Origin of the sequence: Roseicyclus marinus, from assembly GCF_036322625.1 — a bacterium.
Taxonomy (GTDB): Bacteria; Pseudomonadota; Alphaproteobacteria; order Rhodobacterales; family Rhodobacteraceae; genus Roseicyclus; species Roseicyclus marinus_A.
Genome location: NZ_AP027266.1, coordinates 912,745 through 1,140,600, shown reverse-complemented (window position 1 = coordinate 1,140,600; position 227,856 = coordinate 912,745). Strand labels below are relative to the sequence as shown.

The 227,856-nt window shown below is 66.4% G+C and carries 207 protein-coding genes, 5 tRNA genes, 1 pseudogene and 2 riboswitches (2 of these 215 cut by a window edge); of the genes and pseudogenes, 102 read left to right on the top strand and 111 right to left on the bottom strand.

The window, feature by feature from the left end:
- A protein-coding gene (locus AABA51_RS05445; protein ID WP_338276446.1) for a hypothetical protein crosses the window boundary here: on the bottom strand, nt 1–1,675 show its 5' portion. It extends 50 nt beyond the left edge of the window; the window shows 1,675 of its 1,725 coding nt (coding positions 1–1,675); the start codon lies at nt 1,673–1,675; its stop codon lies off the left edge, out of view.
- A gap of 316 nt (nt 1,676–1,991) precedes the next feature.
- Between AABA51_RS05445 and AABA51_RS05440 the strand changes: the two genes are divergently transcribed.
- The 3 genes from AABA51_RS05440 (at nt 1,992) to AABA51_RS05430 (ending at nt 4,893) form a co-directional block, all read left to right on the top strand.
- Entirely contained in the window at nt 1,992–2,531 is a 540-nt protein-coding gene (locus AABA51_RS05440) for a tetratricopeptide repeat protein (RefSeq protein WP_338275183.1), read from the top strand.
- Between the two features lie 269 nt (nt 2,532–2,800).
- Nucleotides 2,801–4,294: a hypothetical protein gene (locus tag AABA51_RS05435; RefSeq protein WP_338275180.1), complete on the top strand. Its 1,494-nt coding sequence runs from the start codon at nt 2,801–2,803 to the stop codon at nt 4,292–4,294.
- The gene (locus AABA51_RS05430; protein WP_338275178.1) at nt 4,291–4,893 is read left to right on the top strand and encodes a DUF3726 domain-containing protein; all 603 of its coding nucleotides are present in this window, start codon (nt 4,291–4,293) and stop codon (nt 4,891–4,893) included. The genes AABA51_RS05435 and AABA51_RS05430 overlap by 4 nt, the downstream gene beginning before the upstream one ends.
- 166 nt (nt 4,894–5,059) lie before the next feature.
- Here the strand turns inward: AABA51_RS05430 and AABA51_RS05425 are convergent, their stop codons facing one another.
- From AABA51_RS05425 to phnD (AABA51_RS05400), 6 genes are all read right to left on the bottom strand, one after another.
- Nucleotides 5,060–5,677, bottom strand: a complete 618-nt coding sequence (locus AABA51_RS05425) for a DapH/DapD/GlmU-related protein (protein WP_338275175.1) — start codon at nt 5,675–5,677, stop codon at nt 5,060–5,062.
- The gene (gene phnE, locus AABA51_RS05420) at nt 5,674–6,534 is read right to left on the bottom strand and encodes a phosphonate ABC transporter, permease protein PhnE (RefSeq protein ID WP_338275173.1); all 861 of its coding nucleotides are present in this window, start codon (nt 6,532–6,534) and stop codon (nt 5,674–5,676) included. The genes AABA51_RS05425 and phnE (AABA51_RS05420) overlap by 4 nt, the downstream gene beginning before the upstream one ends.
- Nucleotides 6,531–7,466, bottom strand: coding sequence for a phosphonate ABC transporter, permease protein PhnE (phnE, locus tag AABA51_RS05415; RefSeq protein ID WP_338275171.1), 936 nt, complete (start codon nt 7,464–7,466; stop codon nt 6,531–6,533). The genes phnE (AABA51_RS05420) and phnE (AABA51_RS05415) overlap by 4 nt, the downstream gene beginning before the upstream one ends.
- A 14-nt stretch (nt 7,467–7,480) precedes the next feature.
- On the bottom strand, nt 7,481–8,290 hold the full coding sequence (phnC, locus tag AABA51_RS05410) for a phosphonate ABC transporter ATP-binding protein (RefSeq protein WP_338275169.1): 810 nt from the start codon (nt 8,288–8,290) through the stop codon (nt 7,481–7,483).
- A gap of 96 nt (nt 8,291–8,386) precedes the next feature.
- Entirely contained in the window at nt 8,387–9,304 is a 918-nt protein-coding gene (phnD, locus tag AABA51_RS05405; RefSeq protein ID WP_338275168.1) for a phosphonate ABC transporter substrate-binding protein, read from the bottom strand.
- Nucleotides 9,305–9,473: 169 nt separating this feature from the next.
- A complete protein-coding gene (gene phnD / locus AABA51_RS05400) occupies nt 9,474–10,394 on the bottom strand; it encodes a phosphonate ABC transporter substrate-binding protein (protein WP_338275166.1) in 921 nt (306 codons plus the stop codon).
- A gap of 431 nt (nt 10,395–10,825) precedes the next feature.
- Between phnD (AABA51_RS05400) and AABA51_RS05395 the strand changes: the two genes are divergently transcribed.
- Both AABA51_RS05395 and AABA51_RS05390 read left to right on the top strand, forming a co-directional pair.
- A complete protein-coding gene (locus AABA51_RS05395) occupies nt 10,826–11,980 on the top strand; it encodes an alpha-D-ribose 1-methylphosphonate 5-triphosphate diphosphatase (protein ID WP_338275163.1) in 1,155 nt (384 codons plus the stop codon).
- Complete coding sequence (locus AABA51_RS05390; RefSeq protein WP_338275161.1) at nt 11,980–12,813, top strand: sugar phosphate isomerase/epimerase family protein; 834 nt, start codon at nt 11,980–11,982, stop codon at nt 12,811–12,813. Before AABA51_RS05395 ends, AABA51_RS05390 begins: the two co-directional genes overlap by 1 nt.
- A gap of 146 nt (nt 12,814–12,959) precedes the next feature.
- Here AABA51_RS05390 and AABA51_RS05385 read toward each other — a convergent pair whose 3' ends face one another.
- Nucleotides 12,960–14,105 (bottom strand): alpha-D-ribose 1-methylphosphonate 5-triphosphate diphosphatase, encoded by a 1,146-nt coding sequence (locus AABA51_RS05385; RefSeq protein WP_338275159.1) that lies wholly within the window; start codon nt 14,103–14,105, stop codon nt 12,960–12,962.
- 46 nt (nt 14,106–14,151) lie between these two features.
- Between AABA51_RS05385 and AABA51_RS05380 the strand changes: the two genes are divergently transcribed.
- Nucleotides 14,152–14,838: a DUF1045 domain-containing protein gene (locus AABA51_RS05380; protein ID WP_338275156.1), complete on the top strand. Its 687-nt coding sequence runs from the start codon at nt 14,152–14,154 to the stop codon at nt 14,836–14,838.
- Here the strand turns inward: AABA51_RS05380 and phnN are convergent.
- Genes phnN through phnG form a run of 8 tightly spaced genes read right to left on the bottom strand, consistent with a single transcriptional unit; the run spans nt 14,820 to nt 19,961 of the window.
- Nucleotides 14,820–15,380, bottom strand: a complete 561-nt coding sequence (phnN, locus tag AABA51_RS05375) for a phosphonate metabolism protein/1,5-bisphosphokinase (PRPP-forming) PhnN (protein WP_338275154.1) — start codon at nt 15,378–15,380, stop codon at nt 14,820–14,822. The genes AABA51_RS05380 and phnN overlap by 19 nt on opposite strands.
- Nucleotides 15,377–16,057 carry a phosphonate C-P lyase system protein PhnL gene (gene phnL, locus AABA51_RS05370; protein ID WP_338276445.1) on the bottom strand — a complete coding sequence of 227 codons (681 nt, stop codon included), beginning with the start codon at nt 16,055–16,057 and terminating at the stop codon, nt 15,377–15,379. The genes phnN and phnL overlap by 4 nt, the downstream gene beginning before the upstream one ends.
- A 13-nt stretch (nt 16,058–16,070) precedes the next feature.
- Complete coding sequence (gene phnK, locus AABA51_RS05365; RefSeq protein ID WP_338275152.1) at nt 16,071–16,841, bottom strand: phosphonate C-P lyase system protein PhnK; 771 nt, start codon at nt 16,839–16,841, stop codon at nt 16,071–16,073.
- A complete protein-coding gene (locus AABA51_RS05360; RefSeq protein WP_338275150.1) occupies nt 16,838–17,017 on the bottom strand; it encodes a hypothetical protein in 180 nt (59 codons plus the stop codon). The genes phnK and AABA51_RS05360 overlap by 4 nt, the downstream gene beginning before the upstream one ends.
- Nucleotides 17,014–17,844 carry an alpha-D-ribose 1-methylphosphonate 5-phosphate C-P-lyase PhnJ gene (locus tag AABA51_RS05355; RefSeq protein ID WP_338275148.1) on the bottom strand — a complete coding sequence of 277 codons (831 nt, stop codon included), beginning with the start codon at nt 17,842–17,844 and terminating at the stop codon, nt 17,014–17,016. The genes AABA51_RS05360 and AABA51_RS05355 overlap by 4 nt, the downstream gene beginning before the upstream one ends.
- On the bottom strand, nt 17,841–18,932 hold the full coding sequence (locus tag AABA51_RS05350; RefSeq protein ID WP_338275145.1) for a carbon-phosphorus lyase complex subunit PhnI: 1,092 nt from the start codon (nt 18,930–18,932) through the stop codon (nt 17,841–17,843). The genes AABA51_RS05355 and AABA51_RS05350 overlap by 4 nt, the downstream gene beginning before the upstream one ends.
- Before the next feature lie 3 nt (nt 18,933–18,935).
- A complete protein-coding gene (gene phnH / locus AABA51_RS05345) occupies nt 18,936–19,502 on the bottom strand; it encodes a phosphonate C-P lyase system protein PhnH (protein WP_338275143.1) in 567 nt (188 codons plus the stop codon).
- Nucleotides 19,503–19,505: 3 nt separating this feature from the next.
- Complete coding sequence (gene phnG / locus AABA51_RS05340) at nt 19,506–19,961, bottom strand: phosphonate C-P lyase system protein PhnG (RefSeq protein WP_338275141.1); 456 nt, start codon at nt 19,959–19,961, stop codon at nt 19,506–19,508.
- 99 nt (nt 19,962–20,060) lie between these two features.
- On the opposite strand from phnG, the gene phnF reads away from it, so the two are divergent.
- The 3 genes from phnF to AABA51_RS05325 all read left to right on the top strand — a co-directional run bounded on the left by phnF (nt 20,061) and on the right by AABA51_RS05325 (nt 22,724).
- Nucleotides 20,061–20,777: a phosphonate metabolism transcriptional regulator PhnF gene (phnF, locus tag AABA51_RS05335; RefSeq protein ID WP_338275138.1), complete on the top strand. Its 717-nt coding sequence runs from the start codon at nt 20,061–20,063 to the stop codon at nt 20,775–20,777.
- Between the two features lie 82 nt (nt 20,778–20,859).
- Nucleotides 20,860–22,047 carry a PLP-dependent aminotransferase family protein gene (locus AABA51_RS05330; RefSeq protein ID WP_338275136.1) on the top strand — a complete coding sequence of 396 codons (1,188 nt, stop codon included), beginning with the start codon at nt 20,860–20,862 and terminating at the stop codon, nt 22,045–22,047.
- A gap of 8 nt (nt 22,048–22,055) precedes the next feature.
- Nucleotides 22,056–22,724 carry an RraA family protein gene (locus AABA51_RS05325; protein ID WP_338275133.1) on the top strand — a complete coding sequence of 223 codons (669 nt, stop codon included), beginning with the start codon at nt 22,056–22,058 and terminating at the stop codon, nt 22,722–22,724.
- A 20-nt stretch (nt 22,725–22,744) separates the two neighbouring features.
- Here AABA51_RS05325 and AABA51_RS05320 read toward each other — a convergent pair whose 3' ends face one another.
- From AABA51_RS05320 to AABA51_RS05305, 4 genes are all read right to left on the bottom strand, one after another.
- A complete protein-coding gene (locus AABA51_RS05320; RefSeq protein WP_338275131.1) occupies nt 22,745–23,359 on the bottom strand; it encodes a response regulator in 615 nt (204 codons plus the stop codon).
- Nucleotides 23,360–23,361: 2 nt separating this feature from the next.
- The gene (locus AABA51_RS05315; protein WP_338275130.1) at nt 23,362–27,330 is read right to left on the bottom strand and encodes a PAS domain S-box protein; all 3,969 of its coding nucleotides are present in this window, start codon (nt 27,328–27,330) and stop codon (nt 23,362–23,364) included.
- A 138-nt stretch (nt 27,331–27,468) separates the two neighbouring features.
- Complete coding sequence (locus tag AABA51_RS05310) at nt 27,469–28,659, bottom strand: FIST signal transduction protein (protein WP_338275127.1); 1,191 nt, start codon at nt 28,657–28,659, stop codon at nt 27,469–27,471.
- Nucleotides 28,660–28,984: 325 nt separating this feature from the next.
- Entirely contained in the window at nt 28,985–29,512 is a 528-nt protein-coding gene (locus AABA51_RS05305; RefSeq protein WP_338275125.1) for a hypothetical protein, read from the bottom strand.
- 278 nt (nt 29,513–29,790) lie between these two features.
- Here AABA51_RS05305 and AABA51_RS05300 point away from each other — a divergent pair, with 278 nt between their 5' ends.
- Nucleotides 29,791–30,816 (top strand): hypothetical protein, encoded by a 1,026-nt coding sequence (locus AABA51_RS05300; RefSeq protein WP_338275123.1) that lies wholly within the window; start codon nt 29,791–29,793, stop codon nt 30,814–30,816.
- Between the two features lie 75 nt (nt 30,817–30,891).
- Here the strand turns inward: AABA51_RS05300 and AABA51_RS05295 are convergent, their stop codons facing one another.
- The 4 genes from AABA51_RS05295 to AABA51_RS05280 form a co-directional block, all read right to left on the bottom strand.
- Nucleotides 30,892–32,820: a TRAP transporter large permease subunit gene (locus tag AABA51_RS05295; protein WP_338275121.1), complete on the bottom strand. Its 1,929-nt coding sequence runs from the start codon at nt 32,818–32,820 to the stop codon at nt 30,892–30,894.
- Nucleotides 32,821–32,867: 47 nt separating this feature from the next.
- Nucleotides 32,868–33,641: a cyclase family protein gene (locus AABA51_RS05290; RefSeq protein WP_338275118.1), complete on the bottom strand. Its 774-nt coding sequence runs from the start codon at nt 33,639–33,641 to the stop codon at nt 32,868–32,870.
- 1 nt (nt 33,642) lies between these two features.
- Entirely contained in the window at nt 33,643–34,752 is a 1,110-nt protein-coding gene (locus tag AABA51_RS05285; RefSeq protein WP_338275116.1) for an FAD-dependent monooxygenase, read from the bottom strand.
- A 101-nt stretch (nt 34,753–34,853) separates the two neighbouring features.
- Complete coding sequence (locus tag AABA51_RS05280) at nt 34,854–35,774, bottom strand: LysR family transcriptional regulator (protein ID WP_338275114.1); 921 nt, start codon at nt 35,772–35,774, stop codon at nt 34,854–34,856.
- Nucleotides 35,775–35,879: 105 nt separating this feature from the next.
- Between AABA51_RS05280 and AABA51_RS05275 the strand changes: the two genes are divergently transcribed.
- The gene (locus AABA51_RS05275; protein ID WP_338275112.1) at nt 35,880–36,809 is read left to right on the top strand and encodes a VOC family protein; all 930 of its coding nucleotides are present in this window, start codon (nt 35,880–35,882) and stop codon (nt 36,807–36,809) included.
- Entirely contained in the window at nt 36,806–37,141 is a 336-nt protein-coding gene (locus tag AABA51_RS05270) for a Rieske (2Fe-2S) protein (protein ID WP_338275109.1), read from the top strand. The genes AABA51_RS05275 and AABA51_RS05270 overlap by 4 nt, the downstream gene beginning before the upstream one ends.
- Before the next feature lie 6 nt (nt 37,142–37,147).
- Here the strand turns inward: AABA51_RS05270 and AABA51_RS05265 are convergent, their stop codons facing one another.
- Genes AABA51_RS05265 through AABA51_RS05250 form a run of 4 tightly spaced genes read right to left on the bottom strand, consistent with a single transcriptional unit; the run spans nt 37,148 to nt 41,177 of the window.
- Complete coding sequence (locus tag AABA51_RS05265) at nt 37,148–38,110, bottom strand: fumarylacetoacetate hydrolase family protein (protein ID WP_338275107.1); 963 nt, start codon at nt 38,108–38,110, stop codon at nt 37,148–37,150.
- A 9-nt stretch (nt 38,111–38,119) separates the two neighbouring features.
- On the bottom strand, nt 38,120–39,019 hold the full coding sequence (locus AABA51_RS05260) for an NAD-dependent epimerase/dehydratase family protein (protein ID WP_338275105.1): 900 nt from the start codon (nt 39,017–39,019) through the stop codon (nt 38,120–38,122).
- A 2-nt stretch (nt 39,020–39,021) separates the two neighbouring features.
- Nucleotides 39,022–40,023 (bottom strand): SMP-30/gluconolactonase/LRE family protein, encoded by a 1,002-nt coding sequence (locus AABA51_RS05255; protein WP_338275103.1) that lies wholly within the window; start codon nt 40,021–40,023, stop codon nt 39,022–39,024.
- Nucleotides 40,020–41,177 (bottom strand): alpha/beta hydrolase family protein, encoded by a 1,158-nt coding sequence (locus AABA51_RS05250; protein WP_338275100.1) that lies wholly within the window; start codon nt 41,175–41,177, stop codon nt 40,020–40,022. The genes AABA51_RS05255 and AABA51_RS05250 overlap by 4 nt, the downstream gene beginning before the upstream one ends.
- A gap of 505 nt (nt 41,178–41,682) precedes the next feature.
- Between AABA51_RS05250 and AABA51_RS05245 the strand changes: the two genes are divergently transcribed.
- Nucleotides 41,683–42,543, top strand: a complete 861-nt coding sequence (locus tag AABA51_RS05245) for a hypothetical protein (protein ID WP_338275098.1) — start codon at nt 41,683–41,685, stop codon at nt 42,541–42,543.
- A 275-nt stretch (nt 42,544–42,818) separates the two neighbouring features.
- Entirely contained in the window at nt 42,819–43,394 is a 576-nt protein-coding gene (locus tag AABA51_RS05240; RefSeq protein ID WP_338275095.1) for a helix-turn-helix domain-containing protein, read from the top strand.
- Here AABA51_RS05240 and AABA51_RS05235 read toward each other — a convergent pair.
- Nucleotides 43,391–44,716, bottom strand: a complete 1,326-nt coding sequence (locus AABA51_RS05235; protein ID WP_338275093.1) for a type II toxin-antitoxin system HipA family toxin — start codon at nt 44,714–44,716, stop codon at nt 43,391–43,393. The genes AABA51_RS05240 and AABA51_RS05235 overlap by 4 nt on opposite strands.
- Before the next feature lies 1 nt (nt 44,717).
- Nucleotides 44,718–44,966 (bottom strand): helix-turn-helix domain-containing protein, encoded by a 249-nt coding sequence (locus AABA51_RS05230; RefSeq protein ID WP_338275090.1) that lies wholly within the window; start codon nt 44,964–44,966, stop codon nt 44,718–44,720.
- Nucleotides 44,967–45,259: 293 nt separating this feature from the next.
- Here AABA51_RS05230 and AABA51_RS05225 point away from each other — a divergent pair, with 293 nt between their 5' ends.
- Both AABA51_RS05225 and AABA51_RS05220 read left to right on the top strand, forming a co-directional pair.
- Complete coding sequence (locus AABA51_RS05225) at nt 45,260–45,511, top strand: helix-turn-helix domain-containing protein (protein ID WP_338275088.1); 252 nt, start codon at nt 45,260–45,262, stop codon at nt 45,509–45,511.
- On the top strand, nt 45,511–46,827 hold the full coding sequence (locus AABA51_RS05220; RefSeq protein ID WP_338275086.1) for a type II toxin-antitoxin system HipA family toxin: 1,317 nt from the start codon (nt 45,511–45,513) through the stop codon (nt 46,825–46,827). Before AABA51_RS05225 ends, AABA51_RS05220 begins: the two co-directional genes overlap by 1 nt.
- Before the next feature lie 149 nt (nt 46,828–46,976).
- Here AABA51_RS05220 and AABA51_RS05215 read toward each other — a convergent pair whose 3' ends face one another.
- The 3 genes from AABA51_RS05215 to AABA51_RS05205 all read right to left on the bottom strand — a co-directional run bounded on the left by AABA51_RS05215 (nt 46,977) and on the right by AABA51_RS05205 (nt 56,566).
- Nucleotides 46,977–49,340 (bottom strand): hypothetical protein, encoded by a 2,364-nt coding sequence (locus AABA51_RS05215; protein ID WP_338275083.1) that lies wholly within the window; start codon nt 49,338–49,340, stop codon nt 46,977–46,979.
- Nucleotides 49,337–50,881, bottom strand: a complete 1,545-nt coding sequence (locus AABA51_RS05210) for a hypothetical protein (RefSeq protein ID WP_338275080.1) — start codon at nt 50,879–50,881, stop codon at nt 49,337–49,339. The genes AABA51_RS05215 and AABA51_RS05210 overlap by 4 nt, the downstream gene beginning before the upstream one ends.
- A 354-nt stretch (nt 50,882–51,235) precedes the next feature.
- Nucleotides 51,236–56,566: a RecQ family ATP-dependent DNA helicase gene (locus tag AABA51_RS05205; protein WP_338275078.1), complete on the bottom strand. Its 5,331-nt coding sequence runs from the start codon at nt 56,564–56,566 to the stop codon at nt 51,236–51,238.
- Nucleotides 56,567–56,608: 42 nt separating this feature from the next.
- Here AABA51_RS05205 and AABA51_RS05200 point away from each other — a divergent pair, with 42 nt between their 5' ends.
- The 5 genes from AABA51_RS05200 (at nt 56,609) to AABA51_RS05180 (ending at nt 64,654) form a co-directional block, all read left to right on the top strand.
- Nucleotides 56,609–56,875: a hypothetical protein gene (locus AABA51_RS05200; protein ID WP_338275075.1), complete on the top strand. Its 267-nt coding sequence runs from the start codon at nt 56,609–56,611 to the stop codon at nt 56,873–56,875.
- A 202-nt stretch (nt 56,876–57,077) separates the two neighbouring features.
- Nucleotides 57,078–57,671 carry a class I SAM-dependent methyltransferase gene (locus tag AABA51_RS05195; protein WP_338275073.1) on the top strand — a complete coding sequence of 198 codons (594 nt, stop codon included), beginning with the start codon at nt 57,078–57,080 and terminating at the stop codon, nt 57,669–57,671.
- Nucleotides 57,668–60,820: a DUF3427 domain-containing protein gene (locus tag AABA51_RS05190; protein ID WP_338275070.1), complete on the top strand. Its 3,153-nt coding sequence runs from the start codon at nt 57,668–57,670 to the stop codon at nt 60,818–60,820. Before AABA51_RS05195 ends, AABA51_RS05190 begins: the two co-directional genes overlap by 4 nt.
- A gap of 245 nt (nt 60,821–61,065) precedes the next feature.
- Nucleotides 61,066–62,850 carry an ATP-dependent nuclease gene (locus AABA51_RS05185; RefSeq protein ID WP_338275068.1) on the top strand — a complete coding sequence of 595 codons (1,785 nt, stop codon included), beginning with the start codon at nt 61,066–61,068 and terminating at the stop codon, nt 62,848–62,850.
- Nucleotides 62,837–64,654, top strand: a complete 1,818-nt coding sequence (locus AABA51_RS05180; RefSeq protein WP_338275066.1) for an ATP-dependent helicase — start codon at nt 62,837–62,839, stop codon at nt 64,652–64,654. Before AABA51_RS05185 ends, AABA51_RS05180 begins: the two co-directional genes overlap by 14 nt.
- 144 nt (nt 64,655–64,798) lie before the next feature.
- Here AABA51_RS05180 and AABA51_RS05175 read toward each other — a convergent pair whose 3' ends face one another.
- Nucleotides 64,799–65,089: a hypothetical protein gene (locus tag AABA51_RS05175; RefSeq protein WP_338275064.1), complete on the bottom strand. Its 291-nt coding sequence runs from the start codon at nt 65,087–65,089 to the stop codon at nt 64,799–64,801.
- The gene (locus AABA51_RS05170; RefSeq protein WP_338275061.1) at nt 65,086–65,505 is read right to left on the bottom strand and encodes a helix-turn-helix transcriptional regulator; all 420 of its coding nucleotides are present in this window, start codon (nt 65,503–65,505) and stop codon (nt 65,086–65,088) included. The genes AABA51_RS05175 and AABA51_RS05170 overlap by 4 nt, the downstream gene beginning before the upstream one ends.
- Before the next feature lie 144 nt (nt 65,506–65,649).
- Here AABA51_RS05170 and AABA51_RS05165 point away from each other — a divergent pair, with 144 nt between their 5' ends.
- Genes AABA51_RS05165 through AABA51_RS05155 form a run of 3 tightly spaced genes read left to right on the top strand, consistent with a single transcriptional unit; the run spans nt 65,650 to nt 67,226 of the window.
- On the top strand, nt 65,650–65,874 hold the full coding sequence (locus tag AABA51_RS05165) for a hypothetical protein (RefSeq protein ID WP_024811261.1): 225 nt from the start codon (nt 65,650–65,652) through the stop codon (nt 65,872–65,874).
- A 15-nt stretch (nt 65,875–65,889) separates the two neighbouring features.
- A complete protein-coding gene (locus AABA51_RS05160) occupies nt 65,890–66,126 on the top strand; it encodes a hypothetical protein (protein WP_297539213.1) in 237 nt (78 codons plus the stop codon).
- Nucleotides 66,126–67,226: a tyrosine-type recombinase/integrase gene (locus tag AABA51_RS05155; RefSeq protein WP_338275056.1), complete on the top strand. Its 1,101-nt coding sequence runs from the start codon at nt 66,126–66,128 to the stop codon at nt 67,224–67,226. Before AABA51_RS05160 ends, AABA51_RS05155 begins: the two co-directional genes overlap by 1 nt.
- A 44-nt stretch (nt 67,227–67,270) precedes the next feature.
- Here the strand turns inward: AABA51_RS05155 and AABA51_RS05150 are convergent.
- Both AABA51_RS05150 and AABA51_RS05145 read right to left on the bottom strand, forming a co-directional pair.
- Nucleotides 67,271–67,345, bottom strand: a tRNA-Phe gene (locus AABA51_RS05150).
- Between the two features lie 108 nt (nt 67,346–67,453).
- Nucleotides 67,454–67,636 (bottom strand): DNA gyrase inhibitor YacG, encoded by a 183-nt coding sequence (locus AABA51_RS05145; protein ID WP_338275054.1) that lies wholly within the window; start codon nt 67,634–67,636, stop codon nt 67,454–67,456.
- A 118-nt stretch (nt 67,637–67,754) separates the two neighbouring features.
- On the opposite strand from AABA51_RS05145, the gene AABA51_RS05140 reads away from it, so the two are divergent.
- The gene (locus AABA51_RS05140) at nt 67,755–69,014 is read left to right on the top strand and encodes a lytic murein transglycosylase (RefSeq protein WP_338275052.1); all 1,260 of its coding nucleotides are present in this window, start codon (nt 67,755–67,757) and stop codon (nt 69,012–69,014) included.
- 469 nt (nt 69,015–69,483) lie between these two features.
- Here the strand turns inward: AABA51_RS05140 and AABA51_RS05135 are convergent, their stop codons facing one another.
- The 14 genes from AABA51_RS05135 to AABA51_RS05070 all read right to left on the bottom strand — a co-directional run bounded on the left by AABA51_RS05135 (nt 69,484) and on the right by AABA51_RS05070 (nt 78,729).
- Nucleotides 69,484–70,536 carry a ribonuclease E/G gene (locus AABA51_RS05135; RefSeq protein WP_338275049.1) on the bottom strand — a complete coding sequence of 351 codons (1,053 nt, stop codon included), beginning with the start codon at nt 70,534–70,536 and terminating at the stop codon, nt 69,484–69,486.
- Nucleotides 70,533–71,132 (bottom strand): Maf family protein, encoded by a 600-nt coding sequence (locus AABA51_RS05130; protein WP_338275046.1) that lies wholly within the window; start codon nt 71,130–71,132, stop codon nt 70,533–70,535. Before AABA51_RS05130 ends, AABA51_RS05135 begins: the two co-directional genes overlap by 4 nt.
- Nucleotides 71,133–71,216: 84 nt before the next feature.
- On the bottom strand, nt 71,217–71,435 hold the full coding sequence (infA, locus tag AABA51_RS05125; RefSeq protein WP_037209844.1) for a translation initiation factor IF-1: 219 nt from the start codon (nt 71,433–71,435) through the stop codon (nt 71,217–71,219).
- A gap of 73 nt (nt 71,436–71,508) precedes the next feature.
- Entirely contained in the window at nt 71,509–72,402 is an 894-nt protein-coding gene (locus AABA51_RS05120) for a carbon-nitrogen hydrolase family protein (protein WP_338275039.1), read from the bottom strand.
- On the bottom strand, nt 72,399–72,983 hold the full coding sequence (locus AABA51_RS05115) for a GNAT family N-acetyltransferase (RefSeq protein ID WP_338275036.1): 585 nt from the start codon (nt 72,981–72,983) through the stop codon (nt 72,399–72,401). Before AABA51_RS05115 ends, AABA51_RS05120 begins: the two co-directional genes overlap by 4 nt.
- The gene (locus tag AABA51_RS05110; protein ID WP_338275034.1) at nt 72,980–73,384 is read right to left on the bottom strand and encodes a ketosteroid isomerase-related protein; all 405 of its coding nucleotides are present in this window, start codon (nt 73,382–73,384) and stop codon (nt 72,980–72,982) included. Before AABA51_RS05110 ends, AABA51_RS05115 begins: the two co-directional genes overlap by 4 nt.
- 54 nt (nt 73,385–73,438) lie before the next feature.
- Nucleotides 73,439–73,723 carry a hypothetical protein gene (locus tag AABA51_RS05105; RefSeq protein WP_338275032.1) on the bottom strand — a complete coding sequence of 95 codons (285 nt, stop codon included), beginning with the start codon at nt 73,721–73,723 and terminating at the stop codon, nt 73,439–73,441.
- A gap of 183 nt (nt 73,724–73,906) precedes the next feature.
- Nucleotides 73,907–74,365, bottom strand: coding sequence for a low molecular weight phosphatase family protein (locus AABA51_RS05100; protein ID WP_338275030.1), 459 nt, complete (start codon nt 74,363–74,365; stop codon nt 73,907–73,909).
- Between the two features lie 14 nt (nt 74,366–74,379).
- Nucleotides 74,380–74,862, bottom strand: a complete 483-nt coding sequence (locus tag AABA51_RS05095; RefSeq protein WP_338275028.1) for a UPF0262 family protein — start codon at nt 74,860–74,862, stop codon at nt 74,380–74,382.
- On the bottom strand, nt 74,859–76,184 hold the full coding sequence (gene hisD / locus AABA51_RS05090; protein WP_338275026.1) for a histidinol dehydrogenase: 1,326 nt from the start codon (nt 76,182–76,184) through the stop codon (nt 74,859–74,861). The genes AABA51_RS05095 and hisD overlap by 4 nt, the downstream gene beginning before the upstream one ends.
- Before the next feature lie 109 nt (nt 76,185–76,293).
- Nucleotides 76,294–76,791 carry a GNAT family N-acetyltransferase gene (locus AABA51_RS05085; RefSeq protein WP_338275024.1) on the bottom strand — a complete coding sequence of 166 codons (498 nt, stop codon included), beginning with the start codon at nt 76,789–76,791 and terminating at the stop codon, nt 76,294–76,296.
- A 16-nt stretch (nt 76,792–76,807) separates the two neighbouring features.
- Nucleotides 76,808–77,272: a DUF2948 family protein gene (locus tag AABA51_RS05080; RefSeq protein WP_338275022.1), complete on the bottom strand. Its 465-nt coding sequence runs from the start codon at nt 77,270–77,272 to the stop codon at nt 76,808–76,810.
- Nucleotides 77,265–78,536, bottom strand: coding sequence for a UDP-N-acetylglucosamine 1-carboxyvinyltransferase (gene murA, locus AABA51_RS05075; protein WP_338275020.1), 1,272 nt, complete (start codon nt 78,534–78,536; stop codon nt 77,265–77,267). Before murA ends, AABA51_RS05080 begins: the two co-directional genes overlap by 8 nt.
- Before the next feature lie 13 nt (nt 78,537–78,549).
- Nucleotides 78,550–78,729, bottom strand: a complete 180-nt coding sequence (locus AABA51_RS05070; RefSeq protein ID WP_338275018.1) for a hypothetical protein — start codon at nt 78,727–78,729, stop codon at nt 78,550–78,552.
- A gap of 85 nt (nt 78,730–78,814) precedes the next feature.
- On the opposite strand from AABA51_RS05070, the gene AABA51_RS05065 reads away from it, so the two are divergent.
- Nucleotides 78,815–78,889: transfer RNA gene (locus AABA51_RS05065), tRNA-Thr, on the top strand.
- A 378-nt stretch (nt 78,890–79,267) separates the two neighbouring features.
- Here the strand turns inward: AABA51_RS05065 and AABA51_RS05060 are convergent.
- The 9 genes from AABA51_RS05060 to AABA51_RS05020 all read right to left on the bottom strand — a co-directional run bounded on the left by AABA51_RS05060 (nt 79,268) and on the right by AABA51_RS05020 (nt 89,708).
- On the bottom strand, nt 79,268–80,350 hold the full coding sequence (locus AABA51_RS05060; protein ID WP_338275017.1) for a hypothetical protein: 1,083 nt from the start codon (nt 80,348–80,350) through the stop codon (nt 79,268–79,270).
- A 1-nt stretch (nt 80,351) separates the two neighbouring features.
- Nucleotides 80,352–81,899, bottom strand: coding sequence for a ShlB/FhaC/HecB family hemolysin secretion/activation protein (locus AABA51_RS05055; RefSeq protein WP_338275015.1), 1,548 nt, complete (start codon nt 81,897–81,899; stop codon nt 80,352–80,354).
- Nucleotides 81,900–82,093: 194 nt separating this feature from the next.
- Entirely contained in the window at nt 82,094–83,572 is a 1,479-nt protein-coding gene (locus tag AABA51_RS05050; protein ID WP_338276443.1) for a mannitol dehydrogenase family protein, read from the bottom strand.
- Between the two features lie 5 nt (nt 83,573–83,577).
- Entirely contained in the window at nt 83,578–84,351 is a 774-nt protein-coding gene (locus AABA51_RS05045) for an L-iditol 2-dehydrogenase (protein ID WP_338275012.1), read from the bottom strand.
- Nucleotides 84,348–85,352, bottom strand: a complete 1,005-nt coding sequence (locus tag AABA51_RS05040; protein WP_338275010.1) for an ABC transporter ATP-binding protein — start codon at nt 85,350–85,352, stop codon at nt 84,348–84,350. Before AABA51_RS05040 ends, AABA51_RS05045 begins: the two co-directional genes overlap by 4 nt.
- A 48-nt stretch (nt 85,353–85,400) precedes the next feature.
- Entirely contained in the window at nt 85,401–86,231 is an 831-nt protein-coding gene (locus AABA51_RS05035; RefSeq protein ID WP_338275007.1) for a carbohydrate ABC transporter permease, read from the bottom strand.
- Between the two features lie 9 nt (nt 86,232–86,240).
- Entirely contained in the window at nt 86,241–87,119 is an 879-nt protein-coding gene (locus AABA51_RS05030) for a carbohydrate ABC transporter permease (RefSeq protein WP_338275005.1), read from the bottom strand.
- 130 nt (nt 87,120–87,249) lie between these two features.
- The gene (locus AABA51_RS05025; RefSeq protein ID WP_338275003.1) at nt 87,250–88,563 is read right to left on the bottom strand and encodes an ABC transporter substrate-binding protein; all 1,314 of its coding nucleotides are present in this window, start codon (nt 88,561–88,563) and stop codon (nt 87,250–87,252) included.
- Between the two features lie 113 nt (nt 88,564–88,676).
- Nucleotides 88,677–89,708, bottom strand: coding sequence for a LacI family DNA-binding transcriptional regulator (locus AABA51_RS05020; RefSeq protein WP_338275000.1), 1,032 nt, complete (start codon nt 89,706–89,708; stop codon nt 88,677–88,679).
- Between the two features lie 208 nt (nt 89,709–89,916).
- Between AABA51_RS05020 and xylB the strand changes: the two genes are divergently transcribed.
- On the top strand, nt 89,917–91,380 hold the full coding sequence (gene xylB / locus AABA51_RS05015) for a xylulokinase (protein WP_338274998.1): 1,464 nt from the start codon (nt 89,917–89,919) through the stop codon (nt 91,378–91,380).
- Here the strand turns inward: xylB and AABA51_RS05010 are convergent.
- Nucleotides 91,370–92,128: a DeoR/GlpR family DNA-binding transcription regulator gene (locus tag AABA51_RS05010; RefSeq protein ID WP_338274996.1), complete on the bottom strand. Its 759-nt coding sequence runs from the start codon at nt 92,126–92,128 to the stop codon at nt 91,370–91,372. The genes xylB and AABA51_RS05010 overlap by 11 nt on opposite strands.
- Nucleotides 92,129–92,374: 246 nt before the next feature.
- On the opposite strand from AABA51_RS05010, the gene glpD reads away from it, so the two are divergent.
- From glpD to AABA51_RS04995, 3 genes are all read left to right on the top strand, one after another.
- Complete coding sequence (gene glpD, locus AABA51_RS05005; protein ID WP_338274995.1) at nt 92,375–93,988, top strand: glycerol-3-phosphate dehydrogenase; 1,614 nt, start codon at nt 92,375–92,377, stop codon at nt 93,986–93,988.
- A gap of 84 nt (nt 93,989–94,072) precedes the next feature.
- The gene (gene glpK / locus AABA51_RS05000) at nt 94,073–95,560 is read left to right on the top strand and encodes a glycerol kinase GlpK (RefSeq protein ID WP_338274993.1); all 1,488 of its coding nucleotides are present in this window, start codon (nt 94,073–94,075) and stop codon (nt 95,558–95,560) included.
- Nucleotides 95,557–96,681: an iron-containing alcohol dehydrogenase gene (locus tag AABA51_RS04995; RefSeq protein ID WP_338274990.1), complete on the top strand. Its 1,125-nt coding sequence runs from the start codon at nt 95,557–95,559 to the stop codon at nt 96,679–96,681. The genes glpK and AABA51_RS04995 overlap by 4 nt, the downstream gene beginning before the upstream one ends.
- Here AABA51_RS04995 and AABA51_RS04990 read toward each other — a convergent pair.
- From AABA51_RS04990 to AABA51_RS04980, 3 genes are all read right to left on the bottom strand, one after another.
- Nucleotides 96,678–97,889 (bottom strand): winged helix-turn-helix domain-containing protein, encoded by a 1,212-nt coding sequence (locus AABA51_RS04990; RefSeq protein WP_338274987.1) that lies wholly within the window; start codon nt 97,887–97,889, stop codon nt 96,678–96,680. The two genes, AABA51_RS04995 and AABA51_RS04990, sit on opposite strands and share 4 nt — an antisense overlap.
- A gap of 27 nt (nt 97,890–97,916) precedes the next feature.
- A complete protein-coding gene (locus AABA51_RS04985; protein ID WP_338274985.1) occupies nt 97,917–99,737 on the bottom strand; it encodes an ABC transporter transmembrane domain-containing protein in 1,821 nt (606 codons plus the stop codon).
- A 73-nt stretch (nt 99,738–99,810) separates the two neighbouring features.
- Nucleotides 99,811–100,131: a hypothetical protein gene (locus AABA51_RS04980; protein ID WP_338274983.1), complete on the bottom strand. Its 321-nt coding sequence runs from the start codon at nt 100,129–100,131 to the stop codon at nt 99,811–99,813.
- 158 nt (nt 100,132–100,289) lie between these two features.
- Between AABA51_RS04980 and AABA51_RS04975 the strand changes: the two genes are divergently transcribed.
- The 4 genes from AABA51_RS04975 to AABA51_RS04960 all read left to right on the top strand — a co-directional run bounded on the left by AABA51_RS04975 (nt 100,290) and on the right by AABA51_RS04960 (nt 104,873).
- Nucleotides 100,290–102,758, top strand: coding sequence for a M10 family metallopeptidase C-terminal domain-containing protein (locus AABA51_RS04975; protein WP_338274981.1), 2,469 nt, complete (start codon nt 100,290–100,292; stop codon nt 102,756–102,758).
- A 52-nt stretch (nt 102,759–102,810) separates the two neighbouring features.
- Nucleotides 102,811–102,884 (top strand) — tRNA-Gly (locus AABA51_RS04970).
- A gap of 208 nt (nt 102,885–103,092) precedes the next feature.
- Entirely contained in the window at nt 103,093–103,623 is a 531-nt protein-coding gene (locus tag AABA51_RS04965) for a molybdopterin-dependent oxidoreductase (RefSeq protein ID WP_338274979.1), read from the top strand.
- A 173-nt stretch (nt 103,624–103,796) separates the two neighbouring features.
- Complete coding sequence (locus AABA51_RS04960) at nt 103,797–104,873, top strand: GGDEF domain-containing protein (RefSeq protein WP_338274977.1); 1,077 nt, start codon at nt 103,797–103,799, stop codon at nt 104,871–104,873.
- 42 nt (nt 104,874–104,915) lie between these two features.
- On the opposite strand, the gene AABA51_RS04955 is transcribed toward AABA51_RS04960, so the two are convergent.
- The 4 genes from AABA51_RS04955 to AABA51_RS04940 form a co-directional block, all read right to left on the bottom strand.
- A complete protein-coding gene (locus tag AABA51_RS04955) occupies nt 104,916–106,703 on the bottom strand; it encodes a bifunctional diguanylate cyclase/phosphodiesterase (protein ID WP_338274974.1) in 1,788 nt (595 codons plus the stop codon).
- Between the two features lie 184 nt (nt 106,704–106,887).
- A complete protein-coding gene (locus AABA51_RS04950) occupies nt 106,888–107,553 on the bottom strand; it encodes an SOS response-associated peptidase (protein ID WP_338274973.1) in 666 nt (221 codons plus the stop codon).
- 23 nt (nt 107,554–107,576) lie between these two features.
- Complete coding sequence (locus AABA51_RS04945; RefSeq protein ID WP_338274969.1) at nt 107,577–107,741, bottom strand: hypothetical protein; 165 nt, start codon at nt 107,739–107,741, stop codon at nt 107,577–107,579.
- A gap of 168 nt (nt 107,742–107,909) precedes the next feature.
- Complete coding sequence (locus AABA51_RS04940; RefSeq protein WP_338274967.1) at nt 107,910–109,520, bottom strand: bifunctional metallophosphatase/5'-nucleotidase; 1,611 nt, start codon at nt 109,518–109,520, stop codon at nt 107,910–107,912.
- Between the two features lie 122 nt (nt 109,521–109,642).
- On the opposite strand from AABA51_RS04940, the gene AABA51_RS04935 reads away from it, so the two are divergent.
- Together AABA51_RS04935 and AABA51_RS04930 are read left to right on the top strand one after the other, a co-directional pair.
- Nucleotides 109,643–109,978: a DUF952 domain-containing protein gene (locus AABA51_RS04935; RefSeq protein ID WP_338274965.1), complete on the top strand. Its 336-nt coding sequence runs from the start codon at nt 109,643–109,645 to the stop codon at nt 109,976–109,978.
- Entirely contained in the window at nt 109,956–111,035 is a 1,080-nt protein-coding gene (locus AABA51_RS04930; protein WP_338274962.1) for a quinone-dependent dihydroorotate dehydrogenase, read from the top strand. Before AABA51_RS04935 ends, AABA51_RS04930 begins: the two co-directional genes overlap by 23 nt.
- A gap of 72 nt (nt 111,036–111,107) precedes the next feature.
- Here the strand turns inward: AABA51_RS04930 and AABA51_RS04925 are convergent.
- From AABA51_RS04925 to AABA51_RS04915, 3 genes and pseudogenes are all read right to left on the bottom strand, one after another.
- Nucleotides 111,108–112,420 (bottom strand): annotated as a pseudogene (locus AABA51_RS04925) (MATE family efflux transporter).
- Entirely contained in the window at nt 112,413–112,922 is a 510-nt protein-coding gene (locus tag AABA51_RS04920; RefSeq protein ID WP_338274959.1) for a PaaI family thioesterase, read from the bottom strand. Before AABA51_RS04920 ends, AABA51_RS04925 begins: the two are co-directional and overlap by 8 nt.
- On the bottom strand, nt 112,919–113,410 hold the full coding sequence (locus AABA51_RS04915; RefSeq protein WP_338274957.1) for a PaaI family thioesterase: 492 nt from the start codon (nt 113,408–113,410) through the stop codon (nt 112,919–112,921). Before AABA51_RS04915 ends, AABA51_RS04920 begins: the two co-directional genes overlap by 4 nt.
- Before the next feature lie 149 nt (nt 113,411–113,559).
- On the opposite strand from AABA51_RS04915, the gene AABA51_RS04910 reads away from it, so the two are divergent.
- The 10 genes from AABA51_RS04910 to AABA51_RS04865 all read left to right on the top strand — a co-directional run bounded on the left by AABA51_RS04910 (nt 113,560) and on the right by AABA51_RS04865 (nt 122,665).
- On the top strand, nt 113,560–113,934 hold the full coding sequence (locus AABA51_RS04910) for a MerR family transcriptional regulator (protein ID WP_338274954.1): 375 nt from the start codon (nt 113,560–113,562) through the stop codon (nt 113,932–113,934).
- A gap of 198 nt (nt 113,935–114,132) precedes the next feature.
- Complete coding sequence (locus tag AABA51_RS04905; protein ID WP_338274952.1) at nt 114,133–114,660, top strand: hypothetical protein; 528 nt, start codon at nt 114,133–114,135, stop codon at nt 114,658–114,660.
- A gap of 15 nt (nt 114,661–114,675) precedes the next feature.
- Entirely contained in the window at nt 114,676–114,996 is a 321-nt protein-coding gene (locus AABA51_RS04900) for a hypothetical protein (RefSeq protein ID WP_338274950.1), read from the top strand.
- A gap of 185 nt (nt 114,997–115,181) precedes the next feature.
- The gene (locus tag AABA51_RS04895) at nt 115,182–115,583 is read left to right on the top strand and encodes a MerR family transcriptional regulator (protein ID WP_338276441.1); all 402 of its coding nucleotides are present in this window, start codon (nt 115,182–115,184) and stop codon (nt 115,581–115,583) included.
- 30 nt (nt 115,584–115,613) lie between these two features.
- A complete protein-coding gene (locus AABA51_RS04890) occupies nt 115,614–117,389 on the top strand; it encodes an acyl-CoA dehydrogenase C-terminal domain-containing protein (protein ID WP_338274948.1) in 1,776 nt (591 codons plus the stop codon).
- Between the two features lie 61 nt (nt 117,390–117,450).
- Nucleotides 117,451–117,663, top strand: coding sequence for a hypothetical protein (locus AABA51_RS04885; protein ID WP_338274946.1), 213 nt, complete (start codon nt 117,451–117,453; stop codon nt 117,661–117,663).
- A gap of 301 nt (nt 117,664–117,964) precedes the next feature.
- On the top strand, nt 117,965–118,597 hold the full coding sequence (locus AABA51_RS04880; protein WP_338274944.1) for a glutathione S-transferase family protein: 633 nt from the start codon (nt 117,965–117,967) through the stop codon (nt 118,595–118,597).
- Nucleotides 118,598–118,610: 13 nt separating this feature from the next.
- Complete coding sequence (locus AABA51_RS04875; RefSeq protein WP_338274942.1) at nt 118,611–119,822, top strand: acetyl-CoA C-acetyltransferase; 1,212 nt, start codon at nt 118,611–118,613, stop codon at nt 119,820–119,822.
- A gap of 134 nt (nt 119,823–119,956) precedes the next feature.
- Nucleotides 119,957–120,439 (top strand): hypothetical protein, encoded by a 483-nt coding sequence (locus tag AABA51_RS04870; protein ID WP_338274939.1) that lies wholly within the window; start codon nt 119,957–119,959, stop codon nt 120,437–120,439.
- A gap of 21 nt (nt 120,440–120,460) precedes the next feature.
- Nucleotides 120,461–122,665, top strand: coding sequence for a 3-hydroxyacyl-CoA dehydrogenase NAD-binding domain-containing protein (locus AABA51_RS04865; protein WP_338274936.1), 2,205 nt, complete (start codon nt 120,461–120,463; stop codon nt 122,663–122,665).
- Nucleotides 122,666–122,743: 78 nt separating this feature from the next.
- Here the strand turns inward: AABA51_RS04865 and AABA51_RS04860 are convergent, their stop codons facing one another.
- Nucleotides 122,744–123,835, bottom strand: a complete 1,092-nt coding sequence (locus AABA51_RS04860) for a mandelate racemase/muconate lactonizing enzyme family protein (RefSeq protein WP_338274934.1) — start codon at nt 123,833–123,835, stop codon at nt 122,744–122,746.
- 135 nt (nt 123,836–123,970) lie between these two features.
- On the opposite strand from AABA51_RS04860, the gene AABA51_RS04855 reads away from it, so the two are divergent.
- Both AABA51_RS04855 and AABA51_RS04850 read left to right on the top strand, forming a co-directional pair.
- Nucleotides 123,971–125,605 (top strand): AMP-binding protein, encoded by a 1,635-nt coding sequence (locus AABA51_RS04855; protein WP_338274932.1) that lies wholly within the window; start codon nt 123,971–123,973, stop codon nt 125,603–125,605.
- Between the two features lie 82 nt (nt 125,606–125,687).
- Nucleotides 125,688–126,704, top strand: a complete 1,017-nt coding sequence (locus AABA51_RS04850; protein ID WP_338274930.1) for a hypothetical protein — start codon at nt 125,688–125,690, stop codon at nt 126,702–126,704.
- 11 nt (nt 126,705–126,715) lie between these two features.
- Here AABA51_RS04850 and AABA51_RS04845 read toward each other — a convergent pair whose 3' ends face one another.
- The 10 genes from AABA51_RS04845 to prpE all read right to left on the bottom strand — a co-directional run bounded on the left by AABA51_RS04845 (nt 126,716) and on the right by prpE (nt 135,912).
- Nucleotides 126,716–127,516, bottom strand: a complete 801-nt coding sequence (locus AABA51_RS04845; protein ID WP_338274927.1) for a hypothetical protein — start codon at nt 127,514–127,516, stop codon at nt 126,716–126,718.
- Between the two features lie 69 nt (nt 127,517–127,585).
- On the bottom strand, nt 127,586–128,218 hold the full coding sequence (gene upp / locus AABA51_RS04840; RefSeq protein WP_338274924.1) for a uracil phosphoribosyltransferase: 633 nt from the start codon (nt 128,216–128,218) through the stop codon (nt 127,586–127,588).
- A complete protein-coding gene (locus AABA51_RS04835) occupies nt 128,215–129,201 on the bottom strand; it encodes an adenosine deaminase (protein ID WP_338274922.1) in 987 nt (328 codons plus the stop codon). The genes upp and AABA51_RS04835 overlap by 4 nt, the downstream gene beginning before the upstream one ends.
- A 1-nt stretch (nt 129,202) precedes the next feature.
- Nucleotides 129,203–129,367 (bottom strand): hypothetical protein, encoded by a 165-nt coding sequence (locus tag AABA51_RS04830; RefSeq protein ID WP_338274921.1) that lies wholly within the window; start codon nt 129,365–129,367, stop codon nt 129,203–129,205.
- Nucleotides 129,351–130,580 carry a phosphopentomutase gene (locus AABA51_RS04825; RefSeq protein ID WP_338274919.1) on the bottom strand — a complete coding sequence of 410 codons (1,230 nt, stop codon included), beginning with the start codon at nt 130,578–130,580 and terminating at the stop codon, nt 129,351–129,353. Before AABA51_RS04825 ends, AABA51_RS04830 begins: the two co-directional genes overlap by 17 nt.
- A 1-nt stretch (nt 130,581) precedes the next feature.
- Nucleotides 130,582–131,892, bottom strand: a complete 1,311-nt coding sequence (locus AABA51_RS04820; protein ID WP_338274917.1) for a thymidine phosphorylase — start codon at nt 131,890–131,892, stop codon at nt 130,582–130,584.
- Entirely contained in the window at nt 131,889–132,308 is a 420-nt protein-coding gene (locus tag AABA51_RS04815) for a cytidine deaminase (RefSeq protein WP_338274915.1), read from the bottom strand. Before AABA51_RS04815 ends, AABA51_RS04820 begins: the two co-directional genes overlap by 4 nt.
- 71 nt (nt 132,309–132,379) lie before the next feature.
- A complete protein-coding gene (locus AABA51_RS04810) occupies nt 132,380–132,772 on the bottom strand; it encodes a hypothetical protein (RefSeq protein ID WP_338274914.1) in 393 nt (130 codons plus the stop codon).
- A gap of 18 nt (nt 132,773–132,790) precedes the next feature.
- Complete coding sequence (locus AABA51_RS04805) at nt 132,791–133,933, bottom strand: response regulator (RefSeq protein ID WP_338274913.1); 1,143 nt, start codon at nt 133,931–133,933, stop codon at nt 132,791–132,793.
- 89 nt (nt 133,934–134,022) lie between these two features.
- On the bottom strand, nt 134,023–135,912 hold the full coding sequence (prpE, locus tag AABA51_RS04800; protein WP_338274911.1) for a propionate-CoA ligase PrpE: 1,890 nt from the start codon (nt 135,910–135,912) through the stop codon (nt 134,023–134,025).
- Between the two features lie 268 nt (nt 135,913–136,180).
- Here prpE and AABA51_RS04795 point away from each other — a divergent pair, with 268 nt between their 5' ends.
- Nucleotides 136,181–136,432: a hypothetical protein gene (locus AABA51_RS04795; protein WP_338274909.1), complete on the top strand. Its 252-nt coding sequence runs from the start codon at nt 136,181–136,183 to the stop codon at nt 136,430–136,432.
- 124 nt (nt 136,433–136,556) lie between these two features.
- On the opposite strand, the gene AABA51_RS04790 is transcribed toward AABA51_RS04795, so the two are convergent.
- Nucleotides 136,557–138,836, bottom strand: coding sequence for an NADP-dependent malic enzyme (locus tag AABA51_RS04790; protein WP_338274908.1), 2,280 nt, complete (start codon nt 138,834–138,836; stop codon nt 136,557–136,559).
- Nucleotides 138,837–138,927: 91 nt separating this feature from the next.
- Nucleotides 138,928–139,695: an NAD kinase gene (locus AABA51_RS04785; protein ID WP_338274905.1), complete on the bottom strand. Its 768-nt coding sequence runs from the start codon at nt 139,693–139,695 to the stop codon at nt 138,928–138,930.
- A gap of 194 nt (nt 139,696–139,889) precedes the next feature.
- Here AABA51_RS04785 and glyA point away from each other — a divergent pair, with 194 nt between their 5' ends.
- Together glyA and AABA51_RS04775 are read left to right on the top strand one after the other, a co-directional pair.
- A complete protein-coding gene (glyA, locus tag AABA51_RS04780) occupies nt 139,890–141,185 on the top strand; it encodes a serine hydroxymethyltransferase (protein ID WP_338274904.1) in 1,296 nt (431 codons plus the stop codon).
- A gap of 149 nt (nt 141,186–141,334) precedes the next feature.
- On the top strand, nt 141,335–142,381 hold the full coding sequence (locus tag AABA51_RS04775) for a fatty acid desaturase (protein ID WP_338274902.1): 1,047 nt from the start codon (nt 141,335–141,337) through the stop codon (nt 142,379–142,381).
- 203 nt (nt 142,382–142,584) lie between these two features.
- On the opposite strand, the gene AABA51_RS04770 is transcribed toward AABA51_RS04775, so the two are convergent.
- The gene (locus AABA51_RS04770) at nt 142,585–143,193 is read right to left on the bottom strand and encodes a TetR/AcrR family transcriptional regulator (protein ID WP_338274900.1); all 609 of its coding nucleotides are present in this window, start codon (nt 143,191–143,193) and stop codon (nt 142,585–142,587) included.
- Nucleotides 143,194–143,282: 89 nt separating this feature from the next.
- Between AABA51_RS04770 and AABA51_RS04765 the strand changes: the two genes are divergently transcribed.
- From AABA51_RS04765 to AABA51_RS04740, 6 genes are all read left to right on the top strand, one after another.
- Nucleotides 143,283–143,549: a hypothetical protein gene (locus AABA51_RS04765; RefSeq protein WP_338274898.1), complete on the top strand. Its 267-nt coding sequence runs from the start codon at nt 143,283–143,285 to the stop codon at nt 143,547–143,549.
- Between the two features lie 78 nt (nt 143,550–143,627).
- Nucleotides 143,628–144,914, top strand: coding sequence for a homoserine dehydrogenase (locus AABA51_RS04760; RefSeq protein WP_338274896.1), 1,287 nt, complete (start codon nt 143,628–143,630; stop codon nt 144,912–144,914).
- Between the two features lie 102 nt (nt 144,915–145,016).
- Nucleotides 145,017–145,988 (top strand): class II fructose-bisphosphatase, encoded by a 972-nt coding sequence (gene glpX / locus AABA51_RS04755; protein ID WP_338274895.1) that lies wholly within the window; start codon nt 145,017–145,019, stop codon nt 145,986–145,988.
- On the top strand, nt 145,985–146,542 hold the full coding sequence (locus tag AABA51_RS04750) for a cysteine hydrolase family protein (protein WP_338274894.1): 558 nt from the start codon (nt 145,985–145,987) through the stop codon (nt 146,540–146,542). The genes glpX and AABA51_RS04750 overlap by 4 nt, the downstream gene beginning before the upstream one ends.
- Nucleotides 146,539–148,281, top strand: a complete 1,743-nt coding sequence (gene recJ / locus AABA51_RS04745) for a single-stranded-DNA-specific exonuclease RecJ (RefSeq protein ID WP_338274893.1) — start codon at nt 146,539–146,541, stop codon at nt 148,279–148,281. Before AABA51_RS04750 ends, recJ begins: the two co-directional genes overlap by 4 nt.
- Before the next feature lie 103 nt (nt 148,282–148,384).
- Nucleotides 148,385–148,459, top strand: a tRNA-Glu gene (locus AABA51_RS04740).
- A 120-nt stretch (nt 148,460–148,579) separates the two neighbouring features.
- Here AABA51_RS04740 and AABA51_RS04735 read toward each other — a convergent pair.
- From AABA51_RS04735 to AABA51_RS04725, 3 genes are read right to left on the bottom strand one after another with little or no spacing between them, the layout of a single operon-like run.
- A complete protein-coding gene (locus tag AABA51_RS04735; protein ID WP_338274891.1) occupies nt 148,580–149,764 on the bottom strand; it encodes an HlyD family efflux transporter periplasmic adaptor subunit in 1,185 nt (394 codons plus the stop codon).
- Nucleotides 149,761–151,935 carry an ATP-binding cassette domain-containing protein gene (locus AABA51_RS04730; protein ID WP_338274889.1) on the bottom strand — a complete coding sequence of 725 codons (2,175 nt, stop codon included), beginning with the start codon at nt 151,933–151,935 and terminating at the stop codon, nt 149,761–149,763. The genes AABA51_RS04735 and AABA51_RS04730 overlap by 4 nt, the downstream gene beginning before the upstream one ends.
- A gap of 2 nt (nt 151,936–151,937) precedes the next feature.
- Nucleotides 151,938–152,096, bottom strand: a complete 159-nt coding sequence (locus AABA51_RS04725) for a hypothetical protein (protein ID WP_338274888.1) — start codon at nt 152,094–152,096, stop codon at nt 151,938–151,940.
- A gap of 42 nt (nt 152,097–152,138) precedes the next feature.
- Between AABA51_RS04725 and AABA51_RS04720 the strand changes: the two genes are divergently transcribed.
- Nucleotides 152,139–153,265 (top strand): IS3 family transposase gene (locus AABA51_RS04720; protein WP_338273376.1). Its coding sequence is split into 2 segments (ribosomal slippage): nt 152,139–152,403 and nt 152,403–153,265, totalling 1,128 coding nucleotides; the frame shifts between segments, so codons are not numbered across the junction.
- A 309-nt stretch (nt 153,266–153,574) separates the two neighbouring features.
- Nucleotides 153,575–154,489: a helix-turn-helix domain-containing protein gene (locus tag AABA51_RS04715; RefSeq protein ID WP_338274887.1), complete on the top strand. Its 915-nt coding sequence runs from the start codon at nt 153,575–153,577 to the stop codon at nt 154,487–154,489.
- A gap of 158 nt (nt 154,490–154,647) precedes the next feature.
- Here AABA51_RS04715 and gcvP read toward each other — a convergent pair whose 3' ends face one another.
- The 3 genes from gcvP to gcvT form a co-directional block, all read right to left on the bottom strand.
- The gene (gcvP, locus tag AABA51_RS04710; protein WP_338274886.1) at nt 154,648–157,485 is read right to left on the bottom strand and encodes an aminomethyl-transferring glycine dehydrogenase; all 2,838 of its coding nucleotides are present in this window, start codon (nt 157,483–157,485) and stop codon (nt 154,648–154,650) included.
- A gap of 122 nt (nt 157,486–157,607) precedes the next feature.
- On the bottom strand, nt 157,608–157,970 hold the full coding sequence (gene gcvH / locus AABA51_RS04705) for a glycine cleavage system protein GcvH (RefSeq protein ID WP_338274885.1): 363 nt from the start codon (nt 157,968–157,970) through the stop codon (nt 157,608–157,610).
- A 14-nt stretch (nt 157,971–157,984) separates the two neighbouring features.
- The gene (gene gcvT / locus AABA51_RS04700) at nt 157,985–159,100 is read right to left on the bottom strand and encodes a glycine cleavage system aminomethyltransferase GcvT (RefSeq protein ID WP_338274883.1); all 1,116 of its coding nucleotides are present in this window, start codon (nt 159,098–159,100) and stop codon (nt 157,985–157,987) included.
- A gap of 147 nt (nt 159,101–159,247) precedes the next feature.
- A riboswitch (glycine riboswitch) is annotated at nt 159,248–159,340 on the bottom strand.
- A 56-nt stretch (nt 159,341–159,396) separates the two neighbouring features.
- On the opposite strand from gcvT, the gene AABA51_RS04695 reads away from it, so the two are divergent.
- Nucleotides 159,397–159,978: a gamma-glutamylcyclotransferase family protein gene (locus tag AABA51_RS04695; protein ID WP_338274881.1), complete on the top strand. Its 582-nt coding sequence runs from the start codon at nt 159,397–159,399 to the stop codon at nt 159,976–159,978.
- A gap of 119 nt (nt 159,979–160,097) precedes the next feature.
- Here AABA51_RS04695 and gltX read toward each other — a convergent pair whose 3' ends face one another.
- Nucleotides 160,098–161,423 carry a glutamate--tRNA ligase gene (gene gltX / locus AABA51_RS04690; protein WP_338274879.1) on the bottom strand — a complete coding sequence of 442 codons (1,326 nt, stop codon included), beginning with the start codon at nt 161,421–161,423 and terminating at the stop codon, nt 160,098–160,100.
- Between the two features lie 66 nt (nt 161,424–161,489).
- On the opposite strand from gltX, the gene AABA51_RS04685 reads away from it, so the two are divergent.
- Both AABA51_RS04685 and AABA51_RS04680 read left to right on the top strand, forming a co-directional pair.
- Nucleotides 161,490–161,906 carry a metallopeptidase family protein gene (locus tag AABA51_RS04685; protein WP_338274877.1) on the top strand — a complete coding sequence of 139 codons (417 nt, stop codon included), beginning with the start codon at nt 161,490–161,492 and terminating at the stop codon, nt 161,904–161,906.
- Between the two features lie 126 nt (nt 161,907–162,032).
- Complete coding sequence (locus AABA51_RS04680) at nt 162,033–162,959, top strand: MBL fold metallo-hydrolase (protein ID WP_338274874.1); 927 nt, start codon at nt 162,033–162,035, stop codon at nt 162,957–162,959.
- 68 nt (nt 162,960–163,027) lie between these two features.
- Here AABA51_RS04680 and wrbA read toward each other — a convergent pair whose 3' ends face one another.
- The 5 genes from wrbA to AABA51_RS04655 form a co-directional block, all read right to left on the bottom strand.
- Nucleotides 163,028–163,618 (bottom strand): NAD(P)H:quinone oxidoreductase, encoded by a 591-nt coding sequence (wrbA, locus tag AABA51_RS04675; protein WP_338274873.1) that lies wholly within the window; start codon nt 163,616–163,618, stop codon nt 163,028–163,030.
- A gap of 114 nt (nt 163,619–163,732) precedes the next feature.
- On the bottom strand, nt 163,733–164,557 hold the full coding sequence (locus AABA51_RS04670; protein ID WP_338274871.1) for an FkbM family methyltransferase: 825 nt from the start codon (nt 164,555–164,557) through the stop codon (nt 163,733–163,735).
- Between the two features lie 91 nt (nt 164,558–164,648).
- The gene (locus tag AABA51_RS04665; protein WP_338274869.1) at nt 164,649–165,200 is read right to left on the bottom strand and encodes a 2OG-Fe(II) oxygenase; all 552 of its coding nucleotides are present in this window, start codon (nt 165,198–165,200) and stop codon (nt 164,649–164,651) included.
- 101 nt (nt 165,201–165,301) lie between these two features.
- A complete protein-coding gene (locus AABA51_RS04660; protein ID WP_338274866.1) occupies nt 165,302–166,831 on the bottom strand; it encodes a cryptochrome/photolyase family protein in 1,530 nt (509 codons plus the stop codon).
- Nucleotides 166,825–167,490 (bottom strand): SDR family NAD(P)-dependent oxidoreductase, encoded by a 666-nt coding sequence (locus AABA51_RS04655; RefSeq protein ID WP_338274865.1) that lies wholly within the window; start codon nt 167,488–167,490, stop codon nt 166,825–166,827. Before AABA51_RS04655 ends, AABA51_RS04660 begins: the two co-directional genes overlap by 7 nt.
- A 280-nt stretch (nt 167,491–167,770) precedes the next feature.
- On the opposite strand from AABA51_RS04655, the gene AABA51_RS04650 reads away from it, so the two are divergent.
- The 7 genes from AABA51_RS04650 (at nt 167,771) to AABA51_RS04620 (ending at nt 176,181) form a co-directional block, all read left to right on the top strand.
- Complete coding sequence (locus tag AABA51_RS04650) at nt 167,771–169,336, top strand: 2-isopropylmalate synthase (protein ID WP_338274863.1); 1,566 nt, start codon at nt 167,771–167,773, stop codon at nt 169,334–169,336.
- A gap of 234 nt (nt 169,337–169,570) precedes the next feature.
- Entirely contained in the window at nt 169,571–170,608 is a 1,038-nt protein-coding gene (locus tag AABA51_RS04645) for a rod shape-determining protein (RefSeq protein ID WP_277829014.1), read from the top strand.
- 44 nt (nt 170,609–170,652) lie between these two features.
- Entirely contained in the window at nt 170,653–171,606 is a 954-nt protein-coding gene (mreC, locus tag AABA51_RS04640) for a rod shape-determining protein MreC (protein ID WP_338274859.1), read from the top strand.
- A complete protein-coding gene (locus AABA51_RS04635; RefSeq protein ID WP_338274857.1) occupies nt 171,603–172,133 on the top strand; it encodes a rod shape-determining protein MreD in 531 nt (176 codons plus the stop codon). Before mreC ends, AABA51_RS04635 begins: the two co-directional genes overlap by 4 nt.
- A 4-nt stretch (nt 172,134–172,137) precedes the next feature.
- Nucleotides 172,138–174,090: a penicillin-binding protein 2 gene (gene mrdA / locus AABA51_RS04630; RefSeq protein WP_338274855.1), complete on the top strand. Its 1,953-nt coding sequence runs from the start codon at nt 172,138–172,140 to the stop codon at nt 174,088–174,090.
- The gene (rodA, locus tag AABA51_RS04625) at nt 174,087–175,226 is read left to right on the top strand and encodes a rod shape-determining protein RodA (RefSeq protein ID WP_338274854.1); all 1,140 of its coding nucleotides are present in this window, start codon (nt 174,087–174,089) and stop codon (nt 175,224–175,226) included. Before mrdA ends, rodA begins: the two co-directional genes overlap by 4 nt.
- 19 nt (nt 175,227–175,245) lie before the next feature.
- Nucleotides 175,246–176,181 carry a 2-hydroxyacid dehydrogenase gene (locus tag AABA51_RS04620; protein ID WP_338274853.1) on the top strand — a complete coding sequence of 312 codons (936 nt, stop codon included), beginning with the start codon at nt 175,246–175,248 and terminating at the stop codon, nt 176,179–176,181.
- Between the two features lie 84 nt (nt 176,182–176,265).
- On the opposite strand, the gene AABA51_RS04615 is transcribed toward AABA51_RS04620, so the two are convergent.
- Nucleotides 176,266–177,054, bottom strand: a complete 789-nt coding sequence (locus AABA51_RS04615; RefSeq protein ID WP_338274851.1) for an SseB family protein — start codon at nt 177,052–177,054, stop codon at nt 176,266–176,268.
- A complete protein-coding gene (locus AABA51_RS04610) occupies nt 177,051–177,650 on the bottom strand; it encodes a uracil-DNA glycosylase family protein (protein WP_338276439.1) in 600 nt (199 codons plus the stop codon). Before AABA51_RS04610 ends, AABA51_RS04615 begins: the two co-directional genes overlap by 4 nt.
- 237 nt (nt 177,651–177,887) lie before the next feature.
- Between AABA51_RS04610 and AABA51_RS04605 the strand changes: the two genes are divergently transcribed.
- The 4 genes from AABA51_RS04605 (at nt 177,888) to AABA51_RS04590 (ending at nt 181,304) form a co-directional block, all read left to right on the top strand.
- Nucleotides 177,888–178,550, top strand: coding sequence for an ABC transporter ATP-binding protein (locus AABA51_RS04605; RefSeq protein WP_338274849.1), 663 nt, complete (start codon nt 177,888–177,890; stop codon nt 178,548–178,550).
- Nucleotides 178,525–180,252, top strand: a complete 1,728-nt coding sequence (locus tag AABA51_RS04600; RefSeq protein ID WP_338274846.1) for a capsule biosynthesis protein — start codon at nt 178,525–178,527, stop codon at nt 180,250–180,252. Before AABA51_RS04605 ends, AABA51_RS04600 begins: the two co-directional genes overlap by 26 nt.
- 26 nt (nt 180,253–180,278) lie before the next feature.
- Nucleotides 180,279–181,112 (top strand): 3-deoxy-8-phosphooctulonate synthase, encoded by an 834-nt coding sequence (kdsA, locus tag AABA51_RS04595; protein WP_338274844.1) that lies wholly within the window; start codon nt 180,279–180,281, stop codon nt 181,110–181,112.
- Between the two features lie 117 nt (nt 181,113–181,229).
- Nucleotides 181,230–181,304: transfer RNA gene (locus AABA51_RS04590), tRNA-Gln, on the top strand.
- 213 nt (nt 181,305–181,517) lie between these two features.
- On the opposite strand, the gene AABA51_RS04585 is transcribed toward AABA51_RS04590, so the two are convergent.
- The gene (locus AABA51_RS04585; RefSeq protein WP_338274841.1) at nt 181,518–182,375 is read right to left on the bottom strand and encodes a LysR family transcriptional regulator; all 858 of its coding nucleotides are present in this window, start codon (nt 182,373–182,375) and stop codon (nt 181,518–181,520) included.
- Between the two features lie 105 nt (nt 182,376–182,480).
- Between AABA51_RS04585 and AABA51_RS04580 the strand changes: the two genes are divergently transcribed.
- The 10 genes from AABA51_RS04580 (at nt 182,481) to AABA51_RS04535 (ending at nt 197,967) form a co-directional block, all read left to right on the top strand.
- Nucleotides 182,481–184,928, top strand: coding sequence for a GcvT family protein (locus AABA51_RS04580; protein WP_338274840.1), 2,448 nt, complete (start codon nt 182,481–182,483; stop codon nt 184,926–184,928).
- Between the two features lie 4 nt (nt 184,929–184,932).
- Nucleotides 184,933–187,377 (top strand): GcvT family protein, encoded by a 2,445-nt coding sequence (locus AABA51_RS04575; RefSeq protein ID WP_338274838.1) that lies wholly within the window; start codon nt 184,933–184,935, stop codon nt 187,375–187,377.
- 2 nt (nt 187,378–187,379) lie between these two features.
- Nucleotides 187,380–188,966 (top strand): trimethylamine methyltransferase family protein, encoded by a 1,587-nt coding sequence (locus AABA51_RS04570; RefSeq protein WP_338274836.1) that lies wholly within the window; start codon nt 187,380–187,382, stop codon nt 188,964–188,966.
- Between the two features lie 4 nt (nt 188,967–188,970).
- Entirely contained in the window at nt 188,971–190,398 is a 1,428-nt protein-coding gene (locus tag AABA51_RS04565) for an aldehyde dehydrogenase family protein (protein ID WP_338274834.1), read from the top strand.
- Entirely contained in the window at nt 190,395–191,294 is a 900-nt protein-coding gene (locus AABA51_RS04560) for an NAD(P)-dependent oxidoreductase (protein ID WP_338274832.1), read from the top strand. The genes AABA51_RS04565 and AABA51_RS04560 overlap by 4 nt, the downstream gene beginning before the upstream one ends.
- Nucleotides 191,295–191,575: 281 nt before the next feature.
- Nucleotides 191,576–192,757 (top strand): ectoine hydrolase DoeA, encoded by a 1,182-nt coding sequence (gene doeA, locus AABA51_RS04555; protein ID WP_338274831.1) that lies wholly within the window; start codon nt 191,576–191,578, stop codon nt 192,755–192,757.
- A gap of 283 nt (nt 192,758–193,040) precedes the next feature.
- The gene (locus tag AABA51_RS04550) at nt 193,041–194,126 is read left to right on the top strand and encodes an ABC transporter ATP-binding protein (protein WP_338274828.1); all 1,086 of its coding nucleotides are present in this window, start codon (nt 193,041–193,043) and stop codon (nt 194,124–194,126) included.
- Between the two features lie 77 nt (nt 194,127–194,203).
- A complete protein-coding gene (locus AABA51_RS04545) occupies nt 194,204–195,316 on the top strand; it encodes an extracellular solute-binding protein (protein ID WP_338274827.1) in 1,113 nt (370 codons plus the stop codon).
- Between the two features lie 83 nt (nt 195,317–195,399).
- Nucleotides 195,400–197,103 (top strand): ABC transporter permease, encoded by a 1,704-nt coding sequence (locus AABA51_RS04540; protein WP_425328832.1) that lies wholly within the window; start codon nt 195,400–195,402, stop codon nt 197,101–197,103.
- A 6-nt stretch (nt 197,104–197,109) separates the two neighbouring features.
- Nucleotides 197,110–197,967 (top strand): ABC transporter permease, encoded by an 858-nt coding sequence (locus AABA51_RS04535; protein WP_338274825.1) that lies wholly within the window; start codon nt 197,110–197,112, stop codon nt 197,965–197,967.
- 26 nt (nt 197,968–197,993) lie between these two features.
- On the opposite strand, the gene AABA51_RS04530 is transcribed toward AABA51_RS04535, so the two are convergent.
- From AABA51_RS04530 to AABA51_RS04505, 6 genes are all read right to left on the bottom strand, one after another.
- Entirely contained in the window at nt 197,994–198,821 is an 828-nt protein-coding gene (locus tag AABA51_RS04530; RefSeq protein ID WP_338274823.1) for a RibD family protein, read from the bottom strand.
- The gene (locus AABA51_RS04525; protein ID WP_338274821.1) at nt 198,808–199,596 is read right to left on the bottom strand and encodes a class I SAM-dependent methyltransferase; all 789 of its coding nucleotides are present in this window, start codon (nt 199,594–199,596) and stop codon (nt 198,808–198,810) included. Before AABA51_RS04525 ends, AABA51_RS04530 begins: the two co-directional genes overlap by 14 nt.
- Nucleotides 199,597–199,599: 3 nt before the next feature.
- Nucleotides 199,600–199,995, bottom strand: coding sequence for a 6-pyruvoyl trahydropterin synthase family protein (locus AABA51_RS04520; RefSeq protein ID WP_338274819.1), 396 nt, complete (start codon nt 199,993–199,995; stop codon nt 199,600–199,602).
- Nucleotides 199,996–200,004: 9 nt separating this feature from the next.
- Complete coding sequence (locus tag AABA51_RS04515) at nt 200,005–200,973, bottom strand: zinc-dependent alcohol dehydrogenase (protein WP_338274818.1); 969 nt, start codon at nt 200,971–200,973, stop codon at nt 200,005–200,007.
- On the bottom strand, nt 200,970–202,031 hold the full coding sequence (gene ribA / locus AABA51_RS04510) for a GTP cyclohydrolase II (RefSeq protein ID WP_338274816.1): 1,062 nt from the start codon (nt 202,029–202,031) through the stop codon (nt 200,970–200,972). The genes AABA51_RS04515 and ribA overlap by 4 nt, the downstream gene beginning before the upstream one ends.
- A 318-nt stretch (nt 202,032–202,349) precedes the next feature.
- Nucleotides 202,350–203,429: a glycosyltransferase family 4 protein gene (locus AABA51_RS04505; protein ID WP_338274814.1), complete on the bottom strand. Its 1,080-nt coding sequence runs from the start codon at nt 203,427–203,429 to the stop codon at nt 202,350–202,352.
- Between the two features lie 296 nt (nt 203,430–203,725).
- On the opposite strand from AABA51_RS04505, the gene AABA51_RS04500 reads away from it, so the two are divergent.
- The 3 genes from AABA51_RS04500 to AABA51_RS04490 all read left to right on the top strand — a co-directional run bounded on the left by AABA51_RS04500 (nt 203,726) and on the right by AABA51_RS04490 (nt 207,853).
- Nucleotides 203,726–205,687, top strand: a complete 1,962-nt coding sequence (locus tag AABA51_RS04500; RefSeq protein WP_338274813.1) for a nucleoside-diphosphate sugar epimerase/dehydratase — start codon at nt 203,726–203,728, stop codon at nt 205,685–205,687.
- Complete coding sequence (locus AABA51_RS04495; protein ID WP_338274811.1) at nt 205,684–206,901, top strand: hybrid nucleoside-diphosphate sugar epimerase/sugar transferase; 1,218 nt, start codon at nt 205,684–205,686, stop codon at nt 206,899–206,901. The genes AABA51_RS04500 and AABA51_RS04495 overlap by 4 nt, the downstream gene beginning before the upstream one ends.
- A gap of 103 nt (nt 206,902–207,004) precedes the next feature.
- Nucleotides 207,005–207,853, top strand: a complete 849-nt coding sequence (locus AABA51_RS04490; protein ID WP_338274809.1) for a methyltransferase domain-containing protein — start codon at nt 207,005–207,007, stop codon at nt 207,851–207,853.
- 2 nt (nt 207,854–207,855) lie between these two features.
- Here the strand turns inward: AABA51_RS04490 and cobT are convergent, their stop codons facing one another.
- The gene (cobT, locus tag AABA51_RS04485) at nt 207,856–208,860 is read right to left on the bottom strand and encodes a nicotinate-nucleotide--dimethylbenzimidazole phosphoribosyltransferase (protein ID WP_338274808.1); all 1,005 of its coding nucleotides are present in this window, start codon (nt 208,858–208,860) and stop codon (nt 207,856–207,858) included.
- Nucleotides 208,857–209,372, bottom strand: coding sequence for a bifunctional adenosylcobinamide kinase/adenosylcobinamide-phosphate guanylyltransferase (cobU, locus tag AABA51_RS04480; protein ID WP_338274806.1), 516 nt, complete (start codon nt 209,370–209,372; stop codon nt 208,857–208,859). Before cobU ends, cobT begins: the two co-directional genes overlap by 4 nt.
- Nucleotides 209,373–209,552: 180 nt before the next feature.
- On the opposite strand from cobU, the gene AABA51_RS04475 reads away from it, so the two are divergent.
- Genes AABA51_RS04475 through cobD form a run of 3 tightly spaced genes read left to right on the top strand, consistent with a single transcriptional unit; the run spans nt 209,553 to nt 212,265 of the window.
- Nucleotides 209,553–210,338 carry a propanediol utilization protein gene (locus tag AABA51_RS04475; RefSeq protein WP_338274804.1) on the top strand — a complete coding sequence of 262 codons (786 nt, stop codon included), beginning with the start codon at nt 209,553–209,555 and terminating at the stop codon, nt 210,336–210,338.
- Complete coding sequence (gene cbiB, locus AABA51_RS04470) at nt 210,335–211,282, top strand: adenosylcobinamide-phosphate synthase CbiB (protein WP_338274801.1); 948 nt, start codon at nt 210,335–210,337, stop codon at nt 211,280–211,282. Before AABA51_RS04475 ends, cbiB begins: the two co-directional genes overlap by 4 nt.
- The gene (gene cobD / locus AABA51_RS04465) at nt 211,279–212,265 is read left to right on the top strand and encodes a threonine-phosphate decarboxylase CobD (protein WP_338274799.1); all 987 of its coding nucleotides are present in this window, start codon (nt 211,279–211,281) and stop codon (nt 212,263–212,265) included. The genes cbiB and cobD overlap by 4 nt, the downstream gene beginning before the upstream one ends.
- Here the strand turns inward: cobD and AABA51_RS04460 are convergent.
- On the bottom strand, nt 212,245–213,693 hold the full coding sequence (locus AABA51_RS04460) for a cobyric acid synthase (protein ID WP_338274798.1): 1,449 nt from the start codon (nt 213,691–213,693) through the stop codon (nt 212,245–212,247). The genes cobD and AABA51_RS04460 overlap by 21 nt on opposite strands.
- A 29-nt stretch (nt 213,694–213,722) precedes the next feature.
- Nucleotides 213,723–214,331, bottom strand: a complete 609-nt coding sequence (cobO, locus tag AABA51_RS04455; RefSeq protein WP_338274796.1) for a cob(I)yrinic acid a,c-diamide adenosyltransferase — start codon at nt 214,329–214,331, stop codon at nt 213,723–213,725.
- A 39-nt stretch (nt 214,332–214,370) separates the two neighbouring features.
- A riboswitch (cobalamin riboswitch) is annotated at nt 214,371–214,602 on the top strand.
- A 90-nt stretch (nt 214,603–214,692) separates the two neighbouring features.
- On the opposite strand from cobO, the gene AABA51_RS04450 reads away from it, so the two are divergent.
- Genes AABA51_RS04450 through cobJ form a run of 7 tightly spaced genes read left to right on the top strand, consistent with a single transcriptional unit; the run spans nt 214,693 to nt 222,733 of the window.
- Nucleotides 214,693–215,088, top strand: coding sequence for a DUF1636 domain-containing protein (locus AABA51_RS04450; protein WP_338274794.1), 396 nt, complete (start codon nt 214,693–214,695; stop codon nt 215,086–215,088).
- Between the two features lies 1 nt (nt 215,089).
- Nucleotides 215,090–216,145: a cobalamin biosynthesis protein CobW gene (gene cobW / locus AABA51_RS04445; RefSeq protein WP_338274792.1), complete on the top strand. Its 1,056-nt coding sequence runs from the start codon at nt 215,090–215,092 to the stop codon at nt 216,143–216,145.
- A gap of 27 nt (nt 216,146–216,172) precedes the next feature.
- Nucleotides 216,173–219,460: a cobaltochelatase subunit CobN gene (cobN, locus tag AABA51_RS04440; protein ID WP_338274790.1), complete on the top strand. Its 3,288-nt coding sequence runs from the start codon at nt 216,173–216,175 to the stop codon at nt 219,458–219,460.
- Nucleotides 219,457–220,626: a precorrin-3B synthase gene (gene cobG, locus AABA51_RS04435; RefSeq protein WP_338274788.1), complete on the top strand. Its 1,170-nt coding sequence runs from the start codon at nt 219,457–219,459 to the stop codon at nt 220,624–220,626. The genes cobN and cobG overlap by 4 nt, the downstream gene beginning before the upstream one ends.
- Nucleotides 220,627–220,629: 3 nt before the next feature.
- Complete coding sequence (locus tag AABA51_RS04430; protein WP_338274785.1) at nt 220,630–221,259, top strand: precorrin-8X methylmutase; 630 nt, start codon at nt 220,630–220,632, stop codon at nt 221,257–221,259.
- Complete coding sequence (locus AABA51_RS04425; RefSeq protein ID WP_338274783.1) at nt 221,256–221,984, top strand: precorrin-2 C(20)-methyltransferase; 729 nt, start codon at nt 221,256–221,258, stop codon at nt 221,982–221,984. The genes AABA51_RS04430 and AABA51_RS04425 overlap by 4 nt, the downstream gene beginning before the upstream one ends.
- The gene (gene cobJ, locus AABA51_RS04420) at nt 221,981–222,733 is read left to right on the top strand and encodes a precorrin-3B C(17)-methyltransferase (RefSeq protein ID WP_338274781.1); all 753 of its coding nucleotides are present in this window, start codon (nt 221,981–221,983) and stop codon (nt 222,731–222,733) included. The genes AABA51_RS04425 and cobJ overlap by 4 nt, the downstream gene beginning before the upstream one ends.
- On the opposite strand, the gene AABA51_RS04415 is transcribed toward cobJ, so the two are convergent.
- Nucleotides 222,706–223,461 (bottom strand): cobalt-precorrin-6A reductase, encoded by a 756-nt coding sequence (locus AABA51_RS04415; RefSeq protein ID WP_338274779.1) that lies wholly within the window; start codon nt 223,459–223,461, stop codon nt 222,706–222,708. The two genes, cobJ and AABA51_RS04415, sit on opposite strands and share 28 nt — an antisense overlap.
- Between AABA51_RS04415 and cbiE the strand changes: the two genes are divergently transcribed.
- The 6 genes in view from cbiE to cobF are tightly spaced (each overlapping or abutting the next) and all read left to right on the top strand, a layout consistent with a single transcriptional unit that may run on beyond the window.
- Entirely contained in the window at nt 223,460–224,656 is a 1,197-nt protein-coding gene (gene cbiE, locus AABA51_RS04410; RefSeq protein ID WP_338274777.1) for a precorrin-6y C5,15-methyltransferase (decarboxylating) subunit CbiE, read from the top strand. The genes AABA51_RS04415 and cbiE overlap by 2 nt on opposite strands.
- Entirely contained in the window at nt 224,653–225,021 is a 369-nt protein-coding gene (locus AABA51_RS04405; protein ID WP_338276436.1) for a cobalamin biosynthesis protein, read from the top strand. The genes cbiE and AABA51_RS04405 overlap by 4 nt, the downstream gene beginning before the upstream one ends.
- Nucleotides 225,018–225,812 (top strand): precorrin-4 C(11)-methyltransferase, encoded by a 795-nt coding sequence (gene cobM / locus AABA51_RS04400; RefSeq protein ID WP_338274776.1) that lies wholly within the window; start codon nt 225,018–225,020, stop codon nt 225,810–225,812. The genes AABA51_RS04405 and cobM overlap by 4 nt, the downstream gene beginning before the upstream one ends.
- Entirely contained in the window at nt 225,805–227,127 is a 1,323-nt protein-coding gene (locus AABA51_RS04395; RefSeq protein ID WP_338274774.1) for a cobyrinate a,c-diamide synthase, read from the top strand. The genes cobM and AABA51_RS04395 overlap by 8 nt, the downstream gene beginning before the upstream one ends.
- Nucleotides 227,124–227,855: a uroporphyrinogen-III C-methyltransferase gene (gene cobA, locus AABA51_RS04390; protein ID WP_338274772.1), complete on the top strand. Its 732-nt coding sequence runs from the start codon at nt 227,124–227,126 to the stop codon at nt 227,853–227,855. Before AABA51_RS04395 ends, cobA begins: the two co-directional genes overlap by 4 nt.
- Nucleotides 227,852–227,856: the start of a precorrin-6A synthase (deacetylating) gene (cobF, locus tag AABA51_RS04385; protein ID WP_338274770.1), read on the top strand. Its footprint extends 733 nt past the window's final position; only the first 5 of its 738 coding nucleotides appear in the window; its start codon is at nt 227,852–227,854; its stop codon lies beyond the right edge, outside the window. The genes cobA and cobF overlap by 4 nt, the downstream gene beginning before the upstream one ends.

Genomic DNA, 227,856 nt, shown 5'->3' with positions numbered 1-227,856 from the left:
TGAAGCGGGGCACGCCGCCCGGATCGGCTTCGGCCATGCCGCGCACGAGATGGCGGGTTTCCAGATCGCCGCTTTCGCGGGTGTAGAGCGCCATGTAGGTCAGCTCCTGGCTGTTCATGTCCAGAAGCATCGCATAGTCGCAGTGATAGGCCTGGAAGGTGCGCGCCATGCCCGAGGGGGTGGCGGCGGAGAAATAGGCGTAGATCAGGAATTGCCGCCCATCGACGGTGCGCAGGCAGGCACCCCCGCGGAGCGTGCGCAAATTCGCCTCGGCCGAGCCCGACCAATTGCCGCCGCCCCAGGAGGTCACGCGGTCGCCGGGCACGCCGTTCTCGATCAGGGGCACGCCGTTCTGGCGGGCGAAGACGAGGCGGTCGCCAAGGGTGGCCGCGTCGGCCTCGGTCCAGCTGCGCATGTCGATCGTGCCGTCATCGCGCACGTAGAGCGTGGCAAGCGTCGGCCAGAGGCGGGAAAAGGTCACGCCATGGCTGAGAAAGCCGTAGTGATTGCCCCAGTTGAAGGTGGCGTAATCGCCAAAGCGCCAGGCCCCGTGTTCCCGCTTGAACCCGCCGGTGAAGGTGGCCGCGACGGTTTCGTAGAGCGCGGGGGAGAGCATGCCGTTGAAGACCAGCGGATCGGGGCGGTCGAAGCCGTCGGGACCCGGGCCCTGGTAGTGGCGGCCCGCCCCCGAGGGGCGCGGCGACCAGCCAAGCGCGGGATGGTCGGTGCCAAGCTCGTAGCCGAGGTCGAAGCGCGACATGTCGAAGGCCACGAGATAGACATCGGCGCGGTTTTCGACCCCGTCGAGCCCGTTTGCGCCCGGAACCTCGAAAACCGAGCGCTCGATCATGCCGGGCTGCATCACCGAGGCATAGATGCCGGGCGCGTCCGACACCTCGTACCAGCTGCCCGCGATCATCGCGCCGCCATCGGTCCCGTCGAGGTCGAAGCCCATGGCGGGGCGCATCGCGGGGGTTTGCGACAGGCGGGCGGTTCCCAGCAGGTCGACGCCGCTGATCTCGGCCTCGGTCTCGATCCCTTCGGAGGAGACCATGAAGGCGTCTTCGAAAAAGGCCCCCTTGATCAGGTTCACGATCTGGTCGCCGAAGACCACGTTGTCGCGCAGGAACTGGGAGACGGCTTCGCGCGTGGTGCGGTTGCCGCGCACGGGGTTGCGCAGGAAAAGCGCCCAGTCACACAGCGGCGCGAAGGGCAGATCGGTTTCGGCAGCCGCCGCGAGCGCGCCGTTTTCCCAAGGCGCGCAGGGGATGGAGAAGCCATCCTGATCCAGAAGGAGCGCGGGTGCGTCGCCGTCCAGCCCAAGCGAGATCTGCATGGTTTCGGGATCGGCATTTTCGAGATGGTAACTGCGCGGGCGGGCGTCGGGGGACGTGATCTCGACCACGAACCACGAATTGACGTTCGGATTGACCGAGGTCAGGCGATAGGTGGTGCCATCCGGTCCGGTCGCCTCCTGATGGTTGCGCAAGGGGTTGAGCGCAAAGACGGAGCCCGGAATGTCGCGCCCGCTTTCAGCCCGCTGGGCGGCGAGGGTGGCGGCATCGGGAAGGCCGATCCCCTGTGCTGCAACGCCCCCCGGCCCGAGCGCCGCAAGCCCCGCAAGGAGGCACAGGCTGACGAGAGGGCGGCGGGAACAGCGGGTCGGCAATGGCACGGGCAAGGCAATCTTCCTTTGGTCAAAGCGGCGGCGGGCGGCGGGGCCGAAATGGGCCCGGGTCAAGTGTTGCAACAACTTGCCCCGAGGCGCAACGCGGCTGCGCGGCAAAGGGATGGAAATACTGCGCAAGACGGCGGTGCCAAAAGCGGAGGCGCGGCTTTGGCGAGGCCCGCGTTAACCCTGTGTTAACCCATCGTCGCAAGGGTGGCGAAAGGGGGATGTCGATGCGCGGACGAGGCGCGGCCAGCGATGGGCGGGCCGGAACCATGCTGCGCGCCGTATCCCGTGATCGACACGCAACAAGGGGTTGGGCATGGCGCGTCATTCAGCATTCGGTGAGCCCGAGGGGCTTGCAGCAGGCACGGGCGGGGATGGCGTGCCTATCCCCGGCACGGGCGAGCATCTGTTGATCCGGGCCCTGTTGGGGCGCGGCGATATCGAGGCGGCGCTGGAACGGGCGCGCCGCGCGCAGCCCATGGCCAGCCGGTCCGATGCGGTCGATCTGGTCGTCGACCTGGCGCTTGAGGCGGAACGCCTCCAGCTGGCGCGCGGGATACTGGCGCATGTGGGGGCCGAGATTTCGCCCCTGCAGGACGCGCATGTCCGGGCGCGGATCGCGCTGTGCGAGGGCGATCTTGCGGCGGCGACCGCGATCCTTGTGACCGCGATCGAGGCGCAGCCGGGCGCCATGCCGCTGCGCGCGCTGCTTGCGGAGGTGATGGTGGCCGCGGGCAATGCCGCCGATGTCCGGGCCGTGCTGTCGATGCTGGGCATGGCCCCGGTCAATCCCCTGCCCCGGGACGGATCGGAAGCGGCGGAGGATCTGGGCGGGGTGGACCAGCGGCTGGGCTGAGCGGGCGCGGTTTGGTTTGACCTCTGCCGCCGCACGGCCCATGCTGGGCCAAGCGGGACATGGGAAGGCGGGCGCGCGATGGACGGCGGCGGCACGGCTGAGGAAAGCGGCCCGCACAGGCCTGCACGCGGGCTTTCGCGCCTGCGCGCAACGGACGGCAAGCCGATGGCGCGGGGCGTGGCGTCGCGCACGGCATCGTCCGGGACCGTCGGAACATGACCGGTGCGAGCCCGAGCCCGGCCCGGGCCCTGCGCCCTCCGGCGCACGTCATGCAATTGGCCCGATTGGGCGAAATGCGGCCAAGCCGGCTGAGTTTCGTGCCACAACTGCTGCGCCGCCTGTCGCTGTCCGGCCGGGCCCTCGAGCGGCGGGTTTTCACCTGTGATGCGGCGGGGCATGGGCGGGCGGTCTACGGGATCGGGATCGGGGGCCGGTCCTATGCCCTGGTGGCGGTCAGCGGCGGGGACGGGATCGGCGTGGCGCTCCATGACGGGGTGCCAGACAGCCTGGCGCTTGCGCGGCTGTTCGATGAGCTTGGCGGGGATGGGCCGTTCCGGGCCAGCGAGCGGGAATTGTGCGTGGCGCGGTTGCAGCGCGACGAAGGATCATGGACCCGGGTCGTCGCGGCGCTGTCGCAAGGCGCGCAGCCTGCGCCGATCCCGGAGGGGGGGGCGCTGGTCTGGACCGGGGCGGTCCTGGCCTCGGGCAAGGCGGGGACGACCGACCGGGACCTGATCGAGGATCGGCCCGAGCTGCATGCGCCCTACCAGGCCGAATTGCTGATGCTGTGGCTGGCGCGGATCCTGGCGCGCGACCTGTGCGAGGCGATGGCGCGGGACCGCGGCGGCGCGGGGGCCGTCGCGCTGGAGGAGGCGGGGGCGCGCGCGCTGGGTGTCGGGCTTTGGGCCGGGTTGGGCATGGCCGCTTTCGCGGTGAACCATCCCTGCCTGTTCAACACCTGGATGATGGCGCGCGAGGAGGCGCTGGGACGTGTGCGCGCCCTCGAGACGGCGGGAGAGGCGGAATGGCGGCAGGTGGCCGCGCGGATCGCCGCCCCCGATTTCGAGGGGCGCGCGGCGCTGATCGGGCGGATGGCGGCAGGCCCTGCGGCGCGCGCGCCCTGGGCGGATCTGGCGCGCTGGGCCGACGGGGCGCTGCCGATCGCGGCGCAGGAGGTTCTGGCCTCGGCCATGCTGGAGCCGCATGGGGTGCTGGTGGACGGGTTGGGCCATTGCATGTCGGACCGGCTGGACCGGGATTACCGGATCGACGGGGCCATGGCGGTGGGACGCGTGCGCGGGCTGATCGCGGGGGTGCATGGCTGGGCGCTGGAGCGCGACTGGTCGCAGGTGTCGATGACGGCGCTGGCCTGGTCGATGACGGGCGAGGAACAGGACCCGAGGCTGGGCGCGCGAGACGGCGGGCCGGGCGCACCGTTCGAGCTGCCGCTGGCGGTGGTGCATGACGCGGTGCGGGCGTGGCGGGACCTGGGGCTTTATCCCGACGAGACGCCGGTGGCGCAGGTGTTGCTCGATCATCCCGACCATCGCGCAGCGATAAGGCGGGCGCAGATCGCGGCTTTTGCGCCCTATGCCGAGATCCGCGAGAACCTGATCGATGCCGATATGCGGCCCGCTCTGCTGATCCGGGCGATGCTGGCCTTTCTGGGGGCGGAGGTCCGGCAGGGGCATGAGGCCGACCGGGTCGCGGCACGGGTCTTTGGCGGGGCGCCCTGCCCTGTCGCGCGGCTGGCCGCGCCATGACCGACAGCCTGTCCTTTGGCGAGATCGAGGCGTTGGGGCGGCGGGCGGCGCGGGGCGCGGGCCTGCCCTGGGGGCTGGCGGAGGAGGCCGGGCGCGCGGTGCGCATCCTGTGCGCGGCGGGGCTTGACGGGGCGGCGGCGCTGGCGGGGCTTTTGGCCGAGATCAGGGCGCGGCGCGATCCGAGGCTGGCACCGGTCCGGGCGCTCGACCGGGTCTGGCGGGCCGAGGGCGGCGCGCTGTGCCCGATCCGGGCGGGGGCGAGCCTGAGCGACATGGCGCGGCTGATGCCGCCCGATGGCGTAGGGATGGAGGGGGTGCTGGTGCCGGTGCTGATCCTGCCCTTTGCCGCTGATGTGGCGCGGATGCTGGAGGGGCCGGTGACGCTGTCGTGGCGGGGCGGCATCCTGAGCCTGGGCCCCGAGGGGCTGCCGCGCGCCGAAGGCGTGGACAAGCTGATGCGGGTCCAGCAGGCAGGGTTGCACCTGCATCCGGGCGGACCGGGCCTGCCTGCGGCATCGGCGCAGACGCGGGCGCGGCCCGATCCGCGCGCGCTGGCCGCGCTGGAGGCGCTGGCGCGCCGGACCCGCGCGCCGGGTTAGGGGGTTAGAGCGCGTCGCGTTCATTCGCAGTCACGCGCCGCACTCCAACCTTTTGGTGTCGCATGTCCGGGGAGCGCAAAACCGGTTCCCACTTTTGCGCGACATGCTGTCTGATTTCGCATGTCCGGGGAGCGCAAAACCGGTTCCCACTTTTGCGCGACATGCTTCAGGGGCGGTATTTCTCGATGAAGGCGTCGATGGACAGGGCGCGGAAATCGGGGATGGCCGCGCCGAAGCGGGCGTGGTCCCAATCCCACCAGGCGATGTCCATCAGCGCCTGTTCCTGGCCTTCGGTGAAGCGGCGGCGGATGGGCCGCGCCGGGCTGCCCGCGACAATGGTGTAGGGCGGCACGTCGCGGGTGACGACGGCCCCTGCCCCCACCACGGCACCTGTGCCCACGGTCACGCCTGCAAGCACCGTCGCGCCATGGCCGATCCAGACATCATGGCCGATGGTGACCCAGTGTTCCTTGCGCCATTCGAAGAATTCCGCCTCGTCCGCGCCGAACCCGTATTGGGCGGCGCGGTAGATCGCGTGGTGCTGGCTGGCGCGCCAGGTGGGATGGTTGCCGGGGTTGAGGCGCACCATGTTGGCGATGTTGGTCCATTTGCCCACGGTCGACCAGATCACGTGGCCGAAATCGCAGATGTAGGAATAATCGCCCAATTCGCACTGGGCGAGCTTGGTCAGGCGGCCCACCTCGGTCCAGCGGCCGAGGGTCACATCGGCCCCGATCTCGGCTTCCGGGTGGATGGTCGGGGCCTCGGTCAGCTGTTTGGTCATGGATCGTGCTTTTCTCCGATGGCCCAGAGGCGCACGCGCTTGGACAGCCAGTCAATGGCGAAGATGAGGATCAGCACGTTCAGCACCACGAAAGCCACCTGGTCGTAGAGCTGCGCGCGGAAGCGTTCGATGATGATCATCCCGATGCCGCCTGCGCCCACGATGCCGAGGATGGTGGCCGAGCGCGTGTTGCTTTCGAGGAAATAGAGCGATTGCGAGATGAAGACCGGCAGGACCTGCGGGATATAGCCGTAGCGGATCACGCCGAGCTGGCTGGCACCGGTGGCCTTGACGCCTTCGACCTGCTTGCGGTCGATGTTCTCGATCGCCTCGGAATAGAGTTTCGACAGCGTGCCGAGATCGGAAACGAAGATGGCGAGAACGCCCGCCAGCGGCCCGAGCCCCACGGCGCGCACGAAGACGAGGCCCCAGACCAGGCTGTCGATGCCGCGCAGGATGTCGAGGATGCGGCGCACGATCTGGCGCACGATCCCGAAGGGCATGACGTTGCGCGCGGCCAGGAAGCCCGCGCCCAGCGCCCCGATCGTGCCCAGAAGCGTGCCGAGAAAGGCCATGGCGAGGGTCTGGGCGATGCCCACGTAGATCTGGCGATAGGACCAGGTTTCCATGTCCTGCCAGACCACGAAATTGCGCAAGAGGCGCAGGACGCGGTCGGAGGCATCGAGAAGCCGACCGAATTCGAAATACCACATCGAGCCGATGACATAGATCACCGCAAGGATCAGGGGCGCCCAGCGGCGCAGCCTCCGCAGCGGCGTGTCGAAGGCACCGGGATGGGCCTGGCGCAGGCCCGCGACCTGAGCCTCGGTGACGGCGGAAAGGGAGGCGATGCTCATGCGAAATTCTCCCGCCCGATATAGCCGAGGCGGATCCGCTCGGAGATCAGGTCGATGATGGTCACGGTCAGCACGACGAGGATGAGGACGGCCATCACCCGGTCATCGGAATAGAAGGAGATGACGCGGTTGAGTTCCTGCCCGATCCCGCCCGCACCGACGAAGCCGATGATGGAGGAGGCGCGCACGTTGATCTCGAAGCGCAGCATGGCGTAGCTGAAGAAATTCGGCGCGACCTGCGGAACGACACCGTAAGCCATCTTTTCGGCCCATGTGCCGCCGACGGCGGTGATGCCCTCGACGGGTCGGGAGGAGGCGTTCTCATTCACCTCGGCAAAGAGCTTGCCCAGGGCACCGGCGGTGTGGATCGCGATGGCCAAGACGCCCGCAAGCGGGCCGATCCCGATCATGAAGACGAAGACGAGCGCCAGAAGGATCTCGGGGATGCCGCGACAGATTTCGAGGAACCGGCGCGAGACCCAGTAGACCCAGCTGTTGGGCGCAAGGTTCACGGCCGCCGGGAAGGACAGGACGAAGGCCACGGCCGCGCCAAGCAGCGTCGCCGTGATCGCCATCAGGATGGTTTCCCAGATCAGCGCCAGATAGGTCCAGAAATCGGTATACCAGAAGGTGAGCGAGCCGGGCACGGCGCGGCCATCGGGCGTGCGCCCCTCGAAGAGCAGGTTCCATTGCAGGTCGGGCAGGATCGTGCCGAAATATTCGAAGATGCGCGGCAGGCCATTGGCCAGCCGTTCGGGGTAGAACTGGCTGATCCAGACCGAGAGGCCGAGACAGACGAGAAAGGCCAGAAGCGCCACGATGTTCCAGAGCCGCTTGGAGGCGCGCAGCTCGGCCCGGTGGCGTTCATAGGTGGAGACGGCGTCGCGCGGGGCATCGCCCGGCACGCCGTCCGCGGGATTGGCATAGGTCATGCGTGCTGTCCCCCTCAGGCCGGAACGCGGACAGGCGCGGGCGCGGTCGGGATGGCGGTCGAGGTCGCGGCCTCGTTGAAGGCTTCATCCGCCTCGGCGCCGTAGATCTCGCGCGCCATCTGGGTGGTCAGAAGATCGGGCGTGCCGTCGAATACGATGCGGCCATCCTGCATGCCGATGATCCGGTCGCAGTAATTGCGCGCGGTGTCGAGCGTGTGGAGGTTACAGATCACGGTGATCCCGTCCTGCCGGTTGATGTCGCGCAGAGCGTCCATCACGATCTTGGCGTTCATCGGATCGAGCGAGGCGATGGGTTCGTCGGCCAGAAGGATCTTGGGTTCCTGTGCCAGCGCGCGGGCGATGGCGACGCGCTGCTGCTGGCCACCCGACAGCGTTTCGGCGCGCTGAAGCGCGGTATGGGCCATGCCCAGACGGTCGAGCGCCTGGATCGCGAAGGCGCGTTCGCGCGGCGTGAAGACCTGCGCCATCGAACGCCAGGCGGGCACATCGTAGAGCCGCCCGGTCAGGACATTGGTCACCACGTCAAGACGGCCGACAAGGTTGAATTGCTGGAAGATCATCGCGCAATCGGACCGCCAGGCGCGCAGCTCGCGCCCCTTGAGGGCGGCGATATCGGTGTCGCCGAACAGGATCTGCCCCTCGGAGGGGTCGATCAGGCGGTTCAGAAGCCGCAGGAGCGTGGATTTGCCCGCCCCGGAACGCCCGATGATGCCCACCATCTGGCCATCGGGGATTTCCAGGTTGGCGTTGTTGACGGCAAGGTTCTGGCCGAACCGGCGGGTCAGTTTCTCGATCTTCAGCATGGGGTCAACCTTTTGGTCATGGCCGAAAGGATGCGGCCGGGCGGACAGGACGAAACGGGGCCGGCCCAAGGCCAGCCCCGTTCCTGTTTGTTTGGTTCAGCGCGTGCCGGTGGCCTGGCGGCGCATGTTGATGATCGGCTCGTAGAATTCGGAGGTGATCGGCCAATAGCCCATCGCCTCGCCATCGTTGATCGCGTCAAAGCAGGCGCGGTCGATGGTCTGGAGCTGCATCATCGCGCCCATCACCAGATCCTGCAGTTCCTGCGGCAGGTCGGCGCGGATCACGCGGGGGCCGTTGGTGATCAGGTTCGACTGCCAGATGATGTTGATCTCGGACATGTCGAGCAGGTCACGGTCGACCATGGAGCGCAGGTTGCCGCGGCTGTAGCCCTGGTTGATGTCGCCCACACCCGAGGTCCAGGTGACGCCACCATCGTACTGGCCGTTCAGAACCGCGATGACCGCCTGTTCATGACCGCCGCCAAAGCCGGTTTCGGAGAAATAGGCTTCCGGCTCGATCCCCATTGCGCGCAATTCGGCGTTCGGCACGAGATAGCCGGAGGTGGAATTCGGGTCGGCCCAGGCGAGGCTGCGGCCTTCCATCTGTTCCAGCGTCTCGATCCCGCTGTCGGCGCGGGTATACATGACCGAGTAATAGCCGAGCGAGCCGTCCACCTGCATGGTGGTGTAGAGCGGGCGCACCGCCTCGGGGTCCTGCAGGTAGATGCCGGCGTAACCCGCCGAGCCGAGCCCCGCGAATTCCAGCTGACCGGCCAAGAGACCCTGCATCACGCCGGCATAGTCGGAGGCGGGGTAGAGCTCGACATCGACGCCCAGACGCTCTTCCAGATAGGCTTCCTGGCAGGCGTGGTCGCGCAGGCGGTCGGCCTCGTTCTCGCCGCCCAGAAGGCCGATGCGGAAGACGGGAACCTCGTCGCGCCAATCCTGCGCGAGGGCTGCGGTGGAGGTGAGCGCGGTGGCGCCGGTCAGGAGTGCAAGGACGGTGAATTTCATCTTGTGACCCTTTCTGGACGGAAATCGTCGGTCGGTTGGTTGGTTTGGTGGTGTTCGGATTGCCCGGCACGGTGCCGGACGCTCGTGAAGCCGGACCAAGCCGCGACGGGCGCGACCAACCCCGGACACGACGCGGCGGGGACTGCCGCGCCGTGAGGCCCCGTGCAGATCAGCGGCTGCTGGTCTGCATGCGGCGCATTTCGACGACCGGCTCGAAGAAGCTGTGGTCGACGGCGACATAGCCCATGCCGTCCCCACCCGAGGTGGAGTAGTAGCATTCGGGCTCGTTCTGGAGCTGGTTGGCGAGGTAGTCGGTGATCAGCGCGCGCGGCTCTGCGGGCATGTCGGTGCGCACGACGATCGGGCCGTTGGGGATCTGGCTCGACTGCCAGATGATGCGCAGATCGGCCATGTTCAGAAGGCCATTGTCGATCATGGAGCGCAGGTTGCCACGGGTATAGCCCTCGGCAGGATCGCCCACGCCGGACACCCAGGTGACGCCCGCGTCATACTGGCCGTTGAGCACGGCCACGACCGCCTGCTCGTGTCCGCCGCCAAAGCCGGTTTCCGAGAAATAGCTCTCGATATCGATGCCGCCGCGCGTCAGTTCGGCCAGCGGCACGAGATAGCCGGAGGTGGAATTGGGATCGGCAAAGGCGAGGCTACGGCCCTGCATCTCCTCGAGCGAGGTGATGCCGCTGTCGGCGCGGGCATACATCACGGCGAAATAGCCGGTCGATCCATCGGCCTCGGCGGCGACGAAGATCGGCTCGACCGCTTCGGGGTCCTGCAGGTAGATGCCCGCATAGGACGACGCGCCAAGCTGGGCGTAATCGAGCTGGTCGGCCAGAAGGCCCTGCATCACGCCCGCGTAATCGGGGGCCGGGAAGAGGTCGACCTGCACGCCGAGCAGCTCTTCGAGGTCTTCTTTCAGGCAGGCATTGTCGCGCAGGCGATCGGCGTCATTCTCGCCGCCCAGCAGCCCGATCCGCAGGACGGGCATTTCGGTGCGCCAATCCTGCGCCAGCGCGGCGGTGGAAAGAACGGCGGTCGCGGCAAGGGCTGCGGCCGATACGGTGAGCTTGAACATGAATGTGCATCCCGGTGTTGAAACATGGGCCACCACGGGGAGCAGCAGCGCCCGGCGGTGACGCGCCGAGGCCTAGGGGCGTTGCATGATCGTTGTGTAATGGTTCCACGAATGATTTGTGACGATCCGCGAAACGCCTGATCCCATGGGGGAATCATCGAGCGACACCCCACGCGCCCTGGTCCCGCCCCAGGGGGCGCGCCTCGACAAATCGGCCAAATGTCGAAGTAAACCGGCGCTTTGGCAGGCGAATCCCCCCAAGGCACCTACCCGGATCACGATTCGCCCTGGCGGGTCGGGAAAGCATCCACCGCGACGGGGCAGGCGCGTCACGAAAGCTTCACCCGACCGCGACATGGGCGTTACATGGCGGCGATTCATACGGTGCGTTCAACGGCCCGGTCAGCGGTCGTTCAAAAGGAGCCTTTCCGATGTTCGACGCCCAGCCCCCCAGCCTGCCCCTCACGCTGCGCAATGCGCGCATCGTCATGCCGCGCGGCATCGTCGAGGGCGGGCTTGCGATCGAGGACGGGCGCATCGCGGGCATGACGCGGGCGGGCGATGGGGTCGATCTGGGCGGGGCCTTCCTGATCCCCGGGATCGTCGATCTGCATACCGACCACGTGGAGCGTCACACCCATCCCCGGCAGGGCGTGCTCTGGCCCTTCCTGCCCGCACTGATGGCGCATGATGCGGTGGTGATCTCGGGCGGGACCACGACGGTCTTCGACAGCCTGTCGGTGGGCGCCTCGATGAAACGGCCCGAGCGGCGCGAGATCCTCGAGCCGCTTGTGGCCGCACTGGCCGAGGGGCAGGCGTCGGGCGCGTTCCGCGCCGAGCATCTCTTGCACCTGCGCTGCGAGATTTCGGATCCCGACACGATGGCGCTGATCGATGCCACGGCGGATCATCCGCTGACGCGGCTCGTGTCGGTGATGGACCATACACCGGGCGACCGGCAAAGCCCGGATATAGGGCGCTGGTTTTCCCACATGATCCACGAGATGGAGGTGGACGAGGAGACGGGTCGGGGCATGCTGGACGAGCTGCTCGACCGCTCGCGTCGGCGCGGGGCCGAGGTGCGCGCCCATGTCGTGGCCGCCGCCCGCGCCCGCGCCCTGCCCGCGATGAGCCATGACGACCGCAGTGTGGAACAGGCAGACCAGGCCGCGCGGGAAGGGCTTGCGATCTCGGAATTCCCGACCACGGTCGCGGCGGCAGCCCGCGCCCGCGAGCTGGGGATGGCGATCGTGGCGGGCGCGCCGAACTACCTGCGCGGCGGGTCGCAATCGGGCAATGTCTCGGTGGCGGAACTGTTGTCGCTGGGCCTCGTCGATGCGCTGGCCTCAGACTACATCCCGCGCTCGCCACTCGACGCGGCCTTCCGGCTGGCGGCGGACCCGGCCTTTTCCCATGATCTGCCGGGTGCGATCGCCCTTGTCACCGATGCGCCTGCGCGCATGACCGGGCTGCCCGACCGGGGGCGGATCGAGGCGGGCTTGCGCGCCGATCTGGTCGCGGTACGAAGTGTCGGCGATCAACCCGTGGTCCAGGCCGTCTGGCGCTGTGGAAGGCAGGTGTTCTGATGCTCCCCCTCAAGATCGGTGCGGCCCTGATGGTCGCGGATCTCCCCCGCTATCGCGACTGGCTGATCGACGGGCAGCGCGACCTGGAGGTGCAGGATTTCCTGCGCCCGGGCGTTCTGACCGGGGATTGGCAGGGCGTGGTGGCCGAGGCCAGGCGCCATCTGGACGGGTTCGAGGGACGGCTCGGCATCCACGGACCCTTCTACGACATGGCGCTCGACATGGCGGATGTGGACATCGCCCCCATCGTCGCGCGCCGCTTCGTGACAGGGGTCGAGGCGGCCGCCGCCCTTGGCGCGTCGCAGATGGTGATCCATTCCCCCTTCACCACCTGGGATTGGTTCAATTTCGGCGACAATCCCCAAAGCGGCAACCGCCCCTCCGCCTTCGAGGCCAAGATGGAGCGCGCCGTGGCCCTCCTTGCCCCCGCCCTCGCCCGCGCCGAGGCCGAGGGCGTGACGCTCGTGATCGAGAATATCGAGGATATCGCCCCGGGCTTTCGTCGCGAACTGGCCCTGCGCTTTGCCAGCGATGCCGTCAGGCTCTCGATCGACACGGGCCATGCCCATTACGCCCATTGCGCCACCGGCGCGCCGCCCGTCGATTATTTCGTCACCGATGCGGGCGCGATGCTCGCCCATGTCCATCTGCAAGATGCCGATGGGTTCGCCGACCGGCATTGGCCGCCCGGGCGCGGCACGGTGAATTGGCACGCCGTCTTTCGCGCCATCGCAGCCCTGCCCCAGCGCCCGCACCTGGTGCTGGAGCTGCGCGATGCGGGCGACATCCCCGCCGCCATGAGCTGGCTGGAGCGCGAAGGGCTGGGGCACTGAGCACGGTGCGCCCCCTTCATCTTTCCACAAATATGCAGACCGGACCGCACCCGCGCGCGCGACGCTCAGGCTACGCGCCCTTGGCGCGATCCTCAGGCGACGCGCCTTTGGCGCGATTATCACGCAACGCGCCTTTGGCGCGATTATCAGGCAACGCGCGCCCCCGCCGACCAGACCCCGCGCAGGACCGGCACGCCCTCGACCAGCCGGAACCGGATCACATCGGCCCGCATCCCTTCGGCGAGGCTTCCCCGGTCCATAAGCCCCGCCGCATGGGCGGGCGCGCGCGTCACGGTCGCCAGCGCCCGGGGCAGATCGCCCCAGATCTCGCCCAGAAGCACGGCCGCATAAAGGAGCGCCGCAGGCACGTAATCCGACGAGACGATGTCGAGGAGGTCCTCGCGCGCCAGGTCCATGGCCGAGACATTGCCCGAATGCGATCCGCCCCGCACAAGGTTCGGGGCCCCCATCATCACCGCGATGCCATGGTCACGGCAGGCGCGCGCGGCCTCGCGCGTCGTGGGAAATTCCGCCAGCGCGATGCCATGGCCGGCGGAGCGGATCACATGGTCCACCTCGGTGTCGTCATGGCTGGCCAGGACCGCGCCCAGCCGTTGCGCGGCCTCGACGGCGGCGGCCTCATGGGGCGCGCGCACCACCTCGCCCAGCGCCTTGCGCGTGCGGACATGCTCCTGGAACACCTCCTCGGACAGCCCGTGCTTGCCCTTCATGTAGGTGGCGTATTGCCCCAGATCCGCGAATTGGCGCTGGCCCGGCGTATGGTCCATCAGGCTCAGGATGCCGATCCGGTCCTCGGGCCCGAACTGGGCCAGTTCCTCGATCAGCGAATGGGAACAGATCTCGGCGCGCAGGTGGATGTGATGGCTGATCTTGAGCGCCCCCGAGGCCCGCATCGCCAAGAGTTCATCGGCCAGGTCGCGGGCATAGCGCGACCAGCCGATGCCGCCCTTGCCCTCGATCGAGCCCACCCGGATCGCGTCGAAGACCGTGGTGATCCCGCAGCCCGCAAGCTCGGCATCATGGGCGACAATGGCGGGTTTGTGCGGCCAATGCGCCGAGGGTCGGGGGCGGATGTGACGCTCGAGGTTGTCGGTATGCAATTCCACCAGGCCCGGCGCGACGATATCGCCCTCGCAATCCACGGCCCCTGCCGGCACAGCGCTGCCATGGGCCAGTTCGACGATCTCGCCCCCGCGAAAGCTGATCCGCCCCGTGATGTCGCCCTCGGGCAAGATCAGCCGTGCATTGGCCAGCGTCAGGATTTCTGTCATCGGGGCATGGTCCTTGGGCATGTCAGTCTCGAAAGGTCTCTGTGATATGGACGGATTTCGCCGCTATGGTCTTTACGTGGTGCCCGAGGGCGGGCTTTACCGCGCGGGCGCGGATTGGCTGGGTTGGGACAGCGTGGCGGGGGCCCGCACCGTGCCGCCCGATCTGCCGGGCCTGCCCGACAGCGCCGAGGCCTTGACCGCGACACCCCGCAAATACGGGTTTCACGGCACGGTCAAGCCGCCCTTTCACCTCGCCCATGGCACGAGTGCTGCAGCGCTCGACGCCGCCGCGCGGGGGTTTTGCGCGAGCCGCGCGCCCGTGACGATCCCGGCAATGACGCTCAGGCGGCTGGGCCGTTTCATCGCCATCGTGCCTGCGGCCCCTTCGGCGGCGCTGGCCGATCTGGCAGGGGCCACCGTCGCAGCCCTCGACCCGTTCCGCGCGCCACCCTCCGAGGCCGAATTGGCACGGCGGCGCAAATCCTCCCTGACCGAGCGGCAAGAGGCGCTTCTGGCGCTCTGGGGCTATCCTTACGTGATGGAGGAATTCCGCTTTCACCTGACGCTCACCGGCGCGCTGTCGCCAGAGGCGGCCGAGGTGACGGAACGCGTGCTCGCCACCCATTTCGCGCCCCATCTGGCGGCCCCCGTCGTGATCGACAGCCTGTGCCTGATGGGCGAGGATGACGACGGTCTGTTCCACCTCGTCCACCGCTACACCCTTTCGGGGTAGAGCGCCGAAAGCGCCGCGTCGACGGCGCGCTCGAGCGGTCCGGAATTGTCGATCTCGGTCACGGTCAGGCCTGCGGGGAAGGCGGGCGCGGGCCGCGCAAGGCGGCGGGCGATCTCGGCCCGCCCCTCGCGCCCCCGGCCAGCCAGCCGTGCGGCCAGAACCTCGGGGCGCGCGGTGACATGCAGGACATGGAGGCCCGGAAAGACCCGCGCGGCCTGTCCCAACATGGCCCGCGACAGGTTCGCCAGCGCATCCTGCCCGCGCGCCAGGGTCTGATGCACCTCGCGCGGGATGCCGTAGCTCAGCCCATGGGCCTGCCAATGCAGCGCGAAATCCCCCCCCGCCGCGCGGGCCGCGAAAAGCGCGGGCGATATGGCCTCGAAATCCTCGCCCCCTGCCTCAGGGGCGCGGGTGACCACGCGGCGCACACGGACAAGATCGGGGCGTTTGGCGCAAAGCGCCTCCATCAAGCTGTCCTTGCCGACGCCCGAGGGGCCGACGACCGCGATCAGGCGGCCCGGTACCGTGCCGCCCTCGCTCACGCGAGCCTCGGGGTGAAGACCGAGACGTCGATCTCGCGGTCGGCGACACGGGCGCGGGCCTCGAGATCATGGAAGATGCCGACGATGGCCGCGCCGCCTGCCTTGGCCTCCTCGATCAGGGTCAGGACGGTTTCGCGGTTCGTGGCGTCAAGGCTCGCAGTCGGCTCATCGAGCAGGAGCGCCGGATAGGCATGGGCAAAGCCGCGCGCGATGTTCACGCGCTGCTGTTCGCCGCCCGAGAATGTGGTGGGCGAGAGCGACCAGAGCCGTTCGGGAATGCGCAGCCGCGTGAGCAGATCGCGGGCGCGGTCGAGCGCTGCGGCCTCCGGACGGCCAAGGGCCAGAAGCGGTTCGGCCACCACCTCCAGCGTGGGCACGCGCGGCACGACGCGCAGGAACTGGGAGACATAGCCCAAGGTCTCGCGCCGGAGCGCGAGGATCTCGCGCGGCTCTGCCCGGGTGATGTCGAGGCTGCCGATCCGGACGCTGCCGCCCTGGGCCAGGTAATTGCCATAGAGGATGCGCATGATCGTGGATTTGCCCGCCCCGCTTTCACCCGTCAGCGCCACGCATTCGCCGGGTGCGACGGCAAAGCCCGCCCCCGCGATCACCGGAATGGTCGCGCCGCCCTGGTTGTGGAGCGTGAAATTCTTGGCCAGATTTTCGACATGGATCATGGGGGTCATCGGGTCACACCTGCAGGACGGAGCTGACGAGCAGCTGGGTATAGGGGGCTTGCGGATCGTCGAGCACCTGGTCGGTCAGGCCGGTTTCGATCACGCGTCCATCCTTCATCACCATGAGCCGGTCGGCCAGAAGCCGCACGACGGCAAGATCATGGGTGACGACGATGGCCGACAGCCCCATCCGCCGCACCAACCCCCGGATCAGGTCCAGAAGCCTTGCCTGCACGCTCACGTCGAGCCCGCCCGTAGGTTCGTCCATGAAGACGAGCCGCGGACCGGTCACGAGATTGCGCGCGATCTGCAGGCGCTGCTGCATCCCCCCCGAAAAGGCGCTGGGGCGATCGTCGATGCGGGCCTCGGCGATCTCGACCCGGCCCAGCCAATCGGTCGCCTGCGCCCGGATCTCGCCGTAATGGCGCGCGCCCACGGCCATCAGCCGCTCGCCCACATTGCCGCCCGCCGAGATGCGCATCCGCAACCCGTCGCGCGGGTTCTGGTGGACAAAGGCCCAATCGGTGCGCCCCAGCATCCGGCGCTCGGGCTCGGACATGGTCAGCACATCGCGCGGCCCCTCGGCCCGGGTGTCGAAGATGACGCGGCCCGTGTCGGGGGGCAGATGACCGGCCAGGCAATTCAACAGCGTCGACTTGCCCGAGCCGCTTTCGCCCACGATGCCCAGCACCTCGCCGGGCCACAGGCGGAAGGACACATCGGCACAGCCGATCCGCCCGCCATAGCTTTTTCCCAAGGATTGCACGTCGAGAAGCGGTGTCATGCGCCCTTCCCCTTCATCTTTCCAAAAATATGCATGCCAGCATCGGCCGCCCCGCGCAGGTTTCGGGGCAGATGCGCGGTTTGCTGCCGCAAACCGTGCCGGAAAACTGCAGTTTTCCGCGCCGGAAAACCCGGGTTTTCCGACGCGAAAAACGCGCGTTTTTCGCCGCCCGTCATGCCGCCTCCCCGCGCCGTCCGGCGCAATAATCGGTGTCGGAACAGACGAACATGCGGCTGCCCCGGTCATCGGTGATCACCTCGTCGAGATAGCTCTCCTCGGCCCCGCACAGCGCGCAGGGGTGGGGCGCTTTGGACGGGTCGAAGGGATGGTCCTCGAAATCGAGGCTCACCACGCGGGTGAAGGGCGGCACGGCATAGATGCGCTGCTCGCGCCCCGCACCGAAGAGTTGCAGCGCGGCGGACACCAGCCGCGGGTTGTCGAATTTCGGGATCGGCGAGGGCGACATGACATAGCGGTCCTCGACCATCACCGGGTAGGAATAGGCGGTCGCGATTTCGCCGTGGCGGGCGATATCCTCGTAGAGCTTCACATGCATGAGCCCGTAATCCTGCAGCGCATGCATCTTGCGCGTCTCGACCTCGGAGGGTTCTAGAAAGCGCAAGGGTTCGGGCATCGGCACCTGGTAGACGAGGATCTGCGCCTCGGTCAGGGGCGTTTCGGGGATGCGGTGGCGGGTCTGGATGATCGTTGCCTCGGTCGTGCGTTCGGTCACGGCGATCTGTGCCGTCTTTTCAAAGAACTTGCGGATCGAGACGGCATTGGTCGTGTCATCCGCGCCCTGGTCGATCACCTTCAACGTATCCTCGGGCGTCAGGCAGGCGGCCGTCACCTGCACGCCGCCCGTGCCCCAGCCATAGGGCATCGGCATCTCGCGGGAGGCGAAAGGGACCTGGTAGCCCGGCACGGCGACCCCTTTGAGGATCGCGCGGCGGATCATGCGCTTGGTCTGTTCGTCGAGATAGGCGAAATTGTAGTCGCTCATTCCGCGGCCTCCTGCCGTGTGGTCGCCATCGCCTCGGCCCGCAGACGCCGGATCAGTTCCAGTTCCGACTGGAAATCGACGTAATGGGGCAGCTTGATATGTTCGAGGAACCCCGTCGCCTGCACGTTGTCGGCATGGTAAAGGACGAATTCCACGTCCTGCGCGGGCGCGCCGGAATTGTCCTCGCCCAGTTCCTCCCACCTGAGCGCGCGGTCGACGAGCGCCATGGAAATCGCCTTGCGCTCGGTCTGGCCGAACACCAGGCCATAGCCGCGGGTGAATTGCGGCGGCTCGGTTTTCGAGCCGGTGAACTGGTTCACGGTTTCGCATTCGGTCAGAACGACCTCGCCCAGTTCGATGGAAAAGCCGAGTTCGGGGATCTCCATCTCGACGGGCACGGTGCCGATGCGCAATTCGCCCACGAACGGGTGGTTCTTGCCGTAGCCGCGCTGGGTGGAATAGGCGAGCGACAGGACGAACCCCTCGTCGCCGCGCGTCAGCGCCTGCAGGCGCAGGGGACGGTCGGCGGGGAAATCGAGCGGTTCGCGCGTCAGGTCGCGGGGGGTTGCGGGGCCATCGGGTTCCGGCTGGATCAGGTCCTCGCGCGCCAGAAACCCCGTGACATGGGGCACGGGGGTGCCATCGGCCTCGGCCTCAGGGGCGGCATCGGGGGCAAGCCCTTCGGCGGCCAGCGCGAAATCGAGCAGCCGGTGGGTATAGTCGAAGGTGGGGCCTAGGATCTGGCCGCCCGGCAGGTCCTTGAAGGTCGCCGAAATGCGCCGGTCGCAGGCCATGGCGGCGGTGTCGACCGGGTGGGAGGCACCAAAGCGGGGCAGCGTCGTGCGATAGGCGCGGATGAGGAAGACCGCCTCGATCAGGTCGCCGCGCGCCTGCTTGATCGCAAGCGCCGCAAGGTCGGGATCGTAGAGCGAGCCCTCGGCCATCACACGGTTCACGGCAAGCGTCAGCTGTTCGCGGATCTGCGCGATGGAAAGCTCGGCGACGGACGGGTCGCCGCGCCGTTCCTCGGCAAGCCAGGCATGGGCATTGTCGATGGCGCGCTCGCCGCCCTTGACTGCGACATACATGGCTCAGCCCTCCACTGTCGTGCTGCGCGGCAGGCCGGCCAGCCGGTCGCCGCAGGTGAGATAGGTGTCGAAGCCCAGGGGGAAGCGGCGGCGATTGGCCTGGAAAGCCGCGATCTCGGGCAGGGACAAGGACGATGTCGTCTCGATCCCCGGACCGGTGAGGGTCGCGCCCACCTCGCTGAGCGTCTCCATCTCGACGATCAGGGTGGCGGCGCGGTCGGGATATTCGGGCGTGCCGGGGGCAAAGCGCGTGACGGGCTGCAAGGCCGCCCATGTGCCCAAGCCGAACATGGCCTGTTCCGGCCCGGTGAAGGGCGCGCCGGTGTGAAAGGTGATCCAGCCGCGCAAACCGTCGGTGTCATGCGAGGGCGCGAGGTAAAGCGGCGTTGTCGTGTCACACAGCGTCAGGATCAGGGATGCAGCGGCCACCGAACAGGGCGCGGGCGGGGCTGTTCCGGTGATCGTTTCGATCCGGCCGGGCCGCGCCATCGCCTGAAGGGCCGCCCGAAAGGCATGGGCCGCGTCGCGGGCGGGATCGGCGAAACCGCCGTCGAGATACTGGATCGTCATGGCTCAATCCCCCCGGACCATGGTGAAGAATTCGACCTTTGTCGCGGCGGCGCGGGTGGCGCGCGCGGTCTTGCGGGCCTGCGCCTCGCTCCGAAGGGGGGCGAGGATCGCGAGATCAAGCCGCTCTGCCTGCCCATCCTCGGACAGGGCGTCGATGAGGGCGGCGATGCGCGCCGCCTCCCGGTCGCGGCCCTGCACATGGCCGTGGCCCACCGCGCCCGAGGCCAGCCGGACCGAGCAGCGCGTGACCGTCATCTCGCCAAGGTTGAAGGGCGCGCCCGTGGCCCCTGCCCTGCCGCGCAGCATGATCGTGCCGATCTCGGGCGGGCGGATCAGGTCGTGGTCTGGGCTTTCGGCCATGTGGTCGGTCCAGAGCGCCCGCAGCCGTTCGGCGGGGGCCCCGGCCAGAACCGACAGGCGGTCGCGGCGGGCGGCGGTTTTGGGGTCGGTGGCAGACATCTTGGCAAGTTGTCCATTTATTTATACAACTATACAAATCTGATCTCACAGGCCCCGAGTCGACACAAGGGGCCGCCGCATGAAGTTTTGGTGACACCGATGGGACGATCCCCCCTCTGGACCGCGATCCGCGACCACATCACCGAGGATATCGCGCGCGGCCAATATGCGCCGGGCGACCGGCTGCCGACCGAGGCGCAGTTGGCCGACCGCTTTGGCGTGAACCGGCACACCGTGCGCCGGGCTTTGGCGGATCTGGCGGAGGCGGGCATGGTCCATGCGCGGCGCGGCGCGGGCGTTTTCGTGCGCCACAGGCCCACCGCCTATCCCCTGGGGCGAAGGGTGCGGTTCCACCAGAACCTGACGGCGGCGGGCCGGGTGCCGGAACGGCGCATCCTGTTGCTGGAAACCCGGATCGCCAATGCCGAGGAGGCGGAGGCGCTGCAACTGGAGACGGGCGCACAGGTCCATGTCTACGAGGGTCTGAGCCTTGCCGATGGCGCGCCCATCGCGCTGTTTCGGTCGGTGTTCCCGGCGGCGCGGTTTCCGAACATGCTCGCGGCGCTACGGAGCAGCCAATCGGTCACGGCGGCTTTCGCGGCGCATGGCCTGGGCGATTACACCCGCGCAAGGACCGAGATCACGGCGAAACCCGCGACGCCCACGCTGGCCGCGCAATTGCAGCTGCCTGCGGGGGCCGCGATCCTGCGCACGGTCGCGGTCAACGTGGATGGCGCGGGTTTGCCCGTGGAACTTGGCCGGACATGGTTCGCGGGCGACCGCGTGGCGCTGACGCTCGGGGCCGAGGGGCTTTAGCCTGCCGGACACGAAAGGGGGGTTGCGGCGGCGGGTCCGGCCCTGTTCATCTGGGGGCAAGGACAGCGCGGGAGGCAGGACGATGGCGATACATCTGGCCCGGAGGATGGCGCGGGTCGAGCCCAATGCCATCGGCGAATTGCTGGCGCTGGGGGCCGATCCCTCGATCATCTCCTTTGGCGGCGGCTACCCGGACCCGACGCTGTTTCCGGCCGAGGCGCTGGGGCAGGTGATGGCCGAAGTGATCGCGGCACCGGGCGGGCAGTCGATGCAATATGCCCCCTCGGACGGTTTGCCGGAGCTGCGCGAACAGGTGGCGGCCCTGATGCGGGCGGATGGCACGCCCTGCAACGCGGCGGATGTGCTGATCTTGCAAGGCAGCCAGCAGGGGCTGGATTTCGCGGCGCGGATGCTGGTCGATCCGGGCGATGTCATCGTGACCGAGGACCCGACGTTCCTGGGCGGGCGGATCGCCTTTGACCCCTGCGAACCGGTTTATGCGCCGGTTCCCATGGATGACGACGGCATGCGCATGGACGTGCTGGAACATGTGCTCAAGACCCGGCCAAAGGTCCGGATGATCTACACGATCCCCGAATTCCAGAACCCCACGGGCGTCACCCTGTCGCTGGAGCGGCGTCACCGGCTGCTCGAGCTGGCCAATGCCCATGACGTGGTCGTGCTGGAGGATACGCCCTATCGCCAGATCCGGTTCACGGGCGAGACGCTGCCGACGCTGAAATCGCTCGATACCGAGGGGCGGGTGATCCATCTGGGATCGTTTTCCAAGGTGCTGGTGCCGGGGCTGCGGGTGGGCTGGGCCGTGGCGGCCCCTGCGCTGCGGGCCAAGATGGCGCTCTTGAAGCTCGCCAATGACACCCAGACCTCGACGCTGAACATGGCCGCGACGAGCCTGTTTCTCAAAAAGCATGATCTCGATGCGCATGTCGCAACGCTGCGGGCGGCCTATGCGCGGAAAAAGGCGGTGATGCTCGATGCGATGCGCCGTCATTTCCCGCAAGATGTCGCGGTCACCGACCCCGAAGGCGGGCTTTTCACCTGGGCGACGTTTCGCGACGGGTTCGATGCCACGGCCTTCATGCGCGACGTGGCCTTGCCCGAGGCGCGGGTCGCCTATGTGCCGGGGGGCAGTTTTCACCCCGTGACCGAACGCGCCAATACCGCGCGGTTCAACTATTCCGCCCAGTCCGAAGCCCGCATCGAAGAGGGGATCGCGGCGCTTGGGGCGGCCCTGAAACGCCATGCCTGAGGTCTGCCATGCCCGTGACGATCCATCCCGCGCCCGCGCCCCTGCCCGAAACCGCCATCGCGCCCTGGCGCGCGGTGCCCGTGGCGCTGGCCGTCGATTGCGCGCCGGGCGCGCGCCAGATCGACCCGAGCCTGCGCCCGCTGCGCCCGGCAGGCGAACAGCCGCGCCTGTTCGGGCGGGCGGTGACGGTGCAGGTCACCCCGCCCGATTTCGGCGCGATGCTGCATGTGCTGGACCTTGTCGGACCGGGTGATGTGCTGTGCGTGGCGGCGGGCGGCAACGCGCACTGGGCGATGATCGGGGATATCCTGTCGGGTCAGCTGCGGCGCAGGGGTGTCGCGGGGCTGGTGGTCGACGGGGCGGTGCGCGATGTGGCGACGCTGGCGGGCTGGCCGGATTTCGCGGTCTTTGCCCGCCACATCACCCCGCGCGGCCCCACGGGCGCCGAAGGGGGCGTGATCAATGCGCCCGTGGATCTGGGGGGCGCAAGGATCGATCCGGGCGACCTGATCCTTGGGGATGATGACGGTCTTGTCTGCCTGCCGCCCGAAACCGTCACGGGCGGGCTGGACCCGGTGCGGGCCAAGGCCGCGCGCGAAAGGGAGTGGGAGGCGGGGCTTGCCGCAGGGGCAAGTGCCGCCGTGGTCTTTGGCCTGGGGCCCGCCGACCCCGGTTGAGCGCGAGGCGCCGTGCGCGCTCAGACCATGCCCGCGATCCGGGCAAGATCTGCGGCCGCCGCGCGATCGGGTGTGCCGAGCTTGCGGCACAAGGTCTTGAGATGGAGGCGCACCGTGGGTTCGCCCAAGCCCAGGTCGCGGGCGATATCGGCGTCGGATTTGCCCTCGCACAGCTTTTCGAGCACATCGCGTTCCCGCCGCGTCAAGGCGCCGGGGGGCGTTGCATCGATCGATGCCGCACGGGGCGCGGAGGGGTCATCTTGCAGCGTGATCCTGTCCCCCTTGGCCATCGCGCGAACGGCGGCCACGAATTCGTTCGGCGGCATCACCTTGGACAGGAAACCCGCCGCCCCCATGCGCAACGCATCCTCGACCACGTCACGCGCGGCATTGCCCGACATCAGCGCGACAGCCGCCCCCTTGCCCTCGGCCAGGAACCGCGCGAGGCCATCGAGCCGGTCCATGCCCGGCATGCGGAAATCGAGCAGGACCAGATCGAAAGGCTCGGCCTTTCGCGCAATCTCGAGCGCAGCAGGCAGATCGCAGGCCGCCGTCACCTCGATGCCTTCCTTTCGGAGCCAGGCATCGAAGAAATCGCGCAAAAGTTCATGGTCATCGGCAATCAACACACGCATGGCTACTCGTCTCGGTTCACTGAAGAAAGAATGACGCGCTCGGCCGTGGACAACAGCGCCTCGCGGTCGAGCGGTTTGGGCAAGACGGCGGAGAAATCATCGCTGTTGCGCCCGGTTTCCCCGACCAGCGCCGTCACGAGGACCACCGGCAGGCCGGGTGCATGCAGCCGCGCCGCCCGTGCCAGTTCGGCCCCGTTGATCTGGGGCATGTCGTAATCGGTGACCAGAAGATCCCAGGCCCCGGGATCATCTTGCAGCGCATCGACAATGTCGCGCGGATCGGTCGAGGGGGCGACCTCGGCCCCGGCCGCCTCGAGATAGGCGGTGAGCACGTCCAGCACCTCTTGCTGGTCGTCGAGAACAAGGATCGTGCGCCCATCCAGCCGCCCGGTCAGCGGCGCGCCCGGCAGCGTGTCGGGCCTTTGGCTGTTGGACAGCGGCTCGGTCGGCCAGAAGACATCGAAGCGCGTCCCCTGCCCCGGCGCGGTTTCCAGACGCATCGCGCCCCCGTTGTCCGCGATCACCGAGGACACGACCGCAAGCCCGAGCCCCGTGCCCTTTTCCCCCTTGGTGCTGAAATAGGGATCGAAGATGCGCGCGGCGACATTGGGCGGCATGCCCGGCCCCGTATCGACCACCGACAGGCAGGCGTAGCGCCGCTGGGGGTCGAGCCTGCCGACGGTCACGCCGCCCATCACGGCAGGAAGTTCGGGCGGGGTCAGGTTGATGGCGATCGACCCCGGCCCATCGGCCAGCGCGTCCCGCGCATTGATGGCAAGGTTCAGGATGACCTGAAGAATGTCGGTCGGATCGGCCAGCGCCTCGACCGCCTGATCGGGCAGGGACAGGAAAAGCCGCATCGGCGCGCGCAGGCTGGAGCGGACAAGCTCGGCCGCTTCGCGCACGGGTTGGCGCAGGTCGAGCGTGACCCGCGCAGGCTGACGCGCGCCAAGCGCCAAGAGACGCCGCACGAGGCCCGCGGCCTGGTCGGAGGCCGCCAGGATGCGCGCCGCGCCGATGGCGGCGCTGTCGTCCTGCGAGGCCGTTTCGCGGATCAGGGAGGCCCCCCCCGCGATCACGGCCAGCAGGTTGTTGAAATCATGGGCAAGCCCCGCGGCCATCTGGCCGATCATCTCGCGGCGCTGCGCCAGTTGCAGCTCGTGCTCCAGACGCTCGCGCTCGGCGCGCTCCTGCCTGCGCTGGGTGATGTCGCGGCTGATGATCAGGAAACCGCCATCATCCTTGCGGGTCATCGACACGTCCTGATCCACCGGCCTGCCGTCGCGGGCAAGGCCCATGATCTCGCCCGACCAGCCGCCGTCGCGCATCAGGACCGGCATCGCATGGGCCGTGAGCCAGGCGGTTTCCTCGGGACCGTAGAGGATGGACCAGTGCCGCCCCAGGACCTGGGCTTCGGAGCTGAAGCCGAACATCTCCAGATGGGCGCGGTTCATGTAGGTGTAGCAGCCCTCGCCATCGGTAATGGCGATGCCGTCAAGGCTTGCCTCCATCGCGGTGGCGCGGTCGGCGATGGCGCGCTGTTCGGCCAGTTTGAGTTCGGTGATATCGACCCGTAGACCGACGCGACCGCCATCGGGCGTGGCCTTTTCGTAGATCCTGAGCCAGGTGCCGTCCGCCAGCCGCTGTTCCACTTCGCTTTCATCCGCGCCATGCAGGCCGAGCCGTTGGGCCAGCCATGCCTCTTCGCGGCCATGCGCATCGGGATACTGGCCTTGCGCCAGCCCGTAGCGCAGGATGCTTTCGAAACTGGCCCCCGGCACGATGGCGGGCGCGGACAGGGCGTAGATTTCGCGGTAGCGGGTGTTGCAGATCACGAGCCGGTCGTCGCTGTCGTAGAGGACGAAACCGTCTCGAAGCGCCTCGACCGCCGTTTCGAGCGTCGCGCGCGCAGACGCCGCTTCGCGGGCGGCTTGGCGCAGCGCATCGGCCTGTCGCTTTTGCTCGGTGATGTCGACCTGCACGGCCATGAACCCGTCGAGATTGCCATCCTCGTCCTGCACGGGCTGGATGTCGATCGACAGCCAGTACCGTTCGCCGGTCCGCGACTGGTTCAGGATCTCGCCCTGCACGGCCATGCCCGCATCCAGCGCCGCGCGGAACCGGGCAACGGTTTCGGGGTCGGTATCCGCGCAATGCAGGAACTGGCCCGGATTGCGCCCGCGCACTTCCTCGAGGGTCCAGCCGGTGGTCTTTTCGAAGGCGGCATTCACCCATTCGATCCGGCGCTTTGCATCGGTGACCACCACGAGGTTCGTGGTGCGCCGCGCGATCTTGGACAGGCGTTCGATCTCGGCGCTTTGGGCGCGCAGGTCGGTGATGTCGCGCAAGGCGAAGATATAGCCGCTGTCGCCCTGCGCGGTGCCGATCACCTGCCACCAGCGTTCATCCGGCCCGAGCAGCGCGAGCTTGAAATCATGGCTGATGCTGCGCGCGCCCGCGTCCAGTTCGCGCAACTTGGCGCGCGCGATCGCAGCCAGCTCGGGCGGCAGGGTTTCCTCGGGGGTGCGATGGAGGAAATACTGGTAGACCGGATCGGGCACGGCGATTGCCCCGGAATGCCACGAGGTGAACCGCCCCTCGCCGTCAAGCTCGACGATCAGATCGGGCATGGCGGCCAGCACGGCCTCGAGCCTGCGGCGCTGGACGACGGTTTCGGCATGGGCCTGGGCCAGACGCTCGACCGCATCGCGGCGCGCCAGAACGGATACGACCACCTTGGCCACGGAGCGGATCAGGTAGACCTCGCCGGGCAGGAAGCTGCGCGTCGCGCGCACGGCGTCAAAGCCCACGAAACCATGGAACCGCCCGTCGCTGACCATGGGTGCGGCCAGGAGCGAGCGGATGCCCTGCAGGCGCAGCGTCTCTTTCTCGGGGGCGCTGTCGGGCATCGTTTCGACATCGGGGATCACGACAGGCTCGCCGGCATCGAAGACCGCCCGCCAATGGTCGATCATCCCCGACGGGATGTCTTGCAGCGTTTCGCGCATGGGCGCGATGCCGGGCGCGCACCATTCATGGGTATTGTCGATGAAATCGCCCTCGGGCCGAAGCCGGAAGACATAGACACGGTCCGTCGCGGTCAACCGGCCCATCCGGGCAAGGGCATCGTCGATGGCGATGTCCGTGTCATGGAGCGGCGCCCCCAGAAGCGCATCGAGAATGCCAACCGCCTCGCCCTGCATTTCGGTCAGGCGGGAAAAGGCACCGTGGATCGCCTCGAGCGGCGTATCGAGAATGCTGTCGGCCCGTTCCGGCGGCTTGCCCTCGACCAGGGCGACAAGGAGCGCGTTGCGCCGCGCCTCGCGCAGGGCACGCAGCGCCTGTACCGCGAAGCCCGCCACCTGTTCGAGCGTCCTGAGCCTGTCCGATGTCAGATCGGTGGGCGCATCAAAGACGAGCAAAAGGGCCGCCGCCGTTTCATCGCCGAGCTTCATGGGAACGATCAGCGCGGGGGTGGCGCCCGGCAAGCTGTCGGGCCAGGGCGCCCCATCGGCGGCCAGCGACCTCAGGTCGGGTATGCGGCGCGATCGCGCCAGGATGCCGGGCGGGATGGGCAGGTCCTGTCCCGCGAACCCATCGCAGGCGGAGGCCGCAATGCGCGTCTGCCCGCCTTCGTCGGTCAGGAAGAAACACTGGCGCGCCGGGACGCTCAGCCTGAGCACATCAAGCAGGGACTGGAGCGCCGCATCGGCGCTGTTGCGGCCGGTCAGCGCCTTCAATGCCTCCGACAGGATGGACCGATCCCTGAGCGCCGATGCCTCGCTCTGGCGCAGGGCGTCGGTGACCGAGAGGGCGTCGCGCAGCGCCTCTGTTTCGGCCAGCAGGCGTTGACCGAGATCGTCCAGTTCGCGGCTGCGCTCTGCCAGTTGCCGTTCGGCGGCGCGCCGGGCCTCCTGTTCCTCCGCGAGGCGGGCGGCCAGCCAGTCTGGATCGGTCTTGGCGTCTTTCATGCAACCGCACCTTGCCGCGCAGCCATGCGGGCCGCGGTCACTCGATACCGTGGGACACAGGATCGCGCATCGCGTATCGGACCGCAAGCCTTGCGGCAGCGATGCGCCTGCCGGTCCGGATGCGGGAAACCGGGATGCTCACGCATCAGGCGCGGCCAGCACACTGCACGAAATCATCAGGTTGCCGTGCCGGACCTCGTCGCCCGCAGGCACGCCCTGTTCGCCGAAGGTGAACACGCCCAGCCAGGGCGCATCCCCCAAGGCTGCGGTGACGCCTTGGGCCACCTCGCCAAGGCGGTCGCGCATCGACAACATGCATCCCCCGCAATAGACGACAAGGGCACCCGCCGCCGCCCCGCCGACATTTGCCCGCGCGGCGGCCGCCACCGCGCCGGCACGGCCAAGAATGCTGTCGGTCGTGCCACGCATCTGCCAGAGCCGATCCCCGACCGAGACATCGGCGAAGAGATCGACCGATCCGTCCGGGCAGACCGTCGCGGGATGGACGATCAGGTGGAAGGGCACATTAGCCACATGGCGCACCACGCGACCGAGCGGCCAAAGGGCCGTGGGCGCAAGGATGGACTGCGGCTCCGGGCCAACGGGGGGAACGACGCCGCCCGACCAGTGATGCAGAACCTCGGCCGCGCTCTGCCCGTCGATCTCGATCAGCTTGCGCCCTTCGGCGCGGGTGACCACGCCGCTGGGACCGATCGGGGCATAGCCGCTTTGATAGACCGATGCGATGGGCTGCGTGGGAAAGAGGACCGACACCACGATCCCGTCGCGGTGCAGCCCGTCGGGGCCGAAGAGCGCCCATTGGCCGCTCACGTCGTTGTCGGCCGCCGAACCGCCGACGATCAGGGTTTCGGACCCGAGCACGGAGCGCAGGCCCGCGAGAACCGCTTCCTCCCGCCCGGGAGAGGCCGTGACCCAGACCATGTCGGGCAATTCGCCCGGACGACCGGCCCGCACGAGCGCGGCAAGAACCACGGCGCGCGCCGCCGCTTGCGGATCTTCGCCCAGCGGGGCCGATGCCGTCCCGTAGCTGCCGTCCGGGTCCCAGATGGCAAAGGCGCCGCTTCCCGATCCGTCGATGGAGATGCCGTCCGAACCCATGACCCCCAGACAGGAGGACCCGCCGTGCAGGGGCACATCCCCAAAGGCCACGCGGCCCGCAAGAGCCAGTTCCTCCCGATCCAGACCGACCGCGAAATGGAGCGCCACGAAATCGGGCCGGGGTCGATCGGCAAGACCCAGGCCGGCGCAAAGCTCCGCGATCGCTGTCCGCGCCGCGCCCGCTTGTGATTGCGCTGTCCTGATGTCCATGCCGGTCTCCTTTACGGCAGGACAGTATCGAAAGTTTAGGGCGCCCGCTTTTGTCTTTGGGTTAAGTTCGCGCTCTTAAAGTATGCATGTTTGTATCGATAGATAGCAGGGACGGCGGGGCCGGACCCGATGCGCGCCACGCGACGGAGGCAAGCGGCATGGCATCCCTTGGCAGCTTTCAGCCAAGGGGGAATGCTGGCCCCTGACCTTCATGGCAGGGGAAAAAAACTTTGAAAAACAGATGGTTCAGGAGAGATCAGGGGGCGCACCGACCCAAGATCTGCGGCGGCCTGCGGGGCCGACCGCCGCAAATCGGATGACCTGATCAGTTCGGCGTGATGACGAGGCGCACAACGCCTTCCTGGACCATGACAAGTTCGCGACGCCCCTCGTCATGGCCGATATCGTAAAGATCGAGCAGGATCTCGCCGCCCTCGGGCGTCACGTCCCAGGTGCCCGTGATCACCGTATCCTCGCCCTCGGAATAGCCGCCCTTGGCGTAGAAACGCAGGCGTTCGGAGGTGATGAAGTAATCGGCCGCCGCCGTTTCACCGGCCGAGATATGCGGGCCCGTGCCGTTGCGATTGCCCAGAACGGGACCGGCATAACCCGCCCCGATCTGGGCGTTGAGCGGGCGCGGATCGCCATTGAGGACCGCGTCGATGAAGCCTTCGGTCAGGTAGCCATCGGCAAAGAGAAAGGGTTCGGCCATCGCGTCATCGACGATGACGATGGGGGCCATGTAATGGTCGGCTTCCGCGCGCAGGTTGGTGACGGAAAAGTTGAAGTCCTGGGCCGAGGCTGCGCCAGCCGCAAGGAGAAGGGCGCCGATCGCAAGAATTCCGTGTTTCATTTCGCTGTTCCTCCCGATTGGAAACGGTCGCATCGGGACGGGTTCGCGGCAGACATCCACCCCCCGTTCCCTGCTGCCTCGGGCAAGGTATGGGTTAATGCATCATTACCAAAACGGATAATAAATATACAAATCATTGACGAAACCGATACCACCGAACGGTGGTCAAATTCATGAAATCAATGCCAGTGATTTAGCAAATCTGCTTTGTGAAGGCATGCTCTCGCCCTACGCTTGCGCGACGTCGACGGTAAACGGACAGTAAACGGGAGGAGAACGTGAGACAGCTTTCGCTGGGCCTGCTTTTGGCCGCAACTACGGCCCTTGCGCCGATTTCGGCAGCCGCCGAACCGGAGCGCCTGATGGTGGGAACAGGCAATATCCCCATCCACCCGATGAACCTGCGCGTCATCATCCCCTGGGCAGAACGGGTTGCCGAACAGGGTGAAGGCGTGATCGAGCTGGTGGTCCGGCATGGTCCGATGCTCGTCAACAACGACAATTACGTCGACCGCGTGACCGATGACGTGGTCCAGATCGCCTTTGGCATGCTTGTCTTCCAGCCCGGCCGTTTCCCGCGCTCGCTGGTCACGTCAGTGCCCTTCGTCGAAGGTTCGGCGGAGGCTGCGGCCATCGCGATGTGCAGGCTCTACGAAGAGGGCGCATTCGGAGAGGACTTCGCCGATGTGGTGCCGCTGTTCTTCGTCCCGTTCCCGCAATCCTCGCTGCATGTGAACGGGGGCGAGTTGTCGTCGGTAACCGATATCGCGGGGCGCAAGATCATCGTCGGAAGCCCGACGGCGGCGGCCGTGGTGACCGGGCTTGGCGGCACGCCGCTGTCGATCCCGGTCTATGACAATTACCAGGCGCTGCAACTGGGAACGGCGGATGGCAATATCCTGCCCTTCACGGCTTTCCCGGCGTTCAACCTCCACGAGGTGACGACGGCGCATATGGCGGCACCACTGGGAGGGGCGACCGGCATGGTCTTCATGTCGCGGGCCCGCTGGGAGGCGCTGACGCCGGAGGCCCGCGCGGTGCTGGAGGCCAATTCCGGCTGCGATGTCACGCGCGAGGTGGGCGCGATCATGGATGCCTGGGATGCCGAGGGGCGCGCGATGGTCGCAGCCCAGCCCGGTCATACGGTCATCGACATCCCGCCCGAGGATCTGGCCCTGCTGCAGGGCGAGATCGCGCAGGCCGTGTTCGACGGCTTTGCCCAGCGCATCGAGGGCGGAGCGGAGCTGCTGGCGCAATGGCAAGAGGCCATGGCGGCGGCGCGCGCGGAACTGGGCGAGAACTGAGGCCCTATTCGGGCCAGATGAAAGGGCCGGCGGGACAGATCCCGGCGGCCCTTTTGCTTGCGCGCCAGCCCGTCGCTACATCGTCGAGGGCAGCCAGAGCGCCAGCGCGGGAAAGGCCACGAGCAAGACGACCTTGACCAGATCGACGGTGACGAAGGGCAGAACCCCGCGCATCACGGTTCCCAGCCGGACATCGCGGTCGATGCTCTTGAGGATGAAGAGGTTCATTCCGAAGGGGGGCGAGATCATGCCGATCTCGACCACCATGAGCATCAAGATGCCCCAGAAGAGGATGTCGTATCCCATCGCCAGCACGATGGGCGTGATGACCGGAACCGTGATGATCATCACCGCGAAACTGTCCATGACCGACCCCAGCAGCAGGTAGACGAGGATCAGCACCGCCAGCACGACGATGGGGCGCGCATCGATGGCCGCGACCCAGGCGCTCATCATGTCGGGGATGCCGCCCAGGTTGATGAAAAAGGCGAACATCAGCCCGCCGAAGATCAGCGCGTAGATCATCGCGGTGGTGGCCGTCGTCTCGGCAAAGACGGCGAGCATGCTTTGCCGGGTGAGCTTGCCGCGCAGAATGGCGAGCAGAACCGCGCTGACCGCGCCCACCGCCGCGCTTTCGGTCGCGGTGAAGATGCCGCCGTAAAGCCCGCCGATGACGACGCCGAACATCGCGATGACCGGGAAGGACCCGCGCAGGGCCGCGCGGGTCGCGCCGGGGGCGGCGGGTTCGGCGGCGGGCACTGTCGCAGGGTTCATGCGGATCGTGACGAAGATCGCCCCGAAATAGAGCACGACCGCCAGAAGCGCGGGGATCATCGCCGCCACGAAGAGCGCGCCGATGGAGCTTTCGGTCAGAAGCGCAAACAGCACCAGCACCCCCGAGGGCGGCACGAGCGCGCCCAGCGTTCCGCCCGCCGCGACACTGCCCGTGGCCAGACCCGGCGCATAGCCCGAGCGCGCCATCGCGGGCAGCGCCATGCGCCCGAAGGTGGCCGATGTGGCGATGGAATTGCCCGAAACCGCGCCAAAGCCCGCGCAGCCCAGGACGGTGGCATAGGCCAGCCCGCCCCGGAACCGGCCCAAAAGCGCCTGCCCGAGGCGGAAGAGGTCATCGGACACGCCCGCGACCACCGCGAAAGCGCCCATGATCAGGAACATGGGCAGGGTCGCCACCTGAGGGTTGCGCAAGAAATCGGCCGTATCGCCCGCGAAGGTGTTGAGCGAGGCCATCGGCCCCAGCATCCCCATCGCGCCCACCACCCCCACAAGGGCGGTCGCGGCGGCCAGAGGGATCTGCAACAGGACGGCGACCCACATCATCGCAAAGGCCACGCCTGCGGCGAGACCCGGCCGGAGCAGCGAAAATTCGGCAAAGCCGTCGAAATCGAGGATGATCCAGAGCCCGATGGACAAAAGGCCCCCCACGAAGACCGCCAACAACACGAGCACCACGGGGTGCGAGCGCCCCTGCCCCGGCGGCGCGCGAAGGGCCAGGGCATCCTCGGCGATCATGAAGACCTGCACGAGCGCGGCGGCGGCAAGCCCTGCGCTGATCGCGAAATAGGCGGGCGCAAGCGGGACCTGCAACAGGGGCGTCGCGCGCCCGCTGTCGCCAAAGCGCAGCGCCAGACCGAAAAGCCGCCAGGCAAGGATGGCGAAAAAGACGAAGAGCGCCACCGAGCCCGCCAGCCGCAGCCATGCCGTCAGGCGCGGGCCCGTCAGATGGGCCAGAAGATCGATCCTGAGATTGACCCGAAGGGAAGCCCCCGCAGGCAGGGTAAAGGCAACGGCGATGGCAAAGACGAGCGAAATGATCTCGTTCAAGGCAAAGACGGCGGTGGAAAAGAGCCACCGCGCCAGGACATCGCCCACGATCACCAGTGCGCCCAGAAGGGCCGCCGCGATGGCCCCGACGGCGATCAGGCCGGTCCCCTTTCGGAGCTGCGCCATGATCGGCGATGACGCGGTATCGACAGCAAGTTGCATCGCTTCCCTACCCTTTTGGTGATCGGTCCTGGTGCGGTTTGCGCCTGTCAGGCGTCGATGAGCGCCACCGGGCGGCACCAGCCCGCCGAGCCGCCCGCGACCTTGACCGGAAAGGCCATGACCTCGAAGCCCGTGGCGGGCAGGAGATCGAGATTGGCGAGCTTTTCCATGTGGCAATAGACGCAATCGGCCCCGGCCTTGTGCCCTTCCCAGAACAGGCTGTCATCGCCGGTTTCGCGCACGCGTTCCATCTGGCGGGCAAGGGGGGCGTCCCAGCTCCAGGCGTCGGTGCCGCACAGCCGCATGCCTTGCGCGGCGAGCCAGAGCGTCGCCTCGCGCCCCATGCCGCAGCCGGAGGCGACGTAATCGGGCTGGCCGTAGCGCGCCCCGGCTGCGGTGTTCACGAGCACGATGTCGCCCGGGCGCAGGTCATGGCCAATGCGGGACAGTTCCGCCCGAACCTCGGCCGCGGTGACGACATGGCCATGGGCCAGATGCCGGAAATCGAGCCGCACGCCGCGCCCCATGCACCAGTCGAGCGGGATCTCGTCGATGGTCAGCGCCCGTTCGCCCCCGTTCATCGTGGGATGGTAGTGCCAGGGCGCATCCATATGGGTGCCATTATGGGTGGTCATCTCGACCCGTTCGACGGCGGCCCCCTTGCCGCCCAGCTGGCGGGACACGGGCATGCCGAAGATGCGTTCGAAATCCCGCGCGCCCGCGTCGTGGTCGCTGTAGTGGATGGTGGGGCCAAGACCCGGCGGATCGGCGGCGATCCGGTCATCGAGCGTGACGGAGAGATCGATCAGGCGGCGGGCCATGTCAGATCGGCCCGCACATCATGCGGATGGTCTGCCCGGTGAGCGCGCCCACGTCGAAGGGCGGGATCAGGCCCATCTGCATCTCGCCGATCTTGAGCGAGTTGAGCGCGACATGGGACACGCGGTCGAAGCGGCGCGCGCGATAGGCGTCAAAGGCGGCCTCGGGCCTGTCGTGGCGTGCCAGTTCCTCGGCCAGGACCAGCGCATCCTCGATCGCCATGCCCGCCCCTTGGGCGAGATGCGGGGAGGAGGCATGGACCGCATCCCCGATCAGCACGACGCGGCCCACATGCCAGGGCTGATGCTCGAGGAACACCGCCTCGATGGGGCGGGCGACGACGCCCGCATCCTCGGTGATGGCGTCGAGATGGGGGACAAGCTGGGGGGCGGGCATCCTGGCGCGCGACCGCATGGCGGCGGCGGCCCCTTCGACGGGTTGGAAATGCCCCTCGGGTTCCTGGCTGACGAGGAAGAGATACATCAGGTCATCGGTCATCGGCACCAGCCCCGCATTGCAGGGACCGGCGAAGATATGGATCCCGTCGAGATCGGCGGGGATGGGCAGGTTGTAGCGCCAGACCCATTGCCCGGTGTAGCGGGGCTTGGGCGCATCGGGCAGGATGGCGGCACGCGTGCGCGAATAGATGCCATCGGCCCCCACCACGATGTCAAAGCGCGCGGTGGCGCCATCGGAGAAGGTCACATCCACGCCCGCGCCGTCATCTGCCATCGCGGCGACGGTGACGCCCAGCCGGATGCTTGCCCCCGCAGCCTTGGCCGCATCGCCCAGAACCTCTTGCAGGTCCTTGCGCCTGATGCCCGCGTTCGAGGGGTATTCGGGGCCTGCAAGGCGCGGCGTCTCGAAGGAGGCTTCCTGCACGCCGCCGGGGCCCACGAAGATGGTGGAGCGGTCAAAGCCGCGCGCCTTGGACAGGTAGCTGTCCAGCACGCCGATCTCCTTCATCGCGCGCACGACATTCATCTGCTGGATGATGCCCACGCCATAGACCGACCACGACGGGTCGCGTTCCACGATCTGGACCGAGAACCCCTTGCGGCAAAGCGCGATGGCCGCCGTCAGCCCGCCGATTCCCCCGCCGACAACAAGCACGTTTCCTGGCAACTTGTGACCTCCCTCACTCGTCTTGGGGAGGCTAGGCGAAAAAGATACATCACGGAAATGGAAAGAACCGATTTTCGTGATCGATCCTGTCAATACTTGGTCAGCTGCGCCCCGGCCCTGGCAAAGAGGTTCCGGATCCAGCCGATGCCGGGGTCCTGATCGCGGTAGCTGTGCCACTGCATCATCTGCCGGAAGGGCGGCATGTCGAAGGGCAAGGGGAAGTGCACGATCCCGGCGTCGGCCATCGTGTGATCGGCCAGATAGCTGTGAACCGTCGCGATGCGGCTGGTTCCGGCCACGAGATAGGGCAAGGAGAGGAAGGAAAAGGTCGTCATGTCCACCTGCCGCGTGACGCCCAGTTGCTTGAGGTAGCGGTCTTCGACGGGGGCGGACATGCCGCTGGTGTTGGGGGGCAGCATGACGGCGTGCCGGGCCGTGCTGTAGCGCGCGAGATCCATCCGGGCGCCCGCATGGGGACCATGGGCGCAGGCGATGACGACATAGCGATCCTCGAACAGAAGCTGCGAGGGATGTTCGGGCGAGATGAACAGGTCGGGGCTGATCAACAGATCGGCATCGCCGCGTTCGAGCATCATGTGCGGCGTGCTGCTTTGCGTCAGAAGGTTCAGCCGCACCCGCGCGTCCTGGCGTTCCATCTCGGCCAGAACGAGCGGGATCAGCACCCGCAGCGAATAGTCGGAGACCAGAACGTTGAAGGTGCGGCTGGATTGGGTGGGGTCGAATTCGGGATGGGTGTCGATCGTCGCCTCGATCCGCACGAGGATCTCGCGGATGGCGGGATGCATCGCCTCGGCGCGCGGTGTCACCTCCATCCGTTTGCCGACCTGCACCAGAAGCGGATCGTCGAAATACTGCCGCAGGCGGTTGAGCGCATTGGACATGGCCGATTGGCTCATGAACATCTTTTCGGCGGCAAGGCTGACCGATTTCAGCGTCACCAGATGATCGAGCGCCACCAGAAGGTTCAGATCGAGTTTCTTGAATCGCATGGTGATCTATCCACCAATCAGATGCATCGCATCCATGTTTCCAATTTCATGAATGCTACGGCATCCGCTAGCAACAGGTCAACAAACTGCGAAAGGACCTGCACGATGCGGATCATAGGGCCGGACGAACTGATCTTTGGCGTGGACAATATCGAGGCCTGCCGTGCCTTTCTGAGCGATTACGGGCTGAGCGAAAGCGCGCCGGATTGTTTCGAGGCGCTGGATCGCACCGCCGTCATCCTGCGCGACAGGAATGACCCCGCGCTGCCCCCGCCCTTGCCCACGGCCACGCGGCTGCGCGAAACGATCTGGGGGGTGGAGGATCAGGCCACGCTTGATGCCATCGCCGCCGAATTGTCGAAGGACCGCGAGGTGACGGTGGATGCCGACGGGCGGCTGCATACCGTGGATGACGGCGGGTTTCGCATCGGCTTTCAGGTGACGCGGCGCATCGTGCTGGACCTGCCGCCCGAGCGGATCAATTCGCCCGGTGCCGCACCGGGGCGCGCCCCCAACGAGATCGGCGCGAACGAGGATGCCCCCGCCCGTCCCCGCACGCTGAGCCATATCGTGTTTTTCGTGCCCGACATGGACAGGATGGCCAATTTCTACATCGACCGGCTGGGCTTCGTCGTCACCGACAAGTTCACCAATACCGGCCCCTTCCTGCGTCCGCAGGCCAATGACGACCACCACGTCCTGTTCATGATCCAGACGCCCGAATACATGCAGGGGCTGGAGCATCTGGCCTTTCACATGCAAGGACCGACCGAGCTGATGCTGGCGGGCAGCCGCATGGTGAAGAAGGGATACGAAAGCTTCTGGGGGCCGGGGCGGCACAAGTTCGGGTCGAACTGGTTTTGGTATTTCAACTCTCCGCTCGGGACCCATGTCGAATACGACGCCGACATGGACAAGCATGACGGCGACTGGACCCTGCGCGAAGTACCGATGTCCAAGGAGGCCGCCCAGATGTTCCTGTTCGAGAATGTCGCCAAATGGGCACCCGGCGGCCCGCCCCCCGGCAAGGGATGACGCTGCTCTGCCGGCTCGAGGATATCCCCGAGGGCGGCGCGCGCGGCGTGCTGCCCAATGCACGCGGGCGCGATGGCGTGGTGCTGTTGCGCCGGGGCGGGCGGGTCTATGCCTATGTCAACAACTGCCCCCATTATGACCGTGCGCCGCTTGGCTGGCGCAAGGATGCGTTTCTGAACGGGGATGGCACGCGCATCCTGTGCGCGGCGCATGGGGCGTTGTTCCGGATCGAGGATGGGGTGTGCGAGATCGGCCCCTGCCTTGGGCAGGCGTTGACGCCGGTGCCCGTGCGGATCGAGGGCGGCGCGGTCTGGCTGGATGCGCCGCCCTGAACGGGGTCAGGCGGGGATCACCCTTTGGTCGATGGCCCCGAAGAGCGGGCCACCATCGGCGGCGCGGCATTCCATCCGCACCCGGTCACCGAAGGACAGGAAGGGGGTCTGCGCATCGCCATGATCGAGCATCTCGATCGCGCGGCGTTCGGCGATGCAGGCCGACCCGACGCTGCGATAGGCGGCATTCGACACCGTGCCGGAGCCGATCACCGTGCCGGCGGGCAGGTGGCGGGAATAGGCGGCATGGGCCACAAGCGCGTCAAAGCCCACCGACATCTCGCCCCCGTGAGGGTTGCCAAAGGTCGCACCGTTCCAAGCGACCTGCAGGGGCAGGTGGATGCGCCCCCCGGCCCAGGCGGGGCCAAGCTCATCGGGGGTCAGGGCCACGGGGGCCATGGCGCAGGCGGGCTTGGCCTGTATCCAGCCAAAGCGCGTCTTCATCTCGGCCGCACCCAGCTTGCGCAGCGACCAGTCGTTGATCTGCACCAGAAGCGCGATTTTCGGCAGGGTGTCGGTCGTGCCCATCGGGACGGCGCTGGTCAGCACGCCGAATTCCCCTTCGAAATCGATCCCGTCCCCCTCGGACGGCAGGGGGACATCGGCGGCGGGCGCAAGGAAGCGGTCGGAAATCCCTTGATACATCAGGGGCTTGCCCGGGATCTTCTCGGCCTTGACGCCGAAGGCCTCGTCCATCAGGAGGCCGTGATTGTCGAAGGCCGAGCCGTCGAGCCAGGCCCAGGCGCGGGGCAGCGGGGCCATGGCCGTGGCGGGATCGAAAGGCGCACCGCCGCCCTGGTTGAGGGTATCGTATTCCGCCGCGAGCAGGGGGCGCAGGCTGTCCCAGCCTTCGAGCGCGGCTTGCAGGGTGTGGGCGGCCTCAGCGGGGGCGCAGCGGGCATTGTCGCGGCTGACGATATGGAGGCGTCCATCGGGCGTTCCATCGGGCAGGGTCGCAAGGCGCATCATCTCTCTCCTTCAGAAGGCGGCGCGCACCAGCGCGCGGGCGTCGGCATCGCGGGCAAAGCCCAGCGCCTCGGCGGCTGGGGTCAGAAGCGGGGGCTGGCGGCCGAAGGCTGCCATGATCGCGGGATCGGGCGCATGGGTGACGCGCGCGGCGCTGTCCGGGAATTCGGCCTGAAGGGCTGCGACCAGCGCATCGAAGCGCAAGGTGAGCGCGGGCAGGGTCAACACCCGGCGCGGCCCGAGGTCGGCCACGAAGGCGGCATGAACGAAGTTCCGCGCCACGTTCTCGACCGAGGCGAGCCATGTCGTGCCATCGGGGGACACGGGCAAAGTGATATCCTCCCCCCGCCGGAGGGCGTGAAAGACGCGGCTGAGGAAGGCGGTCTTGAGCCCCGCATCCGTCCCGTCGCGCGCCACGATCCCCGCCGGGCGCAGCGCCACGCCGTCAAGATCGCCGCGCCGCGCGAGCGTCGAAAGCCAGGTCTCGATCATCGCCTTTTGCGCGCCATAGATCAGGCGGGGGGCGGGGGGCGTATCATCATCGACCACGGGCGGCAGGGCGTCACCCAGCACCGCAACGGTGGAGGCGAAGACAAAGCGCACCCCCCTGCCCCGGAGCGCGCCCATCAGCGCCATCGTGGCGTCGATGTTCACGCGATGGGCAAGGGACGGGTCGGCTTCGGCCGCGCCGCCGGGAATGGCGGCCAGGTGGATCACGGCATCGGCGCCCATGATGGCCCGGGCGGTGAGATCGGGATGGGCCAGATCGCCGGTCAGACACTCGGCCCCCGGCAGGTCGGGCAGGTCCGCGTGATCGACAAGGCGGAGCGCCGTGACACGCGGATCGGCAGCCAGCAGATGCGCGATCCGCCTGCCCAGAAAGCCGCCCGCCCCGGTGATGACGACCCGCATTCCTACCATCCCGGAAGGGCAAGCCCGGCCACGGGCGACCGGAAAAACGGGATGCTTTTGCCCTGAAGCGAGCCGAGATAGACGGTTTTCAGATCCGGGCCCCCGAAGGTGAGCGAGGCCATCCAGCGGCAGAGCGTGCCGCCTGTGGCCTGCATGATCTCGGGCGTCAGCCGCGCCTCGGCCCATGCGGCGTCAAGTGCGGCCAAGGCTGCGGGATCGCCCCCCAGATCAAGGATCGTGTGGAGATCGCCCTTGGGCGTGATCGCCACCAGCCGGTCGGCCATCACGAGCGTCGTCCAGAGATTGCCATGGGCGTCAAAGGCGATCCCGTCGCAGAACCCGCCGACATTCGAGGGGCCATAGACCTCGCGCCCCGACAACCGGTCGCCATCGACGCGGAAGCGGGTGATGTGGCGGGCGGTGGTTTCGGCGACATAGAGCCACTCCCCCGTGGGATCGAAGCGCAGCTCGTTCGTGCCGCAGAGCCCGTCGGCGACGATCCGCGCGCCGCGCCCGTCGATCACCGCGATATAGCCGTCGCGCGACAGGCTGCGCACATGGTCGGTCCAGGGCTGCATGCGGGTGGTGACGGTCAGCCACAGCCGCCCTGCCGCGTCGCGGGCGACGAAATTGGCCTTGCCGATGCGCTGCCCGTCGATCTGGTCGAGCAACACCTCGGTCCGGCCATCGCGGGTCATCCGCTCCAGCCGCTCGGTGCCCCAATTGGCGATGAGGATCGTGCCGTCCTGGTCGAAGCAGAGGCCGTTGGGCAGGCTGCCCTCGGCCGCGACCAGGCGGTCATGGAAGCCCGTGGCCGTGTTGGCCTCGCCCTGCAGGATCAGCGCCTGCGCCCCGTCGGGGTCGATGCGCGTGACCCCGCCCCGCCCATCGGCGACCCAAAGCGTGCCGTCCCGCTCGGCCAGGATGCATTCGGGCCGCTCGAGCCCCTCGCCCAGGAAGCCGAGCGTGGCGGGGTCGACCCGGAATCCATCGAGCGGATTCATGCGGTGCGCCCGCCCAGCACCTCGGCCACCCAATCGGCGATATAGGCCCCGGCATTGGCGGAATTGTCGAAGCTCGAATGCTGCACGCCGCCCGTGCGTTCATCGAAGATCTTGAGTTCGCGCCTGGGGCTGTTGACCAGCTCGGCATAGGTTTTTTCCGCCCATTTCAACGGGATCTGGCTGTCATGCTTGCCATGGGTCACAAGGAAGGGCACCCGGATGCGGTCGAGGATGCCGTCGAGATGCACATCCTCGGCGATGCGCATGAAATCCTCGGTATCCCTGGCGCCCCAGACCCAGCAGACATGGGCCCAGTAATGGGGAACGGGGAAATTCCCCTCCTTTTCCAGCCGCCGTTTCTGCACGTCGCGCCAATCATGGTTCGCGCCCCAGACGACGCCCATGGCAAAGCGCGGCTCGAAGGCCACGGCGCGGGGGCAGTAATAGCCGCCAAGGCTGACCCCCTCCATCCCGATGCGGGCGGGGTCGATATCGGCCCGCGTCTCGAGCCAATCGACGATGCGGGAGGCCCAGTGTTCGCTGTCGAAGCGCGCAGTCAGGCCCCGCAGGCGCAGCGCATCGCCCGTGCCGGGTTGATCGACGATGAGCGAGGCGACGCCGCGTTCGGCCAGCCATTTGGGCAGGCCCACGAAATATTTCATCTCCTTCGTGCTATCGAGGCCGTTGACCTGCACCAGCACGGGTTGCGGCCCGGTCACGCCGCGCGCGGGCACGAAGAGGGCCGACAGGAAGCTGTCGCCATAGGGGATGCGCACCCGTTCGACGGCGGCATGGGTCAGGTCGAGCCCCAGGGCGAAGGTGTCGAGGAAACGCTCGTAGAGCGCCACCCGCCCCGGCGCGCCATGCGGTTGCAGGCGTTCGGCCGTCAGCAGGTAATTGGCCGCGCGCAGGTATTTGTCGCCCGCAGAGATCGCGCGCCCGGCGGCCCTGTCCTCATCGGCCAGGGCGCAGAGCCGGTCGGCCATGTCGGCCCATGTTGTGCGGAAGGCTGCGGTGCCTTCGGCATCGGGGGCTTGGGAGGCCGCGATCAGGGGGCCGCACATCTCGGCGATCTCGCCCATGCGCGCGCCCATCTCGATCGAGAGCATGACCGAAAGGTTCCACGGATAATTGGTCGGAAAATACTTGAACATCTGTCCCCACCCCAGCTTGCCCTTTGTCTTAGGTCACGGAGCGGGATCACGAAAATCACTAAGTCACATGGCGTTTATCGATTTGGTGAATTCACTATCCGATGGGGCGCGGCTGTTGGGAGGGCGGACGCCGGCAAACGGGGTGTCAGCGCCGCGAGGATTTGGCCGATGGGCGGCAGGCTCGAGGGGGCGAGAAAAGCCCAAGCGCGCAGGTGATACGCGGCGTGACGTTGCGGGGGCTGGGAAGTGGTGCCCGGGGGCGGAATCGAACCACCGACACGAGGATTTTCAATCCCAGATTGTGGATGGAAGATCAGGCGGTTACGGGCGAAATTTTTGTCAAACCCACTACGGAAAATCAGGCACTTACGGGCCGATTGTCAAACCATTTGCGGGCCCGGAAAGGGGCTTTGGGCGGATGGTGCGGCGGCGTTTTCCATTCTGTCAAGCGGAATGATCCGCCGCCCTTGACGCTTCGCCGTGCCTCCTTCCCGGAGGCCTGCGCATGAGCTGGAAGATCGCCAATCGCTGCGCCGACCGGATCTTCGGCAGCGCCGCCCGCAAGCAGATCATCATGTTCCTGGCCGACAAGGCGAGCGATGACGGCTCGGGCATCTGGTGCTCCAAGGGCACGATCCAGCGCCACACCGAACTGGGTGAAAGCACCGTCAAGCGCACCATCACCGACTTCCTGCGCGAAGGCATCCTGATCGAGACCGGGCGGCGTCCCTGCAAGAACGGTTTCACCGTCATCTACCGGATCGTTCTCGACCGCGTGATGGCCTTGGAAAGCTCCGCCGAACCTGACGAAGGAACGGGGTCCATGGTGGACCCCGTCCAGCGTGACCCCGGTAGGGGGTCCATGGTGGACGGGGTACGGGGTCCACGGTGGACCCCAAACCACCCTGAAACCATCCATAAACCACCTACGCGCAAGCGCGCGGAGGCGGCGGCGGTGGATGAAAGGGTTGAAAGGATCTGGGCCGCCTACCCCAAGGACCGGCAGCGCGGGAAGGCGGCGAGCGTGAGCGCGATTGCCGAGGCGCTGGCCGAAGGCATCGACCCCGACGACCTGCTGCGCGCCGTTCAGGCCTATGCGACCGAAAGCGCGGGCTTCACCCGCTCCAAGGTCTGTTTCTCGGACAACTGGTTCGCTGCCCGCCGGTGGCAACGGTTCCTTGAGGCGATGGCCGAGGAACGGCAGGCGCACAAGGCGCTGACCGCAGATCACCACGCCCGACTGGCCGCTTGGGTCCGCGACCGCAGCCCGATGTGCAAGCACATCACCGCCCCGCAGGTGACGGCGCTGGTGGCTGCGGGGCTGGTGACCGATGGCCAGCTGCGCGCGGCGGGGTTGACGGGATGAGGGGCGCGTTTTGCGCAGGTTGCGCCGCCCATCGCGTCCCGTGCATCGCGTCCCGTGCATCGCGCTTTCCGGAGCGTGCGCCCTGTCTCGCGTCCTTTGCGCCGCGCTCCCCGCACCCTGCAGTGCGCATCGCGTTTCCCGCATCGCGTCCCCTGCGCCCCGTCCAACCAAGCAAACCCATCGAAACGGACTCCAAGCCCCTGACCCGCCTCCGCTGACGCTGGGAGGCGGGGGGCCTGGAGGAAGTTGGCAAGAAATAGGAACGTAAACTTCACATGCGCCACCATCGCAAACTGACCGAGGAAGAACGCCGCCAGATCATCGAGGCCCGCGCTGAGGGCACATCAGCCGCCGTTCTGGCCCACCGCTTCGGCGTCTCGCCCCGAACGATCTACAACACGCTGAGCCGGGCCAAAGGCACGCGCCCTCGCCCCACCAAGACGATCAGCATGCGCCTGAGCGCGCGCCAACTTGCGGGGTTTCAGGCCGCATTGGTGCGTCGCGGCATCACCGACCAACCCGCCGCCCTGCGACGTCTGATGGAAGCGGCCGACATCCTGCTGCGCCCAGTGGATCAGGTTGTGCTCGACCACCTGCAAGCCTGGGGCGCGCAAGTCGCCACCGAAGGCGCTGCCGTCAACCACATTGCCCGCAAGCTGAACGAGGCAAAACTGCGCGGCCGCCCGCTGCCCTTCACCGAAGACGACATGACCATGATCCGCACCTTCGCCGGGGGTCTGGTCGAATTCGCCGAGGCGTTTCGCAGTCTGTGGGAGGCACAGCTGGCCGCGAAAACGCGCGAGGTCGACAAGGCGTTGGAGGGGTTGGCCGCAGATGCTCCGGAGCCCTAAAGCAGCTCCCGCATCTGCGCCGCCCGCTGCGTCGCATCGCTTGCGATCGGCTCGCTGACCGCCGCCGGGACCTGATCGCCTACCGCCAGAAGCGCCCGCTCCAGCGCGGGGCCCAGCCGATCGGTCATCTCCTGCAACAACTCGAGGGCGCGGCCCTTGGGCAGACCTGCCGCGCGGCCCTCGGCCTCGAAGTGGCGCGGCACGATCTCGTCGATGCCGTAATGGCCGTCGATCGACATTGCGAGGCGGTAGCGCTTGCGCTGCAAGCGTCCGGCGCGGACGACCGCGGCGACGCTCAGGATGTCATAGAGGGGCGCGAGGGTGAATCGCGCCCGACGCCCCAGACGCAGGCTGAAGTTCTTGGCGTGCCCGTCCGAGGCCCCGATCAGGAAGAAGAAGATCTGCGCCCGGAAGAAAGTCTCCCGGTCCTCGATGGGCGTATCGGATTCCCGCAAAAGCTCCATGATCTGCGCGACGCCGGGGCCGCCGAGCCTCTGGTATTTCATGGCAGAAGGGTAACCCAACGACTGACAGATATCCTCTTGCGGCAGGCGTTTCAGGGTGTCGCCGTGCCAGACGCGGTCGAACCGCTCGACCGACAGCACGACCTGCCCGGGCAATGTGAGCTTTTCGACCTGCGCGACGGGCAGGCCGATTTCGCCCGCCAGGGTCATGCAGAAGAGTTCATTCTCGACGCTGTCGCTCAGGTCGATCTGCTCGGGGCCGGGAATGAGGCCCATGGGCGTCTTGAAGATATGGCTGGTCGGCGTGATGCCGCGCGGCTTGGCCCATTGGCCATTGATCCGCAGATAGGCCGTCTTCTCCTGCGCACCGGCGATGGAGATCCGGAAATCCTCGTCTTCGCTCAGGGCGAGCGGCGCGGCGGCAAGGTTCTTCAGGTCGGCGACCATCTCCTCTTCGGAAATGATGCGATACTGCATGTCCTGTTCGGATGGGGCCTCGTCCACCGGCAGGAATTGCAGCGCGCCGACACAGTCGCGCCCCAGCACGGACAGCAGAGAGAACACATCCTTGCCCTGCGCCCCGACACGCGCGGCAATCTTCTCGCGCAGCTCGCCTTCGGCATCGGGCAGGAGGTTGTCGAAGGCGGCGATAGCGGGATCGCCCTGCCATTTGAGCCTGGTCAGCGGCAGGGCGCTGGCGACCGGAAAAGCGGCCTCGGACGCGAGCCAGTCGGGATCGTAGGAGAAGGCGATGGCCCCATCCGTCGCGCGGGTCAGCGTGCCCACCCGCGCCCTTTCGTACCAGACGGCGGTCTTGCTTTGGCGTGTGCGGCGGCCCGCGCGGGCGATGCGTGCCATTTTATGGCCGCCCAGGGTCGGCTATACGATCCGTCGCGGACAGTTCCGCGCCGAGGGCCTCGAGAAGACGCAGATAGACATCGAGGCTGACGGAAACGACTCCGTTCTCGATGTCGGAAATGGTGGATTGCGCTGTGCCCGTCATCTCGCCAAGCTGCTTCTGGCTGATCTTCCGCGCCGCGCGCCGCGCCTTCAGCACGGCCCCGGCTTGGCGGAGGCTTCGGATGGGGTATGCGGGCAAGGTGTCCATGGCTCCCTGATAGCTCAAGGACGATATTTTGTCAATATAGCGCAAGAGCTATAAGCGTCGCATATAGCCCATGGGCTAATTCTCAATCTCTGTGCGTAGAGGAAATACATGCCGACCGGCATCAAGTAGCCATCCCGTACATGGTCGACGATCCACCACCACTCGCCCGGCAGAAGGCAAAGACGAACGAAGATGGAAAATGTCTGGGGGGTCATAAATCGCAATTATCACCCACAGAACATATTGACTCCATATGATCTCCCGATCATCTTCGTCGGGAAAGGATTACCCGGATGGATCAGATCGCCCGCACCACCAAGGACCTCGGCCAGACCCTGCGCGCCGCCCGCAAGGCCAAAGGCCTGACGCAGGCCGAGCTTGCCGCCCGCGCGGGCGTCTGGCAGCGCACAGTGTCCAACATCGAGACCGGCGCCAGCGGCGCCAAGGCGGAGACGATCTTCGACCTGCTGGCAGCGCTCGACCTCGAACTGCGGATCGTGCCGCGCAGCAAGATGACCCCGCGTGATCTCGAGGACATCTTCTGATGGGGCGCAAGCGCGCCTATGCGCCGCTCGACGTCTACATGAACGGCCGCCGCGTGGGACAATATTTCCGCGCGCCGGACGGGGCCTTCGCCTTCACCTATGCGGCGGAATGGCTGGCCTGGGAGAACACGCTGCCCATCTCGCGCGCCCTGCCCCTGCGGCCCGAGCGCTACACCGGCCCGCCCGTGATCGCGGTTTTCGAGAACCTGCTGCCCGACAGCGACCTGATCCGCCGCCGTGTGGCGGAACGCGTGGGCGCGGATGGTGTGGACGCCTACAGCCTGCTCGCGCGGATCGGGCGCGATTGCGTGGGCGCGCTGCAATTCCTGCCCGAGGGCGAGGAGCCCGGCGATGCCCGCGCGCTGACCGGTGAGCCGTTGAGCGACGCTCGGATTGGCGCCATGCTGAGCGATCTGGCGCAGACCCCGCTTGGCATCCGGGCCGAGCAGGATTTCCGCATCTCCGTCGCCGGCGCACAGGAAAAGACCGCGCTCCTGTTCCACGATGGGCAATGGGTTCTGCCGACCGGCACAACGCCCACGACCCATATCCTTAAGCCCGCCATCGGCCGCCTGCCCAATGGCATGGACCTGACCGACAGCATCGAGAACGAACACTTCTGCCTGCGCCTGCTGGCGGGCTTCGGACTGCCCGTGGCACGGACCGAGATCGCGGATTTCGAAAGGACGCGCGCGCTGGTCGTTGAGCGCTTCGACCGGCTGCGCGCCCGGGACGGTCGCCTGATCCGCCTGCCGCAGGAGGATTGCTGCCAGGCCCTGTCTGTGCCCCCGACCCGCAAGTACCAGAACGAGGGCGGTCCGGGGATCGTGGAAATCTGCGATCTGCTGACCGGCAGCGACGAGCCGCAGCGCGACCGGGCGGATTTCCTGAAGGCCGTGATCCTGTTCTGGCTGATCGGGGCGACGGACGGGCACGCCAAGAACTTCAGCATCGCCCTGATGCCCGGCGGGCGTTTCCGCATGACGCCGATCTACGACGTGCTGACGGTGCAACCCTCGCTCGATGCGGGGACGTTGCAGATCAAGGACATGAAGCTCGCCATGCGCGCCGGCCAAGGGCGGCACTACCGGGTCGTGGACATCCACGGTCGGCACTTCGTGGAGACGGCGCTGGCGGCGGGGTTCTCTCGTGAACAGGTGACGGGGGTGTTCGAGGACATTCGTGGGCGGGCGGAGCGGGCATTTGAAGGGGCATTGGCGGAGATGCCGCCGGGGTTTCCCGAGGGGCTGGTGGCCTCAGTCAGGCTGGGGTTCGAGCAGAGGGTGGCGCGATTGGTCGCGGGAAATGACGGATGAAGTGCAGGGCAGGAAGTGGTCATTCGCTGTCTGAACTGCGCAGGTCTGGTTTTCGAACTTTTCCTAAATCCAACAGCGTCAACTGAAACGCTGGCAACAACTTGCATCACACGGCGATCGGCGCATCTTGCGTATACGGGACAATAGCCTCACGAACATGACAAGCGCGTACCGGGAATTAGCGCCAGGCGATCAGCAAACCTTTCGTCCAGCCGCGCTGTAAATTCATCGAAATATCTCCTGTCCTCGTCGACAGTCCCGATGATCGAAGCGACCTGCGCCGCTAGGGCTTTCGCCAGACCTTCCAGTGGTCCACGCAGGTCAGCAGTCTTGGAATGTGAAGCTGCGGCAGTCGCTGCCGCCTTTGCCGCCCAGTCTGCCATGGCGAGGTATTCAAGTACGCGCTTCTGCTCGCCCTCATCTTGCGCCACCTGCAGCTTCTGCAGCGCCCGCGCGGTGCCAAAATGCTGCTTGAGCAACCGTCCGACCAGCCGCGGCCAGTCGTAGCTGTCCTTGGTATGGATTGGCAGGATCTGAGTTGGTAGCGCAGCCCCTCGGATCGGTTGAGCATGGGAAAGCAGGATTTGGAGGAGAGCACGAAGACGCACAAGTTCCGCGGTACTGATCGGCTTGCCTCTCAGCAATCGGCATCTTGCCTCGAATGCGTCGACTGCCTCTTTCATCTTTTTCGCAGTGGCCACGGCCTGCTTCGTGGCTTTTGCTGGTTTCGTCGGTTCTGCTTGCGGTGTGGATGGTACGGCATCACTCGGTGCCGCAGGTTCGGTCATGCGGAAATCCATGGCCGCAATCGCCTTCAATTCTCGATCTTCATCAGCGTCAAGATCCAGCCCGACGAGGCCGATGATCCGGTTGAGCGCCGCGCTCAGGGTGTTGGCCGGGCTGTCGTGTCGACCGAAAAAACCGTCCGAAATCTGGCTTCCCTGCGCCATTGCACTGCTGCGTACCCGCACGAATTCGTCATAGGAGAGGATCGCATGGACCTGCTCGGTTGATGCAGCCGAGGGAGGGGAAAAGGCCCTCGGTGCAGGATCTTCAGTCGCACCGGTTTCTTCAAGCTCCAGTGCTTCCAGTTGGTTCAGGGTCTCGATCAGGATCAGGTCTTCGTTCATCGCCTCGGCAAGGATATCCGTCAGCGACTTCTTGCGACCTTGCGCGGGTGGTAGCGTGCGGACGGCGAGGACATCGAGATCAATGACCTGGACCGGCGCGGATACGGAGCCATCGGCAAAGTGGACGATTCCGGACTTAGGACGTCCTGCTTCGAGGTCCAAGCGCCAAGCCGTGTCGCCTCCTTGCGCGAGGTCAATCCGATTGCCGAACTGGACCTCTTCACGGTCCTGCAAGGTGATGGCAGTGGCCGATCCAGGCACAAAACTGGCTGGCGGCTTCCAGACCAACCTTCCCAACTGCAAGATCATCGTCCCGCCATCGGTGTACGCCTCGCACGAAGGACTTTTCACCGTGGCGGAGGTCAGTTCGTGGAGATCATTCGGCTGCAACGGCGCATCGCGGTAGCTCTCCAGGCCAAGCGCTGCGAGGGCCGTTCCCGGCGGAACGCGTTTGTAGATCCCGGCTTCGGCATTGCCGCGCACAATCGTTGGGCCGAGCAAGGCAGGCAAGGTGCAGTTCATGCTGCCCGAAATCACGTGATCCCATGCCTGGCCTCGTGCAATCACCAGCTTGGCGTGGACAAACCTCTTGCTGTCGGACGTGTCGACCTTGAAAATCCCGATGTCCGAGAACCGCGGCAGTTCGGATTTCGGGAAGTAGGTCGAAGCGGCGTCGATCAGCAAATCCGTCGGCGGGTCGCCCATAATGGCCCTCAATCTTGCCAGCCCTTCGAGTTTCACGTCCCAATAGGGCGACACGACAATCAAGCGCTCTATCCGATCATCGCCCACGCTTGCAGCGATCTGGTCCAGCATGGTCGCGTCCGGGCGATCATGCAGCAGGGAGACTTCAAGCTCAGCCTCTTTCTCTGGGAAAGGGGTTTCCATCACCTCGCGCAGCCATGGCGATGAACGAAGCGCCCGCTGCATCGCCGTTGCAAACCAAAGGTCGTCCGAGGGGACCTTGCTGCGAATGTAGTTCAGTGCCGCAGCAAAATGGTGGGCATTGCCCGTCGCGTCTTCGCCGTAAGAGAGGCTGGCGACCAGTTCCCTGTTTCCACCGAGGCCGAGCGCGGTGAGATTGGCAGAGCCGATCAGCAATCGGCCCTTCTTCGCCCCGACGAGCAACGTGATCTTCGGGTGGAAGGCACCCGGCGCATCTGCCTTGATAAGGTGATAGCTGCTTCCCGCGAATTTCGGCGGGCCCAGTTCTGCAAAGCTCTGGTTGACCATCTGCCGATCGGCAAGGATCACGATGTTCCGGCAGCCCGCCCCCCGCAGCCGCGAGAATGGCACGTCCTCGAAGGCCTGCGCCCCGAAGGCGTAAGTTGTCAGAAATGCCGAATGAAATCCCCTTTCGGCGAATACATCAAAGTACTTCATGCGGCATCAAGCTCCGCGCGGCCGATCTCGGTCAGCCCTTCATCGTCAATCAGCTTGACGTCCCGAAGGAACCGCATGGCTTGATCCAGGCGCGGGCTGCTTGGCGACACCCGGAAGCGATCTCTGTACCGCAGCAAACCCTCCTCGGGCTCGATCAGGAAGGTATAGGCTTTTTGGTTGCGGAACTTACGCGACGCCACCCAGAGATGGCGTTTCAGGACACGTTCACGAACCAAGGCGACAAGGACAGTCCGCGCATTCTCCTGCTCTCGCACCTGCAGGTATTTGACTTCTGTTCGCAGCGACTGGAAGTGGTCCGGCGCATTCAGCGCGCTGTCCAGCAACTCGCCGAAGGCTACCGCCCGTTCGACTATCGCCGCGACAAGCGCCACGACAGATTGCATTCGCGTTGCCCGATCCCCCGAAGCCCGGGCCTCGATCATGCGCTCGTCAGCCAACCGCGCGGCCTTGGCCGGATCCAAGCCTTCGAGCAGGCTCGCGGAGTAGTCCCGCCAAGTCATGCCACCGGGCACGTCGACAAGGCCGACCAATTCCGTCACCACATCACCGAGCGGCATACGCCCCAGTTCAGCTTCTTGCAGAATGTCCAAGGCAAGATCGAGGATGTTCTCATAGGCAAGCCGCATGAGATCACATGCCTGATAAAGCGCCCACATGACGCGAACGTTCTCGATGGCTGGAGCGGGTTCGGGTTCCGGATGGCCAGCACTGAACCATTCCCATTTCACGGCCTCGGCGCGCGGCACCTCCTTCGTCGCACCAATGAGCTGCAGAAGCATAATTGCGGTGGATCTTCGCAGCTTGTCGGGCGCGATTGCTGGCGATAACTGGCCAAGCAGCACTTGGACGAGCTGCCGATGTTCGGCGCTGCCCGCCACGATCTCTGAGGGTTGCATCGGCGCCATCCGGTCGAGATCAGCTAGCGTCACTGTTCCGGCTTTCACACAGCGCAGGAATGCAGTGCCGAGCTCGCCAATCTCCGCGGCGAAAGCCTCTGCCAGTGGAAGTGCGCGGTTCGTGCAGACTGCAATCGGGTTCCGATCATCGCCAAGTGTGATCAGGCCCATCTCGAACATCTGGGTGGCATAGATGCCGCCGAAAGCACCGCCCTTATTGCGCAAGTAGCGCTGGCCGACGTCCGTGTCCGGATCGGCCCCGACGGAGAAGTCGATGATGGTTTCCGGATCGTTCGGAACGTCGCCTAGTTGCTTTTGCGCCCAGTCTATCCCGGCAACGCCCAATTCAGTCGCGCCCCGTGCAGCAATAAGGGCAAAGAGGGTCTCACAGCGTCGCTGGAACGCCCGGAATGCAATGGGATCGGTGTTTCCTTGCTCTCTTGCGTAGACTTCGAGCATCCAGACGAAAAACGAATAGTACCTGAAGCGAAGCGTGATGGTGCTGATGCCGGGCAGCAGGGATTGATAGATCGCTTCGATGGGGCGTTGCATTCCAAGGGGATCGAGGCCGCCATCCTGGCCGAGTTCAGTCCATTCAGGGAAGCCCGGCCCAAAATCCTTCATCGTCAATCCACCGTCTAGAGAGCCGCAGGGTGATGATGGCGGGAACTAGAATCGGGCGCAACAGCGAGTTGCCCGCCGTTGCATGCGATTACCGGATTCTGCGCTCTGCTGCGGGTTTGCCGATGTGGCGTTGATGTAAACCGCAACGCCGAAAACTGGACGGTCTTGGTAGTCGGGAAGCAGCACTAAGGGCGTGTTTCGAAGATGCAAGGGCGCGTATCAGCGGCCTGAGCGGTCAGCACGGATCGGCGATCGACAAATGCACCTTGATGGTCGCACACCAACGGTCACGGCACGGAAGTAGCCGTACCCACAGTGGTCGCCGCCCTGACTACGATCCGCATGAAACGAAGTTCAGTCTTCAACGAGAGTGATGTCATCGCCCCCCCGCCCGGTTCTACGATTTCTTCGGCCCTTTCTGGGTTTGGATTGTGCCTTGGCGGTGTAGCCATCTGACAGCGCACGCTCCACCAACCAAGTCGCGGGATGGCCCGGAAACCCCTCGCCGAACCTCTTGATCAGATCGAGATATCGAAAGCCGATCGCGGAAAGCTTGCAGATATCCGCCCCGCTTTTCGCGTCTACAACGACCAGCCCACCGCTCTTAGGGATAAGCGTGATGTCCTTGCACTCTAGATTTGCGACAAGCGCTTCCCAGCTATTTGCAGCGGAGAGAGCATCCTGGATGATCGTTGCGACAAGGGCGAGGTCGTCCTGGAGCGCGTCGGACACCGCATCTTCTGTGCTTTTCGCCACTGCAGCGTTATTGACGAAAGGTTGGGTCTTGGGTTCCCGCGCTTTAGGCTCACCGACAGGTAGCCGATTGCGAGTTTCTTCGCGCAGCGGCCTAAAGATCAACTCGGGCAGAACGGTTTCCCAGCTATCGCGGCTCAGAGTACCGTGAAACTCTTCCTTGTTGTCGACCTTACGCCAATTGACGATAGCACCCACTTGGCCCTTGTCGAAGGCATGTCCCGGTGGAAGTTGCCATGCATTGACCATCCGACCAAGCAATCGTCCGCCGGCATCGATCAGCACCCATTTCCCGTCCCGCTGCTCAAGCGTCAGCGGATCACCCACCTTTGCATCGCGGATAGCTGCTAAACTATGTTGGCTGACGTGTTTGCGCCCGGCAAATGAGAGATCGACCAATCTCAGGCTTGGCAACACATAGATGTCGGCAGCGGGAAGCTCATGCGTCGCCTCGACGGCAACCTTGCGGCGCAGAACCGAAGGTGCGTCAGAGTCCAGCAGATGATGCGGCCCTTGGGTTAGCACCGTCAGACTTTGACGGGCGCGGGTCATGGCCACATAGAACAGGCGCCGCGGCGCATCCGGGTCTTCGTTTCGCGACGGATTGCGCCAATCGCCGTTCAAGATCACCACGTGGTCGAATTCGAGGCCCTTGGCGCGGTGCGCCGTCAACAAGAGCAGACCCCTTTGCTGGCCCCTCGTATCGCGCGCCCACTCGGCGATCCACTCGATGATGTCTGGAACGGGCATGGTGCCGGTGTTCAATTCCCGCGCCAGATCGGCGATCCCTTCCGCCAGAAGGCTGATCCATCGGTTCAGAGGCTGTTCGTTGAGGATGTCGAGAATATCCTGGATGCACAGCAACGCCGCCTTGCGTTGACGCAGCCCCGCCACCAGACGCTGCGTTTCGCGCAGGCGCCATATGTTGGGCATGTCCTCGTTCGCCATCTCGACTTTGATCCCCTGCGCCTCGGCATAGGCGCGCACGGCGTTGAGGGCATGCCATGTCCGCGAAATCACCGCGGCGCGGTTCCAGCTCCAGTCCGGATCGAGGCGCGACAGCCGGATGAGTTCGTCAACCGCGGCAGCGGCCTGCGCCATGTCGCCCGGCGGCACGTCAAGTAGCTGAACCCGCCCCTTGGCGACTGTATCGGCCTGTTCCAGAGCCCCCCCTACGGGGCGCTTCAGCCGCGCCGCATCGATCCGGATCGGGTGATCACGCTTCATCCGGGCCGAGGCTTTCGAAATCACGTGGTTGGAGGCATCGATGATGTGGGCTGTCGATCGGTAGTTTTCCACGAGGAACGCCGGCCTTGCCTTATAGTCCTCCTCGAACCTGCGGATGTACTCGACCGATGCACCGCTGAAGGCGTAGATGTTCTGATCGTCGTCCCCGACCGCGAAGAGACTGAGCTTGAGGTCGGCGTCTTCCAGCGTGCGCCCGGCCACGGCGGCGATGAGCGCATATTCCTGCGGGCCGATGTCCTGGTATTCATCGACCAGGATCCAGCGATAGCCCTGGATCAGGGCTTCCCTCTGGGCCTCCGCCTCGGATTTCGTGAGGCCTTCGGGGTTGAGCTGGCGCACCGCTTCCATCACGACCGTATCGAAATCTTCGGACGCGGCCTGCACCCCGGCGAAACTCGCACCGACCAGTTTCATGGCCAGCGCGTGACAGGTCGAAATGGTCACGCCCACGGCATCATCGCCCACCAGCGCGCGCAGCCGGGCGCGGATTTCGGCGGCGGCATGGCGGTTGTAGGCCAGCACGAGAATGCCGCGCGGATCCTCGCGCTTGATCCGCAAGAGGTATGCGATCCGGTGGACCAGAACCCGTGTCTTGCCCGACCCCGGACCGGCCAGGATCAGGACATTGGTGCGGTCCCGATCATCGGTTACGATCTCCTGTTGCGTCTTGTTACCCAGATCCTCGACGATGGATTTCCAGGATTTGCCGGTGGTCTGGCGGCGGATCTGGCTTGCCTTGCCGGGCATCCACCGCTTGAGGAACTGGTCCTTGTTGAGCAGGAAGTAATCCTCGGACAGGCGGATCGCGTCGGGCATGGAGGACAGGCCCGTTTCGGCATAGGTCGCCATCACATGGGTCTGTAGCGTCTGTTCGGCGTAATGATCTTCGAGGGGCGAGAAATCGGCCTGTGTGAAAGTCCCGCCTTTCGGGTTCAGGCAGATGGTCATCGCCGGACGGAACACGGTCAGGCCCTTGCCCAACGTCACCACGTCTTGCTCGTGCAGCCACAGGAGCGACCGCTCCAGCAGCTTAGTCATGTCGCGGATGCCGCTGCTCTGCAAAAGAGCATCCTGCTGAATCTGCGCGAGCAGATCGCCCACGGTAGTGTCGACCTGCAGATCCTTGCCGCGCGCGCCCTTGTCGAGGCGACCAATCAGGTGTTCGAGCAACAGACCGGCGGCCGCGCGGCGCAGTTCCGCAGTCTGCGCAACCGTTTTCCAGGGGCGCTCAAGAGTGACCAGCAGAGTGTTGCGGCTGGCAGTCCTGAGGCTGATGTTGCCCTTACCGCCATCCTGCCCCCGTCCATCCCGCGCGATGCCCCGCAGGAGCTTGTCCACGATGTCGGGCCGTGCAGTCGCATGACCCCGGTCGCGCAGGCGTTGACATGTCTCGGCCAGATGCAGGGGGTTGGGCACCCTGTCGTCGGCATCCGGCGCCAGTTCCTGCATGAGCTGGATCAGATCGACCTCAAGTCTAGCCGCATCGGCAAGACGGGCCGCCGAGGCCTGGGCCACGCCGACATGGACGAAGACCGTCATTGCCACGTCGTTTCGCGCAAGGCCGAGGCTCTCGAGGTCAGCCATCGCTTTGGAAAGGGCACCGGGGGCCAGACCGCAGGCTGAGGACAGATCGTCGGTCGACACGCCTTCGTCAGCGGGCGTCGACATCAGATGCGCGATGATGTCGAGCAGTTGCTTGCGATAGGTCTCGGTGATCTCGGCGGTGGCCAGACGCGCGCGCGCCTCGTCCAGCGTTCGGGTGCGGAGCGAGGACGGGAAAACCTGCACCCGGTTTTCCTCGCGCGAGACGAGCGTCGCTTCTTCCAGCCAGGAGACCGCCGTCTTGACGCGCGTGTCGTCGGTCGCGCTGTCCCGGTCGAATTCACGGTCTTTTTCGGAGCGGATGATTTCGCCCGAGGTGGCGACTATCGTGCCTGTCTTCTTGGTTCGCTCGTCGATCCGTCGCAGCGCCTTGAGGATTGCGCCGATCTCGTGGCGTTGCAGGCGGGAACTGGCGGACAGGCGGAACTGGTTCTCGATGTCATCGGCGGCAAAAAGCAGGACACAATGGGCATCCTTCCGGTCCCGCCCGGCCCGCCCGGCTTCCTGCAGGTAATTTTCCAACGAACCGGGAATGTCGGCATGAACGACAAGGCGGATGTCGGGCTTGTCTATCCCCATGCCGAACGCATTGGTCGCCGCGATCACACGCAGATCGCCCACCCGGAACTTTTCCTGCACCTCTTTCTTCTCGTCCGCCCCAAGCCCGGCATGAAAGGCGGCGGCATCCATGCCCTGGGCCTCGAGGAACTCGGCCACGCGGTGCGTTTCTTTGCGCGAGGCACAATAGACGACGGCCCCGGAGCGCCCGTCGGAGGGCAGGAATTCCTCGATTGTGGACAGGACATGCGCCAGCTTCTCTGGCTTGGTCGTGGGCCGGACCGCAAAGGTCAGGTTCGGGCGCGATGCCCCGCCATCCAGCGTCAGCAGATCGACGCCAAGGCGCGTTCGGAAATGTTCGACAATGTCGGCCACCACCTCGGGCTTGGCGGTCGCGGTCAGGCATGTGATCGGCGCGGGCGTCTGATCACCGGAGAACTCGCGAATGAAGCGCCCGAGATAGCGGTAATCGGGTCGGAAATCATGGCCCCATTTCGAGACGCAATGCGCCTCGTCAACAACCCAGAACCCGACCTCCCGCTGGGCCAGAACCGAACGGATCGAAGTGCTGCGTAGCTGCTCGGGCGAGATGATGAGAATGCCTGCATCGCCCATGCGCACCTTGTCGAGCGCATCCTGCCGTTCCGGCATCGACATCATGCCGTTGATCGTCACGGCGCAGGAAATCCCCGCCCGCTCCATCCCCTGCACCTGGTCGGCCATGAGCGCGACAAGGGGCGAGATCACAACCGTCAGGGCACCCGTCTTGTCGTAGCGCGACAGGGCAGGCACCTGATAGCACAGTGATTTTCCTGTGCCGGTCGGCAAGATGCCCAGAAGACTTTTGCCGGACATGCCTTCGTCGACGATACGCTCCTGCAACGGGCGGCCTTCGGGGTCCACGGGTTCCGGGCGGAAGGCATCAAAGCCGAACCATCGCTGCAGCGCGCGCACAGGATCATTCTGTTCTGCACACCAGCTGCAGCCGGGATCGCGGCACGAGGTGTCGCGCAGATGGCGCACGATCAGGGAAGCCTCCCGGAACTGTGCACGAACCCAGGGCGGCATGACCGAGTCCCCGCCCGCCACCGTGATCCAGGACAGCGCATAGGCCATCGCCCAGCCATTGCGCGGGTTGGACATGCGGCCCAGCGTCTGGTCGATCCGCTTTTGGCAAGCTTTGCCGGACAGCATTCGATGCAGGGCCGCATGTACCTCGTTTTCGTTTGGACAAGGCGCTGCGCGAACATAGGCAAAGACAGCATCAAAGCCCGCTGCCCGCTCCATCCGCGTCGTGAGATAGTGATAGGCGGCCAAGGCATCGGGCTGGGTTTTCTTCAGGGTGGCAAAGGCATCGAGCTGGTTAGCCAAGACCTCGAACACCAGCCTTGCGTCCAGTTCGGGGTCGTTGACATGCCCCTTGGCGAGGCGACCATCCTGATAATGCTTGACCAGATGGTGATACGGGTTGCGCGGAAAGGCGAGCGGGTTGAGCCAGAGCGTGTCGATCGGCGCGTCCATCATCCGCGAAAGGCGTGGCCTCGCAGCGATCAGGTGCTGCATGTCATGGCTGAGAAAGTTGTGGCCAATCGGGTGGTCCACGTCGCTTATGGCGGCTTCGAGATCGTCAAGCTGGCGGACGCTCGGTTCGCCGTGCGTGATCAGGACACGGCAGTCATCGTGACGAACCGCGGCCATGGCAAAGACGCGGGCAGTGCTTGGGTCGACCTCGAGATCGACAGCCAAGCATCGCGACAACAACGCGCCATGCCTTTCTTCCATGGTTTAACCAAGCTCCGGAACCGATTGGAAACAAAGGATACGTTTCCATGACCAAACACAAGCAAGTCAGCAAAAATGATCGTTAAACGGGACATTTGTGTCAAACCTAGTCCTCCAAGCGCATTGCGGACGAGAGCTGGGTGTTGGTCAGGCCGCCATCCCGAAGAAATTGGTGCTCACGACCCCTTTTCATCACCTGGTCAAACCCATGATTTATTGAGAAGATACGGCTGAAAGAGCCAGATCGGAGCCCATGTTGACCAATTACTACGACAGCAACGCGAATGGCTTCATCGCCACCACGCGCGACGTCGATATGTCGGATGCGCGGGAACGGTTTCTGGCGGCTGTGCCTGCGCGGGCGGATGGTCCAGCACGTATTCTCGATGCCGGATCAGGGTCGGGGCGCGATGCGCTGGCTTTCCGCGTCTCAGGCTACGATGTGAAGGCCTTCGATGCCGCGCCTGCCATGGTGGCTGCCACGCAAGCGCATTCGGCAGTCGAGACCCGACTGATGCGTTTCGAGGATTTCGCCTGGGAGCATTCGCTCGAAGGCATCTGGGCCTGCGCCTCGCTGCTGCATGTGGCCGATGCGGAACTGCCCGGAGTCGTCGACCGCCTTGCCGACCATCTGGTTCCTGACGGCGCGCTCTACCTGTCATTCAAGCGCGGCACCGGCGAGCGGGTGAAGGACGGACGCCGATTTACCGACATGACGGCGGAAACTCTGGCGGCGCTCCTCGACCGATCCGGCGTGTTCGGCGAACCTGATATCTGGGAAAGCCGCGATTGCCGCCCGGATCGCGCGTCGGAACTGTGGGTGAATGCTGTGGTGGTCAAGCGATGAGGGGCGAGGAAGATGACCTGCCTTGTCCTCTCTGCGATGCCGCCGCCAGCGCCATCGTGGAATGCGACGCCCAGGTCATCCTGATCCGCCACGGCGCGGGTCTTGCCCTTGCGCCCCGTCGTCATGTCGCTCGCTGGCGGGAGCTTTTCACCGCAGATCAAGCGGCCCTTGCTGCCAGGATCGGGGCGGCGCAAACCCTGCTCGAGACCGAGGGCACCACCGCGCGGGTGACGCTGGTCGAGACTGGCGGACATGTCCACCTGCGCCTTGATCCGCCATTGGCGGCACCCGGCCCCTTGCAGGGCATGCCCCATGATCGCCCGCTGATCTCGGGCGGTGAAGATGCGCTGCACGCCCATCTGCGCCCCCTCATTGATCGGGCGCGCGCCGTCGATCTGTCGGTCTCCTTCCTGATGACCTCCGGCGTCAGGCTGGTGCTGCCGCATCTGCGCGATCTGCTGGACCGTGGCGGCGAGCTGCGGCTCTTGACCGGCGATTATCTGGGCGTGACGGAACCGGCGGCGCTACGACTGATTGCCGACCTTGAGGGCGCACGCAGGCTGCATGTGTTTCGGGCTGCGCAGATCCCGTTTCACCCCAAGGCCTGGATGTTCACATTTGCGGGCGACGGCGGGGCGCTGATCGTCGGGTCGTCGAACCTGTCCCGGTCGGCGCTGACAGACGGCATCGAATGGAACCTGCGTCATGTCGATCCGGTCGATCATGCCTCGCTTCTGGCCGCCCGTGAGGCCTTCGAGGCGCTGCTCGCTCGGCCCGAGGTCACAGAGCTGACGCCCGCCTGGATCGACGCTTACGAGGCGCGTCGCATCGCACCCCTGCCCACGGCCAGCGGCGCACCACTGGAGGCCCCGGAAATCGCCCCCACCCCGCACGAAGTTCAGGATGAGGCGCTGGCGGCCCTGCGCGCGACCCGAGCGAAGGGTTATGGTGCCGGGCTGTTGGTTTTGGCCACGGGCCTTGGCAAGACATTCCTCGCGGCTTTCGACAGCGCGGATGCGGCCCGCGTCCTGTTCGTCGCGCATCGCGAGGAAATCCTGACCCAAGCCATGGCCGCCTTCCGCGCTGTCCGGCCTCGCGCCCGGCTTGGGCGCTACTCAGGTGAGGAAAAGGACGCCGAGGCTGACATCATCTTCGCCTCTGTCCAGACTCTCGCGCGAAATGCGCATCTTACCCGGTTCGATCCGCAGGCGTTTGATTACATCGTCGTCGACGAATTCCACCACGCGGCAGCCGCCACCTACCGGCGGATCATCGATCATTTCCAGCCTGGCTTTCTGCTGGGCCTGACCGCCACACCCGACCGCAGCGATGGTGGCGACTTGTTGGGGCTGTGCGAAGAAAACCTCGTCTATGAATGCGATCTCTGGTCGGGCATCGACCGGGGGCTTCTGGCACCTTTCCACTATTTCGGCGTGCCCGATCCGGTCGAGTATTCCCAGATCCCCTGGCGCAGCGGGCGGTTCGATGAGGCTGCGCTGACCGAAGCGGTCGCAACCCAGGCCCGCGCCGAAAACGCGCTCGAACAGCTCGCGAAACGCGGTGGCAAGAAGACGATCGGCTTCTGCGTCTCCCGCCGCCACGCCGATTTCATGGCCGATTTCGCGCAAGCGCGCGGTCTGCGCGCCGTGGCGGTCCATTCGGGCGACACCTCCGCCCCCCGCGCCAGCGCGCTGAAGGCGCTGGAGGACGGCGGTCTCGACATCGTCTTTGCTGTCGACATGTTCAACGAAGGTGTCGATGTGCCCTCGATCGACACGGTGCTGATGCTGCGCCCGACCGAAAGCCCGGTGATCTGGCTGCAGCAACTGGGCCGTGGATTGCGCCGCTCGGCAGAAAAAACGCATCTGGCCGTCATCGACTATATCGGCAACCACCGGATTTTCCTGACCAAGTTCCGCACGCTTCTCAAGCTGGGCGCTGGCGACGGCGCGCTGCGGCTGGCGCTGGAGCGGCTGACCGACAAGCTGATCCAGTTCCCGGTAGGCTGCGAGGTGACCTATGACCTGCAGGCGCTCGACATACTGCGGTCCCTGATCCGCCAGCCGCGCGACGGCGAGGAACTGGCCGCCTTCTACCGCGATTTCCGCGAGCGCCACGGCACACGGCCCACAGCCTCCGAGGTGCAGCACGCCCTCTTCAACCCCGGTCGCACAGGGCATGCGGGCTGGCTGGGGTTCGTGGCCGACATGGGCGACCTGTCGGAGGCGCAGCGCAGCGCCTGGACTGCGCATCGCGCGCTTCTGGACGAGATCGAGACGACGCGCATGACCCGCAGCTACAAGATGCTGGTATTGCGCGCGATGATCGAAGCTGGAGCCTTCCCAGGCCGGATCGCGCTGACCGATCTGGTGGAGCGCGTTGCCCGTCTCGCCCGGCGCAACCCGCAGATAAAGACGGACCTGAGCGTCGACCCTGACGATGCGCCCCGTCTGCGCACGCTTCTGATGCAGCAACCGCTCAAGATCCTGGGCGAGACGGACTGGTTCCAGTTGGGGCCGGGCACGTTCGAGACCACGTTTGCCGAGGGCGAGACCACGGCCCTCACCGCGCTCGCCTCGGAACTCGTGGACTGGCGGCTCCTGCGATATCTCCAGGCGCGGGATGTGACCTATGACATTCCCGAGGCTACCGGCCTGGTGGAAGCCGCCGAAGAGGCCGCCCCCTCACCGGTCGCCCCGACCAGAGGTCTGAGCCTCTGGCAGGAATACCAGCGCGACCAGATCGCGCCGCATTTCGGGGCGGTGTTCAACACCGGATCATGGAACGCTGGTATCGTGGTCCTGAAGGGCGTGCGGGCGATGATCCTTCTGGTAACGATGGACAAGGGCAGCATGTCCGTTGGCAGCCATTACGCCGACCAATTCGCGAGCCCCACGCGCTTTGTCTGGCAAACCCAGACCAGCACACGCCGCGACGACATGCGCGGTCGCATCATCTCGGGCGTAGAACCTGGCTGGACGGTTCACCTGTTCCTTCGAAAATCGAAACTGCGCGATGGGCGCGCAGCCCCGTTCCGCTACGCTGGACCGGTGCAATTCGCGGGCTGGGAGGGAGATGCGCCGATCACGGTGCAGTGGGATATTGCCGAGCCGGTGCCGCAGCAGCTGCGGGAGTTGTATGGTGTCTAGGGTTGATGGTCGGAGATCGAAATGGGCGGAAAGCTGTCCGATGCAGGTGTGGCATTCCAGTTGCGTCATGTCGGAAAGGCGGACGCTCAAAAGACCGCAGCTAGTTTCCTTGATAAATGACGAGCACATGCTCTGAGGTGAATAGTGCAAAAGAAAGCGCCTTGAAGTTGTTTGCGCAAATCAAGAAACTTAAGCGTAAGCGGTGAGCATTTGCTCGGCGACCATATCTTGGGGAATTTGTACAAATGCGGATTTCGCGAGTAAGGATAACCAACTTTGCAAATTTCTCCGACCTCGACGTCGAGACGGGCGAGAGTATCGTCATCGTCGGTGAGAACAAGGTCGGCAAGAGCAACTTCATCCGCGCCCTGCAACTGATCCTCGATCCCGGGCTGTCGGAGCGTGACCGGCATCTCGGGCTCGAACACTTCTGGGACGGCCTGGACGAGGACAAGCTCGGCGAGACAATCGAAATCTCTGTCGAACTGACGGATTTCACCGGCGACCCGCGCCTGATGGCGCACCTCAACGACTGCGTGGTGGAGCCAGGCCCGCCCATGGTCGCGCGCCTCACGTACCGCTTCCAGCCAAAGGCAAATCTCGGCCGTGATCCCGAGAGTCTGGCCGACTACGAGTACGTCATTTTCGGCGGCGACGATCCCGATATGGCGATCGGGTCATCATTGCGCCGGATGCTCCCGCTCGACGTTCAGGTGGCGCTGCGTGACGCAGAGAAAGACCTGTCAAGCTGGCGAAATTCGCCGCTAAGGCCGTTGATCGAACAGTTGGCAACTTCGCTGGACGAAGACGCTCGCGACGAAATCCAGGAACAAGTAAACGAGGCTCAAGCCGAGCTTGCCGGTCATGCCGAGGTTGTTGCTACCGCCCAGCGGATCAGCGATCGCTTGATCGCTATTGCGGGTGAGCAGCACGCCGTTCCGCTCACGCTCGGCCTAGCTCCGACGCGGGTCGATGCGCTGCTGCGCAGCCTTCGCCTGCTGATCGACAATGGTGCGCGCGGCATTGGCGATGCCAGCCTCGGCACCGCCAACTTGATCTTCCTGGCGTTGAAGAGCCTAGAGTTGGATCGTTTGGTGACTGACGGCGAGCGTGACCACACCTTCTTCGTGGTCGAAGAGCCTGAGGCGCATCTTCATCCACATGTCCAGCGGCTGGTCTATCGGTATTTCCTCGGCGGCGCTGCAGATGACCAAGAAGATGCTCCGCCCCTTACGACCATCCTCACGACGCACTCGCCGCATATCGCCAGCGTGACACCGATCCGCTCGATCGTCCTGCTTCGCCACGACGCCGGCGAGGATGCGACGACCGCCGTCTCAACAGCGAAGGCTCCATTGACGGAGCGCGATGAGGCCGACCTCCAGCGTTACGTCGATGTCAGCCGCGGCGAGATCTTCTTTGCGCGAGGCGTCATCCTCGTCGAAGGCGATGCCGAGCGGTTTCTCATCCCCGCATTCGCTGAGGCACTGGACATCCCGCTCGACATGCTGGGCATTACGGTCTGCTCGGTGAGTGGCACCAATTTCACGCCCTATATCAAGTTACTGGGTCCGCAGGGCCTGAACATTCCGCACGTCATCCTGACAGATCGCGATCCGAACGGCTCGAAGCCGCCGCTGGTACGCCGTCGCCTCATCAAGGTGCTGAGCCTCGTGGAGAACGGGGTGGACTACACGCCGCTCGACGTCGATGCCGTGATCGCCCGCGCGGAGCCGCTCGGCTATTTCGTGAATGGCAACACGCTAGAGCCGGAGCTATTCTGTGGCGGCCTCGCGGACGCAATGCGCGAGGTCATCGAGGAGGAACTGCCAATCAAACAGGCGACCCGCGACCTCCTTCAGGGCTGGGTCGACGACACCAACACGCTCGATGAGGAGAGGCTGATCAAGCTCATCGAACGGATCGGCAAGGGACGCTTCGCGCAGGCGCTGGCGCCGTACGTCGAGGAGGATACCTGCCCGGACTATATCAGGAAGGCGCTGGAGCACATTCGCGATGCCCTTGCGTAGTGTTAGAGCCGCCTATCTCGCGCAAGCAGCAGACTTGGTCAGTAACCCGGGCCAGCAAGCCGCCTATGACTCAACCGGCCATTGTGTTGTGCTTGCCGGCCCCGGCAGCGGCAAGACCAAGACGCTGGTGCTCAAGCTTGCCCGGATCATGGCTGAAGACGTACGCGCGCCACGCGGCGCGGCATGCATCACCTACAGCCAGGAGTGCGCGCGCGAGCTGACGCGCCGGCTGGAGCGGCTGGGCCTCCGAGAGGCGCCAAACCTCTTCATCGGTACGGTCCATGGTTTTTGTCTGAGGCATCTGTTGATGCCCTATGGCCGTCTTGCCAATCTGCCGGTGCCTTTCCCGCTTGCAGTCGCCACGCAACGGCAGAGCGACCAGTTGATGAAGCGGGTCGGGGACAGGCTCTTCGGCATAGGTCATCCGAACAAGCCGATGGACCTGGGGCGTCATAGGCGATCGATATTGGACAGGACATCGGAAGCCTGGTCAAATGAGGAGGAGCTTGCGGCCTGGGCAGAGGGCTATGAAGCCGAGCTGCGGCGAACAGGTCTCGTCGATTTCGACGACCTGGTAATTTTCGGCCAACGCCTGGTGTCGGAACACGACTGGGTGCTCCCGCTGCTCCAAGCGAAATTCCCGATCTTAGCGGTTGATGAATATCAGGACCTCGGCGTTGCGCTGCACCGCATAGTCAAGCGCGTTGCCTTCGACGGAGGTGTCCGCCTCTTTGCGGTCGGAGATCCGGATCAGTCGATCTACGGCTTCACGGGCGCGGACGGGGCTTTGCTGCAGGAGTTGGCGGAGCACGAGGATGTCGAGCGCATTCAGCTTCAACTCAATTATCGATCCGCCTCGCGTATTATCAGTACCGCCGAAATGGCGCTCGGCGAAGATCGCGGCTACCGATCGAACGACCCAGATCGCCAGGCGGTCATCGCCTTCGTCGAATGCGACGATGGTCTAGAAGGCCAGGCCGCGCACGCGGTTGCCGAGATCATCCCAGTGGCGCTTGCCGCAAAACCGGGACGTACGCTCGGCGACATCGCCATCCTCTATAGGGACTATCGTGCCGGCGACGTGGTGGCGGCTGCGGTCGCGGCCGAGGGTCTCGACTTTGTGCGGGTCGACACGGCCGCGCCTTATCGCAAGGTCGCGCTCACGAGCTGGATCGAGGACTGCGCCGCCTGGTGCTCGGGGGGCTGGCGTAAAGCACAGCCGCAACTGCGTGGCTTGTTGGACCGCTGGATCGGTTTCCATCGCGCACGGATTTCGGACGCGCAGGCCAGCGCGGAATTGCAAAGCCTCACCCGGCTTCTCTGGTCGCTCCGGGTTGAAGAGGGGCTGGCCCGAGACTTCGTAGCGGAGCTGCGAGCAGGAATGCTCGACGCGCTGATGGTAGACGAGCCGAGCCTTGCCGATCAGCAAGAACAGGTCGAGCGGATGTCAGCGGCAGTCGCCTTGGGTGGGCCGCTTGAGGACCTTGACCTCGCAAGTCTTGGTGGACGTGATGGTTCACCGCTTCACCTCAATTTGTTGACACTACACTCTGCAAAGGGGTGCGAGTACGATGTGGTTATCATGGTGGGGCTCGATCTTGGTAGCCTTCCATGGCGCAACGAAGCACCTGCGACCCAGCGAGAAAGTCGACGTCTGTTCTATGTGGGGCTAACGCGGGCACGCGATGAAATCCACATGCTATATTCTGGTTTCGTCGATACCCGCTTTGGCAGGCAGTATTGGGGACGCTCTCCGTTCCTAAACGAGCTTGAGGCGCGAATGCAGGAAGCCGAAGGCGACTAGATGAAAAGCGGCGCGATTTGCAAAAATGGCACCTAGTTGGCCGCAAGAAAGCCACGAGCGACTGCTTCGGGAAAGCCGCGCTGCGGCGTGGGCACGCTTTCAAACGTCAGCTCAGGGCCGATCGCGAAGCGCTTGCACTTAATTCTAGTGGTCTTCCAACCGCCCCCGAACATACCGCTCAACCGCCACCGCCAACGCAAAGGCTGGAGCGACCAGCACCAGCGCACCCGCAAACACCGCCGCCACTATCACCATCGCCTCGGCAGCAGCTCCAAGCACCATCACCACCGCCCAGCTCGCCAGATAGGCCACCCCGCACAGCCCGACCGCCCGGATCACCGGATGCGTCAAGCGCGCGAGGTCGCGCTGCATCCGTTCCACCGTCGCCAGCTGGTGCCGTTGCCAAGCAACGCTCTTCTCGATTTCCATCATCATTCTCTCAACAATTCGATCCAGGTGTGGACGTCGTCCATCGGGATTTCCTTCCCCTCCAGGAACGATCGGTACCAGCGCGCCACGATCGCCCCGCGTTTCTCGCTTTTCAGGCGGATACCCGTCGCGCTGAGGTGGCGGTCCAGCGCCGTCTCGAACCCCTCTAGCGCCGCCAGGTCATGGCCCGGGCGCACCGCTTCGACTCCCATCAGGATCCAGTTCAGGTCCACGCCGAACTGGCGGTGCATGTCGACCAGCGCCTCGACCGGCATCGAGCGTTTGCCGGTCTCGTAGCTCTGATAAGCCCGCTGCGACATGCCGAGTGCCTCGGCCATCCGGGCCTGCGACAGGCCAAGCTCGTTGCGCGCGATCGCCATGCGCGCGCCGAGGCCGCCGAGGTAGGTATCCGGACGATTCACTATTCTTGACATCAATCAGCTTGCTATGACGCATGAACGCATATAAGCGCACGTTTGTGCGTTAACGCCTGCGTTTCACCATCGAACCACGGCCAAGCACCGCATTCAATGCGTTTTCGTCCATTTGCAGGAAAGGAGAGGGGTTTGTCACAGGAAAAGCTGCTGTCGCCCAAGGAACTTGGCGCTCTTGTGGGGCTCAGCACGGCGCAGATTCGTGCCTTGATGAACGACGGGCGGCTCGAATTCGTCGAGATCACGCCCAAGACCCGCCTGCTGACCATGACGGGCTGGGAGCGGTTCCAGAAGCGCGCCACGAAGCTGCGCGGGGACGAGAGGGAGAGGGATGGTTCGGTGTCGAGTGTGAATTGATCAGGGGGAGAGCCGATGGGCACGACCAATCTCAACATCAGCGTGATCGACAAGCGCATGCTGAAACAATCCGAGGCCGCCAGTTACACCGGCCTCGCCGTCAAGCATTTCAAGGCGAGCTGCCCGGTGCGGCCCGTAGAACTGGCGCGCGGCACCCTGCTGTGGGACCGGCGCGACATCGACCGCTGGATCGACACGATGAAGGCCGACCATGTCGAGATGACGCGCGACGACATTCTGGACCGGCTCTGATGACCCATGTGCGCGTCAAGGGGTTCAAGATATTCAAGGATCGCCACGGCCGGATGCGCTGCTACCACCGCGCGACGGGCCACAAGATCGACCTGACAGAGGCACCGCTGGGATCGGCCGAGTTTCTGGCACAATGCGAGACGATCCGCGCCATCGCCGTGGCGCAGAAGGAGAAAGGCCCGCGCGCGGGCACTTTGGGCGGGCTGATCAAGGGGTATTTCGAGACCGGGCATTTCGCCAATCTGGCCGAAGCCACGCGCCGCGATTACCGCAAATGCGCGGATTTCCTCGCCCCCATCCGCGACACGCCGGTCCACGTGATCGATACGCCGCTGATCGCGGGCATCCACGACAAGGCCGCGAAAAAGATCGGCTGGCGGCGGGCGAACATGGTCCGCACCCTGCTGAGCGAGGTGTTCCGCCATGCCATCCCGCAGGGCCTGATCGCCGCAAACTACGCCAAGGACGTGATCCCCAAGCGCCGGCCCCGCGACCGCGCCTATGCCAACCGGCCATGGAGTATCGAGGAACGCGACATCGTCCTGTCCCGCGCCAAGCCGCATGTGCGGGTGGCGCTGGCGCTGATGATGAATACCGGGCTTGATCCTTCGGACGCGCTGAAGCTGCGCAAGGATCAGATCGACGGTGACACGATCTGGGGCGTGCGCGGCAAGACGGGGGAGGAGGTTGCGATTCCCGTCAGCCCGACCTTGCAGGCCGCCCTCGACAGCATACCCGTGCATGAGGCCGCCACGGTGCTGGCCAGCTCGCAGGGCGGGCCTTGGACCTACAACGGCTTTTCCACCGTCTGGCACCGTTTCAAGACCGGGCTGGAGGAGGAAGGGCTGATCGCTCCGGGCCTCACGCTCAAGGGCCTGCGACACACCGTGGCGACGACGCTGCGCGAGGCGGGACTCGATGAGCGGCGCATCGCGGACCTCTTGGGGCAGAAAACGCCGTCAATGGCGCGGCATTATTCGCGGTCCGCGAACCTCGCCGACAAGAACCGCGAGACGATGGCGACGCTGGAAAAAGAGAACGCGAGACGCGCGAAGATTGTCAAACCTTCCGCCGAAAAGCGTCAAACCCGATCCGAGTAAGGACCAGACATGACCAAAAAACCCAAACAGTTCAGCTTGTTAAGTGGTGCCCGGGGGCGGAATCGAACCACCGACACGAGGATTTTCAATCCACTGCTCTACCCCTGAGCTACCCGGGCACGGGTTCGAGGGGCGCGATGCCCTTCTGGGTGAGCGGCGTTCTAGGGCCATCGCGCGGGGCTGTCCATAGGGGAAAGCGCGATTTTTTCCTGCGACGCGCGCGGGGCTCAATGCGGCTTTGGCGGCGCCTGGGTAACGGCTTCGGCGGCGGCTTGCAGGTCTTCGGGATCATCGGAGGGGATCGCGTAGGATCCGGTCAGCCAGCGCGCCAGATCGACATCGGCGCAGCGGCGCGAGCAGAAGGGGCGGTAGGCGGGGACCGTGTCGCGATTGCAGATCGGGCAACTCATGTCGAACTCTCGGCTTTCGGCGCGTCTTCTGGCACTATGGGCTCTGGCTGGCCCCCGTGCAAGGCGGGGGCGGCAGGACATCCCGGTCGTCGGGACAAGAGCAGATATGGTGGGCAGGATGGCTTGGACACGCAGGATGATGTTGGCGGGAGGGGCGGCGGCGGGGCTTGCGGGCTGCGTGCCGACGCTGGGCGGGACAGGCGGCGTGGGGGCAAACGGGCCGAGCCGCGATCCGGCATTCAGGCCGCAACCCAATGCCGATTACGACGCCTGGGTCGCGGCCTTCCGCACCCGGGCGCGGGCGCAGGGGATCAGCGAGACGACGCTGGAGCGGGGGTTTCGCGGGCAGGGATTCCTGCCCGGAGTGGTCGAAAGGGACCGGAACCAGACGGAATTCCGGCGCACGACGGAGGATTACCTGGCGCTTGTCGCCTCGGAGGAGGATGTGGCGACGGGGCGGGCAAGGGTGGCCCCGCAGAGGCGCGTTCTGTCACAAATCGAACAATCAAGCGGCGTCGATGCCGATGTTCTGGGCGCGATCTGGGGGCTCGAGACCCGGTTCGGCACGCGGCTGGGGGATATCCCGGTGATCTCGGCCACCTCGACGCTGGCATGGGAGGGGCGGCGCGGCCGCTTTTTCGAGGCGCAGCTGATCGCGGCGCTGCGCATCTTGCAGGCAGGCGACACGACGACGGACCGAATGCTCGGGTCCTGGGCAGGCGCGATGGGGCATACGCAATTGATGCCGACTGTTTTCGAGGATTATGCCGTTGATTTCACGGGAGATGGGCGGCGCGACATCTGGGGGACGGACCCTGCGGATGCGCTGGCCTCGACCGCCGAATACCTGCGCCGGGCAGGGTGGCGGCGGGACCAACCCTGGGGGATGGAAGTGCATCTGCCGCAGGGGTTCGACACGGCGCGCACGGGGCGGGAGACGCGGCGCGCGGTCGCCGAATGGGCGGCGGCCGGTGTCCGGCCCGCGCGCGGCGGCCCCCTGCCCGATGCCGGTCCGGCGGCGATCATCGCACCCGGGGGCGCCGAGGCGCCGGCCTGGATCGTCTATCACAATTTCAACATGATCCTGCGCTACAACCCGTCCACGAATTACGGGCTGGGCGTGGGTTACATGGCGGACAGGCTGGCGGGCGGAGGGAGGCTTTCGCGCAGCTTCGGGCCGGATGAAACCGGGTTGACGCAGGCCGAACGCATTGAATTGCAAGGGCTTTTGAACCGGGCCGGGTACGATGTGGGAACGCCGGACGGGGTTGTCGGGCGCAGGACGGAGGCCGCGATCCGCGCCTATCAGGCAGAGCGCGGTTTGCCGGTGGACGGGCGGCCGTCACCCGTTTTGCTGGAAAGGTTGCGGCAGGGGTGACGGGGTGGATTTGGGCCTGTCGGGGGGCATTGCCGCCGTCGTGATGGCGTCGTGATGGCGTAGGGAACCCGTCGTGCATCGGGTGTTACCGATTTGCGCAGGTTGGCGGGGTGCGGCGTGGTTAATGGTGCGCGGGTGTGAGGGCAGCGGAGTGCCGAGGGCGGGGTGCGGGTTCGGGGTTGGGCGCGTCCGAGGGTGTGCGCCACGGCCGGGCGGAGAGGATGGAAGGGGTGATGTGCCGTGACGCGCACCGCACCCACGTTGGGTGAGGGGGGCAGTTGGTGCGCCGTGACGCGCGCACCCTACCCAAGGTGGATGAGGGGGGGCAGTTGGTGCGCCGCGACGTGCGCGCGCCACCAAAGGTGGATGAGGCTGGCAGTTGGTGCGCCGTGACGCGCGCACCCTACCCAAGGTGGGAGAGGGGGGAAGTTGGTGCGCCGTGACGCGCGCGCCCCAGCCGAAGGGGGGATCAGCCGAGGTCGGGCCAGAGGGTGGCGAGCGGGGGGCGGTCGCGTTTCTTTTGCAATTCGAAACAGCCCAGCGGCGTCCAGCCGGCGAGCACCACCTCGGCCCCGTCCTCGCGGAAGGCGCGGCGCAAGGCATCCTCGATCACGCGGCGGTCTTTCTTGGGCATGGGCGCGAGGTCGAGCGTCACCTGCCCGCCCAGACCCTTGATGCGCAGAATGCGCGGCAGGATACGGGCCAGCGCCAGATTGGCCTTGAGCCCCGCGGCAAGCGAGGTGTCGGCCCCGGTGTTCACATCGACCGCGACGAGCGCGCGGGTGGGTTCGACATAGGCCGTGCCCCCGCCCGGCAGATCGACACGGGGCGACAGCGCCGCCTCCACCGCGTCGATCACGCCATGGGTCTCGAAACAGCCGGGCCTGTCGACGACCTCGTCCGGGTCGGGATCGGCCCAGTCGCGCCATGCGAGAAGATGCGCATCGGGCGCATCGACGAGGCATTCGGGCGGGCCGTCGGTATCGGCCACCACGGCGGCGGCCAGATCGCGCATGGCGGTGATGTCATCCTCGAGCGCCTCGGGATCGACCGCCTCGGCCGCGCTGCGCAGGATCAGGCCGTGGCCCTCGGGCGCGCCCTCCATCGCGGCATGGGCGATTTCGAGGAGCCGGTCGCGTTCGGCCTCGTCCCGGATGCGGCGGGAGATGTTGAGCCCCGGCGCGTCGGGGGTGACGATGGCATAGCGGCTTTTGAACAGGAGGCGCGTCGTCACCGGCGCGGCCTTGCCCGGCTCGGCGGGGCCTGTCACCTGCACCAGGAGCCTGTCGCCGGGGGACATGCCGCCCGCCTGTTTCAGGAAGCCCTTGGCCGCGCCCATGCTGACGGTGACGCCGCCCTGCCCTTTCATCGGGCGATCGGCGACAGCGCGGAAGATCGCGCCGGGCATCGGGCCCGCATCCTCGGGCGGATCGACGAAGATATCGGCCAGATGGCCATCGACCATGAGCGCGGCGGCGGCCCGGCCCTGCAGCTGGTCGAGGAGAATGACGCGGCCCTTCATCCCTGCCCCCAGATCTCGAGGCCCATGGCCTGCAGAAGTTGCGCGGTTTCCGATAGCGGCAGGCCCACGATGGCACTGTGGCTGCCGGAAATCCACGGGATGAAGGCCCCGGCAGGCCCCTGGATCGAATAGCCGCCCGCCTTGCCGCGCCAATCGCCGGTGGCGATGTAGCCGTCGCGTTCGGCAGGGGAGAGCTGTTTCATCTTGACCCGCGATTCGACGAGGCGTTCGCGGACAAGGGGGCCGCGCCGGACCGCGAGCGCGGTGAAGACGCGGTGACGGCGGCCTGACAGCAGGTCCAGAAAGGCGCGCGCCTCGCCCTCGTCGGCGGGTTTGCCCAGGATCCGGCGACCGAGCGCCACGGTCGTATCGGCCGAGAGCACGACATCATCGGGACCGGCGGGGATGGCGGCCAGTTTCTCGCGCGCGATGCGGGCGCAATAGGGGCCGGGCAATTCGCCGCGCGCAGGCGTTTCGTCGATGTCGGGGGGCAGGATGGCATCAGGCACGACGCCAAGCACCGCCAGCAATTCCTTGCGGCGGGGGCTGCCCGATCCGAGGATCAGGCGGGGCCTTGAGGGCAGCGGATGTGTCATGTCAGCGCCCTGTCGGATCTTGGGTGGGGCGCGCGTCGCCTGCGGCGCCACGCTCACCCGCACTGCACGACCGCAAGGGTCGCGTTATTTGAAACGGTAGTTGATGCGGCCCTTTGTCAGATCATAGGGCGTCATTTCGACCTGAACCCGGTCGCCGGCCAGAACGCGGATGCGGTTCTTGCGCATCTTTCCTGCCGTATGCGCGATGATCTCATGGCCGTTTTCAAGCTCGACCCGGAATGTCGCATTGGGCAGGAGTTCCTTAACGACACCAGGAAATTCGAGCATTTCTTCCTTGGCCATGGTCACTCCTTGATTGGCGCGCCACCGTGGGGCGGCGCAGGTGGCGGGTAAATGCGCCCCTTGCGGCAGATTTTCAAGGCAAATCTGCCTCGTCCCCGGCAAGGGCCGCGCGGGTGGCGCTCTCAGGCCAATGGGCGTGGTTGAAAACGGCCCCCTCGGCGCGGACGCGGGCGATGGCGGCAGGGTCGATATCGGCCATGACCCAGCCCGGTTCGTTCAGCGCGCCCTGGGCGAGGATCCCGTCGGCGGGAAAGCCCAGATCGGGGGGGCCGAAGATGCCCGCAGCCCCCACGTTCTCATCCACGGCGGGCGACCAGGGCGCATCGCCCACGGTGGGGGATTGCACGACAACGCATTGATTTTCCAAGGCGCGGGCCATGGACCCGATGCGGACGCGGTTGTAGCCATGTTCGGTGTCGGTGCAGGAGGGGACGAGCAGGATCTCGGCCCCCTGGTCGACCAGCGCGCGGGCCAGAAGGGGGAATTCGGCGTCGTAGCAGATCAGGATGCCGATCCGGCCAAGGGGCGTGTCGATGACGCCCGGCGGATCGCCGGGGACGACATTCCAGGTTTCGCGCTCGAAGCGTGTCATGACCTGTTTGTCCTGGTGGCCGAGGAAGGGCGCGGCGGGATCGGGGCCGAGCAGCCAGGCGCGGTTGACGGGGCGGTCGTGGTCTTCGTCGAAGACGGGGCCCGAGGGGCAGAGGATGTGGACGCCATAGCCCTGCGCCAGATCGGCCATGAGGTGATCGGCCTTTTCGGCCAGCGCGGCGGCGGCATGAAGCGAGGCTTCGAGGTCATGGGCGACGCCCTGGAGGGCGGCCAGTTCCATGCGGGCATATTCGGGGAACACCAGCAGGTCGGCCCCGGCGTGGGCCGCCTCGCGGACCCAGGCGATCTGTTTCTCGGCATAGGCGGCCCATGTGGCGGGCGCGTCGAGCGGATAGGCGGCGGTGGCGATCCTCATAAGGGTTTGATCCAGACCTGAAGGGGTTTGGGCGTCTCGACCGCGTCACCGATGTCGCGCCAGGAAATCGTGGTCGTGACCCCCGGCAGGGGCGCGTAGCCGTAGTGCCGCCAGACGGGATCTAGGGTTTGGGCGCCTGCGGGGCGGAGGGGGTGGTCAGCGGGACGGATCACGGCGGCGAAGATCGCATAAGTGCAATTCAGGCTGCGGGCGTGATCCTCGCGCAGGGTGAAGAAACGGCGGTAGGCCCCCTGCCCCCTGTGGGTCGAAAGCAGAACGGATTCAGCGCAGTAATAGACGTTCTTCGCGTCGCATGGCAGGGCATGGGCGAGATCGGCGGCAACCTCGGAATGATCGGATAAGGGCAATCCGGTGGAGCCGCCCACGAGCGTGTCACCGTCGAAAGCGGCGACCAGAATGCTGTCGGATCGGGTGTAATCGGCCAGGTAGCGGCGTTCGTAATCGAGATCGCCGTCATAGAGATAGGGCCAGTCGCGGAAGACCGATATGCGCAGATGGGCGAAATCCTCGACCATGGGCGCGATGGCAGCGCCGCGATAGCTGCGGATGGCAAGGCTCATGCCGAGACCTGCGCCATCCAGTCGGCGAGGTTGTAATAGGTGACGATGCGCGAAATCTGCCCGTCGCGGATGGTGAAGAAGCCACCCGCCGGCAGGGTATAGGTCTGGCCATGGGCGGGCGGCAGGCCTTTGTCGGTCGCCAGATACGTGCCGTGGACGGTGAATTCGGCGGCGGCGCGGGTGCCATCGGGCGTGGTCATGATGACCATGTCGTCGAGCCGTTCGGCATAGCAGCGCGCCATGTGATCGCAAAAGGCGCGGAAAGCGATGGTGCCGCGCCGCACCTGCCCCTCGTTCACGTGATGGGCCACGTCGGGCGACAGGCAGGCGATCATGGCGTCGATGTCGCCTGCGTTGAAGGCGGCGTAATAGCGGGTGATGAGGGCGTGGGTGTCAGACATGCCCTGACGATAGAACGCGAGGGCACCGACGGGAAGGGCCAAGGCGGCCCGAGGTCACGAGAGGGGCAGGATCGTCACCTCGCATGTGTCATGGGTGTCGAGACCGGCCTTTTGGCATTGCGGCGTGGTCAGGTTGAAGAAGAACACATCCGACCCCTTGCCCCATGGGCGGATGTTGCGCCGAAAAGGGCCGGCCTGGTTCAACATCACATCGGCGGCGAAGGCGGCAGTGCGGCCCGCGACAAGGTCGGGGTGCACCACGATGTAGCGCGGCAGATCGTCCTGCTTGCGCAGGATGCGGGCGGTGAAGCGGATGCCATGGCTGTTCAGGGCGATCACCTCCGATCCGTATGGGCCTGGTGCGCGTCGCGTTCATTCGCAGTCACGCGCCGCTCTCCAACATTCTGATGTCACATGCCCGGGTAGCGCAAACCGGTTTCCACTTTTGCGCGACATTCCTCAGGGAAGGATAACACGACCCGTCCGGCTGAGGCAGGTGAGACTTTGGCGCGGGTGGGGCGATCACGCTTCGGTCGGGGGCCCGAAGCGGGCGATCATGCGGTCGACGATCTGGTCGCGGGCCTGCCGGTAGCTGGCAAGTTTCGCCTCGCGCGTTTCGCCAAGGCCGGTGGGATCGAGGATCGGCCAGTATTCCACGTCGAGATGGAATGTGCCGGTCAGTTCGAGCGCGCGGCGCTGGCTGGCGGGCGAGAGCGCCACGATCAGGTCGAAGCCCGAGATGTCGTCGCCCCATTGGTGCATGTCGTCGAAGCTGCGCACGCGGTGGCGTTGCAATTCGACGCCCATTTCGGCGCAGACGGCGACGGCAAAGCCGTCGATTTCCAGATCGTTGCGCACCCCCGCCGATTGCACATAGGCGCGGTGGCCGTAGAATTTCTTCATCAGCCCTTCGGCCATGGGCGAGCGCGTCGCGTTGTGATCGCAACAAAAGAGCACCGAGGAGGGGAAATCGCCGCTCACGCCAGCCCTACCCCTCAGGCCCCGAAATGCAGGACGCAGATCAGCGTGAAGAGGCGGCGCGCGGTGTCGGTATCGACGCTCGCCTTGCCCTCGAGCCGTTCTTGCAAGATGCGCGCGCCCTCGTTGTGGATGCCGCGCCGGGCCATGTCGATCGCCTCGATCTGGCTGGGGGGCAGGTTTTTCACCGCCTTGTAGTAGCTTTCGCAGATCTGCCAGTAATCCTTGACCACCTGCCGGAAGGGCGAGAGGGAGAGGTGAAACTCGGCCGCATCCTGCGCATCTTCGGTGTTCACGTCGAAGACGAGGCGCTTTTCGCGGATCGAGAGGGTGACGTGATAGGGACCGGGCGGCACCACGCGGTCGTCGCGGGCGGGCAGCGCGAAGGAATTTTCCTCGAGCAGGTCGAAGATGGCGACGCGGCGTTCCTGTTCGATTTCCGGCGTGGGGGCGGGCATGCCGTCCATGTCGATCTCGATATGGCTGATATGCATGGTCATGCCCCCGTATCCTCGCCGCCCTTGCGGTTGAGCCGCGCGAGCCGCGCGCCGACCGAGAGGCCATGGGCCTCGAGGCTTTCGGAGGCCGCGAGCGTTTCGGCGGCGGGACCGATGGATTTCAGCGCCTCGGGCGTCATGCGGGCAAGGGTCGTGCGTTTCATGAAATCGAGCACCGAGAGCCCACTGGAAAACCGGGCCGAGCGCGCCGTGGGCAGGACGTGGTTCGGCCCCCCGATGTAATCGCCGATCGCCTCGGGCGTCCACTGTCCAAGAAAGATCGCGCCGGCATGGGTGATGGTCTGCGACAGCGCGACGGGGTCGGCCACGCACAATTCCAGATGCTCGGGGGCGATGCGGTCGGTCAGCGCCGCCGCCTCGGACAGGTCGCGGACGGTGACGATGGCCCCGTAATCGCGCCAGCTGGCCCCGGCGATGGCGCGGCGGTCGAGCGTTTCGAGGCGTTTGTCGACGGCGGCGGCCACGGCCTGCCCGAAGGCGGCATCGGTGGTGATCAGGATCGATTGCGCGCTTTCGTCATGTTCGGCCTGGGACAGGAGGTCGAGCGCGATCCAGTCGGGGTCATTGTCGGCATCGGCCACGACGAGAATCTCGGAGGGGCCCGCGATCATGTCGATGCCGACCTTGCCGAAGACGCGGCGCTTGGCGGCGGCGACGAAAGCGTTGCCGGGGCCGGTGATCTTGTCGACGGGAGTGATGGTGGCCGTGCCATAGGCCATGGCGGCCACGGCCTGCGCGCCGCCGATGCGGTAGATCGTGTCGATGCCCGAGAGATGGGCTGCAAGGAGGACGAGCGGATTGACCACGCCACCCGGGGTGGGCGCGCACATGACAAGGCGTTTGACGCCCGCCACCTGCGCGGGGATCGCGTTCATCAGCACGCTGGAGGGATAGGAGGCGAGCCCGCCCGGCACGTAGAGGCCCGCCGCCTCGACCGCCGTCCAGCGCCAGCCGAGCGTGGCGCCCGAGGGATCGGTCCATTCGGCATCAGCGGGGCGTTGGCGTTCGTGATAGGTGCGGATGCGGGCGGCGGCCAGTTCCAGCGCGGCGCGTTCGGGGCCGGGCACCTTGTCGATCGCCGCGGCGATCTCCGCGGGGCTGAAGGCCAGCGTCTCGGGGGTGAGCGACAGGCGGTCGAAGCGTTCGGTCAGCTCGATCACGGCGGCATCGCCGCGCGCGCGCACATCGGCGATGATGCGGGCGACGATGTCGTCCACTTCGGGCGCGTCTTCGCGCTTCATCTCCAGAAGGGCGGCGAAGCGGGGGGCGAAATCGGCGTCGGTGGTGGAGAGGAACTGGGGCATTCTTCTGTCGCCTTTGTCGGAACGGGGCGCGGGTGCGGTCGGGGGCAGATAGCGCGGGGGCGGCGCGGTCTCAAGCGCGCAAGGTGCCTCAGGTCGGATCGGGGGGGGATCAGGGCGTGTCGAGGGCACGGACCATGATGAGCGTGTCGCTGAAGCGGCCGCCATGGCGCATGGCGCGCGGCATCCGGCCGGTGGTGGCAAAGCCCGCACGCTCGTAGAGCGCAATGGCGGGCGCGTTCCAATCGGCGACATGGAGGTCGAGTTGCACGATGCCTTGGGTTTTGGCGGCATCGGCGAGGGCGGCGAGAAGGGTCAGGGCATGGCCCTGCCCGCGCGCCGCGGGGCGGAGGTAGACGGCGATGACCTCGGCGCGGTGGGTGGCGCGGGGGGAGGTCTGGCGGTGAAAGGCTGCGGTACCGACAAGGCGGGGGCCGTCGAAAAGGCCCAGCGTATGGATTTTCGCCAGCCAGTCGCGGATGTCGCGTTCGGGTTTGGCGGCCCATTCTTCTTGCGTGGAGCCGAAAGCGGTGGGGGCGGTGCGCAGCATGTCGAGGCGGATCTCGCGGAACCGTGCCCAGTCGGACGGGTCGAGCCGCCGGATCGTCATGGAAGCGCCGCAGCTGTCATTCGGGGTGGCGCGGGGTCTGGCCCGAGGGGGCGACATAGGGGCGGGTCACGTCCTTGAGCGTCACCTCGATGGTTTCGACATCGAGCGCGATGGCCCCGTCGCCCGCAAGGACCAGCGTGATGCGGCCCGTGCCATCCTCGCCCGGGGTCCAGTCGAGCGCGAGGAGCGACAGGACCAGATCGGGATCGGCGCGGTCGATGCCCTGGCTGGCCACGGCCCGCACATCCTCGATGGCGAGCACGGCCTGCACCCGTTCGGGGGGGCGGGCGGCGGCATCTTCCCAGCGGAAGCGGTTGAGAAGAAGCGCGAAGCGGCGGCGGCGGCGGTCGAAGGTCATTTCGGCGGCGGGCAGGATCGCGTCCTGCACAAGCGCCGAGATCACGCGCAGGTCATCGGCATCGAGCGCGCGGAGCGCGACGGGGCCTTCGGCTGCATCCTCGAACCGGGCGTCGTCAACCATCGCCTTGCACCCGCTGGATTTTCGCGCCGACATTGCCGAGTTTCTCCTCGACCCGTTCATAACCGCGGTCGAGGTGGTAGACGCGGCTGACCACGGTTTCGCCCTGGGCGGCAAGGCCCGCGAGAATCAGGCTGACCGAGGCGCGCAGATCGGTCGCCATGACCGGCGCGCCCTTGAGTTTCTCGACGCCCGTGACGGTGGCGGTGCCGCCATGCACCTCGATCCGGGCGCCCATGCGCATCAGTTCGGGGGCATGCATGAAGCGGTTCTCGAAAATGCGTTCCTCGAGCACCGATGTGCCGTGGGCAAAGCACAGAAGCGCCATCATCTGCGCCTGAAGATCGGTGGGAAAGCCCGGGAAGGGTTCGGTGACCACATCGACGGCGCGGACGCGGTCGGTTGTGCGCGCGACCGTGAGGCCCCGTTCGGTTTCGGTGACGGAGACGCCCGTCGCCTCGAGCTTGTCGGCGAAGGCCGCGACGAGATCGCGGCGGCCGCCGAGCAATTCGACCTCGCCGCCCGCGATGGCGGGGGCGAGCATGTAGGTGCCCAGTTCGATCCGGTCGGTGACGACGGGATGGGTCGCGCCATGGAGCCGGTCGACGCCCTGGATGGTGATGGTCGATGTCCCCTCGCCCTCGATCTGGGCGCCCATCTTGCGCAGGCAGCGGGCGAGATCGACGATTTCGGGTTCGCGGGCGGCGTTTTTCAGAACGGTGGTGCCCTTGGCCAAGGTGGCGGCCATCAGCGCGTTTTCCGTGGCACCGACGGAGACCATGGGAAAGTCGATCACGGCCCCCTTGAGCCCGCCCTTCGCCTCGGCATGGACATAGCCGTCGCGCAGGTCGAGATCGGCACCCATCGCCTCGAAGGCCTTGAGATGCAGGTCGACGGGGCGCGCGCCGATGGCGCAGCCGCCGGGCAGCGACACGATGGCCCGCCCTTCGCGCGCGAGCATGGGGCCCAGAACGAGGATCGAGGCGCGCATCTTGCGCACGATGTCGTAATCGGCGGTGTGGTTGTTCAGCCCATGCGAGGACATGGCCAGAACCTGCCCGCCGTTGAGGGCCGAAACCTCGGCCCCCAGCGATTGCAGGAGCGTGGTCATGGTGCGGATGTCGGAGAGACGCGGCGCATTGGTGAGCGTGAGCGGCTCGTCGCTGAGCAATGTCGCGGGCATGAGGGTGAGGCAGGCGTTTTTCGCGCCTGCGATGGGGATCTGCCCCGAAAGCGGGCCATTGCCCGTCACCACGATCCGATCCATCGCCCCTGCCCTTTCACTGCCCGTGTTGGTCGTCGCCGGTGTCGTCCGGCTGTTCTGTGTCGTCTGTCGCCGAGCGCGCGCGGGCCTGAGCCTTGCGGCGGGCCAGATTGGCCTTGAGCGTCGCCTTGAGCCGCGCCGTACGGTCGCCCGCCCCGCCCCCTGCCCTGCCGGTATCGCCATCCTTGCGTGCCATGTGCCAGCCTTTACCCTTGATGCGCCCGAGCGTCCAGATTGCGCTTGCGGAGGGGGAAAGATGCTTTTATTGGAGCGCCCACATCGCCGCAGTAGCTCAGTGGTAGAGCGTACCCTTGGTAAGGGTAAGGTCGGGAGTTCAATCCTCCCCTGCGGCACCATTCCCCCCGATTTATCCTCGAACCGTGCAACGGCTGGCCCTGTCGGTCCCGACCAACGCGCGCCTGCGGCGCTGCTTGGTCGAGAGATCAATCCTCCCCTGCGGCACCATCCCCCCGATTTATCCTCAAACCGTGCAACGGCTGGCCCTGTCGGTCCCGACCAACGCGCGCCTGCGGCGCTGCTTGGTCGAGAGATCAATCCTCCCCTGCGGCACCATCCCCCCGATTTATCCTCAAACCGTGCAACGGCTGGCCCTGTCGGTCCCGACCAACGCGCGTCTGCGGCGCGGAGAGGTCGGGATGGCATGGCGGGAAGGCCCGCCTGCGGCAGGCGCGCAGGAACGCTCTCGCGGTTGGGCCGCTGTCCCGAGGCTGCGGTCAGTCGCGCCTTATGGCGACGATGCAATGGGGTTGGGTGGGATGGCGTGCCGGCACGTCGCGCGCCAGCGCATCGACCTGACCGATATGGGAATAGGTGCCGATGACGCGCGGGCCCGATCCGGTTTCGACCAGACGCGGGCCATGGCCGCCCGTCAGGCAGGTCCATGACGTGCCTTGCGACACGGCACCGCCCCCCTCCTGTCGGCCCGTGGCATGGGGCACGATGGCCTGTGCCGCGGAAGCGCCGCCGCCGGTGCGGTCGTGGGTGGCGGCACCGCCTGTCGTGGCCTGTGCGCCGGGGGCTGTCGGTTGGCCCAAGGGGCGCGGGCGGGGAATGAGCGTCGGCTGGGCCGCGCCCCCCGGATTGCCGGCCAAGGGCGGCACCTGCCCGGTTCCGGTCACACCCGGCGATGCCACCGGATGGACAAGGATCGTCGGGGGGACGGGGCCGTAGCCTTCGATCACGCGGGGGGGCAGCGGGGTGACGGCGATTCCCATGGACGGTGTGCCGGTCCCCGTGGCACCGGGCGCAACAGGCACCGGCCCGTAGCCCACGAAGGAGGGTCCGGTCGTGCCCGTGACGTTCTGCACGGGACCATAGCCGACGATGGGGGGCGCGACGGTGCCGGTCACGGTCTGCACGGGTGCATAACCGACGATGGGCGGCGCGACGGTGCCTGTGACCGTCTGGACAGGCGCGTAGCCGACGACGGGCGGCGCAAAGGTGCCGGTCACCACCTGCACGGGCGCATAGCCGACGATGGGGGCCCCCACCGTCCCGGTGACGGTCTGGACCGGGCCGTAGCCGGTGAAGGTCAGCGGGGCGATCGGCGTGACGAGCACCGGGTGGGCTGTCAGGGATGCGGGCGCGGTGGTGGCGCCGGTCAGGCCGCCGGGCTGGGTCGTTGCGCCCGGGATCACGCCGCCCCCCGTCTGGGGCAGGCTTGTCGAGCCGGCACAGGCAACGCTTTGATGCGGGTTTCCGACACCCTGACACCAGCCGCGCGGCACGGCCTGTGCGGGTTGCACGGACAGAAGGGTCAAGGGCAGGATCGCCGCGAACAGGGAACGCGTGGTCATGTCACCAGCTCCTCGTCAGGCCAAGATAGATCGCGGGGTTGCTCGTGCGTTGCGTCACCCCGTCGGTGAGCGGAAAGCCCATATGCCCGCGAAGGTAGAGATTGCCGTCCATCTGCATCTCGACCCCGGCCCCGGCAGAAGCGAGAGAGATCGCGGTGGTCTCGGAGGCGGAGGGCTGGTTGTTCCAGATCCGACCTGCATCGACGAAGACGAAGGGACGGATGCGCTGGATCGCGCCGGTCGCGGGGCGGAAATCGCGCCCTGCCGACAACGCGAAGGACAGGCCGCTGTCGCCCTGCGCCTCGGCGAAGGGGAAGCCGCGCAGGTCCTCTTGCCCGCCAAGGACATATTCCTCGGCCGCGGGCAGGCGTGCGGTGGTGAATTGGGCGGTGGCGTCAAAGCGCAGGCTGGCATCGGGCATGAAGCCCAACGGGATTTCGAAATCGAGGCCCGCGCGCAGATACCAGAAGGTCAGATCGCCCGCATCCAGACCGGCGGGAACCGAAACCTGCTGCCCGTAGGTCAGATCGAGCGCATATTCGAGCGCCCCGCCATCGGCCAGGGCCTGACCGTCGATCCAGGAGGCCGAGAGCGCGTAAAGCTCGGAATTGAAGCGCCGCGCGCCGACATCGACCTCGGTCCGGGCACCGCGCAGTTCCACGAGCCCATAGACGTAGCGGTCGATGCTGCGCAGGACGGGATAGCCAAAGGCGATGATCCCGGTCAGGCCGGCGCGGTCAGTCTGTTGCAGCGTGCCGAAGGCGTCATGCTGGGCGGCGATATTGGCGAGATAGGTTTCGACATAGCCGCCGCCGCTGCCGACCGGCGCGCGGTAGGTCACGGAGCCCATGGTTTCGCGGTCTTCCGGATCGAAACCTTCGGTATGGCTGAGCGACAGGCGCAGGAGATCGCCGGGTTGGAGGGCCGCGTAATATTCCTGATTGAAGGAGAGGGTCAGCGCATCGCCGAAGGCGCGCGCCGGGTTGTCGAGGGTGATGGCCCCGGCAGAGCTGGCCTCGGGGATGGCGACGAGGCGCACATGCGCCCCGGCGGGGTCGCTGGCGTCGATCTCGGCGGTCACCGCGATGGTTTCGAGATCGTCGGCCAGAAGAACGGCGCGTTCGAAACGGTGGATATCGGGTGCAGGCTGGCCGATCAGGGGATCGAAATAGCCCCGCAGCCTGTCGAAGGTGCGGGGGTCGGTGCCCTCGACACTGACGGAGGCGATGACGCCTTCGGTCACCACGATGGCGCGGCCATCGGGCGTGGCGCGCACATCGGCGAGGAAATAGCCATCTTCGGCATAGATGCTTTGCACGATGGCCGCGATCTGATCGGCGGTCACCGTCCCGTGACGTTCGGCGGCGACGCGGGCGGCAAAGAGCAACAGGGCCGTGCCGTCATAGACGGTGACGCCGTTCAGCGTGATGGCAGCGGTATCCTGTTCCTGAGCCTGGGCTTGCGCCATGGGCAGTGCGGCAAGCTGGAGGGCGAGCGCGGCGGCGAGGACAGTGCCCGCCTTGAGACCCGTGATCCCGGTTTTCGACATCTGTTTTCCGTCTTTCGTGGCACGCAAGGGGGCGGCTCATGGCCGCCGGACGGCGGAAGAAGGCCCCCACTTCGGGTCGATTATGGACAAAGTTGGGGCGTTACGCGCCACATGGGTGCCGTCGCGAGCAAAAAGGCGCAAAAGCGCTGCGCGCAGGCAACACCCATGAACGGGGGGGGCGTTGCGCGCGGCGCTCAGTCGGCCTGGGTGTAGGCGGCCAGTGTCGCCGCCGTACCCGCGCGCCAAAGCATGCCAAGCCAGTGGTCGAAAGCATCGGCAAAGCGCGGAACAGCCGCCAGATCGCCGTAGATCGCCCCCTGTTCCAGCCATGCCATGGGCCGCGCGCGGGCGGCGGAGGCAATCTCGGCCAGGCGGGACCAGTCGGGATCATTGGCCTCGATCAGGCTGCCATCCTCCCGCGTGCCCGCGCACATGCGCGCCCAGAGCGCCTCGACCAGCGCGAGGCCGTCGACCGGGGTTCCTGCCGCCAGCCCGTCGCGCAGGATCGGCAGGACGAAGCCCGGATGCCGCGACGAGCCGTCGAAGGCCACGCGCCGCGTCGTGTCGCGGATCGCGGGATTGGCGAAGCGCGTCTCGATCAGGTCGAGATAGGCGGTGGGCGTCATCCCCGGCACGGCATGGACATGGGGCAGGATTTCGCGGCTCTGCACCTTACGGAACAGGGCGGCGATGGCGGGATGGGCCATGCAATCGGCGATGGTGGGCACGGAGAGCAGCTCACCTGCATTGGCCAGAACCTGATGGCCCGCATTCAGGATGCGGATCTTCATCATCTCGTAATCATGGACATCGGGGGTGAAGGTCGCGCCGACACGGTCCCAGTCGGGGCGGCCTGCGCAAAACGCATCCTCGATCACCCATTGGCGGAAATTCTCGTGCGTCACGGGGGCGGCATCGGCGATGCCGATCTCGCGGGCCAGCGCAAGTTCGGCGGGGCCGGTGGCGGGCACGATGCAATCGACCATGGAATTGGGAAAGGCGCCGTTGGCGTCGATCCAATCAGCGAGGTCGGGGTCGGTGAGCCGCGCAAGCCCCGTCACCACCTGCCGCAAGATCGCGCCATTGCCCCGCAGGTTGTCGCACGAAAGGCCCGTGAAAGGCCCCTGCCCCGCCGCCCGCCGGAGCCGCAGCGCCGCGACCATCGCGCCAAAGGCGGTGCGGGGGCTGCCCGGATGGGCCACGTCATGGGCGATGTCGGGATGGGTTGCATCGAACCCCCCGGAGGCATCGATGAAATAGCCGCCCTCGGTCACGGTCAGGGCCACGATGCGGATCGCGGGATCGGCCATGGCGGCGATGAGGGGGGCATTACCCTCTGCGATGGGCAGATAGTCGATCATCGCGCCGGTCACTTCGGCGCTGCGGCCCTTGGGCGACAAATCGATCAGCGTGGTCAGGCAATCCTGCGCCAGAAGCCTGTCGCGCATGCCCGCGTCATAGGGGCGGACGCCTGCGCCCAGGATGGCCCAATCCTGCGCCAGGCCCTGTTGCATCAGGCGGTGGGTATACCAGGCCTGATGGGCGCGGTGAAAATTGCCAAGCCCGATATGGACGATGCCGGGCGTGAGCCGCGCGCGGTCATAGCCGGGGCGCAGGATGTCTTGCGGCAGATCGGCCAGCGTGGCGGTGGAGAGCGGAACGGGGCGGTTCATGGTCATCAGCTCATCCATTGGCCACCGTCGACGTTGTAGCATTGGGCCACGATGTATTCGGCCTCGTCCGAGGCGAGGAAGACGGCCATTCCGGTCAGATCCTCGGCCCGGCCCATGCGGCCATAGGGGACGCCTGCGCCCACCTCGGCCTTTTTCTGGCCGGGCGCCTTGCCTTCGTATTTCGCGAAGAAGGCATCGACCCCGTCCCAATGTTCGCCGTCGACGACGCCGGGCGCGATGGCGTTCACGTTGATGCCGTGCGCGATGAGGTTGAGGGCTGCGGATTGGGTCAGGCTGATGACGGCGGCCTTGGTCGCGCAATAGACGGCGACGAGCGGCTCGCCCCGGCGACCGGCCTGGGAGGCCATGTTGATGATCCGGCCCTTGATGCCGCGTTCGATCATGTGGCGGGCGACGGCCTGCATCATGAAGAGCGTGCCCGCGACATTGATGTCGAAGGTGCGGGCGTAATCGGCGCGGTCGATCTCGACCAAGGGGGCGGCGGTGAAGATGGCGGCGTTGTTGATCAGGATGTCGATCTGTCCGAGCGCGGCGACGGTTTCGGCGACGGCGGCGTTGATGCTGTCTTGCCGGGTCACGTCCAGTTCGACGGCGATGGCGGCGGGGCCGATCTGGCCTGCCGTTTCGCGGGCGCGGGCGATGTCGATATCGGCGATGGCCACGCGCGCGCCTTCGCGCACATAGGCTTGGGCGAAGGCGCGGCCGATGCCACGGGCCGCCCCGGTGATGAGCGCGGTCTTTCCGGTAAGGCGTGTCATGCGATGCGCAACCCGTTCTGGTCGAAGCGGTGGATCTGTGCCGGGTCGGGCGACAGCCAGATCGTCTGGCCGTAATCGAGCGCGACCTCCCCCCCGACGCGGACGGTCAGGGGGCTGGGGATGCCGTCGCAGGTGACGTGAAAGAAGGTGTCGGAGCCCAGATGTTCCGACAGGCCCACGGTTCCTTTCCACGCGCCCGCCTCGGTCGAGACGGAGATGTGTTCGGGGCGGATGCCGATGGTGGTGGCCCCATGGTCTGCGGCGATGGGGCCGTCGATGAGGTTCATTTTCGGGCTGCCGATAAAGCCCGCCACAAAGAGATTGCGGGGCGCGCGGTAGAGTTCCAGCGGGCTGCCCACCTGTTCGATATGGCCCGCGCGCAGGACCACGATCTTGTCGGCCATGGTCATCGCCTCGACCTGGTCGTGGGTGACGTAGATCATCGTGGTCTTGAGCCGCTTGTGCAGTTCGGAGATTTCAAGCCGCATCCCCACGCGCAGGGCGGCATCGAGGTTGGAGAGCGGTTCGTCGAACAGAAAAGCGGAGGGTTCGCGCACGATGGCCCGCCCGATGGCCACGCGCTGGCGCTGGCCGCCCGAAAGCTGACCGGGGCGACGGTCGAGATAATCGGTGAGGTTCAGCACCTCGGCGGCGGCGGCGACGCGGCGATCCTGTTCCGCGCGGTCCAGCCCCGCCATGCGCAGGGGAAAGGCGATGTTCTTGCGCACCGACATGTGGGGGTAGAGCGCGTAGGATTGGAACACCATGGCAAGGCCGCGCTTGGCGGGCGGCACGGCGGTCTCATCCTTGCCGTCGATGCGGATCTGGCCGCCCGTCACATCCTCGAGCCCCGCGATGAGCCGCAGGAGGGTGGATTTCCCGCAGCCCGAGGGGCCGACGAAGACCACGAATTCCCCGTCCTCGATGGTCAGGTCCAGAGGGGGAATGACCTCCACGTCGCCGAATGCCTTGCGGACCTTGTCCAGCGTGATGCGTCCCATTTCGGATTTCCTTTCGCGCTATCGCTTCGCTGCTTGAGCGCTTTTTCCTTACTTCACGGCGCCGAAGGTGAGCCCCCGGACCAATTGCTTCTGGCTGAACCAGCCAAGGATCAGGATCGGCGCGATGGCCATGGTCGAGGCCGCGCTGAGTTTGGCGAAGAACAGGCCCTCGGGGCTGGAATAGCTGGCGATGAAGGCGGTGAGAGGTGCCGCGCTGGCCGCCGTCAGGTTCAGGGTCCAGAAGGCTTCGTTCCAGGCGAGGATGAAATTCAACAGCACCGTGGAGGCGATGCCGGGGATCGCCATGGGCGTCAGGACATAGAGGATTTCGGCCTTGAGGGTCGCCCCGTCCATCCGCGCGGCCTCGAGGATTTCGGCTGGGATTTCGCGGAAATAGGTGTAGAGCATCCAGACGATGATCGGCAGGTTGATCAGCATCAGGACCACGATCAAACCGCCGCGCGTGTCGAGCAGGCCCAGCTCCACGAAGATCAGCGAGATCGGGTAGAGCACGCCCACGGCGGGCAGCATCTTGGTCGAGAGCATCCACAGCAAGATGTCCTTGGTCCGGCGCGAAGGCACGAAGGCCATGGACCATGCAGCCGGCACGGCGACCAGGATACCAAGCAAGGTGGAGCCGCCAGCGATGATGACGGAATTCCACAAGAACCGCATGTAATCGGAGCGTTCCTGCACCACGGCGTAATTTTCGAGCGTGAAGTCGAAGCCCCAGAAGAGCGGCGGATTGTTGATCGCCTGCGCCTCGGTCTTGAAGCTCGTCAGGATGGTCCAGAAGATCGGGAAGAAGATCAGCAGGCCGATGGCCCAAGCCAGCGCCGTGGTGGCGATCTTGCGGCGGGTGGTGACTGCGCGTGCCATGATGCCCCCTCAGCGGTCCAGGTTCTTGCCGACGATGCGCATCAGGAAGATGGCGACGATATTGGCAAGGATGATGGCATAGACGCCGCCCGCCGACCCCAGCCCGATGTTCTGGCTGTCCACGACGCGCTGGAAGATCAGGTAGGTCAGCGTCCGGGTGCCGAAGGAGCCGCCGGTGGTGACGAAGATCTCGGCGAAGATCGACAGAAGAAAGATCGTTTGGATCAGCACGACGATGGTGATGGCGCGGCCCAGATGCGGCAAGACGATGTGCCAGAACCGGGCCATGACGGGCGCGCCGTCCATCTCGGCGGCCTCGAGCTGTTCGCGGTCGAGCGACTGGATCGCGGTCAGAAGGATGAGGGTGGCAAAGGGGAGCCATTGCCACGAGACGATCAGGATGATGGATTGCACAGAGGCATCCGAAAGCCAGGAAACAGGCGTCAGCCCGAACAGGCGCCACAGATGCGCGAGCATCCCGTTCACCGGGTCCATCATCATGTTCTTCCACACCAGCGCGGAGACGGTCGGCATGACGAAGAAGGGTGCGATGACGAGGATGCGGACGATCCCCTGCCCCCAGAAGGGTTGATCGAGCAAGATCGCCAGAAGCACGCCGAGGATGACGGTGATGACCAGAACGCCCCCCACGATCAGGAGCGTCGCCTGAACGCTGGGCCAGAAGGAGCTGGAGCCCAAGAAACGCACGTAATTCTCGAACCCCACCCAGGGCAGGCCGTTCTCGATGCTGTCGCCGCGCATGGGCAGGTAGCGCGTGAACGAGAACCACAGCGTCATGGTCAGCGGCACGAGCATCCAGCCCAGAAGCAGGATGACGGCCGGGGCCATCATCAGGCGGGCGGCGGAACGGGCATGCTGGGTCGCCATGATCGCACCTTTGGAACAGGGGTTGCGGGGTCGCTGCTATACCGCACGGCGCGGTGGCAGGGACAGGACGTAGAGACAGACGGGGGGCGATCTGGATGACCGCCCCCCGACCGGGGAGAGGAAGCGCGCCTTAGCGGTAGCCGGCTGCTTCCATCGCGTCGTTGGTCAGAGCCTGCGCATTGGCGAGCGCCTCCTGCACGGTCTGCTGACCGGCATAGACCTCGGCGAATTCCTGGCTGACCTCGGTCGCGATGCCCGCGAATTCGGGGATGGCCACGAACTGGATGCCGACATAGGGCACCGGATCGACCGTCGGATTGGTCGGATCAGCTGCGAGGATCGAGTCGAGCGTCATCTGCGCGAAGGGCACGGCCTGGTATTCCGGCGTCTCGTAGAGCGAGGTGCGCGCACCCGGGGGCACGTTTGCCCAGCCTTCGTTCTCGGCCACCAGCTCGATATATTCGCGCGAGGTCGCCCATTCGATGAACTGCAGCGCGGCATCGGCCTGCTGGGTGCCGGCGGGGATCGCAAGCGCCCATGCCCAGAGCCAGTTGGACCGCTTGCCCAGGCCATTGTCGGGCGCAAGCGCAAAGCCCACGCTGTCGGCGACGGTCGAGTCGTTGGGGTTGGTCACGAAGGATGCGGCGACGGTCGCGTCGATCCACATGCCGCAACGGCCCTGCTGGAACAGCGACAGGTTTTCGTTGAAGCCGTTGGTGGCATAGCCGGGCGGGCCGTAGTTGTTCATCAGATCGACGAAGAAGGTCAGCGCCTCTTCCCACTCGGGCTGATCGAACTGGGCGTTCCATTCCTCGTCGAACCAGCGTGCGCCGAAGGAATTGGCGGTGACGGTGATGAAGGCCCCGCCCTCGCCCCAGCCCGGCTTGCCGCGCAGGCAGACGCCGTAGACTTCGTTGGCGGGATCGTTCATCGCCGCAGCGGCGGCGCGGATATCGTCCCAGGTGGGGGCTGTGGGCATTTCGAGGCCAGCGGCTTCCATCAGGTCGGTGCGATACATGACCATGGAGCTTTCGCCGTAGAAGGGCGCGGCATAGAGCGTGCCGTCATGGCTGAGACCGCCGCGCATCGCGGGCAGGATGTCGTCGACGTCATAGGCCTCCGACAGGCCGTCGAGCGGCACGAGCCAGCCGTTCGCACCCCAGATCGGCGTTTCATACATGCCGATGGTCATGATGTCGAACTGGCCGCCATTGGTGGTGATGTCGGTGGTCACGCGCTGACGCAGCACGTTTTCCTCGAGCGTCACCCATTCGACATTGATGCCGGTCTGTTCGGTGAAGAGGTCGGTATACCCCTGCATCCGGATCATGTCGCCGTTGTTCACGGTCGCGATGGTGATGGTGGTGTCCTGTGCCATGGCGGCACCTGCGGAAACGCAGAGCGCAAGGGCAGCGGACGCGCGAAGCGCGGTCATGCAAGACATCCGTATCCTCCCTGGTTTGGATGTGTCGTGGGCAAAGGCTATGCGCCGTATCTGCCCCGCGTCAAGATTTTTCTTTACGCGCGTAAATTACTATTTGCCAGAATGGCTTGGATTCAGGCCGAGGCCCGCAGAATCAGCCGCGCAGGGATCAGCGTTTCCTCACGCGTGGCAAATCGGCCCCCCGCCTCGATCAGCGAAAACAGGGTCTGCATGCACTTGTCGGCCACGAGTTCATATTCATGGGCCGCCGTCGTCAGCGCCGGACAGGTGAAGCGCGAGAAGGGATGATCATCGTGGGAGGCAACGCGCAGCGCGCAACCCTCGCCCCGCCCGACGCGCAGGCCGCGTTCGTAGCAACCGGCCAGGAACCCGATCGCGAGACGGTCGTTGCTGCACAGGATCGTGTCGGTCGGCAGGGCGCGTTTCTCGATCAGCTCATGTGCGCCACGGCGGCCGATTTCCTCGAACCCCCAGCCTTCGCCTTCGATCTGGATCACCTGCGGCTCGAGGCCCGCGTCGTTCATCACCTTGAGATAGGCGTTGCGGCGCTTGTTGGCATTGGGGTTGGCGGGTGTCTTCATCTCGAAGAAACACGGCGGCGCGCCGGTGCGGCAAAGGTAATCGACCGTCTGCTGGACGAAGCTGAAATTGTCGGAACCCACGAAGGCTTCGCCCATCCCCTCGATATTGCTGTCAAAAAGCACGGTGGGAACGTCGCGGCAAAAGCGTTCGATCGCGCCGCGATCCGACAGCCGCCCCAGCGGCGCGAGAAACACCCCCGCAGGTTTCAGCGCGGCAAGGCCCGACAGGATGTCGGTTTCCAGCTGTTGCTGGCCATGAGCGCTGTAGAGGATCGGGGAAAAGCCCGCATCGATGCAGCGCCGTTCGAGCGTGCGCGCAATTTCGGCAAAGAAAGGGTCGGCGAGATAGGGAACCGCGATGCCCACGATCTTGGTCAGGCTGCGGTTCTGGTTCATCGCGTAGATGTTGGGGCGGAATTCATAGCGCGTCAGCGCATCCTCGATCCGCTCGCGGGTACGGGCGCGCACACTGGCGGGATCGTTGAAATACTTGGAGATCGTGGGACGCGACAGCCCGCTGAGGGCGGCGAATTCCTCCATGTTGCGGATCTTGTTTTCAGTCACGATCTGCCCCCTCTCGCGCTGGGTCGGCGGTTTGGACGGGTGCGGGCCCAGGTTCACAATCCGTAAAACATGACGCGAGTAAAGTTTTTTCTTGCCTTTCTCCCGCGGCTGCACCTTGGGTGGCGGCGGCGCGGGATGCATACTTGTTGCGCCAAACGCGCCGGAACGGAAGCGTTTCGGACAGGGCAGCGGATCGAAGGGGCATGGCATGTACCTGGGCATAGATCTTGGCACATCGGCGGTGAAAGCCTGCGTGATGGACGCATCGGGCGCGGTGGTCGCCAGCGCCTCGGCGGGATTGACGGTGCAGCATCCCTTTGACGGGGCCAGCGAACAGGATTGCGCGGACTGGTGGGCGGCGACCTGCGCGGCCATCGGGGGGATCGCGCCCGATCTGCGCGGGCAGGTGCGCGCCATAGGGCTGTCGGGGCAGATGCATGGCGCGGTCGTGCTCGATGCCGATCACCACCCGATCCGGCCCGTGATCTTGTGGAACGATGCCCGCGCCGAGGCCGAATGCGCCGCCATGCTCGATGCCGAGCCAGAGGCGGGACAGATCGGGGGCGTGCCACCGATGCCCGGCTTCACCGCGCCCAAGATCCTGTGGCTGTCGCGCCATGAACCGGCGGCGCATGCACGGATTGCCCATGTGCTCTTGCCCAAGGATTACATCGGGCTGCGCCTGCACGGGACCCTTGTGACCGACCCCACCGATGCCTCGGGCAGTGCGTGGTATGACAGCGGGGCGCGGTGCTGGTCCGCGGCTCTGTGCAAGGCGAGCGCCACCGATCCCGCATGGCTGCCCGAGGTGCGCCATGGAAGCGAGATCGGAGGCCTGTTGCGCGCCGCCGTGGCAAAGGAGCTGGGCCTGCCCGCAAGCATCCCGGTTGCGGTGGGCGCGGGCGATGCGGCGGCGGGCGCCGTGGGGATCGGCGCGGTCGCGGATGGCGACGGGTTCCTGTCGCTCGGCACATCGGGGCAGTTGTTCGTGACCACGGGCGCGCATCGCCCGAACCTGGAACGCCGCATCCATGCCTATGCCCATACGGTGCCGGGGCAATGGTTCCAGATGGCCGCGATGCTGAACGGCGCGCGGCCCCTCGCGTGGCTTGCGGGGCTTTTGAACCGACCGATCGTGGAGCTTTTGGCCGAGGCACAAGGCGCCGCCCCCGGCCCCCTGTTCCTGCCCTACCTGACCGGCGAGCGCACGCCGCATGGCGACAGCGACATCCGCGCGGGCTTTGCCCTGCTTGGCGAAACGACGACCCATGGCAGCCTGATGCGGGCGGTGGTCGAGGCCGTGGCCTTCAGCTTTGCCGATGCGATGGCGGCGCTGGAGGCGACGGGAACGCGGCCCGAGGCCCTCTTGGCCATCGGGGGCGGGACGCGCAGTGATCTCGTGGTGCAGACCATCGCCGATGTGATCGGCTGCAAGATCGGGCGCAGCGAGGCGGCGGATGTGGGCCCGGCGCTGGGGGCGGCGCGGCTGGCCTGTCTGGCGGAAGGGGGCGTGGACCCCGCGCAGGTGATGACCAAGCCCGAGGTGCGCCATTGGTTCACCCCAAGCCCCGGCGCGGCCGAGGCGCTTGCCCAGAGGCTTGCGGCCTATCGTGCGCTTTACCCGGCGCTGGCGGGCGTGCAGGCCGTGCTGCGCGCGGGCGTCAGGGCGTGACGATCCCCGTGCCCCAGCCCCGGCAGGCATCGCGCAGCGCGGCGGGGGGCGGCGCATCGGTGTAGAAGGTGTCGATCTGCGACAGCGATCCGATGCGCGCAGGCGCGCGGCGCTGGAATTTCGACTGGTCGGCCACAAGGAACGAGCGCCGCGCCTGTTTCAGGATGGCCTGGCTCACGCCGACCTCCTGGATGTCGTAGTCGAGCATGTCGCCATCGAGGTCGAGAGCCGAACAACTGACCACGGCAAGGTCGAACTTGAACTGGCCGATGGCCTGTGTCGTGACGCTGCCCACCAGCCCCCCGTCCGAGCGCCGCAAGAGGCCGCCGACCACGATGATCTCGCAGGCGGGGTTTTCGACAAGGATATTGGCGACATTCATGTTGTTGGTCAGCACCATGATGTCGCGGTGGTGCATCAGGGCATGGGCCACCGCCTCGGTCGTGGTGCCGATGTTGAGAAAGAGCGAACAGCCGTTGGGGATATCGCGCACGCAGCGTGCGGCGATGGCGGCCTTGGCCGCATCGTTCAGGCCGCGCCGATCCTCGTAGCCGATATTGGCGATGGTCGATTGCAGCACCGCACCGCCATGGACGCGGTCGAGCTTGCCCTGGTTGGCCAGCTCGGCAAGGTCGCGGCGGATGGTCTGGAGCGTCACGTCGAAATGGGCGGCCAGCCCCTCGACCGTCACGCGGCCATCGCGGCGGGCGATGTTGAGAATCTCGGGCAGCCGCATGCTTTGCGACATGAACCATCCCCCTTCGTCCCGCCGGTGAGTCGCGGGAAACTGCCGTCGTCATGTTCGCTTTCAGCCTATAACCGGCGATAGCGATCACGCAACTTGGAACAAATCAAAAACATTTGGCCGAATTGCTTTCGTTTTTTCCGAAAACGAAAATTTGTGCCCGTTTAGGGAAAAATCATTGCGCGATTGGCTTCGGTTTCGCTAGGGTGCCGCTGCGAAGGACAGAACGCCTGGGGAGGGCGCGGAAACGTGCGGAGCGCGGCAAGCACATCGGCTGTAGACGTGCATGACCTGCTGATCATCGGCGGCGGCATCAACGGTTGCGGCATCGCGCGGGATGCCGCGGGGCGCGGGCTGTCGGTGGTTCTGGCCGAAAAGGGCGATCTGGCGGGCGCGACCTCTTCTGCCTCGACCAAGTTGTTCCATGGTGGGCTGCGGTATCTGGAATATTTCGAATTCCGGCTGGTGCGCGAGGCGCTGGTGGAACGTGAAACCCTGCTGCGGGCCATGCCCCATATCAGCTGGCCCATGCGTTTCGTGCTGCCCTATCACCCCGACATGCGGTTCGAGAGCGACACGCCGACCTCGCGGCTTTTGTCGCGGGTGATGCCGTGGATGAAGGGGCGCAGGCCCGCCTGGCTGATCCGGCTGGGCCTGTTCCTGTATGACACGCTGGGGGGGCGGAAAATCCTGCCCGCGACGACGACCCTGACCCTGCCCGGACGGCCCGAGGGCGTGCCCCTGCAGGAGCGTTTCGTCAAGGCCTATGAATATTCCGACTGCTGGGTCGAGGATAGCCGGTTGGTGATCCTGAACGCGCGCGATGCCGAGGCGCGGGGAGCCACGATCCTGACCCATAGCGAGGTGATCTCGGCCGTGGTGGAGGACGGGATCTGGTCGGTCACGATCGCAAGTGGTGACAAACGGAACATCCTGCGCGCCCGCATGCTGGTCAATGCCGCAGGGCCCTGGGCGGGCGAGGTGATCCACGGCAAGCTGCGCCTGAACAGCCGCGAAAGCGTGCGCTTGGTGCGCGGCAGCCATATCGTGACGGCCAGGCTTTACGATCACGACAAGTGCTATTTCTTTCAGGGAACCGATGGGCGGATCATCTTTGCCATCCCCTATGAGCAGGATTTCACCCTGATCGGCACGACCGATGCCGAACATGACGATCCCAACCGCGCCCCCGTCTGCACCGAGGCCGAACGCGATTACCTGTGCGATTTCGCAAGCCAGTATTTCAAACGCCCCGTGACGCCTGCGGATGTGGTCTGGTCCTATTCCGGGGTGCGCCCGCTCTACGACGACGGGGCCAGTTCGGCGACAGCCGCGACGCGCGATTACACGCTCAAGATCGACCGCTCGGGCGGTGCGCCCGTGCTCAACATCTTTGGCGGCAAGATCACGACCTATCGCCGCCTTGCCGAAAGCGCGCTGGACCAGATCGGCACGGTCCTGCCCGTGACCAAGGGGCCGTGGACGGCGGGCGTCACCCTGCCCGGCGGCGATTTTCCCCATGACGGGCAAACGGCGCTCGCCACTGGCCTGTGCCGGGATTATCCATTTCTGACAGAGGCTTGGGCCCGACGCCTCGTGCGGGCCTATGGCACGGAGGCGCGCGAGGTTCTGGGCGAGGCCAAAAGCCCCGATGATCTGGGACGCGATTTCGGGGCCAGCCTGACGGAAGCGGAGGTCATCTGGCTGATGAGCCGCGAATATGCCCGGAGTGCGGAGGATGTTCTGTGGCGGCGCAGCAAGCTGGGCTTGCGTCTGAGCGACGATCAGGCACGGGCGCTCGATGCCTGGATGGCCGAACAGGCGGGTACAGCCGACAGGACGCTTCTGTCGCGCACGGGATAGGCGCTCCGCCCGATATGGACAGGAACGTCCCGTTGCGGTGAAACGGGTGGCGGAGGACAGGTCAAAACCAGGGGGGATTGCGCCATGGGCCATATTCTTGCACTCGATCAGGGCACGACATCGAGCCGCGGCATCGTCTTTGACGGCGCGATGAAGATCGTGGCCACGGCGCAAGAGGAATTCCCGCAGCATTACCCGGCCTCGGGCTGGGTGGAACATGACGCGGCCGATCTGTGGGCGACCACGGCCGCCACGGCGCGGGCCGCCATCGAACGCGCGGGGCTTCATGCCGCCGATATCGCGGCGATCGGCATCACCAACCAGCGCGAGACGACGCTGATCTGGGACCGCAAGACCGGCAAGCCGATCCATCGCGCCATCGTCTGGCAGGACCGCCGGACCGCCGATTTCTGCGCCAAGCTGCGCGCCGACGGCCACGAGCCGATGATCACGGCACGCACGGGGCTTTTGGCCGACCCCTATTTCTCGGCCACCAAGGTGAAATGGCTGCTCGACCATGTCGAGGGCGCGCGCGACCGGGCACGCAAGGGGGAACTGGCCTTTGGCACGGTCGACAGCTGGCTCATCTGGAACCTGACCGGGGGCCGCGCCCATGTGACGGATGCGACCAATGCCGCGCGCACCATGCTCTACGACATCCACAAGGGCCGCTGGAGCCGCACGATCTGCGATCTGTTCGACATCCCAATGGAAATTCTGCCCGAGGTGCGCGATTGCGCCGCCGATTTCGGGATGACGCGCGCCGACCTGTTCGGGCGGGAAATTCCGATCCTGGGCGTGGCGGGCGACCAGCAGGCGGCGACCATCGGGCAGGCCTGTTTCGCGCCCGGCATGATGAAATCGACCTATGGAACGGGCTGTTTTGCCGTGCTGAACACGGGCGAGACAGCCGTGACCTCGACCAACAAGCTGCTCACGACCATCGCCTATCAGCTCGACGGAAAACCGACCTATGCGCTGGAGGGCTCGATCTTCATCGCGGGCGCGGTGGTGCAATGGCTACGCGACGGGATCAAGGTGATCCGCGCGGCCCCGGAGACCCAGGGTTTGGCCGAAAGCGCCGATCCGACGCAGGATCTGATCCTTGTGCCTGCCTTTGTCGGCCTTGGCGCACCCTATTGGGCGCCCGAGGCGCGCGGCGCGATCTTTGGCATGACGCGGAATTCGGGGCCTGCGGAATTCGCCCGCGCCGCGCTGGAATCGGTCGGCTACCAGACCCGCGATCTTCTGGAGGCGATGAAAGCCGATTGGGCTGGCGACGGCGCTCGCCCCTCGCTTCGGGTCGATGGGGGCATGGCCGCCAATGATTACGCGATGCAATTCCTGTCCGACATCCTGGGCGCGCCCGTGGACCGGCCCGAGGTTCTGGAAACCACGGCGCTGGGGGTGGCCTGGCTTGCAGGCAGCCGCGCGGGCGCATGGCCGGGGATGGAGGGCTTCGCCAAGACCTGGGCGATGGAGCGCCAATTCACCCCCGCGATGGACGATGGGCACCGCAGCGCCCGCTACGACCGCTGGAAGCGTGCGGTCAGCGCGGTTCTGTCGGTATGAGCCATGCGCCCTTCGGCTTTGCCACGGCGGGCGCGATCCGCTTTGGCCGTGGTGTTCTGGTCGAGGCCGCGCCTTGGGCGCTGGCGCGCGCGCGGCGCATCCTTGTCGTGCGCAGCGCCTCTGTCGCTGCCGCAGAGGATCTGGTCCGCGCCCTGTCCGAAGGGGCGGAGGTGCAGGTCATCACCGCACGGGGCGAGCCGGAGCTGAACAGCCTGAATGCGCTATGCGACCGGGCGCGCGGCTTTGCGCCCGAGATGATCGTCGCCATCGGGGGCGGTGCGGCGCTTGACACGGGCAAGGCGCTGGCGGCCTTGATCCCCGCGCCGCACGGGGCGCTGCGCTACCTGGAGGTGGTGGGCGAGGGAAAACCGCTCGACCGTGCCCCCCTGCCCGTTCTGGCCATACCCACGACCGCAGGCACAGGCAGCGAGGTGACGCGCAATGCGGTCATCGGCATCCCCGAAGCGGGCCGCAAGGTCAGCTTGCGTGATCCGCGCCTTTACCCGGCCTTGGCGGTGGTCGATCCCGAGCTTGCGGCCGGGTGTCCCAAGGGGATCGCGCTTGCCTCGGGGCTCGATGCGGTGGTGCAGGTCATCGAACCTTTCATAAGTGGCCGCTCCAATCCGATGACCGACGCGCTTTGCCGCGATGCGATCCCGCGCGGGTTGGCGGCCCTGCGACAGGTGGTCGAGGGGCGCGACTCCTGGGACGACATGGCGCTCACCAGCCTGATGGGGGGGCTTGCGCTGGCCAATGCGGGGCTGGGCGCGGTGCATGGTCTGGCAGGGGTGATCGGAGGGCTGACGGGTGCGGCGCATGGCGCGATCTGCGGCGCGGCATTGGTGCCCGTGCTGCACGCAAACCATGCAGCCTTGCCCGAAGGCAGCGCGGGCCGCGCCCGGATCGATTGGGTGATCGACCGCATTGCCGAGATCTACGGCAGCCTTGACGGTTTGCAGGGTTGGGCGCGTGACCATGGCCTGCCAAGGTTGCCCGATCTGGGTGTGACCGACGAAAACCGGGCCATGATCGCCGAGGAGGCGCGGCGATCGTCTTCCTATGCCGCCAATCCCGTGGACCTTGGCACGCAGTGCCTGATCGGGGTGCTGGAACAGGGCTAAGCCCCCGGCGCGCGCAGCCAGCCATCGGCAAAGGCGACCCTGTGGCAGCCCGCAAGCGGCAGGAGGCGGTCAAGTTCCGCCTCGAGACGGGCCTGGCGCCCCGCGCCCCACCGCACCCCGATCTCGGGCCAGAGCGCGCGCAGGCGCAGACTGCCCGTTTGACGGTCGGCAGCCATGTCGACGCGGGCCACGATCCTGTCCCCTTCCAGCAGGGGAAAGACGTAATAGCCGTAGCGCCGCTGCGCCTCGGGGACGAAAATCTCGATCCGGTAGTGAAAGCCGAACAGCCGCTCGGCCCGCTTGCGGTCGCGCAGCGCCGGATCGAAGGGCGAGAGCACCCGCAAGCGCGCTGGCGGATCGGGAATGTCTTGCAAGCGGTCCAGCGTTTCGGGCCGGATCAGGACGCGGCGCAATGTGCCGTCGGCGCAGGTGATCCCGGCCTCCACCACCCTGCCATCGGTCAAGGCTCGCGCGGCCCAATCGCGCGCCTCGGCGGGGGTGATCAGGTCAAAGAACGCAGCCAATTCGCCCGAGGTGGCAAAGCCCAACCGATCCAGCGCCGCCCCGCAGGCCCAATCGATCACGTCGGGTTCGGGGATATGGGCGTTCAGGTGCTCGGGCGGGATGACGCGTTCGGTCAGGTCGTAGAATTTGCGGAACCCTTCGCGCCGGGTGATGGCCAGATCGCCCGCGCGCCACAGGTATTCGAGCGCGGTCTTGGACGGGTGCCAATCCCACCAACCGGTGGATTTCTCGGCCCGTTTCTCGCCGATCTCGGCGGAATGCACCGCGCCGTGATCGGTGATGTGGCGCAGGACCGTCTCGATCTCGGCATGAAAGGCCGAGCCGTGCCAATCCTTCCACCGCTCGCGCAGGCGGGCGCGGTCACGGGTGAATTTGAGGCGCCACTGCGGAAAGAAGGCCGCGGGGATGACGCTCGCGTCATGGGTCCAATTCTCGAAGGTGACGCGGTCGCGGTCGTTGAGCCTGCGCAGGGCATCGGGACGATAGGCCGTGCGCCGCGACCACAAGATCAGGTCATGGGCGCGTGCCAAGGTGTTGACGCTGTCGACCTGCACGAAGCCAAGGGCATGGATCACGCCCGAAAGATCCTCCCCCTTGCCCGGCCCGGAGGGGCGATCCGACAGCCCATGGGCGGCAAGAAACAGACGCCGCGCCGTCCGGTTGTCGAGCATCGGCAGGTTCATCCGAGCCACCCCCTGCCGCAATCCGCCTTATTCGGCGGCGAGCCCTTCGGTGAATTGCAGCCGCGCCAGACGCGCATAAAGACCGCCCTGCGCCACGAGGCTGTCATGCGTGCCCTCGGCCACGATCCGCCCGGCCTCGAACACGAGGATGCGGTCGGCCTGTTTCACCGTGGCGAGCCTGTGGGCCACGATCAGCGTGGTCCGGTCCGCCGAGAGCCGCGCCACGGCATCTTGCACCGCGCGCTCGCTTTCGGCGTCAAGCGCGCTTGTCGCCTCGTCGAGAAGCAGGATCGGCGCATCGCGCAAGATCGCGCGGGCAATCGCGATCCGCTGTTTCTGCCCGCCCGACAACATCAGGCCGCGTTCGCCGACATAGGTGTCATAGCCCTGCGGCAGCGCGGTCAGGAAATCATGGGCGGCTGCGGCGCGCGCGGCTTCCTCCACCTCGGCATCACTGGCATCGGGGCGGCCGAAGCGGATGTTCTCGCGCGCGGTCGCGCCAAAGATCACCGGGTCTTGCGGCACGAGCGCCATCGCCCCCCGGAAGGTCGCCCGCATCATGTCGCGCAGATCGACCCCGTCGAGCGTGATCCGCCCCTCGGACGGGTCATAGAAACGCTGCAGCAGTTGGAAGATCGTGGTCTTTCCCGCCCCCGAGGGACCGACAAGCGCCACCGTCTCGCCGGGCCGGATGGTGAGCGTGACCCCGTCGAGCGCCCGATCACCGGGACGGGTCGGATAGGAAAAGCGCACATCCTCGAAGGCGATGGCCCCCCGCCCGCCCTGCGGCAGCGCCACGCCGCGCGCGGGGTCCGAGACGGCATCGCCCGTGTGCAGCAATTCCACCAGCCGTTCGGTCGCCCCACTGGCGCGCTGCAATTCGCCCCAGATTTCGGACAAGGCGCCCACCGATCCCGCGACCATGATCGCGTAGATCAGGAACTGGATCAGCTCGCCGATGCTCATGGCATCCGCCCGCACGTCGCGCGCCCCGGTCCACAGAACGCCCACGATGCCCGCAAAGACCAGCGTGATGACGATCACCGTCATGACCGCGCGCGTGGCGATGCGTTTCTTGGCACTGTCAAAGCTCTTTTCGGTCACCCGGTCGAAGGTTTCGGCCGAGGCGCGCTCATGCGTGAAAGCTTGCACCGTCTGCACCGACAACAGCGCCTCGGAGGCATTGCCCGAGCTTTCCGCAATCCAGTCCTGGTTCTCGCGGCTCAGGCGACGCAGGCGGCGGCCCAGCACCACGATGGGCACGATGATCAGGGGCACGATGAGCAGTACCGCGCCCGTCAACTTGGGCGAGGTGATCATCATCAGCGCAAGCCCCCCGATCAGGATCAACAGGTTGCGCAGCGCGATCGAGACGCTGGACGATATCACCGACAGCAAAAGCGTCGTGTCGGTCGTGATCCGGCTCAGGACCTCGCCGGTCATGATCTTTTCGTAGAACGCCGGGCTCATCGCGATCATGCGGTCAAAGACGGCCTTGCGGATATCGGCGACCACGCGTTCGCCCAGCCGCGTCACCAGGTAGTAGCGAAGCCCCGTGCCCAGCGCGAGCAGGATGGCGATGGCGAGCGCGGCCAGGAAATACTGGTCGAGCAGCGCCGCGCTTTCGGTTTCGAACCCGTCCACGACGCGGCGCACCGCGAGCGGCAGGGTCAGCGATACGATGGCGGTCAGCACAAGCGCCGCCCCTGCGGCACCCAGCATCATCTTGTAGGGGGCCAGGAACGGGCCAAGCGCCCGCAAGCTGCCGATCCGGCGCGATTTGGCGCGTTCTTCGGTGGCAGAGGTGGCGGGGCTGGACTTGGCGCTAGGCGAGGTATCTGCGGTCATCTGGCTTTTCTGATCGTTTCCTGCCCCGCGTTACAGGCAGGGCGGGACTGCCGCAATGGGGCGGGCTGCCGCGTCATTCCACGAACCCGTAGCGGTCGAGCAATTCCTGTCGGGTGAAGATCTCGGGCGGCGTTCCGGGCAGACGCAGGCGGATTTGCTCATAGGTGCCATCGGGCCGCCGCCGATACCATTGGATATCCATCGGGCCGAGCGCCTCGAGATGGGCGAGATAGGCATCGAGATCGGCGAAATCGCGTCCTTGGGAAAAGGGCCGCTCCGCCTGCCCGCCATTGCCCCAAGCCTCCGGCGCGGCAAGAACGACAAGCCCCGCAAGGCCCAGACCCACAAGCCCCAAGGGAACGCGTGCAAGGGGACCCATGATCTGCCTTTCCATGCCGCGGAAACCGAAACCACAGGCCTGATCCTAGTCGCAAATTCTGCCATCGGGCAATGCATCTTGCGGCGGAACACTCTTGCCGGATTGGCCGCACCCATGAGACAAATCAGGCGTAAGAGTTTGATCCATATGATCCCGAGTCTTGTGCCATGTGTTTGACCTGTACCCTTATCAATCCCTTTGCCGGCGACTGGCTGCATGAAAGCGCAAGCGCGCGCATCCTGAACGAAAGCGATCTTCCCGGCGGTGATGCCGGCGATGAGCCCGAGCAGGCGGTGCAGCTTGTCGCGGGCGACACGTTCCACGGATCGATCGGCGCCTTGGGCGATTGGGATTGGTTCCGGGTGGAATACGAAGCAGGCGTCACCTATTCGGTCACGCTGACGCCGGGCACGCTGACGGACCCCTACATCCACCTCTATGACGAGACCGGGACGCAAATCCAGGTCATCGACTACTTCTTCGAGGGCGGGACCGAATACTTCACCTTCACGGCCACGGAGAGCGGCACGGGCTATATCGTCGCCGACAGCTACTACAACACGGCCGAAGGTATGGAGACGGGCTTCGTCGATACCGGCACCTATACGCTCTATGTCACCATCGGCGGGCCGATGATCGAGCCGTCGACCAATCCGCTCGAGGCGATCACGTGGAACTATACCGCGCCGAGCATCATCAATGTCTATTTCGCGCCGGGCAATGTCACCTTTGACGATGGCTTGCGGGATCCGCAACTCACCGGCGAATGGGACGCGGTCGAGATGGAGCAGGCACGCCGGGCCTTCGACAGGTTCGAGGCGGTGGCCAATGTCACCTTCACTTTCGTCACCGATCCGAACGAGGCCGATTTCTTCATGGTGGAATCCTCTGCCGCCACCACCGGCGGCGCTGTCGGCTATTGGGGCGTCGGCGGCGGCGAGGTCACGCTGGACGGGTCAAGCCATGTTGTTGACGGTTGGGGCGTGCTTTTCAACACGGATGCGACCTGGACACATGAACGGATCCAACCGGGGTCTTTCGGCTTTTTCGCCCTGATCCACGAGATCGGCCATGGCCTGGGTCTTGCCCATCCCCATGACAGCGGCGGCGGGTCGCGCATCATGAACGGCGTGACGGCGCCGTTCCACTCTCTCGGCGAATTCGACCTCAACCAGGGCATCAACACGATGATGTCCTACAATCCGACCTGGGATACGGCCCCCCACGGGCCGAGCACCTTCTTTGCCTATGGATTTGCGGGCACGCCGATGGCGTTCGACATCGCGGTGCTGCAGGAGAAATACGGCGCGAACCTGTCGACCAATACGGGCGACGAGACCTATGTCCTGCCCGACACCAACGGCTCGGGCACCTTCTATTCGGCGATCTGGGACGCAGGCGGGGACGACACGATCCGCCACAATGGCAATACGGCGGCGGTGATCGACCTGCGCGCCGCACCGCTCACCTATGCGCCCAATGGCGGCGGCTATGTCTCTTTCGTGGCGGGCATCCACGGCGGCTTCACCATCGCGGCGGGCGTGGTGATCGAGGCCGCCAGCGGCGGCGCGGGCGATGACACGATCACCGGCAATGAATGGGCCAACACGCTCCTTGGCAATCGCGGCCACGACAGCCTGTCGGGTGGCGACGGCGACGACACGCTCGACGGCGGCTGGCACAACGACTGTCTCTCGGGCGATGGCGGCAATGACCTGCTGAGCGGCGGGGCGGGGTTCGACACGCTCGACGGCGGGGACGGCGATGACAGCCTATCGGGCGGGGAGCAGGCGGACATCCTCTTGGGCGCGGCGGGCAACGATACGCTGGCAGGAGACGATGGCAATGACCGGCTCTTTGGCGGTTCGGGCAGTGATAGGCTGCAGGGCGGCGAAGGGGCCGACCTGCTGCTCGGCGGGATCGGGAACGATACGCTCGAAGGCGGCTTGGATGGCGATCGGCTCTTCGGCGGCGCGGACAATGACCTTCTGCATGGCGGCGAGGCCGATGACTTCCTCTCGGGCGGCACCGCAAATGACACGCTCTTCGGGGAGGGTGGCAATGACACGCTCACAGGCGATGCAGGCTTTGATGTCCTGCGCGGCGGTGACGGTAACGACAGCCTCTCGGGCGATGCGCAGGCTGACAACCTGTTCGGGGATTTTGGCAATGACACGCTCGATGGGGGCGCGGGTTTCGACCGGCTCTTCGCGGGCGCGGGCAATGACCTGCTTCTGGGCGGGGACGGACCGGATGCGCTTTTCGCCGGAGCAGGTAATGACACGCTTGTTGGTGGCGATGGCGATGACCGTCTATCCGGCGGCAGCGGCTTCGACCGACTAGAGGGTGGTGCGGGCGACGACGAACTCTGGGGCAATTTCAACTGGGACATCTTCGTCTTTGGCGATGGCCACGGGCAGGATACGATCCGGGATTTCGACGCCCTCAACCCGTGGGAAAGGATCGACCTGTCGGGGATCACGGGCTTGGCGGGCTTTGACGATTACGACGCCTTCGCAGCCTCCAGCGGTGCGGTGACGACCACGGGGGGCGGCGTGCTGCTCGCCACGGGCGGCGGCAATTCCATCCTCCTCTGGGGCGTCGACATGGCCGATCTCGACACCAGCGATTTCATCTTCTGATGGCGCGGTGCTTGACGGAGCGGTCGGGGGGCTTTACCTCCCCCCGGCAGATGCGGGCGTTGTGTAATGGTAAGACCCTTGCCTTCCAAGCAAGAGACGCGGGTTCGATTCCCGCCGCCCGCTCCACTCTCCTTGGCTTTGCACTGCGGCCACCGGCACCCGTGACAGGCGCCCGATCGCACCGATCCTGCCCATGCCGCATGCCCCGTCCCAGGCACGCGGCACCAAGTTGTTGATACTTGTCACCTTTTGGGTATCCTTCGCGCGAAGTCGTATCGATTCTCCTGCGTTCAACACTCTTCCCCCTGACGGGGATACCAACGAGGAATTCGCGATGCGATTTGCTGCTCTTTTCGCCATGACACGCCGGGCCATGATGCTGGGGGCGGCATCTGTCGCAATCGCAGGCAGCGCCGGTGCCAACACGCTGGCAAGCCCGACGGGCGAACCGCTTCTGACGGTCCGCGGGGCCATCACGAATGTCGGCGAGGGAAATATCGCGCAATTCGATCTGGACCTGCTGACCGCCCTGCCCTCGGAAACGTTCGAAACCTCGACGATCTGGACCGACGGCGTGCAGGAATTCCGCGGTGTGTCGCTCGATGTGCTGCTGGAGCATGTGGGCGCGACCGGCGACAATCTGCAACTGCGGGCGCTGAACGACTATCGCATCACCATTCCCGCCAGCGACGCCCGCGAAGGTGGACCGATCGTGGCCTATGAGCAAAATGGCAGCCCGATGTCGATCCGAAACAAAGGACCGCTCTGGCTCGTGTATCCCTACGATTCAACGACGGACTACCAGACCGAGGAAATCTACGCCCGGAGCATCTGGCAGCTGATCGAGATCGAAGTCCTGCCCTGAGGCAGGTCCACGCGAGCCAAGTTGCGCTGCCCCATATTTTGGGGTAGCGTTTAGTATATTCACAACTGTTTGGGTTTTGCGTACCGCGCGCTTTGAGTACCTGCGCTTTCACCGGGAAAGTCGGGTTCATGCGTTCGCTTTGGCCGCCATCTTTGCAGCAGATCGTCCCAGTGGTGGTGCTGGTATGCCTGCTGGGCAGCTGGTCCTTGTTCAACGCATTCGTGAACCTGAACGAAACCATCACCGGCATTTCGACGACGGACCGGGAACTGACGCTCTGGACCTCGACGCAGGTGGAATTCAACCTCGCGGAATTCAGGACCGATGTCCTGCTCGCCCTCGGCGACGAAGAAAACCGCAACGACGACCGGATCAGAACATCCTTCGACGTGCTCTATTCCCGCCTGAGCCAGGTCAGCGAAGCGCAGATGCAGGTCATCCTCGACCGGGCCGAGGCCGATTACGTGGTCCCCGCGCTCTTCTCGATCCGCGACAGGATGGCAGAGATCGTGGACAATACGCCCCAGATCGGAAACGAGCAGCTGTCACGTCTCTACGAACTGGCGACCGAGGCGCAGCGCACCTGGCATCCCTACAAGTTCGCCATGCTCGAAGCCGCGCGGCTTGACCGCCTGGCCAAGATCGAAAGCGTCACCATCGCGCTGTCCAATGTCCGCAATCACCTGTTTTTCGGCCTGCTCGCCGCCATCGGCGCGGGGCTTGCGGTCACGCTGTCCTCCTTCTTTGCCAAGAAGAATTCGGAACTTCTCAAGCAGATCGAGCTCGACCCCCTGACCGGGTGCTATTCACGGCAGGGTTTCGAGAATCTCATGACACACCGGTTGAGCACGCAGCATCGGCTGTCGATCGCGGTCGTCGACATCAACGATCTGAAAAAGGTCAACGACTCCCGGGGCCATTCGGTCGGCGACGATTACATCCGCCTGGTCGGCAAGGCCCTGCGCGACGGGTTCCGCAAGGATGACTGCGTGGCCCGGATCGGCGGCGACGAATTCTGGATCGCGGCCGAGGCCCGCCCCGAGGTCATGCTGACCAAGCTCGACGCGATCCAAGTCAAGCTGCGCGAAACCTTGCCCAGCGCCAGCTGGCCCGGCGAGAATTACGGCATTTCCTATGGTGTGGCCGCGGTGACAGACCATCCTGACATGGATACGGCCATCGCTGTCGCCGACCAAAGAATGTATGTCCAGAAAACCGCGACCCGCGCACGGGTCACACGCTCGGCCTGACGCTGCCCCGACCGCGCTGCGCCCCCAAGGCGCGCCTCGTGATCATGCCGGCTGCTGTATGGGCAGGTTCGCCCTGTATGCGGTGATCCAGTCGGTGATGTCCTTGGCGGAAAGCGGTTCGGAATACAGGAACCCCTGTCCCACGTCGAACCCCTGTTCCAACAAGAAGGCCTCGCTTTCCGGGGTTTCGATCCCTTCCGCGACGATGCGGGTCTTCATGCGTTTGCACACCGCCGCCGTCATCGCCGAAATCGCGGCGCTCGCCTCGTTGTCCGGCAGGTCCCGGACAAAGGACTGGTCCAGCTTGACCGTGGAGATCGGAAAGTTCTTGAGATAAAGCAACGAGGAATAGCCCGTGCCGAAATCGTCGATGGCCAGCCTGAACCCGCTGCCATTCAGGTCATGCAGCACCCGCAACAGGGCGTCAGCATTCTCCATCAGCGCGTTTTCCGTGATCTCGATCTCGATCCGGGTGGGGTCTATCCCGTATTCCTGCGGCAAGGCTTTCAGGAAATTCATGAAATCCGGATTGCCCAGTAGCGGCGGCGACAGGTTGAGCGCCAGTTCCAGCTCGATCCCCTGGCGCTGCCATTGCGCAAGTTGCCGGATGGCAGTCTGCGCGACATAGCGGGTCATCTGGTCGATCAGGGTCGTCTTCTCGACGATCGGGACAAAGATGCTGGGCGGGATGTTGCCCGATACGATGTCTCGCCAACGCACCAGCGCTTCGACCCCCATGATCTCGCGCGTTGCCAGATCCACCTTTGGCTGGAAATGGACCTCCAGTTCCTCCTCCCGCAGTGCGCGTTCGAAATCCGACAGCAAGACAAGACTTCGCCTCGCCGACATGTCGAAGCTGCTGCTATAGCGTCCGACCCGTCGCCCGTGCTTGCGCGCCAATGTCAGCCCCGCCATCGCCTTGCGGAACGCATGCCCCGCCAAACGATCCTCCTCGGTCAGTCGGGCCAGACCAAAGCGCGGCAACAGCAAAAGGGAGAAATTCTCGAAAGGGATGGTCGCGGGCATCCGCTCTTCCATGTCCTCGACGAAATCGCGCAGGCTGCGCATCCCGCTGGGCAAGGCGATCCCGAAGGTCGATCCATGGATGCGCGTGACCAGCCGGTCCGGCCCCATCGCAGCCTCGAGCGCGCGCCCGATCTGGCAGATGGCGCGGTTGGACGCCTCGATCCCAAGGGCGCGCAGGACGGCGGAAAGCCCCTCAAAGGCGACGACCACCGCGTAACCCGGCGGCTGCGGCAGCTGTTCGATGGGATCTGCCCCCGCAATCAGCCGTATGGAGGCCACCGGCGACAAGAGACCGGTCACGGGATCGATGCGTTCACGCGCGACGCTTTCTTGTTGGCGCAGGTACATCAGCATCGCCAAAAGCCCCGTGAACCCACCGATCATCAGGAACATCACGAGGCGAAAGACCCAGGCCTGCGTGGTCTGCATCACCTCGTTTTCCACGTCGAGCGGCATCCATGGTCCGATGCAAAGCGCGGCGATCAGCCCCGCGACAAGCCCGCCGGGGATCTTGAAAACGGCCGCGGCCAGGATGACGGGCAACAAGATCACATAAGGATAGGGATAGGTCGTGCCGCCCGTCTCGTAGACGACGACGGTCGCGGCAAAGAGCCCCAACAGCACGAACACGGCCACGCCGACGATCCTCGGGCGCGACGTGATCGTGGGCTTGAAAACCGCCCCCCAAGGCGACACCGTCCCGGCCCGGCAATAGCCGTCTGCGATAGCGATATCCCATGAGCGGCCATGCTCTTGAGCTTGGGAAAAGCGCCCTGACGGAGATGGGGCAGTCTTGTCGGTCATCAGGCAAGGCTACCCTTGAAGGATCCCAGAACGGACGGGACGCGGGGCACGCTTACTAACCGGTTAACATCATATGATTTTTTGTGGCCGAATGCAAACCTGCCGACGACACTCCGACGAAAAAAGCGTCACGCGGGCCTTGCGGCTTGCGGGCGTGGTTTAGGGCCGGGCATCGGGTCGGGCCTCAGGCCGCCAGCGGTCTGATCAGATCCTCGCCCGCTGCGCGGTTGGAATTGACGCGCGGGTCCACGCGCCAACGGTCATACCACCCTTCGGGGGCCGGACGCATCAGGGGGGCGGCCTTTTCCCCGGTCTCACCCAGCCAGCGCGCCCAATCGGCGGGGTCCAGCACGACCGGCTCACGGTGATGGGTCGCGGCCATCCAGTCGCTGGCCCCCGCCGTGACGATGGCACAAGCCGTCAGGCGCGCATCGCCCTGCGCCCAATCCTGCCAGATCCCTGCGAAAACCAGCGGCCCCTCCCCCTTGGGCGCGAAATACCACGGCAGCCGGTTGCCGCCCTCATCCTTGGTCCATTCGTAAAAGCCGCTGGCCGGGATCAGGCACCGCCGCTCGCGCACGGCGGCGCGAAAGGCCGGTTTCTCGGCGATGGTTTCGGCACGCGCATTGATCAGAAGGGGGCCATCCGTGGGCGTCTTGTACCACTGCGGCACGAACCCCCATCGCATCGGGCGCAAGCGCCGCCCGCCCTGTCCCGTCGTCACCACGGCCACGGCCTGCGTCGGGCAGATGTTGTAGCGCGGCACCTCTGGCAGGTCGTTCGACGGCGCGGCCTGAAACAGCCGCGCCATGGCGTCATCGGGATGGGTCATGGTCATGCGCCCGCACATGGGGCGCAAGGATAGGCGCGGTTTCAGCGCCCGTAAACGTGCCGCCACGCGATCTTTTCCGCATCCTCGCGGAAAATGCCGATATCCCATGCCATCTCGCGCGGCAGGCTGGAAATCTCGCGGACAGTCTGGTTGTAGGCGGCGCGCTTTGCGGCGGCCGTGCGCAGGCGGGTGATCATCGAAACCATCGGTGGCTCCCTTCAGACATCGAAACTCTCTTCATGCCCGCAATATGGTGGCGCTAACGGCGCGCACAATTGCCCCGATCCGACACCCGCCCTGCACGGTTTGCATGGCATGAAAAAGGCCGGCGCGGGGATGTCCCGCACCGGCCCTGCACGTCTCTCGTGGTCCGGTCACTCGACCGTGGCGATCCGCCCGTCGGTATAGGGCGCATAGGGGCTGTTGGCACCGATATAGGTCGCCACCACCTCTTCCAGACCGGGGCCGAAGTCATAGGCATTCATGCCGTTCCGGGCAAAGATGCTGTAGCCGTCGCCGCCTGCGCGCATGAAGTTGTTGGAGACGATGCCATAGGTCGCGCCTGGGTCCAGCGCCTCCCAGGTGCCGCCCATGTCGACCTCGACCGACACGATCCGCGCGCCGGGCTCGCCCGCCGGGTTCCAGGTGAAACGCATGCCCGCAACCTGCGGGAAGCGGCCGGCCACTTCCTCGACCTGGCTCACGCCGTTTTCCAGCGCCGCCAGAACATCCGCCCCGGTCAGCTGAAAGGTCGCCAGCGCGTTCTGGAACGGCAGGACGGTAAAGACCTCGCCCATCGTCACCTCGCCCCCGTCGATCGAGGCGCGCAGACCGCCACTGTTGGCGAAGGCGATCTGAATACCCTGATCGGCCACGCGATCCAGCATCGCATCAGCCACCAGATTGCCCATCGGGCATTCCATCACCCGGCAGACGCTGCGGTCGCCCTCGATGAAATCGGTGGCCGCGCCAACGACCTCGCCCATGGCGGCCTCGATCGGACCGGCAAGCTCGGCCACGCGCGCGGCAATCGCTGCGTCGGGTGTCACGCTCGCATCGAGCAGCATGGTGTTGCCCTCGGCATAGACGACGCTGCCCGCATCATCGAGCGTAACCTCCAGATGCCCGAGGTATTTCGAATAGGCATAGGCCTGCACGATCGGCACCATCACGCCCTCGGGGTTCGAGATCCATAGCGGATAGGGACCGTCGCGGTCGGGGTCGTCCTGGCTCAGATAGGTATGCGAATGGCCCCCGACGATCACGTCGATGCCGGTCACGGCCTCGGCGATGCGGATATCGGCGGGCAGGCCGACATGGGTCAGCGCCACGATGACATCGACGCCCTGGGCGGTCAGCGCATCGACATCGGCCTGAAGCGCGGCGATCTCCTCGGCAAAGACGACGCTGTCACCGGGCGAGGAAATCTCGATCGTATCCCGCGTCAGCGCCGCGATCAGGCCGACCTGCATCCCGTTCACGTCCAGAACCACATGGTCCTGCACACGGCCGTTCAGCGTCGGATCGGCGCTCACGTCGATATTGCCCGAGATGACGGGGAAACTGACCGCATCGAGCAGCGGCAACAGGCCCTCGGGACCGTTGTTGAACTCGTGATTGCCCAGCGCCATGGCATCGAAACCGATGGTTTCCATGAACTCGCCCGCCGCAGCGCCCCGATAGGTGGTGAAGAACAGGCTGCCCTGGTACTGGTCGCCCGCATCCAGAACGATCACGTTCTCGCCTGCCGCCTCCAGATCGCCCCGGATCGTGTTGATGGCAGTCCCGATCCGGGCCACGCCCCCGAAACATTCGCCCGCCGCGTCATCCTCGGCGGAACAGGTCGAATCGAACCGGTTGATCGGCTGGATACGGCTGTGCAGGTCGTTGATATGCAGGATATGCAGCGTCGTTTCCGCCGCGACCGGCGCGGCCAGCGACAGGCCTGCCACCATCGCGGTGGAGCCAAGGATTCGTGCAAGCATCGTTGCTCTCCCGTATGTGTTGGACCCGATCAGACTGACCGCCCCTGCGGCGCAAGTAAAGCGGAACGGTGACGCTTGCGTAACACTTGACGGCAGGTCACCGCCGGGCCAAGGGATCGCTCATGCGCATCTACAAGATCCTCCGCCAGGCCGAATGGGCCGATCTCGACGCCCGGGGCGAAACCGCGGGCGCACCCGTCGACATCGCCGACGGCTTCATCCATTTCTCGACCGCCGAACAGGTGGCCGAGACCGCCGCGCGCCATTTCGCGGGGCAGGACGGGCTGATCCTCGCCGCCTTCGAGGCGGGTAGCCTCGGCACGGCGCTTGTCTGGGAACCCTCGCGCGGGGGGGCGCTCTTCCCGCATCTCTACGGGCCCTTGCGCCGCGCCGACGTGCTCTGGCACGCGCCCCTGCCGCTTCAGGGCGGCACCCATGTCTTTCCGGCGGATCTCTGAGACCATGTGGGAACGCTTCGGCCTGTCGGTGATGCAGCGGATGGACCCCGAGCGCGCCCATGCGCTGGCGATTTCGGCGCTGAGAACCGGCCTCCTGCCCGCCCCGGGCCCCGTCACCTCGCCCCGGCTCGAAACCCATCTGGCCGGGATGGTCCTGCCCAACCCCGTGGGCCTTGCCGCAGGCTTCGACAAGAATGCCGAGGCCGTTTCCCCCCTCACCCGCGCAGGCTTCGGCTTCATCGAGGTGGGCGCGGCCACGCCCGTGCCCCAGCCCGGCAATGCCAAGCCCCGGCTGTTCCGCCTGACCGAGGATCGGGCCGCGATCAACCGCTTCGGCTTCAACAACGAAGGGATGGAGGCGATCGCCACCCGGCTCGCCACATCCCCCCGCGCCGTGCCCGTGGGCCTGAACCTCGGCGCGAACAAGGACAGCGCCGACCGCGCGGGCGATTTCGCGCGGGTGCTGGCGCGCTGCGGCGCGCATGTGGATTTCGCCACCGTCAATGTCTCCTCCCCCAATACCGAACGGCTGCGCGACCTGCAGGGGCGGGCCGCGCTCGAAACGCTGCTTGCGGGCGTGATGGACGCGCGCGCCGCATTGGCCCGGCCGATCCCGATCTTCCTCAAGATCGCCCCCGACCTCAGCCCCGACGACCTGGCCGAGATCGCCGAAGTGGCGCAAGCCCAGCGCCTTGCGGGCATCATCGCCACCAACACGACGCTGTCGCGCGACGGTCTTTCCAGCCGCCACCGGGCCGAGACGGGCGGGCTGTCCGGCCAGCCGCTCTTCGAGAAATCGACCCGCATTCTCGCGCAGCTCTCCAGGCTGACGGGCGGCACCCTGCCGCTCATCGGGGTCGGCGGCGTGTCGAATGCCGATCAGGCCTGGGAAAAACTGCGCGCGGGCGCGACGGCGGTGCAACTCTATACCGCGCTCGTCTATGGCGGCCTGACGCTTGCCGCCCGCATCGCCCGCGATCTCGACGCCCGCGCCCAGGCCCAAGGCATCTCCAACCTCTCTGAGATCACAGGCACGGGAACCGGCGACTGGACCTGAGGCTCCCCGCTTCTCTGTTTCGAAAATATCCCGGGGGAATCGCCAAAGGCGATGGGGGCAGAGCCCCCCTCCCTACCCCGCCGCCCGCTCCAGCGCCGGGTAGCGCCCCCCAGCGTGACACCGCGCAACACGAAAAACCCCACCAGCGCCGCCCAAAGCCCGTGATTGCCCATCCCCGGCATCAACAGGGCCACCAACAGGGCATAGCCCGCGAAACTGACCGCCATCATGTTGCGCATGTCGCGGGTCCGGGTCGCCCCGATGAAGATCCCGTCCAGCATCCACGAGGCCCAGCCGCCCAGAACCGCCGCGACGATCCAGGGCAGATAGGTGCGCGCCTCGCTGCGCACCCCCTCGGCCGTGGTCATCAGGTCGATGAAGACACCGCCAAAGCCCCACAAGATCACCGCCATCCCGCCACAGACGGCCAGGCCCCAGATGCTCGTCAGCACCGCCGCCCGTCGCAAGGCGACCCGGTCCCGCGCGCCCATCGCACGCCCCACCAGCGCCTCGGCGGCAAAGGCGAAACCGTCCATCCCGTAGCTTGTCACATAGACGAACTGGATCAGCACCTGGTTGGCCGCCAGCGTCGCATCGCCGAAATCCGATCCCAGGAACAGGAAGGAGGAAAACCCCAAAAGCAACAGAACCGACCGGATCAGGATGTCGGTATTGACCGAAGCCATCCGCCACAGCGCCACCCGGTCAAAGACCCGCAGCCAATCGCGCCAGGCCGGGACCGCGAAAGCGCCACGGCAGAGCCACAGGCCCAGGCACAGCCCGCTCCATTCCGCGATGAAGGTGCCGAGCGCCACACCCTCCACCCCCATCTCCAGCCCCATCACGAACCAGATCGACAGCGCGATGTTGAGCCCGTTTTGCCACAATTGCAGCGCCAGAACCGCGCCCGTGCGCTCCTGCGCGATCAGCCAGCCGGTGATCCCATAGATCGCGATGGCGGCAGGGGCCGACCAGATGCGCACCTGCAGATAGGCCCGCACCAGGCTTTCGACCTCCTCGCTTGCGGGCGACAGCCACAGGGCAAGGCCAAAGATCGGCGCGCGCAGCACGACAAGCGCAAGCCCCGCCGCCGCCCCGATCATCAAGACCCGCGTCAGAAGCGCTGCCACCTCCGCCCTGTCGTCTGCCCCGATGGCCTGCGCGGCCAATCCCACCGTGCCCATCCGCAGGAACCCAAAGGCCCAGTAGATCGAGGTCAGGATCACCGCCCCCAGCCCAACCGCCCCGATGGGCGCCGGATCGCCCAACTGGCCCACCACCGCCGTATCGACCACCCCCAGAAGCGGGATCGTGGCATTCGAGATCACGACCGGCAGCGCGATCCGCAGGACCCGGCGATGGCTCAGGCGGAGGGTCTCAGCCATCGCGGGGCGGCATCAGGAAATGCCCCGTCGCCTGCGCGAAAAGCCGCTGGCGATTGTCCTGCCAGGCCTCGACATGGACGCTGGCATAGCGCCGACCCTGCCGGTTCACCCGCGCCCGCGCATAGGCATCGCGCGGCAGGCCCGAGCGCAGGTAATCCACCGTGAAATCGATGGTCTTGGGCAGGCGCGGCAAGGTGGCGGGGCTCAGGCTCTCGGCGGCGATGCGCCCGCTTTCCACATCGTCCCACAACAGCGTGAAGGACAATTCCATGATCGCCGTCACCTCGAGGAAAGACGCGATCGCCCCCCCGTGCAGCGCGGGCAAAAGCGGGTTGCCGATCAGCTTCGGGTCATAGCTCAAGACCCCGGTCAATTCGTCGCCGCGCCGGTCGAAACTGACGCCCAGAAACCCGATATAGGGCACGGCCTCGACCAGAACGGCCAGCGCGCGGTCACGGCGCTGCTTGATCCGCTCGACAGGTTCGGGCTTGCCCCGGCTCATGGCTTGGCCTCCGGTGCGGGGCGCTCGACGGTAAAGGCCCCGGTGGCCGCCGCGACCGGGCGCGTGCGGTCCTCGTCCCAGGCCTCGGCCCGGACAAAGGCGACCGAGCGGGTGACGTGGTAGCATTCGGCCCGCGCCGTGATGCGCTGACCGGGCGTCGCCGCGCGCATGTAGTCGATCCTCAGATCGATGGTCGCGGTGCCTGCCAGCGCCTCGGGATGGCACATGACCGCCGCGCCCCCGCAGGTGTCCATCAGCGCCGAAACCGCGCCGCCATGGATCACCCCGGTCTTGGGATCGCCCACCAGGGCCTCCGACCAGGGCATCGAGATCGTGGCGATCCCGTCCCCGATCTCCTCCAGCCGCATGTCGAGCGCGCCCGAGAACGGGATCGCTGCGATGAACTGGCGCGCGATCCGCGCCTTTTGCGCGATGACCGACCCGGCCTCCCCGATCCTGTCGTCCCCGCTGCCCGTCTCGCCCGTCATCGCGCCGCCCGCTCCCTGCCGATGCCGACAGTCTTCCCTTGAGCCCGCGTCGGGCGCAAGCCCCGCCACGGCTTGGCTTTGCAGGCGCGCCCGCCCGCCCTATGCTATCCCGCGCCTGAAGGTAACGATCGGATCGGGGGGACGCGAAGATGGGCAAGGAAACGCGGCTCAGCTTCAAGGAGATGTGCGCACGCTTCGACGTGACGCCGCGCACGCTCCGGCATTACGAATACATCGAACTGCTCTTTCCCGAACGCGAGGGACGGGCGCGGTTCTACGGCCCGCGCGAGGTGGCGCGCATGACGCTGATCCTGCGTGGGCGGCGCTGGGGTTTCGCGCTCGAAGAAATCCGCCAATGGCTCGAGATGTATGACGCGGACCCGCAGGGCGGCGCGCAACGCAAGGCCTGGCTGGCGCTGGCCGACCGGCAATTGGCCGAACTGCGCCAGCGGCGGGCCGAACTGGACGAGATCATCGAAGAGCTGCAAAGCGTGCGCGACAGGACCGAGGCGTCCTGGAGCTGAGGCAAGTGCGGGGGATTGCCCCCCGAGTATCGAGTGAGGCTTTTTGCAATGCTGCCTGGGCAACGCGCCGTCCTGTCCGACCTGCGGACAGACCTGATGAAATGGCGGCTGCAACGATTTGGACCCCGCCCCAGGCTTTGGTATCTGCCCGATCGCACCGTCTTTCCGCATCGCTGGGAGGGATCCAACAAGCTGCGTATGGGAAGCTGCGGAAAGGACGGGCGCTTCGATCCTGAAACAGCCCTTTTCCGCCGCTATCACCCGCGACACAGGCACCGTCTCGGACAGGCTCATGACGAGATCGCGACACAGACGCCCCGAATTGCCTCCGCCCTCTACGCAGGCCCCCTGTTCCCCGCCTTCGGACATTTCCTGCTCGAAAGCCTCGCCCGGCTATGGGCGGCTGATCGTTTTCCAGACCGTCCGATCCTCTGGAGCGTTGGACAAGGCACCGACCACGCGATCCTTCAGCCATGGATGCGCGATATTCTCGACCTCTTGGGCGTGACCAATCCGATCCTTTTGGTCACCGCGCCCGTGACCGTGGATGAACTGATCGTTCCAGCCCCGGGATACGAGATCCAGTATCGATTTGGCGCCCACCACCGCAGGTTTCTGGGAAAGGTCAGCCACAGACCGGAACCGAACCGGAAACTCTGGCTGTCGCGCGCAGGCGTGGAAAAGGTGGAAAACGCGGGACGGACCGCGCTCGAGGCGCGGTTGTGACAATGCGGGTGGGACGTGGTGCGCCCCGAAACCCTGACGATCCGCGACCAGATGGCGGCGCTGGCGCGCGCGGAACGGATCGCGGGAGAACAGGGATCGGCTCTCCACAGCCTGATCTTGTTGCGCAAACCAAGGCGTCTGCGCCTCGATGTCTTCGCCCGCGACCCGAGGTTGGCGGGTCACGCCATAAACGCCAATCAAGATACGATCTGCACCCGACTGGGGATCGACTATCGCCTTCACCGACTGCCGGAGGAATCCGTCGAGACCGGCACGGGCGCAGGCGTCATCAAGACTTTCGGCCCGCCCGATGCCTATCTCGACAGGCTGGATTGAGCGGAAAGCACCGAAAGCCCCTCACAAAATTGCGCCTTCCCCTGCGTAATCTTTCCTGACGTTTCGTCACCCTGCAAAGTGACGCGACGTTCCGTTTACGTCAACGTCATCCTGTCTTGTAAAGATATCCCCGACTCGCACATCCAGACGGCAGAAACCCCATGTTCGACACGGAAGACAGGACCATGACCGCCGATACGATGACCATCCGCCAGATGTGCGACGCCTTCGAGGTGACGCCGCGCACCCTGCGCTTCTACGAGCAAAAGGAACTGCTCTTCCCGATCCGCGAGGGGCAGAAGCGCCTGTTCACGAAACGCGACCGCGCCCGGCTCACGCTGATCCTGCGCGGCAAGCGCTTCGGCTTCAGCCTCGAGGAAATCCGCCAGCTGCTCGACCTCTACTACGTGGGCGACCAGCAGGCGACGCAGCTGTCGCGCACCATCGCCATCGCGCGCGAGCGGCTGACCGACATGGAACGCCAGCGCGCCGAACTGGACGTGGCGATCAACGACCTTCAGAGCCAGATGGGCCTCGTCGAGGACATGCTGGCCAGCCTCGGGGGCGCGCGCGACGCCGCCGAGTGAGCCAGGGACAAGACCGGGAGGATTGACGACATGCCGAGCTATACCGCCCCCACCAAGGACATGCAGTTCATCTTGCATGACGTGCTGAAACTCTCGCAGGGCAAAACGCCCGGCTACGGCGATCTCGACCGCGATTTCACCGCCGCCATCCTCGAGGAAGCGGGCAAGATCGCCTCCGAGGTTCTGGCCCCCCTGAACCCGGTGGGCGACACCCATGGCTGCCGGCTCGAGAATGGCGTGGTCTACACCCCCCCGGGCTTCAAGGATGCCTTCCAGCAGATGAAGGACAACGGCTGGCCCGGCATCGACATGCCCGAGGACTTCGGCGGCCAGGGCATGCCCTATGTGCTGGGCACCGCCGTCGGCGAATTCTTCTCCGCCGCCAACCAGGCCTTCACCATGTACCAGGGCCTGACCCATGGCGCGGCCTCCACCATCCTCGCCCACGGGACAGAGGCGCAGAAAGCGACCTACCTGCACAAGATGGTCGCCTGCGACTGGACCGGCACCATGAACCTGACCGAACCCCATTGCGGCACCGACCTGGGCCTGATGCGGACCAAGGCCGAACCGCAGGCCGATGGCAGCTACAAGGTGACGGGGCAAAAGATCTTCATCTCGGCCGGCGAACACGACATGGCCGAGAACATCATCCACCTCGTGCTGGCAAAGATCCCCGGCGGCCCCGAGGGGATCAAGGGCGTCTCGCTCTTCATCGTGCCCAAGTTCCTCGTGAACGAGGATGGCAGCCTCGGCCCCCGCAACGGCGTCTCCTGCGGCAAGATCGAGGAAAAGATGGGCATCCACGGCAATGCCACCTGCGTGATGAACTACGACGGGGCGACCGGTTACCTCCTGGGCGAGGAACACAAGGGCATGCGCGCCATGTTCACCATGATGAACGAGGCCCGCCTCGGCGTCGGCATGCAGGGCGTGGCCCAGGCCGAGATCGCCTTCCAGAACGCGCTGGCCTATGCCAGGGACCGCCTGCAGGGCCGCGACATCACCGGCCCGAAAAACCCCGACAGCCCCGCCGATCCGCTGATCGTCCACCCCGACATCCGCCGCAACCTGATGGAGCAGAAAAGCTTCGTCGAAGGGGGGCGCGCCTTCCTCCTCTGGGGGGCGACGCTCATCGATGCGGCCCACAGGTCGGGCGATGCGGAGGCCGATGGCCTGATCTCGCTCATGACGCCCGTCATCAAGGGCTTCCTGACCGACAAGGGCTTCGACATGACCGTCCAGGCCCAGCAGGTCTATGGCGGGCATGGCTACATCGAGGAATGGGGCATGTCGCAATACGCCCGCGACGCCCGCATCGCGATGATCTACGAAGGCGCCAATGGCGTGCAGGCGCTCGACCTCGTGGGCCGCAAGCTGGCGCAAGATGGCGGCAAGCATGTGATGGCCTTCTTCGAGATGGTCAAAACCTTCTGCAAGACCGCAGGCGAGACGCAAGGCATGGCCGAATTCGTCGACCCGCTCAAACGCGCCTCCAAGGATCTTCAGACCGCCGCGATGTATTTCATGCAAGAAGGCATGAAGAACCCCAATGCCGCGCTCTCGGGCAGCTATGATTTCATGCATCTCTTCGGCCATGTCTGCCTTGGCCTGATGTGGGCACGCATGGCCGAGGCCGCACAGGCGGCGCTGGCCGCAGGCACGGATGACCCCGAGTTCCACCGCACGAAACTGGCCACCGCGCGCTTCTACATGGCCCGCCAATTGCCGATGACGGCGACGCATCTGGCGCGCATCCAGTCGGGCGCCGAACCGGTGATGGCGCTCGACGCCGCGAACTTCTAGGCTCGGGTCCGGGCCGCATCGGAGGAGCGCGGCCCGCCACATCCTCGAGGGAGGGGGAAGAATGCCCAAACGCCTGCGGCTCACGCGCCGCCCCAACATCGCCATGAGCGAGGACGGCTTTCGCAAATTGCGCGCCCTGTCCGGTGAGGCCGGCCTCGACGAGGGGGAATTCCTGTCCTTTCTCTTCGAGAACTGGGGCAGCGTGATCCACGAGGAAAAGCTCGCCGCGCGGCTGCGGCTCTTCAATTCCGAGCTTGAGGAGCGCAAGGCGTGAGGGGCCGGGGCCTCCGCCATCCTATCGCGCCGACCGGGACCGTCGGGCCTGCATATTTTTGGAAAGATGAAGCCCAGGGATCAGCGCCCCGTTCCGGCGAGTGTTCCCCAACGGATCCGCGGTCCCGAGGGGCGCTGCACGGCGGACCGGGGCGCCTTCACCTTTCACGGTCATCGGCTTGCCAGCCTGTACCGCCCGTCCAGTCTGGCGCATTAACCTTAACAGGACGTTACGAGCCTTCATCTTTCCATAAATATGCACGACGCACCGCCGCCACGCGACAGGCGTCAGGAGGACGATCATGACCATCACGCTCCATTGCTTCGGCGAATCCGGCAATGCCTACAAGGCAGCCCTTGCGCTGACGCTTGCCGGGATCGACTGGACCCCGCGCCATGTCGATTTCTTCAACGGCGCGGCGCGCAGCCCCGAATTCCGCGCCCTCAACCCGATGGGCGAGGTGCCGGTCCTCGAGGCGGGCGACCTGGTCCTGACCCAGTCGGGCGTGATTCAGGATTGGGTGATGGACGAGACGGGCAGGCTCTGCGGCGACGGCTCGAAAACCACGCGGCGCGAGATCCTGCGCTGGACGATCTTCGACAACCAGAAGGTCTCGGGACAGGCAGGCCCGTTGCGCTTCCTGATGAACTTCCTGCCCGAGGACAAGCGCCCGCCCGAGGCGATCGCCTACCTCGCCGGCCGGCTCAAGGCCGCGCTGCAGGTGCTGGAGGGCGAGCTTGCCACCCGCGACTGGTTGGTGGGCGACAGCCTGACCTGCGCCGACATCTCCTGCGCGGGATATCTCTTCTACGACGAACCCTTCACCTTCGACCGGGCCGATTACCCGGCGATCTCGGCCTGGCTCGACCGCATCGCGGCCACGCCGGGCTGGAAACACCCCTACGAGTTGATGACGCGGGCCTTTCCCGCCTGACCGGAGACGAGAGATGACCGAGGCCTATATCTACGACGCGATCCGCACCCCGCGCGGCAAGGGCCGCAAGGATGGCGCGCTGCACGAGGTGACGGCGGCGCGGCTCTCGGCGGTGACGCTGAATGCGATCAAGGACCGCAACGGCCTCGACGGCCACGCGGTGGAGGATGTGATCTGGGGCAATGTCACCCAGGTGATGGAACAGGGCGGCTGCCTTGCGCGCACCGCCGTTCTCGCCTCCGATCTCGACGAGCGCATTCCGGGCCTGTCGATCAACCGCTTCTGCGCCAGCGGGATGGAGGCAGTGAACCTCGCCGCGAACCAGGTCCGGGGCGGGGGCGGCAATGCCTATATCGCGGGCGGCGTCGAGATGATGGGCCGCGTCGCCATGGGCAGCGACGGGGCGGCCATCGCCGTCGACCCCGCCATCGCGATGGAGACCTATTTCGTCCCCCAGGGCATTTCCGCCGACATCATCGCCACCGAATACGGCTTTACCCGCGACGATGCCGATGCGCTGGCCGTCGAAAGCCAGAAACGCGCCGCCCGCGCCTGGGCGGAGGGGCGCTTTGACCGATCCGTCATCCCGGTCAAGGATATCAACGGGCTGACGATCCTCGAGCGGGACGAATACCTGCGCCCCGGCACCGACATGCAGAGCCTCGGCGCGCTCAAGCCCGCCTTCAAGGAGATGGGCGAGATGATGCCCGGCTTCGACGCGGTGGCGCTGATGAAATATCCCCATCTCGAGCGGATCGAGCATATCCACCATGCCGGCAATTCCAGCGGTATCGTGGATGGCGCGGCCGCCCTCCTGATCGGGACTGCCGAATTCGGGGCGGCCCATGGCCTCAAGCCCCGCGCGCGCATCCGGGCCACGGCCAAGATCGGGACCGATCCCACGATCATGCTGACAGGCCCCGTGCCCGCGACCGAAAAGATCCTCAGGGACAGCGGCATGGCGATTTCCGACATCGACCTCTTCGAGGTGAACGAGGCGTTTTCCTCGGTCGTGCTGCGCTTCTTGCAGGCCTTCGACGTGGATCATGACCGCGTCAACGTGAACGGCGGGGCCATCGCCATGGGCCATCCGCTGGGCGCGACGGGTGCGATGATCATCGGCACGCTCCTGGACGAGCTGGAACGGACGGGCAAGGGCACGGGGCTCGCCACGCTCTGCGTCGCCTCCGGCATGGGGGCCGCAACCATCATCGAGCGACTGTGATGGGCACCGCGTCGCCGATCCCGTTCGGGAAGACATCGCCCCCATGGGGGAGCGCGCCGGGGTTGACAGGGCGGGGCGCGGGGGCCCAACCTTGCCCTCGCAGTATGGTCCTTCCCCAGCGTTCCGAGTGTGACATGACGACGGCTTTCGACATCTATCAGGCCAACCTCGATGCCGTGTCGAATGCCATCCTCACGGGCGATCTGCCGCGTCTGCGCCGCCATGTCGCCATCCCCATCATGCTCTACGGCCCCGCCTCCGAGGTTGTGGTCTCCAGCATCGAGGAGATGGAGATCCTGATCGCGGATTACCGGCAGGAACTGATCGCCAAGGGCTTCACCAGCTACACCCGCACCTGTCTTTCGGCACGGTTCCAGGCGGGCAGACGCGACATGATCCTTGGCCGTCACAGCACCCTGATCCTCGCGGGCCGCGCCGAGATCATGCCGGCTTTCGACGTGGACATGGCGCTGATGCGCATCGACGGCGCATGGAAGGCGATCTGGCAGCAGGTCGTGACCAGTGACGCCCCGATCGAATTTCTCGCAGCCGATATCACCGAGGCCCAGAAGAAAGCGCATGCCGCGATGGGCACCGAGCGCAGCAAAGTGCGCTGAGACAGACCACAGGGGAAGAACATGACCGATTTCACCATGGACAAGGGCGCCGATGGCGTCGCCGTGATCACCTGGGACGTGAAGACCAAGTCGATGAATGTCCTCACGCGGGAGGCTTTCGCCCTGGTCGAGACCTTGCTCGACGCGGCGCTGGCCGATCCGGAGGTCAAGGGCATCGTCATCACCAGCGGCAAATCCAGCTTTGCAGGCGGCATGGACCTGAACACGCTGGCCAATATCCGCGACGAGGCGGGCGATGACCCGGCGCAGGCGCTTTACGATTTCACCATGAACGGCCACCGCATCCTGCGCAAACTGGAACGCGCGGGGATGGACCCCAAGACCAACAGGGGCGGCAAGCCCATCGCCTGCGCCATCCCCGGCACCTGTGCGGGAATCGGGACCGAGATCGCGCTGGCCTGCCACCGTCGGATCATGGCCGATGACCCCAAGGCGCGCATCGGCCTGCCCGAGATCCTTGTCGGCATCTTCCCCGGCGGCGGCGGCACGACGCGCTATTCCCGCATGGTCGGCGCGATGCAGGCGGCCCCTGTCCTGCTCGAGGGCAAGATGCTGGCCCCCAAGGCCGCGAAATCCGCCCAACTGATCGACGAGGTGGTCGCCCCCGAGGTTCTCTTGGCCCGCGCCCGCGAATGGGTTCTCTCGGCCAGTGACGCCGATATCGTCAAGCCCTGGGACCAGAAGGGCTGGAAGATGCCGGGCGGCGCGCCCTATCACCCTTCGGGCTTCATGACCTTTGTCGGCGCCTCCGCCATGATCAACGGCAAGACCAAGGGCGTCTATCCGGCGGCCAAGGCGCTCCTGTCCGCCGTCTACGAAGGCGCGCTTGTCGATTTCGACACCGCCCTCAGGATCGAAACCCGCTGGTTCGTGTCGGTCCTGATGAACCCCTCCTCCTCCGCGATGATCCGGTCGCTCTTCCTCAACAAGGAGGCGCTGGAAAAGGGTGCCAACCGCCCTGCCCTGCCCGATCAGAAGGTTGCGAAACTGGGCGTTCTGGGGGCCGGCATGATGGGCGCGGGCATCGCCTATGTCGCGGCCAATGCCGGGATCGAGGTCGTGCTGATCGACGCCGCACAGGACGCGGCCGACAGGGGCCGCGCTCATGCCGAAAGCCTTCTCGACAAGGGGATGAAGCGTGGCAAGGTCACACCTGAGAAAAAGGCCGAGGTGCTGGGCCGCATCACCGCCACGACCGATCACGCAGCCCTGTCAGGCTGCGACCTGATCGTCGAAGCCGTGTTCGAGGATGTGGGCGTCAAGGCCGAGGTCACGAAAAAGGTGCTCGCGGTCGTGGGCCCCGATTGCATCTTTGCCACCAACACCTCCACCCTGCCGATCACCGAACTGGCCAAGGCATCCGACAGACCCGAGCAGTTCATCGGCATCCATTTCTTCAGCCCCGTCGACAAGATGGCGCTGGTGGAAATCATCAAGGGGGCAAAAACCGGGGATCGGGCCGTGGCCAAGGCGCTCGATTTCGTGCGCCAGATCCGCAAGACGCCCATCGTGGTCAATGATGCGCGCTTCTTCTACGCCAACCGCTGCATCATCCCCTACATCAACGAAGGCATCCGCATGGTGAAGGAAGGGGTCGCCCCCGCCCTGATCGAGAATGCCGCCAAACTGGTCGGCATGCCCCTTGGCCCCTTGCAGCTGACCGATGAAACCTCGCTCGACCTCGGCGCCAAGATCGCCAAGGCGACCAAGCAGGCGATGGGCTCCGCCTATGACGATACGGTCGACCCCGTCATCTTCGGCATGGTCGAGGCCGGGCGCCTGGGCCGCAAATCCAACGCGGGCTTCTACGCCTATGACGAGGGCGGCAAGCGTCTGGGTCTCTGGCCGGGTCTGTCCGACCATTACCCCGTGGCCGCCGATCAACCCGATCTGGTCGAGGTGCAGCACCGCCTCCTCTTCATCCAGGTGCTGGAGGCCGTCCGCGCGCTGGAAGAGGGCGTTCTGACCGACATCCGCGAAGGCGACGTAGGCGCGATCCTTGGCTGGGGCTTTGCGCCCTGGTCGGGTGGCCCGTTCTCATGGCTCGACATCCTCGGCACGCCCTATGCCGCCGAACGCTGCGACCAGTTGCAGGCGGCTTATGGCGACCGGTTCGCCTGCCCCGCGCTCCTGCGCGAGATGGCTGACAAGGGACAAAGCTTCTACGGCCGCTTCGGGACGGGAACGGACAGCAAGGCCGCGTGACCGAAGCAAAGCGGAAAACCCGGGTTTTCCGTCCTGGAAATCCCGGGATTTCCAAGGCGTTTTCCCCGGGAAAAACGCCTACCCCACCCGGCAGGCCGCCAGCGCCTCCTCGTCGGGGCAAAGCCCCAGGCCCGGCGCCTCCGACACCACCAGCCGTCCGCCCGACATCTCGGGCGGGCGCGCCATCAACAGACGCGCGATGCGCCCCTGCGCCCGGTGCAATTCCACCGCACCCGCCCCCATCGCCCCGCACATCCAGTGCAGGTTGACGATATCCCAGCCCCCCGCAGGCGACACGGCACATCCCCGCGCCTCCGCCGCTTGGGCCAGGGCCACCGCCGCCCCGATCCCGCCTGCAAAGACCGCATTGGGCTGGATCACGGCAACACCCGCCTCCGCCAGCAACTCGAACCGCTCGGGCGATTGCTCCATCTGCCCCGCTCCAAGCGGCACGGCCCCCTCGGCCGCAAGCCGTGCCAGCGCGTGGCGGTCATTGCCGCGCACGGGCTCCTCCAGAAAGCTCAGGCCCAGATCGGCGGCACCCCGCGCAAACTCCAATGCGCTCTGCAGATCCCAGCCGCAATTGGCATCCGCGATCAGCCCCGCCTCGGGTCCGATCGCCTCCCGCACGGCGCGGACGCGCGCGATATCCTCCGCCACGCTCCGCCCCTTGGCGGCGACCAGCACCTTGACCCCATGCGCCCCCGCCACGACCTCCGCCGCGCAGGCCTCGACCAGCGCGCCCATCTCCAGCGCCGGGAAACCGCAGGTCACATCGACCGATGCGCCATCCCTCGCGCCCCCCAGCAACGCGGCCACGCGTTTGCCCGCCCGCTTGCCCGCAAGATCCCAAAACGCGACCTCAAGCGCCGATAACGCCGAGACGACCACCCCCGTCATCCCCCTTGGGTTCAGCTTGCGCGCCAGCTCTGGCAGGCTGACAGGCCCCGCCAGCGCCTCGGCCACCGCCCCGTTCAACAGATGCGCCACCTCCGCCGCGCAGAACCGGCCGGTGAAGCCCTCGCCCGTGATGCCATCACCATCCCTGACCTTGACCCGGACGAATGTGAAACTGTCCTCGCCCGCATAGGGGGCCGGATCGCCCGGTGCCGCCCCGGCCCGATAGACGCCTGCCTCGACCCTCAAGGGCCCCGTGATCTCCGGTTCCATCCCCGCCTCCCTCATCCCTGCGCCGGACCATAGCCGCAGGAAAGGCGGCGCAAAAGCCGCCCCGCCCCCTTTCCTTTTCTTGCGCCGCGCGCCAAGACTCCGGTCAGAATCTTTCGCAGACAACAGGGGGTGGCCATGGGCTGGATGAAGGACGAGACCGGGCTGGAAAAGCGCGCCGCCAATCACGTGGCGCTGACGCCGCTCAGCCACCTGATCCGCGCCAACCGCATCTTCACCAACCGCCCCGCGCTGGTGGATCGCGGCTTTCGCCTGACCTATGGCGAGCTCTACACCCGCGTCACCCGGCTTGCCTCGGCGCTCGCGAAACGCGGCGTGGCCCCCGGCGATGTCGTGGCCGCCGTCATGCCCAACACCGCCCCCCACGTGGAGGCGCATTGGGCAATCCCCGCCTGTGGCGCGGTGCTCAATTCCATCAACATCCGCCTCGATATCGGCACGATCTCCTACATCCTCGACCATGGCGAGGCCAAGGTGGTGCTCGTCGACACCCAATTCCTCGGCGTGGTGGAGGAAGCCATCGCCGCGCAGGAAAACGCCGATCTCCCCCTGATCGTCGAAGTGCCCGATGCGGCGGCAGGCTATCACGCCTCGGGCCGCCACCTGACCTATGACGCGCTGATCGCCGAAGGGGATACCGATTTCGACTGGATCATGCCCGTCGACGAATGGGAAAGCCTCGCGCTCAACTACACCTCGGGCACCACCGGGCGGCCCAAGGGCGTGGTCTATCACCATCGCGGGGCCTACCTGATCACCATGGGCACGCCGATCTCGTGGCGGATGACGCTCTACCCGACCTATTTGACCATCGTGCCGCTCTTTCACTGCAACAACTGGTGCCATGTCTGGACCATGCCCGTGGTCGGCGGCACGACCGTGTGCTGCCGCGACATCACCGCGAAAGCGATCTACGATTCCATCGCGGACGAGGGCGTCACCCATTTCGGCGGCGCGCCCATCGTGCTCAACATGCTGGTCAACGCCAAACCCGCCGACCGCCGGGATTTTGCCCATGTGGTCGAGGTTTTCACCGCCGGTGCACCGCCCGCGCCTGCGACGCTGGCCGCCATCGAAACCATGGGCTTCAACATCACGCAGGTCTACGGCCTGACCGAAACCTATGGGCCGGCCACCGAATGCACCTTCAAGGATGTCGACTGGGCCGATCTGCGCGGTGACGACCGCGCCGCCGTCAAGGCGCGTCAGGGCGTGCCGATGCCCAACATGGACCACATTACCGTCATGGACCCCGACACGATGACCCAGATCCCCATGGATGGCGCGGCGCTGGGCGAGATCATGATGCGCGGCAATTCCGTGATGAAGGGCTATTACAAGAACCCCCGCGCCACGAACGAAGCCTTTGCGGGCGGCTATTTCCATTCCGGCGACATCGCCAAACAGCACCCCGACAGCTATGTCCAGATCGCCGACCGCGCCAAGGACATCATCATCTCGGGCGGCGAAAACGTCAGCTCGGTCGAGGTGGAGGGCGTCTTGATGCACCATCCCGCCGTGCTCCTCTCCGCCGTTGTGGCCAAACCCGACGAGAAATGGGGCGAGGTGCCCTGCGCCTTCCTCGAACTCAAGGAAGGGGCCACCGCCACCGAAGAGGAAATCATCGCCTTCGCCCGCCAGCGCCTTGCAGGGTTCAAGACCCCCAAACATGTCGTCTTTCAGGACTTGCCCAAGACCTCGACCGGCAAGATCCAGAAATTCGAACTGCGCAAGATCGCAAGCAGCCTCTGACGGGCGATCTTGGGCCAATCAGCGTTGAGCCGGGGGCCGCGCCGGGCTATGCTGCGCCGAAACAGGGTCGAGCAGCACGCCCATGACGGTACTTGAGCAATACAATCGGCTCGAGGCGACGGGCCTCTGGCGCGAGGCACCCGATGCCCAGCGCCGCGAAGTCATCGTGTCGCTGGGCGATGCCACGCTCATGATCTCCACCTTTTCCGAGATCGCGCTGACCCATTGGTCCCTGCCCGCCGTCGCGCGTCTCAACCCCGGTCGCCAGCCCGCGCTCTACGCGCCGGGGGCCGAGGCCGAGGAACGGCTCGAAATCGACGATCCCGACATGATCGCGGCCATCGAAAAGGTCCGCAGCGCCATCGACAAGCGCCGCCCCCATCCCGGTCGCCTGCGGCTGTGGATCGGCGCGGGCCTTGGCGCGCTGCTGCTGGGGCTCGGCCTCTTCTGGCTGCCCGATGCGCTGACCCGCCAGACCGTGGCGCTCCTGCCGCCCGCCAGCCGCGAGGCGATCGGCAACCGGCTGTTGCAGGAAATCGGGCGGCTGTCCGGGCCGATCTGCACCAATCCGCGCGGCTCGCTGGCGCTGACCCGGCTGGCGCGCCGCACCTTCGGCGAGCTGGCCCCCCGCGTGGCCGTCCTGCCCGCCTCCATCCCCGACACGCTGGCGCTGCCGGGCGGCATCTTCGTCGTCAATGCGGGCCTCGTCGAGGATCACGAAACCCCCGAGGTTCTGGCCGGCTACCTTCTGGCCGAGGATGCCCGCCGCAGCGACACCGATCCGATGCTCACCCTCCTGTCCGAGGCGGGCCTGGGCACCACCTTGCGCCTTCTGACCACGGGCGAGATCGACACCGACACGCTCTATGCCCATGCCGTCTCGCTCTTGTCGCAAGAAACGGGACCGGTCGAGGATGCGGCCCTTCTGGCGCGCTTCGCCGCCGCCGATATCCCCACCGCGCCCTATGCCTTCGCCCGCGACATCACCGGGGAAACCACGCTGGCCCTGATCGAAGGCAACCCGATCCGCTCGGGCCGGGGTGAGCCGCTCCTGTCGGATGCCGACTGGATCACGCTTCAGGATATCTGCGGGCGCTGACCGCCTGCCCCTCAGGGACGGATGACGACCAGCTGCGCGGGAACCACCTCCGCCGGGCGCGACGGGCGCGAGAACAGCGCCATCAGCCCGCGCGGCGCGGGATCGCTCACCAACCGGCGCGGCACCGTATTGGTCCAGACCTGTTCCATCTGCCGCTGTCCGCCCGCAAAAAACACGCCGCGATAGGGGTTCATCCGCCCGTCATCCCAGGCCGCGCGATATCCGGGCGGCGGATTGACCTCGTAGCGCACCACCTGCCGCACCTCGCCCGCACCGGAGCCAAGGCTGCTTTGGTCAAATCCGCGCACGGCATCGCCGGGATGCACGGCCTGCGGGCCGCAGCGGACGCCGGGACCTGCGAAATAGGGCCGGATGTCGGCGGGCAGGTTGGGGCAATTCCCGCTCGCGGGGGCCACGGGCGCGGGCTGGATGCGCGGGGTCGTCGCCACAGGGCGCGGCGCGGTGGCGACCGGTCGCGGGGCCACCGGCGCCGGGGGGATCACCACCGGGCGGCTGGCCGTGGTGGCCGTCGCAGTCTGCGCAGGCGCGGCCGGTGCCGCAGCCACCCGCGTCGGCGATTGCCCGCAGATCTGGCGCCGGTCGCGCCCGACGCGCGGCACCCATTGCACATTCGCCCCCACGCCTACCCGGACAAAGGCACAACCGCGGCTGTCGACATATTGGATGCCGGTATAGCTTGCGGGCGGCGTCTCGGCGGGCACGGCCTGCGCCTCTACCCCCGTCGCCGTCATCATCCCCACAAAGGCCACCAGGGCCAGCGCCAAACCGCGCGTCACTCGTCTCGATTCCATGCAAACCCCCAAGGCTTCGCTGGAAACAGACTGTCCCAAGACCTTGCCCAAGTAAAGCCGCACAAACGCCTATTTTGTGCCGAACATGCGGTCCCCCGCATCCCCTAGTCCCGGCACGATATAGCCGTGATCGTTCAGATGGCTGTCGAGCGCCGCCGTCACGATGGGCACATCGGGATGGGCCTCCTTCATCCGCGCCACGCCCTCGGGGGCCGCCAACAGGCACAGGAACCGGATGTTGTTCGCGCCCGCCTTCTTCAACAGGTCGATGGCCGCCGCCGAGGAATTGCCGGTCGCCAGCATCGGGTCGACCACGATGGTCAACCGATCCTCCAGCGCATCGGGCACCTTGAAATAATACTGCACCGGCTGCAGCGTCTCGGGATCACGGTAAAGCCCGATGAACCCCACCCGCGCATTGGGGATCAGCTCGAGGATCCCGTCCAGCAACCCGTTGCCCGCCCGAAGGATCGACACCAGCGCCAGCTTCTTGCCCTCGATCGTGGGGGCCTCCATCTCGCACAAGGGCGTCTCGATCCGCTTCGTGGTCATCGGCATCTCGCGCGTGACCTCATAGGCCAAAAGCAGGCTGATCTCGCGCAGCAATTGCCGAAACGACTTGGTCGAGGTGTCGGCCTCCCGCATCAGGCTCAACTTGTGCTGCACCAGCGGATGGTTGACGATTGTCAGATGCTCGGTCATGCGCGGCTGGCCCCCAGTTTCTTGGCGATCTTGTCCTTGGTGGCCGCGTCGCAGAACGCAGCCTCCAGGGCGTTGCGGTTCACCTCGGCGAAAATCTCCTCGTCCCAGCCGAAATGCCGGTTCAGGTTCTCGTAATCCGAGGTCATGGTGATGCCGAAAAACGGCGGGTCATCGGTCGAAACCGTGACCTTCACGCCGCGTTCGCGCAGGCGCTCGATGGGATGGCTGCGCCAGTCCTTGTAGACGCCCAGAAACACGTTCGATCCGGGGCAGCATTCCAGAACGATCCCATCCTCGGCCAGCCGGTCGACCAGCGCCGGATCGTCGATGGCCTGCACCCCGTGCCCGATCCGTTCGGGGTTGAGCGCGTCCAGCGCATCGCGCACCGATGCCGCGCCGCCCCATTCGCCTGCATGAACCGTGATCCGCAATCCCGCCTCCCGCGCGCAATCAAAGGCCCACAGGAAATCGCCCGGTTTCCCCTTCAACTCGTCGCCCGCCATGCCGAACCCAGTCAGCCAATCGCCCGCCGTCTCGGCGGCACAGACCGCGATGGGCCGCGACCGTTCCGGCCCGAAATGGCGGATGCAGGTGACGATACCGCGCAGCGTGATGCCGTGGCTGCGCTCCATATCCTCCGCCGCCTCGCGGATCGCCGTCAGGTAGTCGCGCCACGCCCCCACATCGCCACCCCCGCAAAAATCGGGCGAAAGGAAGGTCTCGGCATAAACGACGCCATTGGCGGCACTTTCCTCCAGCACGGCACGCGTCAGCCGCGCGTAATCCTCAGGGGTCGTCAGAACGCTTGTCGCCGCCTCGTAGACCTGCAGGAAATGCCAGAAATCGCGGTAGGTATAGCCGCCATCCTCGCGGAAAATCCCCGACAGATCGACGGATTTTTCCTTGGCCAGCCCCCGGATGAAGGCAGGCGGCGCGCCCCCTTCAAGGTGCAGATGCAATTCGACCTTGGGAATATCTCTCATCTCACGCCCCGATGGCCCAACCGATGAAGGCGATGATGAACCCGAAAAGCGCGGCCCCCCGCCACGGCGTGCGCGGCCGCCCGATGAAGGGGCCGATGTAGCGCACCGCCAGCGTGACCACGACCAGCGTCATCGCGAAATAGATCAGTTCAGAGGCCGACATCATTCCCCGTCAGAAAGCTTTGCCCCGGCCCGTCGAACCCGATCCCCAGATGCGCGGCGACCGAGGCGCCCACATCGGCAAAGGCCCTTATCCCGATCTGCCCGGAATAGGGCCCCTTTGCAACCACCGGCACCCGCTCGCGGGTATGGTCGGTGCCGGGCCATGTCGGGTCATTGCCGTGATCGGCAGTCAGGATCATCAGGTCATCGGGGCGCAGACCCTTCAGGATCGGCCCCAAGGCCGCATCGAACCATTCCAGGTGCCGCGCATAGCCCGACACGTCGCGCCTGTGCCCGTAAAGACTGTCGAATTCCACGAAATTGGCGAAGGTCAGACTGCCTTCCTCGGCCCCCGCGACATGCTCGGCCAGATGCCCCATCAGGTCCGCATCCGCCCCCGTCACCGCATGGCCCACGCCACGGCCCGCAAAGATGTCGCGGATCTTGCCGATCGTGTAGGTCTGCCGCCCCGCCCCCTGCACAAGGTCCAACAGCGTCGGACCCGGCGGGGCCAGCGCGTAATCATGCCGGTTGACCGTGCGCCGGTAATCCCCCGGCCCGCCGACGAAGGGCCGCGCGATCACCCGCCCCACCCGGCGCGCATGCAGCATGGGGGCCAGCCCCTCGCAGAGCTTCAGCAACCGCTCCAGCCCGAATGTCTCCTCATGGGCGGCGATCTGGAACACGCTGTCGATGGAGGTGTAGCAGATCGGCCAGCCCGTCCTCTGATGCGCCTCCCCCAGCCGCGCGATGATCTCGGTCCCGCTCGCATGCTCATTTCCAAGGATCCCCTCGACCCCCGCCAGCCGCTTGACCTCCGCCACCACGTCATCGGGGAAACAGGGCTTGGTCTTGGGGAAATATTCCCAGTCAAAGGGCACGGGCAGCCCCGCCAATTCCCAATGCCCCGACGGCGTATCCTTGCCGCGCGACACTTCCTCCGCCACGCCCCAAAGCCCCTCTGGGTCCGCGTCCAGCCCCTCGCCCCGCGCGCCCGAGGCCAGCCGCAGCGCCGCGCCCAATCCCAATGCGTCGAGATGGGGCAGGCGCAAGGGCCCGCTCCGCCCCTCCTCGGCCTGTCCCGCCGCACAGGCCGCCGCGATATGGCCCAGCGTATTGGCCCCGGTATCGGGCAGATCGCCGTTGAAATAGGCCCCCGCATCCGGCGCAGCCCCGATGCCCAGGCTGTCCATCACCACAAGGAATGCGCGCGCCATGCTAGCCGATCCTTTCATGGATCAGGGGCGGAACCTCGGGCGCATGATCGCCCAGCACAAACGCCGCGCGGATGCGCCCCGCCACGGCGCGCGCGGCCTCCTCGCTTGCCGCATGGATGCGCGCCAACGGCCTGTCAGGCTCCACCCTGTCCCCGATCCGCGCGATATCGGACAGGCCCACGGCCAGATCGATCCGGTCATCCTGCTTGAGCCGCCCGCCGCCCAGCCGCACCACCGCCTCGCCCAGCGCGCGCGTGTCGATCCGCTCCACGTAGCCGCCCTCGCGCGGGACCACGTCGACCATCACCCGCGCCGCGGGCAGCCTGTCGCGCCAGCGCTCGATGAAATCATGCGGCCCGCCCAAGGCCGCGACCATCTCGCCAAAGGTATCGGCCGCCTCGCCCGAGGTCAGCGCCCGCGCGATCCGCGCCTCTCCATCGGCGGCATCGGCAGCCAAACCGCCCAGCGCCAGCACCTCGCCCCCCAGGGCCTGCGTCAGCCGCGCGAGATCCGAGGACAGATCGCCCGAGGTCAGAACCTCCATCACCGCGATCACCTCCAGCGCATTGCCTGCCGATGCGACCAGCGGTTGGTTCATGTCGGTCACCAGCGCCGATGTCATGCAACCCGCCCCCTGCGCGGTGTCGACCAGCGATTGTGCCAGCGCCAGCGCATCGGCGGGTGCCGCCATGAAAGCGCCCGATCCCACCTTCACATCCAGCACCAAGGCCTCCAGCCCCGCCGCCAGTTTCTTGGACAGGATCGAGGCCGTGATCAGATCGATGGATTCCACCGTCCCCGTCACGTCGCGGATCGCGTAAAGCCGCTTGTCCGCAGGCGCGATATCGGCCGAGGCTCCCACGATGGCACAGCCCACATCGGCCACCAGCTCCTGCAGATCATCGACCGACACCTGCGTCCGGTATCCGGGGATCGCCTCCAGCTTGTCGAGCGTGCCGCCCGTATGGCCCAACCCCCGCCCCGAGATCATCGGCACATAGGCCCCGCAGGCCGCCAGCGCGGGCGCCAGCAGCAAGGACGCGCAATCGCCCACGCCCCCCGTGGAATGCTTGTCGATGACGGGTCCGTCGAGCCGCCATTTCAGCACCTGCCCGGTTTCGCGCATCGCATTGGTCAGCATGACCCGCGCGGGCTTTCCCAAGCCCCTCGTGCAGACCGCCATGGCGAAAGCGCCCGCCTGCGCATCCGTCACCTCGCCACTCGCCAGCCCTTCGGCAAACCAGAAAAGCTCGGCCTCCGTCACCCGCTCCCCGTCGCGCAGCTTGGCCAGGATGGTGCGCGCGTCGCTCACGGGGCGCTTTTCTCCGCATGCGCCATGAAGCCCGCGTCAAAGGCCCCCGGCAACAGATCGGCCACTGTCGTGACCAGCGTCGCGCCCCCCGTCGTGGCCAGCGTCACCACCACATCGCCGCCCGCGAATTCCGCCAGCTTCTGGCGGCAGCCGCCACAGGGCGGCACGGGGGCGGGGCTGTCGGCGATGACCGCGACCTCGGCGATCCGCTTGTCACCCGCTGCGATCATGGCGGCAATCGCGCCCGCCTCGGCACAGGTGCCTTCGGGATAGGCGACATTCTCCACGTTGCAGCCCAGATGCAGCCGCCCCTCGACCGACATCAGCGCCGCGCCCACCTTGAACCCCGAATAGGGCGCATGGGCGTTTTCACGCACGGCGCGCGCAGCCTCGATCAATGCAGGTGCAGGGGACATGGGGCCATCCTTTGGGCGAAAGATCCTCGCGCCAGTCTGTGCCGCCACGGGCGCAGGCGCAAGGGTGCCGCTCACGTGCCCCCGCCCTGCGCCTCCACATGCGCGATCAGGTCTACCAGATCGGCCCGACAGGGCGCGTAGAGCGCCGGCAGATCGGCGATGCGCCGCCGCTTGGCCGCGATGTTGAGAACCTCGGCCAGACGGTAGAGCCTGTCTGCCCCCACCGCCCCCGACACCGCGATCAGGATATGGGTCTGCGCCCGGATCTCGGGCACATCGCCCGCAGCCAAGGCCCCATCCAGCGCCACCAGGACCGACCCCAGATCCGCCCCCAGCCGTTCCAGCAATTCCGCCCGATCCGCCCCCGCCGCCGCCAGCAAGGCCGCAAAGCGCGCGGTATCGAGCTTTGGCCCCAGCCCCGGATCACCCGCCGCCCCCGACAGCACATCCTCGGGTTCCGGCAACCCCGCCGGACGCCCCGTTTAGCGCAGGATCGCGCGCCCGAATTCCGCCGCCGAGGAGATCGGCTTGCCGATGATCCCGTCCGCCCCGGCCGCATAGATCGCCTCGCGGTTGTCGCGCAGGACATAGGCGGTCAAGGCCACCATCGGCAGCCCCGCCCGCCCGTCGTCCCGCGCCCGGACCGCGCGCATCACCTCCAGCCCCGACAGGCGCGGCATCTCGATATCAATGAGCGCGATGTCGAAATCCTGCGCCTCCAAAGCCTCCAGCGCCGCGACCCCGTCGCCCACCAGAACCACCCGCGCCCCCATCCCGCCCAGCACCCGGCGCAAGATCGTCTGGTTGGTCAGGTTATCCTCGGCCAACAGGATCGAAAGCCCCGCCAGATCTGGCAGCGGCTCGGGCGCGGGCAGCGCCTCCGCCCCGTGGCGCACCAGCGTTTCGGGCAGGACCAACAGGGCCCGCGCCCCGCCGCCCTCGGGGTTGTCCAGAACCAGCCTGCCCCCGATCTCGCGCGTCAGCTCCGCCGCGATCCTGAGCCCCAATCCCCCCTCCGCCGCCAGCGCGCCCGCGCCTTTCCCGCGCTTGGGACCGGCCCCGCCGTGCGCCACCCGCTCCAGCACCGCGCGCGGATAGCCCGGCCCGTCATCCAGCACTGAAAACGTGACGCCGTCGCCGCCCCCCGCCTCCACGACAAGCCGCACACCGGCCCGTCCCGCATGGCGCAAGGCATTGGACACAAGATTGCCGACGATCCGGTCCAGCGTCACCGCCGACAGGGCCAGGTATCCCGGCAGCCCGCCCCGGGCCTCCAGCACGAAGGCCGTGCCCGCCTCCGACGCCCGCCCCGACCAGCGCCCGTTCAGCGCCGCCAGCCAATCGCCAAGCCGGAGCAGCCCATCGGCCCGCCCGATGACCACCTCCCCCGCCACGCTCAAAAGCGCATCGTCGACCAGCGCCGCCAGCGTATCGGCCGCCGCCTGCACCCGGTCGATCTGCACCTGCGCCTCGGGCGCAAGCCGCGCGCGGTCGATCAGCCGCAAGCCCCCCACCACGTCCGAAATGGCCGCGCGGATATCATGTTCGAACAGGTGCAAGGACCGCAGCGCAGACAGCGCCGCAGTCTCCGGCTTCTCAAGATCGCCTGCCTCGGGATCGGCCATCGCACAGCCTCCGCTGGCGGTTTCCCCCGAAAGATACAACCCGCGCGATCGTTCTCAAACCCGCGATACCGTCGCAGGCGCACAGCGCCCTATGCCGGATAGCCGATCGTGGCCAGCGCCGCGCGGATCTCGTCAAGGATCGCGGGATCGTCGATCGTCGCAGGCGTCTTGAAGCTTTCGCCATCCGCGATCTTGACCATCGTCGCGCGCAGGATCTTGCCCGACCGCGTCTTGGGCAACCGGTCGACCACCACCGCCAGCTTGAAGGCGGCCACCGGCCCGATCCGGTCGCGCACCAGCTTGACGCACTCCTTCACCACCTGCTCGGGCGCGGTTTCCGCCCCCTTGTTCAGGCACAGAAAGCCCATGGGCAATTGCCCTTTCAGAGTGTCCGACACCCCGATCACGGCGCATTCGGCCACATCGGGATGGCTCGCCAGAACCTCTTCCATCGCGCCCGTCGACAGCCGGTGGCCCGCCACGTTGATCACGTCATCGGTGCGCGCCATGATGTAGAGGTATCCATCCTCGTCGATCATCCCCGCATCGCCGGTTTCGTAATAGCCGGGGAAATGCTCCAGGTAGGCCTTGCGGAACCGCGCCTCCGCGTTCCACAGCGTGGGCAGCGTGCCGGGCGGCAGGGGCAGCTTGACCGCGATGGCGCCCAATTCGCCCGGCTTCACCGGATGGCCCGCCTCGTCCAGGATCTGCACGTCATAGCCCGGCATCGGGACGGACGGGCTCCCGATCTTGACCGGCAATTGCTCGATGCCCAGCGGGTTGCCCGCGATGGCCCAGCCGGTTTCCGTCTGCCACCAATGGTCGATGACCGGCACGCCGAGCTTGTCCTGCGCCCAGACGATCGTGTCGGGATCGGCCCGTTCCCCCGCCAGGAACAGGCTCTCCAGACAGGACAGGTCGTAATCCCCTACCAGCACGCCCTTGGGATCGTCGCGCTTGATCGCGCGAAAGGCGGTCGGCGCGGTGAACAGGCATTTCACCCCGTGATCGCGGATCACCCGCCAGAAGGTTCCGGCATCGGGCGTGCCCACGGGCTTGCCCTCGAACACGATGGTGGTGCAGCCGAATGTCAGCGGCGCGTAGCAGATATAGGAATGGCCCACGACCCAACCCACGTCGGACGCGGCCCAGAACACCTCGCCGGGGTTCATCCCGTAGAGGTTGCGCATCGACCAGTTGAGCGCGACCAGATGCCCGCCCGTATGCCGCACCACGCCCTTGGGCTGGCCCGTCGTGCCGCTCGTATAAAGGATATAGGCCGGGTGGTTCCCCTCGACCGGCACGCAATCGGCCGGCTCCACCCCGTACTGGAACGCATGCCAATCATGGTCGCGCCCCTCCTCCAGATGCGCAACCTCCTGCTCGCGCTGGAAAATCACGCAGAACTCGGGCTTGTGGGCGGCGATCTCCAACGCGCCATCCAAGAGCGGCTTGTAATGAACCACGCGCCCCGGCTCCAACCCGCAGCTGGCCGCGATGATGCATTTGGGCGCGCAATCGTCGATCCTGACGGCCAGCTCATTGGCCGCGAAGCCGCCAAAGACGACCGAATGCACCGCCCCCAGCCGCGCGCAGGCCAGCATCGCCTCCAGCGCCTCGGGCACCATCGGCATGTAGATGATGACCCGGTCGCCCTTTTCCACGCCCTTGGCCCTGAGCGCCCCCGCGAGTGACGCGACCCGCGCCTGCAACTCGGCATAGGTGATCTTGTGGACCGTGCCCGTCAGCGGGCTGTCATGGATGATGGCAAGCCTGTCGCCATGGCCCGCCGCCACATGCCGATCCACCGCGTTCCAGCAGCCGTTCAACATCCCGTCCGCGAACCACTCGTAAAGCGGTGCCTTCTCGTCGGACAAGGCGCGGCTCGGCCGGCTGACCCAATCCACCCCCTCGGCGGCCTCCATCCAGAATGCTTCGGGATCGGTCTTGGCGCGGTCGTAGATATCGGCGTAGCGCATGGGGTCCTCCTGCCTTGGTATACCGATGTCTACAAAAACCCGTGCCCTCAGGGCAATTCGGCGATAGTGCCGCATGGGGGCGCTAACGGGCTGGCCGGGGGGCGGCCATCCGCTGCCCGGGCCGCTTTGCGGCTGTTCCGGGCGGGGCAATGTTCAGCCGTTGATGGATCGAACGGCCACCCGGCCCGCGACGAACCCTGCGACAGACCGCCCCTTTGCCGCAGCGCAGCATCGGCCTATCTACCTCCTCCGAACAGGAGACATCGACATGACCCTTGCCCCGGAAGCCCCCCGCCCCCGCTACATCACGCGCCACGTGACCTACCGCCTGCCGATCATCGGCCGCATGGCCCGCGAGGTGGTCGAAGGCCCCGTGGACAACGCCTTTGCCGCCGTCATCGGCGCGGTTTCGGCCATTGCCATCGGGGTCCTGATCTGGGGCTATCCCGCCCTGATCTTTTCGGCGCTTCTGGCCGCAGCCCTGATGCTCGTCACGCTGATCCGCATCACGCTGGGCTAGAGCATGTCGCGCAAAAGTGGGAACCGGTTTTGCGCTTCCCGGACATGCGAAATCAAAAGATCAAAGCGCGACGCGTGCATGCGACTGAACGCGACGCGCTCCAAAGCCCCCGACGGAGCGCCCCTCAGCTGTAGGTGCTGACGGGCGTCCCGGCGAGCGCCGCGATATTCAACAGGCCGCGCGGCGTGATCGAGGGCGTCACGATATGCGCCCGGTTGCCCATCCCCATCAGGATCGGCCCGACCTCCAGCCCGCCCGCGCGCATCTTCAGGATGTTGCGCGCAGCGCCCGCCGCATCGGTGGTGGCAAAAACCAGCGCATTGGCCGCCCCCTCCATCCGGCTCTCGGGCAAGAGCCGCGACCGCAACTCGCCATCGAGCGCCACATCGACCGGCATTTCGCCCTCGTAGGTGAAATCGAGCCCCATCCCGTCGAGGATCTCCAGCGCCCCGCGCATCCGCCGCCCGCTGGCACTGTCGAGGTTGCCGAACTGGCTCCCCGAACACAGCGCCACCTTGGGCTCGATCCCGAACCGCCGGATATGGCGCGCACAGCCGCGCACCGTTTCCGCGATCTGCTCCGGGCTCGGCTCGGGGTGGATCTGCGTATCGGCGATGAACAAGGGGCCGGTATCGGCGATGATCAGCGACAAGGCGCCCACCGGGTGCAGCCCATCCGTGCCCAAAAGCTGGTTCACGTATTTCAGATGCCACAGGTATTGGCCAAAGGTGCCGCAGATCAGGCTGTCCGCCTCGCCCCGCTGCACCATCACCGCCCCGATGGCCGTGGTATTGGTGCGCATGATCGCGCGGGCCAGGTCCGGCGTCACACCGCGCCGCGCCATGATCGCGTGATAGGTCTGCCAGTAATCACGATAGCGCGGATCGTTCTCGGGGTTCACCAGGTCGAAATCCACGCCGGGTTGCAGCGTCAGCCCCGCCCGCTCGATCCGGCTCTCGATCACCTCGGGACGGCCGATCAGGATCGGCTTGTCCGTCGTCTCTTCCGAAATCGCCTGCGCCGCGCGCAAGACGCGCTCGTCCTCGCCCTCGGCGAATACGATGCGCCGTCCCGCATTGCGCGCCGCCTCGAAGACCGGGCGCATGATGAGCGCCGATTTGAACACCGACTGGTTCAACCGCTCGCGATAGGCGTCGATATCGTCCAAGGGCCGCGTCGCCACGCCGCTCTCCATCGCGGCCTTGGCCACGGCGCTGGCCACCACCCCGATCAGGCGGCGGTCAAAGGGCTTGGGGATCAGGTAATCGGGCCCGAATGTCAGCTGCTCGCCCGCATAGGCGGCGGCTGCCTCCGCACTGGTCGTGGCCCGCGCCAGCGCCGCGATCCCCTCGATACAGGCGATCTGCATCGCGTCGTTGATCTCGGTCGCGCCCACATCCAGCGCGCCGCGGAAGATGAAGGGGAAACACAGGACGTTGTTGACCTGGTTCGGAAAATCGCTCCGCCCCGTGGCGATGATCGCATCGGGCGCGACGCTGCGCACCTCCTCGGGCAGGATCTCCGGCATCGGGTTGGCCAGCGCAAACACGATGGGCCGCGCGGCCATCCGCGCCACCATCTCGGGCTTCAGCACACCGGGTCCCGACAGGCCAAGGAACAGATCCGCCCCGTCGATCACCTCGCCCAGCGTGCGCAGATCGGTCTTCTGCGCATAGGCCGCCTTTTGCGGGTTCATGTCGATCTCGCGCCCCTCGTGGACGAGACCATGGATATCGCAAAGCCAGATGTTCTCGCGCTTCACGCCCAGCTTCAGCAGCATGTTGAGGCAGGCGATCCCCGCAGCCCCACCGCCCGTGGACACGATCTTGATATCCTCGAACCTTTTGCCCGTGACGCGCAGCGCATTGGTGGCGGCAGCCCCCACGACGATGGCCGTGCCATGCTGGTCGTCATGGAACACGGGGATGTTCATCCGCTCGCGGCAGATCTGTTCAACGATGAAACAATCGGGCGCCTTGATATCCTCGAGGTTCACCGCGCCGAAGGTCGGCTCCAGCGCGCAGACGATCTCGGCCAGCTTCACCGGGTCGGGTTCGTTCAGCTCGATGTCGAAGCAATCGATGTTCGCAAAGGTCTTGAACAATACCGCCTTGCCCTCCATCACGGGCTTGGACGCTAGCGCCCCGATATTGCCAAGACCCAGGACGGCAGTGCCGTTCGACACCACGGCAACCAGGTTCCCGCGCGACGTGTAGCGCGCCGCATTGGTCGGATCGGCCTTGATTTCAAGACAGGCTTCGGCAACCCCCGGACTATAGGCGCGGGCCAGATCCCGCCCGTTCGCCAAGGGCTTGGTGGCGCGGATCTCGAGCTTACCGGGCTTGGGGAACTCGTGGTAGAACAGCGCCGCCGACCGCGCCCCGTCCTGCTTGTCTTCGCTCATCGCTCTCTTCCGAACCAGTTTTGTTTAACGTTAAACCTTCTTCTGCCAGCCCCCGGAATGCGGCGCAAGGGCGCGCTTGATACCGGGGCGGTCACTGGAACTGCTCGCGGATCAATCTTTCCTCCAGCCCGTGGCCCGGATCGAACAGCAACCGATGCGCGACCGAAGGTTCCGACCGGATTTCCACCGATACGACATTGGCCACCGACCGGCTGTCGGCATCGGCCATGACCGGGCGCTTGTCGGGTTCCACCACGTCGAACCGCACCAGCGCCGTCTTGGGCAACAGCGCGCCCCGCCAGCGCCGGGGCCGGAACGCCGCCACCGCCGTCACCGCCAGAACATCCGCATCGATGGGCAGGATCGGCCCATGCGCCGAATAATTGTAGGCCGTCGATCCGGCCGGCGTGCAGACCAGCGCCCCGTCGCAGACCAGCTCCTCCATCCGCACCCGCCCGTCGACCGTGATCCTGAGCTTCGCCGCCTGCGGCCCCGCACGCAGCAGGCTCACCTCGTTGATCGCCAGCATCTCGACCACCTCGCCCGCCGTCGTGGTGGCGCTCATGCGCAGCGGGTTGATCACGGCCTCCTCCGCCGCTTCCAGCCGCCCGATCAGCCCCTCCTCCTGGTAGGCGTTCATCAGGAACCCCACCGTGCCCCGGTTCATCCCGTAGACCGGCACGTCCAGATGCTGGGTCGCGTGCAGCGTCTGCAACATGAACCCGTCCCCGCCCAGCGCCACGATCACATCCGCCTCTTCGGGCGGGAATGATCCGTAGCGGGCGACAAGCTCGGCCTGCGCGTCGCGCGACAGGGCCGTGTCGGACGCAAGAAACGCGATGTTGCGCGCGGCGGGCATGGCGCCCCTCCCCTTCAGCCTCTCGTCGCACCCTTGCGCGCGCCGATCGGAAACTCAATCCTTCATCGGTAACGCCTCTGCCGCATTCACGCGCCTCCGCGCCGCTTTGCGCCCTTCCCCGCGCGCCTTCCATCCCGTAAAGGGCGCACTAACTTTGTCACGCTCCCTTGCGCTGCCCTACAGGAGGTTCGCCCATGAACGCCCCCCACCGCGACGCCGGCTTCTTCACCCAAAGCCTCGAATCCCGCGACCCCGAGATTTTTGGCGCGATCCGCCAGGAACTTGGCCGCCAGCGCCACGAGATCGAGCTGATCGCCTCCGAAAACATCGTCTCCGCCGCCGTGATGGAGGCTCAGGGCTCGGTGATGACCAACAAATACGCCGAAGGTTATCCGGGCCGGCGCTATTACGGCGGCTGCCAATTCGTCGACATCGCCGAGGATCTGGCGATCGAGCGCGCAAAGCAGCTCTTCAACGTCGGCTTCGCCAATGTGCAGCCCAATTCCGGCTCCCAGGCCAACCAGGGCGTTTTCACCGCGCTCCTGCAACCGGGCGACACGATCCTGGGCATGTCGCTCGATGCGGGCGGCCACCTGACGCACGGCGCGAAACCCAACCAGTCGGGCAAATGGTTCAACGCGATCCAGTATGGCGTGCGCCAGCAGGATCTCGAAATCGACTATGACCAGATCGCGGCGCTTGCGACCGAGCATCAGCCCAAGATGCTGATCGCGGGCGGCTCGGCCATTCCGCGCATCATCGATTTCGCCAAGATGCGCGAGATCGCGGACAGCGTCGGCGCCTATCTCCTTGTGGACATGGCGCATTTCGCGGGCCTCGTGGCCTCGGGCCATTATCCCTCGCCCTTCCCGCATGCCCATGTCGCCACCACCACCACGCACAAGACCCTGCGCGGTCCGCGCGGCGGCATGATCCTCACCGATGACGAGGGCATCGCGAAAAAGGTCAATTCCGCGATCTTCCCCGGCATTCAGGGCGGCCCGCTCATGCATGTCATCGCCGCCAAGGCCGTGGCCTTCGGCGAGGCGCTGCGCCCCGAATTCAAGGACTATCAGGCGCAGGTCATCCGCAACGCGCAAGCGCTGGCCGATCAGCTGATGAAGGGCGGTCTCGACATCGTCACCGGCGGCACCGACACCCACCTGATGCTCGTCGACCTGCGCCCCAAGGGCGTCAAGGGCAACGCCACCGAACAGGCCTTGGGCCGCGCGCATATCACCTGCAACAAGAACGGCATCCCCTTCGACACCGAAAAGCCGACGATCACCTCCGGCATCCGTCTGGGCAGCCCCGCGGGCACCACGCGCGGCTTCGGTGAGGTCGAATTCCGCCAGATCGGCGACTGGATCACCCGCGTCGTCGACGGTCTTGCCGCCAATGGCGAAGACGGCAACGCAGAGGTCGAGGCGCAGGTCCGCGCCGAGGTCGAGGCGCTCTGCGAACGCTTCCCGATCTACCCCGCGCTCTGATCCGGCGCGGGCGAAAGCCCGCCCCAGAGCGTTGAAAAACTTGAAGCCCTCCGCCGCGCATGGCACCTTGTTTGGCGCGGCGGGGGGCTTATCTTTGGTGGGTACGAGTAGACCCCGCGATATCAAACCCTTCTATCGAGACCGGAAAGATGCAGGTTGCTTCATCCTCCCGCCCCGATGTCATGCCCGGTTACCGCGCCGAGGCTGAACGCGAAATCCGCGCCTTTACAAGGTCTTGGACAAAACGCGATGACAGGATCGCCGCCCTGAGCTACGGCGGAACCTTCGCGGTCTATTTCCTGACCCTGTGGCTGGCCATTCAGGCCTGGCCGATCTGGTGGCTGGTCCTGCCGCTGATCGTGGTCAACGCCTTCGCGGGCGTGCGGCTTTACGTGCTGCAACATGATTGCGGCCATGGCTCGCTCTTTTCGACCAAGGCGCGCAATGACCGCGCGGGCCATGGGCTCAGCATCTTCACGCTGACGCCCTACCGCGTGATGCAGTCAAACCATAACGACCACCATTCCCATCTCGGAAATCTCGACGAACGCGACACGACCGAGATTTTCACCATGACGCTCCGCGAATGGGAGCAGGCCGGTTTCTGGCGCAGGCTCTGGTATCGGATTTACCGCAACCCGTTGATTCTCATCCCGATTGGCGGGATTTTCACCTATGTCCTCGCCTATCGCTGGCCCAAGAATGCGGGCCGCGTCGATCCCCGGGGCGTGATCTTGCACAACCTTGGCCTTGCGCTTTGGGTGGGCTTCATCGTGGCGCTGGCCGGTCTGCCGGGTCTGGTGATCTATGCGGCTACCGTCTTCGTCGCGGGCTGCATCGGGGTTTTCCTCGTGTATTTGCAGCATAATTTCGAGGATACGTGGTGGGACCGCAAACCCGATCTGAACCCGGCGCGCGCAGCCCTTCAGGGGTCATCGGCGCTCGACCTTGGCTGGTGGTTCGATCTGGCGGTGGCCAACATCACCTATCACGACATCCACCATTTCAACGCCAATATCCCGAGCTACCGGTTGCGCGCCTGCCACCGCGCGCTGCGGCAGCAATACGAGGTGCCGACCATCGGCTGGGCCGAGGCGTTCCGCTCCTTCACGCTCAAATTGTGGGACGAGGATGCGGGGCGGCTTGTCCCCTTCCCGCGCCGGACGCAGGTCGCGACGGGCGCTGTCCGGGCGTGAAGAAAGGGTAAAGATCCGGGGGCAAGGATGACACGATCCTTGCCGCCCCTTTGCCCCGGCAAGGTTTCGTCAACCATGCCGCAGCCCCGCCGGAACAAGCTGAACAAATCCTTGAGGGACGCGCGACGCGATCATCCTTCGTCAGGATTTGCCCCGCGCCCTTAACCTTTCGGCAAGAAAGACGTGAAACCCTTCACCCGGTCTTAACCCTGTTTCGCCCCATCCGGGCTGCGCGCCGCGACCGATTTCCGGGCCATGTCCCAGTAGATCGACAAGACCGTTTCCCGGTCCAATCGCCCCCCTTCACGGTACCATGTCGTCACCCCGGTCAGCATCGCGATCAGCGCGAGCGTCGCCAGCTTGGTATCGGGCACCGCGAAATCCCCCGCCGCCTGCCCGCGTTTGAGGATCGTTTCCAGCTGATCCTCGTAGTCGCGGCGCAACCCTTCGATCACCGCGAAATTCGCGGGCTCCAGGTTGCGCAGTTCCATATAGGCGATGAAAACAAGGTCCGGCCGATCCAGATGATAGCCGATGTGATGGCGCACGAAGCTTTCCAGCTGCGCCTCGGGCGGGGCATCGGGCGGCGACCAATCGGCCAGCAAATGCTCAAGATGGTCGCGCATGAGATCGAACAAAAGCGCTTGTTTGTCAGAGGTATAAAGATAGAGCGCCCCCGCCTGCACCCCGATTTCCGCCGCGATCTGGCGCATCGAAACTGCGGCGAACCCGTGGCGGGCGAACAGCCGCAACGCCGCCGCGCGCAGGCGCGGTCCGGTAATGTCGGCGTGGCTTCCCTGTTTGCGTGCCATGGGGTCAGATTATCTGAACGCCTGTTCAATTCAAACCCGGCAATTCAACCGGGATGGACGGAGGCAGGGCAAGGCGTTAGGGCTATTTCATGATCGCTCGCGTCACCGCCCTGCTCAGTCTTGCCGGTCTTGCCGGTCTGCTCGCCGCCTGCGGCCCGACGATCCGCGACCCCGACAACCTGATCAGCCCCGCCGCGCAATCAGGCCAATATCCTGAAATCGTTCCGGTTTCTCCGCTCGTCGCCGCGACCGACGATCTCTTGCCGGATGAGGCCGCCGCGCAAGGCCAAAGCCTTCAGGCGCGCGCCGCCGACCTGCGCCGCCGGGCCGAGGTGCTGCGCCAGATGGAGTTCTGACGCCGCCTGCGTTGCAGCCCTGCCGGTAAGGCGCTAACAGGTGGCGAAAGCCTGCTGTCTGTCCCCGGAGGAACGATCATGACCGAACCCCTGCGCCTTGGTATTGCCGGGCTTGGCACCGTCGGCGTGGGTGTCGTCAAGATCGTGCAGCGGCAGGCGAACCTCTTGGCCCAGCGCTGCGGGCGGCCCGTGGAAATCACCGCGATTTCAGCACGTTCGCGGGACAAGGACCGGGGCGTGACCCTGTCGCACTACGCCTGGGAAGATGATCCCGTGGCCCTTGCGCGCCGCGCGGATGTGGATGTTTTCGTCGAACTGATGGGCGGCAGCGACGGCCCGGCCAAGGCCGCGACCGAAGCCGCCATCGCCGCCGGCAAGGACGTGGTCACCGCCAACAAGGCCATGCTCGCGCTGCATGGTCAGGCGCTCGCCGAAGCCGCCGAGGCCAAGGGGCTGGTCCTGCGCTTCGAAGCCGCCGTCGCGGGCGGCATCCCCGTCATCAAGGCCCTGACCGAAGGCTTGGCAGGCAATGCCATCGGGCGCGTGATGGGCGTGATGAACGGCACCTGCAACTACATCCTGACCCGGATGGAAAACGCGGGCCTGACCTATGAGGAAGCTTTCGCCGAAGCCGACGGGCTGGGCTACCTCGAGGCCGATCCGACGCTCGACGTGGGCGGTATCGACGCGGCGCACAAGCTGACGCTTCTGGCCGCTATCGCCTTTGGATCAAAGGTGAATTTCGACGCCATCGCGCTCGAGGGCATCGGGTCCATCACCATCGAGGATATCCGCCGCGCGGCCGATATGGGCTACAAGATCAAGCTTCTGGGCGTGGCGCAGATGACGGGCCGGGGCCTTGAACAGCGCATGTCGCCCTGCCTTGTGCCCGCGACCTCGCCCTTGGGCCAGCTCGAGGGCGGAACCAACATGGTGGTGATCGAAGGCGACAGCGTCGGCCAGATCGTGCTGCGGGGCGCTGGCGCGGGCGAAGGGCCGACGGCCAGCGCCGTCATGTCGGATGTCTGCGACATCGCGCGCGGCATCCGCGTGCCGACCTTCGGGCGGCCCGCGACGGCGCTGGACGATGCGCCGCCCGCCTCTGCCGCAAGCCCCGCCTGCTATTACCTGCGGATGGAACTGGCCGACCGCCCCGGCGCGCTGGCCAAGGTGGCGACGGTTCTGGGCGAGGCGGGCATTTCCATCGACCGGATGCGGCAATATGATCATCCGGGCGCCAATGCCCCCGTGCTGATCGTGACCCACAAGACCGCGCGCCCGAATCTCGATACGGCGCTGGCGGCCCTGCCCGGCACCGGCGTTCTGACCGGCGCGCCCGTGGCGCTCAGGATCGAAGAGGTCTGAGGCGCGGCCCCTGCCCCTTTGCGTTAGCGCCCCCATGCTGGACGCCGGAGGGCGGGGCAGTTAGACCGTCGTCAACCGCAATTGACCAAGGCCCCTTTCCCCATGTCGCAGACCGCCGATTTCAACGACCGCATGCTGTCCCTGGGCCTTGCCCGCGTGTCGGAGGCGGCGGCGCTGGCATCCGCCGATTTCATCGGGCGCGGCGATGAAAAGGCCGCCGACCAGGCCGCCGTCAACGCGATGCGCGACCAGCTGAACAAGCTGGAGATCCGCGGCACCGTCGTCATCGGCGAGGGCGAGCGGGACGAGGCCCCGATGCTCTACATCGGGGAAGAGGTCGGCATGGGATCGGGGCCCGAGGTCGATATCGCGCTCGACCCGCTCGAAGGCACGACGCTGACCGCCAAGGACATGCCCAATGCGCTGACCGTCATCGCCATGGGCCCGCGCGGCTCGATGCTGCATGCGCCCGATGTCTACATGGAAAAGCTCGCCATCGGCCCGGGCTATCGCCCTGGTGTTGTCACGCTCGACATGACGCCGTCCGAACGCGTCTCGGCCCTGGCCGCGGCACAGGGATGTTCCACGACCGACATCACCGTCTGCGTGCTGGAACGCCCCCGCCACGAGGCGATGATCGAGGAATTGCGCACCACCGGCTGCGCCATCCGTCTGATCACCGATGGTGATGTGGCGGGCGTGATCCATTGCGCCGAACCGCAGGTGACGGGCATCGACATGTACATGGGCCAGGGCGGCGCGCCCGAGGGGGTTCTGGCCGCTGCCGCGCTGAAATGCATGGGCGGGCAGATTTTCGGCAAGCTCCTGTTCCGGAACGAGGATGAAAAGGCCCGCGCGCGCAAGGCCGGGATCACCAATTTCGACCGCGTCTACACGCGCGACGACATGGTGACCAAGGATGTGATCTTTGCCGCCACGGGCGTCACCGACGGCTCGATCCTGCCCGGCATCAAGCGCGAACCGGGGTTCCTGACGGCGGAAACGATCCTGATGCGCTCCAAGACCGGATCGGTGCGGCGCATGACCTATCGCAACCCGGTGAAACGGGCGTGAGCGCGCTGATCCTCGTCGATATCCAGGCGGGGTTCGACCATCCCGTTTGGGGCGCGAGGAACAATCCGCAGGCCGAGGCCAATGCTACACGCTTGCTTGCCGCATGGCGAGCAGCGGGCGCGCCCGTCATCCATATCCGCCATGTGAGCGTGGAGCCGGGCAGCCCGCTTGGCCCCGGCCCCGGCAGCGCCTTCAAGCCCGAGGTCGCGCCGCGCACGGGCGAAACCGTTTTCGAGAAATCGGTCAACAGCGCCTTCATCGGCACGGGGCTCGAGGATCATCTGCGCGGGGCGGGCATAAGCGACCTGGTGATCTGCGGCCTGACCACGCCGCATTGCGTGTCCACGACCACGCGCATGGCCGCCAACCTTGGGTTCCGGGTGCGGCTGGCCCATGACGCCTGCGCCAGTTTCGCGGGCAATGCCCGGATGGATTGGGCCCAAGGGCTGGACCCGCTGTCGCCCGAGGCGATCCATATGACCGCCATCGCGCATCTGCATGGCGAGTTCGCCACTGCCCTTTCCACGGATGCCGTGCTAACCCAAGGTCCATGACTGGTTTTCTCGGGATCGAAACCTCGCTGACCGGACGGCGCTGGGTCGGGCCGGATGCCGAAACGGCGCGCATGGCCGCCGCCCTGGAACAGCGCGCGGGGCTGGAACCCGCACTTGCCCATGTTCTGGCGCGGCGCGGCGTCACGCCCGAGGCGGCGGCAAGTTTCCTGGCCCCGGCGCTGCGCGACCTGATGCCCGATCCAAGGTCCTTGCGCGACATGGATGCCGCCGCCGCCCGGTTGATCGCGGCGGTAGAAAAGGGCCAGCGCATCGCCATTTTCGCCGATTACGACGTGGATGGCGGAGCCTCGGCGGCGCTTTTGATCGATTGGCTGCGCAGTCTGGGACGGCAGGCAACGATCTATATCCCCGACAGGATCGACGAGGGCTATGGCCCGAACGAACCGGCCATGGCCGAACTGGCCAAGGCGCATGACCTGATCATCTGCGTGGATTGCGGAACGCTGTCGCATGGGCCCATCGCTGCGGCCAAGGGCGCGGATGTGGTGGTTCTGGACCATCACCTTGCGGGCGCGACCCTGCCCGACTGCGTGGCGGTGGTGAACCCCAATCGGCAGGACGAGGATGGCAGCCTTGCCCATCTGTGCGCGGCGGGGGTGGTGTTCCTGCTCTTGGTGGAGGCGAACCGCCGCCTGCGGGAGGCGGGGCAGAAAACCCCCGACCTGATCGCGCTGCTAGACCTTGTGGCGCTGGCGACGGTGGCCGATGTGGCGCCGCTGACCGGGCTCAACCGCGCCTTTGTGAGGCAGGGGTTGAAGGTGATGGCGCGGCGCGCGCGACCCGGATTGGTCGCGCTTGGCGATATGGCGCGGCTCGACCGGCCGCCCACGAGCTACCATCTGGGTTTCGTGCTTGGCCCCCGCGTGAATGCGGGCGGGCGGATCGGGGCTGCCGATCTGGGCGCGCGCTGCCTGTCGACACTCGACCCGGCCGAAGCGGCGAGCCTTGCCAAGCGGCTGGATGACCTGAACACCGACCGCCGCGAGATCGAGGGCCGCGTGCGCGAGGCGGCGCTGGACCAGGCCGGGGCGCGCGGGCTGGAGGGGGCGCTGGTCTGGGCCGCGGACGACGGCTGGCACCCCGGTGTCGTCGGCATCGTCGCGGCGCGTCTGAAGGAGGCGACGAACCGCCCCGCCGTGGTGATCGGATTCGAGGGTGATCAGGGCAAGGGATCGGGTCGGTCGGTCACGGGTGTCGACCTGGGGGCCGCGATCCAGCGGCTGGCCGCCGAGGGGCTGATCGAAAAGGGTGGCGGCCACAAGATGGCCGCGGGCCTGAGCCTGACGCGCGCGCAGCTGGACCCGGCGATGGCGCGGCTCGAGGCGCTCTTGGCCAAACAGGGCGCGGGGGCGCGTGGACCGGGCGATCTGCGCATTGACGGGGTGATGATGCCGAATGCCTGCACCGTCGCGCTGATCGAGCGGCTGGAGGAGGCGGGGCCGTTCGGGGCCGCCGCCCCTGCCCCGCGTTTCGCCCTGCCGGGGCTGCGCATCCGCCACAGCCGCCCCGTGGGCGAGGGCCATCTGAAACTGACGCTCGGCGACGGGACGGGAACCATCGACGCGATCTGTTTCGACGCGGCGGGAAAGGGTCTTGATGCCGCGCTGCAAGGCCATGGCGGCCGCGCGCTGCATGTCGCGGGTCGGGTGGAGGTCAATCACTGGAACGGGCGGCAGAGCGTCCAGTTGCGGCTGGAGGATGCCGCCTGGGCCGAGTGAGCGGGGGCCAGTTCAGGGGCGGATCATCTTTCCTGCATCTTGCGCAAAGAATCCCCTTGAACCCCGCCGCGCGTTTTTCTAGAAGCCCCTCACCGCCAAGCGTGGCCCGTTCGTCTATCGGTTAGGACGCCAGGTTTTCAACCTGGAAAGAGGGGTTCGATTCCCCTACGGGCTGCCAATTTTCCCTGAATGATCGCAGATATTTTGCCGTGGCGCCGCCTTGGCCGTTTCGCTTTGGCCTTGGCGCGGTTTGGGTGATCGGGCGCTGGTTTCCTGCGCGAACGGGACCGGCCGAAGGTCAATCCGGCTCCGAAAACGCCTCTCGCGCGCGCAGCAGCGGGTTGAAGAGGTAGTGGAAGACCGTGCGTTGCCCGGCGTCGAGTTCGATATCGGCCAGCATGCCCGGGCGCACGAAGACCTCCCCCTCGGGGCCGGTCAGGCTTTGGGATTGGAGCGCGACGGTGATCTCGAAGAAAGGTTCGGGGGGATTGGTCTCGGGGTCGGTGACGGTATCGGCGCTGACATGGACCACCTCGCCCCGGATGGAGCCGTAATCGCGGTAATCATAGGCGGTGAGTTTCACATTGGCGGGCATGCCGACAAAGACCGGGCCGATGTCGCTGGGCGCGATGCGACCGGCGACCACGAGCGCATCGTCGAGCGGCAGGATTTCGAGAATCGGGCCGCCGGGGGCGACGACACCGCCCGCCGTCTGCACCACCACTCGGTTGACGACGCCACGGGTCGGCGCGCGCAATTCGGCGCGTTCCACCTGAGCGGCGCGGATGCGCAATTGCTGGCGGATCTGTGCCAGTTCGCCCTGAAGCTCGGACAGCGCCTGAACCCGCCCGGCCTCGAAGCCGGTGCGCAACTCGGTGATCTGCTGGCGCACTTCCAGCACCGCCTGACGCGCCCGGATCAGGTCGGAGCCCGAGACGGCCCCGCGTTCGGCCATGGGTTCGAGCAGGGCCAGTTCGGCGTTGCGCGCGGCCAGGATTTCTTCGAGGATCGTGAGCGTTTCGCGGAATTGCGTGACGCGGGCGCGAAAGAGATCCTGTTCGACCTGCGCGGCATCGGGAGCGCGGGCGACAAGATCGGGGGGAAAATCCAGAACGGGGTCGCCGGCCGGACCCGCCTCGGCGACAAGGCGCAGGATCTGCATTTCCAGAAGATCGGCGCGGCCCGACAATTCGTCGAAACCGCTGCGAAAGGCGGTGTCGTCCATCAGGGCCAGAAGCTGCCCCTCCTCCACGATATCGCCTTCGGAGACGAGGATCTGCTCGACGATGCCGCCTTCGAGGTTCTGGATGGTCTGTGTGGCGGTGCGCGGTTCGATCCGGCCCGGGCCGCGCACGACGGCATTGACGGAGGCGAAATAGCTCCAGCCAAGAAAGAGCGCGATGGTGAGGATCACGAGATAGATCACGCTGCGCGCGCGCGGCACGGGATCGTGGCGGGCCTGGATGGGGCGCGCGGCGCTCATCGCCCCCGCTCCGCGAGCAGGCGGGCGGGATTTTCGCCCCCGCCGGTCGTGGTGAATTTGGACAGCATTTCGGCCTTGGGCCCCTGCCCGATCATGCGCCCGCCCGACAGGATCATGACGTTGTCGACCGCCTCCATCAGCGCGAGCCTGTGGGTGCAGACCACGGCGCCCCGCCCGTCGAGCCAGTGCGAAAAGCGTTTGACGAACGTGGCTTCGGCGCGGCTGTCCATGGCGGCTGTGGGTTCATCGAGCAGCACGAGCGCCGGGTCGTGCAGATGCACGCGGGCCAGCCCCACCGCCGCGCGCTGACCGACGGACAGCCCCTCGCCGCCATCCTGTATCTCCAGATCGAGGCCGCGCGTGGTGGCCGAGACGAGCTTGTCGAGGCCCGCGAATTCCAGCGCCTTGAACAGGCGGGCATCGGGAAAGACCGTGCTGCCCACCAGAAGGTTCTCGCGCAGCGTTCCCTTGAACAGGCGCGGGTCCTGCGGGAGATAGGCGATCGCGCGGCGCAGATCGTCGGGGTCGATCTGGCGCAATTCGATTCCGTCGATCATGTAGCTGCCGATGGTGGGTTCATAAAGACCCGCAAGAATGCGCAAAAACAGCGATTTGCCCGATCCGTTCTCGCCCAGAACCGCCCACCTGGACCCCGGCTCAATGTCCAGACGGGGAATGACGAGTTGGGGCTGTTCGACGCCGGGATAGGCGGTGCGGATATCGAGAAGCCGGATCTTGCCCTGGATCGCGGGGCGCCGGATGAAGCTGCGGTCCGACGGGCGCTGCTGGGGGGCGGTGGCGATGAGCTTGAGCGCGTCGAGCGAGGCGGTGGTGTTCTGCCAGCGCGAGATGACCGAAGAAAGCTGCACGATGGGCGCAAGCGTCCGGCTGGTCAGGATCGAGACCGCGATGATGCCGCCCACGCTCAACAGCCCGCCGAAGAACAGGTAGACCCCCGCCGTCACCGCCGCGATATAGGTCAGCATCTGCAGGGCGGCCGCGGCAAAGGACAGGCTGGCGGACAATTTGCGATGCTCGGAGGATTGGCGGGCGTTGAGCGTGATCACCTCTTCCCAGTTGCGCTGGAACCACGGGGCGGCGTTGTGGCTGCGCAGGGTCTCGAGGCCGTAGCTCGCCTCGGTCAGAAGGCGGAGCGCGGTGGTGGTCCCCCCCAGCATGTCGCGCGACAGGGCATGGATGCGGCGCTGAAAGACAAGGCTGAGCACGATCATCGCCAAGCCGCCAAGCGCCACGACGATCACGATCGGCCCGCCGATGGCATAGATCACCGCCAGAAAGATCAGCACGAAGGGCAGATCGGTCAGGACCCCCACGGCGGCGACCGCGAAGAATTCCTTGACGGAGGCGAATTCGCGCATCGTGTTGACCATGCTGCCCGGTGGCATTCGCCGCTGGTCGAGCCGCACGTTGATCAGCCGCTCGAACAGGTCGCGGTTGGCCGCGATCTCGATGTCGCGCCCGACCTTGTCGATCAGCCGTGCCCGCGACAGGCGCAGCAGGAATTCCATGAAGATGGCGACCGCCGCCCCGCTTGCCAGCACCCAAAGCGTTGCCTCGTTCTGGTTGGGGATGACGCGGTCATAGACCTGCAGGGCAAAGAGCGAGACGACGACGGCCAGGATATTGGCAAAGGCCGAGGCCAGCATCACGTCGAAGACGCGCGCGCGCAGGGGGGCGAAATGACCCCAGAACCAATGTCCCTTGGGGCGCGCGCCGGCGTGACGGGCGGCCAGCGCCTCGATGCTGTCGGCCAGGCAGATCATCTCGCCGCCGCTTTCGGCGGCAAGCGTCGCGCGCGACACGGCCACCTGCCGGTCGCCGTGGGGGTCGAGGATGACGAACGTATCGCCCCCGTCCCGCTTTTCGGCGACGAAGACGTGATCGCCATCCTTGAGCAGCAAGAGACAGGGCGGGCGCAGATCGGCGACCACCACCTTGCGATGCAGGGTCATCTCGAAGCCGATATTGGCCAGCGCGCGCGGCAAAAGATGCACATCAAGCGTGGCACGATCCCCGAGGGGCAAACCCACCAGAAGATCGCCCGGTGCACAGCGCCGCCCAAGCGCCGCAAGACAGGCCAGGACCGCCTTTTCGAAGCTGCGGTCCTGTGTCCCGTTTGCGTCGATATCCGGCGGTGCGGCACCCGGCATGATCAGGGCAACCCGATCTCGGCGCGCGACAGGGCCCCGAAGAGGCGCGCGGCCTCAAGACAATTCCGCGCGATATCGGACCGCGTTTCGATGACGCCGATGACATTGGCCGTCCGCTCCGTCTCGAGGCGCGCCGCCTCGGAGGTGTGATCCTCCCCCAATGAAGTGGTCCGCCGTTATGTTTAGGAAAACGGAGGATCAGAATGGCTACGAAGCGGCACAAGCCGGAAGAGATTGTCACAAAGCTGCGGCAGGTTGAGGTGCTTGTCGGGCAAGGCATGGCACGGGTGGACGCGATCCGCGAGGTTCGCATTACCGAGCAGACCTACTACCGCTGGCGCAAGCAATACGGCGGTATGGGAACAGACCAACTGAAGGAACTCAAGCGCCTCCAGAAAGAGAATGAACGGTTACGGAAAGCCGTGTCAGATCTGACGCTGGACAAGTTGATCTTGGCGGAGGCGGCACGGGGAAACTTCTGAGCCCCGCTCGTCGCCGTGCTTGCATTGAGCATGCTCGCAGCACGTTCGCGATCTCTGAGCGCCGGGCTTGTCGCGTCCTGGGCCAACACCGCTCCACGCAGCGGAAGCTGCCGCAGGGTCGCGCCGATGAGGTGCAACTGGTCGCGGACATGATCGAGCTGGCGCGTCAGTTTGGTCGCTACGGCTATCGTCGGATCGCGTCCCTGCTGAGAGATGCGGGATGGGAGGTGAACGACAAACGCGTCGAACGCCTGTGGCGGCGAGAGGGGCTTAAGGTGCCAATGCAGCAACCGAAGAAGGGGCGGCTCTGGCTGAACGACGGGTCTTGCGTCCGGCTGCGACCGGAGTATCGGGACCACGTCTGGAGCTATGATTTCGTGCATTGCCGCACGGAGGATGGGAAGGTCTTCAGGACGCTCAACATCCTGGATGAACACAGCCGCGAGTGTCTGGCGATCAAGACAAAGCGCAAGCTGAACTCAGGTGACGTGATCGATGCGCTGAGCGACCTGTTCATCATGCGGGGCGTGCCAGCGTACATCCGGTCAGACAACGGCCCGGAGTTTGTGGCCCAAGCCGTCCGCGATTGGATCAGCGCGGTCGGCGCCCGGACAGCCTACATCGAACCAGGGTCACCATGGGAGAACGGCTACTGCGAGAGCTTCAACGCCAGGTTCCGCGACGAACTGCTCAACGGCGAAGTCTTCTACAGCCTCCGCGAGGCACAAATCCTGATCGAACAATGGAGGAGGCACTACAACACCAAGCGACCCCACAGTGCCCTGGGCTACCGCCCGCCGGCCCCGGAAACCATCGTCCCGATGGACCGAAGGCCAGTCATGCACTAACACTCAAACTGGACCACTCAGGTGGGGCTGATCAGGACCACCCGACCGCATCACCTCAACCGTGGCGTGTTATACGAAACTTTGCCTTTGCAAGCCACGAGTTAGGCTTGTCACCTGACGGCCAGACTTATCACCAAGTGATATTCGTCACCGCGCCCGCTGAACTTTCCCGCAAAGCTGTCGTTAATCACTTTGCTATAGTCGGGCTTGTATAGGCTCGGACGAACCTGCGCATCCCGGCACGGACACGGACCGCCGCCGTAGGCCTCCTGCCGGGAAAATGAAAGGAAACCACAGATGTCGGCGGCATTGAGCTGGCTGGACCTCCTGATCGATCCGGTCCGGCGCGCCGCCGGTCACCCCGGCGTGTCGGTCATGTCCTTTCCCAGCAGGATCGATGTCGTGCTGTCGAGCCTGCCCGTCGATCAAGGTACCACGATCACCTTTCCCGATCCGCAAAACGAATGCCGGGTCAATGCGATCTACTTCTTGTCGGGCTTCGTGGATATCCACCTCGGAGACGGATCTGTCGGCGCATGGCGCCCGCAAACCGCCTGTTTGCTGCGAAACGACACCCCTGGCTTCCGACTTGTCGCCAGAGAAAGCGGATTATTGTCCCATGTCTGCATCTCGATGTGCTGCGCGGATCTTGCGAAACGTTTCCCGGATGGCGCGCCGCCCTTTCTGGGCGATTTCTTGAACCGACGCCGCAAGATCGTCAGGCTGCGACCTTTGTCCATCACCCCGGCCATGACCACGACGGCCCTGACACTGCATGAAAGCGGGCTTCACGACCCGTTGGAATGGTCGCGTTGCGAACCCGTCGCCCTTCAGTTCCTGTTGGAGGCGCTGGCCGCCCTTCAAAACCCCCCGCCCGAGGACGAAGTTCACGCGGCCGGACTGCTCGAGCAGGCCCGTGCATTGCACAAGGCCGTGGCGGACGATCCGTCTATCGATCTTGTCAATATCCTGGGGCAATGCCAGCCGCTCCGACAGCAACGTGAAGTGCTGCGCGCGTTCGAAAGCTGCTACGGAATTTCCTTGCGCACCTATCGTCAAAGGGTCGCCATGGCCAAGGCGCGCGATGCGCTGACGGACGGTGCCCTGATCAAGCAACTGGCCTATGACATGGGCTACACTCATGTCGCCAATTTCACGCGGGCCTATCGCAGAGCATTCGGAGAAAGCCCAAGCCAGACCCTGCGCCGCCGTTCGAAACCATAGCGCGCCAAGGGCCTCAGGCACCGTCACCAGAACCGCCGCAAGCATCGAGCCACGGACCCGTGGCAATGGCCAGGTTTCCGTCCTGACGATCCCGAAACGGGAAGGGCCCGGTGCGCGATGCCCGGGCCCTTTTCAGATTGGAAAGGCTACAGATCCGGCTATTCCGCCGCTTCCTGGTAGCTTTCCAGCGGCGGGCAGGTGCAGATCAGATGCCGGTCGCCATGCACGTTGTCGACACGGTTGACCGGCGGCCAGTATTTGTCGACGCGGAAGGCCCCGGGCGGGAAGCAGCCCTGCTCGCGGCTATAGGCGCGGTCCCAGTCGCGGATCAGGTCTTCCATCGTATGGGGCGCGTGGCGGAGCGGGCTTTCCTCGATCGTCATGCGGCCCGCTTCGACCTCGGCGATCTCGGCGCGAATGGCGAGCATCGCGTCGCAGAACCGGTCGATCTCGGCCTTGGTCTCGCTTTCGGTCGGTTCCACCATCAGCGTGCCCGCCACGGGCCAGCTCATCGTCGGCGCATGGAAACCACAATCCATCAGCCGCTTGGCGATGTCATCGACCGTCACGCCGGCCTCGGCAAAGGGGCGGGTGTCGAGGATGCATTCATGCGCCACCCGGCCGTTCTTGCCGGTGAACAGAACGGGAAACGCCCCTTCCAGCCGCTTGGCGATGTAATTGGCATTCAAGATCGCCACCTTGGTCGCCCGTGTCAGCCCCTCGCCGCCCATGAGCCGGACATAGGCATAGGAAATCGGCAGGATGGAGGCCGAGCCATAGGGCGCGCCGGAAACGGGCCCGGTTGCCCCCCCAGTCTCGGGATGGCCCGGCAGGTAGGGGGCGAGATGCGCCTTGACCCCGATAGGGCCCATGCCGGGGCCACCGCCGCCATGCGGAATGCAGAAGGTCTTGTGCAGGTTGAGGTGGCTCACATCGGCGCCGATCTCACCCGGCTGGGACAGGCCCACCATGGCGTTGAGGTTCGCCCCGTCCAGATAGACCTGCCCACCGAACTGGTGGGTGATCGCGCAGACCTCGCGCACGGTGCGTTCGAAAACACCGTGGGTCGAGGGATAGGTGATCATGCAGGCGGCCAGATTGTCGCCCGCGGCCTCCGCCTTGGCGCGGAAATCCTCCAGGTCGACATCGCCGTTGGCCGCAGCCTTCACCACGACCACCTCCATCCCGCACATCTGGGCCGATGCCGGGTTGGTGCCATGGGCCGAGACAGGGATCAGGCAGATCCGACGATGCCCCTCGCCCCGCGCCTTGTGATAGGCGGCGATGGTCAGAAGCCCGGCATATTCGCCCTGCGCGCCGGAATTGGGCTGCATCGACATGGCGTCATAGCCCGTGATCTCGCAGAGCTTGTTCGACAGATCGGCCAGCATTTCGGCATAGCCCTGCGCCTGGTCGGCGGGGGCGAAGGGGTGGATGGAATTGAACTCGGGCCAGGTGACGGGCATCATCTCGACCGCAGCGTTCAGCTTCATCGTGCAGGACCCCAGCGGGATCATCGCCCGGTCGAGCGCAAGGTCACGATCCGAAAGGCGGCGCATGTAGCGCATCATCTCGGACTCGGCCCTGTTCATGTGGAAGATCGGGTGGGTCAGGTAGGGCGTGCTGCGCTGCATCGCCTCGGGGATGGCGGGGGTCGTCTGGGGCGACACCAAGGCCACGTCGAAGGCGGCACAGACGGCCGCGAGATGCGCCTCGGTCGTGGTCTCGTCGACCGAAATCCCGATCCGGTCGGACCCCACGTCGCGCAGGTTGATGCCGCGCGCCACAGCCGCCGCCATGATCCGGCTTTGCCGGTCGCCCACGGGCACCGTCACCGTGTCGAAAAACGCCGCCGCCTGCGGCGCATAGCCTCCCGCGCGCAGGCTTTCGGCCAGCCGTACGGTTTTCAGATGCACATCCTGCGCGATGGCGCGCAGCCCCTCGGGACCGTGGAAGACGGCATAAAAGCTCGCCATCACCGCCAGAAGCGCCTGCGCGGTGCAGACGTTGGAGGTGGCCTTTTCGCGGCGGATATGCTGCTCCCGCGTCTGGAGCGACAGGCGATAGGCCTGCCGCCCATGCGCATCGATGGACACACCCACGATCCGGCCCGGCATCGCCCGCTTGTGCGCGTCACGGCAGGCCATGAAGGCGGCATGCGGGCCGCCATAACCCAAGGGCACGCCGAAACGCTGCGCCGAACCGACCGCGATATCGGCCCCCATGGAGCCCGGATCCTTGATCAGGGTCAGCGCCAGAAGATCGCCCGCGACGATACCGATGGCCTTGGCCGCATGGAGCGCCGCGATCTGTTCGCTCGGGTCCGTCAACCCGCCAAAGGTGCCCGGCACCTGGAAGATCGCGCCGAAGACGGCAGAGGCATCCAGCGTCTCGGGCGCGCCCACGATCACCTCGATCCCGAGCGGTTCGGCGCGCGTCCGCATCACAGCGATATTCTGGGGGTGGCAGTTTTCATCGATGAAGAAGGCCCGCGCCTTGGACTTCGCCACGCGCTCGGCCATCACCATCGCCTCGGCGCAGGCCGTCGCCTCGTCCAGCAGCGAGGCATTGGCAACCTCGAGCCCAGTCAGGTCCGACACCATCGTCTGGTAGTTCAACAAGGCCTCGAGACGGCCCTGCGCGATCTCGGGCTGATAGGGCGTGTAGGCCGTGTACCATGCCGGGTTTTCCAGCACGTTGCGCTGGATCGCGGGGGGCGTGTGGGTGTTGTAATAGCCCTGCCCGATCATCTGGACCATCGGCTTGTTCTTGGCCGCGATGGCGCGCATGTGATCCAGAAGCGCCGCCTCGGACATGGGGGCCCAGTCCAGCGGCGTCTTTTGCCGGATCGAGGTCGGCAGCGTCTGGTCGATCAACTCATCGACACTGGCGGCCCCCACGACCTTGAGCATCTCGGCCATCTCTGCGGGCGAGGGTCCGATATGGCGGCGGTTGGCGAAATCGGTCGGGTCGTAGGCGGTCGGCGTCCAGGGCATCGGGGTCGTCCTCTCGAGAGCGGGCAGCCAAGGGCTCTGTCCCGCGCCATCTTTGCTTCAGAAATACTCCGGGGGAGACGCGGCCCCGCGGGGCCGCGGCGGGGGCAGAGCCCCCGATCGCCTCATTCCCCGATGTGATCCTTGTACTCGTCCTCGTCCATGAAATCGTCGAGCACGGCCGGATCCTCGATCTTGATCCTGAAGAACCAGGCCTCGCCGGTCGGATCCTCGTTCACGAGGGCGGGGTTCTCGGCCAAGGCCTCGTTGATCTCGACGATCTCGCCATCCACGGGCGCGACGATGTCGGAGGCCGCCTTGACGCTTTCGATCACGACGATCTCGTCGCCCTTGGCGACCTGCGTCTCGATCTCGGGCAATTCGACGAACACGACGTCGCCCAATTGGGTCGCGGCGTATTCGGTGATGCCGACGGTGACGATGTCGCCGTCGAGGCTCAGCCATTCATGGTCTTCAGTGTATTTCATCGGGGCCTCGTGTCTCAACGCTTGTAGCCGGGTGGAACGAAAGGAAGCGGCACCTGCCGCGCGGGCAGGCGCTTGCCGCGCAGATCGCCGTATAGCACGGCATCGGCAGGGGTGGCGGCATCAATCAGGCCCAGCGCCATCGGCGCACCAAGGCTGGGGCCGAACCCGCCCGAGGAGATGCGCCCGATGGGCTCTGCGCTGTCTGGCGTGGCGTAAAGCATCACCTCGCCGCGCATGGGCGCGCGACCCTCGGGGGCAAGCCCCACGCGGCGGCGGGGCGCGCCATGGGCAAGCTGATCCAGGATGACATCGGCACCGGGAAAGCCGCCCGCGCGCGCACCGCCCGCACGGCGGGCCTTGCCGATCGACCAGGCCTGACCGGCTTCTACGGGGGAAATCGTCTCGTCCATGTCCTGGCCATAGAGCGGCAGACCGGCCTCGAGCCGCAGCGAATCGCGCGCCCCCAGACCGATGGGCGCGACCCGCTCATCGGCCAGAAGCGCGCGAACAAAGCCCTCGGCCTGCCCCGCGGGCACCGAGATTTCGAATCCGTCCTCGCCCGTATAGCCCGACCGCGAGATCCAGAGCGCCACCCCCTGCCAGTCCAGCACCGCGACATCCATGAATTTCATCGCGGCGACCCCGGGCACGAGCGCCGCGAGCGCCGCTTCCGCCTCGGGCCCCTGAAGCGCCAGCAGCGCGCGGTCCGTCACCTCCTCCACGCCCGGCAGATGGGCGCGAAGATGGGCCAGGTCATGGGCGCGGCGCGAGGCATTGACGACAAGGAACAGATCGCCCGCCCGATGCGCGATCATCAGGTCGTCAAGCACGCCGCCCGTGGCATTGGTGAACAGGCTGTAGCGCTGACGCCCCTCGGGCAAGCCCAAGAGATCGGCGGGCACAAGCGCCTCGAGCCCCTCGAGCGCATCCTTGGGCAGGCGGACCTGCGCCATATGGGTCACGTCGAACAGCCCCGCATGGGCGCGTGTCCACAGGTGTTCGGCCATCACGCCCGAGGCATATTGCACGGGCATGTTCCAGCCCGCGAAGGGGACGAATTTGGCGCTAAGCTCGGCATGAAGCGCCGCAAGGGGCAGATCGGTCAGGTCGGTGGTGGCTGTCTCGGCCATATGTCCCCGTCGAGGTATGGGCGCATGGCCCGGCATCTGTTCGCACGTGACCATGGCCGCGTGCCGGTGATGCCCCCTCTGTCCTGTCGCCTGAGATCGTTATCCCGTCGGCGGATGCGGTTTCCCGCATCACTCTCCAGAGTTTTCGTTCCGTCACAGGTCCTTCTGCCTGAGAGTTTACCGGGGCGGTTGCTCCTTCGGCCCTGACCAGATCGGGTCAGCGTCTCCCTGTGACGATGGTGTGAAAATATCAGGCTTGCCGGAGGCCGCAAGGGGCCTTGTGCATCCCCGGCGCTTTGGCCATCAAAACCGACATGGAGATGGCGCGCGATCCCTTTTTCTTCGGCTATGGCAGCCTCGTGAACCGGGCGACGCATGTCTATGAGCCCGCGCGCCCGGCCCGCGTGCGTGGCTGGGCGCGGGTTTGGCGCGGCACATCGCTGCGAAAGCTCGCCTATCTGTCCGCAATCGAAGCCCCGGGGGTCGAGATCGAGGGGCTGATCGCGCCGGTTCCGGGCGGGGATTGGGCGGCACTTGACCTGCGCGAAGCGGCCTATGCGCGCCATGCGCTCCGCGATGTCACCCATGACCTGCCCGGCGCGGCCGAGGTGATGATCTACAAGGTCGAGCCCCGGCACGTGGCCGAAGGCGGCGCGCATCCGATCCTGCTCAGTTACCTCGACGTGGTGGTGCAGGGCTATCTGCGCGAGTTCGGCGAGGCGGGCGTGGGCCGCTTCTTCGAGACGACCGGCGGTTGGGAGGTGGGTGTGCTCGACGACCGGGACGCGCCGCAATACCCGCGTGCGCAGGTTTCGAGTGACCGGGAACGCGGGATGGTCGATGCGGCGCTCAAGGATCTCGGGGTCGGGTTTCTGTAGGGTGCGCCTTCAGGCGCACCTATCGCTGTCCCATATGAATGGGGCCCGACATTTCGCGCTAGGTGCGCCTTAAGGCACACCCTACCGAAGGGTGGTCGCGCGGCTCGTAGGAAACGATGTCAGAGCGTCGGCTTTTTTTGCAACAGGCGCATCACATCAGCCATTTCCGGCCCTTTCTCGAGCCCTGTAACCGCCTTGCGCAGCGGCATGAACAGACCCTTGCCCTTGCGGCCCGTCGCCTGTTTCACCGCCTCGGTCCAGGCGCCCCAGGTGCCAGCGTCATAAGGGGGCTCGGGCAGGAGCGCCAAGGCTTCGGCCACGAAGGCGCGGTCTTCCTCGGCGACCTCGGGCGCGGCACCATCCCGGAACAGGTGCCACCAGCCGGGCAGGTCGGCGCGGGTCGTGATGTTCTCGCGGGCCACGGCCCAGAAATCGGCCGCAAGCGTCTCGGGCACGCCAAGGGCCGCGATCTCTGCGGCCATGTCCTCGAAGGAGGTGTCGTGCAGGATGCGCGCGGTCAGCGGGAACAAGTCCGCCTCGTCGAATTTCGTGGGCGCCGCCCCGAAATGGGACAAATCGAACCCGTCAGCCAGTTCCTCGATGGAGGAGGCGAGGACAACGGGCTGCGACGATCCCAGACGCGCCATGAGCGACAAAAGCGCCATCGGCTCCACCCCGCGCGCGCGCAGGTCGCGCAGAGACAACGTGCCGAGACGCTTGGACAGCGCCTCCCCCTGGGGGCCGGTCAGGAGCGAGTGATGCGCGAAATTCGGATGACCCGCGCCAAGGGCGGCCATGATCTGGATCTGCGTCGCTGTATTGGTGACGTGATCGGCCCCGCGCACCACATGGGTGATGCCCATGTCGATGTCATCGACAACCGAGGCGAAGGTATAGAGCACTTGCCCATCCGCCCGGATCAGCACCGGGTCCGAGACCGAGCCCGCATCGATCGACAGCGGCCCGAGGATGCCGTCGGTCCATTCGATCCGGTTCTGGTCGAGCAAGAAGCGCCAAACCCCCTGCCCGCGTTCGGCGCGCATCTTGTCCTTGTCGGCATCCGACAGCGCCAGCGCGGCGCGGTCATAGACCGGGGGCAGGCCCATGTTCAGCTGCTTCTTGCGCTTGAGATCCAGTTCGGTCGGCGTTTCCCACGCCTCGTAGAACCTTTCCGCCGCGCGCAGGCGCTTGGCCTCTTCGGCGTAGCGGTCGAGCCGGTCGGATTGGCGCTCCACCCGGTCCCAGGTCAGGCCCAGCCATTCGAGATCTTCCATGATCGCGTCGGCATATTCCTGTTTCGACCGTTCGGGGTCGGTGTCGTCGAGCCGCAGGATGAACTGCCCGCCCGCCTTTTTCGCGATCAGGTGGTTGAAGAGCGCGGTGCGCAGGTTGCCGACATGGATATATCCGGTGGGCGAGGGCGCGAAACGGGTGGTAACGGTCATGACAGGGCCTTTGGTCAGGTGCGGCGTGGTCTTTCAGATCGGGGCGGAATTGTCCATATCGGGGGCATGAGTGATGCCACCTCCCTTGCCGATCTGATCGCGCCCGATCTAGCCGCCTTCGAAGCCATGGCGATGGAGGCGCTCGAGGCCCTGCCCGAGCCGTGGCGGAAAGCAGCTCTCGGCATCGTGATCCGGGTCGAGGATTTCGCCACGCCCGAGATGCTGTCGGAGCTGGAGATGGAAGACCCGTTCGAGCTGACCGGGCTTTACGACGGCATCCCGCTGACCGAGAAATCGGTGATGGATCAGCCGATGGGGCCGGATACGATCTGGCTGTTCCGGCGCGCGATCCTCGACGAATGGGCGGATCGGGGCAATGTGAGCCTGGGCGAGATGGTGGGCCATGTGCTGGTGCATGAATTGGCGCATCATTTCGGCTGGTCGGATGCCGATATCGCGCGGATCGATCCATGGTGGGAATGATCCGCCCTGCACCCGCGCAGGCGGATTGTGCGGACATGAAGGCCCAGGTCACGAAGCCGTGACGGGCAAGACGCGCCGGCGCGTTATCTTGCAAGGCACATGCACAGAACCGGGAGGCACTGACCCATGAAAGATCTTACCCGCCGCAGCCTTTTGGCATCCGGTGCGGCCCTGCCCTTGGCCGCGACCGCCCTGCCCCGCACTGCCGCAGCCGAGGCGCCGATGATGGGCGCAAGTTTCGCGCGCCACCGCCGCTTCATGATCGGCGGGTTCGAGGTGACGACGATCCTTGCGGGCACCACGCCGCGCGAGGAGCCACAGGGGATTTTCGGGATGAATGTCTCGCCGGAGGAATTCGCCGCCGTGAGCGAGGCGAATTTCCTGTCGACCGACTTGGCGCAATTCTACTTCACCCCGACCGTGGTCAATACCGGGTCGGAGTTGATCCTGTTCGACACGGGCCTGAACGGGGCAGCCACGACCGGGGCGCTGGCCGCTGCGGGCTATGCGCCCGACCAGATCGACATCGTGGTCCTGACCCATATGCATGGCGACCATATCGGCGGCATGATGACGGATGGCGCGCCCACCTTCGCCAATGCGCGCTACGTGACGGGACAGGCGGAATTCGACCATTGGGCGGGCGCGGGCAATGAAGGCTTCAACGCCAATGTGCTCCCGATGGCCGATCAATTCACCTTTCTTGGCGACGGGCAGGATGTGGTGACGGGGATCACCGGGATGGCGGCCTTTGGCCATACGCCGGGCCACATGGTCTATCGGCTGGAGAGCGAGGGCGCGGGTCTCGTGATCTTTGCCGATCTGGCGAACCACCCGGTCTGGTCGCTCGCGCGTCCCGATTGGGAGGTGCGGTTCGACGCGGACAAGGCCGCGGCCGCCGAAAGCCGCCGCCGGATCCTTGGCATGATCGCCGCCGACCGTATCCCTGCGGTGGGCTATCACATGCCCTTCCCGGCCTTGGGCTATGTCGCGCCGGGCAGCGATGGTGCGGAATTCCGCTGGGTGCCCGAAAGCGGGCAATTGATGGGCTGAGGATTCTACCCGCGATAACAGGAAAGGGCCGCGCGACCTGCGCGGCCCTTTTTCGTTGGAGCAACGGCTCAGGCGAGTTTCGCGGTCAGTTCCACCTGCCGCTTGGCCTGATGACGGATGGCGGCTTTCACCTTGTCGGTCACTTCGCCCGCCTGGGTCGAGGTGCCATAGGGGTTGCCGCCGGCCTCGAACAGCACCGGGTCGGTGTAGCCCGGAGGCGTGAGGATGGCGCCCCAGTGCATCGCGGTGGTGTAGAGCGAGATCAGGGTGGTTTCCTGCCCGCCATGGACGTTCTGGGCCGAGGTCATGGCGCTGAAGGTCTTGTTGGCGAGCTTGCCCTCGAACCAGAGACCGCCCAGCGTGTCGATGAAGGCGCGCACCTGGCTCGCGACGACGCCGTAGCGGGTCGGGGCCGAGATCAGATAGCCGTTCCCCCATTCCATGTCGGCATGGGTGACTTCGGGAATATCGGCGGTTTTCTGGGCTTGGGCTTTCCAGGCGTCCTGACCGGCGACCACTTCGGCGGGTGCGGTTTCGGGCACGCGCAAAAGGCGCACTTCGGCCCCGGCTTCACGGGCGGCTTCGGCCGCGATTTCGGCCATCTGGTGGTTGGTGCCGTAGGTCGAATAGAAAAGGATAGCGAGTTTGACTTGGGACATGGTGGTGTCTCCCTGTTCGCGGATTGCGGTGTGGGGGACAGATGTCGCGACAGGCGCGGACCCTCAATTCCGCGCTGCCGCAAAAGCAGTGTTCGGCGGCGCACAGGCGTTTCGTCAAACGGGGGTGGCGAAATAGTTATTCACCGCTCGGTCACGATCCTCCACACGTTCCAGCCTGTAGCCAAGGTCATGAAGGAGCGTCATGACGTCAGAGCGTCTTTTCGACCAGATTTCGATGAGCATGTTGGGCCGAGTTCGCCTTAGAATCTGTTGCATCCCGATGAGCGTCGAAAGTTCATGTCCCTCGACATCCACCTTGACGACGCGTGGCGTGGCTTTCGGCAAATAGCTGTCGAGTGCGACCGTTCGGATCGTGCGGGTGCCGAATTGCTTCAAATTGCCCTTTGTCTCGATGGAACTGCCGGTTCCGAGAAAATTCGCGTCTCGGTACAGGATGATCTCGGCCACGCCTTCAACATCCGAGCAGGCAACAGCATGACGTGCGATACGTGCCTGCAACGCGTTCAGTTTGACATTGATGTTCGCGCGCTCGATCACCCGGTCCAGCGGCTCGAACAGATGGACCGTATTCTTCGGGTTCGAAAGTGCGGCAAGGATGGACATCAGGCCCGAATAAGCTCCGATGTCCCAGACCTCACCTTCGGCATTGCGGCACCAGTCGCTCCACTTATGAACCATTTCGGGTTCGTACCCATCGTCACCGCGCCACAGGTATTCCCAGACGACGATATCGTCATGTGCATGGAACATGACGATGTCGTGGCCACCCGCACGAATGGGCACGATGCCGCGATAGGGATGCGCTTGCTTGAGGGTCGGAATATCGTCGAGTGAGGCCACGCCCGTGGCAAGCTCTTGACGAAACAGCTTCATGCGGGCGAGCGCGCGGTCATTTCCCTCATGGATGCTGGACAGCATCGAATGCTCTTCAATCACGCAACACCATCTGCACTACAAAAACGACCACCTTTCACCACAGTTGTGAGGAAGGACGGGATCAAGGCAAGCCCTAGCGAAACGGTGCGCCGTGACACCAGACGGTCAGGGAATGCCGTTCGCCCGAAGTGACTGGCGTGACGCGGTGCAGCACGAAAGAGGGAAAGAGCGTCGCCACCCCCCGCGCGCGGTCGGCGGCGATGGTGTTGGAGCCCGGCATGACTTCGAGATCGCCGCCCGTGTAGCTGCCGGGCTCTGACAGCTGGACGACGATGGTCAGCTTGCGCCGTTCGGCCAGCCGCCCCTCGCCCACGTCGGAATGCCAGCCGAAATGCCCCTCCCGTTCCGCGCCATATCGCGCGACCTGCGCGCTTTCGGCGAAATCGGTGATGTCGAAATCGAAGACGTCGCGATTGGCCACGCGCACCAGTTCGATCATCCGGTCCATGACCCAGGAGCTTCCCTCGACCTCGTCGAGCCAGACCAGATCGGCGCGGCGCAAATTGTGGTCGCGGGCCTGCCGCACCAGCCCCGCGTCACGGGCGGGCGCATCGGCGATCAGGTCGAGCAGGCGGGCGCAATCGGCCGCGGTGAAGGCATCGCGAACGGAATGAACGGCGATCATCGGGTCTCTGGTCTCCGGAAAGGGACGGCCCGGGCCGGGCTTCCCCTGCCCCGCCGTCCTGTTGCGCAGATGATGCTGCCCGTGATTCCGGTCAAGAGCCCTTAGACGCGCGCACCGCGATCAAGCCGGCCAAGAAAGGCTTCGGCACTGTCGAGCGTCGCCTTGCGCTTGTCCTCCGACATCCGCATCCAGGTGCGGTACATCTGCGCCATGCGGGGGTTTCGGCCAAAATTTTCGCGGTGGCGATACAGGAAGGCCCAGTACAGATAATTGTAGGGACACGCTTTATCCCCAGACTTATCCCCAATCTCATAGGCGCATTTCTTGCAATAATCCGACATTTTGTGGATGTAGTTGCCACCCGAGACATAGGGCTTGGAGCCCACGATCCCGCCATCGGCGAACTGGCTCATCCCGATGACATTCGGGGCCTCGACCCATTCAAAGGCATCGGCATAGACGGCCAGGTACCATTCATGCACCTGGTGCGGGTCGATGCCCGCCAGCAGCGCGAAATTGCCGGTGATCATCAGGCGCTGGATGTGATGGGCATAAGCCTCGTCGCGGGTCTGTTCGATGGCGCGCGAGAGGCAGCGCATGTCGGTATCGCCGGTCCAGTAGAAATCCGGCAGCTTGCGGTCATGGCCCAGCGCGTTCATCGACGTGTAGCCGGGGCCTTCGTGGAAATAGATGCCGCGCATGTATTCACGCCAGCCGATGATCTGGCGGATGAACCCCTCGACCGCGTTCAGCGGCGCCTCATTGGCCCTGTAGGCCGCTTCGGCCGCCGCGCAGATCTCGCGCCAATGCAAAAGCCCGGCGTTCAGATACATCGAGATAACGGAATGGTAGAGGAACCTGTTCTCGTCGAGCATCGCATCCTGGTAATCGCCAAAGCGCGGCAGGGCGTTGGCGATGAAATGGCCAAGCGCCGCCACCGCCCCATCCCGGTCGGTGGCGAACCAGAAGGGGCGCAGCGTGCCGAAATTCCCGGCGAAGCGTTCCTCGACAAGCGCCAGAACCTCTTCGACCGTCTCGTCAGGGGCAAAGCGCATCGGGCCGTCAAAGGTGATCTCACCCGGTGCCGGTTTGCGGTTGTCGTGGTCGTAGTTCCACTTGCCCCCCTCGGGCTTGTCGCCCTGCATCAAGAGGCCTGTCTTGCGCCGCATCTCGCGGTAGAACCATTCCATCCGCAATTCCTTGCGCCCCTCGGCCCAGGCGTCGAATTCGGCGTGGGAACACAGGAAACGGTCATCGGGAAAGAGATGGACGGGGATCGGGCAATCCTCGAGTGCCGCGATGAGACGGAATTCGCCCGGTTCGGTGGCCAGAACCTCGACCGCGCCGGTTTCAGAGGCACGGCGGATCAGCTCGCCGGGGATGCTTTGCGTGTTCTCGGGATCGTCGAGGCGGGTGTAGAGCACGCGCCAGCCCTGCCCCTCGAGCCGGGCGGCGAATTTGCGCATCGCGGCAAAGAGAAAGGCGATTTTCTTGGGGTGATGGGGAACGTATGCCGCCTCTCCCATGACTTCGGCCATGACGATCGTGTCGCGGGCCGGGTCGGCTTCGCGGAGCGCCGAAAGATCATCGGACAGCTGATCGCCCAGGATCAGGATCAGGCGACCTACCATGGTATTTCCGTTCCGGCATAATCGTAGAAACCGCCCGATTGCGCCTGTGTCAGGCTCTCCATCACGTCACACAGGTTGCGCGCGGCATCCTCGGGTGTGACCTTGCCATGCTTGGGATCGTAACCTTGGGTAAAGGAGGTGGCGACCGTGCCGGGGTGCAGCGCTGCGATCACCGCCTCGCGATGGCTGCGTCCCAATTCGATGGCCGCGCCATGCACGATCTGGTTCAGCGCCGCCTTGGAGGCACGATAGGAATGCCAGCCGCCGATCCGGTTGTCCCCGATGGAGCCGACGCGCGCCGTCAGAACCCCCGTGACCGAGCGCCCGCGCTTGGGCAACAGGCGCGGCAGATAGCTGATGAGATGAGCAACCCCGATCGTGTTCACGGCAAAGACGCGGGCCATCGTGGCGGGATCGATGGCGGAGAGTTGTTTTTCAGGTGCGGCCCCATCGGGGGCAAGGATGCCGACCGAGATGAAGATTGTCTGAAACGGTCCCTCGAGCCCGCCCATCACGCGCGCGACGCTGTCCGCATCCGTCACGTCCAACCCATCCGCCGCCCGGGAGAGCGTGGTCACGCGGCCGCCCCGGGCACGCATTTCATCGGCCACGGCGCGGCCGATGCCGCCCGAAGCCCCTATCACAAGTGCATCGATCATGACGGGGCCAGCTATGGCGCGGGATGGATCGGTCAATCCCCTTGACCCGATTGGGGGTTTTCATTCACGCGCGGATGGGTAAGTTTTGCGCTCATGACCATGCAGGCCCATATCAAGACCCGTGCCGCGCCCCTTGCCTGCGGCATTGACGCGCCTTTGGCGCGGCCTGCCCTGCTTGGTCTTCTGCTCCTTAGCCGCCTCTGAGCGTGCCTGTCGGCGCGACCGCTCAGAGGAGGGACAGCGCCGGATCACACAGACACCAAGCTAAGGAAGACCTGCCATGACCATAGATCCCAATCGCGTCCTGATTTTCGACACGACCCTGCGCGACGGCGAGCAATCGCCCGGCGCCACCATGAGCCACGAGGAAAAGCTGGAGATCGCGGCGCTCCTCGACGAGATGGGCGTCGACATCATCGAAGCGGGGTTCCCCATCGCCTCCGAAGGGGATTTCGCCGCCGTCTCGGAAATCGCGAAACTGGCCAAACGCGCCACGATCTGCGGTCTGGCACGGGCGAATTTCAAGGATATCGACCGCTGCTGGGAGGCGGTGAAACACGCCAAATCCCCCCGCATCCACACCTTCATCGGCACCTCGCCCCAACATCGCGCCATCCCGAACCTGACGATGGACGAGATGGCCGAGCGCATCCACGACACGGTCACCCATGCCCGCAACCTGTGCGACAACGTGCAATGGTCGCCGATGGATGCGACGCGGACGGAATGGGATTACCTCGCCCGCGTGGTCGAAATCGCGATCAAGGCCGGGGCCACGACCATCAATATCCCCGACACGGTGGGCTATACCGCACCCATGGAATCCGCCGACCTGATCCGCCGCCTGATCGCCGAGGTGCCGGGGGCCGACAGCGTCGTCTTTGCCACGCATTGCCACAACGACCTGGGCATGGCGACGGCCAATGCGCTGGCCGCTGTCGCAGGCGGTGCGCGCCAGATCGAATGCACGATCAACGGTCTGGGCGAGCGCGCGGGCAATACCGCGCTCGAAGAAGTGGTGATGGCGCTCAAGGTGCGCCACGACATCATGCCCTACACCACGGGCGTCGATACGACCAAGATCATGCATATCTCGCGCCGGGTTTCGACCGTCTCGGGGTTCGTGGTGCAGCCCAACAAGGCCATCGTCGGCAAGAACGCCTTTGCCCATGAAAGCGGCATCCATCAGGACGGAATGCTGAAGTCCAAGGACACGTTCGAGATCATGCGCCCCGAGGATGTGGGCCTGTCGGGCACGTCGCTGCCCTTGGGCAAACATTCGGGCCGGGCCGCGCTGCGCGCCAAGCTCAAGGACCTGGGCTTCGACATGGTCGACAATCAGCTCAATGACCTGTTCGTGCGGTTCAAGGCATTGGCCGACCGCAAGAAAGAGGTCTTTGACGACGACCTGATCGCGTTGGTGACCGATGCTGCCGCCGTGGGTCAGGCCGATCATCTCGAGCTGAAATTCCTGCGCGTGATCTGCGGAACGGAAGCCCCGCAATCGGCTGACATCACGCTCCGCGTGGGCGACAAGGACCGGCAGGCGACGGCGCAAGGCGACGGGCCGGTCGATGCCGCCTTCAATGCGGTCAAGGCGCTTTATCCCAACGAAGCGGTGCTGCAGCTCTACCAGGTCAGCGCCGTGACCGAGGGCATGGATGCGCAGGCGACCGTGACCGTGCGGATCGAGGAGAGTGGACGGATCGCCACGGGCCAATCCGCCGATACCGATACGGTGGTCGCAAGCGTGAAAGCCTATGTGAATGCGCTCAACCGGCTGATCGTGCGGCGCGAAAAGCTGGGCTCGGACAAGCGCGAAGTGTCCTACAAGGACGCGGGCTGACGCCAATGGGCCGAAAAACTGCAGTCTTTCGTTCAGGAAAACTGCAGTTTTCCCGGCCGGAAATCTCGAGATTTCCGGCACGGATCACGGCGGAAACGCGCTGATCGGGCGCGGGACCGGGCCTTTACGACGCGCAATACCCGCGACTATACAACGAAGGTCAGGGCGTGGCCGAGTCTCAGGGACAGACGCGGCGCACGCCCTTTTGAAATTCGGATGACAGGGACGGCGCGCATGGCTTTGTGGGGCAACCTCTTTTCTTCGGACATGGCGATCGACCTCGGCACGGCCAACACACTGGTCTATGTCAAAGGCCGTGGCGTCATCCTGAACGAGCCTTCGGTCGTGGCCTACCAGGTCAAGGACGGCGTGAAAAAGGCGCTCGCCTTTGGCGAGGATGCCAAACTGATGCTGGGCCGCACGCCCGGTTCGATCCAGGCGATCCGGCCGATGCGCGACGGTGTCATCGCCGATTTCGACGTGGCCGAAGAGATGATCAAGCATTTCATCCGCAAGGTCCACAAGCGCACCACCTTCACCAAGCCCAAGATCATCGTCTGCGTTCCCTATGGCGCGACCCCGGTGGAAAAGCGGGCGATCCGTCAATCGGTTCTGGGCGCGGGCGCGCGCAAGGCGGGGCTGATCGCAGAACCCATCGCCGCGGCCATCGGGGCGGGCATGCCCATCACCGACCCGACCGGCTCCATGGTCGTCGATATCGGGGGCGGCACGACCGAGGTGGCGGTGCTGTCCTTGGCCGACATCGTCTATGCGCGTTCGGTGCGCGTGGGCGGCGACCGCATGGACGAGGCGATCATCAGCTACCTGCGCCGCCAGCATAACCTGTTGATCGGGGAATCGACGGCGGAACGGATCAAGACCTCCATCGGAACGGCGCGCATGCCCGATGACGGGCGCGGCGCCTCGATGCGCATCCGGGGCCGCGACCTCTTGAACGGCGTGCCCAAGGAAACCGAGATCAGCCAGGCGCAGGTCGCCGAGGCACTTGCCGAACCCGTGCAGACGATCTGCGAGGCGGTCATGGGCGCGCTCGAAGCCACCCCGCCCGATCTGGCGGCCGATATCGTGGACCGCGGCGTGATGCTGACGGGGGGCGGGGCGCTTCTGGGCGAACTGGACCTAGCACTGCGCGAACAGACGGGGCTGGCCATTTCGGTGGCCGACGAGAGCCTGAATTGCGTGGCCATCGGCACCGGCAAGGCACTGGAGTATGAAAAACTCCTCCGTCATGCGATAGATTACGACAGCTGACGACCCCGCCCGCCAGATCCCGCACGCGCCCCTGAAGGAGCGACATGGCCCGCGACAGTCAAGACGCCGCGCATACCCGCCCCGTCCGGCGCCTGCTGGTGACGGTGCTGGCGCTGTTCCTGCTTGCGCTGGTGTTGGTCTGGCGCATCGACAACCCCCGGATGGAACGGCTGCGCGCGGCCATCGTCGACACGGTCGTGCCCAACATGGACTGGGCGCTTGCGCCGGTGACGGGCCTTGCGCGGATGCTGGACGATTTCCAGAGCTACGCGCGTCTTTACGAACAGAACCAGGAATTGCGCCGCGAATTGCAGCAGATGCGGGCGTGGCGCGAGGCGGCGTTGCAGCTGGAACAGGAAAACGCCCGGCTGCTGGACCTCAACCGGGTGCAGCTGAACCCGGAACTGACCTTTGTCACCGGGATCGTGATGGCCGATGCGGGAAGCCCCTTCCGCCGCTCGGTGCTGATCAACGTGGGCGCGCGCGACGGCATCCTCGATGGGTGGGCCACGATGGATGGCCTGGGCGTGGTCGGTCGGATTTCGGGTGTGGGCGAACGCACGTCCCGCGTGCTGATGCTGACGGATGCCAACAGCCGGGTGCCGGTGACGATCCAGCCCTCGGGACAACAGGCCCTGCTGATGGGCGACAACAGCCAGGCCCCGATCCTCGAATTCGTCGAATCGCCCGAGGATATCCGGGCGGGCGACCGCATCATCACCTCGGGGGACGACGGGTTGTTCCCTCCGGGTCTGCTGGTCGGCCAAGTGGTCGAGACGACCGACAGGCGCTTGCGGGCAAGGCTCGCGGCCGATCTGGCGCGGTTGCGGTTCCTGCGGGTCATGCGCAGCCATCCCGGGACTTCGCTTGACGATCCGGGCAGCTTGATCGGCCCGCCATGGCCCCCGCCCGAAGGCTTCGTCCTGCCGCCCGGTGTCCAGCCGGTGCAGCGGCCCGACCAGGCGGCCCGACTGAGCCGCGAGGGGGTGCTGGAATGACCGGTCTCTCCTCGCCACGCCATGTCTGGGCCTATCGGGCGCTGTTCCTGGGCCTGTGCGCGACGGTGATCGCCTACAAGCTCCTGCCGCTCAACCTCAACGACCGGGGACTTCCGGGGCCCGATCTTCTTTTGGCCCTGACGCTGGCCTGGCTCTTGCGCCAGCCTGCCGTCGTGCCCATCGGATCGATCCTGATCGTCTTCCTGATGGCCGATTTCCTGTTCCAGCGCCCCCCCGGATTGTGGACGCTTCTTGTGCTGATCGTCTCCGAAAGCCTGCGCCAACGCCGCCTGACGATGACCGAATTCCCGTTTCTCGTGGAATGGTCGGCCTTTGCCGGTGCGGTTCTTGCGATGATCTTGCTCGAACGCATCATCCTGTGGGTTCTGATGGTGGACCTGCCGCCGCTCGGCCTGTCGCTCACTCACGGGATTGTCACCACGGCGATCTATCCGCTGGTGGTGGGCATCTCGAAATTCCTGTTCGGCCTGCGTAAGATAGGCCCAGCCGAAGCCGAGGTTCTCTAGCCGCATGAAACGCACCCCGAGGGAAACCACGGACAGTGCCCGCCAGATCGGGCGGCGCAGCCTCGTGGTCGGGGGGCTTTTTGTTGCGACCGGGGGCGTGCTCGCGGCGCGGATGCGGTATCTGCAGGTCGAGCGAGCCGATGATTTCCGTATGCTGGCCGAGGAAAACAGGATCAACATCCGGCTTCTGCCACCCGCCCGCGGCCTGATCTTCGACCGCGGCGGCGTGCTTCTGGCCGGCAATGAACAGAATTACCGGATCACGCTGGTGCGCGAGGATGCAGGCGACGTCGACGCGGTGCTGGCCGAACTTGCACGGATCGTGAACCTCGACATGGTGGCGCTGGAGCGCGCCCGGGCCGAGATCGCGCGCCGCCCCCCTTTCGTTCCCGTCACCATCGCCGACCGGCTCAGCTGGGCCGAATTGAGCGCTGTTGCCGTCAACGCCCCTGCCCTTCCCGGCGTCACGCCGGAGGTGGGATTGAGCCGCATCTACCCCATGCGGGGCGATTTCGCCCATGTGGTGGGCTATGTCGGCCCGGTCTCGGATTACTATCTCGAACAGACGGGCGATACCGACCCGGTTCTCCAGATCCCCGATTTTCAGGTCGGAAGGAACAATGTGGAGGCGCGTCTGGAACACAGGCTGCGGGGCAGCGCCGGAACCAAGCGCGTCGAGGTGAACGCCGGGGGCCGCATCATGCGCGAACTGGACCGCGACCCGCCCGAACCGGGCGCCGATGTCCAGCTCACCATCGACGCCGGGCTTCAGAACTACGTCGAAGCGCGCTTGTCGGGGGAAAGCGCGGGCTCGGTCGTGCTGGATTGCGAAACGGGCGAGATCCTCGCGCTCGCCTCGGCCCCGACCTATGACCCCAACCTCTTCGTGCGCGGCATCTCCACGGCATCTTGGAACGCGTTGAACAACGATCCCTACCGCCCCTTGGCGAACAAGGCGACACAGGGCCTCTATCCGCCGGGATCGACCTACAAGATGGTCGTGGCCCTCGCCGCGCTCGAAGCCGGTGTGCTGGACATCCAGGAAACCGTGTCCTGCCCCGGCCACATGGATGTCGGCGACCGCCGCTTTCATTGCTGGCGGCGCGGCGGCCATGGCCGAATGGACCTGATCGAGGCTCTGGCCCAAAGCTGCGACGTCTATTTCTACGACATCGCCCAGCGCGTGGGGATCGAGGCGATCTCGGCCATGGCGCGGCGGCTCGGCTGCGGGATACGCCACAACCTGCCCCTGTCCGGTGTCGCCGAGGGATTGGCCCCGACCATGGCCTGGAAGATGCAGAACCGCGGCGCTGCCTGGGTCGTCGGCGATACGCTGAATGCCTCCATCGGGCAGGGTTTCGTTCTGTCCTCGCCCCTGCACCTGGCGGTGATGACAGCGCGTCTGGCCACCGGACGGGCTGTCCAGCCTGCGATCATCCGCTCGATCGACGGCATTTCCCAATTGCCGGAACCTGCCCGCGACATGGGGTTTGACCCCGCCCATCTGGAGTACATCCATCGCGGGATGTGGCAGGTGAACAACGATCGGCAGGGCACTGCCTACGGCAGCCGGGTCGAGGTGTCGGAATTCGGGATCGCGGGCAAGACCGGCACCAGCCAGGTGCGCAACATCTCGGCCGCCGAACGGGCCTCGGGCGTGATCTCGAACGACGATCTTCCCTGGGAACGGCGCGACCATGCGCTTTACGTGGGCTATGCCCCCTACACCAACCCGCGCTACGCCTGTGCCGTGATCGTGGAACATGGCGGCGGCGGCTCGGCGGTGGCGGCCCCCATCGCCCGCGACATCCTCTTGCGCGCACAACTGGGCGAGGTTCCCCCGCCCGAACTCTATCCCGCCAGCCAGCGCCGCGACATCGAGCAGCTGCACCGCGAGCTTCCGATCCTGCCCACGCCGCCCGTCCCCACGGGCCGCACGGTGCGGAGCCAGGCATGAGTTTTCTCGAATACAACGTGAAGACCACGCCCACGGGCTGGCGCAAGGTGCTGTACCTGAACTGGGCGCTGATCCTGCTGATCGTGGCGGTCGCCTGCGTCGGCTTCCTGATGCTTTATTCGGTGGCGGGCGGGCAAGTGTCGCGCTGGGCCGAGCCACAGATGAAACGGTTCGCTCTCGGCTTCGGCTTGATGCTGGTCGTCGCCATGGTGCCGATCTGGTTCTGGCGCAACATGTCGGCGCTCGCTTACGGGGTTTCCGTCCTGCTCTTGCTCTTCGTCGAATTCTTCGGGGCGGTCGGCATGGGGGCGCAGCGCTGGATCGACCTTGGTTTCATGCGGCTGCAACCCTCGGAGCTGACCAAGATCACGCTCGTGATGGTATTGGCCGCCTATTACGACTGGCTTGACCTGTCCAAGAAATCACGCCCGCTTTACGTGCTGATCCCGCTTGGCCTGATCGGCCTGCCGACCTTCCTCACGCTGATGCAGCCCGACCTCGGCACGGCGCTTCTCCTGTTGATCGGGGGCGGCGCGGTCATGTTCGTCGCGGGCGTTCACTGGGCCTATTTCGCGGCCGTCATCGCCTCCGGCGTGGGCGCGGTCGCCGCCGTCTTCGCCTCGCGCGGGACGGGCTGGCAGCTTTTGCAGGATTACCAGTATCGCCGCATCGACACGTTCCTCGACCCGACCAACGATCCCTTGGGTGCGGGTTATCACATCACCCAGAGCCAGATCGCGCTGGGGTCTGGCGGCTGGACCGGGCGCGGCTTCATGGAAGGCACGCAAAGCCGCCTGAACTTCCTGCCCGAGAAACACACCGATTTCATCTTCACCACGCTTGCCGAGGAATTCGGCTTCGTCGGCGCGGCCTCGCTTCTCGCGCTTTACCTGCTGATCCTCGTCTTCTGCATCGTGACCGCCCTGCAACACCGCGACCGCTACGCCTCGCTTCTGGTCATGGGGATCGCCGTGGCCTTCTTCCTCTATTTCGCGATCAACATGGCCATGGTCATGGGGCTTGCCCCGGTCGTGGGCGTGCCCTTGCCGCTGGTCAGCTACGGTGGATCGGCCATGCTGGTCTTGATGGTGGCCTTCGGTCTGGTGCAAAGCGCCCATATCCACAGACCGCGCTAGAACAGACAGGACAAAGCCCATGCCCACGATCCTTTTCGCCGCGAAATCCGAGCGGTGGACCGCCTACGAACCCCCGTTGCGCCGCGCGCTGGAGGAGGTGGGGCTTGGCCATGCCACCCTGACGATCGAGGCCGATCCGGCAAAGGTCGATTACATCGTCTATGCCCCGAACAGCGGTCTGACCGATTTCACCCCCTACACGAGGCTCAAGGCGGTCCTGAACCTCTGGGCCGGGGTGGAGGATGTGGTGGGCAATCCCACGCTCAAGGTGCCGCTTGCGCGCATGGTCGATGACGGGCTGACCGAAGGCATGGTCGAATGGGTCACGGGCCATGTGCTGCGCCATCATCTGGGCATGGACCGCCATATCCTCGGACAGGACGGTATCTGGCGCGGCGGCGACGCGCCCCCCCTTGCGCGGGACCGCAGCGTTGCCGTTCTGGGGCTCGGCGTCCTGGGATCGGCCTGCGCCCGAATGCTCGCCAGTCTCGGTTTCCAGACCCATGGCTGGTCGCGCAGCCCCAAATCCGTGCCGGGCGTGACCTGCCACCATGGTGCCGATGGATTGCGCAGCGCCCTGTCGCAGGCCGAGATCGTGGTGCTGCTTTTGCCCGACACGCCCGCGACCGAGAACACGCTGAATGCCGAAACCCTTGCACTCCTGCCCAGGGGCGCGGTGATCCTCAACCCCGGACGCGGCCCGCTGATCGAGGATGCGGCGCTGCTCGCGGCCCTCGCCTCGGGCCAGGTCGGGCATGCCACGCTCGACACGTTCCGCATCGAACCCCTGCCCGCCGATCATCCCTATTGGACCCATCCGCAGGTCACGGTGACACCCCATATCGCCTCGGCCACCCGCACCGAAACCGCGGCGCGCACCATCGTCGAAAACATCCGCCGGGGCGAGGCGGGCGAGCCTTTCCGTCATCTCGTGGACCGCGACCGGGGGTATTGAGGCCAGCCCCCCCTTCATCTTTCCAAAAATATGCACGGCCCCGCCCCCGCCGCTGGCCGCAGCGCCGATCAGACGCGCCGCCCCTCAGCGCAGGCGCGGCGGGCGGTCGGGGTCCATGCCGGGGGCCGCACCCGCGACCTGCGGGCTCGGGGCCGCCTCGGGCAGATCGAACCGCAGGCCGACGCGTGCCAGCCGCGCGGCAAACGGATCGCTGACGCGGAAAAAGCCCACATCGAGCGTCCCCGCCTCGACCCCGGAAAAGGTCAGGGCATCGCCCACGGCGCGAGCCAGCGCGGGTTCCGCGCCCGGCACGGCATCGACAAAGGCCATGAGATGTCCGCGCCGCCCGCCGGCATAGGTGGCACCGACCAGGTAGGCCATGCGTGCCAACCCCTCGGCAGTGGCGAGCCGTGCATCGAGCGCGGTCAGTAGCGCCTCGGGCAGACCTGCAGGCGGCGACAGCGCCTCGGGCCGTTCCTCGACCTCTTCGGGGGCCGTGGCGAGCGTTTCGGCCAGCCAATCGACCGATCCCGCCTCGATCAGGATCGACGAAGGCGCCACGCCAAGGTTCACACCCAGCCCGATCCCCTGCCCCGCCAGCATCGCGGCCAGCGCGCGCCCCGAGAGCGCGGCATAGGGCGCAGGCCCCTCGGCAAAGGCGGTCAGCCGTTCCTCGCGGTCGAAGACAAGGACAAAGCGCTGCTCCTCCACCGGAAAGATCGCGGGGCGGATGCGGTCGCCCTCTGGCTCCGCCTCGAGCATCAGCACCAGTTCCGACCCGGCCAGCCGGTCGTAGAACCGCAGCCGCGCGGCATCGTCGGCGGGCGCGGCTTCCATCGCGGCATGGGCCTGATCGAGCGGGGTCATCGTCATGGGGCCTCCAGCACCTCGCGCAGCCGGGCGCGCAAGACGGGCAAGAGCTCGGCCTCGAACCACGGGTTTTTCTTCAGCCATCCCGTATTGCGCCACGAGGGATGGGGCAAGGGAAAGACCGCGGGCGCGTGGTCACGCCAGCCGCGCACCCGCTCGGTCACGCCCATGCGACCCGGCAGATGCCAGCCCTGCGCCGCGCCCCCGACAAGCAATGTCAGCGCGACCGGGCCGACCTGGTCCAGCACCGTTTGCCGCCATGTCGCGGCACATAGCGGCGGCGGCGGCAGATCGCTGCCCCGCGCATCATAGCCCGGAAAGCAAAAGGCCATGGGCACGATGGCAACCCGGTCGCGGTCGTAGAATTCCTCGGGCGAAACCCCCATCCAGTCCCGCAGCCGCACGCCTGAGGGATCGGAAAAGGGCCGTCCGGCCAGATGCACGCGCATCCCCGGCGCCTGCCCTGCAACCAGCACACGCGCGCCGGACCGAAACCATGGCACCGGGCGCGGTTCATGCGCTGTTGCACTCGCGGCAAAGCGATCGGCACAAAGCCTGCAAGCGGCAATCTTGTCTTGCAATGCGGGATCGGGAACCATGCCGCCCAGACTAGCGGTCGCGCCCGCCAAGGCCAAGCCGCCAGCCCGGCGGGGCGGCCCGTTGGATCGCTGCATGAATTGTCATCAATCCCGCGCGATTGAGGCAGATTGGCCATAATACCGCCCCATATCTCCCGTAAGGGTGGTATCTTGGAGCGGGGCAGAAGGCCCCTTTTTGCCCGGTCGGATCGATCGGGCGGATATGAAAAACGCACGGTACGGGGCGGTTGTACGAGTATGCTGGAGTTCGTCGAAGTCTCGAAATCCTTCTGGACCGGGGAACGGCGCAAGGTCATCCTCGACCGTGCGTCCTTCCGGGTGGAGCTTGGATCCTCGCTCGGCATCCTTGCGCCCAATGGCGCGGGCAAGACCACCTTGATCAAGATGATGGCCGGTCTCGAGAAACCCGACGAAGGGCATATCTACCGCGATGCGCGCATCTCCTTTCCGCTGGGCTTCATGGGGGGCGTGGTTCCCAGGCTCTCGGCTTGCGAGAACAGCCGCTACATCGCCCAGCTTTACGGGCTGGATGCCGATTACGTCGAAGCCTTCTGCCGCTGGGTCTGCGGGATCGAGGAATATTTTGACATGCCCATCGGCACCTATTCGGCGGGCATGCGGGCGCGGTTCAATTTCGCGCTGATGCTGGCCTTGGATTTCGACATCTACCTGATCGACGAAGGCATGCCGCAAACGACGGATGCCGAGTTCAACCGAAAGGCTGGCAGCATTCTTGCAGAGCGCCTGAAAAACGCGACAGTGGTGATCGTGTCCCATCAGGCCCAGACGCTGGAAAAATTCGCGCGCAGGGCCGCGGTGCTGCGCGATGGACATTTGTACGAGTTCGATACGCTGGAAGAGGCGAAGCAGCTTTATGACTACGACACCCAAGGCGCGTAAATTCCGCATCCGCCGCAGCGACACCCCGCAACCGACGCTTGATCACGCCCCCGCAGCCATGCCGCAGGCGCGCCGGGTCGCGGCCCAGCCCATCGCGCCGGAGGATCTTCTGGCCGCCCCCGCCACGCCCGAGGACGGGTTCGGCGATCTGGCCCTGCCCGGCTCTGCCGCCGCCGAGCGGCAGGCCCGTGCGACCCCCGCCTCAGGGGGCGAGGCCGGCCAGGGCCAAGCCGCGGAGGGCCCTGCAACACCGCAGGAACTGGCCGCGATCCGGGCCGAGGGGCTGAGCGGTCGTCACTTGCGCATGGCCCGCAGAAACGCCCAAAAACATGGGCTTGCACCGACATCGGATTTCGACGCGGTGCGCTTGCTCAGGGCGCGGGGGATCGATCCCTTTGCCCAAGCCGGTGCGCTGGACATGATCGTCGAGGAAAGCCGCGGGCCTGCGGCACCCATCGCCGCCGCCGCAGTGGCGAACCTGCCTGCCACGACACGCCCCGCGCAGCCCCCTGCCCCACCGGCGCCGCCCCGTCCGCTGAGTGCCGACCAACGCGCCGCCGAGATCATGAAGGTCCAACGCGACATCGCGCGCCGCCGCCGCAAGCGGCTGGCCCTGATGGCATCGCGGTTGGCGGTTTTCGTCCTGCTGCCGACGCTGCTGGTGGCCTATTATTTCTACCTTGTCGCGACGCCGCTCTATGCCACGAACACGGAATTCGTCATCCAGAAGGCCGAAAGCAGCGCCGGATCGACCGGGGGTCTGGGCGGGCTTCTGGGGGGGAGCAGCTTTGCCACGATCCAGGAAAGTATCGTGGTCCAGAGCTACCTGGAGAGCCGCGAGGCCATGCTGCGGCTGGACGAGGAACTGGGCTTTCGGGAGCATTTCTCGGCCCCGGATATCGACCCGCTGGTGCGCCTGGCCCCCGAGGCTTCGGTTGAAGATGTCTATGCGACCTACCGCAACCAGTTAACCATCGGTTACGATCCGACCGAAGGTGTTATCAAAATGGAAATGCTGGCGACCGATCCGGCGACGAGCCAGGCCTTTTCCGAGGCGCTGATCCGCTATGCCGAGGAACGCGTCGACCAGATGAGCCAGCGCCTGCGCGAGGACCAGATGGCGGGCGCGCGCGAAAGCTACGAGGAGGCCGAAACACGCGTCGCCGAGGCGCAGGCGCGGGTTCTGGCGCTGCAGGAGCGGCGCGGCGTCCTGTCGGCGGAGGCCGAGGTTTCGACGATCTTCCAGCAGATCTCCACCTTCGAGCTGGAATTGCAGCAAGAGCGGCTGCGGCTGGCCGAGATCCTCGCGGCGGCGCGGCCCAATTCCACGCGCGTGCAGATCGCCGAGAACAACATCGCGCGGCTCGAGACGCTTTTGGCGGAACTGCGCGGCGGGTTGACCGAAACACAGACCGGCGACGCGTCGCTCGCGCGGATCCAGTCGGAGCTGTTGATCGCGCAAGCCGATCTGGAAACGCGGCAGATGATGCTGGCGCAGGCCCTGCAGAACCAGGAATCGGCGCGGATCGAGGCGAACCGCCAATCGCTCTACCTGTCGATGGGTGTTTTCCCGGTCCAGCCCGACCGCGCCGCCTATCCGCGCGCCTTCGAGAACACGATTCTTGCGTTTCTGGTGTTCGCGGGCATCTACCTGATGGTAACGATGACCATCACGATCCTGCGCGAGCAGGTGAGTTCCTGACCAGACAAGACCCGGAAGGCCAAGACATGAAGATTGTTGACGCCGGGGCCGCACGCCTCGGCAACGACCTGCCCCTGACCGTGATCGCGGGCCCCTGCCAGCTGGAAAGCCGCGAGCATGCGCTGAGGATCGCGCGCACCATGGCCGAAGCCTGCGCCGCCGTGGGGGCCGCCTATGTGTTCAAGGGCAGCTATGACAAGGCGAACCGCACCAGCCTGTCGGGCAAGCGCGGCCTTGGCATGGAGGAAGGGCTTGCCGTCCTGGACGCGGTGAAGACCGAAATCGGCTGTCCCGTACTGACCGATGTGCATGGGCCCGAGCAATGCGCGGCCGTGGCGGAGGTCTGCGACATCCTGCAGATCCCGGCCTTTTTGTGCCGCCAGACCGACCTGTTGCTGGCCGCTGGCGAAACGGGGGCGGTCATCAACGTCAAGAAGGGCCAGTTCCTGGCGCCTTGGGACATGCCCAATGTCGTGGCCAAGATCGAATCGACCGGCAATACCCGCATCCTCCTGACCGAACGCGGGGCGAGTTTCGGCTACAACACGCTGGTCACCGACATGCGGTCGCTGCCCGAGATGATGAAGACCGGCTACCCTGTCATCATGGATGCGACCCATGCGGTGCAGCAGCCCGGCGGACAGGGCGGCAGTTCCGGCGGCCAGCGCGAATTCGCGCCCGTGATGGCACGCGCCGCCGTGTCGCTGGGCATCGCGGGCGTCTTCATCGAGACGCATGAAGCCCCCGACAGCGCGCCGAGCGACGGGCCGAACATGATCCCGCTCGACCAGATGCCCGCGCTGGTGGCAAGCCTGATGGGCTTTGACCGGCTGGCAAAGTCCGATCCGATCCGGCTGTGAGAGGCCGCAATGCGGGCAAGATCACGAGCCCCGGAAACGCCCTGCGAGAAAGCGTGGGAATTGTCGATTCCGGGGCTTGATCCCCCCGCACTTGCAAAGTAACTAGCGCGGCACGGTTGGGGTGTAGCCAAGCGGTAAGGCAGCGGTTTTTGGTACCGTGTACCGTAGGTTCGAATCCTACCACCCCAGCCAGTTCTTCCAAGATCGCGAAGATGACGACCGAGGGCCGAGACTGGCCCCGGACGGCCCTGCACAGGGCCGCCGTCTGTCGTGACATGCTCTTGATCCGTGTCTGGGCGCGTGGCGCATGGAGCGAGACAGGTCGCGGCCGGACGGGGCGGTTCCTGCGGGGGGTCACCCAAGGACCCGTGTCGGTCGCCCGCGGGGCGGCAGGCGGGCAGCACCTCAGGCAGACCGACCGGCGAGATGCGCCCTGAGCGCGCGCAGGATGCGGCGATGCGCGCCCCGGTGGCGGTTGCGCAGGTGGATCGCGGCATAGACCGGTTGTTCGATCCGGGGCGCACGGGCCACAAGCCTTGCAAGTCCTGCCCGTTCCAGATCGCGCGCCGTCTCTCTCAGGACATAGGTGCTGCCCCCCAGGGCCAGCAAAAGCCCCCGGATGACGGCGTTCTGGCCGCTTGACACGGCCCCCATCGACAAGGTGGGCAAAAGCACCGCATGGGTGGTGGAAAAGGCCGGGGCGTAATTGGGCAAGATGTAGCTCTCGGGGCGGATATCGGACAGATCGGCGCCTTCGGTCGAGACCATGACATAGCCGACCTCGCCCAGGGTTTCGAAATGCAGGTCGGGGTGGGGCTTGGGCGTGTAATGGATCGCCAGATCCAGCTGGCCGTCGCGCACATCGGCGCACATCTGGGCGGAATAATCGGCCTCTACATAAAGGGCGGTGTCGGGCACCGCGCCCTGGACGGCCTTGACCCATTGGGCCACCTGATCGCCCAGAAGATCGTGCTGGATGCCGATGCGCATGGCCATCGCGGCATTGCCCGCGCCCTTGACCGCCTGTGTCGCCACCGTCCAGCCATTGCGCATCGCGCGGGCATGCGGCTCGAAGCGAAGACCCTCGGTGGTCAGTTCCGTGCCCGCGCGGCTGCGTTCGAGAAGCTTGCAGCCCAGCGCCGTCTCGAGCGCCTGCACCCGGCCCGAGATGGTCGATTGCGTGACACCCAGCCGGCTTGCCGTTCGGTTGAAGCTGCGCGTTTCGCACAGGTCCAGAAAGGTATGGATCTGCTCGAGGTTCATGGCATCCCCTGATCGGTTTTCTCGATCAATACACATTCTTCTGACGAATTGAACTGTTTGGTGCCAGCGGGAATACTCGCCGCAAAGTCCAAGGGGGGAGTGCGCATGTCGGAGCTACCAAGCCATGCCCGCGTGGTGATCATCGGCGGCGGGGCGGTGGGCGTATCGGCGCTCTACCATCTGGCGCGCGCAGGCTGGACGGATTGCGTGCTGCTGGAAAAGAACGAGCTGACCGCAGGATCCACCTGGCATGCGGCGGGCAATGTTCCGACCTTTTCGACCTCGTGGTCGATCATGAACATGCAGCGCTATTCCACCGAGCTCTACCGCGGGCTTGGCGCGGCGGTCGATTACCCGATGAACTACCATGTGACGGGCTCGATCCGGTTGGGGCATTCGGACGAACGGATGCAGGAATTCGCCCGCGCACGGGGCATGGGGCTGTATCAGGGGATGTCGCTGGAGATCCTGTCGCCCGACGAGATCAAGGCGAAATATCCCTTCATCGAGACCCATGACATCAAGGGCGCGCTTTACGACCCGGCCGATGGCGACATCGACCCCGCGCAGCTGACCCAGGCCCTGGCCAAGGGCGCGCGCGACCTGGGGGCCACGATCGTGCGGTTCTGCCCGGCCACGGGTGTCAGTCGCGAAAACGGCGAGTGGATCGTACAGACCGAAAAGGGCGACATCCGCTGCGAGATCGTGGTGAATGCCGCAGGCTATTACGCGCAGCGCGTCGGCGAATGGTTCAAGCCCTATGGCGGGCGGACCGTGCCGATGATGGTGATGAGCCATCAATACATGGTGTTCGACGAGGTGCCGGAGATCCGCGATTGGGCGGCCGCGGCGGGCCACAAGCTGCCGCTTCTGCGCGATGTCGACACGTCCTATTACCTGAGGCAGGAGAAGAACGGCTTCAACCTTGGCCCCTATGAGCGGCCCTGCCGGGCGCATTGGGCCGACCCGTCGGACCCGATGCCGGAGGATTTCAGTTTCCAGCTCTACCCCGACGATCTGGAGCGGCTGTCCTTCCAGATCGAGGATGCGATGGCGCGTGTGCCGCTCTTGGCGGAAGCTGGGCTCGCGCGGGTCATCAACGGACCCATCCCCTATACGCCCGATGGCAACCCGCTGATCGGGCCGATGCCCGGTGTGCCCAATGCGTTCGAGGCCTGCGTCTTTACCTTTGGGATCGCGCAGGGCGGTGGCGCGGGCAAGGTTCTGGCCGAGTGGATCACGGAGGGTGCGACGGAATGGGACATGTGGTCCTGCGACCCGCGCCGGTTCACCGATTACACCGACCACGACTATTGCGTGCAGAAGGGGATGGAGGTCTATGGCCACGAATATGCCATGCATTTCCCCTGGCATCGCTGGCCCGCCGCGCCCGACCGCAAGGTGTCGCCCATCCATGAACGGGTGAAGGCGCTGGGCGGGCAGATGGGGGCCTATGGCGGCTGGGAACGCGCCAATTGGTTCGCGCAACCGGGCGACGATGTGTCGGAGGAAGCGACCCAGACCTGGAACCGCGCCGGCCCCTGGGAGGCGCGCATCCGGCAAGAATGCGAGGCCGTGCGCGACGATGTGGGCGTTCTCGACCTGCCGGGGTTCTCGCGGTTCAACCTGTCGGGGCCGGGCGCGGCGGAGTGGCTTTTGGGCAAGATCGCGGGGGCCTTGCCCAAGATCGGGCGGATGAACCTTGGCTATTTCCCCGATGGGCGCGGCCGCATCCTGACCGAGATGTCGATCCTGCGCCATGGTGAGGATGCCTTTACGATGATCACGGCGGCGGTGGCGCAATGGCATGATTTCGAGTGGTTGGCCCGCGATCTGCCCGAGGGGCTGTCGCTGAAGGATCACAGCCGCGACTACGGGACGTTGATCGTCACGGGCCCGCGCGCGCGCGCCTTGTTCGAAGCCGTGGGCACCGAGGCCGATCTGACCCTGCCATGGCTGAGCCATCAACCCGCGACCGTCACAGGCCGGCCCTGCGCGCTTGCGCGGGTGTCCTTTGCCGGTGAGCTGGGCTGGGAGGTTCATGCCGCGAATGCCGATATTCCGATCATTTACGAGGCGATCCTGAACCAGGGCGCAAAGCCCTTCGGGATGTTCGCGCTCAACTCCTTGCGCATCGAAAAGGGCTACCGCGCGTGGAAGGGTGATCTGTCCACGGATTACAGCCTGTTGCAGGGCGGTCTTGATCGCTTCATCCGCTTCGACAAGGCGCAGGATTTCCCCGGCAAACAGGCGCTTCTGGCCGAGAAACAGGCGGGCGTGACCAAGCGCTTCGTCACCTTGCGCGTCGAGGCGGGGGCGGCGGATGCGCCCTACATGTCGACGCTTTGGCATGAGGGCCAGGTGGTGGGCGAAACCACATCCGGGGCCTGGGGCTACAGGGTTGGCGGCTCGGTCGCGCTGGGCATGCTGCGCGCCGATCTGGCCGTGGCCGGCACACGGATCGAGGTCGATATCTACGGGCAGCGCTGCGCGGCGGTGGTGCAGCCTGATGGCCCGCTCTGGGACCCCGACAACAGCCGGTTGAGGGCCTGACATCATGGCAAAACCCCCCACCCATGCGCGCGCGGTCATCATCGGCGGCGGTGTCTCGGGCTGTTCGGTGGCCTATCACCTGGCCAAGCTCGGCTGGAGCGACATCGTGCTTCTGGAGCGCAAGCAGCTGACCTGCGGCACCACGTGGCATGCCGCGGGGCTGGTCGGCCAGTTGCGCGGCAGCCAGAACATGACGCGCCTGGCGAAATATTCCGCCGAGCTTTACACCAAGCTCGAGGCGGAGACGGGTGTCGCCACCGGCATGCGTCAGGTGGGCTCGATCTCGCTGGGGCTGACCGCCGACCGGCGCGAGGAATTGCTGCGGCAGGCGACCGTCGCCCGCATTTTCGGCGTCGAGGTGCACGAGATCACCAAGGCCGAGGTGCACGCGATGTATCCGCATGTCGAGATCGGCGATGTCACCTGCGCGCTGCATCTGCCGGGCGACGGGCAATGCGACCCGGCCAATATCGCCATGGCGCTTGCCAAAGGCGCGCGGATGGCGGGGGCCACGATCCTCGAAGGGGTCAAGGTCACCGGTGTCACCGATGATGGCACACGCGCGACCGGGGTGAATTGGGACAGTGGCAGCGAACAGGGCCATATCGCCGCCGATGTGGTGATCAATTGCGGCGGCATGTGGGGCCGTGATCTGGCGGCCCGATCGGGCGTGACGCTGCCGCTGCATGCCTGCGAGCATTTCTACCTTGTCACCGAGCCCATCGAAGGGCTGGGGCATTTGCCGGTTCTGCGGGTGCCCGATGAATGCGCCTATTACAAATCCGATGCCGGCAAGATGATGCTCGGCGCCTTCGAGCCCAAGGCAAAGCCATGGGGCATGGGCGGCATTCCCGAAGATTTCTGTTTCGACGCCCTGCCGGAGGATTTCGAGCATTTCGAGCCGATCCTCGAGATGGCGACCAAGCGCATGCCGATGTTCGAGACGGCGGGCATCCACACGTTCTTCAACGGGCCGGAAAGCTTCACCCCCGATGATCGCTACTATCTGGGCGAGGCGCCGGAGCTGAAGGGCTACTGGATCGCGGCGGGCTACAATTCCATCGGGATCGTGTCCTCGGGCGGGGCGGGCATGGCGCTGGCCCATTGGATCGCCGAGGGCGAACCGCCCTTTGACCTGTGGGAGGTGGATATCCGCCGCGCCCAACCCTTCCAGCGCAACCGCCGCTATCTGAAGGAACGCGTGACCGAGACGCTGGGCCTGCTTTACGCCGATCACTGGCCCTATCGTCAGGTCGAGACCGCGCGCGGTGTGCGGCGCTCGCCCGTGCATGAACAGCTCAAGGCCGCAGGCGCAGTTTTCGGCGAGGTTGCGGGCTGGGAACGAGCCAATTGGTTCGCCCTGCCCGGACAGGCGCGCGAATATCGCTATGGCTGGGGTCGCCAGAACTGGTTCGACAATCAACGCGCCGAACATATGGCGGTGCGCAATGGCGTGGGCCTGTTCGACATGACCTCTTTCGGCAAGATCCGGGTGGAGGGGCGGGACGCCTGTACATTCCTCAACCGGCTTTGCGCCAACCAGGTCGATGTGGCCAAGGGCCGGGTCGTCTATACCCAGATGCTCAACGAGCGCGGCGGCATCGAAAGCGATCTGACGGTGACGCGCCTGTCGGAAACGGCCTATCTGCTGGTCGTGCCGGGGGCCACGTTGCAGCGCGATCTGGCCTGGCTGCGCCGCCATCAGGGCGATCATGCGGTGGCCATCGTCGACATGACGGCGGCCGAGGCCGTGTTTTGCGTGATGGGCCCGAAAGCGCGCGATCTGTTGTCGGCGGTCAGCCCCGATGATCTGAGCCACAAGGGCTTCGCCTTTGGCACGGCGCGCGAGATCGAGATCGGGATGGGATTGGCCCGGGCGCATCGCATTTCCTACGTGGGCGAGTTGGGCTGGGAGCTGTACGTTTCCAGCGACATGGCCGCCCATGTTTTCGAGGCCCTGCGCGATGCGGGCGCGGATCACGGGCTGAAGCTGTGTGGGCTGCACACGCTCGACAGCTGCCGGATCGAGAAGGCCTATCGCCATTTCGGCCATGACATCACGGATGAGGATCACGTGCTGGAGGCGGGTCTTGGCTTTGCGGTCAAGACGGACAAGGGCGAGTTCATCGGGCGTGACGCGGTGATGCGCAAGCAAGATCAGGGGCTGGCGCGGATGATGCTGCAATTCCAGCTCGAAGACCCAGAGCCGCTTTTGTTCCACAACGAGGCGATCGTGCGCGATGGCAAGATCGTGGGCCCGGTGACGAGCGGCAATTACGGCCATGCCTTGGGCGGGGCCATCGGGATGGGCTATGTCCCGTGCCCCGGTGAAAGCCCCGAGCAGGTCCTGGCCAGCAGTTACGAAATCGAAGTGGCAGGCGCGCGGCACAAGGCCCGCGCCAGCCTGACCCCCCTTTATGACCCCAAAGCCGAACGGGTGCGGATGTGAGCATGATACCGGAAAACCAGATCGTGGATGCCGCCCTGCCGGGGATCGGCGAAACCTGCGAACCCGCGCGGGCGCGGCGCGCAGGCGGGCGGGCGGCGCGAGTGGCGCTGCGCGCGGCCCCCCTGGCCGAGGACAAGCGCCCCATTCGCCCCGGCATGTCCGGGGGCCAGTATCGCCCGTTGAGCGACGCGGGGATGGAAAAGATCCATCAAAGCGCGCTGGAAGCCCTGGAGGTGATCGGGCTTGCCGATGCGCCGCCTTCGGGCGTGGAGATCCTGACGGGGGCGGGGGCGATCCGGGGCGATGACGGGCGCATCCGCTTTCCCCGCGCGCTGGTCGAGGACATGCTGGCGGTGGCCGCGCGCAACATCACGCTTCATGCCCGCGACCCCAAGCACGACATGCACCTGTCGGGCACCAACGTGCATTTCGGGACGGCGGGCGCGGCGGTGCATATCGTCGACCCGATCACCCATGACTACCGCGAGTCGACCGCGCAGGATCTGTATGACGGCGCGCGGCTGGTCGATAACCTCGACAATATCCACTTCTACCAACGCACGATGGTCTGCCGCGATGTGAAGGACAATCGCGAGATGGACCTCAACACGCTTTACGCCTGTTTGGCGGGCACGAAGAAGCATGTCGGCACATCCTTCAGCGACCCGGCCCATGTCGCCGATTGCTTCGAGATGCTGCACATGGTGGCGGGCGGCGAGGAGAAATGGCTGGAGCGGCCATTCGTCAGCAATTCCAACTGTTTCGTCGTGCCGCCGATGAAATTCGCCGAGGAAAGCTGCATCACGATGGAGGATTGCGTCCGCCGGGGCATGCCCATGCTGCTGTTGTCGGCGGGTCAGGCGGGGGCCACGGCCCCTGCGCCCATTGCGCTGGCCATCGTGCAGGCGGTGGCCGAATGCCTGGCCGGTGTCGTCTATGTCAACGCGATCAAGAAGGGGGCGCCTGCGATCTTTGGCACCTGGCCCTTTGTCAGCGATCTGCGCACGGGGGCGATGTCGGGCGGATCGGCCGAACAGGCGCTTCTGACCGCAGGCTGCGCGCAGATGCACCGGTTCTACGACCTGCCGGGTGGGGCGGCGTCGGGGATTTCGGACAGCAAGTTGCCCGACATGCAGGCGGGCTGGGAACAGGGGATCACCAATGCGCTGGCGGGGCTTTCGGGGCTGAACCTGTGCTACGAAACGGTGGGCATGCATGCCTCGCTCTTGGGGTTCTGCCTGGAAAGCCTTGTTCTGGGCGATGACATCCTGGGCCAGGCCATGCGGCTGGTGCGCGGCATCGACGTGACCGAGGACAGCACCTCGATCGAGGCGATGAAGCAGGTCTGTTTGGGCGGACCGGGCCATTACCTTGGCACCGATCAGACGCTGGGCTTGATGCAGACGGAATATGTCTATCCCAAGGTCGGCAACCGGATGAGCCCCAAGGAATGGGTGGAGGCGGGCCAGCCCCTGCTGCTTGATACCGCGATTGCGCGCAAGAACGCGATCCTGGCGAGCGCAGGCTGCCAGGTCTCGCCCGAGATCGACGTGGCGATCCGCAAGCGGTTCAACATCTATTTCCGGTAGGATCATGTTGCACCGTCTGTCCCAGCATTACGTCGGCGGCGCATGGGTCGCCCCCTTGGGCCGCGCGCGGATGGCGGTCGAGAACCCTGCCACGGGGGCAAGCCTTGGCGATCTGGCCTTGGGCAATGGCGATGACGCGCACCGCGCGGTGATGGCGGCGCGGGCGGCGTTTGACGGGTTCGCGGCATGGCCCGTGGCGGACCGGATCGCGCTGTTGGAACGGCTGCTGGCCGCCTATACCGCCCGTTTCGACGAGATCGCCAAAGCCATGTCGGACGAGATGGGCGCGCCCATCACCGCCGCGCGGGACGCGCAGGCCTGGGCCGGGCAGATCCACCTGGAAACGACGATCACGACCGCGCGCGAATTCCATTGGGAGGAGCAGCGCGGCACGACCCGCATCATCCGCGAGGGGATCGGCGTTTGCGCGCTGATCACGCCGTGGAACTGGCCGATGAACCAGATCGTGTGCAAGGTCGCCCCGGCCTTGGCGGCAGGCTGCACGATGGTCTTGAAACCCTCGGAGCTTGCGCCGCTTTCGGCGCTCTTGTTCGCCGAATTGTGCGAGGAGGCGGGCGTGCCTGCGGGCGTGGTCAACCTTGTGCAGGGGACGGGCGCGGATGTGGGCGCGGTCTTGGCCGCGCATCCCGAGGTCGACATGGTGTCCTTCACCGGATCGACGCGGGCAGGCGTAGCGGTGGCTGCGGCGGCCGCCCCGACGGTCAAGCGCGTGGCGCAGGAACTGGGCGGGAAATCGGCCAATATCATCCTGCCCGGTGCCGATCTGGGGGACGCGGTCGCGGCCGGGACGCTCGCGTGTTTCGGCAATACCGGCCAAAGCTGCGATGCGCCGACGCGGATGTTCGTGCCGATGGGCAGGATGGCCGAGGCGATGGAGGCGGCCCGCGTGGCCGCCGAGAGCGTCATCATCGGCGACCCGACCGATCCAGCGGTCACGATGGGGCCGCTCATCTCGGGCGCGCAATGGGACAAGGTGCAGGGGCTGATCCAGACGGGCCTCGGCGAGGGCGCGATGCTGGCCGTGGGCGGTCTTGGCCGCCCCGAGGGCATCAATCACGGCTGGTTCGTGCGGCCCACCGTCTTTGGCCATGTGACCCATGAGATGACCATCGCGCGGGAGGAGATCTTTGGCCCCGTGCTGTCGATCATCGGCTACGAGAGCGTCGATCACGCCGTCACCATGGCCAATGACACGGTCTATGGGCTGGCGGCTTATGTCAGCGGCCCCCCGGACGCGGCGCGCCATGTCGCGCGGCGGCTGCGGGCGGGGCAGGTCAACATCAACGGCCCCGACTGGGATACCTTCGCGCCCTTCGGCGGCTACAAGCAATCGGGCAATGGCCGGGAATATGCCGATTGGGGCATTCACGACTTTTGCGAAATCAAGGCACTGGTGGGATACGGATCATGAATTACGGCTATATCGGGTTGGGCAATCTGGGCGGGCATATCGCGGCAAGCCTGATCCGCGCGGGCCATCAGGTGACGGTCTACGACCGCGACCCGAGCCTTGCCCTGCGGCTGTCCGAGATGGGGGCGAGCGTGGCGGCAAGTGCGGCGGAAGTCGCCGCCGCGACCGATCATGTCTTTACCTGCCTGCCCTCGCCCGCCGTGTCGGAGCTGGTGCTGGCCGAAATCCTGCCCAGGATGAAACCGGGCAGCACATGGATCGAGAATTCGACCCTCGGGCGCGACGACATCATCCGGCTGGGTGCGGTGGCCGAGGCCGCGGGTGTTCGACTGCTCGAGGCGCCCGTGACGGGCGGCGTCCATCTGGCGGCACGGGGCGAGATCACGGTGCTGGCAGGCGGCGACGCCGATCTGGTGGCGCTGCACCGCCCGGCGCTGGAGGTCATCGGCAACAAGCTGTTCCACATGGGCCCCCTGGGCAGTGCGGCGATCATCAAGGTGATCACCAACATGCTGGCCTTCATCCATCTGGTGGCCGATGGCGAGGCGCTGATGCTGGCCAAGCGTGGCGGCCTTGACCTCAAGACCGCGTGGGAGGCGATTGCCGCCTCCTCGGGCAGTTCTTTCGTGCATGAGACTGAGGGGCAGCTGATCCTGAACGGGAGCTACGACATCGCCTTTTCCATGGATCTGGCGCTCAAGGATCTGGGCTTTGCCATGGGGTTCGGCCGCGAATTCGGTGTGCCGCTGGATCTGGCGGGGATGACGAACCAGACCTTCATCAAGGGCAAGGCCGCCTATGGCGGCGAGGCGCAATCGACCCAGATCGTCAAGCTCTTGGAAGATGCGCTTGGCACCGATCTGAGGGCCGAGGGGTTCCCGGCAAGGCTGACCTGAGCGACAAGACCCGGCTTGAAGCCCTGCCCTTGCGCCGCCGACAACCGGGCGGCGACAGGCCCGGTCGGCTGCGACGGGTTCGGGCCGCAGCCATGACCGCCCCGCTTTGGGGGGGAGCGCCACCCCGGGTTCCGAAGGGACAGGGGCAGGCAAGATGTCGTTTCGGGGGCCCCGAGGGTCGCCATGACGGCAGGGGCGCGGGCGATGGCATGGCAGGCTGAGGGGGCGGGATAACCGTCTGCGGGCCCGCCCCACACCATCGACAGCCAAGGACGGTGCCCATGACCGCCCCGATGTTCCGGTTCACGCCCGAGGAATATGCCGCGCGGCTCGACAAGACCCGGCGCGCGATGGGCGCGCGGGGATGCGATCTGTTGATCGTCACCGACCCGTCGAACATGAACTGGCTGACGGGCTATGACGGTTGGTCCTTTTACGTCCATCAATGCGTGATCGTGCCGCCGCATGGCGACCCGATCTGGTTCGGGCGCGGGCAGGATGCCAATGGCGCGCGGCTGACCTCGTGGCTGCGCGAGACCCATATCCTCGGCTATCCGGATATCTACGTGCAGAACCCCGACCTGCACCCGATGGATTACCTGTCGGGCGTGTTGCGCGACCGGGGATGGGGGCGGCTGCGCATCGGCGTGGAGATGGACAATTACTATTTCTCGGCGGCGGCCTTTGTCAGTCTGACGCGCAACCTGCCCGAGGCGCGGTTCGTCGATGCCACCGCGCTGGTCAACTGGCAGCGCGCGGTGAAATCGGAGGCCGAGATCGGCTACATGCGGCAGGCGGCCTTCATCGTGGAGCGCATGCATCAGCGCATCTTCGACGTGGTCGAGGTGGGGATGCGGAAATCCGACCTCGTGGCCGAGATCTATGACAGCGGCATCCGGGGCGGAAACGGGCCTGCGGGGGATTATCCGGCCATCGTGCCGCTGCTGCCCTCGGGGCGGGAGGCGAGCGCGCCGCACCTGACATGGGACGACAGGCCGTTGCAGGCCGGGGAAGGCACGTTCTTCGAGATCGCGGGGTGTTATCGGCGCTACCATTGTCCGCTGTCGCGCACGGTGTTCCTGGGACGGCCCACGCAAGCCTTCCGCGACGCCGAGGCCGCGACGCTGGAGGGGATCGAGGCGGGGCTGGAGGCCGCGCGCCCCGGCAACACCTGCGAGGATATCGCGCTGGCGTTTTTCGGGGTGCTGGCGCGGCACGGCATCACCAAGGACAACCGCACCGGCTACGGCATCGGGTTGAGCTATCCGCCCGATTGGGGCGAGCGGACCATGAGCCTGCGGACGGGTGACCGGACCGTGCTGGAGCCGGGGATGACCTTTCATTTCATGACCGGTCTGTGGCTCGAGGACATGGGATTCGAGATCACGGAATCGATCCTGATCACGCAGACGGGGGTCGAATGCCTGGCCCAGGTGCCGAGGGCCTTGTTCGTCAAGGACTGAGGCGGCGCGCCGGGCAGACAGGCGGCCAGCACGCAGGCAGCACGAAAAACGACATGCCGCAATGGTCGGCATCATGTCGTTTTCATGCCTCATTTTCAAGCAATGGCCAATGCCGCGCCATGCTTATTTCAAGTTTTTTATATATTAAAACAATAACTTGAATGTGTATCTCGGCCGAAACCCACCGTGCCGGTTGCGTGCAAGCGTCAAGAATGGTCTAAAAACGACTTGTATAAAAGCGACATCAAGCCGCGAAACAGGGAGTTTGGATTTGCCATCGGAGATGCAAGACGCGTTCGTGTCTTTCGACCGCGTGCAGAAAAGCTACGACGGTGAAACGCTGGTCGTGAAGGATCTGAACCTCGCGATCGGCAAGGGCGAGTTCCTGACCATGCTGGGTCCCTCTGGCTCGGGCAAGACGACCTGCCTGATGATGCTGGCAGGCTTCGAGACCGCCACCCATGGCGAGATCACGCTGGGCGGAAACCCGATCAACAACATCCCGCCCCACAAGCGCGGGATAGGCATGGTTTTCCAGAATTACGCGCTGTTCCCGCATATGACCGTGGCCGAAAACCTCGCCTTTCCGCTGGAGGTGCGCAAGATCGGCAAGTCCGACCGCGAGGCCAAGGTCATGCGCGCGCTCGACATGGTGCAGATGGGCGATTTCGGTGGTCGCAGGCCCGCGCAATTGTCCGGTGGCCAGCAGCAGCGGATCGCGCTGGCGCGTGCCCTGGTGTTCGAGCCGGAGCTGGTTCTGATGGACGAGCCCTTGGGCGCGCTCGACAAGCAGCTGCGCGAAACGATGCAGTTCGAGATCACCAACCTTGCCCACAGGCTGGGCATCACGGTGGTCTATGTCACCCATGACCAGACCGAGGCGCTGACCATGTCGGACCGGGTCGCGGTGTTCGACGATGGCCGCATCCAGCAGCTGGACGCGCCCGATGTACTGTACGAACAGCCGCAGAACAGTTTCGTGGCCCAGTTCATCGGCGAGAACAACACGCTGGAGGGCACGGTCGCCGAGATGCGCGAGGACATGTGCGTCGTGCGGCTCGACGATGGCGAATTGATCGACGCCCTGCCCGTCAACGTGTCGGAAGTCGGTGCCCGCACCAAGGTGTCGATCCGCCCCGAGCGGGTCGAGATGAACAAGGACCGGCTTGCCCCCGATGCCCATACGCTCAAGGCCGAGGTGGTCGAGTTCATCTACATGGGCGACATCTATCGCACCCGCCTGCGGGTCGCGGGCCACGAGGATTTCGTGATCAAGACCCGCAACGCCCCCGACCAGCGCCGCCTGAAACCGGGCGAGCGGATCGAGATCGGCTGGCTGCCGCAAGATTGCCGCGCGCTCGACGCCTGAGACCGGGGCCCATGGCCCCGCGCTTCGGCTTTCTTTCGATCACAAACCCGAAGTCCAACCAAGGAGAGTGAGACAAGATGACCTTGAAATCCCTTTTGAAAACCGGGGCCGCCGCGATGTTGCTGGCCCCTGCCGCGAACGCGCAGGAGATGGCTGATACAGTCACCTTCGTCAGCTGGGGCGGGGCCTACCAGGCCAGCCAGATCAACGCCTATACCGACCCCTACCAGGCGGCGAACCCCGACGTGACCATCGTCTGGGACGAAAGCAGCCCCGAGGCCGTGGCGCGGATGCGCGCGATGTTCGAGGCCAACAACGTCACCTGGGACCTGGTCGACGTGGTGGCCGCCGATGCCATCCGGCTGTGCGACGAAGGCCTGGCGATGGAGGTCGACCACGACGAGATCCTGGCGCCCGCGCCCGATGGCACATCCGCATCGGAGGATTTCGGCGATCTGATCGTATCGGACTGCTTCATCCCGCAGATCGTCTATTCGACGACCAATGGCTATCGCACCGACGTGGCCGCGTGGGAGGGACGCACCCCCGACAGCGTCTGCGCGCTGTTCGACACCGAGAATTTCCCCGGCACGCGCACGCTGGAACGTCGCCCGATCAACAACCTCGAATGGGCGCTTCTGTGTGACGGTGTCGCGCAGGAAGACATCTACGACGTGCTGGAAACCGAGGAAGGCATCGACCGCGCCTTTGCCATGCTCGACCGGATCAAGGAGGACACGCTGTGGTGGACCTCGGCCGCCGAAGCGATCCAGTTCATGGCCGATGGCGAAGCGGTGATGGGCTCGTCCTACAACGGGCGCCTGTTCTCGGCCATCGTGGAGCAGGACCAACCGATCGAGATGCTGTGGGATGCACAGGTCTTTGACCTCGACGGTTGGGTGATCCCCGAGGGTCTGCCGGAGGATCGTCTGAACCGCGTGCTCGATTTCCTCTATTTCGGGACCGACACGCAGCGTCTGGCGGATCAGGCGGCCTATATCTCCTATGGTCCGGCGCGTGAATCCTCTGCCCCGCTGGTCGGCACGCATGCCGAGCTGGGCGTGGAGATGGCCCCGCACATGCCCACGAACCCCGCCAATTCCGAGCGCGTGATCGTGTTCAACTACCTGTGGTGGGCCGATTACCGCGACGATCTGGACGCGCGGTTCCAGGCATGGCTGGCGCAGTAAACGCGCCCTTTGCGTGACACATGCCGGGGCGGCGCGACCGCCCCGGCATCCCCTTTTCCGCTGCTGCCCGAGGACATAGCCCCATGAGCGACGCCACCGCAGGCAACCTGAGCCAGGCCGCCGCCGAGGCCCGCCGCGATGACGCGGCCCAGACCGGCCCGATGCTGGCCGCCGACGGAAGGCCGCTGAAACAGAGCCTGAACCGGGCGCTGAGGGCACAAAAGCTCCGGGCGCTGGCGCTGATCGCGCCCCTGCTGATCTTTCTGCTGGTGACCTTCGTCGCGCCGATCCTCGACATGCTGTTCCGGTCGGTCGAGAACCAGATCGTGTCCGAAACCCTGCCGCGCACGGTGATCGCGCTGGAGGATTGGGACGCGCAGGATCTGCCTTCCGAGGATACCTATGCCGCGCTCGCCTATGACCTGCATGCAGCGGTCGAGCGGCGCATCCACACGCGACTTGGGTCGCGCCTGAATTACGAGGAAACGGGGCTGAGTTCGATCTTTCGTCGTTCGGGCCGGGGCATCGACGATATCGGCGAAGGCTATGCCGAGCAGTTCATCGCCCTGGACCCTGCCTGGGAAGAGCCCGCGACCTGGATCTCGCTGATGGCCGATCCCGACTGGATCGAGGAGCAGGCCGCATGGGCCGCGACCGAGACGGAGATGCGCGAACCGGCGTTCCGGCTGGCTGCGGGCATCGACGACATGCTGCCCGAGACGGCGGATGCCTACCGATCATTCGCCCTGACCTTGCAGGCGGAAGCGCGCAACCCCGACAGCCCGACGACCGAAGAGCCGTGGAACACGGTCTTTCTGGCGCTTTACCGCGATCTGAGCGCAGGTGCCGAAGTCGGTGCCACCGATGGACCCGAGATCGCCCGTGCCGAGGTGATGCGGCTGCAGGAGGCCGCCGCAGCCGTATCGGGCTTCACGCCCGTCGACCTGCGCGCACGATTTGCCGATATCGACGATGGCTGGGCCGAAATGCCGATCTGGAGCACGATCCAGACCTTTTCCGACCCCTATACGGCCGGCTATTTTCTTGCCGCCGTCGACCTGCAACTGACGCCGGGCGGGATCGAGCAGGTCGAGGACAACCAGCGGATCTACATGCTCCTGTTTCAGCGCACCATGGTGCTGTCGCTGACGATCATGGGGCTGTGCGTGATCCTGGGCTATCCGATCGCCTACCTGCTGTCGAACCTGCCCCTGCGCACGTCGAACATGCTGCTCATCCTTGTCCTCTTGCCGTTCTGGACCTCGCTTCTGGTGCGCACGAGCGCGTGGAAGGTGCTGTTGCAGCAAGAGGGCGTGATCAACGACCTGCTCGTATGGGTGGGCCTGGTCGCCGATGACGCGCGGCTGGCGATGATCAACAATCAGGTCGGCACGGTCGTGGCCATGACCCATATCCTTTTGCCCTTCATGATCCTGCCGCTCTATTCGGTGATGAAGACGATCCCGCCCAGCTACATGCGGGCCGCGAAATCGCTGGGGGCGACGAACTGGACCGCGTTCCGGCGCGTCTACTTTCCGCAATCGGTGCCGGGGATCGGGGCGGGCTGCATCCTCGTCTTCATCCTGTCGATCGGCTATTACATCACGCCCGAGATCGTGGGCGGCCGCACCGGCATCTTCATCTCGAACCGGATCGCCTTTCACATCTCCGACAGCCTGAACTGGGGTCTGGCCGCAGCGCTTGGGTCGATCCTGTTGGCCTTGGTGCTGGTTCTTTACTGGCTCTACGACCGGATCGTGGGCATCGACAACGTCAAGCTGGGGTAAGCCAAGATGGAAACCAAACTGCCACCCTATGCCACGACCGGCGAACGCCTGTGGTTCTACGGGTTCCGCGTGATCTGCGGGCTGATCTTCTTTTTCCTGATGGCCCCGATCCTTGTCGTGATCCCCCTCAGCTTCAATGCCGAGAATTTCTTTACCTTCACGCCCGGCATGCTGGCGCTCGACCCCGAGGCCTATAGCCTGCGCCATTACCGCGATTTCCTGACCAATCCCGATTGGCAGCAGGCGTTGCGCAATTCGCTGACTATCGCGCCGGTGGCGACACTTTTGTCGGTCAGTCTTGGCACCTTGGCCGCCATCGGCCTGTCGCAAAGCCATGTGCCCTTCAAGGGGGCGATCATGGCCATCCTGATCTCGCCGATGATCGTGCCGCTGATCATCTCGGCGGCGGGGATGTATTTCTTTTACTCCCGCGTCGGGTTGCAGGGGACCTATTGGGGCGTGGTGCTGGCCCATGCCGCGCTTGGCATTCCCTTTGTCATCATCACGGTGACCGCAACGCTGGTGGGGTTCGACCGGTCGCTGACGCGGGCGGCGGCGAGCCTCGGGGCGAACCCGGTCACGACCTTTTTCCGGGTGCAGATGCCGCTGATCCTTCCGGGCGTGATCTCGGGTGGGCTTTTCGCCTTCATCACGTCTTTCGACGAGGTGGTGGTGGTGATCTTCGTGGGCTCGGCCCAGCAGCAGACGCTGCCGTGGCAGATGTTCACCGGCCTGCGCGAACAGATCAGCCCGACGATCCTTGCCGTGGCGACGATCCTTGTCGTCGTGTCCATCGGCCTGTTGAGCGTGGTCGAGATGTTGCGCCGCCGGTCGGAACGGCTGCGGGGCATGTCGCCCGGTTGAGGCGCGCGCGAAAGTCTGACGCGCGGTCAGGCCCGCGACAGCCGTTCCGATTGCAGATGCAGCGGTTCGGTGGCGCTCATCGCCTCGGGCGTGAGGCCGCAATCGAAAACGACATCCGAGCCCAGTGAAAAGACCCGCATGTCGGGGCGGATCGCCTCGGCCAGCCGCGCCGTGGGGCTGGGAAGCGTCAGACCCTGCGGGCCGCCCCCGATCAGAAGCGGCGCGATGGCGACCTGCAGCCGGGTCAGAAGCCCCGCCTCGAGAAACCGCGCGATGGTGATCGAGCCGCCCTCGACCAGAAGCGACGTGAATCCCTCGGCATGCAGCGCAACAAGGATTTCGGCAGGGTCAAGCTGCCCGTCGCGGGGCCGGAGCCGGATCACGGTGACGCCTGCGGGACGGGGCTTTTCCACCGCCTGAACCACGATGCGCCGCGCCCCGTCATCGGTGAGCACCGGCGCATCATCGGGCAAGCGGCCCTGCGGATCGATGACGATGCGGGCGGGGTTCTGGCCGGGGCAGAGCCGCACGGTCAGGCGCGGCGTATCATGAAGCGCTGTGCGCACACCGATCACAACCCCGTCGACCAGCGCGCGGATGCGGTGCAGATGCGCAAGCCCATCGGGCCCCGACACGTCGCGCGCATCGCCCGTGACGGTGGCCACGCGCCCGTCGAGCGATTGGCCGATCTGCGCCACGGTGACAGGCCCCAGATCGCGGCGGGCAAGCGGGCCGTACAGCGCAAGCGCCGCGCGTTCGCCCGCGCTCCACCGCCCGCAGCAGGCGCAGGCAAGCCCCTGGCGCACGGCCAAGAGGCGCTCCCAGACGCGGGGGGTCACGTCAATGCTGCACATGGGCAATCTCCGGTGGCGGGACGGGCGGCAGGGCGAGAATGTCGAGATGCCCGATCATGCAGCGCGACAGGGCGGCGGTCTCGCGCCGCGCCCGGCCCCAATCGGCGGCATCGCCAAGGCCCGTTTCAGCGGCAGCCGCCGCGATGCCGTCGCACAGATCACGCTGAAGGGCGGCCATCTCGGGGCCAAGCAGCCAGGGGCTGTCGGCCAGCGTGACGGTGAAGCCCGCCGCCTCGAAGGCGCGGGCGGCGTGATCGGCGGCATCCGGACCCAAAGCGGGGCCAAGCCCCTTGTCCCCCGTCTGGTGACGGTTGAAGGCCGCCGTGATCGCGGCATCGCGCGGATCTTTCGGGGTCCAGTCCATCCGCCCATCATAGCTCAGGGCCGCGTAAAACGGCACCCCGAGCCGCGCGACCAGCCCCGCCACCCAATCGGCCGAGACCAGATCGAGCAGGGCAGAGGCCGTGACAAGCGTGGCACCGGCTAGCGGCAGAGCCTCGAGATCGGCCAGATCGGCGATCACGGTCTCCGCCCCCTCGCCCGCTGCCGCAGCCGCGATGGACAAGAGCGCCGGGTCATTGTCGACAAAGCGCCAGCGCGCGCCCGGGGGCAAAAGCGGCGAAAGCGCCCGCCATGTCGCCCCGGTGCCAGCGCCCAGATCGACGATCAGAGGCGCAGGTCCCGCCGCCCGCGCCGCCCGCCGGGCCAGCACAGCATCGCGCGCCGCCCGGTCGGCGGGGTCGCGCAGCGCAAGCCATTCGGCGGAAAAGCCCATGGATCAGATCTCCGCCTCGTACCAGGCGCGGGCGACATGGCTTTCGTGCAGCGTGATGCGCAGCTTGCGCACCCGCCCGCCATCGCCGAGCTTTCCGGCGCGCACGCGCTCGGCCATGGCGGCAAAGATATGGCCGCAGAGGAATTCGGTGGTGGTGAATTTCCCCGCGAATTCCGGCACCTCGTCGAGGTTCTTGTAGCGCAGGGGGGCAAGCGTCTCGGCCAGCGCCTCGGTCGCGAGGCCGATGTCGACCACCAGCCCGTGATCATCGATATCCTGCGTGAAGAAGGCCGCATCGACCGTGAAGGTCGCGCCGTGCAGCCCCTGGGCGGGGCCGAAAACGGGCGAGGGAAGGGAATGGCCGATCATGATGTGATCGCGGACTTCGACGGCAAACATGGTCTCTCCTCAAAGGGCGTCTTGGGGGGCATCGTAGCGGATGCGGTGGCACAAGGTGGCAGGGTCCGACAGGATCGCACCATAGCGCGCGGGCAGATCGGCAAAGGCGGTTTCGCCCGAGATCAGCACATCAAGCGCGGGATCGGTCAAAAGCTCCAGCGCCTTGGCAAGGCGGCGGGCATGGGTCCAGCGGGGCGCGCGCGCAGGCGGGATCTGACCCACCTGCGAGCCGACAATCCGCAGGCGGCGGCTGTGAAACGCCCCGCCAAGGGGCACTTGCGTGGTCCCCGCCCCGTACCAGCTGCCCTCCAGCACCACGGCTTCGGGCCCTGCGCTGGCGATGGCGGTGGCAAGACCCGCGGCACTGGCCGAGAGGTGAAAGACCACGTCGCAATCCCCTGGCACGGTGTCCGGCGCGGCAAAGCCGCAGCCCAATGGCGCGGCCAGCGCGGCGCGGTCATGATTGGTATCGACCAACGTCACCTCGGCCCCCGGCAGGCGGGCGGCAAGATAGGCGGTCAGGGCCCCCAGAACGCCCGCACCGATCACGGCAATCCGGTCCCCTGCCCCCGCGCCGCTGTCCCACAAAAGCGTCAGCGCGGTTTCCATGTTGGCGGCCAGAACGGCGCGGCCGGGCGGCAGATCCTCGGGCAGGAGTGTCAGCGCCGATTGCGGCAGGCGAAAGCGCGCCTGGTGGGGATGGAGCGCAAAGACCGCGCGCCCGGCCAGCGCGCCCTCGGCCACGCGGCCCACGGCGCAATAGCCGTATTTGACCGGAAAGGGGAAATCCCCCTCCATCGCGGGGCCGCGCATCCGGTCCGTTTCGCTGTCCGGCACCCGGCCCTCGAACACCAGACGCTCGGTGCCCCGGCTGATGCCGGTGTAAAGCATGTCGACGGTCACGCCCTCGCCCAGCGCGCCGGGGCGCAGTTCGGCCCGACCCGGACCGACACACCAAAGGGCAGGCGCATGGGTCACAACAGATGCCCCGATTTCGCGGCCTTGGTGGCAAGGTAATGGGCGTTCTGCGCGGTTTTGCCCACGCGCAGCGGCACGCGGTCCACCACCGTGACGCCCAGCGCCGACAGGCTGGCCATCTTGGCAGGATTGTTCGTCATCAGGCGCACCCGGTCGATGCCCATCCGGCCCAGGATCTGCGCCCCGATGCGGAAATCTCGCTGGTCATCCTCGAACCCCAGCCAATGATTGGCCTCGACCGTGTCGAGACCCGCATCCTGCAGCGCATAAGCGCGCATTTTGTTGGCCAGTCCGATCCCCCGCCCCTCCTGGTTGAGATAGATCAGCACGCCGCCCCCCGCCTCGGCCATCGCGGCCATGGCGGCGCGCAATTGCGGCCCGCAATCGCATTTCAGGCTGCCCAGCACATCGCCCGTGAAACAGGCGGAATGGAGCCGCACAAGGACCGGGCCCGACAGGTCGGGCGTGCCCACCTCGATGGCGTAATGATCCGGCCCACCGGCATCGGGGCGAAAGACATGTACATGCCCGGAGGAGGAGACATCCATCGGCAGCTGGGCCGAGCTGACGCAGGTCTGGCTGCGCGCCTCCTCGAGCGCCGGCAGGACACGCGCAAGCGGCATGGTGGAAAGACCAAGATCGGCAATGACGGCCTCGGTCTCGACCGAGAGGGGCACGGCAAGCGCGGCCGGAAGGACATGGATGGATTTGGCGATGTCGAGCATGGCCCGATGCAGCGCCGATCCGGTCTGAAGTATGGGCAATCCGCCCCCCAGGTCGCCGTCCTGCGGCCCGGATCGGCCCGCGACGGCGGCAACCCAGCCAAGATCCGCCCCCGGCGGCAGGCGGAACCGCAACGTGTCGCCCTGCCCCGGGGGCTGCGCGCCCAGCGCCACGGCGCGGCGCCGCGTCACGACCAGTTCGGGCGTGCCAAGATCCGTCATGGCGCTGTAACGCGCCTGTGTCAGGGATTCGACGAGCGCCACCAGAACCGCGGCCCCGTCATGGCGCAGGACAATCGGCAGGCCTACGGCAAGATCGCCCTGAAGCCTGCGCAACTGCTCGACACCTGCCGGCGCGAGCGAGGGTGCAGGCGGCTCCGGGGGTCGGTGCGGGACCGCAGCAGGGGCGGACCCGACCTTTGCGGCTGGGCTGGTCGGCATGGTGATCCTGTTTTTTCCGTCGAATTTGAAAATCTAGGGCGAATGCCGTTCCGGCAAGCCCGCGATGGCACGAGGAAATCGCCTGCAGACAGGGTTCGGAGTTCTGCACCTCGAGAAAGCCGCGCCGGGGCTTGTCTGGCGGGCCGAGAGCCCCTTGGCCAGCAGGATCACATTCTCGCGAGGGCGCGCAGGCGCCCCCGATCCCCCGAGGGTTCAACGCCGTGCCGCGACCGCCTTTTGCGCGCGGGCGGAGACGCGGTCGAATACCTCCCCCACCGAGCGCGCGGTCGCCGCCCAACCGGGCAGGGCCGCGCCCGCCGCCGTCGCAGCATCCGCCATCCGCCCGCGCGTGGCGTCATCCTCGAGAACCGTTGCAAGGGCCTGCGCAAAGGCGTCGGGATCATCGGGCGGAACCAAAAGCCCCGCCTGCGGGGCAACCGTATCGGGAACCGCCCCCGTCGCACATGTGACGATGGGCAGGCCGTGAACCATGGCCTCGTCAAAGACGATGCCGTAGCCCTCGTAGCGGGTCGCGAGCGCAAAAAGGCTTGCCTGACCATAGAGCCGCGCCAGCTCCTCCCCCGAGACGCGGCCGACCAGCCGGACTTTCGAGGAGAGGTCAAGGTCGGTCACCAACCGGGCCAAAAAAGCGGCATGTTCGGCATCGAGCGCCGATCCCACGATCACAGCCTGCCAGCGGAGGTCGCGCAGCTGCGCCAGCGCCCGGATCAGCACGTCATGCCCCTTGCGCGGCACCTGGATGCCGACCGACAGGATCAGGGGCGGATCGGCTTTCGCCACCCGCCCCATGGGGCGGTCGGTGCCCGGTCGGGCGATGGTGATGCGATCGGCCGTGACGCCATAATCCGACACGAGCAAGGCGGCGGTATGCGGGCTTGGCACAACGACATGGGCCGCGAGCGCGAGATTGTCGCGTTCGCTGCGGTAAAGCCGGTCGCGCATCGCGGGGGCAAGGCCGCTTTCATGGGCAAGCGGATGATGTACGAGCGCCACGATGGGTGCCGCCATGCCGGTCAGGACAGACAGCTCCATCGCCCCCATCGCCAGCCCGTCGATCATCACCGGGCAATCGGGCCCGAAGCGCGACAACCTGCGGGCCGCATCCGCCATATCCGCGGGCGTGGGATCGGGAAAGGAAGCCCCGAGACCGACATGGGCCACGTCACGGCCATCGGCGCGCAGTTCCGACAAGAGGCGGCGGTCGTAGATATACCCGCCCGTCAAGGTCGCGAGATCGCCGGGAATGGCAAATGCGGCTTTGGGGCGGGTCATCTGGAGCTCCGGGCAGGGTGGATCTGTTGCGCGTGTCAATGTGGGGCTGCCCGAGGGCAGGACAACCGCGCAAAGGTTGCGGTGAGGCCCCTTATCGCCTTGCTCCCCTTGGCCAAGTGCCGCGACGGCAGCGCCGCGACCGCGTTTCGCCTTGCGGTGCGGCGAAACTCCCGGCATTACCAAGCTATCCGACGCGCGAAAAATATCCTTTCGAGTCATCGTGTCGGTCTTTGCAAATCGGTCTCGGGACCTTGTGCCGGACATGACCGCTCGCTGACATCAGGGTGATCAATCCGATGCCGACACGCCAAACCCGACGATTGCGGAAACCCTCCGCGCAGCGCGGATTGGCGCGGCTTTTGTCCCTGTCGCGCCTGAACAAGCGGATCTTGCAGGTGGCGGCGGATTGCGTGCTGCTGGTGGGCAGCTTCATCCTCGCTATGGGATTGCGCTACGACAGTTTCTTTTTCCTGCCCGACCCACGCATCTGGATTGCCATTGGGATGACGCTTCCCGTCACCATCTTGCTGTTCGCGGTGACCGGATTCTATCGGGCCGTGATCCGCTATATCTCGTCGCGCGCCTTCGTCACCATCGCGCGCGGGATCGCCGTGTCGGCGGTCTTCTTGTTCGTCGTGTCGCAAGGGCTGTCGCTTGGGGTGCCGCGGTCGGTTCCGGGCATCTACGCCATGCTCGCGCTGATCTCGGTCGGGGGATTGCGGTTCTTGCTGCGCGAATTGTTCCGCCGCGAATTGCGGCAGGGTCTGACGCCCGTGCTGGTCTACGGGGCCGGCACCTCGGGACAACAACTTGTCGCCTCGCTTCTGCGCGGGAATGATTACCTGCCGCTCGCCATCGTCGATGACAACCCCGCCCTGCATGGCAACGAGGTGAACGGTCTGCGCGTGATCGGGCCGCAGGACATGCCCGGCCTGATCGAGAATTTCGGGGTGGAGCTTGCGCTTCTGGCCATGCCGCGTGCCCAAAGATCGCGGCGGCGCGAGATCATCGAGCAGCTCGCCGAATTCGGCGTCAGGGTCCGCACCGTCCCCAACATGGACGACATCATCACCGGTCGCGCCAGCACATCGGATATCGTCGACGTGTCGGCGGAGGATCTTCTGGGGCGCGACCCCGTGGCGCCTGTTCCCGACCTGATGTCGGCCAACATTCGCGGCAAGGTCGTGATGGTGACGGGTGCAGGCGGATCGATCGGCAGCGAATTGTGCCGACAGATCCTGCGAGAGGGCCCGAGCGACCTGATCCTGTTCGAGCATTCGGAACCCGCGCTCTACACGATCCAGATGGAGCTCTTGGCGCTGACCAAGGTCTTGCCGCGCCCCACGCGGCTTCATGCGGTTCTGGGATCCGTCCAATCCGCGCGGCGCCTGCGCGATACCATGGCGCAGCATAACGTCGGAACGGTGTTCCACGCCGCCGCCTACAAGCATGTGCCCCTGGTCGAGGACAACATCGCCGAGGGGATGCGCAACAACGTCTTCGGCACGAAAACAGTGCTGGAGGCCGCGATCGCCACGCAGGTCCAATCCTTCACGCTGATCTCGACGGACAAGGCCGTGCGCCCGACCAACATCATGGGGGCGTCCAAGCGCCTGGCGGAAATGGTCTGCCAAGCCTATGCCGAGACCGCCTCCGGCACCCGTATCTCCATGGTGCGCTTTGGCAACGTTCTTGGCTCGTCGGGATCGGTCATCCCGCTTTTCCGCAGCCAGATCGAGGCGGGCGGACCGATCACCGTGACCCATCCCGAGATCACGCGCTATTTCATGTCCATTCCCGAGGCGGCGCAGCTGGTGATCCAGTCGAGCGCCATGGCGCAGGGCGGCGATGTCTTCTTGCTCGACATGGGTCAACCGGTCCGCATTCTCGATCTGGCACAGCGCATGGCGTCGCTGTCGGGCCTGCGTCCGCGCCTTGAGGGGGACCCCGGGGGCGAGGGCGACATCACGATCAAGATCACGGGCCTGCGCCCGGGTGAGAAGCTATACGAGGAATTGCTGATCGGGGCCGATGCCCGCGCAACGGCGCATCCCAAGATCATGACCGCACAAGAAGGCTTCCTGCCGATGCCTGAGCTTGTGCCGCTTCTCGACGCCCTCGATCGCGCGACTGCCGACGAGGACCTGAAAACGGTGCAAAGCTTGCTGCGGCAAGCGGGGACAGGCTACGCGCCCGCCCCCGGCACGGACCCCGTTGCGGGGGATGCCGCATCCCTCGACCCGGCGGATGTCGCATGAAGATCGTGATCACCGGCGCGTCGGGTTTCGTCGGGCGGCACGTCGTGCCCCGTCTGCAAACCGCAGGGATCGATCCGGTCTTGATCGGCCGGGACCCGGAGAAGCTGGCACAGCTCTTTCCCGGCCTGTCCTGCTGCGCCCCGGATGCCATGGCACAGCATGCAACCGGGGCCGACCTCATGGTGCACCTTGCCGCCCGCAACAACGACCGGCCCGGCCCGCAGGCCGAATTCGACGCGGTGAATGTCGATCTGGCCCTGACGCAACTGCGCGCCGCGCAAGAGGCGGGGATCGCGCGCTTCGTCTATGTCTCCTCGATCGATGCGCTCGACGCGAGCAATCGCAGTCCCTATGCCGAAAGCAAGCGCCGGGGGGCAGAGGCGGTTCTTGCCGCGGCCGGGGATACCGAGGTGTCGATCCTCTACCTGCCCGCGGTGCAGGCCGACCGCTTCGCGGGCAAGCTCGCGGTGCTGAACAAGCTGCCACGCGTGTTGCGCGGCCCTGCCTTCCACACTCTGGCCGCGCTGCGGCCCACCGTCTCGGTCGACAAGATCGCGGCGCATCTGGTTTCGGGTGCCCCTGCGGGCGAGGACAATCGCCTGATCCTGACCGAGGCGCAGAGGGGCAACCGCGTCTATGGCGCGACCATGCGGCTTGTGGATTACGCCTTTGCGCTGACGATCCTTCTGGGGTTCTGGTGGGTGCTTCTGGCGGCATGGATCGCGGTCAGGCGTGATTCGCCCGGTCCCGGCCTGTTCGGGCAACCGCGTGTCGGGCGGCATGGCAAGGTCTTTACCTGCTGGAAATTCCGCACCATGCAGCTTGGCACCGCACAAGCCGGCACGCATGAGGTCTCGGCCGCCTCCGTCACCCGCGTCGGTGCCTTTCTCAGGCGCACCAAGATCGACGAACTGCCGCAGGTCTGGAACATCCTGCGCGGCGAGATCGCGTTGATCGGCCCCCGCCCCTGCCTGCCCGTCCAGACCGAACTGGTCGAGGAGCGGCGCAAGCGCGGCGTGCTCGACGTTCTGCCGGGCATCAGCGGCCTGGCCCAGGTCGAGGGGATCGACATGAGCGATCCTGTTCGCCTCGCGCGGCGCGATGCCGATTACGTGGCGCTGCGGGGTATCTTGCCCGATATCCGCCTGATCCTGCGCACCGCGCGGGGCGGCGGGCAGGGCGACCGGGTGCGCGGGCAGACAGGTTCCGCCTGACCCCTATGGCCGGGAGCGACGGGTTTTCCCTTGCCTCGCGGGACATCGGCATATCTTGCCCCCCAACGGCGCGCCCCATCGGGGCGGCGGCAATCAGGTGGGAATGATGACAGGCTCTCGGGTCGCGGAGTATTACGACGCCAACACCCGCCGCTTTCTTGCGGTAGGGGGCAGCGGCTCGGCACTTGCGATCCATCGACCGCTCTGGGCCGATGGGGTGTCAACGCCCTCACAGGCAGCCGCCCATGTCAATGACATCATCCGGATGCAGGCCGAGCGCCACCTTGGCCGCGCACCCCGCCGGGTTCTCGACCTTGGCTGCGGGGTCGGCGGAAGCCTGTTTCACCTCGCCCCCTTCTGGCCCGAGGCCAAAATGACCGGCATCACGATCAGCGCCGTCCAGCGCGCCAAGGCCGAGGCGGAGGCAACGCGCCGAAACCTGAGCGCGCGGTGCCGCTTTCTCCGGGCCGATTTCACCGAGGTGCGGGGCAGCGATGCGGATCTGGCCATGGCCATCGAATCCCACGTCCATGCGCAAAGCGCTGCCGCCTTTCTGGATGCCGCGGCATCCGCGCTGGGAACGGGCGGGGTTCTGGTGATCGTCGACGACATGCTGCGCCGGCCCGAGACGGACCTGACCATGGCCGAGCGGCGTTGGCTCGACCGGTTTCGCGCGGGCTGGCGGCTGGGGCATGTGCCCGATCTGGACGGCTTGCAGGCGGCAGCGGACTGCGCCGGGTTCGACAGGCTCGACCTCCAGGACCTGACGCCCCTGATCCGCCTCGACCGCCTGCGCGACCGGGCGCTGCATCTGGCAGGGCCCGTGGCGCACCGGGTGGGGCTGAACCATTGGCCCATCTTTGCGAACATGATCGGCGGCGATGCGCTGACCCGACTCTACAAGATGGGCACCATGGGCTACACCTGCGTCACCCTGCGCAAGCGGGGATGACCTCAGCCGATGCCGGCCTCGGCAAAGGTCGCCATGCCGTCGTGACAGGCCAAGGCCCCACGCAGAACACCAAGCGCCAGCGCCGCCCCCGTCCCTTCGCCCAGCGCCATGGACAGCGACAGGATCGGGTCCTTGCCCATGGCGGCGCAAAGCCGGGCATGGCCCGGTTCCGCGCTCAGATGCCCGACAAGGCAATGATCGAGCAGCCCCGCCCCCGCCCCGTGCAGGGGGGCAACGGCAGCGGTGCAAATATAGCCGTCCAGAATGACGGGGATACGCGCCATGCGCGCGGCCAGAACCGCGCCGCAGATCGCCGCCTGTTCGCGCCCGCCGAGCGCCGCAAGCGCCTCCAGCGGCGACAACCCCGCATGCCGCGCCAGACCGCGCGCGATCACCTCGGCCTTGCGAGCCTGACCCTCGGCATCGCTGCCCGTGCCGCGCCCGACCCAATCACCCGGCGCGCCGCCACAAACAGCCAGCGCCAGCGCCGCCGAGATGGTGGAATTGCCGATCCCCATCTCGCCCAGGATCAGCACATCGGCCTCGGGATCGACCGCCGCCGCACCACGCTTCAGGGCATCAAGGCATTCCGCCTCGGTCATCGCGGGACCTTGGGTGAAATCCTGCGTGGGCCGGTCCAGATCCAGCGGCACGACCGTCAGATCCGCGCCAGCGACCCGGCACAGCTGGTTGATGGCGGCACCGCCCGCCTCGAAATTGGCGACCATCAGCGCGGTCACCGCTTGCGGGAACGGGTTCACGCCCTGCGCGCAGATCCCGTGATTGCCCGCGAAAACCAGGGCCTGCGCGCGCGCGATCCTGGGGCGCGCGCAGGCCCGCCACCCGGCCACGAAAGCCGCCAGATCCTCCAGCCGACCGAGCGAGCCGGGCGGCTTGGTCAATTCGGCCTGCCGCGCCCGGGCCCCCTCGATCGTGGCCGGATCGGGCGAGGGCAGATCGAGCGTCAGGATATCCTCCAGCCGGGAAAGATGGGTCAGGTCGGTCATTGCGGTTTCACTTTCAAGGGTAATCCAGAGACACAGAACCAGACCTCGTCACAGGTCTGGGCGAGACGTTGGTTGGTCAGACCCGCCGCATCGCGAAAGGCGCGGGCGAGCGCGTTTTCCGGCACGATCCCCGATCCCACCTCGTTGGTGACGAAGACGACCGGCGAGGCAAGGCGCGGGACAAGATCGGCAAGCTCTGCGGCAGCACTTTCGCAATCCTGCTCGCCCAGCATCAGGTTGCTGAGCCAGAGCGTCAGGCAATCGACAAGCCGTGGCAGGCCCTGCCCGTCGCTGTCGGCAAGCGCCCCCACCAGATCGAGCGGCGCATTCACCGTCACCCATTCGGGGCCGCGCCGGGCGCGGTGGCGCGCGATGCGATCCTCCATCTCGGTGTCAAAGGCCTCTGCCGTGGCGATGTAGATCGCCTGCGCGCCCAGCCCCAGCGTCATGCGCTCGGCCAGAAGGCTCTTGCCCGACCGGGCCCCGCCCGTGATGAGGATCGACTTTGCCATGGCTTCGTGAAAAAGCAGGTTTACGCAACCTTGGAAACCCCGATCTTGGCCCCTGTCCCGACCGATCCCATCCCGATGTCCCGCCCGCCTTTGGCCACAGGTCCAGGGCCCGTGGGGCGCGGCACCATGTCCCGGCATGGCCGTGTCGGGCCGACCGCCTTGGGGCGCATTCTCTGAGCCATGGTTTTCGTTGCGGGGCATTTCGGGGAATGGATTCAGGGCCTTGTCGGGGGATCGCTGGCGCTTGTGACGCTTGACTGCCGCAGCAGGGGCGTGCGCGCGACGTGGGAAGAGGCGGCGCAACCGGCGCTCGACGATCCCGCAGGGTTGATCGGCAACACACGGGCCAAGGCGCTCTTTTCGGCATTGGGCGTCGCACCACGGGGCAAGATCACCCTCACCCCCGACCTGCCGCCGGGCGGGGGCGCGGGCATGTCGACGGCCGCGCTCGTGGCGCTGGCGCGCGCAGCCGGCGCGCAGGAGGCCGCCATCGCCGCAGCCTGTCTGGAGGTCGAAGGCGCGGTCGATCCCCTGATGCTGGCGCGGCCCGACGGCACGCTCTGGGCCCCGCGCAGCGCCAAGGCGCTTGCCGAGCTGCCGCCCCCGCCCAGAGCCGATATCCTCGGCGGGTTCTGGCGGGAGCCGCAACGGACCGATCCGGGCGATCACGATTTCCCACCCGTCGATGACCTGGTCGCGGATTGGGCCAAGGGGCCCGATCTGCCCCAAGCCGCGCGGCTCGCGAGCCTGTCAGCCGCGCGCACAACGGCGATGCGCGGCCCCGGCAATGACCCGACCGAAGCGCTTGCGGGAGATATTGGCGCGCTTGGCTGGGCGCGGGCGCATACCGGATCGGCGCGGGCGCTGATCTTTGCCCCTGGCACGATCCCCCAAGGGGCCGAAGGACGCATGCGCGCGGCGGGCTATACCCATGTCCTGCGCTTTTCGACCGGGGGGCGGCCATGAGTTTCGCCGCGATGATGGCCCTGGCGCTCCTGATCGATGCGGTCATCGGCTGGCCCGCGCGGGTCTATGCCCGGATCGGCCATCCCGTGACCTGGATCGGCGCGTTGATCGCGGCGCTCGAAACCCGCTGGAACCGGGGCGGCGTGACCGCGCGCAGGATGTCTGGCGCGGCTTGCGTGGCGGTGGCGGTCTCTGCGGCAACCCTGCCCGCGCTGGCGGCACAGGCGCTCCTGCCGGGCGGCCTCCTCGGCCTGGTTCTGGGTGCCGTGCTGGCCTGGCCGCTCATCGCGGCGCGCTCGCTTCATGACCATGTCGCCGCCGTCGCCAGACCGCTCACCTCGGGCGATCTGGAGGGGGCGCGCCATGCCGTCTCCATGATCGTCGGGCGCGATCCCACCCGCCTTGATCAAGCAGGCGTTGCGCGGGCGGGGCTTGAAAGCCTGGCCGAAAATGCCTCGGACGGGATCGTCGCCCCACTGTTCTGGGGGGCGGTTCTGGGTCTGCCCGGCATCGCCGCCTACAAGGCGATCAACACGCTCGATTCCATGATCGGCCACCGCAACACCCGCTACGAGGATTTCGGCAAGGTCGCGGCCCGGCTCGACGATCTGGTGAACCTGATCCCCGCGCGCCTGACCGGGCTGGCCTTTGCGCTGGTCTCGGCCCGACCCGGCGCGGCGCTCGGGGCGATGGCCCGCGACGCGCGCAAGCACCGCTCGCCCAATGCGGGCTGGCCCGAGGCGGCGATGGCAGGCGCGCTCCATATCCGCCTGTCCGGGCCGCGCGCCTATGGCGAGACGATCTCGCCCGAGCCATGGGTGAACGAGGCCGCCCCCGACCCGGTGCCGCAGGACATGGTGCGGGGTCTTGCGCTTTATGTCCGGGCGATGATCCTGTGCGGGGCGGGGCTGGTGCTCATGGCCCTTGCGGGAGGCTGGGGATGACCGGGCAGGCACGCGATCACGGCGGCGATCTGGACAGGGCGCGCGCCACTTATGGCGGGGAGGACTGGATCGACCTGTCGACCGGCATCAACCCCCTGCCCTATCCGATGCCCCAGATCCCGCCCCATGCGCTGAACACCCTGCCCACCGCCACGGATATGGGCGCGCTGGAACAGGCCGCAGCCAGTGCCTATGGCGCGCGGACGGGCGTCGTGGCGCTCTCGGGCGCACAGGCCGCGATCCAGCTCGTGCCCCGGCTGCGCCCCGCAGGCACCGCCGCCGTCCTCAGCCCCAGCTACAACGAACATGCCGCCTCCCTTGCCGCACAAGGCTGGCAGGTGCGCGCGGCCCACGATCTGACCCAGATGGCGGGTGCCGATCTGGCCGTGGTGGTCAACCCCAACAACCCCGATGGACGCCTCTGGCCGCCCGAGGTTCTGGCGCGGCTTGCGGGCGATGTGGGCCTCTTGGTCGTTGACGAAAGCTTTGCCGATCCCACGCCCCACCTGTCGCTCTGCCCCCAGCTGCACGATCTGGGCGAACGGGCCCTGGTCCTGCGCTCCTTCGGCAAGTTCTACGGGCTTGCCGGTCTCAGGCTCGGCTTCGCGCTTGGCGGGGCAAAGACGCTGGAGCACCTGCGCACACTTTCGGGCCCTTGGGCGGTCAGCGGACCCGCCATCGTGGCGGGCAGCGCGGCCTTGTCCGACAGCACATGGCAAACCGAAACCCGCACCCGCCTTGCCCGCGATGCCGACAGGCTCGACGCGCTCGCCGCCCGGGCCGGTTGGTCGCTTGTCGGCGGCACGAATCTGTTCCGCACCTATGATACCGGCGATGCCATGGCAGCGCGCGCGCACCTTGCCCGCGCCCGGATCTGGACGCGCGCCTTTCCCTACAGCGCGGGCTGGCTGCGTCTGGGCCTGCCGGGCGATGCTGCGGGATGGAACCGGCTGGAACAGGCGCTAGCGGGCAGCGGCCAGTAACCCGTCGACATCGAGATGGGCTTCCAGATGCGCCGCCAGCGCATCGAGCGTGGCATCGACGCCCGCGTCATAGCCATCGCTGGCCGCTTTCACCCCGAACCCCGCCAGATAGGCCGCGCGGAACCCGTCGTCGCGAAACATCCCGTGCAGGTAGCTGCCCGCGATGCGGCCATCCGCGCTGACCGCCCCCTCGGGCATACCCGCCACATGGGCAAAGGGGCGCGCCCGGTCCGGCCCATCGCTTTCCCCGATATGGATTTCATAACCATGAAACCCGGCCCCCGTGGCCGAATGCGTCGCCAAAACCTCGGTCAGGCGCTTTTTCGGGGTCATCACGGTCGCCACATCCAAAAGCCCCAGCCCCGGATCGGCCCCCGCAGGCCCCTCGATCCCCTCGGGGTCCGCGACCTCGCGGCCCAGCATCTGGTAGCCACCGCAAATCCCCAGAACCTGCCCACCGCGCCGCACATGGGCGGCAAGATCCAGATCCCAACCCTGCGCGCGCAGATAGGCCAGATCGCCCCGCGTCGATTTCGTGCCCGGCAAGATCACCAGATCGGCATCCCCCGGAATGGCCTGCCCCGCGCCCAGCATGGTCAGACGCACCCCCGGTTCCTGCGCCAAAGGGTCCAGATCGTCGAAATTCGCGATCCGGCTGAGCGTCAGGCAAACGACATGCAACCCCTCGGCCCGGCGCGGCTTGGCCAGGTCGAGCGCATCCTCGGCGGGCAGTTTCCACGCCTCGGGAAACCACGGGCAGACCCCGTAGCCGCGCCAGCCGGTGCGCTCCGCGATCAGCGCATAGCCATCGTCGAACAGCGACGGATCACCCCGGAACCGGTTGATCAGGAAGCCCGCGATCATCGCCGCATCCTCGGGCGCGATCACGGCCTGCGTGCCGATGATCTGCGCGATCACGCCGCCCCGGTCGATATCGCCCGCCAGCACCACGGGGACGTCCGCCGCGCGGGCAAACCCCATGTTGGCGATATCGCCCGCGCGCAGATTGACCTCGGCCGGGCTGCCCGCCCCTTCGACCAGAACAAGGTCATGAGCGCCCTTGAGCCGCCCGAAGCTTTCCAGCACGGCGGCCATTAGCTGCGGTTTCAACCTTTGGTAATCGCGCGCCCGCGCGGTCGTCAGCCGCTGGCCCTGCACGATCACCTGCGAGCCCACATCGGTCTCGGGCTTCAACAGCACCGGGTTCATGTCGGTATGGGGCACCAGCCCCGCCGCCCAGGCCTGCAGGGCCTGCGCGCGCCCGATCTCGCCCCCATCGCCCGTGACGGCGGCATTGTTCGACATGTTCTGCGGCTTGAAGGGCGCGACCGACAGCCCGCGCTTGCGCGCCGCCCGGCACAGGCCCGCCACCAGAAGCGACTTGCCGACATTGCTGCCGGTCCCCTGGATCATCAGCGCGCGGGTCATTCAGCGCCCCCGCAGCGGATCGCCGCGCATCAGAATTCGATGCCCTTCTGCGCCTTCACCCCATCCTTGAACGGATGCTTGGTCAGCGTCATCTCGGTCACCAGATCGGCGGCCTCGATCAGCTCGGGCTTGGCGTTGCGGCCCGTCAGGCAGACATGGGTCATGCGCGGCTTTTGCGTCAGCAGGAAATCGACCACCTCGTCGATATCGAGGTAATCGTAGCGCAGCGCGATGTTGATCTCGTCCAGAAGCACGAACTGGATCTCGGGGTCGAGAATCTGTTCCTTGGCGATGCGCCAGCCGTTCTGCGCCGCCGCGATGTCGCGCTCGCGGTCCTGCGTTTCCCAGGTGAACCCCTCGCCCGACACGAAAAAGCGGCATTCGTCCGCGAAACGCTCCCGCAGAAAGGTCTTTTCCCCCGTCTCCCAATTGCCCTTGATGAACTGGACCACGGCGCAGGGCATGCCATGCGCGATGCAGCGCATGATCATGCCGAACCCGCTCGAGGATTTGCCCTTGCCTGCACCGGTATGGACGATGATCAGACCCTTTTCCTCGGTCTTGGTCTTCATCATCTCGTCCCGCGCCGCCTTGATGCGCTTCATCTTCTGATTGTGGCGAAGGGTCACGTCATCCATCGGGAGGTCTCCTTGAAACTTGACAGTGCCGGTGCGGCCTGAGCATCTGTCCCTGCTGGTGCCTGTGCTAACAGGTGAAAAGGGAATGCGCGAGGCCCCAAGCTACGGGCCGAACCGCAGCCGCCCCCGCGACCGTGACCGGAAAGGGCGCCCCATGGCCACTGACCCAAGGATGACTGGGTCGGGAAGGCCGGGCGACCGACAGGACCCCCTCCCCGGAGGACAGCCTGAAATCCGCAAGCCGGGAGACCTGCCAGCACGACGATGAAACCCGGGCGGGGTGCCCCGGTGTCGGATCGGCGGCCCCGTGCCGCCCTTCGGCCCGTGACATGCCCAAGCCGCGAGACTGGATAAAAAGCGCATGACGCGACCCGCCGAAACGGTCGAATTGCTTGTCTGCATCAAATGCAGGCAGGGACAGGACGCCCCCGAAGACGCCGAAAGACCCGGTGCAGCGCTCTACCGCGCGCTGTCGGGCGATGCCGTTCCGGGCGTGACGATCACGCCGGTCGAATGCCTGTCCAATTGTTCGCGCGGCTGCACGATCGCGCTGCGCGGTCCGGGGCGCTGGACCTATGTCTACGGCAATCTCGACCCGGCCCAGCATCCCGAGCTGATCCGCGACAAGGCCGCGAAATACGCCGCCACCGCCGATGGCCTCGTGCCATGGCGCGAGCGCCCCGAACATTTCCGCAAGAATTGCATCGCGCGGCTTCCCCCGCTCGTCCCCCCTGCCCCCAATCTCGGAGAGATGTGACATGGCCAATCTCGAAAAACTTCCCGTCACCGTGATCACGGGCTTCCTGGGCTCGGGCAAGACGACGCTCATCAGCCAGCTGATGAAGAACCCCGGCGGCAAGCGTCTGGCCATCGTGGTGAACGAATTCGGCGATGTCGGCGTCGATGGCGAAATCCTCAAGGGCTGCGCCATTCCCGAATGCCCCGTGGAAAACATCGTCGAACTCGCCAATGGCTGCATCTGCTGCACGGTCGCCGATGATTTCATCCCCACGATCGAGGCGTTGATGGCGCTCGACCCCCGCCCCGATCACATCCTGATCGAAACCTCGGGCCTTGCGCTGCCCAAACCGCTTCTCAAAGCCTTCGACTGGCCCGCGATCCGCTCCAGGATCACCGTGGACGGTGTCATCGCGCTTGCCGATGCCGAAGCCGTGGCCGCAGGCCGTTTCGCCCCCGATGTCGCCGCCGTCGATGCCCAGCGCCTTGCCGATGACAGCATCGACCATGAAACGCCGCTCTCCGAGGTGTTCGAGGACCAGATCGCCTGCGCCGATATCGTGCTTCTGACCAAGCCCGATCTGGCCGGCCCCGAGGGCGTGGCCCGCGCCCGCGCCCTGATCGAGTCCGAGGCCCCCCGCAAACTGCCCATCATCGAAGTCGCCGAAGGCACCGTGGACCCGCGCGTGATCCTGGGTCTCGAGGCCGCCGCCGAAGATGACATGGACGCCCGCCCCAGCCATCACGATGGCCATGACGACCACGAACACGACGATTTCGACAGTATCGTGGTCGACATCCCCGAAATCACCGACCCCGCCGAGCTGGTGGCCCGGATCACCGATCTGGCCCAGCGCCAGAACATCCTGCGGGTCAAGGGCTATGCCGCCGTCGCGGGCAAGCCGATGCGGCTTCTGGTGCAGGCCGTGGGCGCGCGCGTCCGTCACCAATACGACCGCCCCTGGACCGAGGCCGAGGGGCGGCGCGGTCGACTCGTGGTCATCGCGGAACATGACGATATCGACGCGGCCGCGATCCGGGGTATCCTGATCCCCGAGGCCAAGGCCGCCGAATAGGGCCACGGAGCAACCCGGACCGCCCCCATGCATGTCATCTTCCGCGAGAGCCACGGGCTCGAAGAAACCGAGACACCGACCGATCTGGGGCAATCGCCCGCCGATCTGGTCGTGCTGTCGCTCTCGGACAGCGATCTGGGGGCTTTCGCGGCAGGCTGGCATCGCGGCGGCGGGCCCGAGGGGCGGCTGCCCTCGCTCCGGCTCGCCAATATCGTGGCGCTGAAACATCCCCTGTCGGTCGATACTTACGTCGAACAGACATTGGCGGGGGCCAAGGGCATCCTGATCCGGCTTATCGGGGGCGTGCCCTATTGGCCCTATGGCCTGCAACAGATCGAGGCGCTGGCCCGTGACAAGGGGATAGCCCTGGCCGTCCTGCCCGCGGACGGGCGGCCCGATCCGCGCCTTGACGCGATCTCGACCGTCCCCGCCTCCACGCTGCGCCGCCTGAGCCAGCTTTGCGACACCGGGGGCGCCGTCGCGGCACAGGCCGCGCTGGCCCAGATGGCGCTCGCCGCCGGCCTTTACGCAGGCCCCGTGCCGGGGGCCAAGACGCTGCCCTTTGTCGGCGCATGGACGCCCGAGGATGGCGTGACCTGCCCCGCGCCCGCGATCTTTGCGGGTGACGCGCCGCTCGTCACCGTCGTCTTCTACCGCTCCTTCCTTGTTGCCGCCGACCTTGCCCCGATCGAGGCGCTTTTTGCCGCCCTGCGCGCACGGGGGTTCCGGGCGCTGGGTCTCTTTGCCCCCTCGCTCAAGGCACCGGGCGCGCGCGAATGGCTGGAACGGCAAGTGCGCGCCCTGGCCCCCGTGGCCATCGTCAACGCGACCTCCTTCTCCGGGCGGGGCGATGCCGGGCGCTCCCCGCTCGACGCCGCCGATGTTCCCGTGTTCCAGGTGGGGCTCTCGACCGCGACCCGCGACGCTTGGGACAGGTCCGACCGGGGCCTCTCTCCTGCCGATCTCGCCATGCATGTCGTCCTGCCCGAGGTTGACGGGCGGCTCTTCGCAGGGGTCGCCTCCTTCAAGGAACCGGGCGCGCGCGATCCCGACCTGCAATTTTCCCGCTTCGCCCATGCACCCGAACCGGCCCGGATCGACGCCATCGCGGACAAGGTGGCGGCCTGGCACAGCCTCTCGACCACAGCGCCTGCCCAGCGCCGCCTTGCGCTGGTCCTGTCGACCTATCCGGGGCGGGCGTGGAACATGGCCCATGCCGTGGGCCTTGACGCGCTCGCCTCGGCCGAGGCGATGCTCGACGACCTCGCCCAAGCAGGCCACAGCATCACCCCCGGCCCTGCCCTGCACGCGGCGCTGGAACGGGACCGCATCACATGGCCGATGGCGGCCTATCGCGTGGCCCTTGCCCGCCTGCCGCAATCCCTCCGCGACGATCTGCACGACGCCTGGGGTGCCCCCGAGGATGACCCCGACGCCACGCCGGATGGCTTCACCTTTGCCGCCACGATGCGCGGTCAGGCCCTTGTCGCCCTGCAACCCGAACGCGGCACGCCTGCGGCCCGCGACGCCGAATACCACGATCTCGCGCGCGTCCCCCGCCATGCCTATGTCGCCTTCTACCTCTGGCTCCGCGACCGGGCCGATGCGCTGATCCATGTCGGCGCGCATGGCACGCTGGAATGGCTCCCCGGCAAATCCGTGGCCCTCTCGGATGACTGCTGGCCCGAGGCGCTGATCGGCCCGCTGCCGGTCATCTACCCGTTCATCGTCAACGATCCGGGCGAGGCCGCGCAGGCCAAGCGCCGCATCGGGGCCGTGACGCTTGGCCATGTGCCGCCACCGCTCAAACCTTCCGGCACCCCCGGCAGGCTCGCCCGGCTCGAGGCGCTGCTCGACGAGTTTTCCAATGCCGACGGGCTCGACCCGCGCCGCCGCGACCGGCTCATGACCGATATCCGCGACGAGGCGCGCAGCCTGGGCGTCGAGGGGGATCTCGGCATCGACCCCACCGCCTGCCCGTCCGAGGCGATCACCCGCATCGACCGCTTCGTCTGCGACGTGAAGGAAAGCCAGTTCGGCGATGGCCTGCACATCTGGGGCCGCGCGCAAAAGGGTCAGGCAGCTTTCGACAGCGCCGCCGCCGCCATGGGCGAGGCAAGCGCGCTGCTCGACGCGCTGGCCGGACGACGGATCGAGGCGGGGCCCTCCGGCTCGCCCTACCGGGGGCGCAGCGATGTCCTGCCCACCGGCCGCAACCTCTACACCACCGATCCGCGCAGCGTGCCCACGCGCGCGGCCTTCCGGCAGGGCGTTGCCTTGGCCGACGAGCTGATCCGCCGCCACCTGCAGGATCAGGGCGATTGGCCGCGCGGCATCCTCGTCGATCTCTGGGGCTCGGCCACGATGCGCACGGCGGGCGAGGACTTCGCCATGGCGCTGGCGCTTCTGGGGGTCAGGCCCGTCTGGGACCAGGGCTCCGAACGCGTCTCGGGGATCGAGGTCGTGCCCATCGCCGAGCTGGACCGCCCCCGCATCGACGTGACCCTGCGCGTCTCGGGCCTCTTCCGCGATGTCTTCCCCACCCTCTCGGCGCTGTTCCAGCAGGCGATCCGCATCCTGTCCCAGCGCGACGAAGCACCCGACTGGAACCCCTATGCCGGGCAGGAGGGCGCGCGCGTCTACGGCCCCGCCCCGGGCAGTTTCGGCCTCGGCATGGGCCAGCATCTTGGCGATTACTCCGACGAGGGTCGCATGGCGGCGGGCGAGGCGTGGCTTGCCGCCTCCGCCTGGGCGCTCGACGGCGACAAGCAGACCCGCGACATGGACGGGCTCAAGGCCCGCGTCGCGCAGGCCGACACTTTCGTCCATCTTCAGGACCTGCCCGAAACCGACCTCCTGCTGGCCGAGGATTACGCCACCCACGAGGCGGGCTTTGCCGCCGCCCAATCCATCGCGGGCGGCGCGGCGCAGCTCTATCACGTCGACAACACCGACCCCGCCCGCCCCCGCGCCCGCCCCCTGACCGAGGAAATCGCCCGCGTCGTCCAGGCCCGCGCCGCCAACCCCGGCTGGATCGCGGGCATGCAGCGGCACGGCTATCGCGGGGCCGCCGAAATCGCCTCCACGCTCGAAAACATGGCCGCCTTCGCCCATCTCGCGGGGGTCGTCGGCCCCCATCTCTTCGACCAGTTCTGGGAGGCGACGCTGGGCGATCCCGCCGTCACCGCGTTTCTGGAACAGGCCAACCCCGAGGCGCTGGCCGCCATGCGCGCCCGCTTCGCCGAACTCCATGCCGCAGGCCTCTGGCAATCGCGGCGCAATTCGATCCTCGCCGAATTGGGGGCCGGGGCATGACCTCTCCCGAAATCCGTGGCTGGTGCCCCGGCGCGCATCGGCCCATGGCGTCGGGCGACGGGCTTGTGGTGCGGGTGCGCGCGCCCTTGGCCGAACTGACGCCGGATCAGGCGCTGGGACTGGCCGAGGCGGCGGAGCGTTTCGGCAACGGCCTCATCGACCTGACGAACCGCGCCAACCTGCAATTGCGCGGCGTGACGCAAGACACCCACGCCCCCCTGCTCGACGCCCTGTCGCAGCTTGGCCTTCTCGATGCCGATCCGGGGGTTGAGGGGCGGCGCAACATCGTGATCGACCCGTTCCGGGGTGGCGCGGATGATCGCCAGACCGACATCGCCACCCATCTGGCCAAGGGCCTTGCCGCGCCCGATCTGGCCCCGCTCCCCTCCAAGTTCGGCTTCGTGATCGACACCGGCCCGAACCGCCGCCTGGCCACGACCATCGGCGACATCAGGATCGAGGCCTCGGGCGACAGCCTGATCCTGCGCGCCGATGGCAGCACCACGGGCCGCGCTGCCGCAACCGCGCGGGACGCCGCGCAAATGGCCCTCGACCTTGCGCGGTGGTTCATCGCCTCGGGCGGGGTGGGCACAGACGGGCGCGGGCGCATGGCCCGCCACCTTGGCGCGGGCCACAGATTGCCCGATGACTTCATGGGCGATCTGGCCCCGAACGCACCCCTTCCCTCCCCCGATCCCGGCCCCTACCCGGGCGGTCTGTTGGTTGCGGCAGGCTTCGGCCAACTCTCCCCCGACGACCTGCGCGCCCTTGCTTCGGCGGCCCCCGGCCCGCTCCGCATCACGCCGTGGCGCATGATCTTTCTGCCCGGCCTCGACACGGCCTCCGCCTTCGCCGGTCACGAAACCCTCATCACCGATCCCGCCGATCCGCTCCTGCGCATCCATGCCTGCACCGGCGCGCCCGCCTGCCCTCAGGCCAGCGTCGAAACCCGCCAGCTTGCCCGCGATCTGGCCAAACACCTCGCCCCCGCTGCCAGGCTCCATGTCTCGGGCTGCGCCAAGGGTTGCGCCCATCCCGCCGCCTCCGACCTGACGCTCATCGGCCGCGCGGGCCTGTTTGACCTTGTCACCCATGGCACCCCGTGGGATGACCCCGACCGCCACGGGCTTTCGCCCGCCGACTTGCCCGACCTGATGACCGGATAAACGATGCCATACACTTACGAAACGGACGGCGCGGCGATATATGCCGAAAGCTTCGCGACCATCCGGGCCGAGGCCGATCTGGCCCGCTTCGCCCCTGACGAGGAACAGGTCACGGTCCGCATGATCCATGCCGCGGGCATGGTCGGGCTCGAGGCGCATGTGCGCTTTTCCCCCGGCATGGTCGCCACCGCCCGCGCAGCGCTCGAGGGGGGCGCGCCCATCTTCTGCGACGCGCGCATGGTGTCCGAGGGCGTGACCCGCAAACGCCTGCCCGCAGGCAATGACGTGATCTGCACCCTCCATGACCCGCAGGTCGCAGATCTGGCCGCAAGGCTTGGCACCACGCGCTCGGCCGCCGCGCTCGAACTCTGGCGGCCCCGGCTGGGCGGCGCGCTTGTCGCCATCGGCAATGCGCCGACCGCGCTCTTCCACCTCCTCGAAATGCTGGAAGATCCCGACTGCCCCCGCCCCGCCGCCATCATCGGCTGTCCCGTGGGCTTCGTCGGCGCGATGGAATCGAAACAGGCGCTCTGGGAGGCACAAGCCGCGCCCTGCGTCATCGTCGAGGGGCGTCTGGGCGGCAGCGCGATCACGGTCGCGGCCATCAACGCCATCGCGAGCCGCGCCGAATGAGCGCGGGCACGATCTACGGCGTGGGCCTCGGCCCCGGCGATCCCGAGCTGATGAGCGTGCGCGCCGACCGTCTGGTCCGCAACGCCACCCATATCGCCTATTTCCGCAAGGCCGGACGCCCCGGCCGATCCCGCACCATCGTCGAGGGGATGTTGCGCCCCGACGTGGTCGAGATCGCGATGGAATATCCCGTCACGACCGAAATCCCGCTCGACGATCCCGCCTATGCCGAAAGCCTCGCAGGCTTTTACGAGGAGGTCGCCGAGGACATTCGCAAAACCGCACGAACCGGCGCCGATATCGTCGTTCTGTGCGAGGGCGATCCCTTCTTTTACGGATCGTTCATGCATCTCTACACGCGGGTAAGGGATCATTTACCGGTTCAGGTCGTCCCCGCCATCACCGGCATGTCGGCCTCCTGGACCGCGACGGGCATCCCGATCACCTGGGGCGACGATGTCCTGAGCGTGCTTCTGGGCACCATGTCCGAGGAGGATCTGACCCGCCACATGATTGCCGCCGATGCCATCGTGGTGATGAAAGTGGGCCGCAACCTGCCCAAGGTGCGCCGCGCGCTGGAACAGGCCGGAAAGGCCGACCGCGCCTGGCTCGTCGAATGCGCCAGCATGGCCGAGGAACGCGCCCTGCCGCTTGCCGAAGCGGGCGAGCGCGCCTCCCCCTATTTCTCCATAATCCTCGTCCATGGACAGGGGCGGCGGCCATGACGGGCTCGGTCGTCATCGCGGGCCTTGGCCCCGGCGATCCGTCGCTCGTCACGCCCGAAGTGACCGAAGCCCTGGACCAAGCCACGGATATCCTTGGCTATATCCCTTACGTCCGCCGCATCGCCCCGCGCGCGGGCCTCACGCTGCACGAAACCGACAACCGGCAGGAACTGGACCGCGCCCGCCATGCGCTGGAACTGGCCACGGCGGGCCACCGCGTCGTCGTGGTCAGCTCGGGCGATCCCGGCGTTTTCGCCATGGCCTCCGCCGTCTTCGAGGCGGTCGAGGCAGGCCCCACCCCTTGGCGCGATCTCGACATCCGCGTCCTGCCCGGCATCACCGCCATGCTGGCCGCCTCCGCCCGGATCGGCGCGCCGATGGGGCATGATTTCTGTGCCATCAACCTCAGCGACAATCTCAAGCCCTGGGCGCTGATCGAAAAGCGCCTGCGCCTGGCCGTCGAGGCCGATTTCGCCATCGCGCTCTACAACCCCCGCTCCAAATCCCGGCCCGAGGGCTTTGTCCGCGCGCTCGACCTCTTGCGCCAATGCTGCGAGCCCGAGCGCCTGATCATCTTCGCCCGCGCCGTCACCACGCCCGACGAAGCCTTTCGGGTCGTGCCTTTGGCCGATGCCACGCCGGACATGGCCGACATGCAGACCGTCGTTCTCATCGGCTCTTCGGCCACGCGCCTCATCGCGCGTCCGGGCAGACCCTTCGTCTATACCCCAAGGTCCGTGCCAGAGTGAGCGATCCAGTCGAACACCGCCTGCGTGTCATGCACTTCGCGCCGCGCCGGGGGCTCGGGCCGGTCGATCATGATCACCGGCAGGCCCAGCGCGCGCGCCGCCGCGATCTTGGCATGGGCCCCGGTGCCGCCCGCATTCTTGGACACCACGATCTCGATCCCGTGACGCGCCATCAGCGCCCGGTCGGCCTCGGCGTCAAATGGCCCGCGATCCACGATCACCTCGGCCCGGGGAAAGGGCAGCGGTCCTTTGGGCGGATCGACCAGCCGCAACAGGTAGTGATGCTGCGGATTGGGCGCGAACTCCTCCAGATGCATCCGCCCCACGGCCAGCATCACGCGTGCCGCCGGACGGTCAAGCGCTGCGACCGCCCCCGCGATATCGGGCACATGGATCCAGTCGTCGCCGGGTGCCTGCACCCAGGCCGGTCGGGTCAGCGCGACCAGCGGCACGCCCGCCTCGGTGCAGGCCGCGACCGCATTGCGGCTCATCTGCACGGCAAAGGGATGGGTCGCGTCGATCACATGGGTGATACCCGCCTCCCGCAGATAGGCGACGAGCCCCGCCACCCCGCCAAAGCCCCCCACCCGTTGCGGCAGCGGCTGGCGCAAGGGGCGCTCCACCCGGCCCGCAAAGGACACGATGCCGCTCAAGCCCCGCTCGGCGGCGGCCCGGGCAAAGCCCGTCGCCTCGGTCGTGCCCGCAAGGATCAGGAGGGTGCATGTCATGTCTGAAGCTCCGTGGCTGACCATCATCGGTCTGGGCGAAGATGGCCCGGAGGGCCTGTCCCCTGCAAGCCGTGCGGCGCTCGAAAGGGCCCAGATCGTGATGGGCCCGCCGCGCCATCTGGGCCTTCTGCCCGATCTGGCGGCAAAGCGCGTGGACTGGCCCGTCCCCTTTGCCGATGGCCTGCCGCTTCTGGAAAGCTTTCGGGGCCGCCCGACCGTGGCGCTTGTCTCGGGCGATCCCTTCTGGTTCGGTGCCGGGTCGGTCATCGCCACCCGGCTTGCCCCCGGTGAATGGCACGCCCTGCCCGCCCCCTCGACCTTTTCGCGCGCCGCCGCCCGCCTTGGCTGGCCGCTTGAAACCACGCTCTGCCTCGGGCTTCATGCCGCGCCCCTTGCCCGGCTCCGCCCCCATCTCGCCCCCGGCCAACGCGCCATCGTGCTTTTGCGCGACGGGCCGGCGGTGGGCGCGCTGGCCGGCTACCTTGCTGCTGAAGGCTTCGGCGATAGCCAGCTGACGGTGCTCGAGGCGCTTGGCGGCCCGCGCGAGCGGATCACCCGCGACACGGCCCAAACCCTCGGCGGCAGCTTCGCCCATCCGGTCGCCGTGGCGATCGAGGTTGCGGGCAACGGCCCATCCCTTCCCCGTGCCTCGGGCATCGCGGACAGCTTCTTCGACACGGATGGCCAGATCACCAAGCGGCCCATCCGCGCGCTGGCGCTCTCGGCGCTGGCCCCCCTGCCCGGTCAGACGCTCTGGGATATCGGCGGCGGGTCGGGCTCCATCGGGATCGAATGGTGCCTGTCCCACCCAAGCCTTTCGGCGATCAGCATCGAACCCCGCCCCGACCGCGCCGCCCGCATCCGCGCCAATGCCGACCGCTACGGGCTCGACCGCCTGCAGGTGGTCGAGGGTGCGGCCCCTGCGGCCCTGGCCGACCTGCCACCCTCTGATGCCGTCTTCATCGGCGGCGGCCTGTCGGGGGCGCTGATGCAGGATCTGACCACCCGCCTTGCCCCCGGCACGCGTCTGGTGGCCCATGCCGTGACGCTGGAAAGCGAAGCGCTCCTGACCGCATGGAGCGCCCAACTCGGCGGCGATCTCCTGCGCATCGACCTGGCCGAGGCAGCACCCCTGGGCCCCAAACGCGGCTGGTCGCCTGCGCGGCCCATCGTGCAATGGCGGGTCGTGCTGTGATCGTGGCGGGCTTCGGCTTTCGCGGGGCGGCGACACCGGCCAGCCTGCGCGATGCGCTCGACCGCACCGGGCGCTCGCAGCAGGTGGCGCTCATCGCCACCGCGACCGACAAGGCCGCGACCCCGACCTTCCGGTCCCTTGCGCGCGAGCTGAACCTGCCCGCCCATGGTGTTGACAGCGCCCTCCTCGCGGCCCAACAGACCCGGACCCGTTCGGCGGCATCGCTTGCCGCGCGCGGCACAGACAGCATGGCCGAGGCCGCGGCGCTGGCCGCCGCCGGACCGGGCGCGCGGCTGATCGTGGCGCGTCAGGTCTCGACGGACGGGATGGCCACCTGCGCGCTGGCGGAAAGGAACGACACATGACCGTGCATTTCATCGGGGCCGGACCCGGTGCCGCCGATCTTCTCACCCTGCGGGGGCGCGACCTGATCGCCGCCTGCCCCGTCTGCCTTTACGCAGGCTCCCTCGTGCCCGAGGCGGTTTTGTCCCATTGCCCGCCCGGCGCGCGGATCGTGAACACCGCGCCGCTCGACCTCGACGCGATCATGGCCGAAATCGCCACAGCCCATGCGCAAGGCCAGGACGTGGCGCGCCTCCATTCCGGCGACCTGTCGGTCTGGTCGGCGATGGGCGAACAGACCCGCCGCCTGCGCGCCATGGGCATTCCCTACACGGTCACGCCGGGGGTGCCCTCCTTCGCGGCGGCAGCCGCCACGCTCGGGGCCGAATTGACCCTGCCGGGCGTGGCGCAATCCGTCATCCTGACCCGCACACCGGGCCGCGCCTCCTCCATGCCCGAGGGTGAGACACTGGCAGCCTTCGGCGCGACCGGCGCGACGCTGGCCATCCACCTGTCGATCCAGAACCTTGGCCGGGTCGTGGCCGACCTGATCCCGCATTACGGCGTGGATTGCCCGGTCGCGGTCGTCTGGCGCGCCAGCTGGCCCGATGAACGCATCCTGCGCGCCACGCTCTCGACCATCGAAGCCGCCCTCCCCCAAGGCATCGAACGCACCGCGCTGATCATGGTGGGCCGCGCCCTTGGCGAGAGCGATTTCAGCGAAAGCCGCCTTTACGCCGCCGATTACGACCGCCGCTACCGCCCGCAAAGCGCCGACAGCCCCTGGGCCGAATGGAGCCCTTCGGATGACTGAGGGCATTATCCCCCCCGGCCTCATCGTCTCGGCCCCCGCATCGGGCACAGGCAAGACGACCGTGATGCTGGGCCTTCTTCGGGCGCTGGCCGAGGATGGCTTGACCGTGCAGCCCTTCAAATCCGGCCCCGATTACATCGACCCGGCCTTTCACCGCGCGGCCAGCGGGCGGGCCTCCTTCAACCTCGACACATGGGCGATGGACGGAGCGCTGTTCAACGCCATCTCGGCCCAGGCCCAGGGGGCAGACATCTGCGTCGGCGAAGGGTCCATGGGCCTTTTCGACGGGGTCGCCACGCGGGGGCGGTCGGGGTTCGGCTCCAGCGCGGAAACCGCCAGGGCGATGGGCTGGCCCGTCATCCTGGTCCTCGACGTGGGCGGACAGGCGCAATCTGCGGCCGCAACCGCCCTTGGCTTTGCACGATACGACCCCGACCTCAGCATCGCGGGCGTGATCCTGAACCGGGTCGCGAGCCCCCGGCACGAACGTCTGACCCGTCTGGGCATGGACCGCGCGGGCCTGCCCGTTCTGGGCGCCCTGCCGCGCCGGGGCGATCTGGCCCTGCCCGAGCGGCACCTCGGCCTCATCCAGGCGGTCGAACACCCCGATCTGGACCGTGCCATCGCGGGCTACGCGGCTTTCCTGCGCGAGCATGTCGATCTGGCCGCGATCAGGGGCGCAGCCCTTGGCGCACAGCCCGCCGCCGCAGGCACCCTGCCGCGCCCCCCCGCCCAGCGCATCGCCCTGGCGCAGGATGCGGCCTTTTCCTTCACCTATCCCCATCTTCTCGAAGGCTGGCGCGCGGCCGGCGCGGAAATCCTGCCCTTCTCGCCCTTGGCGGACGAGGCACCCGATCCAACCGCCGATCTGGTCTGGCTTCCCGGCGGCTACCCGGAACTGCATGCAGGTCGGCTTGCCGCCGCCACGCATTTCCTGTCCGGTCTGCGCCACCATGCCCAAACCCGTCCCGTCCATGGCGAATGCGGGGGCTACATGGCCCTTGGCGCGGCGCTCATCGACAAGCACGGCCAAAGCCACGCCATGGCGGGGCTTCTGGGTCTCGTGACCTCCTATGAAAAGCGCAAGTTCCACCTTGGCTACCGCCGTGCCGTCCTGTCGCGCGCCATGCCGGGCCATGCAGCGGGCAGCGCGCTGCGGGGGCACGAATTCCACTATTCGACGATCCTCGAACAACCCGATGCGCCGCTCGCCCATGTCACCGACGCCGATGGCAACCCGGTCCCCGAAACCGGCTCGCACCGGGGCCATGTGACCGGCACCTTCTTTCACCTGATCGCGGAGGATGCCGCATGACAGGTTTCGTCAGCTTCATCGGCTCGGGTCCCGGCGATCCGGAGCTTCTGACGCTCAAGGCCGTCGACCGGATCAAGCGCGCCGATGCGATCCTCTATGACGATCTCTCGGCCGGTCCGATCCTCAGCTTTGCCCGCGCCGGGGCCGATCTGGTGGGCGTGGGCAAACGCGCCGGTCGCCCCTCGCCCAAACAAGATCACGTCAGCCGCCTTCTGGTGGATTACGCCCTGGCGGGCGGTCGCATCGTGCGGCTGAAATCGGGCGATGGCGGGCTTTTCGGTCGGCTCGAGGAAGAACTGGTCGCGCTCCGCGCCCATGGCATCGGGTTCGAGATCGTTCCGGGCATCGCCTCCCCCTTCGCCGCCGCCGCCGCCGCGGGCATCCCGCTCACCCGCCGCCTGACCGCGCGGCGCGTCCAGTTCGTGACCGGGCACGACGCAAGCGGGCAGCTTCCGCCGGACCTCAACCTCGACGCGCTGGCCGATCCCTTGGCCTGCACCGTCATCTTCATGGGCAAGCGCACCTTTCCGGCGCTGGCCGAGATGCTCATCGCGCGCGGCCTGCCCCCCGACACCCCCGCCATGCTGGCCGAATCCGTCGGCACCCCCGAGGCCCGGACCCGCCGCACGACCGTCGCAGCCCTTGCCGCCGACCTCGCCCACGGGATCGGCCCCAAGCCTGCGCTGATCTTCTACGGATCGCTTGCCCAAGCGGAGGGCTTGGTGTGAC

Bases quoted from the DNA above. Each gene is read 5' to 3' on its own strand.
- AABA51_RS05440 (WP_338275183.1), top strand. From the start codon at position 1,992: ATGGCGCGTCATTCAGCATTCGGTGAGCCCGAGGGGCTTGCAGCAGGC.
- AABA51_RS05435 (WP_338275180.1), top strand. From the start codon at position 2,801: ATGCAATTGGCCCGATTGGGCGAAATGCGGCCAAGCCGGCTGAGTTTC.
- AABA51_RS05430 (WP_338275178.1), top strand. From the start codon at position 4,291: ATGACCGACAGCCTGTCCTTTGGCGAGATCGAGGCGTTGGGGCGGCGG.
- AABA51_RS05425 (WP_338275175.1), bottom strand. From the start codon at position 5,677: ATGACCAAACAGCTGACCGAGGCCCCGACCATCCACCCGGAAGCCGAG.
- phnE (WP_338275173.1), bottom strand. From the start codon at position 6,534: ATGAGCATCGCCTCCCTTTCCGCCGTCACCGAGGCTCAGGTCGCGGGC.
- phnE (WP_338275171.1), bottom strand. From the start codon at position 7,466: ATGACCTATGCCAATCCCGCGGACGGCGTGCCGGGCGATGCCCCGCGC.
- phnC (WP_338275169.1), bottom strand. From the start codon at position 8,290: ATGCTGAAGATCGAGAAACTGACCCGCCGGTTCGGCCAGAACCTTGCC.
- phnD (WP_338275168.1), bottom strand. From the start codon at position 9,304: ATGAAATTCACCGTCCTTGCACTCCTGACCGGCGCCACCGCGCTCACC.
- phnD (WP_338275166.1), bottom strand. From the start codon at position 10,394: ATGTTCAAGCTCACCGTATCGGCCGCAGCCCTTGCCGCGACCGCCGTT.
- AABA51_RS05395 (WP_338275163.1), top strand. From the start codon at position 10,826: ATGTTCGACGCCCAGCCCCCCAGCCTGCCCCTCACGCTGCGCAATGCG.
- AABA51_RS05390 (WP_338275161.1), top strand. From the start codon at position 11,980: ATGCTCCCCCTCAAGATCGGTGCGGCCCTGATGGTCGCGGATCTCCCC.
- AABA51_RS05385 (WP_338275159.1), bottom strand. From the start codon at position 14,105: ATGACAGAAATCCTGACGCTGGCCAATGCACGGCTGATCTTGCCCGAG.
- AABA51_RS05380 (WP_338275156.1), top strand. From the start codon at position 14,152: ATGGACGGATTTCGCCGCTATGGTCTTTACGTGGTGCCCGAGGGCGGG.
- phnL (WP_338276445.1), bottom strand. From the start codon at position 16,057: ATGATCCATGTCGAAAATCTGGCCAAGAATTTCACGCTCCACAACCAG.
- phnK (WP_338275152.1), bottom strand. From the start codon at position 16,841: ATGACACCGCTTCTCGACGTGCAATCCTTGGGAAAAAGCTATGGCGGG.
- AABA51_RS05360 (WP_338275150.1), bottom strand. From the start codon at position 17,017: ATGACGGGCGGCGAAAAACGCGCGTTTTTCGCGTCGGAAAACCCGGGT.
- AABA51_RS05355 (WP_338275148.1), bottom strand. From the start codon at position 17,844: ATGAGCGACTACAATTTCGCCTATCTCGACGAACAGACCAAGCGCATG.
- AABA51_RS05350 (WP_338275145.1), bottom strand. From the start codon at position 18,932: ATGTATGTCGCAGTCAAGGGCGGCGAGCGCGCCATCGACAATGCCCAT.
- phnH (WP_338275143.1), bottom strand. From the start codon at position 19,502: ATGACGATCCAGTATCTCGACGGCGGTTTCGCCGATCCCGCCCGCGAC.
- phnG (WP_338275141.1), bottom strand. From the start codon at position 19,961: ATGTCTGCCACCGACCCCAAAACCGCCGCCCGCCGCGACCGCCTGTCG.
- phnF (WP_338275138.1), top strand. From the start codon at position 20,061: ATGGGACGATCCCCCCTCTGGACCGCGATCCGCGACCACATCACCGAG.
- AABA51_RS05330 (WP_338275136.1), top strand. From the start codon at position 20,860: ATGGCGATACATCTGGCCCGGAGGATGGCGCGGGTCGAGCCCAATGCC.
- AABA51_RS05325 (WP_338275133.1), top strand. From the start codon at position 22,056: ATGCCCGTGACGATCCATCCCGCGCCCGCGCCCCTGCCCGAAACCGCC.
- AABA51_RS05320 (WP_338275131.1), bottom strand. From the start codon at position 23,359: ATGCGTGTGTTGATTGCCGATGACCATGAACTTTTGCGCGATTTCTTC.
- AABA51_RS05315 (WP_338275130.1), bottom strand. From the start codon at position 27,330: ATGAAAGACGCCAAGACCGATCCAGACTGGCTGGCCGCCCGCCTCGCG.
- AABA51_RS05310 (WP_338275127.1), bottom strand. From the start codon at position 28,659: ATGGACATCAGGACAGCGCAATCACAAGCGGGCGCGGCGCGGACAGCG.
- AABA51_RS05305 (WP_338275125.1), bottom strand. From the start codon at position 29,512: ATGAAACACGGAATTCTTGCGATCGGCGCCCTTCTCCTTGCGGCTGGC.
- AABA51_RS05295 (WP_338275121.1), bottom strand. From the start codon at position 32,820: ATGCAACTTGCTGTCGATACCGCGTCATCGCCGATCATGGCGCAGCTC.
- AABA51_RS05290 (WP_338275118.1), bottom strand. From the start codon at position 33,641: ATGGCCCGCCGCCTGATCGATCTCTCCGTCACGCTCGATGACCGGATC.
- AABA51_RS05280 (WP_338275114.1), bottom strand. From the start codon at position 35,774: ATGCGATTCAAGAAACTCGATCTGAACCTTCTGGTGGCGCTCGATCAT.
- AABA51_RS05275 (WP_338275112.1), top strand. From the start codon at position 35,880: ATGCGGATCATAGGGCCGGACGAACTGATCTTTGGCGTGGACAATATC.
- AABA51_RS05270 (WP_338275109.1), top strand. From the start codon at position 36,806: ATGACGCTGCTCTGCCGGCTCGAGGATATCCCCGAGGGCGGCGCGCGC.
- AABA51_RS05265 (WP_338275107.1), bottom strand. From the start codon at position 38,110: ATGATGCGCCTTGCGACCCTGCCCGATGGAACGCCCGATGGACGCCTC.
- AABA51_RS05260 (WP_338275105.1), bottom strand. From the start codon at position 39,019: ATGCGGGTCGTCATCACCGGGGCGGGCGGCTTTCTGGGCAGGCGGATC.
- AABA51_RS05255 (WP_338275103.1), bottom strand. From the start codon at position 40,023: ATGAATCCGCTCGATGGATTCCGGGTCGACCCCGCCACGCTCGGCTTC.
- AABA51_RS05250 (WP_338275100.1), bottom strand. From the start codon at position 41,177: ATGTTCAAGTATTTTCCGACCAATTATCCGTGGAACCTTTCGGTCATG.
- AABA51_RS05245 (WP_338275098.1), top strand. From the start codon at position 41,683: ATGAGCTGGAAGATCGCCAATCGCTGCGCCGACCGGATCTTCGGCAGC.
- AABA51_RS05240 (WP_338275095.1), top strand. From the start codon at position 42,819: ATGCGCCACCATCGCAAACTGACCGAGGAAGAACGCCGCCAGATCATC.
- AABA51_RS05235 (WP_338275093.1), bottom strand. From the start codon at position 44,716: ATGGCACGCATCGCCCGCGCGGGCCGCCGCACACGCCAAAGCAAGACC.
- AABA51_RS05230 (WP_338275090.1), bottom strand. From the start codon at position 44,966: ATGGACACCTTGCCCGCATACCCCATCCGAAGCCTCCGCCAAGCCGGG.
- AABA51_RS05225 (WP_338275088.1), top strand. From the start codon at position 45,260: ATGGATCAGATCGCCCGCACCACCAAGGACCTCGGCCAGACCCTGCGC.
- AABA51_RS05220 (WP_338275086.1), top strand. From the start codon at position 45,511: ATGGGGCGCAAGCGCGCCTATGCGCCGCTCGACGTCTACATGAACGGC.
- AABA51_RS05215 (WP_338275083.1), bottom strand. From the start codon at position 49,340: ATGAAGTACTTTGATGTATTCGCCGAAAGGGGATTTCATTCGGCATTT.
- AABA51_RS05210 (WP_338275080.1), bottom strand. From the start codon at position 50,881: ATGAAGGATTTTGGGCCGGGCTTCCCTGAATGGACTGAACTCGGCCAG.
- AABA51_RS05205 (WP_338275078.1), bottom strand. From the start codon at position 56,566: ATGATGGACGCGCCGATCGACACGCTCTGGCTCAACCCGCTCGCCTTT.
- AABA51_RS05200 (WP_338275075.1), top strand. From the start codon at position 56,609: ATGGCTGAGAAAGTTGTGGCCAATCGGGTGGTCCACGTCGCTTATGGC.
- AABA51_RS05195 (WP_338275073.1), top strand. From the start codon at position 57,078: ATGTTGACCAATTACTACGACAGCAACGCGAATGGCTTCATCGCCACC.
- AABA51_RS05190 (WP_338275070.1), top strand. From the start codon at position 57,668: ATGAGGGGCGAGGAAGATGACCTGCCTTGTCCTCTCTGCGATGCCGCC.
- AABA51_RS05185 (WP_338275068.1), top strand. From the start codon at position 61,066: ATGCGGATTTCGCGAGTAAGGATAACCAACTTTGCAAATTTCTCCGAC.
- AABA51_RS05180 (WP_338275066.1), top strand. From the start codon at position 62,837: ATGCCCTTGCGTAGTGTTAGAGCCGCCTATCTCGCGCAAGCAGCAGAC.
- AABA51_RS05175 (WP_338275064.1), bottom strand. From the start codon at position 65,089: ATGATGATGGAAATCGAGAAGAGCGTTGCTTGGCAACGGCACCAGCTG.
- AABA51_RS05160 (WP_297539213.1), top strand. From the start codon at position 65,890: ATGGGCACGACCAATCTCAACATCAGCGTGATCGACAAGCGCATGCTG.
- AABA51_RS05155 (WP_338275056.1), top strand. From the start codon at position 66,126: ATGACCCATGTGCGCGTCAAGGGGTTCAAGATATTCAAGGATCGCCAC.
- AABA51_RS05145 (WP_338275054.1), bottom strand. From the start codon at position 67,636: ATGAGTTGCCCGATCTGCAATCGCGACACGGTCCCCGCCTACCGCCCC.
- AABA51_RS05140 (WP_338275052.1), top strand. From the start codon at position 67,755: ATGGCTTGGACACGCAGGATGATGTTGGCGGGAGGGGCGGCGGCGGGG.
- AABA51_RS05135 (WP_338275049.1), bottom strand. From the start codon at position 70,536: ATGAAGGGCCGCGTCATTCTCCTCGACCAGCTGCAGGGCCGGGCCGCC.
- AABA51_RS05130 (WP_338275046.1), bottom strand. From the start codon at position 71,132: ATGACACATCCGCTGCCCTCAAGGCCCCGCCTGATCCTCGGATCGGGC.
- infA (WP_037209844.1), bottom strand. From the start codon at position 71,435: ATGGCCAAGGAAGAAATGCTCGAATTTCCTGGTGTCGTTAAGGAACTC.
- AABA51_RS05120 (WP_338275039.1), bottom strand. From the start codon at position 72,402: ATGAGGATCGCCACCGCCGCCTATCCGCTCGACGCGCCCGCCACATGG.
- AABA51_RS05115 (WP_338275036.1), bottom strand. From the start codon at position 72,983: ATGAGCCTTGCCATCCGCAGCTATCGCGGCGCTGCCATCGCGCCCATG.
- AABA51_RS05110 (WP_338275034.1), bottom strand. From the start codon at position 73,384: ATGTCTGACACCCACGCCCTCATCACCCGCTATTACGCCGCCTTCAAC.
- AABA51_RS05095 (WP_338275028.1), bottom strand. From the start codon at position 74,862: ATGACCATGCATATCAGCCATATCGAGATCGACATGGACGGCATGCCC.
- hisD (WP_338275026.1), bottom strand. From the start codon at position 76,184: ATGCCCCAGTTCCTCTCCACCACCGACGCCGATTTCGCCCCCCGCTTC.
- AABA51_RS05085 (WP_338275024.1), bottom strand. From the start codon at position 76,791: ATGACGATCCGGCGGCTCGACCCGTCCGACTGGGCACGGTTCCGCGAG.
- AABA51_RS05080 (WP_338275022.1), bottom strand. From the start codon at position 77,272: ATGGTTGACGACGCCCGGTTCGAGGATGCAGCCGAAGGCCCCGTCGCG.
- murA (WP_338275020.1), bottom strand. From the start codon at position 78,536: ATGGATCGGATCGTGGTGACGGGCAATGGCCCGCTTTCGGGGCAGATC.
- AABA51_RS05070 (WP_338275018.1), bottom strand. From the start codon at position 78,729: ATGGCACGCAAGGATGGCGATACCGGCAGGGCAGGGGGCGGGGCGGGC.
- AABA51_RS05060 (WP_338275017.1), bottom strand. From the start codon at position 80,350: ATGACCACGCGTTCCCTGTTCGCGGCGATCCTGCCCTTGACCCTTCTG.
- AABA51_RS05055 (WP_338275015.1), bottom strand. From the start codon at position 81,899: ATGTCGAAAACCGGGATCACGGGTCTCAAGGCGGGCACTGTCCTCGCC.
- AABA51_RS05050 (WP_338276443.1), bottom strand. From the start codon at position 83,572: ATGAACCGCCCCGTTCCGCTCTCCACCGCCACGCTGGCCGATCTGCCG.
- AABA51_RS05045 (WP_338275012.1), bottom strand. From the start codon at position 84,351: ATGACACGCCTTACCGGAAAGACCGCGCTCATCACCGGGGCGGCCCGT.
- AABA51_RS05040 (WP_338275010.1), bottom strand. From the start codon at position 85,352: ATGGGACGCATCACGCTGGACAAGGTCCGCAAGGCATTCGGCGACGTG.
- AABA51_RS05035 (WP_338275007.1), bottom strand. From the start codon at position 86,231: ATGGCACGCGCAGTCACCACCCGCCGCAAGATCGCCACCACGGCGCTG.
- AABA51_RS05030 (WP_338275005.1), bottom strand. From the start codon at position 87,119: ATGGCGACCCAGCATGCCCGTTCCGCCGCCCGCCTGATGATGGCCCCG.
- AABA51_RS05025 (WP_338275003.1), bottom strand. From the start codon at position 88,563: ATGTCTTGCATGACCGCGCTTCGCGCGTCCGCTGCCCTTGCGCTCTGC.
- xylB (WP_338274998.1), top strand. From the start codon at position 89,917: ATGTACCTGGGCATAGATCTTGGCACATCGGCGGTGAAAGCCTGCGTG.
- AABA51_RS05010 (WP_338274996.1), bottom strand. From the start codon at position 92,128: ATGTCGCAAAGCATGCGGCTGCCCGAGATTCTCAACATCGCCCGCCGC.
- glpK (WP_338274993.1), top strand. From the start codon at position 94,073: ATGGGCCATATTCTTGCACTCGATCAGGGCACGACATCGAGCCGCGGC.
- AABA51_RS04995 (WP_338274990.1), top strand. From the start codon at position 95,557: ATGAGCCATGCGCCCTTCGGCTTTGCCACGGCGGGCGCGATCCGCTTT.
- AABA51_RS04990 (WP_338274987.1), bottom strand. From the start codon at position 97,889: ATGAACCTGCCGATGCTCGACAACCGGACGGCGCGGCGTCTGTTTCTT.
- AABA51_RS04985 (WP_338274985.1), bottom strand. From the start codon at position 99,737: ATGACCGCAGATACCTCGCCTAGCGCCAAGTCCAGCCCCGCCACCTCT.
- AABA51_RS04980 (WP_338274983.1), bottom strand. From the start codon at position 100,131: ATGGAAAGGCAGATCATGGGTCCCCTTGCACGCGTTCCCTTGGGGCTT.
- AABA51_RS04965 (WP_338274979.1), top strand. From the start codon at position 103,093: ATGCGATTTGCTGCTCTTTTCGCCATGACACGCCGGGCCATGATGCTG.
- AABA51_RS04955 (WP_338274974.1), bottom strand. From the start codon at position 106,703: ATGACCGACAAGACTGCCCCATCTCCGTCAGGGCGCTTTTCCCAAGCT.
- AABA51_RS04950 (WP_338274973.1), bottom strand. From the start codon at position 107,553: ATGTGCGGGCGCATGACCATGACCCATCCCGATGACGCCATGGCGCGG.
- AABA51_RS04945 (WP_338274969.1), bottom strand. From the start codon at position 107,741: ATGGTTTCGATGATCACCCGCCTGCGCACGGCCGCCGCAAAGCGCGCC.
- AABA51_RS04940 (WP_338274967.1), bottom strand. From the start codon at position 109,520: ATGCTTGCACGAATCCTTGGCTCCACCGCGATGGTGGCAGGCCTGTCG.
- AABA51_RS04935 (WP_338274965.1), top strand. From the start codon at position 109,643: ATGCGCATCTACAAGATCCTCCGCCAGGCCGAATGGGCCGATCTCGAC.
- AABA51_RS04930 (WP_338274962.1), top strand. From the start codon at position 109,956: ATGTCTTTCCGGCGGATCTCTGAGACCATGTGGGAACGCTTCGGCCTG.
- AABA51_RS04920 (WP_338274959.1), bottom strand. From the start codon at position 112,922: ATGAGCCGGGGCAAGCCCGAACCTGTCGAGCGGATCAAGCAGCGCCGT.
- AABA51_RS04915 (WP_338274957.1), bottom strand. From the start codon at position 113,410: ATGACGGGCGAGACGGGCAGCGGGGACGACAGGATCGGGGAGGCCGGG.
- AABA51_RS04910 (WP_338274954.1), top strand. From the start codon at position 113,560: ATGGGCAAGGAAACGCGGCTCAGCTTCAAGGAGATGTGCGCACGCTTC.
- AABA51_RS04905 (WP_338274952.1), top strand. From the start codon at position 114,133: ATGGGAAGCTGCGGAAAGGACGGGCGCTTCGATCCTGAAACAGCCCTT.
- AABA51_RS04895 (WP_338276441.1), top strand. From the start codon at position 115,182: ATGACCGCCGATACGATGACCATCCGCCAGATGTGCGACGCCTTCGAG.
- AABA51_RS04890 (WP_338274948.1), top strand. From the start codon at position 115,614: ATGCCGAGCTATACCGCCCCCACCAAGGACATGCAGTTCATCTTGCAT.
- AABA51_RS04885 (WP_338274946.1), top strand. From the start codon at position 117,451: ATGCCCAAACGCCTGCGGCTCACGCGCCGCCCCAACATCGCCATGAGC.
- AABA51_RS04880 (WP_338274944.1), top strand. From the start codon at position 117,965: ATGACCATCACGCTCCATTGCTTCGGCGAATCCGGCAATGCCTACAAG.
- AABA51_RS04875 (WP_338274942.1), top strand. From the start codon at position 118,611: ATGACCGAGGCCTATATCTACGACGCGATCCGCACCCCGCGCGGCAAG.
- AABA51_RS04870 (WP_338274939.1), top strand. From the start codon at position 119,957: ATGACGACGGCTTTCGACATCTATCAGGCCAACCTCGATGCCGTGTCG.
- AABA51_RS04865 (WP_338274936.1), top strand. From the start codon at position 120,461: ATGACCGATTTCACCATGGACAAGGGCGCCGATGGCGTCGCCGTGATC.
- AABA51_RS04860 (WP_338274934.1), bottom strand. From the start codon at position 123,835: ATGGAACCGGAGATCACGGGGCCCTTGAGGGTCGAGGCAGGCGTCTAT.
- AABA51_RS04855 (WP_338274932.1), top strand. From the start codon at position 123,971: ATGGGCTGGATGAAGGACGAGACCGGGCTGGAAAAGCGCGCCGCCAAT.
- AABA51_RS04850 (WP_338274930.1), top strand. From the start codon at position 125,688: ATGACGGTACTTGAGCAATACAATCGGCTCGAGGCGACGGGCCTCTGG.
- AABA51_RS04845 (WP_338274927.1), bottom strand. From the start codon at position 127,516: ATGGAATCGAGACGAGTGACGCGCGGTTTGGCGCTGGCCCTGGTGGCC.
- upp (WP_338274924.1), bottom strand. From the start codon at position 128,218: ATGACCGAGCATCTGACAATCGTCAACCATCCGCTGGTGCAGCACAAG.
- AABA51_RS04835 (WP_338274922.1), bottom strand. From the start codon at position 129,201: ATGAGAGATATTCCCAAGGTCGAATTGCATCTGCACCTTGAAGGGGGC.
- AABA51_RS04830 (WP_338274921.1), bottom strand. From the start codon at position 129,367: ATGATGTCGGCCTCTGAACTGATCTATTTCGCGATGACGCTGGTCGTG.
- AABA51_RS04825 (WP_338274919.1), bottom strand. From the start codon at position 130,580: ATGGCGCGCGCATTCCTTGTGGTGATGGACAGCCTGGGCATCGGGGCT.
- AABA51_RS04815 (WP_338274915.1), bottom strand. From the start codon at position 132,308: ATGTCCCCTGCACCTGCATTGATCGAGGCTGCGCGCGCCGTGCGTGAA.
- AABA51_RS04805 (WP_338274913.1), bottom strand. From the start codon at position 133,933: ATGGCCGATCCCGAGGCAGGCGATCTTGAGAAGCCGGAGACTGCGGCG.
- prpE (WP_338274911.1), bottom strand. From the start codon at position 135,912: ATGCGCTACGCCGATATCTACGACCGCGCCAAGACCGATCCCGAAGCA.
- AABA51_RS04795 (WP_338274909.1), top strand. From the start codon at position 136,181: ATGACCCTTGCCCCGGAAGCCCCCCGCCCCCGCTACATCACGCGCCAC.
- AABA51_RS04790 (WP_338274908.1), bottom strand. From the start codon at position 138,836: ATGAGCGAAGACAAGCAGGACGGGGCGCGGTCGGCGGCGCTGTTCTAC.
- AABA51_RS04785 (WP_338274905.1), bottom strand. From the start codon at position 139,695: ATGCCCGCCGCGCGCAACATCGCGTTTCTTGCGTCCGACACGGCCCTG.
- glyA (WP_338274904.1), top strand. From the start codon at position 139,890: ATGAACGCCCCCCACCGCGACGCCGGCTTCTTCACCCAAAGCCTCGAA.
- AABA51_RS04775 (WP_338274902.1), top strand. From the start codon at position 141,335: ATGCAGGTTGCTTCATCCTCCCGCCCCGATGTCATGCCCGGTTACCGC.
- AABA51_RS04770 (WP_338274900.1), bottom strand. From the start codon at position 143,193: ATGGCACGCAAACAGGGAAGCCACGCCGACATTACCGGACCGCGCCTG.
- AABA51_RS04765 (WP_338274898.1), top strand. From the start codon at position 143,283: ATGATCGCTCGCGTCACCGCCCTGCTCAGTCTTGCCGGTCTTGCCGGT.
- AABA51_RS04760 (WP_338274896.1), top strand. From the start codon at position 143,628: ATGACCGAACCCCTGCGCCTTGGTATTGCCGGGCTTGGCACCGTCGGC.
- glpX (WP_338274895.1), top strand. From the start codon at position 145,017: ATGTCGCAGACCGCCGATTTCAACGACCGCATGCTGTCCCTGGGCCTT.
- recJ (WP_338274893.1), top strand. From the start codon at position 146,539: ATGACTGGTTTTCTCGGGATCGAAACCTCGCTGACCGGACGGCGCTGG.
- AABA51_RS04735 (WP_338274891.1), bottom strand. From the start codon at position 149,764: ATGAGCGCCGCGCGCCCCATCCAGGCCCGCCACGATCCCGTGCCGCGC.
- AABA51_RS04730 (WP_338274889.1), bottom strand. From the start codon at position 151,935: ATGCCGGGTGCCGCACCGCCGGATATCGACGCAAACGGGACACAGGAC.
- gcvP (WP_338274886.1), bottom strand. From the start codon at position 157,485: ATGCCCTGGACGCCGACCGCCTACGACCCGACCGATTTCGCCAACCGC.
- gcvH (WP_338274885.1), bottom strand. From the start codon at position 157,970: ATGAAATACACTGAAGACCATGAATGGCTGAGCCTCGACGGCGACATC.
- gcvT (WP_338274883.1), bottom strand. From the start codon at position 159,100: ATGGCCGAGACAGCCACCACCGACCTGACCGATCTGCCCCTTGCGGCG.
- gltX (WP_338274879.1), bottom strand. From the start codon at position 161,423: ATGACCGTTACCACCCGTTTCGCGCCCTCGCCCACCGGATATATCCAT.
- AABA51_RS04685 (WP_338274877.1), top strand. From the start codon at position 161,490: ATGAGTGATGCCACCTCCCTTGCCGATCTGATCGCGCCCGATCTAGCC.
- AABA51_RS04680 (WP_338274874.1), top strand. From the start codon at position 162,033: ATGAAAGATCTTACCCGCCGCAGCCTTTTGGCATCCGGTGCGGCCCTG.
- wrbA (WP_338274873.1), bottom strand. From the start codon at position 163,618: ATGTCCCAAGTCAAACTCGCTATCCTTTTCTATTCGACCTACGGCACC.
- AABA51_RS04670 (WP_338274871.1), bottom strand. From the start codon at position 164,557: ATGCTGTCCAGCATCCATGAGGGAAATGACCGCGCGCTCGCCCGCATG.
- AABA51_RS04665 (WP_338274869.1), bottom strand. From the start codon at position 165,200: ATGATCGCCGTTCATTCCGTTCGCGATGCCTTCACCGCGGCCGATTGC.
- AABA51_RS04660 (WP_338274866.1), bottom strand. From the start codon at position 166,831: ATGGTAGGTCGCCTGATCCTGATCCTGGGCGATCAGCTGTCCGATGAT.
- AABA51_RS04655 (WP_338274865.1), bottom strand. From the start codon at position 167,490: ATGATCGATGCACTTGTGATAGGGGCTTCGGGCGGCATCGGCCGCGCC.
- AABA51_RS04650 (WP_338274863.1), top strand. From the start codon at position 167,771: ATGACCATAGATCCCAATCGCGTCCTGATTTTCGACACGACCCTGCGC.
- AABA51_RS04645 (WP_277829014.1), top strand. From the start codon at position 169,571: ATGGCTTTGTGGGGCAACCTCTTTTCTTCGGACATGGCGATCGACCTC.
- mreC (WP_338274859.1), top strand. From the start codon at position 170,653: ATGGCCCGCGACAGTCAAGACGCCGCGCATACCCGCCCCGTCCGGCGC.
- AABA51_RS04635 (WP_338274857.1), top strand. From the start codon at position 171,603: ATGACCGGTCTCTCCTCGCCACGCCATGTCTGGGCCTATCGGGCGCTG.
- mrdA (WP_338274855.1), top strand. From the start codon at position 172,138: ATGAAACGCACCCCGAGGGAAACCACGGACAGTGCCCGCCAGATCGGG.
- rodA (WP_338274854.1), top strand. From the start codon at position 174,087: ATGAGTTTTCTCGAATACAACGTGAAGACCACGCCCACGGGCTGGCGC.
- AABA51_RS04620 (WP_338274853.1), top strand. From the start codon at position 175,246: ATGCCCACGATCCTTTTCGCCGCGAAATCCGAGCGGTGGACCGCCTAC.
- AABA51_RS04615 (WP_338274851.1), bottom strand. From the start codon at position 177,054: ATGACGATGACCCCGCTCGATCAGGCCCATGCCGCGATGGAAGCCGCG.
- AABA51_RS04610 (WP_338276439.1), bottom strand. From the start codon at position 177,650: ATGGTTCCCGATCCCGCATTGCAAGACAAGATTGCCGCTTGCAGGCTT.
- AABA51_RS04605 (WP_338274849.1), top strand. From the start codon at position 177,888: ATGCTGGAGTTCGTCGAAGTCTCGAAATCCTTCTGGACCGGGGAACGG.
- AABA51_RS04600 (WP_338274846.1), top strand. From the start codon at position 178,525: ATGACTACGACACCCAAGGCGCGTAAATTCCGCATCCGCCGCAGCGAC.
- kdsA (WP_338274844.1), top strand. From the start codon at position 180,279: ATGAAGATTGTTGACGCCGGGGCCGCACGCCTCGGCAACGACCTGCCC.
- AABA51_RS04585 (WP_338274841.1), bottom strand. From the start codon at position 182,375: ATGAACCTCGAGCAGATCCATACCTTTCTGGACCTGTGCGAAACGCGC.
- AABA51_RS04580 (WP_338274840.1), top strand. From the start codon at position 182,481: ATGTCGGAGCTACCAAGCCATGCCCGCGTGGTGATCATCGGCGGCGGG.
- AABA51_RS04575 (WP_338274838.1), top strand. From the start codon at position 184,933: ATGGCAAAACCCCCCACCCATGCGCGCGCGGTCATCATCGGCGGCGGT.
- AABA51_RS04570 (WP_338274836.1), top strand. From the start codon at position 187,380: ATGATACCGGAAAACCAGATCGTGGATGCCGCCCTGCCGGGGATCGGC.
- AABA51_RS04565 (WP_338274834.1), top strand. From the start codon at position 188,971: ATGTTGCACCGTCTGTCCCAGCATTACGTCGGCGGCGCATGGGTCGCC.
- AABA51_RS04560 (WP_338274832.1), top strand. From the start codon at position 190,395: ATGAATTACGGCTATATCGGGTTGGGCAATCTGGGCGGGCATATCGCG.
- doeA (WP_338274831.1), top strand. From the start codon at position 191,576: ATGACCGCCCCGATGTTCCGGTTCACGCCCGAGGAATATGCCGCGCGG.
- AABA51_RS04550 (WP_338274828.1), top strand. From the start codon at position 193,041: ATGCAAGACGCGTTCGTGTCTTTCGACCGCGTGCAGAAAAGCTACGAC.
- AABA51_RS04545 (WP_338274827.1), top strand. From the start codon at position 194,204: ATGACCTTGAAATCCCTTTTGAAAACCGGGGCCGCCGCGATGTTGCTG.
- AABA51_RS04540 (WP_425328832.1), top strand. From the start codon at position 195,400: ATGAGCGACGCCACCGCAGGCAACCTGAGCCAGGCCGCCGCCGAGGCC.
- AABA51_RS04535 (WP_338274825.1), top strand. From the start codon at position 197,110: ATGGAAACCAAACTGCCACCCTATGCCACGACCGGCGAACGCCTGTGG.
- AABA51_RS04530 (WP_338274823.1), bottom strand. From the start codon at position 198,821: ATGTGCAGCATTGACGTGACCCCCCGCGTCTGGGAGCGCCTCTTGGCC.
- AABA51_RS04525 (WP_338274821.1), bottom strand. From the start codon at position 199,596: ATGGGCTTTTCCGCCGAATGGCTTGCGCTGCGCGACCCCGCCGACCGG.
- AABA51_RS04520 (WP_338274819.1), bottom strand. From the start codon at position 199,995: ATGTTTGCCGTCGAAGTCCGCGATCACATCATGATCGGCCATTCCCTT.
- AABA51_RS04505 (WP_338274814.1), bottom strand. From the start codon at position 203,429: ATGACCCGCCCCAAAGCCGCATTTGCCATTCCCGGCGATCTCGCGACC.
- AABA51_RS04500 (WP_338274813.1), top strand. From the start codon at position 203,726: ATGCCGACACGCCAAACCCGACGATTGCGGAAACCCTCCGCGCAGCGC.
- AABA51_RS04495 (WP_338274811.1), top strand. From the start codon at position 205,684: ATGAAGATCGTGATCACCGGCGCGTCGGGTTTCGTCGGGCGGCACGTC.
- AABA51_RS04490 (WP_338274809.1), top strand. From the start codon at position 207,005: ATGATGACAGGCTCTCGGGTCGCGGAGTATTACGACGCCAACACCCGC.
- cobT (WP_338274808.1), bottom strand. From the start codon at position 208,860: ATGACCGACCTGACCCATCTTTCCCGGCTGGAGGATATCCTGACGCTC.
- cobU (WP_338274806.1), bottom strand. From the start codon at position 209,372: ATGGCAAAGTCGATCCTCATCACGGGCGGGGCCCGGTCGGGCAAGAGC.
- AABA51_RS04475 (WP_338274804.1), top strand. From the start codon at position 209,553: ATGGTTTTCGTTGCGGGGCATTTCGGGGAATGGATTCAGGGCCTTGTC.
- cbiB (WP_338274801.1), top strand. From the start codon at position 210,335: ATGAGTTTCGCCGCGATGATGGCCCTGGCGCTCCTGATCGATGCGGTC.
- cobD (WP_338274799.1), top strand. From the start codon at position 211,279: ATGACCGGGCAGGCACGCGATCACGGCGGCGATCTGGACAGGGCGCGC.
- AABA51_RS04460 (WP_338274798.1), bottom strand. From the start codon at position 213,693: ATGACCCGCGCGCTGATGATCCAGGGGACCGGCAGCAATGTCGGCAAG.
- cobO (WP_338274796.1), bottom strand. From the start codon at position 214,331: ATGGATGACGTGACCCTTCGCCACAATCAGAAGATGAAGCGCATCAAG.
- AABA51_RS04450 (WP_338274794.1), top strand. From the start codon at position 214,693: ATGACGCGACCCGCCGAAACGGTCGAATTGCTTGTCTGCATCAAATGC.
- cobW (WP_338274792.1), top strand. From the start codon at position 215,090: ATGGCCAATCTCGAAAAACTTCCCGTCACCGTGATCACGGGCTTCCTG.
- cobN (WP_338274790.1), top strand. From the start codon at position 216,173: ATGCATGTCATCTTCCGCGAGAGCCACGGGCTCGAAGAAACCGAGACA.
- cobG (WP_338274788.1), top strand. From the start codon at position 219,457: ATGACCTCTCCCGAAATCCGTGGCTGGTGCCCCGGCGCGCATCGGCCC.
- AABA51_RS04430 (WP_338274785.1), top strand. From the start codon at position 220,630: ATGCCATACACTTACGAAACGGACGGCGCGGCGATATATGCCGAAAGC.
- AABA51_RS04425 (WP_338274783.1), top strand. From the start codon at position 221,256: ATGAGCGCGGGCACGATCTACGGCGTGGGCCTCGGCCCCGGCGATCCC.
- cobJ (WP_338274781.1), top strand. From the start codon at position 221,981: ATGACGGGCTCGGTCGTCATCGCGGGCCTTGGCCCCGGCGATCCGTCG.
- cbiE (WP_338274777.1), top strand. From the start codon at position 223,460: ATGTCTGAAGCTCCGTGGCTGACCATCATCGGTCTGGGCGAAGATGGC.
- AABA51_RS04415 (WP_338274779.1), bottom strand. From the start codon at position 223,461: ATGACATGCACCCTCCTGATCCTTGCGGGCACGACCGAGGCGACGGGC.
- cobM (WP_338274776.1), top strand. From the start codon at position 225,018: ATGACCGTGCATTTCATCGGGGCCGGACCCGGTGCCGCCGATCTTCTC.
- AABA51_RS04395 (WP_338274774.1), top strand. From the start codon at position 225,805: ATGACTGAGGGCATTATCCCCCCCGGCCTCATCGTCTCGGCCCCCGCA.
- cobA (WP_338274772.1), top strand. From the start codon at position 227,124: ATGACAGGTTTCGTCAGCTTCATCGGCTCGGGTCCCGGCGATCCGGAG.